The organism is Phyllobacterium sp. CCNWLW109 (assembly GCF_037203905.1).
In the GTDB taxonomy this organism is placed as follows: domain Bacteria; phylum Pseudomonadota; class Alphaproteobacteria; order Rhizobiales; family Rhizobiaceae; genus Phyllobacterium; species Phyllobacterium ifriqiyense.
Window position 1 is genome coordinate 340,974 of record NZ_JBBCBK010000002.1, and the last position, 230,686, is coordinate 571,659.

General features: G+C 53.7%; 205 protein-coding genes, 2 tRNA genes, 2 pseudogenes and 2 riboswitches (1 of these 211 running past the window's edge). Of the genes and pseudogenes, 146 read left to right on the top strand and 63 right to left on the bottom strand.

Going from position 1 to position 230,686, the window contains the following annotated elements; all coding sequences use genetic code 11:
* Positions 1 to 89 precede the first annotated feature (89 nt).
* Positions 90 to 1,073 carry an Lnb N-terminal periplasmic domain-containing protein gene (locus V9K92_RS06955; protein WP_337353643.1) on the top strand — a complete coding sequence of 328 codons (984 nt, stop codon included), beginning with the start codon at positions 90 to 92 and terminating at the stop codon, positions 1,071 to 1,073.
* 5 nt (positions 1,074 to 1,078) lie between these two features.
* Here V9K92_RS06955 and V9K92_RS06960 read toward each other — a convergent pair whose 3' ends face one another.
* Positions 1,079 to 1,510: a nucleoside deaminase gene (locus V9K92_RS06960; protein ID WP_337353936.1), complete on the bottom strand. Its 432-nt coding sequence runs from the start codon at positions 1,508 to 1,510 to the stop codon at positions 1,079 to 1,081.
* 99 nt (positions 1,511 to 1,609) lie between these two features.
* Here V9K92_RS06960 and V9K92_RS06965 point away from each other — a divergent pair, with 99 nt between their 5' ends.
* The 4 genes from V9K92_RS06965 to V9K92_RS06980 are packed head-to-tail and all read left to right on the top strand — an operon-like array spanning position 1,610 to position 6,879.
* On the top strand, positions 1,610 to 3,481 hold the full coding sequence (locus V9K92_RS06965) for a pseudouridine synthase (RefSeq protein ID WP_337353644.1): 1,872 nt from the start codon (positions 1,610 to 1,612) through the stop codon (positions 3,479 to 3,481).
* 8 nt (positions 3,482 to 3,489) lie between these two features.
* On the top strand, positions 3,490 to 4,047 hold the full coding sequence (rsmD, locus tag V9K92_RS06970) for a 16S rRNA (guanine(966)-N(2))-methyltransferase RsmD (RefSeq protein ID WP_115055205.1): 558 nt from the start codon (positions 3,490 to 3,492) through the stop codon (positions 4,045 to 4,047).
* A 55-nt stretch (positions 4,048 to 4,102) separates the two neighbouring features.
* Positions 4,103 to 5,572: a M16 family metallopeptidase gene (locus tag V9K92_RS06975; protein ID WP_115055204.1), complete on the top strand. Its 1,470-nt coding sequence runs from the start codon at positions 4,103 to 4,105 to the stop codon at positions 5,570 to 5,572.
* Positions 5,569 to 6,879 carry a M16 family metallopeptidase gene (locus V9K92_RS06980; protein ID WP_435530069.1) on the top strand — a complete coding sequence of 437 codons (1,311 nt, stop codon included), beginning with the start codon at positions 5,569 to 5,571 and terminating at the stop codon, positions 6,877 to 6,879. Before V9K92_RS06975 ends, V9K92_RS06980 begins: the two co-directional genes overlap by 4 nt.
* Before the next feature lie 2 nt (positions 6,880 to 6,881).
* On the opposite strand, the gene V9K92_RS06985 is transcribed toward V9K92_RS06980, so the two are convergent.
* A complete protein-coding gene (locus tag V9K92_RS06985; RefSeq protein WP_115055202.1) occupies positions 6,882 to 8,714 on the bottom strand; it encodes a monovalent cation:proton antiporter-2 (CPA2) family protein in 1,833 nt (610 codons plus the stop codon).
* Between the two features lie 143 nt (positions 8,715 to 8,857).
* On the opposite strand from V9K92_RS06985, the gene V9K92_RS06990 reads away from it, so the two are divergent.
* The 6 genes from V9K92_RS06990 to lpxK are packed head-to-tail and all read left to right on the top strand — an operon-like array spanning position 8,858 to position 14,443.
* Positions 8,858 to 10,201 carry a TldD/PmbA family protein gene (locus tag V9K92_RS06990; protein WP_337353645.1) on the top strand — a complete coding sequence of 448 codons (1,344 nt, stop codon included), beginning with the start codon at positions 8,858 to 8,860 and terminating at the stop codon, positions 10,199 to 10,201.
* Positions 10,188 to 10,997 carry a 3'(2'),5'-bisphosphate nucleotidase CysQ gene (locus V9K92_RS06995; RefSeq protein WP_337353646.1) on the top strand — a complete coding sequence of 270 codons (810 nt, stop codon included), beginning with the start codon at positions 10,188 to 10,190 and terminating at the stop codon, positions 10,995 to 10,997. Before V9K92_RS06990 ends, V9K92_RS06995 begins: the two co-directional genes overlap by 14 nt.
* A 45-nt stretch (positions 10,998 to 11,042) precedes the next feature.
* Positions 11,043 to 11,291 (top strand): DUF4170 domain-containing protein, encoded by a 249-nt coding sequence (locus tag V9K92_RS07000; RefSeq protein ID WP_115055200.1) that lies wholly within the window; start codon positions 11,043 to 11,045, stop codon positions 11,289 to 11,291.
* 43 nt (positions 11,292 to 11,334) lie between these two features.
* Positions 11,335 to 12,096 carry a DUF374 domain-containing protein gene (locus V9K92_RS07005; RefSeq protein ID WP_115055271.1) on the top strand — a complete coding sequence of 254 codons (762 nt, stop codon included), beginning with the start codon at positions 11,335 to 11,337 and terminating at the stop codon, positions 12,094 to 12,096.
* Positions 12,093 to 13,415 (top strand): lipid IV(A) 3-deoxy-D-manno-octulosonic acid transferase, encoded by a 1,323-nt coding sequence (gene waaA / locus V9K92_RS07010; RefSeq protein WP_336440545.1) that lies wholly within the window; start codon positions 12,093 to 12,095, stop codon positions 13,413 to 13,415. Before V9K92_RS07005 ends, waaA begins: the two co-directional genes overlap by 4 nt.
* Positions 13,412 to 14,443 (top strand): tetraacyldisaccharide 4'-kinase, encoded by a 1,032-nt coding sequence (lpxK, locus tag V9K92_RS07015; RefSeq protein WP_337353647.1) that lies wholly within the window; start codon positions 13,412 to 13,414, stop codon positions 14,441 to 14,443. The genes waaA and lpxK overlap by 4 nt, the downstream gene beginning before the upstream one ends.
* On the opposite strand, the gene V9K92_RS07020 is transcribed toward lpxK, so the two are convergent.
* From V9K92_RS07020 to mutL, 3 genes are all read right to left on the bottom strand, one after another.
* Complete coding sequence (locus V9K92_RS07020; RefSeq protein ID WP_307283024.1) at positions 14,438 to 14,890, bottom strand: hypothetical protein; 453 nt, start codon at positions 14,888 to 14,890, stop codon at positions 14,438 to 14,440. The genes lpxK and V9K92_RS07020 overlap by 6 nt on opposite strands.
* The gene (locus V9K92_RS07025; protein ID WP_307283027.1) at positions 14,887 to 15,123 is read right to left on the bottom strand and encodes a DUF2093 domain-containing protein; all 237 of its coding nucleotides are present in this window, start codon (positions 15,121 to 15,123) and stop codon (positions 14,887 to 14,889) included. The genes V9K92_RS07020 and V9K92_RS07025 overlap by 4 nt, the downstream gene beginning before the upstream one ends.
* 96 nt (positions 15,124 to 15,219) lie before the next feature.
* Positions 15,220 to 17,145, bottom strand: a complete 1,926-nt coding sequence (gene mutL / locus V9K92_RS07030) for a DNA mismatch repair endonuclease MutL (RefSeq protein WP_443094453.1) — start codon at positions 17,143 to 17,145, stop codon at positions 15,220 to 15,222.
* Between the two features lie 84 nt (positions 17,146 to 17,229).
* Between mutL and V9K92_RS07035 the strand changes: the two genes are divergently transcribed.
* Positions 17,230 to 18,420 (top strand): acyl-CoA dehydrogenase, encoded by a 1,191-nt coding sequence (locus V9K92_RS07035; RefSeq protein WP_337353648.1) that lies wholly within the window; start codon positions 17,230 to 17,232, stop codon positions 18,418 to 18,420.
* A gap of 11 nt (positions 18,421 to 18,431) precedes the next feature.
* Here the strand turns inward: V9K92_RS07035 and V9K92_RS07040 are convergent, their stop codons facing one another.
* Both V9K92_RS07040 and V9K92_RS07045 read right to left on the bottom strand, forming a co-directional pair.
* Positions 18,432 to 18,869, bottom strand: a complete 438-nt coding sequence (locus tag V9K92_RS07040) for a cell envelope integrity protein TolA (RefSeq protein WP_337353649.1) — start codon at positions 18,867 to 18,869, stop codon at positions 18,432 to 18,434.
* Between the two features lie 2 nt (positions 18,870 to 18,871).
* The gene (locus V9K92_RS07045) at positions 18,872 to 19,210 is read right to left on the bottom strand and encodes a TIGR01244 family sulfur transferase (RefSeq protein ID WP_336440539.1); all 339 of its coding nucleotides are present in this window, start codon (positions 19,208 to 19,210) and stop codon (positions 18,872 to 18,874) included.
* A gap of 129 nt (positions 19,211 to 19,339) precedes the next feature.
* Here V9K92_RS07045 and V9K92_RS07050 point away from each other — a divergent pair, with 129 nt between their 5' ends.
* The 9 genes from V9K92_RS07050 to pbpC all read left to right on the top strand — a co-directional run bounded on the left by V9K92_RS07050 (position 19,340) and on the right by pbpC (position 35,815).
* The gene (locus tag V9K92_RS07050) at positions 19,340 to 20,236 is read left to right on the top strand and encodes a LysR family transcriptional regulator (RefSeq protein ID WP_337353650.1); all 897 of its coding nucleotides are present in this window, start codon (positions 19,340 to 19,342) and stop codon (positions 20,234 to 20,236) included.
* Positions 20,237 to 20,338: 102 nt separating this feature from the next.
* Positions 20,339 to 20,812: a formate dehydrogenase subunit gamma gene (locus V9K92_RS07055; RefSeq protein ID WP_115055192.1), complete on the top strand. Its 474-nt coding sequence runs from the start codon at positions 20,339 to 20,341 to the stop codon at positions 20,810 to 20,812.
* Positions 20,809 to 22,365 (top strand): formate dehydrogenase beta subunit, encoded by a 1,557-nt coding sequence (locus tag V9K92_RS07060; RefSeq protein ID WP_337353651.1) that lies wholly within the window; start codon positions 20,809 to 20,811, stop codon positions 22,363 to 22,365. Before V9K92_RS07055 ends, V9K92_RS07060 begins: the two co-directional genes overlap by 4 nt.
* A 9-nt stretch (positions 22,366 to 22,374) precedes the next feature.
* Positions 22,375 to 25,251 (top strand): formate dehydrogenase subunit alpha, encoded by a 2,877-nt coding sequence (gene fdhF, locus V9K92_RS07065; protein ID WP_337353652.1) that lies wholly within the window; start codon positions 22,375 to 22,377, stop codon positions 25,249 to 25,251.
* 2 nt (positions 25,252 to 25,253) lie between these two features.
* A complete protein-coding gene (fdhD, locus tag V9K92_RS07070; protein ID WP_370878805.1) occupies positions 25,254 to 26,189 on the top strand; it encodes a formate dehydrogenase accessory sulfurtransferase FdhD in 936 nt (311 codons plus the stop codon).
* Entirely contained in the window at positions 26,182 to 26,430 is a 249-nt protein-coding gene (locus V9K92_RS07075; protein WP_115055188.1) for a formate dehydrogenase subunit delta, read from the top strand. The genes fdhD and V9K92_RS07075 overlap by 8 nt, the downstream gene beginning before the upstream one ends.
* 49 nt (positions 26,431 to 26,479) lie before the next feature.
* Positions 26,480 to 28,135 (top strand): OFA family MFS transporter, encoded by a 1,656-nt coding sequence (locus V9K92_RS07080; RefSeq protein ID WP_337353653.1) that lies wholly within the window; start codon positions 26,480 to 26,482, stop codon positions 28,133 to 28,135.
* Between the two features lie 157 nt (positions 28,136 to 28,292).
* Complete coding sequence (locus V9K92_RS07085) at positions 28,293 to 33,731, top strand: alpha-2-macroglobulin family protein (RefSeq protein ID WP_337353654.1); 5,439 nt, start codon at positions 28,293 to 28,295, stop codon at positions 33,729 to 33,731.
* Complete coding sequence (gene pbpC, locus V9K92_RS07090) at positions 33,731 to 35,815, top strand: penicillin-binding protein 1C (RefSeq protein WP_337353655.1); 2,085 nt, start codon at positions 33,731 to 33,733, stop codon at positions 35,813 to 35,815. Before V9K92_RS07085 ends, pbpC begins: the two co-directional genes overlap by 1 nt.
* A 39-nt stretch (positions 35,816 to 35,854) precedes the next feature.
* On the opposite strand, the gene V9K92_RS07095 is transcribed toward pbpC, so the two are convergent.
* The 6 genes from V9K92_RS07095 to V9K92_RS07120 all read right to left on the bottom strand — a co-directional run bounded on the left by V9K92_RS07095 (position 35,855) and on the right by V9K92_RS07120 (position 39,343).
* Positions 35,855 to 36,190 (bottom strand): RcnB family protein, encoded by a 336-nt coding sequence (locus V9K92_RS07095; protein WP_115055184.1) that lies wholly within the window; start codon positions 36,188 to 36,190, stop codon positions 35,855 to 35,857.
* Between the two features lie 156 nt (positions 36,191 to 36,346).
* Positions 36,347 to 37,603 (bottom strand): D-amino acid dehydrogenase, encoded by a 1,257-nt coding sequence (locus V9K92_RS07100; protein WP_336440531.1) that lies wholly within the window; start codon positions 37,601 to 37,603, stop codon positions 36,347 to 36,349.
* A gap of 416 nt (positions 37,604 to 38,019) precedes the next feature.
* Entirely contained in the window at positions 38,020 to 38,229 is a 210-nt protein-coding gene (locus V9K92_RS07105) for a cold-shock protein (RefSeq protein ID WP_091881096.1), read from the bottom strand.
* A 326-nt stretch (positions 38,230 to 38,555) separates the two neighbouring features.
* The gene (locus tag V9K92_RS07110) at positions 38,556 to 38,828 is read right to left on the bottom strand and encodes a hypothetical protein (RefSeq protein ID WP_115055182.1); all 273 of its coding nucleotides are present in this window, start codon (positions 38,826 to 38,828) and stop codon (positions 38,556 to 38,558) included.
* Between the two features lie 50 nt (positions 38,829 to 38,878).
* Positions 38,879 to 39,076: a hypothetical protein gene (locus tag V9K92_RS07115; protein ID WP_115055266.1), complete on the bottom strand. Its 198-nt coding sequence runs from the start codon at positions 39,074 to 39,076 to the stop codon at positions 38,879 to 38,881.
* 126 nt (positions 39,077 to 39,202) lie between these two features.
* Entirely contained in the window at positions 39,203 to 39,343 is a 141-nt protein-coding gene (locus tag V9K92_RS07120) for a hypothetical protein (RefSeq protein WP_307283087.1), read from the bottom strand.
* Positions 39,344 to 40,112: 769 nt separating this feature from the next.
* Here V9K92_RS07120 and V9K92_RS07125 point away from each other — a divergent pair.
* The 3 genes from V9K92_RS07125 (at position 40,113) to V9K92_RS07135 (ending at position 43,422) form a co-directional block, all read left to right on the top strand.
* On the top strand, positions 40,113 to 41,039 hold the full coding sequence (locus V9K92_RS07125) for an NAD-dependent epimerase/dehydratase family protein (protein ID WP_337353656.1): 927 nt from the start codon (positions 40,113 to 40,115) through the stop codon (positions 41,037 to 41,039).
* Positions 41,040 to 41,196: 157 nt separating this feature from the next.
* Complete coding sequence (locus V9K92_RS07130; protein WP_337353657.1) at positions 41,197 to 42,666, top strand: Ppx/GppA phosphatase family protein; 1,470 nt, start codon at positions 41,197 to 41,199, stop codon at positions 42,664 to 42,666.
* Between the two features lie 45 nt (positions 42,667 to 42,711).
* Positions 42,712 to 43,422: an RlmE family RNA methyltransferase gene (locus V9K92_RS07135; protein ID WP_115055179.1), complete on the top strand. Its 711-nt coding sequence runs from the start codon at positions 42,712 to 42,714 to the stop codon at positions 43,420 to 43,422.
* A 3-nt stretch (positions 43,423 to 43,425) separates the two neighbouring features.
* On the opposite strand, the gene V9K92_RS07140 is transcribed toward V9K92_RS07135, so the two are convergent.
* The gene (locus V9K92_RS07140; RefSeq protein WP_115055178.1) at positions 43,426 to 44,829 is read right to left on the bottom strand and encodes a DHA2 family efflux MFS transporter permease subunit; all 1,404 of its coding nucleotides are present in this window, start codon (positions 44,827 to 44,829) and stop codon (positions 43,426 to 43,428) included.
* A 190-nt stretch (positions 44,830 to 45,019) separates the two neighbouring features.
* Here V9K92_RS07140 and V9K92_RS07145 point away from each other — a divergent pair, with 190 nt between their 5' ends.
* The 4 genes from V9K92_RS07145 to V9K92_RS07160 all read left to right on the top strand — a co-directional run bounded on the left by V9K92_RS07145 (position 45,020) and on the right by V9K92_RS07160 (position 50,575).
* Positions 45,020 to 46,003 carry an MBL fold metallo-hydrolase gene (locus tag V9K92_RS07145; RefSeq protein ID WP_115055177.1) on the top strand — a complete coding sequence of 328 codons (984 nt, stop codon included), beginning with the start codon at positions 45,020 to 45,022 and terminating at the stop codon, positions 46,001 to 46,003.
* A 197-nt stretch (positions 46,004 to 46,200) separates the two neighbouring features.
* A complete protein-coding gene (guaB, locus tag V9K92_RS07150) occupies positions 46,201 to 47,706 on the top strand; it encodes an IMP dehydrogenase (protein ID WP_115055176.1) in 1,506 nt (501 codons plus the stop codon).
* Positions 47,707 to 47,726: 20 nt separating this feature from the next.
* Positions 47,727 to 48,263, top strand: a complete 537-nt coding sequence (locus tag V9K92_RS07155) for a DinB family protein (protein WP_337353658.1) — start codon at positions 47,727 to 47,729, stop codon at positions 48,261 to 48,263.
* Between the two features lie 125 nt (positions 48,264 to 48,388).
* Positions 48,389 to 50,575 carry a mechanosensitive ion channel family protein gene (locus V9K92_RS07160; protein ID WP_337353659.1) on the top strand — a complete coding sequence of 729 codons (2,187 nt, stop codon included), beginning with the start codon at positions 48,389 to 48,391 and terminating at the stop codon, positions 50,573 to 50,575.
* 2 nt (positions 50,576 to 50,577) lie between these two features.
* Here V9K92_RS07160 and V9K92_RS07165 read toward each other — a convergent pair whose 3' ends face one another.
* Complete coding sequence (locus V9K92_RS07165; RefSeq protein WP_337353660.1) at positions 50,578 to 51,636, bottom strand: SDR family oxidoreductase; 1,059 nt, start codon at positions 51,634 to 51,636, stop codon at positions 50,578 to 50,580.
* A gap of 102 nt (positions 51,637 to 51,738) precedes the next feature.
* On the opposite strand from V9K92_RS07165, the gene V9K92_RS07170 reads away from it, so the two are divergent.
* Together V9K92_RS07170 and V9K92_RS07175 are read left to right on the top strand one after the other, a co-directional pair.
* A complete protein-coding gene (locus V9K92_RS07170; RefSeq protein ID WP_115055172.1) occupies positions 51,739 to 52,656 on the top strand; it encodes a LysR substrate-binding domain-containing protein in 918 nt (305 codons plus the stop codon).
* Positions 52,657 to 52,742: 86 nt separating this feature from the next.
* The gene (locus V9K92_RS07175) at positions 52,743 to 53,168 is read left to right on the top strand and encodes an MAPEG family protein (RefSeq protein ID WP_115055171.1); all 426 of its coding nucleotides are present in this window, start codon (positions 52,743 to 52,745) and stop codon (positions 53,166 to 53,168) included.
* 2 nt (positions 53,169 to 53,170) lie between these two features.
* On the opposite strand, the gene V9K92_RS07180 is transcribed toward V9K92_RS07175, so the two are convergent.
* Positions 53,171 to 54,100, bottom strand: a complete 930-nt coding sequence (locus V9K92_RS07180; RefSeq protein ID WP_115055170.1) for a hydrogen peroxide-inducible genes activator — start codon at positions 54,098 to 54,100, stop codon at positions 53,171 to 53,173.
* 135 nt (positions 54,101 to 54,235) lie between these two features.
* Here V9K92_RS07180 and katA point away from each other — a divergent pair, with 135 nt between their 5' ends.
* From katA to guaA, 5 genes are all read left to right on the top strand, one after another.
* Positions 54,236 to 55,732, top strand: coding sequence for a catalase KatA (gene katA / locus V9K92_RS07185; RefSeq protein WP_307283118.1), 1,497 nt, complete (start codon positions 54,236 to 54,238; stop codon positions 55,730 to 55,732).
* Between the two features lie 121 nt (positions 55,733 to 55,853).
* Positions 55,854 to 57,143: an RsmB/NOP family class I SAM-dependent RNA methyltransferase gene (locus tag V9K92_RS07190; protein ID WP_337353661.1), complete on the top strand. Its 1,290-nt coding sequence runs from the start codon at positions 55,854 to 55,856 to the stop codon at positions 57,141 to 57,143.
* 38 nt (positions 57,144 to 57,181) lie between these two features.
* Complete coding sequence (locus V9K92_RS07195) at positions 57,182 to 57,640, top strand: TspO/MBR family protein (RefSeq protein WP_336440521.1); 459 nt, start codon at positions 57,182 to 57,184, stop codon at positions 57,638 to 57,640.
* A gap of 1 nt (position 57,641) precedes the next feature.
* Entirely contained in the window at positions 57,642 to 58,280 is a 639-nt protein-coding gene (locus V9K92_RS07200; RefSeq protein WP_115055166.1) for a 5'-methylthioadenosine/S-adenosylhomocysteine nucleosidase, read from the top strand.
* A 232-nt stretch (positions 58,281 to 58,512) separates the two neighbouring features.
* A complete protein-coding gene (gene guaA, locus V9K92_RS07205; RefSeq protein WP_115055165.1) occupies positions 58,513 to 60,075 on the top strand; it encodes a glutamine-hydrolyzing GMP synthase in 1,563 nt (520 codons plus the stop codon).
* On the opposite strand, the gene V9K92_RS07210 is transcribed toward guaA, so the two are convergent.
* The 3 genes from V9K92_RS07210 to V9K92_RS07220 all read right to left on the bottom strand — a co-directional run bounded on the left by V9K92_RS07210 (position 60,017) and on the right by V9K92_RS07220 (position 62,241).
* Complete coding sequence (locus tag V9K92_RS07210; protein ID WP_336440519.1) at positions 60,017 to 60,259, bottom strand: ester cyclase; 243 nt, start codon at positions 60,257 to 60,259, stop codon at positions 60,017 to 60,019. The two genes, guaA and V9K92_RS07210, sit on opposite strands and share 59 nt — an antisense overlap.
* 105 nt (positions 60,260 to 60,364) lie before the next feature.
* A complete protein-coding gene (locus V9K92_RS07215; protein ID WP_115055150.1) occupies positions 60,365 to 61,138 on the bottom strand; it encodes a LytR/AlgR family response regulator transcription factor in 774 nt (257 codons plus the stop codon).
* The gene (locus tag V9K92_RS07220; RefSeq protein WP_337353662.1) at positions 61,135 to 62,241 is read right to left on the bottom strand and encodes a sensor histidine kinase; all 1,107 of its coding nucleotides are present in this window, start codon (positions 62,239 to 62,241) and stop codon (positions 61,135 to 61,137) included. Before V9K92_RS07220 ends, V9K92_RS07215 begins: the two co-directional genes overlap by 4 nt.
* Positions 62,242 to 62,452: 211 nt before the next feature.
* Here V9K92_RS07220 and V9K92_RS07225 point away from each other — a divergent pair, with 211 nt between their 5' ends.
* Positions 62,453 to 63,100 carry a response regulator transcription factor gene (locus V9K92_RS07225; RefSeq protein WP_307283136.1) on the top strand — a complete coding sequence of 216 codons (648 nt, stop codon included), beginning with the start codon at positions 62,453 to 62,455 and terminating at the stop codon, positions 63,098 to 63,100.
* A 32-nt stretch (positions 63,101 to 63,132) separates the two neighbouring features.
* On the opposite strand, the gene V9K92_RS22840 is transcribed toward V9K92_RS07225, so the two are convergent.
* Entirely contained in the window at positions 63,133 to 63,315 is a 183-nt protein-coding gene (locus tag V9K92_RS22840) for an invasion associated locus B family protein (protein WP_443094449.1), read from the bottom strand.
* Between the two features lie 554 nt (positions 63,316 to 63,869).
* On the opposite strand from V9K92_RS22840, the gene V9K92_RS07235 reads away from it, so the two are divergent.
* The 16 genes from V9K92_RS07235 (at position 63,870) to derI (ending at position 80,675) form a co-directional block, all read left to right on the top strand.
* Entirely contained in the window at positions 63,870 to 64,832 is a 963-nt protein-coding gene (locus tag V9K92_RS07235) for a sugar-binding transcriptional regulator (RefSeq protein ID WP_370878857.1), read from the top strand.
* A gap of 94 nt (positions 64,833 to 64,926) precedes the next feature.
* The gene (locus V9K92_RS07240) at positions 64,927 to 66,369 is read left to right on the top strand and encodes an extracellular solute-binding protein (protein ID WP_115055144.1); all 1,443 of its coding nucleotides are present in this window, start codon (positions 64,927 to 64,929) and stop codon (positions 66,367 to 66,369) included.
* Between the two features lie 146 nt (positions 66,370 to 66,515).
* Positions 66,516 to 67,385, top strand: a complete 870-nt coding sequence (locus V9K92_RS07245) for a carbohydrate ABC transporter permease (protein ID WP_115055143.1) — start codon at positions 66,516 to 66,518, stop codon at positions 67,383 to 67,385.
* Positions 67,386 to 67,395: 10 nt separating this feature from the next.
* Positions 67,396 to 68,253, top strand: a complete 858-nt coding sequence (locus V9K92_RS07250; RefSeq protein WP_307283147.1) for a carbohydrate ABC transporter permease — start codon at positions 67,396 to 67,398, stop codon at positions 68,251 to 68,253.
* Positions 68,254 to 68,257: 4 nt separating this feature from the next.
* Positions 68,258 to 69,370, top strand: a complete 1,113-nt coding sequence (locus V9K92_RS07255; RefSeq protein ID WP_115055141.1) for an ABC transporter ATP-binding protein — start codon at positions 68,258 to 68,260, stop codon at positions 69,368 to 69,370.
* Positions 69,367 to 70,491: an ATP-binding cassette domain-containing protein gene (locus V9K92_RS07260; protein ID WP_115055140.1), complete on the top strand. Its 1,125-nt coding sequence runs from the start codon at positions 69,367 to 69,369 to the stop codon at positions 70,489 to 70,491. Before V9K92_RS07255 ends, V9K92_RS07260 begins: the two co-directional genes overlap by 4 nt.
* The gene (locus V9K92_RS07265; protein WP_337353664.1) at positions 70,491 to 72,041 is read left to right on the top strand and encodes an FGGY-family carbohydrate kinase; all 1,551 of its coding nucleotides are present in this window, start codon (positions 70,491 to 70,493) and stop codon (positions 72,039 to 72,041) included. Before V9K92_RS07260 ends, V9K92_RS07265 begins: the two co-directional genes overlap by 1 nt.
* Before the next feature lie 17 nt (positions 72,042 to 72,058).
* The gene (locus V9K92_RS07270; protein WP_336440513.1) at positions 72,059 to 73,099 is read left to right on the top strand and encodes a 2-hydroxyacid dehydrogenase; all 1,041 of its coding nucleotides are present in this window, start codon (positions 72,059 to 72,061) and stop codon (positions 73,097 to 73,099) included.
* A 10-nt stretch (positions 73,100 to 73,109) separates the two neighbouring features.
* The gene (locus tag V9K92_RS07275; protein WP_337353665.1) at positions 73,110 to 73,784 is read left to right on the top strand and encodes a class II aldolase/adducin family protein; all 675 of its coding nucleotides are present in this window, start codon (positions 73,110 to 73,112) and stop codon (positions 73,782 to 73,784) included.
* A complete protein-coding gene (locus V9K92_RS07280) occupies positions 73,781 to 75,295 on the top strand; it encodes a glycerol-3-phosphate dehydrogenase (protein WP_337353666.1) in 1,515 nt (504 codons plus the stop codon). Before V9K92_RS07275 ends, V9K92_RS07280 begins: the two co-directional genes overlap by 4 nt.
* Complete coding sequence (locus V9K92_RS07285; RefSeq protein WP_337353667.1) at positions 75,292 to 76,341, top strand: class II aldolase/adducin family protein; 1,050 nt, start codon at positions 75,292 to 75,294, stop codon at positions 76,339 to 76,341. The genes V9K92_RS07280 and V9K92_RS07285 overlap by 4 nt, the downstream gene beginning before the upstream one ends.
* A complete protein-coding gene (locus V9K92_RS07290; RefSeq protein ID WP_337353668.1) occupies positions 76,338 to 77,618 on the top strand; it encodes an FGGY-family carbohydrate kinase in 1,281 nt (426 codons plus the stop codon). Before V9K92_RS07285 ends, V9K92_RS07290 begins: the two co-directional genes overlap by 4 nt.
* Complete coding sequence (locus tag V9K92_RS07295) at positions 77,615 to 78,463, top strand: TIGR01459 family HAD-type hydrolase (RefSeq protein ID WP_337353669.1); 849 nt, start codon at positions 77,615 to 77,617, stop codon at positions 78,461 to 78,463. The genes V9K92_RS07290 and V9K92_RS07295 overlap by 4 nt, the downstream gene beginning before the upstream one ends.
* A 7-nt stretch (positions 78,464 to 78,470) precedes the next feature.
* Positions 78,471 to 79,415, top strand: coding sequence for a sugar phosphate isomerase/epimerase family protein (locus tag V9K92_RS07300; protein ID WP_337353670.1), 945 nt, complete (start codon positions 78,471 to 78,473; stop codon positions 79,413 to 79,415).
* Positions 79,412 to 80,212 carry a triose-phosphate isomerase gene (locus V9K92_RS07305; RefSeq protein ID WP_337353671.1) on the top strand — a complete coding sequence of 267 codons (801 nt, stop codon included), beginning with the start codon at positions 79,412 to 79,414 and terminating at the stop codon, positions 80,210 to 80,212. The genes V9K92_RS07300 and V9K92_RS07305 overlap by 4 nt, the downstream gene beginning before the upstream one ends.
* A gap of 25 nt (positions 80,213 to 80,237) precedes the next feature.
* Positions 80,238 to 80,675 (top strand): D-erythrulose-4-phosphate isomerase, encoded by a 438-nt coding sequence (derI, locus tag V9K92_RS07310; protein WP_337353672.1) that lies wholly within the window; start codon positions 80,238 to 80,240, stop codon positions 80,673 to 80,675.
* A gap of 191 nt (positions 80,676 to 80,866) precedes the next feature.
* On the opposite strand, the gene dhaL is transcribed toward derI, so the two are convergent.
* The 5 genes from dhaL to V9K92_RS07335 all read right to left on the bottom strand — a co-directional run bounded on the left by dhaL (position 80,867) and on the right by V9K92_RS07335 (position 84,194).
* Positions 80,867 to 81,505, bottom strand: coding sequence for a dihydroxyacetone kinase subunit DhaL (dhaL, locus tag V9K92_RS07315; protein WP_337353673.1), 639 nt, complete (start codon positions 81,503 to 81,505; stop codon positions 80,867 to 80,869).
* A 3-nt stretch (positions 81,506 to 81,508) separates the two neighbouring features.
* Complete coding sequence (locus V9K92_RS07320; RefSeq protein WP_307283185.1) at positions 81,509 to 82,516, bottom strand: dihydroxyacetone kinase subunit DhaK; 1,008 nt, start codon at positions 82,514 to 82,516, stop codon at positions 81,509 to 81,511.
* A gap of 31 nt (positions 82,517 to 82,547) precedes the next feature.
* The gene (locus V9K92_RS07325; protein WP_115052168.1) at positions 82,548 to 83,021 is read right to left on the bottom strand and encodes a 6,7-dimethyl-8-ribityllumazine synthase; all 474 of its coding nucleotides are present in this window, start codon (positions 83,019 to 83,021) and stop codon (positions 82,548 to 82,550) included.
* A 93-nt stretch (positions 83,022 to 83,114) separates the two neighbouring features.
* Positions 83,115 to 83,264: riboswitch (FMN riboswitch) on the bottom strand.
* Positions 83,265 to 83,364: 100 nt separating this feature from the next.
* The gene (locus tag V9K92_RS07330; protein ID WP_307283190.1) at positions 83,365 to 83,841 is read right to left on the bottom strand and encodes an SRPBCC family protein; all 477 of its coding nucleotides are present in this window, start codon (positions 83,839 to 83,841) and stop codon (positions 83,365 to 83,367) included.
* The gene (locus V9K92_RS07335) at positions 83,838 to 84,194 is read right to left on the bottom strand and encodes an ArsR/SmtB family transcription factor (protein ID WP_115052166.1); all 357 of its coding nucleotides are present in this window, start codon (positions 84,192 to 84,194) and stop codon (positions 83,838 to 83,840) included. The genes V9K92_RS07330 and V9K92_RS07335 overlap by 4 nt, the downstream gene beginning before the upstream one ends.
* Positions 84,195 to 84,376: 182 nt before the next feature.
* Here V9K92_RS07335 and V9K92_RS07340 point away from each other — a divergent pair, with 182 nt between their 5' ends.
* Entirely contained in the window at positions 84,377 to 85,540 is a 1,164-nt protein-coding gene (locus V9K92_RS07340; RefSeq protein ID WP_307283195.1) for a YbfB/YjiJ family MFS transporter, read from the top strand.
* A gap of 341 nt (positions 85,541 to 85,881) precedes the next feature.
* The gene (gene sbmA, locus V9K92_RS07345) at positions 85,882 to 87,156 is read left to right on the top strand and encodes a peptide antibiotic transporter SbmA (protein WP_337353674.1); all 1,275 of its coding nucleotides are present in this window, start codon (positions 85,882 to 85,884) and stop codon (positions 87,154 to 87,156) included.
* On the opposite strand, the gene V9K92_RS07350 is transcribed toward sbmA, so the two are convergent.
* Positions 87,153 to 88,190: a polysaccharide deacetylase family protein gene (locus V9K92_RS07350; RefSeq protein ID WP_337353675.1), complete on the bottom strand. Its 1,038-nt coding sequence runs from the start codon at positions 88,188 to 88,190 to the stop codon at positions 87,153 to 87,155. The genes sbmA and V9K92_RS07350 overlap by 4 nt on opposite strands.
* Before the next feature lie 140 nt (positions 88,191 to 88,330).
* On the opposite strand from V9K92_RS07350, the gene V9K92_RS07355 reads away from it, so the two are divergent.
* The 10 genes from V9K92_RS07355 (at position 88,331) to V9K92_RS07400 (ending at position 97,098) form a co-directional block, all read left to right on the top strand.
* Complete coding sequence (locus tag V9K92_RS07355) at positions 88,331 to 88,912, top strand: NnrU family protein (RefSeq protein ID WP_115052162.1); 582 nt, start codon at positions 88,331 to 88,333, stop codon at positions 88,910 to 88,912.
* Between the two features lie 111 nt (positions 88,913 to 89,023).
* On the top strand, positions 89,024 to 89,704 hold the full coding sequence (locus V9K92_RS07360; protein ID WP_307283208.1) for a tetratricopeptide repeat protein: 681 nt from the start codon (positions 89,024 to 89,026) through the stop codon (positions 89,702 to 89,704).
* 24 nt (positions 89,705 to 89,728) lie between these two features.
* Complete coding sequence (gene der, locus V9K92_RS07365) at positions 89,729 to 91,204, top strand: ribosome biogenesis GTPase Der (RefSeq protein WP_115052160.1); 1,476 nt, start codon at positions 89,729 to 89,731, stop codon at positions 91,202 to 91,204.
* A 148-nt stretch (positions 91,205 to 91,352) separates the two neighbouring features.
* Positions 91,353 to 92,552, top strand: a complete 1,200-nt coding sequence (locus tag V9K92_RS07370) for a cell wall hydrolase (protein WP_370878808.1) — start codon at positions 91,353 to 91,355, stop codon at positions 92,550 to 92,552.
* Positions 92,553 to 93,066: 514 nt separating this feature from the next.
* Positions 93,067 to 93,951: a bifunctional helix-turn-helix transcriptional regulator/GNAT family N-acetyltransferase gene (locus V9K92_RS07375; RefSeq protein ID WP_370878809.1), complete on the top strand. Its 885-nt coding sequence runs from the start codon at positions 93,067 to 93,069 to the stop codon at positions 93,949 to 93,951.
* Positions 93,952 to 94,357: 406 nt separating this feature from the next.
* Positions 94,358 to 94,768 carry an AtpZ/AtpI family protein gene (locus tag V9K92_RS07380; RefSeq protein WP_307283218.1) on the top strand — a complete coding sequence of 137 codons (411 nt, stop codon included), beginning with the start codon at positions 94,358 to 94,360 and terminating at the stop codon, positions 94,766 to 94,768.
* Positions 94,769 to 94,816: 48 nt separating this feature from the next.
* Positions 94,817 to 95,569, top strand: coding sequence for a F0F1 ATP synthase subunit A (locus tag V9K92_RS07385; protein WP_115052157.1), 753 nt, complete (start codon positions 94,817 to 94,819; stop codon positions 95,567 to 95,569).
* 67 nt (positions 95,570 to 95,636) lie between these two features.
* On the top strand, positions 95,637 to 95,864 hold the full coding sequence (locus tag V9K92_RS07390; RefSeq protein WP_008125314.1) for a F0F1 ATP synthase subunit C: 228 nt from the start codon (positions 95,637 to 95,639) through the stop codon (positions 95,862 to 95,864).
* 86 nt (positions 95,865 to 95,950) lie between these two features.
* On the top strand, positions 95,951 to 96,601 hold the full coding sequence (locus V9K92_RS07395; RefSeq protein WP_337353677.1) for a F0F1 ATP synthase subunit B: 651 nt from the start codon (positions 95,951 to 95,953) through the stop codon (positions 96,599 to 96,601).
* 11 nt (positions 96,602 to 96,612) lie between these two features.
* Complete coding sequence (locus tag V9K92_RS07400) at positions 96,613 to 97,098, top strand: F0F1 ATP synthase subunit B (protein ID WP_115052155.1); 486 nt, start codon at positions 96,613 to 96,615, stop codon at positions 97,096 to 97,098.
* A 399-nt stretch (positions 97,099 to 97,497) separates the two neighbouring features.
* Here V9K92_RS07400 and V9K92_RS07405 read toward each other — a convergent pair whose 3' ends face one another.
* Both V9K92_RS07405 and V9K92_RS07410 read right to left on the bottom strand, forming a co-directional pair.
* A complete protein-coding gene (locus V9K92_RS07405; protein ID WP_115052154.1) occupies positions 97,498 to 98,157 on the bottom strand; it encodes a ribonuclease HII in 660 nt (219 codons plus the stop codon).
* A gap of 120 nt (positions 98,158 to 98,277) precedes the next feature.
* Positions 98,278 to 99,429, bottom strand: coding sequence for a PA0069 family radical SAM protein (locus V9K92_RS07410; protein WP_336440752.1), 1,152 nt, complete (start codon positions 99,427 to 99,429; stop codon positions 98,278 to 98,280).
* 108 nt (positions 99,430 to 99,537) lie between these two features.
* Between V9K92_RS07410 and V9K92_RS07415 the strand changes: the two genes are divergently transcribed.
* Positions 99,538 to 100,074 (top strand): glycosyltransferase family 2 protein, encoded by a 537-nt coding sequence (locus V9K92_RS07415; protein WP_115052152.1) that lies wholly within the window; start codon positions 99,538 to 99,540, stop codon positions 100,072 to 100,074.
* On the opposite strand, the gene moaB is transcribed toward V9K92_RS07415, so the two are convergent.
* The 6 genes from moaB to V9K92_RS07445 all read right to left on the bottom strand — a co-directional run bounded on the left by moaB (position 100,071) and on the right by V9K92_RS07445 (position 103,708).
* Positions 100,071 to 100,619 (bottom strand): molybdenum cofactor biosynthesis protein B, encoded by a 549-nt coding sequence (moaB, locus tag V9K92_RS07420; RefSeq protein ID WP_337353678.1) that lies wholly within the window; start codon positions 100,617 to 100,619, stop codon positions 100,071 to 100,073. The two genes, V9K92_RS07415 and moaB, sit on opposite strands and share 4 nt — an antisense overlap.
* A 2-nt stretch (positions 100,620 to 100,621) precedes the next feature.
* Positions 100,622 to 101,506 (bottom strand): 4-(cytidine 5'-diphospho)-2-C-methyl-D-erythritol kinase, encoded by an 885-nt coding sequence (locus tag V9K92_RS07425; RefSeq protein ID WP_337353679.1) that lies wholly within the window; start codon positions 101,504 to 101,506, stop codon positions 100,622 to 100,624.
* Positions 101,507 to 101,511: 5 nt separating this feature from the next.
* Positions 101,512 to 101,697 carry a hypothetical protein gene (locus V9K92_RS07430; RefSeq protein ID WP_115052149.1) on the bottom strand — a complete coding sequence of 62 codons (186 nt, stop codon included), beginning with the start codon at positions 101,695 to 101,697 and terminating at the stop codon, positions 101,512 to 101,514.
* 83 nt (positions 101,698 to 101,780) lie between these two features.
* On the bottom strand, positions 101,781 to 102,638 hold the full coding sequence (locus tag V9K92_RS07435; RefSeq protein ID WP_337353680.1) for a S49 family peptidase: 858 nt from the start codon (positions 102,636 to 102,638) through the stop codon (positions 101,781 to 101,783).
* A gap of 71 nt (positions 102,639 to 102,709) precedes the next feature.
* Positions 102,710 to 103,483, bottom strand: coding sequence for a methyltransferase (locus tag V9K92_RS07440; RefSeq protein WP_115052147.1), 774 nt, complete (start codon positions 103,481 to 103,483; stop codon positions 102,710 to 102,712).
* A 3-nt stretch (positions 103,484 to 103,486) separates the two neighbouring features.
* A complete protein-coding gene (locus V9K92_RS07445) occupies positions 103,487 to 103,708 on the bottom strand; it encodes a putative signal transducing protein (protein WP_115052215.1) in 222 nt (73 codons plus the stop codon).
* 259 nt (positions 103,709 to 103,967) lie between these two features.
* Between V9K92_RS07445 and V9K92_RS07450 the strand changes: the two genes are divergently transcribed.
* The 4 genes from V9K92_RS07450 to glyS all read left to right on the top strand — a co-directional run bounded on the left by V9K92_RS07450 (position 103,968) and on the right by glyS (position 110,313).
* The gene (locus V9K92_RS07450) at positions 103,968 to 104,984 is read left to right on the top strand and encodes a polyprenyl synthetase family protein (RefSeq protein WP_307283260.1); all 1,017 of its coding nucleotides are present in this window, start codon (positions 103,968 to 103,970) and stop codon (positions 104,982 to 104,984) included.
* 135 nt (positions 104,985 to 105,119) lie between these two features.
* Positions 105,120 to 106,922 carry a tetratricopeptide repeat protein gene (locus V9K92_RS07455; RefSeq protein ID WP_443094450.1) on the top strand — a complete coding sequence of 601 codons (1,803 nt, stop codon included), beginning with the start codon at positions 105,120 to 105,122 and terminating at the stop codon, positions 106,920 to 106,922.
* A gap of 161 nt (positions 106,923 to 107,083) precedes the next feature.
* Positions 107,084 to 108,019, top strand: coding sequence for a glycine--tRNA ligase subunit alpha (locus V9K92_RS07460; RefSeq protein ID WP_442958559.1), 936 nt, complete (start codon positions 107,084 to 107,086; stop codon positions 108,017 to 108,019).
* Positions 108,019 to 110,313 carry a glycine--tRNA ligase subunit beta gene (glyS, locus tag V9K92_RS07465; protein WP_337353681.1) on the top strand — a complete coding sequence of 765 codons (2,295 nt, stop codon included), beginning with the start codon at positions 108,019 to 108,021 and terminating at the stop codon, positions 110,311 to 110,313. Before V9K92_RS07460 ends, glyS begins: the two co-directional genes overlap by 1 nt.
* Before the next feature lie 41 nt (positions 110,314 to 110,354).
* Here glyS and V9K92_RS07470 read toward each other — a convergent pair whose 3' ends face one another.
* Positions 110,355 to 110,726 (bottom strand): hypothetical protein, encoded by a 372-nt coding sequence (locus V9K92_RS07470; protein ID WP_115052142.1) that lies wholly within the window; start codon positions 110,724 to 110,726, stop codon positions 110,355 to 110,357.
* Between the two features lie 183 nt (positions 110,727 to 110,909).
* Between V9K92_RS07470 and V9K92_RS07475 the strand changes: the two genes are divergently transcribed.
* The 3 genes from V9K92_RS07475 (at position 110,910) to V9K92_RS07485 (ending at position 114,111) form a co-directional block, all read left to right on the top strand.
* Positions 110,910 to 111,902 (top strand): L-threonylcarbamoyladenylate synthase, encoded by a 993-nt coding sequence (locus tag V9K92_RS07475; protein WP_440806864.1) that lies wholly within the window; start codon positions 110,910 to 110,912, stop codon positions 111,900 to 111,902.
* Positions 111,899 to 113,314 (top strand): FAD-binding oxidoreductase, encoded by a 1,416-nt coding sequence (locus V9K92_RS07480; RefSeq protein ID WP_307283268.1) that lies wholly within the window; start codon positions 111,899 to 111,901, stop codon positions 113,312 to 113,314. The genes V9K92_RS07475 and V9K92_RS07480 overlap by 4 nt, the downstream gene beginning before the upstream one ends.
* Positions 113,315 to 113,538: 224 nt before the next feature.
* Positions 113,539 to 114,111 (top strand): DUF6101 family protein, encoded by a 573-nt coding sequence (locus tag V9K92_RS07485; RefSeq protein WP_115052139.1) that lies wholly within the window; start codon positions 113,539 to 113,541, stop codon positions 114,109 to 114,111.
* Between the two features lie 11 nt (positions 114,112 to 114,122).
* Here V9K92_RS07485 and ubiA read toward each other — a convergent pair whose 3' ends face one another.
* A complete protein-coding gene (gene ubiA, locus V9K92_RS07490) occupies positions 114,123 to 115,118 on the bottom strand; it encodes a 4-hydroxybenzoate octaprenyltransferase (RefSeq protein WP_337353682.1) in 996 nt (331 codons plus the stop codon).
* 138 nt (positions 115,119 to 115,256) lie between these two features.
* Here ubiA and purD point away from each other — a divergent pair, with 138 nt between their 5' ends.
* Positions 115,257 to 116,534 carry a phosphoribosylamine--glycine ligase gene (purD, locus tag V9K92_RS07495; protein ID WP_337353683.1) on the top strand — a complete coding sequence of 426 codons (1,278 nt, stop codon included), beginning with the start codon at positions 115,257 to 115,259 and terminating at the stop codon, positions 116,532 to 116,534.
* A 5-nt stretch (positions 116,535 to 116,539) separates the two neighbouring features.
* Here purD and V9K92_RS07500 read toward each other — a convergent pair whose 3' ends face one another.
* Positions 116,540 to 117,730, bottom strand: coding sequence for a glycoside hydrolase family 25 protein (locus tag V9K92_RS07500; RefSeq protein WP_337353684.1), 1,191 nt, complete (start codon positions 117,728 to 117,730; stop codon positions 116,540 to 116,542).
* 186 nt (positions 117,731 to 117,916) lie between these two features.
* Between V9K92_RS07500 and V9K92_RS07505 the strand changes: the two genes are divergently transcribed.
* Both V9K92_RS07505 and V9K92_RS07510 read left to right on the top strand, forming a co-directional pair.
* A complete protein-coding gene (locus V9K92_RS07505) occupies positions 117,917 to 119,692 on the top strand; it encodes an acyl-CoA dehydrogenase family protein (RefSeq protein ID WP_337353685.1) in 1,776 nt (591 codons plus the stop codon).
* A 10-nt stretch (positions 119,693 to 119,702) separates the two neighbouring features.
* Positions 119,703 to 120,455: a crotonase/enoyl-CoA hydratase family protein gene (locus V9K92_RS07510; RefSeq protein ID WP_337353686.1), complete on the top strand. Its 753-nt coding sequence runs from the start codon at positions 119,703 to 119,705 to the stop codon at positions 120,453 to 120,455.
* A gap of 5 nt (positions 120,456 to 120,460) precedes the next feature.
* On the opposite strand, the gene pdxH is transcribed toward V9K92_RS07510, so the two are convergent.
* Positions 120,461 to 121,072 (bottom strand): pyridoxamine 5'-phosphate oxidase, encoded by a 612-nt coding sequence (gene pdxH / locus V9K92_RS07515; RefSeq protein ID WP_337353687.1) that lies wholly within the window; start codon positions 121,070 to 121,072, stop codon positions 120,461 to 120,463.
* 50 nt (positions 121,073 to 121,122) lie between these two features.
* On the opposite strand from pdxH, the gene V9K92_RS07520 reads away from it, so the two are divergent.
* The 4 genes from V9K92_RS07520 (at position 121,123) to V9K92_RS07535 (ending at position 124,141) form a co-directional block, all read left to right on the top strand.
* Positions 121,123 to 121,593 (top strand): RT0821/Lpp0805 family surface protein, encoded by a 471-nt coding sequence (locus V9K92_RS07520; RefSeq protein ID WP_307283289.1) that lies wholly within the window; start codon positions 121,123 to 121,125, stop codon positions 121,591 to 121,593.
* Positions 121,594 to 121,719: 126 nt separating this feature from the next.
* A complete protein-coding gene (locus V9K92_RS07525; protein WP_307283291.1) occupies positions 121,720 to 122,628 on the top strand; it encodes a J domain-containing protein in 909 nt (302 codons plus the stop codon).
* A gap of 90 nt (positions 122,629 to 122,718) precedes the next feature.
* Positions 122,719 to 123,537 (top strand): enoyl-ACP reductase FabI, encoded by an 819-nt coding sequence (gene fabI / locus V9K92_RS07530; RefSeq protein WP_008125268.1) that lies wholly within the window; start codon positions 122,719 to 122,721, stop codon positions 123,535 to 123,537.
* A gap of 13 nt (positions 123,538 to 123,550) precedes the next feature.
* Positions 123,551 to 124,141, top strand: a complete 591-nt coding sequence (locus V9K92_RS07535; protein ID WP_307286424.1) for a histidine phosphatase family protein — start codon at positions 123,551 to 123,553, stop codon at positions 124,139 to 124,141.
* A gap of 11 nt (positions 124,142 to 124,152) precedes the next feature.
* Here V9K92_RS07535 and V9K92_RS07540 read toward each other — a convergent pair whose 3' ends face one another.
* Positions 124,153 to 124,407, bottom strand: a complete 255-nt coding sequence (locus tag V9K92_RS07540) for a DUF1344 domain-containing protein (protein WP_115052131.1) — start codon at positions 124,405 to 124,407, stop codon at positions 124,153 to 124,155.
* A gap of 168 nt (positions 124,408 to 124,575) precedes the next feature.
* Between V9K92_RS07540 and aroC the strand changes: the two genes are divergently transcribed.
* From aroC to V9K92_RS07585, 9 genes are all read left to right on the top strand, one after another.
* Positions 124,576 to 125,670: a chorismate synthase gene (gene aroC / locus V9K92_RS07545; RefSeq protein ID WP_115052130.1), complete on the top strand. Its 1,095-nt coding sequence runs from the start codon at positions 124,576 to 124,578 to the stop codon at positions 125,668 to 125,670.
* A 15-nt stretch (positions 125,671 to 125,685) separates the two neighbouring features.
* Positions 125,686 to 126,789, top strand: a complete 1,104-nt coding sequence (ribB, locus tag V9K92_RS07550) for a 3,4-dihydroxy-2-butanone-4-phosphate synthase (protein WP_115052128.1) — start codon at positions 125,686 to 125,688, stop codon at positions 126,787 to 126,789.
* Positions 126,790 to 126,892: 103 nt separating this feature from the next.
* Positions 126,893 to 128,176 (top strand): cystathionine gamma-synthase family protein, encoded by a 1,284-nt coding sequence (locus V9K92_RS07555; protein ID WP_115052126.1) that lies wholly within the window; start codon positions 126,893 to 126,895, stop codon positions 128,174 to 128,176.
* An 84-nt stretch (positions 128,177 to 128,260) separates the two neighbouring features.
* The gene (locus V9K92_RS07560; RefSeq protein ID WP_337353688.1) at positions 128,261 to 129,187 is read left to right on the top strand and encodes a histone deacetylase family protein; all 927 of its coding nucleotides are present in this window, start codon (positions 128,261 to 128,263) and stop codon (positions 129,185 to 129,187) included.
* 3 nt (positions 129,188 to 129,190) lie between these two features.
* Positions 129,191 to 129,445, top strand: coding sequence for an exodeoxyribonuclease VII small subunit (locus V9K92_RS07565; RefSeq protein WP_337353689.1), 255 nt, complete (start codon positions 129,191 to 129,193; stop codon positions 129,443 to 129,445).
* Positions 129,446 to 129,517: 72 nt separating this feature from the next.
* Positions 129,518 to 130,441 carry a pirin family protein gene (locus V9K92_RS07570; protein WP_115052123.1) on the top strand — a complete coding sequence of 308 codons (924 nt, stop codon included), beginning with the start codon at positions 129,518 to 129,520 and terminating at the stop codon, positions 130,439 to 130,441.
* 104 nt (positions 130,442 to 130,545) lie between these two features.
* Positions 130,546 to 132,465, top strand: coding sequence for a 1-deoxy-D-xylulose-5-phosphate synthase (gene dxs / locus V9K92_RS07575; RefSeq protein WP_337353690.1), 1,920 nt, complete (start codon positions 130,546 to 130,548; stop codon positions 132,463 to 132,465).
* 9 nt (positions 132,466 to 132,474) lie between these two features.
* Positions 132,475 to 133,209: a TlyA family RNA methyltransferase gene (locus V9K92_RS07580; protein WP_337353691.1), complete on the top strand. Its 735-nt coding sequence runs from the start codon at positions 132,475 to 132,477 to the stop codon at positions 133,207 to 133,209.
* 13 nt (positions 133,210 to 133,222) lie between these two features.
* The gene (locus V9K92_RS07585) at positions 133,223 to 134,452 is read left to right on the top strand and encodes a class I SAM-dependent RNA methyltransferase (RefSeq protein ID WP_336440766.1); all 1,230 of its coding nucleotides are present in this window, start codon (positions 133,223 to 133,225) and stop codon (positions 134,450 to 134,452) included.
* A 724-nt stretch (positions 134,453 to 135,176) separates the two neighbouring features.
* On the opposite strand, the gene tldD is transcribed toward V9K92_RS07585, so the two are convergent.
* Both tldD and V9K92_RS07595 read right to left on the bottom strand, forming a co-directional pair.
* A complete protein-coding gene (tldD, locus tag V9K92_RS07590) occupies positions 135,177 to 136,589 on the bottom strand; it encodes a metalloprotease TldD (protein ID WP_337353692.1) in 1,413 nt (470 codons plus the stop codon).
* 80 nt (positions 136,590 to 136,669) lie between these two features.
* Positions 136,670 to 137,188, bottom strand: a complete 519-nt coding sequence (locus V9K92_RS07595) for an invasion associated locus B family protein (RefSeq protein ID WP_115052212.1) — start codon at positions 137,186 to 137,188, stop codon at positions 136,670 to 136,672.
* Positions 137,189 to 137,541: 353 nt separating this feature from the next.
* Between V9K92_RS07595 and coxB the strand changes: the two genes are divergently transcribed.
* From coxB to rnhA, 12 genes are all read left to right on the top strand, one after another.
* Positions 137,542 to 138,411 (top strand): cytochrome c oxidase subunit II, encoded by an 870-nt coding sequence (coxB, locus tag V9K92_RS07600; protein WP_115052114.1) that lies wholly within the window; start codon positions 137,542 to 137,544, stop codon positions 138,409 to 138,411.
* Positions 138,412 to 138,450: 39 nt separating this feature from the next.
* Entirely contained in the window at positions 138,451 to 140,112 is a 1,662-nt protein-coding gene (gene ctaD, locus V9K92_RS07605; protein ID WP_115052112.1) for a cytochrome c oxidase subunit I, read from the top strand.
* Positions 140,113 to 140,189: 77 nt separating this feature from the next.
* A complete protein-coding gene (locus V9K92_RS07610) occupies positions 140,190 to 141,134 on the top strand; it encodes a heme o synthase (protein ID WP_307283335.1) in 945 nt (314 codons plus the stop codon).
* The gene (locus V9K92_RS07615; protein WP_307283337.1) at positions 141,135 to 141,290 is read left to right on the top strand and encodes a hypothetical protein; all 156 of its coding nucleotides are present in this window, start codon (positions 141,135 to 141,137) and stop codon (positions 141,288 to 141,290) included.
* A gap of 5 nt (positions 141,291 to 141,295) precedes the next feature.
* Positions 141,296 to 141,916 carry a cytochrome c oxidase assembly protein gene (locus V9K92_RS07620; protein WP_370878859.1) on the top strand — a complete coding sequence of 207 codons (621 nt, stop codon included), beginning with the start codon at positions 141,296 to 141,298 and terminating at the stop codon, positions 141,914 to 141,916.
* 47 nt (positions 141,917 to 141,963) lie between these two features.
* On the top strand, positions 141,964 to 142,845 hold the full coding sequence (locus tag V9K92_RS07625; protein ID WP_337353693.1) for a cytochrome c oxidase subunit 3: 882 nt from the start codon (positions 141,964 to 141,966) through the stop codon (positions 142,843 to 142,845).
* 87 nt (positions 142,846 to 142,932) lie between these two features.
* Positions 142,933 to 143,436, top strand: coding sequence for a L,D-transpeptidase family protein (locus tag V9K92_RS07630; RefSeq protein ID WP_337353694.1), 504 nt, complete (start codon positions 142,933 to 142,935; stop codon positions 143,434 to 143,436).
* Between the two features lie 10 nt (positions 143,437 to 143,446).
* A complete protein-coding gene (locus V9K92_RS07635) occupies positions 143,447 to 143,845 on the top strand; it encodes a DUF983 domain-containing protein (RefSeq protein WP_115052104.1) in 399 nt (132 codons plus the stop codon).
* Positions 143,835 to 144,620, top strand: coding sequence for an SURF1 family protein (locus V9K92_RS07640; RefSeq protein ID WP_337353695.1), 786 nt, complete (start codon positions 143,835 to 143,837; stop codon positions 144,618 to 144,620). The genes V9K92_RS07635 and V9K92_RS07640 overlap by 11 nt, the downstream gene beginning before the upstream one ends.
* Before the next feature lie 42 nt (positions 144,621 to 144,662).
* Positions 144,663 to 145,667: a 4-hydroxy-3-methylbut-2-enyl diphosphate reductase gene (gene ispH / locus V9K92_RS07645; protein ID WP_337353940.1), complete on the top strand. Its 1,005-nt coding sequence runs from the start codon at positions 144,663 to 144,665 to the stop codon at positions 145,665 to 145,667.
* A gap of 2 nt (positions 145,668 to 145,669) precedes the next feature.
* On the top strand, positions 145,670 to 146,650 hold the full coding sequence (locus V9K92_RS07650) for a homoserine kinase (RefSeq protein ID WP_337353696.1): 981 nt from the start codon (positions 145,670 to 145,672) through the stop codon (positions 146,648 to 146,650).
* Positions 146,647 to 147,087 (top strand): ribonuclease HI, encoded by a 441-nt coding sequence (rnhA, locus tag V9K92_RS07655; protein WP_115052096.1) that lies wholly within the window; start codon positions 146,647 to 146,649, stop codon positions 147,085 to 147,087. Before V9K92_RS07650 ends, rnhA begins: the two co-directional genes overlap by 4 nt.
* A 43-nt stretch (positions 147,088 to 147,130) precedes the next feature.
* Here the strand turns inward: rnhA and V9K92_RS07660 are convergent, their stop codons facing one another.
* Positions 147,131 to 147,616, bottom strand: coding sequence for a peroxiredoxin (locus V9K92_RS07660; protein WP_337353697.1), 486 nt, complete (start codon positions 147,614 to 147,616; stop codon positions 147,131 to 147,133).
* A 68-nt stretch (positions 147,617 to 147,684) separates the two neighbouring features.
* On the bottom strand, positions 147,685 to 148,374 hold the full coding sequence (locus V9K92_RS07665; protein ID WP_337353698.1) for a protein-disulfide reductase DsbD domain-containing protein: 690 nt from the start codon (positions 148,372 to 148,374) through the stop codon (positions 147,685 to 147,687).
* 264 nt (positions 148,375 to 148,638) lie between these two features.
* Here V9K92_RS07665 and V9K92_RS07670 point away from each other — a divergent pair, with 264 nt between their 5' ends.
* Positions 148,639 to 149,241 carry a YqgE/AlgH family protein gene (locus tag V9K92_RS07670; protein ID WP_115052210.1) on the top strand — a complete coding sequence of 201 codons (603 nt, stop codon included), beginning with the start codon at positions 148,639 to 148,641 and terminating at the stop codon, positions 149,239 to 149,241.
* 12 nt (positions 149,242 to 149,253) lie between these two features.
* Here V9K92_RS07670 and V9K92_RS07675 read toward each other — a convergent pair whose 3' ends face one another.
* The 4 genes from V9K92_RS07675 to thrC all read right to left on the bottom strand — a co-directional run bounded on the left by V9K92_RS07675 (position 149,254) and on the right by thrC (position 155,564).
* Positions 149,254 to 152,112, bottom strand: a complete 2,859-nt coding sequence (locus V9K92_RS07675) for a putative bifunctional diguanylate cyclase/phosphodiesterase (protein WP_307286432.1) — start codon at positions 152,110 to 152,112, stop codon at positions 149,254 to 149,256.
* 61 nt (positions 152,113 to 152,173) lie between these two features.
* Complete coding sequence (locus V9K92_RS07680; protein ID WP_115052090.1) at positions 152,174 to 152,755, bottom strand: GNAT family N-acetyltransferase; 582 nt, start codon at positions 152,753 to 152,755, stop codon at positions 152,174 to 152,176.
* A 6-nt stretch (positions 152,756 to 152,761) separates the two neighbouring features.
* Positions 152,762 to 154,057, bottom strand: a complete 1,296-nt coding sequence (locus tag V9K92_RS07685) for a M16 family metallopeptidase (protein WP_115052088.1) — start codon at positions 154,055 to 154,057, stop codon at positions 152,762 to 152,764.
* A gap of 100 nt (positions 154,058 to 154,157) precedes the next feature.
* Positions 154,158 to 155,564, bottom strand: a complete 1,407-nt coding sequence (thrC, locus tag V9K92_RS07690) for a threonine synthase (RefSeq protein WP_337353699.1) — start codon at positions 155,562 to 155,564, stop codon at positions 154,158 to 154,160.
* 141 nt (positions 155,565 to 155,705) lie between these two features.
* Between thrC and V9K92_RS07695 the strand changes: the two genes are divergently transcribed.
* Positions 155,706 to 156,311: a hypothetical protein gene (locus V9K92_RS07695; protein ID WP_115052085.1), complete on the top strand. Its 606-nt coding sequence runs from the start codon at positions 155,706 to 155,708 to the stop codon at positions 156,309 to 156,311.
* Between the two features lie 33 nt (positions 156,312 to 156,344).
* On the opposite strand, the gene V9K92_RS07700 is transcribed toward V9K92_RS07695, so the two are convergent.
* A complete protein-coding gene (locus V9K92_RS07700; protein ID WP_115052083.1) occupies positions 156,345 to 157,031 on the bottom strand; it encodes an HAD family hydrolase in 687 nt (228 codons plus the stop codon).
* Between the two features lie 208 nt (positions 157,032 to 157,239).
* On the opposite strand from V9K92_RS07700, the gene V9K92_RS07705 reads away from it, so the two are divergent.
* Positions 157,240 to 158,373, top strand: a complete 1,134-nt coding sequence (locus V9K92_RS07705) for a site-specific DNA-methyltransferase (RefSeq protein ID WP_115052081.1) — start codon at positions 157,240 to 157,242, stop codon at positions 158,371 to 158,373.
* A gap of 96 nt (positions 158,374 to 158,469) precedes the next feature.
* Here V9K92_RS07705 and V9K92_RS07710 read toward each other — a convergent pair whose 3' ends face one another.
* Entirely contained in the window at positions 158,470 to 159,081 is a 612-nt protein-coding gene (locus V9K92_RS07710; RefSeq protein WP_115052079.1) for an HAD family hydrolase, read from the bottom strand.
* Positions 159,078 to 160,157 (bottom strand): A/G-specific adenine glycosylase, encoded by a 1,080-nt coding sequence (gene mutY, locus V9K92_RS07715; RefSeq protein ID WP_337353700.1) that lies wholly within the window; start codon positions 160,155 to 160,157, stop codon positions 159,078 to 159,080. Before mutY ends, V9K92_RS07710 begins: the two co-directional genes overlap by 4 nt.
* An 84-nt stretch (positions 160,158 to 160,241) precedes the next feature.
* Between mutY and V9K92_RS07720 the strand changes: the two genes are divergently transcribed.
* From V9K92_RS07720 to V9K92_RS07755, 8 genes are all read left to right on the top strand, one after another.
* Entirely contained in the window at positions 160,242 to 161,561 is a 1,320-nt protein-coding gene (locus V9K92_RS07720; RefSeq protein WP_115052076.1) for an O-antigen ligase family protein, read from the top strand.
* 17 nt (positions 161,562 to 161,578) lie between these two features.
* Positions 161,579 to 162,553 (top strand): NAD-dependent epimerase/dehydratase family protein, encoded by a 975-nt coding sequence (locus tag V9K92_RS07725; protein WP_337353701.1) that lies wholly within the window; start codon positions 161,579 to 161,581, stop codon positions 162,551 to 162,553.
* A 24-nt stretch (positions 162,554 to 162,577) separates the two neighbouring features.
* Positions 162,578 to 163,078: a DUF721 domain-containing protein gene (locus tag V9K92_RS07730; RefSeq protein WP_337353702.1), complete on the top strand. Its 501-nt coding sequence runs from the start codon at positions 162,578 to 162,580 to the stop codon at positions 163,076 to 163,078.
* Positions 163,079 to 163,208: 130 nt separating this feature from the next.
* The gene (locus V9K92_RS07735) at positions 163,209 to 163,895 is read left to right on the top strand and encodes a DsbA family protein (RefSeq protein ID WP_115052070.1); all 687 of its coding nucleotides are present in this window, start codon (positions 163,209 to 163,211) and stop codon (positions 163,893 to 163,895) included.
* 81 nt (positions 163,896 to 163,976) lie between these two features.
* Positions 163,977 to 167,435 carry a chromosome segregation protein SMC gene (smc, locus tag V9K92_RS07740; RefSeq protein ID WP_337353703.1) on the top strand — a complete coding sequence of 1,153 codons (3,459 nt, stop codon included), beginning with the start codon at positions 163,977 to 163,979 and terminating at the stop codon, positions 167,433 to 167,435.
* A gap of 146 nt (positions 167,436 to 167,581) precedes the next feature.
* A complete protein-coding gene (gene ppdK / locus V9K92_RS07745) occupies positions 167,582 to 170,251 on the top strand; it encodes a pyruvate, phosphate dikinase (protein WP_307283387.1) in 2,670 nt (889 codons plus the stop codon).
* A 74-nt stretch (positions 170,252 to 170,325) separates the two neighbouring features.
* Positions 170,326 to 171,075: a polysaccharide deacetylase family protein gene (locus V9K92_RS07750; protein ID WP_337353704.1), complete on the top strand. Its 750-nt coding sequence runs from the start codon at positions 170,326 to 170,328 to the stop codon at positions 171,073 to 171,075.
* A 279-nt stretch (positions 171,076 to 171,354) separates the two neighbouring features.
* Entirely contained in the window at positions 171,355 to 172,713 is a 1,359-nt protein-coding gene (locus V9K92_RS07755) for an esterase-like activity of phytase family protein (RefSeq protein ID WP_337353705.1), read from the top strand.
* Positions 172,714 to 172,784: 71 nt separating this feature from the next.
* On the opposite strand, the gene V9K92_RS07760 is transcribed toward V9K92_RS07755, so the two are convergent.
* The 3 genes from V9K92_RS07760 to V9K92_RS07770 all read right to left on the bottom strand — a co-directional run bounded on the left by V9K92_RS07760 (position 172,785) and on the right by V9K92_RS07770 (position 175,754).
* Positions 172,785 to 173,675, bottom strand: coding sequence for an NAD-dependent epimerase/dehydratase family protein (locus V9K92_RS07760; RefSeq protein ID WP_337353706.1), 891 nt, complete (start codon positions 173,673 to 173,675; stop codon positions 172,785 to 172,787).
* Between the two features lie 278 nt (positions 173,676 to 173,953).
* Positions 173,954 to 175,348, bottom strand: a complete 1,395-nt coding sequence (locus tag V9K92_RS07765; protein WP_115052058.1) for an aminotransferase — start codon at positions 175,346 to 175,348, stop codon at positions 173,954 to 173,956.
* 94 nt (positions 175,349 to 175,442) lie between these two features.
* Positions 175,443 to 175,754: a hypothetical protein gene (locus tag V9K92_RS07770; RefSeq protein ID WP_162802433.1), complete on the bottom strand. Its 312-nt coding sequence runs from the start codon at positions 175,752 to 175,754 to the stop codon at positions 175,443 to 175,445.
* Between the two features lie 247 nt (positions 175,755 to 176,001).
* On the opposite strand from V9K92_RS07770, the gene V9K92_RS07775 reads away from it, so the two are divergent.
* The 3 genes from V9K92_RS07775 to V9K92_RS07785 all read left to right on the top strand — a co-directional run bounded on the left by V9K92_RS07775 (position 176,002) and on the right by V9K92_RS07785 (position 180,222).
* Positions 176,002 to 176,925 (top strand): hypothetical protein, encoded by a 924-nt coding sequence (locus tag V9K92_RS07775; protein WP_337353707.1) that lies wholly within the window; start codon positions 176,002 to 176,004, stop codon positions 176,923 to 176,925.
* Positions 176,926 to 177,003: 78 nt separating this feature from the next.
* On the top strand, positions 177,004 to 179,283 hold the full coding sequence (locus V9K92_RS07780; RefSeq protein WP_337353708.1) for a phosphocholine-specific phospholipase C: 2,280 nt from the start codon (positions 177,004 to 177,006) through the stop codon (positions 179,281 to 179,283).
* Positions 179,284 to 179,355: 72 nt separating this feature from the next.
* Positions 179,356 to 180,222, top strand: coding sequence for a DUF1499 domain-containing protein (locus V9K92_RS07785; RefSeq protein ID WP_307283412.1), 867 nt, complete (start codon positions 179,356 to 179,358; stop codon positions 180,220 to 180,222).
* Between the two features lie 98 nt (positions 180,223 to 180,320).
* Here the strand turns inward: V9K92_RS07785 and V9K92_RS07790 are convergent, their stop codons facing one another.
* Positions 180,321 to 181,223, bottom strand: a complete 903-nt coding sequence (locus V9K92_RS07790) for an MBL fold metallo-hydrolase (RefSeq protein ID WP_115052050.1) — start codon at positions 181,221 to 181,223, stop codon at positions 180,321 to 180,323.
* Positions 181,224 to 181,318: 95 nt separating this feature from the next.
* On the opposite strand from V9K92_RS07790, the gene V9K92_RS07795 reads away from it, so the two are divergent.
* From V9K92_RS07795 to uraH, 7 genes and pseudogenes are all read left to right on the top strand, one after another.
* Positions 181,319 to 181,906 (top strand): biotin transporter BioY, encoded by a 588-nt coding sequence (locus V9K92_RS07795; RefSeq protein WP_337353709.1) that lies wholly within the window; start codon positions 181,319 to 181,321, stop codon positions 181,904 to 181,906.
* A 6-nt stretch (positions 181,907 to 181,912) separates the two neighbouring features.
* Positions 181,913 to 182,815: pseudogene (puuE, locus tag V9K92_RS07800) on the top strand (allantoinase PuuE); the annotation flags it as partial.
* Complete coding sequence (locus tag V9K92_RS07805; protein WP_115052045.1) at positions 182,799 to 183,299, top strand: ureidoglycolate lyase; 501 nt, start codon at positions 182,799 to 182,801, stop codon at positions 183,297 to 183,299. The pseudogene puuE and the gene V9K92_RS07805, both read left to right, overlap by 17 nt.
* A 289-nt stretch (positions 183,300 to 183,588) precedes the next feature.
* Positions 183,589 to 185,004: a xanthine dehydrogenase small subunit gene (gene xdhA / locus V9K92_RS07810; protein ID WP_337353710.1), complete on the top strand. Its 1,416-nt coding sequence runs from the start codon at positions 183,589 to 183,591 to the stop codon at positions 185,002 to 185,004.
* Entirely contained in the window at positions 185,001 to 187,319 is a 2,319-nt protein-coding gene (gene xdhB, locus V9K92_RS07815; protein ID WP_337353711.1) for a xanthine dehydrogenase molybdopterin binding subunit, read from the top strand. The genes xdhA and xdhB overlap by 4 nt, the downstream gene beginning before the upstream one ends.
* Before the next feature lie 161 nt (positions 187,320 to 187,480).
* Positions 187,481 to 187,999 carry a 2-oxo-4-hydroxy-4-carboxy-5-ureidoimidazoline decarboxylase gene (gene uraD, locus V9K92_RS07820; RefSeq protein WP_337353712.1) on the top strand — a complete coding sequence of 173 codons (519 nt, stop codon included), beginning with the start codon at positions 187,481 to 187,483 and terminating at the stop codon, positions 187,997 to 187,999.
* Between the two features lie 13 nt (positions 188,000 to 188,012).
* Positions 188,013 to 188,369 (top strand): hydroxyisourate hydrolase, encoded by a 357-nt coding sequence (uraH, locus tag V9K92_RS07825; RefSeq protein ID WP_307283436.1) that lies wholly within the window; start codon positions 188,013 to 188,015, stop codon positions 188,367 to 188,369.
* Between the two features lie 167 nt (positions 188,370 to 188,536).
* Here uraH and V9K92_RS07830 read toward each other — a convergent pair whose 3' ends face one another.
* Entirely contained in the window at positions 188,537 to 189,721 is a 1,185-nt protein-coding gene (locus V9K92_RS07830; protein ID WP_337353713.1) for a DUF2793 domain-containing protein, read from the bottom strand.
* A gap of 175 nt (positions 189,722 to 189,896) precedes the next feature.
* Here V9K92_RS07830 and V9K92_RS07835 point away from each other — a divergent pair, with 175 nt between their 5' ends.
* Positions 189,897 to 191,732, top strand: coding sequence for a polysaccharide biosynthesis protein (locus V9K92_RS07835; RefSeq protein WP_337353941.1), 1,836 nt, complete (start codon positions 189,897 to 189,899; stop codon positions 191,730 to 191,732).
* 12 nt (positions 191,733 to 191,744) lie between these two features.
* Here the strand turns inward: V9K92_RS07835 and V9K92_RS07840 are convergent, their stop codons facing one another.
* Complete coding sequence (locus V9K92_RS07840) at positions 191,745 to 192,740, bottom strand: glycoside hydrolase (RefSeq protein ID WP_337353714.1); 996 nt, start codon at positions 192,738 to 192,740, stop codon at positions 191,745 to 191,747.
* A gap of 166 nt (positions 192,741 to 192,906) precedes the next feature.
* Between V9K92_RS07840 and V9K92_RS07845 the strand changes: the two genes are divergently transcribed.
* Positions 192,907 to 192,981 (top strand) — tRNA-Gln (locus V9K92_RS07845).
* A gap of 91 nt (positions 192,982 to 193,072) precedes the next feature.
* Positions 193,073 to 193,198, top strand: a pseudogene (locus V9K92_RS07850) (helix-turn-helix domain-containing protein); the annotation flags it as partial.
* 37 nt (positions 193,199 to 193,235) lie between these two features.
* Here V9K92_RS07850 and V9K92_RS07855 read toward each other — a convergent pair.
* Positions 193,236 to 194,033, bottom strand: coding sequence for a hypothetical protein (locus tag V9K92_RS07855; protein WP_336440796.1), 798 nt, complete (start codon positions 194,031 to 194,033; stop codon positions 193,236 to 193,238).
* Between the two features lie 348 nt (positions 194,034 to 194,381).
* Between V9K92_RS07855 and cysD the strand changes: the two genes are divergently transcribed.
* The 3 genes from cysD to cysQ are packed head-to-tail and all read left to right on the top strand — an operon-like array spanning position 194,382 to position 198,067.
* Positions 194,382 to 195,287, top strand: coding sequence for a sulfate adenylyltransferase subunit CysD (gene cysD, locus V9K92_RS07860; protein ID WP_115052206.1), 906 nt, complete (start codon positions 194,382 to 194,384; stop codon positions 195,285 to 195,287).
* A complete protein-coding gene (cysN, locus tag V9K92_RS07865) occupies positions 195,287 to 197,236 on the top strand; it encodes a sulfate adenylyltransferase subunit CysN (protein ID WP_337353715.1) in 1,950 nt (649 codons plus the stop codon). The genes cysD and cysN overlap by 1 nt, the downstream gene beginning before the upstream one ends.
* 12 nt (positions 197,237 to 197,248) lie before the next feature.
* Positions 197,249 to 198,067 carry a 3'(2'),5'-bisphosphate nucleotidase CysQ gene (cysQ, locus tag V9K92_RS07870; RefSeq protein ID WP_115052028.1) on the top strand — a complete coding sequence of 273 codons (819 nt, stop codon included), beginning with the start codon at positions 197,249 to 197,251 and terminating at the stop codon, positions 198,065 to 198,067.
* Between the two features lie 131 nt (positions 198,068 to 198,198).
* Here cysQ and V9K92_RS07875 read toward each other — a convergent pair whose 3' ends face one another.
* From V9K92_RS07875 to V9K92_RS07885, 3 genes are read right to left on the bottom strand one after another with little or no spacing between them, the layout of a single operon-like run.
* The gene (locus V9K92_RS07875; protein WP_307283457.1) at positions 198,199 to 199,212 is read right to left on the bottom strand and encodes a FecCD family ABC transporter permease; all 1,014 of its coding nucleotides are present in this window, start codon (positions 199,210 to 199,212) and stop codon (positions 198,199 to 198,201) included.
* Positions 199,213 to 200,160, bottom strand: coding sequence for an ABC transporter substrate-binding protein (locus tag V9K92_RS07880; protein WP_307283463.1), 948 nt, complete (start codon positions 200,158 to 200,160; stop codon positions 199,213 to 199,215).
* Complete coding sequence (locus V9K92_RS07885; protein ID WP_337353716.1) at positions 200,160 to 200,966, bottom strand: ABC transporter ATP-binding protein; 807 nt, start codon at positions 200,964 to 200,966, stop codon at positions 200,160 to 200,162. The genes V9K92_RS07880 and V9K92_RS07885 overlap by 1 nt, the downstream gene beginning before the upstream one ends.
* 270 nt (positions 200,967 to 201,236) lie before the next feature.
* A riboswitch (cobalamin riboswitch) is annotated at positions 201,237 to 201,450 on the bottom strand.
* Positions 201,451 to 201,993: 543 nt separating this feature from the next.
* Between V9K92_RS07885 and V9K92_RS07890 the strand changes: the two genes are divergently transcribed.
* The 9 genes from V9K92_RS07890 (at position 201,994) to V9K92_RS07930 (ending at position 215,247) form a co-directional block, all read left to right on the top strand.
* Positions 201,994 to 205,329 carry a transglutaminase family protein gene (locus V9K92_RS07890; protein WP_337353717.1) on the top strand — a complete coding sequence of 1,112 codons (3,336 nt, stop codon included), beginning with the start codon at positions 201,994 to 201,996 and terminating at the stop codon, positions 205,327 to 205,329.
* 166 nt (positions 205,330 to 205,495) lie between these two features.
* On the top strand, positions 205,496 to 207,910 hold the full coding sequence (locus V9K92_RS07895) for a circularly permuted type 2 ATP-grasp protein (RefSeq protein ID WP_115052205.1): 2,415 nt from the start codon (positions 205,496 to 205,498) through the stop codon (positions 207,908 to 207,910).
* Between the two features lie 15 nt (positions 207,911 to 207,925).
* Positions 207,926 to 208,804 (top strand): transglutaminase family protein, encoded by an 879-nt coding sequence (locus tag V9K92_RS07900; protein ID WP_337353718.1) that lies wholly within the window; start codon positions 207,926 to 207,928, stop codon positions 208,802 to 208,804.
* A 168-nt stretch (positions 208,805 to 208,972) separates the two neighbouring features.
* Entirely contained in the window at positions 208,973 to 210,091 is a 1,119-nt protein-coding gene (gene ppaT, locus V9K92_RS07905) for a pyridoxamine--pyruvate transaminase (RefSeq protein ID WP_337353719.1), read from the top strand.
* Between the two features lie 12 nt (positions 210,092 to 210,103).
* Complete coding sequence (locus tag V9K92_RS07910; RefSeq protein ID WP_337353720.1) at positions 210,104 to 211,717, top strand: ABC transporter substrate-binding protein; 1,614 nt, start codon at positions 210,104 to 210,106, stop codon at positions 211,715 to 211,717.
* A 191-nt stretch (positions 211,718 to 211,908) separates the two neighbouring features.
* Positions 211,909 to 212,889 carry an ABC transporter permease gene (locus V9K92_RS07915; protein WP_337353721.1) on the top strand — a complete coding sequence of 327 codons (981 nt, stop codon included), beginning with the start codon at positions 211,909 to 211,911 and terminating at the stop codon, positions 212,887 to 212,889.
* Complete coding sequence (locus V9K92_RS07920) at positions 212,886 to 213,680, top strand: ABC transporter permease (protein ID WP_337353722.1); 795 nt, start codon at positions 212,886 to 212,888, stop codon at positions 213,678 to 213,680. Before V9K92_RS07915 ends, V9K92_RS07920 begins: the two co-directional genes overlap by 4 nt.
* Positions 213,677 to 214,471 carry an ATP-binding cassette domain-containing protein gene (locus tag V9K92_RS07925; RefSeq protein ID WP_115052011.1) on the top strand — a complete coding sequence of 265 codons (795 nt, stop codon included), beginning with the start codon at positions 213,677 to 213,679 and terminating at the stop codon, positions 214,469 to 214,471. Before V9K92_RS07920 ends, V9K92_RS07925 begins: the two co-directional genes overlap by 4 nt.
* Complete coding sequence (locus tag V9K92_RS07930; RefSeq protein WP_337353723.1) at positions 214,468 to 215,247, top strand: ABC transporter ATP-binding protein; 780 nt, start codon at positions 214,468 to 214,470, stop codon at positions 215,245 to 215,247. Before V9K92_RS07925 ends, V9K92_RS07930 begins: the two co-directional genes overlap by 4 nt.
* Before the next feature lie 6 nt (positions 215,248 to 215,253).
* Here the strand turns inward: V9K92_RS07930 and V9K92_RS07935 are convergent, their stop codons facing one another.
* Positions 215,254 to 215,616 (bottom strand): DUF427 domain-containing protein, encoded by a 363-nt coding sequence (locus V9K92_RS07935; RefSeq protein ID WP_337353724.1) that lies wholly within the window; start codon positions 215,614 to 215,616, stop codon positions 215,254 to 215,256.
* Positions 215,617 to 215,695: 79 nt separating this feature from the next.
* Entirely contained in the window at positions 215,696 to 216,889 is a 1,194-nt protein-coding gene (locus tag V9K92_RS07940; protein WP_337353725.1) for an ROK family protein, read from the bottom strand.
* Between the two features lie 116 nt (positions 216,890 to 217,005).
* Between V9K92_RS07940 and V9K92_RS07945 the strand changes: the two genes are divergently transcribed.
* The 9 genes from V9K92_RS07945 (at position 217,006) to V9K92_RS07980 (ending at position 228,197) form a co-directional block, all read left to right on the top strand.
* Entirely contained in the window at positions 217,006 to 217,743 is a 738-nt protein-coding gene (locus V9K92_RS07945) for a glucosamine-6-phosphate deaminase (protein WP_336440812.1), read from the top strand.
* Positions 217,740 to 218,756, top strand: a complete 1,017-nt coding sequence (locus V9K92_RS07950; RefSeq protein ID WP_337353726.1) for an N-acetylglucosamine-6-phosphate deacetylase — start codon at positions 217,740 to 217,742, stop codon at positions 218,754 to 218,756. Before V9K92_RS07945 ends, V9K92_RS07950 begins: the two co-directional genes overlap by 4 nt.
* 31 nt (positions 218,757 to 218,787) lie before the next feature.
* Complete coding sequence (locus V9K92_RS07955) at positions 218,788 to 219,984, top strand: extracellular solute-binding protein (protein ID WP_443094451.1); 1,197 nt, start codon at positions 218,788 to 218,790, stop codon at positions 219,982 to 219,984.
* A 217-nt stretch (positions 219,985 to 220,201) separates the two neighbouring features.
* Positions 220,202 to 220,288 carry a potassium-transporting ATPase subunit F gene (locus V9K92_RS22845; protein ID WP_115052002.1) on the top strand — a complete coding sequence of 29 codons (87 nt, stop codon included), beginning with the start codon at positions 220,202 to 220,204 and terminating at the stop codon, positions 220,286 to 220,288.
* Positions 220,289 to 220,459: 171 nt separating this feature from the next.
* Positions 220,460 to 222,169: a potassium-transporting ATPase subunit KdpA gene (gene kdpA / locus V9K92_RS07960; RefSeq protein ID WP_337353727.1), complete on the top strand. Its 1,710-nt coding sequence runs from the start codon at positions 220,460 to 220,462 to the stop codon at positions 222,167 to 222,169.
* A gap of 11 nt (positions 222,170 to 222,180) precedes the next feature.
* Entirely contained in the window at positions 222,181 to 224,229 is a 2,049-nt protein-coding gene (gene kdpB / locus V9K92_RS07965; RefSeq protein ID WP_336440815.1) for a potassium-transporting ATPase subunit KdpB, read from the top strand.
* 11 nt (positions 224,230 to 224,240) lie between these two features.
* Positions 224,241 to 224,810, top strand: a complete 570-nt coding sequence (gene kdpC / locus V9K92_RS07970; RefSeq protein WP_336440816.1) for a potassium-transporting ATPase subunit KdpC — start codon at positions 224,241 to 224,243, stop codon at positions 224,808 to 224,810.
* A 13-nt stretch (positions 224,811 to 224,823) separates the two neighbouring features.
* Complete coding sequence (locus V9K92_RS07975; RefSeq protein ID WP_336440817.1) at positions 224,824 to 227,514, top strand: sensor histidine kinase KdpD; 2,691 nt, start codon at positions 224,824 to 224,826, stop codon at positions 227,512 to 227,514.
* Positions 227,511 to 228,197: a response regulator gene (locus V9K92_RS07980; RefSeq protein ID WP_115051992.1), complete on the top strand. Its 687-nt coding sequence runs from the start codon at positions 227,511 to 227,513 to the stop codon at positions 228,195 to 228,197. The genes V9K92_RS07975 and V9K92_RS07980 overlap by 4 nt, the downstream gene beginning before the upstream one ends.
* A 298-nt stretch (positions 228,198 to 228,495) precedes the next feature.
* On the opposite strand, the gene V9K92_RS07985 is transcribed toward V9K92_RS07980, so the two are convergent.
* Positions 228,496 to 228,572, bottom strand: a tRNA-Pro gene (locus tag V9K92_RS07985).
* Between the two features lie 188 nt (positions 228,573 to 228,760).
* Here V9K92_RS07985 and V9K92_RS07990 point away from each other — a divergent pair.
* Positions 228,761 to 230,686: the 5' portion of an AGE family epimerase/isomerase gene (locus V9K92_RS07990; protein WP_337353728.1), read on the top strand. Its footprint extends 321 nt past the window's final position; only the first 1,926 of its 2,247 coding nucleotides appear in the window; its start codon is at positions 228,761 to 228,763; its stop codon lies beyond the right edge, outside the window.

Genomic DNA, 230,686 nt, shown 5'->3' on the forward strand with positions numbered 1-230,686 from the left:
GCGTGTTTCCGCAATCTGTTCCGAAAGTTTGGGAACAGATATGCTTGCGTTTCGTTAAGTTAACCTACGCCAGTCGAGGATTCTCCCAATTGTTCATTTTAAGATTGATCGGACGGATTATCCTCGTCCCTGTTTCGGTTCTGGTTTTTATATGGGGCGTATTTGCCCTTTGGTATCAGCTTCCCTTTGGCGTTTTCGGCGCCATCGGCTGTCTTATAGTCTGGATAGCGATTGCCTTTTCCGTGCTTTGGCTGGAAATAAAGGGCCGGTCATTTAGGGCATTGATCGTTCTTGTGCCAATATTGCTTGGACTGCTCTATTGGTGGAGCACGATTACACCATCGCTCACGCGCATCTGGGCTGACGATGTTGCACAGACGGTCACCGGAACTTTGTCAGGCAATCAGGTCACCTTGTCCAATGTGCGCAACTTCGAATGGAGAACACGCGAGGATTTCACGCCGCGCTGGGAAGTGCGCACGTATAATATGGAAGATCTGGCATCGGTCGATGTATTCCTTTCCTATTGGTCCAATCCCGCCATCGCGCATACGCTTGTCAGTTTTGGCTTTAAGAATGGCGAGCATGTTGTCTTTTCTGCTGAAATCCGGAAGGAGCGGCACGAAGCGTTTTCTGAGATCGGCGGTTTTTTCAAAGAATTTGAACTGGCAATGATCGCAGCCGACGAACGCGATATCGTTCGGTTGCGCACCAATATACGCAAGGAAGATGTGTATCGTTATCGTATCAATATGAAGCCGGAGATGCGCCAGGCATTGTTCCTGTCCTATGTCGACAATGCCAATCGCCTGGCGGAAAAAGCCAGCTTCTACAATACTGTCACCGCGAATTGCACGACGGTTATTTTTGATATGATACGAGCCATCACGCCGGATATTCCCATTGATTATCGGGTCATTTTCTCCGGTTATCTGCCAAGCTATCTTTATGATCTTGGCGCGATAGATAATCAGAAGCCTTTAAGTGAGGTGGAAAAGTCTGCCTTGATCAATCAGCGCGCGATAAATGCAGACACGTCACCTGATTTTTCGGCAAGAATACGCAGCGATTAACGGCACTAGAGCCGCTTTGCCTTGAAAAACTCTTTTAGCAGAGCTTCTGACTCGGCTTCGCCAAAACCAGAATAGACTTCCGGGGCGTGATGGCAGGTTGGTTGCGTGAAGAAGCGAGCCCCGTTTTCGACGCCGCCCCCTTTTATATCCTGTGCGCCATAATAAAGTCGGCGAATTCGAGCAAAGGAAATTGCGGCAGCGCACATGGTGCAAGGCTCAAGGGTAACGAAGAGATCGCATCCGGTCAGGCGCTCATCTGCAAGGATCTGGCAAGCTTCCCGGATGGCCAGAACTTCGGCATGTGCAGTCGGGTCATTAAGTTCTCGGGTCCGGTTGCCAGCTGCCGAAATAACAGCCCCGTCTTTGACCAAGACGGCTCCAATTGGTACCTCTCCTCGGGCCGCAGCCGCGTGTGCTTGTGCCAAAGCCAGGCTCATAGGATCAGTTTTTTGGTTCACGGGCGGCTCATCATCCAGAATTTACTCGCAAGCACACTCCATAGCTGGTAGTGAGCCCTGCTGAAAGGCAAACATTCCATGACAAGCTCAAATGATGACGGCAAGGGCGGCAAACGCCCCTTTGAAAAGCGCAGTTTCGACAAGCGCGGTAATGATGGTCCCAAAGGACCCCGCAAGTTCGACAATGCTGCTCCGGCAAAGCGCGGTTTTGAACCGCGTAAAGAAGAAGCGCTGCCCGAAGAGGGCGAGCGCATAGCCAAGCGTTTGGCACGTGCGGGAATAGCATCCCGCCGCGAAGCCGAAACGATGATTGCGGCGGGCCGTGTTTCCGTCAATGGCAAGCGACTTTCCAGTCCCGCTATCAACGTCATGCGCAGTGATCGCATCGAGGTTGATGGAAAACCATTGCCTGAAAAAGAGCGGACGCGCTTGTGGCTTTACCACAAGCCAGCTGGTCTTGTGACGACCAATCGCGATCCCGAAGGCCGACAGACCGTTTTCGAATCCTTGCCGAAAGATATGCCGCGCGTTTTGTCCGTTGGCCGTCTCGACATCAACACCGAAGGGCTGCTTTTGCTCACGAATGACGGTGGCTTGTCGCGTGCTTTGGAATTGCCTTCTACGGGTTGGCTTCGCCGTTACCGCGTTCGGGCTCATGGCAGTGTCACCCAAGAAAAGCTTGATACATTGAAGGATGGCATTGCCGTTGACGGCGTCTTTTATGGTGCAATTGAGGCCCATCTGGAACGTGAGCAGGGCTCTAACGTCTGGATCATGATGGGGCTTCGTGAGGGTAAGAACCGCGAAGTCAAGAACGTCCTGGGTGCGTTGGGTCTGTCTGTTAATCGGCTCATTCGTATTTCCTATGGTCCATTCCAGTTGAGCGATTTGCCGGAAGGTTCTGTTCGCGAAATGAATGGCCGCACGCTTCGCGACCAGCTTGGTGAACGCCTGATCGAAGAATCCGGCGCTGATTTTGATGCGCCGATCATCAATGTATTCTCGAATGATGCCGTGAAAGGCGAAGCTGTTCAGCAGCCCGCCGAACGTCCGGCTCCGGCACGCCGCTCGGAGTGGATTTCCAGCGCACCGGTAGAAAAACGACGCGCGCCTCGTAAATCCAAGGATGAACAGCGCGAAGAAAACCTTTCCCGCTGGTCGACAGATCGTACTGACCGCCCAGCCACACCGCGAACCGGTCGTGACGAACGGCCTGCACGTGGACCACGCGAAGAGCGCCCAACTCGCGCGGCTCGTGACAACGATCAGAAGCCGCGCGGCATTAGCTCGAAAGCGGATCGGGAGCGCAAGGAAGACGAGGCTATGGCACCGCGCAGTTCGCGTTCCGCGAATGTGTGGATGGCTCCGGGTGCCCGTCCCATGGGCAGTGCGAGGGCAAAGGCGGTAGAATCGCGTGAAGCAAGAAATCGCGCGGAAAGCGCAAGGTCGGAAAGACCGGCGCGTGCTGGCGAAGGCGCGAGCCGGCCAGCTCGGGGCTCTGATCGTCCGGCCTCGGATCGTCCTCGGGAAGACCGTGAAAGGCCAGGTGCTCGCGCGCCGGGGGGGTATTCCGGCGACAAGCCGCGCAGCTATTCTCCGCGCCCACCGCGTGAAGGCGGCGATAATGCGGAGCGTCCGAAGCGTTCATTCGGCTCAGACCGTCCAGAAGGTTCCCGCAATGCACCGCGTCCCCCACGGGTTGGCAAGCGCGAGCGTGCGGAACTCAAGGAACGTGAAGCACGCGGCGACGCGCCGGCACAAGGTGACCGTCCAAACCGCTCGGAACGCCCCTATGGTGCAAGCGGCAAGCCAACGCGCGCGCCCGGCAGGCAGGATGGCCGCAGCGGCGACCGCCCCTATGGTGGACCGAAAGCCGCACCCAGGGGTGCACCGCGTAGCGGCCCTGGTGGCGGAAGCAGGCCACCACGCGGCGGCAAGCCTAAAAGCTAAGGCCTCACATGCGGATTGTTGGCGGAAAATTTCGCGGACGCAGCTTGGCGACCCCAGAAACAAACGCGATCCGGCCGACAACGGACCGGACGCGTGAAAGCCTTTTCAATGTACTGGCGCATAACTACCCGGAAAAGTTCGAGTCCACGCGTGTGCTCGACCTATTTGCCGGCACAGGCGCTTTGGGACTGGAGGCTATGTCTCGCGGCGCACGCTATGGAATCTTCATTGAAGAATCTGCGCAAGGGCGTGGTTTGATTCGCACGAATATTGAGGCGTTTGGACTCAACGGAAACACCAAAGTGTTCAGCCGTGATGCAACCAAGCTTGGCGATGCAGGCAATGTCGAGCCCTTTGACCTGGTCTTTGCTGATCCGCCCTATGGCAAAGGTTTGGGCGAGCGTGCATTCAAGGCCGCTCTTGATGGCGGGTGGTTAAAGCCGGACGCATTGCTGATCCTCGAAGAAGAAGCTGAAGCTGTCATTGCTTTTGACGCCCGCTTTGAAATCATCGAAGAGCGTTCTTACGGCGGAACAATCATAAGGCTTGTCACATTGAAGTCGTAATAGCTTGGGAAGTCCATCATTGCAGTGTCTGCAAAACAGAATTGGATTGATCTGAATGCTTCTTGCTCAAGGCCGCCTTGTTGCGGCATTTGTCTTGTCGGGCGTCGTTTTCGCCTCGTTTTCAACCCTTCCAGTGCGAGCGGAAACAAAGACTGCAACATTGGTTGCAGCTAACGCCTCGATCAAGAATGATGTCAGCTCGTTCCATCTCGAAAATGGGCTGGAAGTTGTTGTTATTCCCGACCACCGTGCCCCCGTTGTCACGCACATGCTGTGGTATCATGTCGGATCTGCCGACGAGGAGCCCGGAAAATCTGGTATTGCCCACTTCTTCGAGCATTTGATGTTCAAGGCGACCAAGACCTATCCGGCCGGTGAGTTCTCGCGCAAGGTTGCCGAGATTGGCGGACAGGAAAACGCGTTCACATCCTACGATTATACGGCCTTCTACCAGCAGCTCGCTCCACAGGCGCTGGAAATGGCTATGACCTATGAAGCTGACCGGATGGAAAATCTCATCCTGAACGATGAAGTGGTCAAGACGGAACGGGATGTCGTTCTGGAAGAGCGCCGATCGCGCGTTGACAGCAATCCGTCTTCATTGCTCTCGGAAGAAGTGAATGCCACGCTTTATCAGAACCATCCATATCGGATGCCGGTAATCGGCTGGCTGCATGAGATGGAGAAGCTCAATCTGACAGATGCTCTGGCCTTCTATCAAAAATATTACACACCCAATAATGCGACGCTTGTTGTATCTGGTGACGTAGACAGCGCTACCGTTAAGGCACTTGCGGAAAAGACCTATGGCAAGGTTCCCCGGCGGGCAGAGCCCGGCAAGCGCGAGCGTCCGCAGGAACCTGAACAGAATACCAAACGTACGGTTTCGCTGGCCGACCCGCGTGTTTCTCAACCCAGCTTCCAGAAGATGTGGCTTGCCCCGTCCTATACCAATGCAAAGCCCGGCGAAGCAGAGGCTCTTGATTTGCTCAGCGAAATTCTTGGTGGCTCTGCGCGCAGCCGTATCTACCAGACACTGGTAGTCAAGGATGGCTCAGCGGCGAGCGCTGGCGCATATTATCAGGGCTCTTCGCTCGATGATGGCAGTTTTGGCGTTTATGGATCGCCCCGTGGCGATGCCACACTAAAAGATGTCGAAAATGGCATCGATGCGCAGGTTGCCCGGATTATCAAGGATGGCGTTACTGAAGACGAACTGGAAAAAGCCAGAAACCGCTTTTTGAAAAGCGTTATTTTCGCGCGAGACAGTCAAACCGGTATGGCTCGCATTTACGGCTCGACACTATCTACGGGCCAAACCATCAAAGATATCGAAGAGTGGCCGGATCGCATAAAGGCGGTGAAAGTTCAGGATATCCAGGACGTGGCCAAGCGATATCTCGTCGATAGCCGTTCAGTCACGAGCTATCTGATGCCGGAAGCGGGCACGCCCGATAAAAAAACTGAAAACCAGACGCAGAATGCAGGCGAGGGTGAAGCACCAGCGCAGGGAGTTGTCCAATGAGTGCATCCATCATGAAGCGATTTGCCGCTGCGTTTGTGCTCGCCGCCATTACCATCGCGCCTGCCTATGCCGTCGAAATCAAGGAAGTAGTATCGCCCAAAGGCATTCGGGCATGGCTGGTGCAGGACGATTTCGTCCCGCTCATCTCGATGCGTTTTTCGTTCAAAGGCGGTTCTGCGCAAGACCCATCAGGTAAGGATGGGATAGCCAATCTGATGACCGGCCTTTTTGACGAAGGCGCGGGCGATCTGGATTCCGAAAAATTTCAGCAGCAGCTCGATGATGTCGGTGCTGAAATGAGTTTCAGCGCCGATGATGATGCGATCTCCGGCACAGTACGTATGCTTTCGGACAGACGTGATGCTGCTGTCGACTTGCTTGCTCTCGCTGTCAATAAGCCACGCTTCGATCAAGCTCCTATTGACCGTATCCGCCAGCAGGTTGTGGCTGGAATAAAGGCGTCCGAGCGCGATCCCAACACTATAGCAGGGCGCAAATTTGCTGAAGCCCTCTATGGTTCGCATCCCTATGGCCGTCAGTCGGAAGGTAAAGTGGAGACGCTGGGTACTATCACGCATGATGATCTTGCCACGTTCCACAAACGTAATTTTGCCCGCGATAATCTGATTGTTGCAGCGGTCGGCTCCATCAGCCCTGAGGATTTCGCTGCTTTGCTGGACAAGGTATTTGGCGATCTTCCTGAGAAGGCACAGCTTGAACCCGTCAGCGACGCAAAGCTGGGCTTGGATCGAACCACGCGGGTGGATTATGTCTTGCCCCAGACGTCAATCTCAATGGTTTATCCGGGCGTCCGCCGTCAGGATCCGGACTTTTTTCCGGTTTTCATCATGAACCACATTCTGGGTGGCGGCACATTCTCTTCACGTATCTACAATGAAGTTCGTGAAAAGCGCGGCCTTGCCTACTCCGCGGGTTCGACCCTTGCGACCAAGGACCATATGTCCGCGCTGATAATCTCGACCGCGACACGTGCTGATCGGTCTAATGAGACTTTGCAAATTCTGAAAGATGAAGTTGCGCGCATGGCCAAGGATGGGCCGACAGAAGAAGAACTGGTTGAGGCGAAGAAGTATCTGGTTGGCTCTTATGCCGTAAACAATCTGGATTCATCGTCAGCGGTGGCCAGCACTCTTGTCGGTTTGCAGGATCAAAAGCTTGGTCGTGATTATATCGACAGACGCGCTGATCTTATCAACTCGGTAACGCTTGAGCAGGTCAAGGCTGCGGCACAAAAACTGCTTTTGACGAGCCCTGCCGTGTTGATCGTCGGGCCGCCGCAATCCTGAGTTTATTCAGCCGGCGTTGGCACAGGTTTGGCGTCGATCTCCTCGTCCGGAACTGTGTCTATACGTTGAGCCTCACGTGTTGGCTTGACCAAAGGCTCGGGTGTTACCGGTCGCGTAAGAAGAAGATCATTACCGGCAGACAGGCCTTCTGCCGCCTGCAGGTGTAGCCTGTCCTCATCGCGTTGGCGAATGTCCTGCACTATTTCGTAGGCGAGATCTTCGCTAACGCCGAGTTCCTCGAGCGCTCGCCGCCCGAACACCAGGCCGGATTCAAAGGTTTCACGCAGCTCATAGTGGACGCCGCGAGCGCGTAGCTTCAGCGTATGTACGCGATCGTAAGATCGTACAAAAAGCTTTATATCCGGATACTCGGCCTGAATCATTTCAACAATCTGGTTTGTCGTTTCTTTCTTATGCGTGGTGACTGCCACAATCTTGGCCCGTCTTATACCGGCAGCTTCCAGCACTTCCTTTCGGGTTCCATCGCCGAAATAGATGCGGAATCCGAATTTGCTCGCCGCGCGTATACGGTCGGCTGAGGCATCGATAACAGTAACGTCGCTGCCGCCCGCCAGAAGAATCTGCGCTGCGATCTGCCCATAGCGCGAGAAGCCGATCATCATGACGTCGGCACCAGCCCCGTCAAAGTCCTCGTCAATCTCATCCTTCTTGTTGTGATCGACCAGAAAACGATTCCCAAGGGCAACCGATAAAGGCATTGCCGCCATGGAAAGCGTTGTTACCGCAACGAGTTCTGAGGCAGCCGAACCGGTCATAAGGCCTGCGGCAGCTGCTGCCGAAAACAAGACGAAACCAAACTCACCGCCTTGTGGCAGGAAAAACGCGACACGGATCGCATCATTGTGATTGTTGCGGAATATCCGGGCGAGCAGGTAAACTACCAAAGCTTTGATTGCCATGAAAACCGGTACAGCCAAAAGAATTGCCTGCCAATTTTGCAAAATGACATCAAGGTCGAGAGACAGGCCGACAGCCATGAAGAAAAGGCCGAGGAACACGCCGCGAAAGGGTTCGATATCGGCTTCAAGCTCATGGCGATAGGAAGATTCAGCCAAGAGTACACCGGCAATGAATGCACCCATAGCCATTGATAGACCGGCAAATTGCATCAGCGTCGCCGCCCCCAGAACCACGAACAAGGCTGCTGCGATCATGACTTCGCGTGCGCCGGTATTGGCAATAAACCGGAAAAGTGGATTAAGCAGATAGCGACCAACGGCAATGATCGCTCCAACGCAGATAACGGCGATGAGAAATTTGCCCAGCGGATCTGCCTCATGCGTTGCTGAGCCCGGTGCAAGGACAGGCACCATGGCCAAAAGCGGGACGATTGCCAGGTCCTGAAACAGCAAAATTGCAAAAGATGTCTGTCCGTGAGGCATGGTCGTTTCGCCGCGCTCTTCCAGAATCTGCATGGCAAAGGCTGTCGATGAGAGGGCAAGGCCAAATCCCGTGATCAAGGCGGCCTGCCAATTCATAAGGGCAAGCGCAACGATCAAGCCGGTCAAAAGAGCGCCGGTAACGATTACCTGCGCTGCGCCGAGACCAAAAATTGCATGTCGCAATGTCCAAAGACGAGATGGCTTGAGTTCAAGGCCGATGACGAAAAGCAGGAAAACCACGCCGAGTTCCGAAAAGTGAAGGACCTGTTCGCCATCCGTGATCAGATTGGCAAGGGGGCCTATCAGCAGCCCGGCGGCAAGGTAGCCAAGCACGGTCCCCAGACCGAGACGCTTGAAAAGCGGGGCCGCAATAATCGCCCCTGCAAGAAGTGCAAGTGCCTGATAGTAGAGGTTGCCGCTCTGTGAAAGCATGTGCTCGTGATCCGGACCTTAAAAAATGTTGCGCGCGTTTGCCTTGATAGACCCTGATTTGCACCATATAGGGTGGAGTACATCGTCTGGCTTTGTCAGATAAGTCCTCGCATCCTCTCATGCAATCAACCTTAGAGATGAATATGGTCGAGCCGGTAAATTCCCGCGAATTTGTAGACAGTGCCACAGCGTTGGTAGAGGCCGCAAGGCGTGCTGGTGCTGATGCGGCAGATGCCGTTGTGGTGCGCTCCCGCTCGACTGGCGTTAACGTGCGGTTGGGCAAAGTGGAGTCGACCGAATCTTCGGAAAGTGACGAATTTTCGTTGCGGGTCTTTGTCGGCCGCAAGATCGCGAGCATTTCCGCAAATACGGGCTCTGATCCCAAGATTCTGGCTGAACGAGCTGTCGCAATGGCCAAGGTTTCGCCGGATGATGCCTACGAAGGATTAGCGGCAACAGAACAGCTCGTGCGCAATATTCGTGATCTTGAGCTCTACGATCCAACCAATGTCGATGCCGCACAATTGACTGAAGCTGCGCTTGCCGCAGAGGAAGCAGCGCTCAGCGTCGAAGGCGTTACCAATTCTGGCGGTGGCGCGGCATCTGCCGGCATGGGCGGGTTGGTTCTGGTCACTTCGGGAGGGTTTGCCGGGTATTATAATGGCTCACGTTTTTCACGTTCGGTGAGTGCTATCGCAGGCACTGGAACCGCGATGGAACGCGACTATGATTTCTCGTCGCGTATTTATTATGGTGAGCTGGAAGATGCTGCCGCTATCGGACGTTCCGCTGGCGCGCGCGCTGTCAAGCGGCTGAATGCACGTCAGGCGCAGACGGGGCGGGTCAATGTCGTCTACGATCCGCGCGTGGCGCGTGGCATTGCCTCGCATTTGGCGAGCGCCATCAACGGAGCATCGGTTGCCCGCAAAACCAGCTTTCTAAAAGATCGCATGGGAGAGAAAATTCTCAGCGACGCTATTTATGTCTCTGATGATCCATTGCGGGTGCGGGGCTCTGGATCTCGCCCTTTCGACGGCGAAGGCCTTGAGGGCGTTCCATTGAACATGGTTGAAAATGGGGTGCTGAAGCACTGGTTGCTCTCCACGTCTACAGCCAAGGAATTGGGTTTGACCACGAACGGGCGCGGCACACGCTCGGGCTCGACTGTCGTGCCGTCATCTACCAATTTTGCTATCGAGCCTGGCGAAAAAACGCCGGACGAATTATTCCGCGCCGTTGGCACAGGGTTTTATGTCACGGAACTGTTTGGGCAGGGTGTTGACATGATAACTGGCCAATATAGCCGTGGCGCTAGCGGATACTGGATTGAAAACGGTGAGCTGTCTTACCCGGTAAGCGAGGTAACACTGGCATCGAATTTGAAAGAAATGTTCCTTAATTTAACGGTAGCCAATGATATTGATCGCAATTTCAGTGTTGCCAGCCCAACGCTCCTTATAGAAGGCATGACTCTTGCCGGAAAATGACCAAAACAGAGCAGATCTTGACCTGATTCGAGAGGCAGCAATAGGCGCTGGCCGCGTAGCCCTGTCCTTTTATGGGCAATCGCCCCAGATATGGCTCAAGACCGGTAATTCCCCTGTTACCGAAGCGGATCTTGCCGCGGATAAATATCTCAAGGATGTGCTGCTGACCGCACGGCCTGATTATGGCTGGATATCTGAAGAGACGCTTGATGAGCGTATAGATTCACCCAGGCAACGCATTTTCGTTGTCGATCCAATAGATGGAACCCGTGCTTTCATCGAAGGTGTTGATGTTTGGTGCGTCAGTGTCGCCGTCATTGAGAATGGTCGTCCGGTGGCGGGCGTTCTTGAGTGTCCGGCTCGTCATGAGACGATAAGTGCCTTGCCGGGTGAGGGCGCTGATCAGAACGGCAGTCCCATCCATGCCCAGGCGGAAAGCCGGCCATTCAAAGTTGCTGCGCCGGGAGGATTTCTCAATAAGCTGCCGGAATCATTTCTTGGCTCTATTGAACGCGCCCCTCATATAGCGTCGCTTGCCTATAGGCTGGCGATGGTAGCGCGGGGCGACCTTGCTGGGACCTTCGTAAGACCGAACTCCCATGATTGGGATCTGGCGGCTGCCGATCTCATTTTGTCTGAAGCGGGCGGCAATGTCTTGACAGCAAAAGGCAAAGCACTCACCTACGGTCTGCGCAATACTCAAAGAGGCGATTATCGGCACGGCGCTTTGGTTGCGGCAAGTGGTCTACTAATGGATAACATGCTGAACATTGTAGCGGACACTGCCTTCGGTTAAACAGACTGACATCTTCCAATCTGGCAAATCATCTGGATAATAATTATGAGCGAAGAAACCTCGGATACAAAACAACTGCTGCATCTGGTTTTCGGCGGGGAGCTTAAGAAGTTAGGCGGCGTCGAGTTCCGCGATCTCGACAATCTCGATATTGTCGGAATTTATCCGAACTTCGAAACCGCACAGCGCGCCTGGAAATCCAAGGCACAGCAAACAGTCGATAATGCGCATATGCGTTATTTCATCGTCCATATGCACAAGCTGCTTGATCCGGTAACGGGCAAATCAGGTTGATCGTGTGACACGACAAAACGATGAAATGCCGACCAGCGAAATTATGTTAGCTTCCAAATCTTCGCCTAAGAAGAAAAACGGGTTGCTGAAGCGGTTCTGGCGTTCTGTCCGTGGTCCTTTGGCAAATTCGCCGGTTGTGCGGACGATGATAGTTTGGCTTATTACCCAGTTTTTCCGGCTGGTGAATGCTACAAATCCTCGGCTCGCCGGTTCGTCTGATGTCGAAGATATGAAGCGTGGCGGCGAACCTTTTATTGCGGTTGCATGGCACGGCCAGCATTTGATGGCGCCGTTTCTCATGCCCCGCAATGTCCGGTTTGTTGCAATGTTTTCGCGCAGCAAGGATGCCGAATTGAACGCGCGCGTCGCTGAAAGTTTCGGTGTTGAGATCATTCGCGGTTCAGGCGGTAGGGACCGCGCAAAGGGGGCTGAAAAAGGCGGTGCACGTGCATTGCTTGCCCTAAAAAAGGCATTGAAGGATGGCAAGACTGCTGCAATGATTGCTGATATCCCCCATGGTACGCCTCGCCAATCAGGCATAGGCGTTATTCTGCTTGCAAAATTATCGGGCCGTCCAATTCTCCCAATTTGCTACCTGACCTCGCGACGGAAAGTTCTTGAAAAGAGTTGGGATAAGACAACTGTTCCATTGCCTTTCGGTAAGTCAGGACTGATTGTCGGAGATCCGATTTTCGTTCCCCAGGATGCTGATGATGCCATGCTTGAAGCTAAGCGCGTTGAACTGACGGACAGCCTGAATGCGAATACGCTTCGTGTTCATACACTGGTGGATGGCGCGATATGAGTGAGAAGTGGGCCAGATTGGCACTCAGCACCTACCGGTGGGCGGGTGCTATAATTTTCCCCGTAGTGGGAGCCTATGTTGCTTTCCGTGCGAGCAAGGGCAAGGAAGAGCGCGGTCGTCAAGGCGAGCGCTATGGTGTTGCCAGCGTGGCTCGACCCTCTGGACCATTGGTCTGGGTTCATGCCGCCAGCGTTGGCGAAACATCGGCTGTCACGCCATTGGTCGAAGCAATCGTCGAAATGGGCATCCATGTCGTCTTGACCACCGGCACGGTGACTTCGGCGAAAATGGTTCAGGATCGTCTTGGGGATCGTGTCATTCACCAGTATGTGCCACTTGATCTCAAGCCTGCGGTTGATCGTTTCCTGACCCACTGGCAGCCTGATCTTGCGGTAATATGCGAGTCTGAAATATGGCCGATGACGATCCTCGAGCTTGGAACAAGGCGTGTGCCGCAGGTTCTCGTTAACGGACGCCTGTCGGACCGTTCCTTCGCGGCGTGGAACAAGCGTGCATCGATCGCAGAGGCGCTGTTTGAAAATCTCGCTCACGTTGTCGCGCAGTCAGATGTTGATGGTGAGCGGTTCCGTACGCTTGGCGCACGGCCGGTGACAGTATCAGGCAATTTGAAGGTTGATACGGCCGTTCCGCCGGTGGACAATTCGCAATTGGCCGCACTTCAAAAGATGATCGGCCCGCGCAAGACATGGGCTGCCATCTCTACGCATCAGGGCGAAGAGGAAATCGTCGCTCAGGTGCATCAGATGCTCAAGGCCCGGCATCGCGACTTACTGACGATCCTGGTGCCCCGGCATCCGGATCGCGCTGCTGAGGTAGCAGCTCTGATAGAAACGATGGGAATGAAGGTTGCATTGCGCAGCCGCAATGATCCGATCGATGCGGACACCGATATATTCATAGGCGATACAATCGGCGATATGGGTCTTTATCTGCGGATGGCAGAGATTGCCTTCGTTGGCCGCTCTCTGACTGCGCAAGGTGGCCAAAATCCTCTTGAACCGGCTATGCTGAAATCGGCCATTCTCTCGGGTCGCAATGTGCAGAATTTCCGTGACTCCTATCAACGCTTGATCAAAAATGGCGCTGCCAAACTTGTACGCGACAAGGATATGCTGGCAGGGGCGGTAAACTACCTGTTCAACAATCCGGCAGAACGGCAGATTATGATTGATGCGGGGCTGAAGACAGTCGAGGACATGCGCGGATCACTGTCGCGAACCATGACAGCCCTTGAGCCCTATTTGCAGCCTTTGGTGCTGCAGGCTCGACTCTCCAATCGCGAAAGCGCTTGGAAATGACGTCAGAAGCGCCTCCATTCTGGTGGGAAAAGCCGGATTGGCGTGCGCGAGCCTTGAGTCCTCTTGCCAACATATACGGCGCAGTTGCTGGTCGCCGTCTTCGGCGCGCCAAGCCGCCATCCGTCTCTGTTCCGGTGCTATGCGTCGGTAATTTTACTGTTGGCGGTGCGGGCAAGACACCAACATCGATTGCTCTGGCCAAAGTAGCGACCTCAATGGGCCTGAAGCCAGGAATTGTATCGCGTGGCTATGGCGGTGCATTTTCCGGCTTGCACAAAGTCGACCCGGATAAAGACAGCGCGCGCCATGTTGGCGATGAGCCGATTCTGCTGGCGCGTCATGCACCCGTTGTCGTGTGCGCCGACCGCGTGGCTGGCGCGAAAGCGCTTATCGCGTCGGGTTGTGATTTCATCATCATGGATGATGGTTTTCAGAGTGCCCGCCTGCATTTTGACTATGCGCTTATGGTGGTCGATGCGGGCCGGGGAATTGGCAACGGGAAAGTCCTGCCTGCCGGGCCGCTACGAGCACCGCTCACGGACCAATTGGTCCGAACAGATGCCTTGCTCAGAATAGGCACTGCCAGCGGTGCGGACCAGCTTGTTCGCAGCGCTGCGAGGGCGGCAAAACCGATTTATGAGTCTGTGCTTCAACCACAAAACATTGCGCAGATAAAGCAGGGGCGCTTATTGGCTTTTGCTGGCATCGGCGATCCGTCCAAGTTTTTCAGGACCTTGCACGAAGCCGGACTAAATGTGGCACAGACCAAATCCTTTCCAGATCACCATCCCTATACGGATGAGGACGCTGCTGATTTGATGAAGGACGCAGCCAAAGAGCAACTTACCTTGATCACGACCGCAAAGGATCATGTCAGATTGTTTGACGGAAGTGCTGTGACCAAGGAATTGGCGACGCAAACGCTCGTTCTGGATGTGGAACTTGTTTTCAGCCATCTGCAAACCGCGCATAATATTATTCGCGATACAAGGGAAGGCGCCAAGGCGCGCATCCTTAAAACTCTATAGATAGTTGCGCGTTCTGACCCTTGGCGGTGCTTCTCTTACGGGTATGTCGAGATTACGTCCGGTCGTTTGACTATATTGTCGATCATTGGTGAACGTTACCCTGCCATATTGGCGCATTTCAACGGCAAGCGATACGCGGGGAGCGGCATGACTCGCGGGAATCTCGATCTCATAAGCAATCGGGAAATAGCCATTGCGATTCAGGGTAAAGCTTGTCGCACCGATCTTTGGCATAGACCCTGTTACGCCACCTGTCGCATCATAAGCCGTTATGAAAACAACGGTGCTTGCACCAAGCCGGGCATAAGGCGGTCCCTGCAAATAACCGCGAATAGTCTTGGTTGGTCCGCTATAGGTCGGCGGCTCCTTGCTGGTGGCGCAACCGCTAATGGCAAGGCCAATGCCGATGAGCGAAAGCAGGAGGGTTCGACGATTATACACGTTCAAGCCTTGTTCCGTTGACGCAGGTCAGGATTTTCCTGCAACTCCCGATTGAAAGAAGTATGTGCGTCCACATAGGGCTCCTGCCGCGCGACGCTCCAGTACCTCAATTCATCAATAGCAATCTTTTCCCCAGTGACGGCGCACAAGACATAGGCCCCCGGAGACAGGACTTGAAAGTCACCGTCTAGATAGCGAATTTTGGCTTCGCGAGAGCCGGGGCCTTCAAATCGGTTCATTGCATTTGTTCCAGTTCGTTCATTTACCGCTATTTACGGCTTTGCGACTTTCGCGGTCAAGGTCTGCCTGAATGGTTCCATAGAATGGAAAACGCTTTAGCGCCGGCCAAACAGCCGTTCAATATCCGTCAGCTTCAGTTCAATATAGGTCGGGCGTCCGTGGTTGCACGTACCTGAACCCGGCGTTGCCTCCATTTGACGAAGTAACGCATTCATCTCGTCGGGCTTAAGCCGCCGTCCAGCCCTGACTGAACCGTGACACGCCATGGTAGCAGCCACGTGGTCGAGTATGGCTTTCAAGCCATCCGACGTGTCGTGTTCTGCAATCTCATCTGCAAGGTCTCGCACCAGCTTTTGCGTATCGATCTCGCCCAGCATGGAGGGGGTTTCGCGAACGGCGACAGCACCTGGGCCGAAAGCTTCCAGACCAAGCCCGAAGCGTTGCAGCGTTTCAGCATGGGCAACAAGCCGCCCCACATCTTCCTCGGGAAGATCGACAATCTCCGGGATAAGCAGCATCTGCGCCGTCAAAGGACGTGAGTGCAGAGCGCTTTTTAAAGCCTCATAGACAAGACGTTCATGCGCTGCATGCTGGTCAACAATAACGAGGCTGTCGTCAGTTTGTGAGACGATATAATTTGCGTGAACCTGTGCCCGGGCAGCGCCGAGCGGCATGGCAAGCAATTCTGGCGGAGCACTGATCGTGCTGGCGCGGGCATCAGCGCTTAGAGCGGCAGCGCCATCATAGAGGAATTCCTGCACGGTTTCAGCAAACCGGTTGCCGTGACTCGAGGCGCTGGCGACACTCTCAAAAGGACGGAACGGCGATTGCTGCACCGAATAGTTCAGATTACCGGGAGAGACAGTTTCCTTGCCCCATATTGGCGCTGTTGAGCGAGGTTCGAATCCGCCGCCAGGTCGAAAAGAGTGCAGCATGGCTTCAGCACCCGTGGTCGCCGCCCGAATACCGGATTGCCCGAGCGCTTCCCGTATTGCTCCAACTATCAAGCCGCGAACAAGACCAGGATCGCGAAATCGCACATCGGCTTTTGCTGGGTGGACATTCACATCGACGAGTTCCGGATCGAGATTGAGGAAAAGAACGACAACGGGGTGACGGTCGCGCGACATTACATCTGCATAAGCTCCGCGAATTGCGCCCCATATCTGCTTGTCGCGAACCGGGCGACCATTCACATAGGCGAATTGATGAAGGCTATTTGCACGATTAAAAGCAGGAATACCGGCAAAACCGCTTAGCCGAACGCCATCGCGCATTGCATCAATGCCTATGGCATTTTCTGGAAACTCTTTGCCCAACACTTGCGAGATTCGCTCCAGCATCCCCTCTGAGCCAACCCCCGTTGCGGCCATTTCAAATGGTGTCCGGTCGCTCCCGGTCATGGAAAAGCGAATATGCGGAAAGGCGATGGCAACACGTTTGACCACATCGCTGATCGCAGAGGCTTCAGCGCGGTCCGTTTTCATGAATTTGAGGCGTGCGGGTGTGGAAAAGAAAAGATCCCGCACCTCCGCGATTGTTCCGCCATTCATGCCCGTCGGGCGCGGGCCGTCCATGCGCCCGCCATTAACGGAGATCTCAAATCCAGAATCGGCATCGGCCACACGCGACTTTAGTGACAATCGCGAAATTGAACCAATGGAAGGAAGTGCTTCGCCGCGAAAACCAAGCGCTCTGATATCGTGCACATTATCGGTCAGTTTCGACGTGCAATGGCGGGAAACCGCCAATGAAAGTTCATCGGCGGGAATGCCAGAACCATTGTCAATTATGCGGATAAGGTTCTTTCCACCGCCCGCAGTGACAATATCAATGCGTGTTGCGCCGGCATCGATTGCATTCTCAACGAGTTCTTTCACCACGCTGGCTGGCCGCTCGATAACTTCGCCCGCCGCGATCTGATTGATGATTGTTTCGGTGAGATGTTTAATGGCCATCACACAGATATAGTGGATTCGGCTGCGTATCGAAATGCGCAAATCATGCGCGTCGCTCATCATCCAAGCAAATTTTAGCAATGCCGCGATCTGGCCACCGGTGCGGATTTGATGCTAGGTCTTGTCGCCTATTTGAGGAGAATACCTATGGCAAACTCCAAGCCATCCTTTGTCTGGACGGATCCTTTTTTGTTGGAAGACCAACTGACAGAAGACGAAAGGATGATTCGCGACAGCGCGCGTAGCTTTGCCCAAAGCGAACTTCAGCCGCGAATCGAGGAAGCCTATATCCAGGAAAAGACTGATCCTGAATTATTCCGCCTTATGGGACAATCAGGATTGCTCGGGGTCACTTTGCCGGAGGAATATGGCACGGCAGGTGCGTCATATGTTGCCTACGGACTTGTTGCCCGCGAGGTGGAGCGTGTGGACAGTGGTTATCGTTCGATGATGAGCGTGCAGTCCTCCTTGGTCATGTATCCTATTTATGCCTATGGTTCGGAAGAACAGCGCAAGAAATATCTGCCGAGATTGGCGTCCGGTGAATGGATTGGTTGCTTTGGATTGACAGAGCCGGATGCAGGCTCCGACCCGGCGGGTATGAAGACCCGTGCGACCAAAGTTGCGGATGGCTATAGTATTTCCGGCTCGAAGATGTGGATTTCAAATTCCCCTATTGCCGACGTTTTTGTAGTTTGGGCCAAGTCCGACGCGCATGACGGCCAGATCAAGGGATTCGTGCTGGAGAAAGGCATGAAGGGGCTTTCCGCACCAAAGATTGACGGCAAGCTTTCCCTTCGCGCTTCGATCACCGGCGAGATTGTCATGGATGGCGTTATTGTTGGAGAAGAACAGTTGCTGCCGAATGTGGCTGGTCTGAAAGGTCCATTCGGATGCCTTAATCGCGCACGCTATGGTATTTCCTGGGGTGTCATGGGCGCCGCTGAAGATTGTTGGCAGCGCACGGTACAATATGGCCTCGACCGCAAGCAGTTCGGTCGTCCACTGGCTGCAACACAGCTTTTCCAGAAGAAGTTTGCCGATATGCAAACCGAAATTGCGCTTGGTTTGCAGGCTTCATTGCGCGTTGGCCGTCTCATGGACGAGGACCGCATGGCGCCGGAAATGATCAGCCTGGTTAAACGCAATAATTGCGGCAAGGCTTTGGACATCGCGCGCATGGCTCGCGATATGCATGGCGGCAATGGAATCCAGATCGGCTATCATGTCATGCGGCACTCGCAAAATCTCGAAACGGTGAATACCTATGAAGGTACGCACGATGTGCATGCTCTCATTCTGGGTCGTGCACAGACTGGCATTCAGGCGTTTTTCTAGTCAGTGAGCAATTACAGCGAAGACGGCTGAAAGTTGAGTATAATTGTTCGAAGGTTTTCATAAGAACCGGGATTATCTTTTACCGTTTTGAAGGGTGCGCAGCGCTTGATGGCACGCACGGCGCTTAAAGCAAGCTGTTTGCCCATGGTGCCCTTTCCGGTCTTCAAAACTTTGGGGTCTTTGAGTAGCGTCCCGTCTTTCCCGACGCTCACAGCTACCTTTATTTCTGGCAGAGTATCGCCCCGCTTGAAGATGGGCTGAACCCAGCACGCCTGAATCTCTTGCTTCAACCGATCTTCGACAGTGCCGCTCGCCAGCGGCATTGGAGCGCTGTTTTCCAGCATATTATCTATATCGTCGGCAGAAAATGGTTTCTCCTGTGCGCTGCCAGCAACAACGGGCAGCGTCATAAAGAAGACCATAGTCAGCGTGCCGAACAGGCGCACCAACTCTAACCCTTCTGCTGTTGCACAATCCCGTAAATGTTGGTTGAGCGGGCGCCTGAGCGACAATAGGCGAGAACCGGGCCTTCAGCTTGTTCAAGCGCGGAAGCCATGGCATCGACATCATCTTGCGTTAGCTGTCCGGCTATAATCGGCACGTAATAAACGGGAATACCGGCCTTTTCTGCGACTTTGGCGATCTCTGCAAAATCTGGCTGGTCTGGTGACTCGCCATCCGGCCGATTGCAGATGAGCGCGCCGTAGCCAGCGGCAACGATATCGCGAACGTCGTCTGGTGAAATCTGACCCGTCACGGCGTAGCGATCGTCAATCTGACGAATATCCATTTTCATGTCCTTGGAAATCGTGGATGTTGAGCGCAACATACATCAAACAAAACTCTTTGCCAGACCAAAGCGGCCCAGCATTAGAAGGCTTGCTCATTTGCTCTAGAGTCTTTGTGGAGGAGAGTCTGGATGATCGACAAGTTGGAATTTTTTATCGCATTGGCTCGCCATAAGCATTTTGGCCGCGCTGCGGAAGAATGCGGTGTGACACAGCCGACGCTTTCAGCAGCAATTCGTCAGCTTGAAAATACGCTGGGCGCTGTTCTTGTTCAGCGCGGCTCGCGGTTCAATGGTTTGACATCCGAGGGTCAGCGCGTGCTCGAATGGGCGCGGCGAATTGTTGGCGACACGAAAACAATGCGTGAAGAAATCCGCGCAGCGCATTTTGGACTGGCCGGACACCTGAAGATTGCCGCCATTCCAACCGCATTGGCCATGGTGTCCAAGCTCACCACGCCCTTCAGAGAGAAGCACCCCGATGTCACCTTTTCCATTACGTCGCGAACATCATTGGAAGTCTTGACGCTGCTCAGTAATTTCGAGATCGATGCCGGTATTAGTTATCTTGATAATGAACCTCTTGGGCGTGTGACCTCGGTCCCGCTTTATTCCGAGCGCTATCAATTGATTACTGCAGCGGGCAATACCTATTCGGACAGGACGTCCGTCACATGGGCCGAGGTGGGTCAACTGCCGCTATGTTTGCTTACGAAAGATATGCAGAACCGCCGGCTTATCAACAAGCACTTGCAGGATGCTGGCGTGGAGGTTCACCCGACACTCGAATCCAATTCGATGATTGTTCTTTTCTCCCATATCCGCACCGGAAAATGGGTAAGCATCATGCCGCTTAACCTCTCTGAGACCTTGGGTTTTGCCGAGCCAATCCGGTCCATTCCGATTATTGAGCCTGATGCGCGTCATTTGGTGGGGTTGGTCACGGCAGATCGGGAGCCTCACACGCCGCTTGTATCAGCCCTCCTTCATGAGGCACGCGCTTTGGCACTCACAATGGAAGTTTTTTGATAGAAATATTCTATCGTTCAACGAGACAATGATATTGATTATATATCAGTTTTTTGATCTGTTCTAAGTCACGAGGAGAAATTAGGGAGGGCGCTGCACAAAATGCAGAGCGCAAGTACCGATATCGCAGCTAGAGCGATAGGCATTATCGATCAATTCAAGGGCAAAGAAGGGCCGCTATTGCCCATCTTGCACGAGTTGCAGGGTGAGTTTGGTTATGTGCCACAGGAAACGCTTCCTTTGATCGCACATGCCCTCAATATTTCCCGTGCCGAAGTTCACGGCGTATTTTCATTTTATCATGATTATCGCGATCATCCAGCTGGCCGACATGTCCTGAAGCTTTGCCGGGCTGAAGCCTGTCAATCAATGGGCAGCGATGCATTGGCGGATCGCGCGCGCCAATTGCTTGGCATTGACTGGCATGGCACCACGACAGATGGCGCGGTAACGCTCGAACCGGTTTACTGCCTTGGCCTGTGCGCCTGTGCGCCTGCCGCGATGCTGGATGGCGAAGTTATTGGTCGCCTGGACGCTGAGCGCCTCGATGAAATTGCTGCGGAGGTGCGACTATGAGCATCACCTTCTATGTCCCGCGTGATTCCGGTGCCTTGGCACTCGGCGCTGAAAAAGTCGCAAAGACGCTCGAAAACGAAATCACCGCACGCAAGCTGGATGCAAAAATCATACGCAATGGATCGCGTGGCATGTACTGGCTTGAGCCGATGGTCGAGGTCGAAACGCCCGGCGGCCGTGTAGCCTATGGGCCGGTCAAGGCCTCTGACGTTGCAGCCTTGCTCGATGGCGGGTTGGCCGAGGGCAGGGTGCATCCGCTTTGGCTTGGTCTTACAGAGCATCTCCCGTTCTTGTCCAAACAGACACGCCTGACATTTGCGCGTTGTGGCATCACTGATCCAGTCTCGCTTGATGATTATCGCGCCCATGATGGCTTGAAGGGGCTGCAGAACACTCTGACCTTGTCGCGGGCCGAGATCGTGGCTCAGGTAACCGAATCCGGATTGCGGGGACGCGGAGGTGCTGGCTTTCCGACCGGCATCAAATGGAAAACGGTGCTCGATACTTTGGCACCGCAAAAATATATTGTCTGCAATGCGGATGAGGGCGATAGCGGCACTTTTGCTGATCGTATGATCATGGAAGGCGATCCCTTTGTTCTCATCGAGGGCATGGCGATTGCCGGCATCGCTGTTGAGGCGACCAAGGGCTACATCTACATTCGTTCTGAGTATCCGCATGCCATTGCAGTAATGAATGAAGCCATCGAAGTTGCGCGGAAGGCTGGAGTACTGGGAGCCTCTGTGCTCGGTTCGTCATATGTTTTCGATATCGAGGTTCGCGTCGGCGCCGGGGCCTATGTCTGCGGCGAAGAAACGGCTTTGCTTGAAAGTCTTGAAGGGCGTCGCGGTATCGTACGCGCCAAGCCACCGCTTCCCGCGCATAAGGGCCTGTTTGGCAAACCTACCGTCATCAATAATGTGATTTCCTTGGCCTCGGTGCCTGTCATCATGGACAGGGGGGCGGCGTTCTACAAAGATTTCGGCATGGGCCGCTCACGTGGCACCATTCCGCTGCAAATAGCTGGCAACGTCAAATATGCCGGGCTGTTTGAGGCTGCCTTTGGTCTTACTCTTGGTGAGATCGTGGATGATATTGGCGGCGGCACTGCCACGGGCCGTCCGGTAAAAGCGGTGCAGGTCGGCGGTCCACTGGGTGCTTATTTCCCACGTTCGCTTTTCGACACGCCGTTTGACTACGAAGCCTTTGCAGCCAAGGACGGTCTTATCGGTCACGCCGGATTGGTCGTCTTTGACGACAGTGTCGATATGCTGAAACAGGCACGCTTTGCCATGGAATTCTGCGCTGTGGAATCCTGCGGCAAGTGTACGCCATGCCGTATCGGTTCTACCCGCGGCGTTGAGGTTGTGGATCGCCTTTCAGCCAATATCGAGCCGGAAAAGCAAATCGCGGTTCTCACTGATCTTTGCAATACGATGAAATTCGGATCGCTCTGTGCCTTGGGCGGTTTCACGCCTTATCCCGTTATGAGCGCTCTTAATCATTTTCCTGAAGATTTTCGCCCGGCACCAATTGCCGTTGCGGCGGAATAGGAGTTCACCATGTCACTGGTTCACGAGATCGACTACGGCACGCCAGCTTCCCTTTCGGAGAAGATGGTCACGCTCACCATCGACGGCAATGAGGTGACGGTTCCCGAAGGAACTTCCCTGATGCGTGCCGCGATGGAAGCAGGCATTCAGGTGCCGAAACTCTGCGCCACCGATATGGTTGATGCATTTGGTTCCTGTCGTCTTTGCCTTATTGAAATCGAAGGCCGCAACGGTACTCCGGCTTCCTGCACCACGCCTGCAATGGAAGGTCTGGTGGTCCATACGCAGACCAAGCGCCTGAAGGATATCCGCAAAGGCGTGATGGAGCTTTATATCTCCGATCATCCGCTCGATTGCCTGACTTGCGCTGCCAATGGCGATTGTGAGTTGCAAGATATGGCAGGTGCGGTGGGCTTGCGCGATGTTCGCTATGGTTACGAAGGCGACAACCATGTTTTCACCAAGGCAGAGGGCGTCGCCAATGATCGCTGGATGCCTAAGGATGAAAGCAACCCTTATTTCACCTATGATCCGGCGAAATGCATCGTTTGTTCGCGCTGTGTCCGTGCCTGTGAAGAAGTGCAGGGCACATTTGCACTGACGATTGAGGGCCGTGGTTTTTCCAGTCGCGTTTCTCCGGGCATGCACGAAAACTTTCTGGATAGTGAATGTGTTTCCTGCGGTGCCTGCGTGCAGGCATGCCCTACCGCGACACTGACGGAAAAATCGGTCATCCAGATAGGACAACCCGAGCACTCCAAAGTCACGACCTGCGCCTATTGTGGCGTTGGCTGCTCGTTCAAGGCAGAAATGCGTGGTGAGGAACTTGTTCGCATGGTTCCCTACAAGGATGGCAAAGCCAATCGTGGTCACTCCTGCGTCAAAGGCCGCTTTGCCTATGGTTATTCCACACACAAGGATCGCATTCTCAACCCAATGATCCGCGAGAAAATTACAGATCCTTGGCGCGAAGTGAGCTGGGACGAGGCATATAAGTACGTCGCTAATGAATTCCGCCGTCTGCAATATCAATATGGGCGCAATTCCGTTGGCGGCATCACTTCGTCCCGCTGCACCAATGAAGAAACATACCTCGTACAAAAGTTGGTCCGCGCCGGTTTCGGCAACAATAATGTCGATACCTGCGCCCGTGTCTGCCATTCGCCAACCGGCTATGGTCTCAAGACAACCTTCGGTACATCTGCCGGTACGCAGGATTTCGACAGCGTTGAGCATACGGATGTCGTTATGGTCATTGGTGCAAATCCGACCGATGGTCATCCTGTCTTCGCCTCGCGTCTGAAGAAGCGTTTGCGCAAGGGCGCAAAACTCATCGTCGTCGATCCACGCCGGATTGATCTGGTGCGCTCTCCCCACGTCTCTGCAGCCCAACATCTGCAACTGCGCCCGGGCACGAATGTCGCTGTGGTCACATCGCTGGCTCATGTGGTTGTTACAGAGGGTCTTTTCGACGAAAAGTTCATTCGCGAGCGTTGCGATTGGGAAGAGTTCCAGGATTGGGCCGCTTTCGTCTCTAGCCCGGAACATAGCCCGGAAGCCATTGAAGAACTGACAGGTGTGAACCCGCAAACCCTGCGCGAAGCAGCACGCCTGTTCGCCACTGGTGGCAATGGAGCCATCTATTACGGCCTTGGCGTAACAGAACATAGCCAAGGTTCTACTACGGTCATGGCCATCGCCAATCTGGCAATGGCAACCGGTAATATCGGCCGCAAGGGCGTCGGTGTTAATCCTCTGCGCGGCCAGAATAATGTGCAGGGTTCCTGCGATATGGGTTCGTTCCCGCATGAACTTCCCGGCTATCGCCATGTTTCCGATGAATCGACACGAGATATTTTTGACAAGCTGTGGGGCGTCAAAATTCAGGACGAGCCGGGCTTGCGCATTCCAAACATGCTGGATGCCGCCGTCGACGGCACGTTCAAGGGCATTTACATTCAGGGTGAAGACATCCTGCAGTCAGATCCCGATACGAAACATGTTGCTGCCGGTCTGGAAGCAATGGAATGTGTAGTCGTCCATGACCTGTTTTTGAACGAAACCGCAAACTACGCCCATGTGTTTCTGCCGGGTTCTACATTCCTCGAAAAGGACGGCACTTTTACCAATGCCGAGCGCCGGATTAACCGGGTGCGTAAAGTGATGAGCCCGCTCAATGGCTATGCGGATTGGGAAGTTACACAAAATCTTGCCAAAGCGATGGGCCTCAATTGGAACTATACCCATCCGTCACAGGTCATGGATGAAATTGCCATGACCACACCCAGTTTTGCTGGTGTCAGTTATGAGCTGCTTGAAAAAGAAGGTTCGGTTCAGTGGCCGTGCAATGAAAAGGCCCCTCTTGGTACGCCAATCATGCACATTGATGGTTTTGCGCGCGGAAAGGGCAAGTTCATTCGTACCGAATATGTTGCCACTGATGAGCGGACGGGACCGCGTTTCCCGCTTTTGCTCACAACAGGCCGCATTCTGTCGCAATACAATGTCGGCGCACAAACACGCCGTACAGACAATGTCATGTGGCATGAACAGGACCGTTTGGAAATTCATGCGCATGATGCGGAAAATCGCGGCATCCGTGATGGCGATTGGGTGAAGATCAGCAGCCGGTCCGGCGAAACTACCTTGCGCGCGCTTATTACGGATCGTGTCTCGCCCGGCGTGGTCTACACGACCTTCCACCATCCCACGACGCAGGCAAATGTGATCACGACCGACTTCTCCGACTGGGCAACAAACTGTCCGGAGTATAAGGTTACTGCGGTTCAGGTCGGTGCGTCCAACGGACCAAGCGATTGGCAGGTTCAATATGATGAACAGGCCCGCCAAAGTCGCCGGATCAAAATACTCAACGCGGCAGAATAAACGTGGAACAGCGCCCCGCACGCCAACTCGTACCGCGGATCACTCGCCGCTTGAATGGCGCAGTCGCCAGCTATGCCACCGGCGACCGTGCCGTGCCGGAAGAAACACCTGTCGCCTTCAGCTATAATGGCACGACCCATGCGGTCATGATGGCAACCCCTTCTGACATGGAAGATTTTGCCGTTGGTTTCAGTCTTTCCGAAGGCATTATCTCGCGGCTTGAACAGATCGATGAAATCAACATTGAAGACCATGCTGAAGGCATTGATATCCAGATCAGGCTTGCAGGCGAGGCAGGGCAGGATTTGAGTGATCGCCGCCGCCGCATGGCGGGGCCCGTTGGTTGCGGTCTTTGCGGAATTGAATCAATCGAGCAGGCATTGAAACCGGTCTCCTCCGTCGACAAGGTGAAATTGGAACTGGCACCAGATGACATTGCGCAAGCAGTAAGACTGCTTTCAGAAATACAGCCTCTTCACAAGGAAACGGGAGCTGTTCATGCCGCTGGTTTCTATCAACCGGGAAAAGGCATTGTAGCGGCGCGTGAAGATGTCGGAAGACACAATGCGCTCGACAAATTGGCTGGCAATCTGTGCCGCTCGCGCATTGAAGGCAGCAGCGGTGCTATTGTGATAACCAGCCGGGTTTCCATTGAAATGGTCCAGAAGGCAGCGATCATTGGTGCTTCAGTATTGATTGCGGTTTCTGCCCCGACAGCGCTTGCTATTCGCACGGCCCATGCCGCCGGACTAACGCTCGTTGCCTTGGTTCGCGGCGATGAATTTGATGTGTTTACGCGCCCGGAACGTATCCCGGTCGCCGCAGCGCAAATCGGCTCCGACACAGATGAAAAGCCGCAGCGGCCGCATCTCAATCCCGATCCTGCTGCCTCGACCCTTATACAAAGTCCAACTGTTAGATTGGTGCAATATGGATAGTGAAAGCCATAAAACCACGGCGGAAAAACTGGTCTATATGGCCAATCAGATTGCAACCTTCTTTCACTCTCAACCGATGGATGAGGCAGCGGCGGGTGTTGCCGAGCATATCAACCACTTCTGGGAACCGCGCATGCGCCAGCAGCTTTTCGACATACTGGAACAGCCGGACAACGGTCTGGATCCCTTGGTCCTTGAAGCTGCAAAGCAGATACGCAAGCCGGGCACCGTTTCGGCCTGATCCAACTTAATCGCTTGTTTTCTAATGCAAACCTTGGGAGGGGCATTGTATGTCGGCAATTGACCAAACAGCAGAAGGTTCGGTAGGAACCGCTGGAATTCTCGACCGCGAGCGCATTGTCGCCAAGGCGGGTTTCAATCGATGGCTCGTCCCGCCAGCCGCTTTGGCAATTCATTTATGTATCGGCATGGCCTATGGATTCAGTGTTTTCTGGCTGCCATTGTCCCGCTCGATCGGGATTGAACAATCCGTCGCCTGTGCTGATCTCAACCTTGTAACGGCTCTCTTTACGACCAGTTGTGACTGGCGTGTCAGCGATCTCGGCTGGATATACACGCTGTTCTTTGTGCTCCTAGGCTGTTCCGCAGCAATTTGGGGCGGTTGGCTGGAGCGCGCAGGCCCTCGCAAGGCGGGTCTTGTTTCAGCCCTCTGCTGGTGCGGCGGCATGGTCATAGCAGCCATCGGCATCATGACACATCAATTGTGGCTGATGTGGCTTGGCGCAGGCGTTATCGGCGGTATCGGCCTTGGGCTTGGCTATATTTCTCCGGTGTCGACCTTGATCAAATGGTTTCCGGATCGACGCGGCATGGCAACAGGCATGGCGATCATGGGCTTTGGTGGCGGTGCGATGATCGGAGCGCCACTGGCCAATCTTCTGATGAATTACTTCAAGACACCGGAATCTGTTGGCGTTTGGCAGACTTTGCTTGTCATGGCCGCCGGTTATTTTGTTTTCATGATGTGCGGCGCATTTGGCTATCGTATTCCTCCTGCAAATTGGCGTCCGGAGGGCTGGACCCCGCCCGTTAACGGCAAGGCCATGATTACCACGCGTCACGTCCATTTGCGGGATGCGCACAAAACCAAGCAATTCTGGCTCATTTGGGCCGTACTATGCCTCAACGTATCGGCTGGCATCGGCGTGATCGGCATGGCTTCGCCAATGCTTCAGGAGATATTTGCAGGCAAGCTGATTGGCTTCCCCGATGTCAGTTTTACGCAACTGGACGCATCGCAAAAAACTGCGGTCGCAGCTATTGCGGCTGGTTTTACCGGTTTGCTTTCACTGTTCAACATTGGGGGGCGCTTCTTCTGGGCGTCACTTTCCGACCGTCTCGGCCGTAAGGCAACCTACTACACCTTCTTTGCGCTGGGCATAGCGCTGTATGCCTTGGCACCGACCGCAGCACATATGGGAAGCCAGGCGCTGTTTGTTGCTATTTTCTGCGTGATCTTGTCGATGTATGGCGGTGGCTTTGCTACTATACCGGCCTATCTCGCCGATATATTTGGAACGCAGTTTGTTGGAGCTATTCATGGCCGCTTGCTGACCGCTTGGGCGACTGCCGGTATCGTGGGACCCGTCGTGGTCAATTACATCCGTGAATTCCAGATCAGTGCGGGTGTCCCGCGTGATCAGGTCTATGATCGAACAATGTATATCCTGGCTGGCATGTTGGCGCTCGGCTTGGTAGCCAATCTGTTCGTGCGGCCATTGGCAGACAAATGGTTCATGTCGGATGCGGAAGTTGCTGCGCTACAGGCCAAGACAAAGGTCGTGGAAGCGGGCACAAGCGGATCGTTCGGCATAGGTCATGGCGGTCTCGACGCAAAGGCGGCAATTGCCTGGGCAGCTGTTGGGATCCCGATCCTGTGGGGTGTTTGGGTTACCATCAAACAGGCCATCATTCTCTTCCAGTGAGCAATTGCTCCAGCTCGAAGTAAAAAGGCCCTTCGGGGCCTTTTTACTGTAACAATGTCATAGATTTCAGCCGTAAGTTGCATGGTCTGTTGACAAGTCACGACGAAGTTTAAAGAGTGCCCAACATCAGGATCAGTAGTGGCGTTGGGAGGACGATATGTCTGTGCGCGCAAGGTTTGGGCTTCTTGCTCTTCTCCTCACATTTTTTACCTCCATCTTACCGGCGGGGGCCGCGGAAATTAACCGCGATATCGTCACTACGAAGGATAGCGATTATTTCGGGTTTGATCTGCGCACAGAGGAAGATGTTACGCTGGATCAATGCGAAACCGTCTGTCTTGCAGATCAGGCGTGTAAAGCCTTCACCTACAACCCCAAGGTAAAGTGGTGCTTCCTGAAATCAGACTTCAAGGAGCTCAAGAGCTTCCCGGGTGTCTTTGCCGGAAAGGTCGTGGAGACCTCAGTCGAACCGGATATTGGCGCCGCTCCTAAAGTGCAGTTTGTTTCGGAGCAGTTCATCACCGATGCACGTGAGATCAAAGCCAATCTGTCGGCAACCGATGCTCAAAAAGCGATGGGTTTTGACAAGCTTATCGAGCTTGCAAGAAACAGCGCAGTTCCTACCTCCCTCGAGAATTATATGGCTGCCTTGTCGCTCGCACCCGGCAATGAAGACATATGGCTGGAGCTTGCAAAAGCTGGAAATGTTGGAGGCGATCGCTACAGGGGTGGTCAGTCTGCGTTAGCTGCTTTTAATGCCTATCAATTGTCACGCACCACACAAAGCCGCGCAGAAGACCTTTCCGTCTTGGGAACGTCCCTGGAGATTGCGCAAAATTACCGGGCGGCAATCAATGCCTATAAGGCAAGCTTGGAACTGGTTGAAGCAAAGACAGTTCGGGCAGCACTCAATGATCTGCAGGCGCGTCAGGGCTTCCGCGTGGTCAATCACACAATTGATGCTGACAGTGCGACAGCACGTGCCTGCGTTCAGTTCTCAGAACCATTGGTAAAAATGGGGACGGATTACACGCCCTTCGTCACACTGAACGGCGTGCCGGCGAAAAGCGTTGAAGCCAAGGGTAGTGAGATCTGCGCCGAAGGTCTGACACATGGTGAACGCTACAAGCTCGCGCTGCGTGCCGGTCTTCCTTCATCGGTGGGTGAATCTTTGGAGCGGCAAGTCGACCTTGATATTTACGTCAAGGACCGCACAGCCATGGTTCGGTTTACGGGTGACAGTTTCGTTTTGCCCAGCACGGCCCGTCGCGGCATTCCTATTGTGTCTGTCAATACCAGCAGCGCCAAGCTGAAACTCTACCGCATCGGCGATCGCGGTATTGCGCCTTTGCTGACGAGTTCGCAATTCCTTACGCAATTGGAAGGTTACAGCGCTCAAAGACTGCAGGACGAGGCGGGTGAAGCCATTTGGGAAGGCACGATTGATATTCAGACCGATTTGAACAAGGACGTTGTCACCAGCTTCCCTGTCGATGAGGCCTTGCCGCAGCGCAAGCCCGGCGTTTATGTGCTAACTGCCGTATCACCTGAAGCAAAGCAGGATGACTGGGCAGCGCTGGCAACCCAATGGTTCGTCGTTTCAGATATTGGTTTGTCGACATATACAGGTACTGATGGTCTGAACGTATTTGTGCGCTCGCTTGCCAGTGCCCAGCCGCTTATCGGCGTTGAATTGCAACTGCTCGCCAAGAACAACGAAATCCTTGGTACAGCGACAACCGATACGGATGGTCGTGCAACGTTCAGTGCGGGGCTAATGCGCGGCACTGCAGCCATGGTTCCCGCCGTGATCACCGCCCGCAACGGTGATGCCGATTATGTCTTTCTGGACATGACCCGAGCCGGTTTCGACCTTTCGGATCGCGGTGTTACGGGCCGCGCGGCTCCTGGCGCTATCGATATTCTGGCTTGGACCGAGCGTGGCATCTACAGGGCAGGTGAAACGGTCCACGTTTCGGCTCTCGCGCGTGACAACGCTGCAAATGCTATCGAGAAACTGCCACTCACTTTCGTATTCAAGCGTCCAGATGGCGTAGAAGACCGCCGAATGGTTAGTGATGGAGAGAATTTGGGCGGCCACACGTTGGATCTGGCTTTGCAGGCCAATGCCATGCGCGGCACGTGGACGATGCAGATATTCACCGACCCAAAGGGGTCTTCAATTGCGGAAAAGCAATTCATGGTCGAGGATTTCGTGCCCGACCGTATCGAGTTCGATCTGACAAGCGACGCCAAATCATTGGAGATCGGCCAGCCCGCATCTGTCACTATTGACGGGCGCTATCTATACGGCGCTCCTGCTGCGGGTTTGTTTGCGGAAGGCGAGGTCATTCTCAAGCCCACGCGCGAAAGAGAGGATTTCAAAGGGTACTTCTTCGGGTTGGCCGACGAACAGGCAAGTGAACCAGTATCCGTGCCGATCGAAGCTGCCGAAGCATTGGACGAAAACGGCAAGGCGACGTTTGACGTGACCATTGCCGATGCTCCTTCGACAACACAATTATTGAATGCAAATGTGGTTGTACGATTGAAGGAAGCAGGCGGACGCGCTGTTGAGCGTTCATTGACGCTGCCAGTCAAATCCGAAAGCTCGATGATTGGGATCAAGCCGGAGTTTTCCGGCGATCTCAGCGAGAATTCCGTTGGCAAGTTTAACGTTATAGCGCTTGATGCAAATGGGCAGAAGCAGGCCATGCAAGGTCTGTCATGGAAGCTGCTGAGCGTCGAGCGGAACTATCAGTGGTATCGCGACGGCAGCTCGTGGAAGTACGAGCCTATTTTGTCGACCAAGCAGGTTGCCAATGGCACAGTTGATGTCACCACGGATGGCGGGGCGATTTCAGTTCCCGTGACATGGGGACGTTTCCGGTTGGAAGTGGAAACAGCCGCTGCGGATGGTCCCACATCAAGCGTCGAATTCGACGCTGGTTACTATGTTGAAGCCGCATCGACGGAAACACCTGACGGCCTCGAAATTGCGCTGGACAAGGAGCAATATGCGCCTGGTGATACCGCTAAGCTGAAAGTTTCCTCGCGTTTCGCTGGCGAATTGCTGGTGACAGTCGGCGCTGAAAGCCTGCTGGCAACGACCAGAGCCAGTATTGGTGCTGAAGGCGGCGAAGTTGATATTCCTGTCACCGCCGATTGGGGTGCAGGAGCCTATGTCACGGCCACGTTGTTCCGTCCGGGCGATGCACAGGAAACGCATATGCCCATGCGAGCCATCGGTATTAAATGGCTGAATGTGAATCCCGGCGATCGCAAGCTGGCAGTCAAGCTTGAAGCTCCGGAAAAGACCGAGCCACGCCAACCACTCAACATCGCATTGCAGGTTGCAGGCGCTGGCGCAAATGAGAACGCATTTGTTTCCGTGGCTGCAGTGGATGTCGGAATTCTTAATCTAACTCGTTACGAGGCTCCTGATCCTGATAACTGGTATTTTGGCCAGCGTCAGCTTGGGCTCGAAATCCGCGATCTCTATGGGCGTCTGATTGATAGTTCGCAGGGCGCAACAGGGAAACTGCGTACCGGCGGCGACGGCGCTCAAATGCCGATGCAGGGTAATCCTCCAACTGAAAAGCTCGTCGCATTCTTCTCCGGGCCCGTAAAGCTTGATGCGGAAGGTAAGGCGAACGTCACTTTTGATATCCCGCAGTTCAATGGCACGGCGCGGGTCATGGCTGTCGCCTGGTCCAAATCCGGCGTTGGGCATGCCACCTCTGACGTGATTATCCGTGACCCGGTGGTAGTGACAGCAAGCCTGCCAAAATTCCTGACGCCTGGCGACAAAGCATCCTTGCGGCTTGATATAGCCAATACCGACGCGCCTGCTGGTGAATATCAGGTGCAGGTCACCGGCAATCCTGCCGTCGAGGTAGAGCAGCCCGGCGCATCGCAGGCGATCAACCTGACCGCTGGCGGCAAATTCGACCTTACCTTGCCGCTTGTTGGCGTTCATCCCGGCGATGGCGTTGTCTCGGTGAAACTGTCGAATACCTCCGGCATGACGCTTGAACAAACGCTCAATCTTCCGGTTCGTCCAGCAACATTGCCGATGACTGTGCGCAAGCCAATCAAGCTTGCACCCAATGCCAGTGTCAAAGTGGACAGTGAATTGCTTGCCGGGAGTATCCTGCAGGGCGCTTCGGTTAGCCTCAACGTTACACGATCAACGGCGTTCGACATTCCTGCTCTGCTGATGACGCTTGATCGCTACCCTTATGGCTGCGCCGAACAGACCACCAGCCGCGCCTTGCCTTTGCTATATATGAGCGAACTGGCAAAGAAATCGGGTATAGCTGATGATGGCGATGTTCAAAAACGCGTTCAGGAAGCCATATACCGCGTGCTTGCCTATCAGTCTTCGTCCGGCAGTTTCGGCCTGTGGAGCCCAGGTTCGGGCGATCTTTGGCTCGATGCCTATGTCACGGATTTCCTGACACGAGCACGCGAACAGAAATATGACGTGCCGGAACAGGCGTTGGTTCAGGCGCTGGATAATCTCCAGAATTCGTTGAGCTATGACGTGAATGTCAAGGATCAAGGAAATGAAATAGCCTATGCGCTCTACGTATTGGCCCGCAATCGCAAGGCCGCAATCAGCGATCTTCGCTACTATGCCGATACGATGCTTTCGGAGTTTCCGACGCCCCTTGCAAAAGCACACATAGCTGCTGCGCTTTCGCTTTATGGCGATGGTCAGCGCTCGCAAAGCATTTTCACCGATATTGTCGGTAAGACATCGTTGTTGAGCAATGTCAGCCTGGTGCGCTCCGATTATGGTTCATCCTTGCGTGATGGCGCTGCCGTTCTTGCTCTGGCAGCCGAGAGCCGCCCGGTTCCGGCTATCATTCCGCAACTGTCAAAAATCGTTGCTGAACAATGGGAAAGCGCTCGGTACACCAGCACCCAGGAACAGACATGGATGCTCCTTGCTGCGCGTGCAATTCAAGACGGAGACAGCGATCTGAAGCTCGATATTAACGGTGTAGCCCATACAGGTAGTTATGCGTCGCAGCTTACAGGCGAAGAACTGATTGCGTCGCCCGTGACAGTTACGAACACCAGCTCCGCTCCGCTTTCCGCAGTTGTCACTACGGTTGCTGCACCGTCGCAGCCCCTGCCGGCGGGCGGTGATGGGTTTAATATTGAACGCACCTATTACACGCTTGATGGTAGCGAGGCCAACGTCACAGAGGCCAAGCAGAATGAGCGCTATGTCGTTGTCTTGAAGATCACAGAGAACAATAGATGGCCCTCGCGTGTTCTGGTTACGGATCTGTTGCCCGCTGGTTTTGAGATCGACAATCCCGGCTTGGTCAATAGTGCCAGCTTGACCAATTTTGACTGGATAGGTGAGGTCGAGGCGGCTCACACGGAGTTCCGTAGTGATCGTTTCGTTGCTGCGTTTGATAGGGTCGCCAGCGATAATAGCGAAATTACGCTTGCTTACGTTGTTCGCGCCGTCACACCGGGCAATTACAGCCATCCTGCCGCTAGCGTCGAGGACATGTATCGCCCGCAATTTTCTGCCCGCACTGCCTCTGGCCGCATGGAGGTCGTCGAAGCACAATAATGCTTACGTGGCGGACATTCTGCATCGGCGTTTCTGCCAATCTTGTGTTGGCGACCCTGTTGGCCTTTGGACTCGACGCGGCGGATCGTGCGTTCCCGCCGCCTCTTGAAAAAGCGCGCGAGGTCTCAACTGAAGTGGTTGACGCGGATGGCCAGTTGTTGCGTGCCTTTGCAACTACTGAAGGCCGGTGGCGACTGGGTACAAAGACCAAGGATGTTGACCCGCAATTTGTGCGTATGCTGATCGCCTATGAGGATCAGCGCTTCATGAACCATCGGGGTGTTGATCCTCTGGCCTTGGGCCGGGCTGCATTCCAGCTGGTCACTCATGGGCGCATCGTCTCTGGTGCGTCTACCTTGTCAATGCAGGTTGCCCGGCTTATCGAGCCCCGTGAAGGCCGGTCGCTCACGGCAAAATTCCAGCAGGTCGTGCGGGCGTTGCAGATCGAGCGCCGCTTAAACAAATCGGAGATTCTCGATCTCTATCTGACGCGCGCTCCTTATGGAGGTAATCTTGAAGGCGTTCGCGCGGCAAGCTTGAGCTATTTCGGCAAGGAACCACGTCGCTTGAGCGTTTCGGAAGCAGCATTGCTGGTTGCTCTGCCGCAATTACCGGAAAAGCGAAGGCCAGACCGTAATGCTGGTGCGGCGACAAATGCGAGAGAACGCGTTCTCAAACGCATGGCGGTGGAAAAAATTGTCGGGGAGGGCGAGGCTGAACGCGCAGGCTTGATCCCCGTCTCCTCCCGCCGTCTGCAACTCCCCGCCCTTGCAGCTCACCTTGCCGAAGCTGCCGCAAAAAAAGAACCGCAAGTCAAACGTCATCAGACCACCCTGCGCCGTAAGGTTCAGGAGGGACTGGAAACTGTTGCGCGTGATGCAGCTGTGAAGCTCGGTCCGAAACTGTCTGTCGCCATGGTGATGGCTGATGCCCGCACTGGCGAAATCGTTGGAGAAGTTGGTTCCGCCGATTATTTTAATGCCAGCCGTTCGGGCTGGATAGATATGACGCGCATCAATCGTTCGCCGGGATCGACGCTGAAGCCCTTCATTTATGGGCTTGCCTTTGAAGATGGTCTGGTCAGCCAGGAAACGATGATTGAAGATCGTCCCACAGACTTTTTCGGCTATCGGCCGCGCAATTTCGATATGAGCTATCAGGGTGATGTCAGCGTCAGGCAGGCATTGCAATTGTCGCTGAATGTGCCAGCGGTGCGTCTGCTCGATGTGGTTGGGCCAACGCGTTTGATGGTTCGTTTCCGCCGCGCTGACGTGCGTCCGGTTCTGCCGGCCAATGAGGCCCCCGGATTAGCAATTGGACTTGGGGGTGTCGGTACGACGTTGAAAGATCTTGTCCAGCTCTATGCTGCGCTGGCCAATCAGGGCAGGCCAGTACAGTTAGGGGACGGTATCCGGGAAAAGCCCGCGGTCATTGAGGGTGAGCCTTTGCTTGAACCTGTCGCTGCCTGGCATATTGCCGATATCCTGTCCGGCGTCATGCCGCCTTTGGGCGCGGGCCAGCGTGGCATCGCGTACAAGACTGGTACAAGCTATGGTTATCGTGACGCTTGGTCAGTGGGCTTTGATGGGGCTTATGTACTTGGTGTTTGGGTAGGGCGGCCGGATAATGGGGCTGTGCCGGGTATAACAGGGTTCGCCTCCGCGGCGCCTATCCTGTTTGAGGGTTTTGCCAAATCCGGCATTGCAATAACGCCTTTGGCCCGTGCACCGGCCGGAGCAGCGCGAATTGCACAGGCGGAATTGCCCATAAGTCAACGCCGGTTTTCCATGACGCCAAGCGGGCTTCTCGCCTCATCAACACGGGAACCCGCGCCGCAGATAATTTATCCACCGGAAGGTGCGCGAGTCGATCTTGGTGCCAAGCAAGGAGGCCAGATAAACCCGCTCATATTGAAGCTGCAAGGCGGCAGAGCGCCGTTCCGTTGGCTGGCCAATGGCAAGCCTTTGCCGGATATGTCGCGCAGACGGGTCAATCAATGGACGCCGGATGGTGGAGGATATTCGACTTTGACGGTTGTCGATTCGATGGGGCGGGCGGCTACTGTTCGCGTTTTCATAGACTGAAAAAGCGGCGCTGGAGGTCGCCGCTTTTCAGTCTTCTGTTTATCGGGCTTGAACCAGCGCCGAAATGATGCCGGATGTGATGCCGATCAGCACGTAATTATCGTCAGCTCTTACCCAGTGATAACCACGTGGCGGGGTCCGCAGGTGATAGCGATGATAGTCGCGCACCACGTTGCGACGATAGCTTGACGGTAATGCATGACCGCGCGACCAGCGTGTTTTCTTCACAACGACCTTCTTGGTAACGATGCGCTTTTTGACGACATGTTCGCGTTGCTGGTCGTAATGGCGACCTTGGTCGTGTCGCTGCTGGGCGAAAGCTGCGGGCGTGGCTAGAAGTGATATGGCAATTGCGGCCAGAGCGATTTTTTTCATTTTCGTTTCCTCGTGAGCTGCATGGTTTGGGAAAGACCATGATTATTCAGACACGCAATGGTTGTATCTCTGGCGAGATGAACGAAAACTGAATGTGAACCTAAACAATTTGTAATGTTTTAAAGCACTTAGTGCGGATTGAACGTGGTCTTAACATCAGCCGTAGCGGCTGATGTTAAGTGGCGATGGGTCGACATCCGGGGATTTGCCAGATACCAGATCGGCGAGAACGCGGCCCGACCCGCATGCCATGGTCCATCCTAGCGTCCCATGGCCGGTATTGAGATAAAGATTGGAATATTTTGTCCCGCCGCCGATGATTGGCGGGCCATCGGGCGTCATTGGGCGCAGGCCCGTCCAGAAACTTGCTTTTGAAATATCGCCGCCCTTGGGGAACAGATCGCCGACCGAATGAGCCAATGTTCCCCGGCGTGCTTCGCGCAATGTCAGGTCATAGCCGGAAATCTCAGCGGTGCCGCCGACGCGAATACGATCACCAAGGCGAGTGATTGCAACCTTGTAGCTTTCATCCATGACGGTCGAAACCGGCGCGCCAGCAGGATCGGTGATCGGAACGGTAATGGAATAGCCTTTCACCGGATAGACGGGAATATGCACCCCGATGCGACGTAGCAGGAAGGGAGAGTAGCTGCCAAACGCGATCACATAGGCATCAGCGGTCAGTTCTTCTGTTTCCGTCGAAACACTGGCGATCTTGTTCGTGCTCGTATTAATGGACGTGATCGTCGTGTTGAACCGGAAGGTCACACCCGCTTCGGCACAACGCGCCGCCAGCTTTTCGGTAAACATCTGGCAATCACCCGTTTCGTCGCCAGGCAATTGCAAGCCGCCGACAAACTTTCCGCGCACATTGGCCAATGCGGGCTCGGCTGCAATGCAGCCTTCTGGGTCAAGCAGATTATAAGGCACGCCAAACTGCTTCAGAACATCAATATCACCGCCGGTGCCATCATATTGGCTCTGGGTGCGGAAAAGCTGCAGCGTCCCTTGCGTGCGCTCATCATAAGTGATGCCGGTTTCTTCGCGAAGCGCCTTGAGACTATCGCGGCTATATTCTGCAACAGGCACCATCCGAGCCTTATTGCGCGCATAGCGTGCAGATGTGCAGTTGCGCAGCATTTTTGCCAGCCATAACGCCATATAGGGATCGAATTTCGGCCGCACGACAAGCGGGCCAAAATGCATCAGCATCCATTTGATGGCTTTTACCGGGACACCGGGACCTGCCCAAGGTGATGAGTATCCCGGTGAAATTTCTCCGGCATTGGCAAAGCTGGTTTCCTGTGCGGGTCCCGCTTGGCGATCCACCACCACAACTTCATGTCCTGCCTGCGCAAGATACCAGGCCGACGTGACACCGACGACGCCACTGCCAAGGACGAGAACTTTCATGAATGGGAACTCCTTCGAACCACACATCAGCCGCGAAAAGCAGGCTGTCAAACCGAATCGTACCTTGTGGGTTAGAACGCAGTCTTTCCAGTGTTTTCTTGGTGCTTGCGCTGAAATGTCATGGAGAATGCCGCCTTTTCCCAGGATGCCCAGAGTTTGCGGCGTCAAGCGCGTTGAAGTGGGGCAACACGGTGCAAAGCTGGCGAGACGCTTGGGTTCATAAACCTGTCCATCGCGGATGTGACCGCAAATTCTGCGTGAGGCAATGACGGTTGAACAAAGTCTGCCGACCGTGGCTATAAGCCCGCCAGAAATCCAGGCAAAATAAAAGGCCGGGAAAACCCGACCTTCTCAAATTCATCTTTGCTATCAGTGCCAGTACATCCGTGGTCAAAGACCGCGAAGACGAATTATAATCAACCAGCCTGAAGCTGATCAGCAGTCATCTTGCCGGACTTGTTGTCACGGACCAATTCGAAGCTGATCTTCTGACCGTCATTGAGGCTGCGCATACCAGCGCGCTCAACTGCGGAGATGTGAACGAACACGTCTGCCGAACCGTCATCAGGTTGAATGAAGCCGAAGCCCTTTGTGGAATTGAACCACTTTACTGTTCCAGTGCTCATGATGAACCCTTTCAATGGAAATATCTTAATACAGGGCACGACGCGCCATGCAGTTTTTAGCTCGATTTTTGAAGAAGGATCTTTCAGAGCGCCTGAGACGCAATAAAACTGTTAACTAACTACCAAATACCGATATCACACATATAAGGCGAAGCACCTGTTTCGTCAATGCGGACCGCCAGAAATAAATATAAAGACTTTGCCAAGCCTAATATATCAATTAGCACATAAGAATTTTAACTGAAAACTATTTCTCGATTTCTGCGTGCAGAAAATCACAAATAGCTCCTTCAGTCTCGGCCTTGAGGTGCTCTGGCAGGCAGTAACTACTTGGCTTTTGTCGCCCGGGAGACTTTCGCCTTGGCTTTGGATTTAGGCGCTGCTTTTGGCGGTTGCGCCGCAAGTTCGGCTTCGTCGGCAGCTTCTTTCGCAAGACGAAGCGCTTTTAGCCGGGCTGTCTTGCTCTCCCACTTATTGGTCTCATCATTGATGATGGCGGAGGCGGCAGCTGTGGTAGCCAGACTTTTCTGCTCTGAGGGGCTGAGCACCCGCTTCGGGCGCACACCGACTTCGGGCAATTGTTTTGGACTATGTTTCATCGTGTCTCACATTGTTAGCTTACAATAATGACACGCGACGGCTGCCAAGTCTATCTTACAATCTTTTGACCGGACGGCCGCCATCCCCTGGCGAAACCATATGACATTGCCAAAGCTGCATATTCGATTTCGCGCAAAAGAAAGTCGCGCTCAGCTAAAAGAGCAGCCACGGTCGCCCTTGCATCACCCTGATGATAAGCGAGAGCTTCATCAATTTCATCCTCTGGTTGTCTCAAGATGGCGTTCATAGGAATCTCCTTTTCAAAAATACTGCCACAACCGAACATATTTGAAAAGGATTTTGTTCTCTTTTTGTTCCACAAAATGAGAACGTGCCGGAACATGGTTTGCCATGTTGGCCGGCACATATTGATTCAAGCTTTCGGCTTGCCCTTAGGCGTGGTTGCCTCTGCCTTTTTCATCATCGAGCTAAAAGGAACTTCTGCTTTCGCTGCGACCTTTTCCTTTTTTGGCTTGCGCGTTTCTTTGTTGCTGCGTTGCTGACCCTTGGCCATGGTGCCTCCTACCGGTTATACCAGGATACTTCACGGAATCAGTCGTTTGGAATGAATTGGCGGCCGAAACCTCTGACGCCGCGAAAAGCCAAGCCTGGCCAAAAGACGATTTTACAATACAGAAGCTTAGAGGTTTAATTCGGGCGTGTCACGGGCTCAGTTTTTGATTGCGGCAGCCCTGCCGCTCTTATTTGCTCAATTTTGGAATATTCTTACGGATTGAGCATAAGCAGCAGTGCAATAAACACAGTAAATATTGCAAAATTGAACCAAAAATTGGCTGTTCGTGAGTACATTTTCGATCTCCTGCCTAGCCGCGCCGGGAGCATTAACGAAGCGCTTAACCCGATGCGGAGCGTTCAGCCTATGATAACGCCCACTACGCCAGACTTGTTCCAGCTTTGCGGAGCCGGCGGGGTTTCAGGCCGAACAAAAGTCGAACCAATTAGCCATACAATGATTAAAAATATCACAGCGATTGCAGCCAAGAACAATAATCCAGTTAATTGTACTGGCTGCTGGTCATTATCGAGCATGGGATTCGTCTCAAAATTGTGACAATGGTCTAATACAACTTATGCGCGAATTATCAATCAGAACATCTGTCAATCTTCAGGATCAAAAGCACTGCCTTTTGATATTTGGCCTCGTACAACGTGATTGAAAATCATTTGTTCCGATGAGGTATTGGAACATGAGTTAAAATTACTGACTTCTATTGCTCGTTCTATTTTGCTCTTAATAGGAGTTCTTGAAAGGGATGAATCACATGGCTTCGGCTACTGTTCTTGTTACCGGGGCCACGGGCTTTGTCGGAACTGAGCTTGTTCCGCTTTTGCTGGCATCGGGATATCGGGTGGTTGCCGCTGTGAGAGACGGAGCAACGGGTGTCGTTGCCGGAGTAAAAACTGTTCGTTTGCCAGTTCATGATGAGCCCGACGCTGCTTTCGAGACTATTCTGGATGGCGTCGATCATGTGGTTCATCTGGCAGCCATTGCGCATACAAGGCTGGAAAATGGCGCTGAAATATACAATGCAGTAAACCATGTTCTTCCAGCCAGACTGGCGAAGGCCGCGGATAAAGCCATTACAGGCAAGTTCATTTTCATGTCATCAATAAGGGCGCAATGCGCTAATATTGCTCAGGGTGTCGTGCTTGAATCAGATGATCCACAGCCCACTGACGATTACGGGCGGGCGAAACGACACGCAGAAATCGACATAGCCAAATTCATGCCCCGCCGAAACTATACGATATTGCGGCCAGTCCTGGTTTACGGTGCCGGTGTAAAGGGCAATCTGGCGGCTTTGATAAAACTAGCGGCATTGCCGATCCCGCTTCCATTCAAATCCCTCGCCGGCAAAAGGTCTCTTGTTCATCGTTCGTCACTTTGTGACGCTGTAATTCATTGCCTCAATCAGCCAAAAACCGATGGCGGAACCTTCATCGTCGCCGATAGTAGCCCGGTCACAGTTGCGCAGATACTTGCCGCCCTGCGTCGGGGTGTCAAAAGAAACCCGTCATTGTTCACATGTCCTGTCTGGATCATGGATATCGCGGCACGTATCACGGGGCAGCGCGATCGTTGGACCACGTTGAACGGCGACCTTGTTGCCAGTTCAATGCTGTTGCAATCCACGGGGTGGAAGGCAGTAGAAAATACCGAGGGCGAGATTGAAAAACTGGCTGGCTGAACGAGCCAAAAGGTGCGATGCGAGCCTTCTCGACAGTTAGGCGGTAAAACGTCTCTTGGATATTCGCCAATCCGTGTTACATTATCTCCAACATTAATTGAAAAGCGCCTTGCTTTGCGTCCTTCGATGGTTCGCGCGGTGCTCAAAGGATAAAAGAGTGAAAGACCCCGAACTGGGTGCCTCATTGGCGCCGCATGGGGCGTCTGGTGGAATCAATGTGCCAAATGGTGCAAGTGATTCTGCCAAGAACGGGTCCGGACAACATGGTAATCCCGTGCAAGAGGTACAGGGTAGCCTTTCCGGTTCCGAAGAACGGCGCTTCGACCCGAACCCCAAGAAACGTGCGCGCCGCAGACGGCGTGGCAAGTCAAAGCAGGCTCCTGTTTTGGCGGAGAATGCCGTATCGACGGCTGCATCTGCGCCCGCCGCTGTCAGTCCAGCGGTCGCAGCCGCCAAACCAGCTAAAAAGCGACGGCCAAATCGCTTTCGCCGTCGTGGGCGCGCAGGCAATAAAGGCCCTGTGCAGAGCGCTGAAGCCAGCGTGGTCACCTTGCAAGTTCAGCCATCGGCAGCGGCACAGCCTGTAATTCAAGATGCGGTCCGTAAAGACAACCGGCACTCAGGAGCTGCGCTCTATGCCGCGCTGGATCTGGGTACGAATAATTGCCGGTTGCTCGTTGCTTCTCCCACGCGCCCCGGCCAGTTTCGGGTCGTGGATGCGTTTTCCCGCATCGTTCGTCTGGGCGAAGGGCTTGGCGCCACAGGCCGGCTGAACGAGAACGCAATGAATCGTGCCATTGAGGCATTGAAAGTTTGCCGGGACAAGCTTGATAGCCATGATGTGCGGCGTGCGCGCCTGATTGCAACCGAAGCCTGCCGACAAGCTTCAAATGGTGAAGAGTTCTTGGCGCGGGTAAAGGATGAAACGGGACTCGATCTCGAAATCATCAATCGCCAGACTGAAGCCCGGCTCGCTGTTTCCGGTTGCGGCACATTGGTCGAGCGGGAGACTGACGCGGTGGTCCTGTTCGACATTGGTGGCGGATCTTCCGAAATCGCATTGATTGACGTTTCCGAGCGTCGCTCACCCCGGTTGGCGGAGCACATCATAGCCTGGACCTCGCTGCCGGTTGGCGTGGTAACACTGGCGGAGCGCTTTGGCGGCCGCGACGTGACGACGGATAATTTCGCGGTCATGGTCGATCACGTTGCTGAACTCATCAATGAATTTACAGAGCGTCACAAGCTTGGCGATCTGGTAAAAAGCCAGAATTTCCATTTGCTTGGAACGTCCGGCACCGTAACGACGCTGGCCGGTATTCATCTCGGACTGGAGCGCTATGATCGCCGCCGTATTGATGGCATCTGGATGCAAAATGACGATGTGACTGAAATGACGAGCAGACTATTGTCGTGGAGTTTTGACGAGCGTGTCGCAAATCCTTGCATTGGTGCTGATCGTGCTGATCTTGTACTTGCCGGTTGCGCAATTCTGGATGCCATCCGCAATGTGTGGCCCAGCCAGAAATTACGCGTTGCGGATCGTGGCCTTCGCGAAGGTATTTTAACCGAACTCATGTCGCGCGATGGCGCGTGGCGCAATCGCTGGCTTCGTCCCAGCGCATAAGCAAGATTAGGCGCGATTGATATAGCGCGGAAAACAGGGGCCCAGATGGCTAAGACGACAACAGGCGGACGCGGCGGCACAGGCACGCGCGGGCTGCACACCAAGATCAAGAAGAAGGCCGGGACGATCAAGGAATCCTCGCGCCGTTGGCTTGAGCGCCACATTAATGATCCCTACGTCCAGCGATCAAAGGCGGATGGCTATCGGTCGCGCGCCGCGTATAAACTCATCGAAATCAATGATCGTTACAAGATCTTGAAAAAGGGTCAGCGCATTATCGATCTCGGCGCTGCTCCGGGCGGATGGAGCCAGATAGCTGCTTCCATCGTGGAATCGCCCGCACATCAGCCGACAGTCGTTGGCATTGACTATCTGCATATTGATCCGCTGCCAGGTGTTACCTTGCTTGAGATGGATTTTCTCGACGACGCTGCACCGGAAAAACTGATTGAAGCTTTGGGTGGGGAGCCTGATATCGTGATGTCTGATATGGCAGCTCCAACAACGGGCCATCGCCGTACCGATCATATCCGTACAACGCACCTATGCGAAGTTGCCGCCGATTTTGCGGTGTCTGTTCTGCGCCCGGGTGGCCACTTCCTGACCAAGACCTTTCAGGGCGGCACGGAAAATGAGGTACTGACACTTCTCAAGAAGCACTTCAAATCCGTGCATCATGTCAAGCCGCCAGCTTCCCGTGCAGAGTCGGTCGAACTTTATCTTTTGGCCCGAGACTTCAAGGGCAGAGACGTCTGATTGCTATTCGGCAGGCGAAACAACCTTGATTCGTGGCCGATGGCCGGAAACCTCCGCCCCGGCGTCCGCTTTCAAGCCGCGAAATGACAGGCAAGCAAGTCCGGAAACCGCGGCAACGATAAAGAATGCCGTATGAAAGTCTGATAGTTGCAGCGGCCCTCCATGCAACTTTGTAGACACTTCAAGAATGCCGCCAGCGACAGCAACACCCAGGGCTATCGAAATTTGCTGTGCGACAGAACTGATTGGAGTGGCCTGACTGGTCTGTTCATTGGGAATATCCGCATAGGCCAGCGCATTTGTTCCGGTGAAAAACAGCGAACGGAAAAAACCGCCGGCGAGCAATAGTAGGATCATCAGCCAATAGGGCGTTGCCGGCGTGAAAAGCCCGTTGACCGCGATAAAGACCGCCGCGACGACGGAGCCATACATGAGCGAGTTGCGAAAACCGGTCTTGGCGTAGAACCATTTTGTCACAAGCTTCATGCTCATCGCTCCCAAAGCTGACACGAATGTAATCATGCCTGACTGGAAGGGCGTCATGCCGAAGCCGATCTGAAACATGAGCGGCAGCAGGAAAGGGACAGCGCCGACGCCAATACGAAACAGGCTGCCACCAACGATGGATGCCCGGAACACCTGGTTTTTGAAAAGATCGAGCGCCAGCAAAGGCTCTGGCTTGTTGCGCGCGTGAAAAAGATAAAGAACGGTAGATACAAGTCCAACGGCAAGTGTTGTCAGCCCTACCCATGAGGGCAGCGCAGGCAGGCTGACAACCGACAACCCAAATACGACACCGGAAGCGGCGATTCCGCTCAAAAAGAAACCGATAACATCAAGCGGCCGCCGTACCAGTGTTTCCACGGAAGGCAGGTAGCGTGTGGCAAACCAGATCCCGATTATTCCAATCGGCACGTTGATCAGGAAGATCCAGTGCCAGCTGAAATAGGTCGTGAGAAAACCTCCGACGGGCGGGCCCAATAGCGGTCCGATCAGCGCAGGCATGGTCAGCCACGCCATTGCCCCCACAAGCTCATTGCGCGGCGTTGATCGCACAAGAACGAGACGCCCCACCGGTGTCATCATTGCGCCGCCGACGCCTTGAAGAAAACGCGATACGACAAAGGCCAGCAGCGAATTTGATACCGCGCAGGCGATGGAACCGAGAACAAACACCACGATCGCGGCACGAAACACGTTTTTTGCACCGAACCTGTCTGCCATCCACCCGCTTACGGGGATGAAAACCGCAAGCGAGACGAGATAGGCGGTCAATGCCAGCTTCAGTGCAATGGGGCTCGTCCCAATGTCCGCCGCGATGGCTGGCAGGGATGTCGAAATAACAGTCGAGTCCATCTGCTCCATGAAGAGGGCGACGGCGAGGACGAGTGGAATGACACGGTTCAAAATCTAATCCAGTTCTCAAAGCATTGAGAAAGCGGGTCCGGCGCCGGACAACAGCTCATGAGCGATGCGATAGCACCGGCATTGCTGGTGCTCAAGCCGCGATCAAACAGAAGTGATCTACGCATGTCTTTGTTTTTGGTCTTTCCGCGCTACAACCTGAAAAGCATTCGCACCTCAAGGAGATTGATCCATGTCAACATTTGAGATTTCGCGCCGCGATCTGTTTCTGGCTTCCACTGCGATGGCTGGAGGACTGGCATCAGCCAGTATTATGGGCACCGCTGAAGCTGCCGTGCCGCATTCGGATATACAATCCCCCGGCTTCAAGCGTTTCAAACTTGGTGACTTTGAAATAACCACCTTGCTTGACGGTTTGCGCCCGGGAGACGGGCCTCATCCGACTTTCGGAGCCAATCAAACCCAGGAAACAGTTGCAGAGCTTATGCGCAATAATTTTCTGCCGGAGACCAAGTTCGTCAATGGCTTCACCCCTGTCTTGATCAATACCGGTTCTGACGTCGTGTTGGTTGATACCGGTTTTGGCGTTGGCGGGCGTGAAAATGGTCTGGGCCAGTTGGAAAACAACATGAAAGCAGCCGGATATACGCCGGATGCGGTCACCGTCGTTCTCATCACCCATATGCACGGAGATCATATTGGTGGGCTGATGAATGGCGATAAACCGGCTTTTGCCAATGCGCGTTATGTAGGCGGCCAGATCGAATATGATTTCTGGACAGATGCCGCACGCACAGGAACGCCCGCTGAAAATAACGCGAAAGCGGTCAATGCCAAGGTCAAGCCGCTTGCCGACAAATTTACCTTTATCAAGGCTGGCGATGAGGTTGTGCCGGGTATTACCAGTGAAGCAGCCTATGGCCACACGCCGGGTCACATGATTTTTCATGTAGAGTCGGCAGGCAAGCGCCTGGTTTTGACAGCCGATACCGCCAATCACTATGTGGCGTCGCTGCAACGTCCTGAATGGGAAGTGAGCTTTGACGGCGACAAGGCAATGGCCGCAGAGACCCGTAAGAAGGTTTTCGATAAGATTGCCGCTGATAAAGTACCCTTCATCGGCTACCACATGCCTTTCCCGAGTGTTGGTTATGCGGAAAAGCTGGAAACAGGCTATCGCTTCGTACCTGCGACCTATCAGTTCGACGTCGGGTGACGGGCATTTCTATTTTGGCAATTGCAATATTATGTGTCTGAACAGGGCGTAAAGGGCCAGCAGTTGCGTTTACGGCTTTTCAAACTGACATAAGCATGTTACCAGCCCGTGCCAATTCACTTGAATAGACCTTGATCGACGCTCCACCTCACGTGGCGCGTCCTTTAGTCGTATTAGCCGTATGTTAGGAATTGGTAATGGCAAAAATCGTTGAATCCGCAACAGGCGCACTGGCACTGACATTTGATGATGTCCTGCTGCAACCCGGTCATTCCGAAGTTATGCCTGGCCAGACGGATATCCGCACCCGTATCGCAGCTGATATTGAGCTGAACCTGCCTCTCTTGTCTGCCGCCATGGATACTGTCACCGAGTCGCGCCTTGCAATCGCTATGGCGCAGGCTGGGGGCATGGGTGTCATCCATCGCAATCTGACACCGGAATTGCAGGCTGAAGAAGTCCGGCAGGTCAAGAAGTTCGAATCCGGTATGGTCGTAAATCCGGTCACCATCGGCCCGGATGCAACGCTCGCCGATGCGCAGGCGTTGATGCGTGCCCATGGCATTTCCGGCATTCCGGTTGTCGAGAATGCGGGTGAGGGTAGCCGCAAGCCTGGCCGCCTCGTCGGTATCCTGACTAATCGCGATGTGCGTTTCGCATCGGATCCGGCGCAGAAAATCTATGAGCTTATGACGCGCGAGAACCTGATTACTGTTCGCGAGAACAATGTTCAGCACGAAGAAGCCAAGCGATTGCTTCATCAACACCGCATTGAGAAGCTGCTGGTCGTAGACAATAAAGGCCACTGTGTCGGCCTGATTACCGTCAAGGATATGGAAAAGTCGCAGCTTAACCCGAATGCAGCAAAGGATGCGCAGGGCCGTTTGCGCGTTGCCGCTGCTTCCAGTGTTGGCGAAGATGGTTTTGAACGCGCCGAACGCCTCATCGCCGCAGGTGTCGATATTCTTGTCATCGACACAGCGCACGGTCATTCCCAGCGTGTGCTTGATGCGGTTACCCGCGCCAAGAAAATGTCAAATGCCGTGCGGATCATTGCCGGTAACGTCGCCACCGCTGCCGGAACACAGGCTCTGATCGATGCGGGCGCCGATGCGGTCAAGGTTGGAATTGGACCCGGCTCAATCTGCACCACGCGTATCGTCGCCGGTGTTGGTGTGCCGCAGCTTTCCGCCATCATGTCGGCGGTGGAGGCTGCACAGAAAGCCGATATTCCAGTTATTGCCGATGGCGGTATCAAGTATTCGGGCGATTTTGCCAAGGCGCTGGCTGCCGGCGCATCTGCTGCCATGGCCGGCTCTGCGCTTGCCGGCACCGAAGAAAGCCCCGGTGAAGTCTATTTGTATCAGGGCCGTTCATTCAAAGCCTATCGCGGCATGGGCTCCGTCGGCGCAATGGCACGCGGCTCGGCAGATCGCTATTTCCAGGCGGAAGTGCGCGATGAGCTAAAGCTTGTTCCAGAAGGCATTGAGGGTCAGGTCGCCTATAAGGGCCCGGTTTCTGGCGTTCTGCATCAGCTTGCTGGCGGCCTGCGCGCTTCCATGGGTTATGTGGGTGCAAAAAATCTGGAAGAATTCCGCGAAAAGGCTACATTCGTCCGTATTACCAATGCTGGTCTGCGCGAGAGCCACACCCATGATGTCACCATCACCCGTGAAAGCCCGAACTATCCTGGCGGCAACTGATCATCTGAAAGGTGAGGGCGATGTCTGACATCTCCCTCCAAGCCCATTTTTCGGCCATGGCGCGCAACAGCGCCTGGTCAAATCATCGATTGCTGACTGCCTGTGAGCAGTTATCACCTGCCGAATTTGCTCAAGAGCGCACCAGTTTCTTTCCCTCGATACAGCTGACCCTTAATCATAACCTGATCGTCGATCACATATATATGGCTGATATGATCGGCGTTGGTCGGGCGAATATTGGTTTGGAAGGCGACGTACCATTTCCTGCTGCCAGCGACTTGAAGAAGGCACAGGAGGAATTTGATAAGTCGCTTATCGATTTTTGTGACGGGTTGAGCGCTGCTGACCTTGCCCGGGTTATTTCCATCACATGGAGAACCGGAGACACATCTCGCGAACCGATTTCTCTCGTCCTGTCGCATCTGTTCGTGCACCAGATTCACCACCGCGGGCAGGCCCATGCCATGCTGGCTGGGACAAACGTTCCGCCGCCACAGCTTGATGAATTCTTTCTCAATTACGACAAGCCGCGAAGAACAGGCGAGCCCTATACTTGAAATGCCGCAACCTTCTTTGTTGACAGACAAGACCTGCCGGATTGTGTTAGATAATTCATAATACTGCTGGGGTTGGCCATAACCAATCCATGCAGGCGTGTCACTCTTTGCGTTGATGGCAGCCCATGACCGTTTTACCTTCTTCATTGCTGAAAGTACTGATCAGTGTTTTTGCGGTGCTGTTCCTATTGACGTCACCAGTTTTTGCTCAGAGTGCACCAGCTGCCGAGCCGATCACACCGACGAAAGTTGACCAGTTTATCCAGCTGCTGTCCGACCCCGAAGTGAAGACATGGCTGGAAAAGGAGCTGGCAAAACCGGCACCTCCTGTGGCTACCGGTACAGTGACACCAGAATCCGCGACCATGACAAAATCCATGGTCTCGTCTTCTCTCGACACGGTGAAACAGCATATTGAACGCACCGCCAGAACAATCCCGGACCTGCCGAGACAGTTCATGCAGGCGCGTTCCACAATTATGTCCGAGCTGAGCGACCGCGGTCTCTTGGGTGTATTCCTGCTGGTGGGTATTTTTATTGCTGCCGGTATCGCATTGCAGAGACTGGTTTACCGCCTGACAGTGCGATATCGTCGATGGCTCATCAGCTTATCGAAGGATACGCCGCAGGGCAGGGCAAAGAAAATCAGCGCCCGTTTTCTATACTCTGGCCTCATGATCCTCGCCTTCAGCGTCGGCAGCACAGGCGCTTTCATGATTTTCGAGTGGCCGCCATTATTGCGTGAGATCGTGCTTGCTTACTTGACCGCTGCAACCGGCACCTGGGCTGTCAATGTGTTCTGCAAGGCAGGATTGATCACATCCAGCATGCAGGTCGCGCATTCGGAGGAAGTGCGGGCATTGCCAATATCAGACGAAACCGCCGATCACTGGAGCCATTGGCTTGTCATCATTGCCGGCTGGTTCCTGTTTGTGGATGCAACCTTCTCGCTGCTGCCGCTTTTGGGTCTGACCTCAGACGGGATTGTCGCACTGGCCATACCGGCAAGTTTTGTCCTGTTGTGTCTTGGGCTGGTTGCTATATGGCGCCGTCCGCGGGCTTCGGTTGCGGAGGGCAAAAAGCAGTTGGTCAGTCATGTTGCCGCGACATGGCTGATGACGGTCTATTTTATCGGACTTTGGTTGCTCCAGCTGACGGGAGCCTGGGTGCTTTTCTCGGTTGTCGCGCTTGCATTCGTGATCCCGCTGCTCGTCATCATAGCGCACAAGGCGGTCCATTTCATATTGCGGCCCGCAACAGCCGAAGCAGGGGGCGCAACTGTTCCCGCCGTTACGCTTGCGGTCGTTGATCGCGGCATTCGCGTCGCGTTGATCTTGCTTGCCATATTCATTACGGCCCGCATGTGGGGCGTCGGCATGTCCAGCATGCAGAACCTCCAAAACCCGACAACGACGCTGATTGTTCGCGGTATTGTCAATACGCTGGTCATCGCTCTTGCTGCAGACTTCGGCTGGAGCATCATAAAGGCATTGATCGAGCGCAAGCTTGGTGTCCATCATCACGCACAGGAAGAACATGCCGAGATCGATCCGCAGCAGGCACGGTTGCGTACTCTGTTGCCGATCATTTCCAATATTCTGTTCGCTTCTCTTCTGATCATGGCAATCCTGATGATCCTCTCTTCGATTGGTATTCAGATCGGGCCGTTGATTGCGGGCGCGGGCGTCGTCGGCGTCGCCATTGGCTTTGGTGCGCAAACCGTGGTGAAGGATGTTATTTCCGGCGTGTTCTACCTGCTCGACGATGCGTTCCGTATTGGCGAGTATATTAGCAGCGGGAAATATATGGGCACGGTTGAAAGTTTCAGCCTCCGCTCGATCAAGCTTCGCCACCATCGCGGTCCGGTTTTCACCATACCCTTCGGGGAGTTGGGAGCAGTGCAGAACCAGAGCCGCGATTGGACGATGGACAAGTTCAATATCACCGTAGGCTTTGACACAGATATTGAAGCTGCGCGAAAGTTGATCAAACGTGTGGGAGCTGAGCTTGCAACTGATCCAGAATTTGCCCCTTGGGTCATTGAACCAATTAAAATGCAGGGTATTCAGGAATTTGGCGAGTACGGCATAGTGCTGCGTATGAAGATGACGACAAAACCTGGCGGAGCCTTCGCAATGAAGCGCAAATTCTTTATCGCCGTGCGCAAGGCTTTCAAGGAAAACAACATTGAACTGCCTGTCCCAACTGTCCACGTGCAGAAAGGCGAAGAAACCGCACCGGTTGTGGCACAGAACCATACTGCGCGCCGCAAGCGCGCAGCCGTATTAAAGGCAGCTGAAGACGCCGCCTGATCTTATGGGATAATTTTGCGTGTCTTCAGATCATCGAAGACACGCAGAAACATTTCCTCCGTATTGATATACTCATGAAAGCCGGCGCGCCGCAGTTTTGTCCCGTCGGCAAAGAAATCATAATCCCAGCCGAAAACGAAATCGCCAAAGCCCCACGCGGAGACGTCGGAATAGGGCGTTGGCGCAAGACCGTGCTTTTCCACCATCTGCTCCCACAGTTTCGCTTTGTCAGCCATGATGACATTAAGTGACATGGGCAAAGGTGGGGCAACATCCAAGCCGAAATATTGCGCAATTCTGGGCCATAACTCGCTCCAACGGAATAAATCGCCATTATTGATGTTGAAGGCCTGATTGCCGCATTGCGGATTAGTCGCAATGAATACAGTCGCGCGTGCCAATAGACCGGCATCCGTCATTTCCAGGAGGCTGTGATATGCGCCGGGCTTTCCTGGAAAGCGCAATGGAATACCAAGCTCCTTCGACATTGACGCATAGACAGCAATGACCGAGGCCAGATTCATGGGATTACCCAGAGCAAAGCCGATAACCACAGAAGGGCGCAATGCCGACCAGTTCCAGCTTTTGCCCTTTTGCAAGGCTTCAAGGAAATCCTGCTGGTCGATGTTGAATTCCGGCGGCATGTGATTGGCGTCGGTTTCGCGTGCCGGCGTTTTGAACGGGCCCAGATGTGCACCATAGACCTTATAGCCTTGCATGAGACTGATATGTTCAAGGCTAGGCGCAATCGGCTCGATTGCATTCACCACATTGACCAGCATTGCCAGATTGGGCGCGACCAGCTCGGCCCAGCTTGGACGATCCTGGTAGGCCGCATAAAATATGTGAGTGATATTGGTCAGATGGGAAAGCTTGGCTTTTGCCTCTGCCGCATTAAGAAGATCGACGGCGATATGACTGACTTTCCCTACCGTCTCACCTCCTCGCCGTGACAGACCAACAATATCCCAATCGCCAAGCTCGACCAGATGCGCAATAAGATTGCTACCGATAATGCCATTGGCACCGACAACAACTGCCTGCTTCGTTTTTTCCGTCATTTGAACCGCTCCATTTTGCTGGAGGGAATATCATCCATGCAGAATTGTTTGTGTAGGGCGTCAATAATGATATGATTCATAAGAGAAACTTTGAGGTTAGTGATGGATCGGTTATCGGCGATGAAAACTTTCGTGCGCGTCGCAGAGCTTGGAACTCTGTCCGCGGCTGCACGTGAGCTTGGCCTGACACAGCCCGCCGTCAGCCAGCAGATCGCTGCTCTTGAACGTCATCTGGGTATCAGCCTTTTTCATCGTTCGACGCGTCAGCTTGTCGTGACTGAGGGAGGCGAAACCTACTATCGGCGCGCCCTTGAAATATTGCATGCGGTGGATGAAGCGGAAGAGGGCGCCACCGCCTATTCCACTGCGTTACGAGGTAGTTTGCGCATCCACGCGCCCGTCGGCTTTGGCCAAATGTACCTCGCTCGCTTTGTAATCAATTTCCAGCAGCAGCATCCGGATTTGCGGTCTGAACTGGTCCTCGACGACCGCATTGCCGATCTGATCACCGATAATGTCGACGTGGCTATCCGGTTCGGCGCAATGAAATCATCTGACTTGATTGCACGTAAACTCGGCTCATTTGACAGGGTTCTGGTCGCCTCTCCAGACTACATCACCACACATGGCAGCCCGGTCACGCCGGATGATCTCGTCAAGCACGGGTTTGTCCGTTTCATTTGGTCCCCGCCGGGAGAAATGGTGCCTTTGATAGGGCCAGATGGTTCGGTCGATGCGGCAATCAGGTCTGTTTTCCTCGCCAATAACGCATTTGTGCTCAATGACGCTCTCTGCGCAGGCCTTGGTATTGGTGCCGCACAGCTGCCGCTTGTTCAACCCTTGATCAATGGTGGAAAGTTGGTTCGCATATTGCCGGATTATGGATATGCGCCGATGGACATCCATGCCGTATATGCCAGCGGGCGTTTCCTGCCACGCAAGATCAAGCTGTTCGTCGAATATCTTTTGGCGGAAATGAGATCGATACCGGGCTTGCATATGGTCAATTCCCGCACATAAGCACCGTCAGTAAATTATGCATAGGGACGATGGAGAATTTCCGCAGTCTCCTTTATTGGGAACATTCCGGACAGCAGGAGAACGCCATGTCACAGACACAAATTTTCTGGCCCATGATCACTTTGACCTTTCTGATCTATTGCGTTTATTTACTGCTTTTTCTTCGGCGCCGGCGGGCGGTCATGAGCGGTCAGGCAAAGATTCAAGAGTTCATCATTCCAACGAGCGAGCCGGAAATCAGCGCAACGACGATCCGCAACCTGGGCAATCTCTACGAAGTGCCACTGTTGTTCTATGTCGTTTGCCTGTCACTCTATGTGGTTAACGGCGTATCATATCTCGCTGTGGTCATCGCCTGGCTCTTTGTCGGCGCGCGGCTGGCTCATACGTTTATTCACGTCACGACGAACCGGCTTCGTTATCGGCAGCCGATTTTCGTATTGGGCTTTATTCTCAATGGCGTTCTTTGGATCATGCTGGCAATGCACCTTCTGCTGCCACCAGTGGTTTAAGTTTAAGCCACCAAATCAGCCAATTCTTTTTCTGAAACGGTCAATTTGCGGCCGCAATCCATGATGACAGCCGCAAGCGCCTCAAAATCTTCGCGTCGTTTGCTCTGCTTTCGCCAGATCAACCCTATTTCACGGGCGGGTTCAGGAGCGGCAAAAGATGAAATCCTTACATTATTGCGGCCAGCCTCGGTCCGAACGGCTATTTCCGGAATCAATGTGAGACCCATGCCGTGGCTGACCATCTGCAATAATGTCGCCAGACTGGTCGCGCCATAATTGACGAGTTGTCTTTGCTTGACGCTGGTACATACAGCCAAGGCCTGATCGCGCAGGCAGTGGCCTTCTTCCAGCAGCAGCAGGCGCTCAACAGCAACATTCTCCTGCGTCATGGGCGATGAAAGAATATCCGTGTCGTTGCTCGATGTGGCGATCAGAAAACGATCACGGAAAAGCGGCATCGAGACTGTGCCCTCGCCATCGATAGGCAGCGCGGCGATCAGGACATCGAGATCACCAAGCCGCAAATCCTCCACCAGCTTCGAGGTTAAAGCTTCGCGCAGTTCAATGGAAAGATCCGGATAGTTGTCGTGCAGGTGCGGGATGAGTATCGGCAGCAGATAGGGCGCTATGGTTGGAATGATTCCGAGACGCAGGCGACCCAGCAAAGTGCCGCGCTTTTCCAATGCCAGATCTTCCAATGAGCGGATTTCATCAAGAATGCTCTGGATTTTAGGCAGCAATTTGCGACCCATATCTGTCAAAACAACCGAGCGACGGGTCCGCTCAAACAATGTCGTACCAAGTCGCGTCTCCATTTCCGCTATTTGGGCTGAGAGAGCAGGCTGCGATATACGCGCCGCCTCTGCTGCCTTGCGAAAGTGCAGCGTGGTGGCGAGGATATCAAAATAGCGCATTTGCCGTACAGAAAACATGATAGGTAAATCCTATCAATAATAATTCTAAATACAATTGGAAACTATGATTGGAATAGTTCTATTCTGGAATCAGAGGTCAGCTGAAGCTGCGCCGATCATTTCAAAGCTCGAGACAATCAAGGGAGAAGCCCCATGGCTGACCGTCCAACATTGACGACAACCGCCGGTGCACCGGTATCGGACAATCAGAATTCCAGAACTGCAGGTGAGCGTGGTCCGGTACTGCTTGATGATTATCAGCTGCTTGAAAAGCTCGCGCATCAGAATCGCGAGCGCATTCCTGAGCGCGTGGTTCATGCCAAAGGTTGGGGCGCATTTGGTACATTGAAGATCACCGGCGATATTTCGCGTTACACCAAAGCCAAGGCTCTGCAGCCCGGTGCAGAAACTCCATTGCTTCTGCGTTTCTCGACTGTTGCCGGTGAGCTTGGCGCTGCCGATGCTGAGCGTGATGTGCGCGGTTTTGCGTTGAAGTTCTATACAAGCGAAGGCAATTGGGATCTCGTCGGCAATAATACGCCGGTATTCTTCGTTCGCGATCCACTGAAGTTCCCGGATTTCATTCACACGCAGAAGCGTCATCCACGCACCAACCTGCGTTCTGCCACTGCCATGTGGGACTTCTGGTCGCTTTCACCCGAAAGTCTGCATCAGGTAACAATTCTCATGTCGGATCGCGGCCTGCCAGTCGCGCCGATGTATATGAATGGCTACGGCTCCCATACCTATTCTTTCTGGAACGATGCCGGTGAACGTTTCTGGGTCAAGTTCCACTTCAAGACGCAGCAGGGTCACAAGTTCTACACAAACGCGGAAGCCGAAACCCTTATCGGCAAATCTCGTGAAACCTATCAGGAAGAACTCTTCGGCGGCATCGAGCGCGGTGAATTCCCGAAATGGACTGTTCAGGTTCAGGTCATGACCGAAGCTGAAGCCGAACGTACGAGCTATAATCCATTTGATCTAACCAAGGTCTGGCCGCATGGTGAATTCCCGCCGATTGAAATTGGTGTGATGGAACTCAACCGCAATGCGGACAATTATTTCGCCGAAATCGAACAGGCTGCTTTCTCGCCATCAAACGTTGTTCCGGGCATCGGCCACTCACCTGACAAGATGTTGCAGGCACGTGTTTTCTCCTATGCTGACGCCCATCGCTATCGTCTTGGCACGCATTATGAGGCGCTTCCGGTTAACCAGCCGAAATGCCCTGTTCATCACTATCACAAGGATGGCCAGATGAATTTCTTCGGCCAGAAAACCGGCAATGTGGATGCTTATTATGAGCCCAACAGCTTTTCCGGCGCAGTAGAACAGCCTTCGGCCAAAGAGCCGCCGCTCAAGCTTTCGGGCGATGCGGACCGCTTCAACCACCGCATCGGCAATGATGATTACGGTCAGGTAACCGCATTGTTCAACCTCTTCGATGCTGGTCAGCGCTCGCGACTCTTCTCTAACATTGCTGCGGCAATGGGCGGCGTTCCAAGCGAGATCATCGAGCGCCAGTTGGTGCATTTCGCCCGTGTTCACCCGGATTATGAAGCCGGTGTGCGTGCCGCTTTGAAAGAGGCACATGGCTATGAGGCCAATGCTATCTCCAACGAGGAAAAAGACGTCGCTGCCGAATAGGCCGACGCGAACAACGAACAATAGAAAGCCGGGGCGCAAGCCCCGGCTTTCTTTTATTGTCGCAGCCATGTATGCGACAGTGAAAGAGTTGGAAAAGCTCTAAGGCTAACAAGGAATTCATATGCGACTTGGCGGACGCCTGCAGGCGGCAATCGAAGTTCTCGAAGATATTGAAAATCGCAAGCGTCCCGCCTCGGATGCTTTGAAGGATTGGGGGTTGTCGCATCGTTTCGCCGGAGCTGGTGACCGTGCTGTCATTGGTAATATTGTCTATGATGCGCTGCGCCGGAAATTGTCGCTCGGTTGGCGCATGGATAGCGATGCGGCACGCCATATCGCTTTTGGTGTTCTGCTGTCCGATGCCGAACTGAATATTGAAGATATCAATGCCGCGCTTGAAGGCGACAAGTTTGCTCCAGAACCTCTCGATGCAGATCGTTTGGCTATTTGGGAATCGCGTGATTTGGTGTCTGCCCCCGATCATATTCGTGCCGATGTGTCGGAATGGTGCGTGCCACATTTCCAGGCGATCTTCGGCGATAAATGGGTGGAAGAAGCGGCAGCATTGAGCGACCGGCCTCCTGTTGATCTTCGCGTCAATACGTTGAAGGCTGACCGCGAAAAGGTGCTGAAAGAACTGGCACGCGCTGGAGCTAATCCCGCGCCGCTGCTGGAAACGGCTATTCGTGTGCCGCCTTTACGCGCCATGGGTCGTCATCCAAACGTACAGGCTGAGCCAGCCTTCCAGCGCGGATTGTTCGAGGTGCAGGACTTGGGCTCGCAGATTGCAGCCAAGCTCAGCAATGCTAAGCCGGGCGAACAGGTGCTGGACTACTGCGCCGGTGCAGGCGGCAAGACGCTTGCCCTGGCTGCCGAGATGAATAATAAGGGACAGATCCACGCCTATGATGCGGAACGCGCGCGTTTGGCACCTATATTTGACCGCCTCAAGCGGGCAGGGGTACGCAACGCACAGGCCCATGCCAATATAAGCGATCTCGTTCCGCTGGAAGGCCAGATGGATCTGGTTCTTGTTGACGCGCCATGCACCGGTTCAGGAACATGGCGGCGCAGGCCGGATGCAAAATGGCGATTGAGCGAGCAACAGCTGGAGCGGCGCGAAGTTGAGCAGCGCCAGGTGTTGGATGCCGCCAAGGCTTATGTGAAGCCGGGTGGACGCTTGGTCTACATTACCTGTTCGCTTTTCGCTCCCGAAAACGGCAATCAGGTTTCGGCATTTCTAGCGGCAAACCCCGAATACGGCGTCATCGACAGCCAGCCGATCTGGAGCCAGGCTGTGTCTGAAGACAAGGACCTCAGACCATTGTTTAAAGATGGAACCACGATCCTCTCTCCGTTTTCAACATCAACCGATGGCTTCTTCATTTCGGTTCTCAGGCGGGAAAAATAAGGCTACAACCGGCGCAAGTCATTCACAGGAATATTCCTATGTCTCGTTCCATGGTGCTTTTGCTGTTTTTGGTTTTAGTCGTTGGTGGTGGGCTTGCAATTGGTTACATAACCCTTCCGGGTGAATGGTATGCCAGTCTGGTCAAGCCATCATTCAATCCGCCGAACTGGCTTTTTGCTCCCGTCTGGACAGTTCTTTACGTCATTATCGCTCTTGCTGGCTGGCGCGTATGGGATCGTGGTCTGGCATCCCCCCAGCAATTCTGGTGGGCACAACTTCTATTCAATTTTCTTTGGTCGCCGAGTTTTTTCGGGCTCCAGCAAATGGGTCTTGCACTGGTCGTCATCGTGCTTCTGCTGATTTCGATTATAGGCTTCATCAAAGTGAGCTGGAGCACAGAGCGCACATCGGCAATTTTGTTTCTCCCTTATCTGGCATGGGTGGCCTTCGCGACCCTGCTTAACGCTTCCCTTTATTGGTTGAACCCGGCAGGCTGAAATGTTTGATTATGTGACACCGATTGCTGGCAAACGCGTTCTGTTTGCCATGGCCGCAACTGCCGAATATGGCCATCACTTGCAAAAACTTTTTACGCCGCTGATCACTGGCGTCGGCCCCGTGGAATCGGCCGTCAGCGTTTCGTCCGTTCTCGCACATTTGGGGGCCACATCGTCCTTGCCGGATTTGGTCGTATCGTTGGGTTCTGCCGGATCCCGCATTCTTGAACAGACCGAAATCTATCAGGCGACCAGTGTGTCCTATCGGGACATGGATGCCTCGCCGCTAGGGTTTATCAAGGGTGCCACGCCATTTCTTGACCTGCCGGTGAAGCTCCCACTCGATTATCGCATTCCGGGTATAAAGGAAGCGACACTATCCAGTGGTGCCAACATCGTCTCGGGCAAAGCCTATGATCTAGTTGACGCGGATATGGTGGAAATGGAGACGTTCTCCATCCTTCGTGCCTGCCATCGCTTCAATCTCCCTTTGATCGGTCTGCGTGGAATTTCCGATGGCGCAGAGGAGCTTCAGCATCTCGGGGATTGGACTGAATATCTCCATGTGATCGATGAGAAACTCGCCGTCGCTGTTGAAACCATGGCTGATGCAATCGAAGATGGAACAATCAATTTATAATGCAACATTTAAACAGGCTTCCCTTAACCCATTGCTTCATTGCATTGAGAAGTTCTTTGGTTGGGAAATCTAAAATATCTTCGTCGGAGAAACTGGCTTCCAGTTGCCTCTCGTAATGGATGCAAAAGAAACACCAGTGCTATTAATCCACCCTGTTAACAATCGGAATCAGTTTGTCAGTAAGCTTTGACAACCCATTGCGCCTAACCGACATTTGCTTTAAAGGCCCGCCATGAACACTCCCACTCATCCCGATACAGTCCTCATCGTCGATTTCGGCAGCCAGGTAACTCAGCTGATTGCGCGTCGCGTTCGCGAAGCCGGTGTCTATTCCGAGATCGTTCCCTTCCAATCAGCTCAGGAAGCGTTCCACCGCATCAAGCCTAAAGCAGTCATTCTTTCCGGCAGCCCACATTCAACTGTCGATATTGGCAGCCCGCGCGCGCCGCAGGATGTATTCGATTCCAATGTCCCGGTTCTTGGCATCTGCTACGGTGAACAGACCATGTGCGCACAGCTTGGCGGCAAGGTTGAAAGTGGGCATCACCGCGAATTCGGACGCGCTTTTCTTGATATCCAAGAAGAATGCGCGCTATTCGACGGTATATGGGCCAAGGGCACGCGTCATCAGGTTTGGATGAGCCATGGCGATCGTGTCGTCTCGATTCCTGAAGGCTTCAAGGTTGTCGGCACCTCGACTGGCGCGCCTTTCGCCGCCATCGCAGACGAAGCCAGAAAATATTACGCCGTGCAGTTTCATCCTGAAGTCGTGCATACGCCTGATGGCGCAAAGCTCCTCCAGAACTTTGTCCATCGTATTGCAGGAATTGAGGGTGATTGGTCCATGTCGGCCTACCGCGAAAAGGCGGTCGATCTCATTCGCAAACAGGTTGGTGACAAGAAAGTCATCTGCGCCCTATCAGGCGGGGTTGATTCGTCCGTAGCGGCTTTGCTCATCCACGAAGCGGTTGGCGATCAGCTTACATGCATCCTTGTTGACCATGGTCTGATGCGTAAGGGCGAGGCGGCAGATGTGGTCAGCATGTTCCGCGAGCACTATAATCTGCCACTTATTCTTGTGAATGCACAGGATCGTTTCATTGACGCGCTCGAGGGCGAAAGTGATCCGGAAAAGAAACGCAAGACGATCGGCCGGCTCTTCATTGAAGTCTTCGAGGAAGAAGCCAAGAAACTTGGCGGCGCGGATTTCCTTGCTCAAGGCACGCTCTATCCAGATGTGATTGAAAGCGTTTCCTTCACCGGCGGTCCTTCGGTGACGATCAAGTCGCATCACAATGTTGGCGGCTTGCCTGAACGCATGAATATGAAGCTCGTCGAGCCTCTGCGCGAACTTTTCAAGGATGAAGTGCGTGTGCTCGGTAAGGAGCTTGGCCTGCCGGATCATTTCATTGGCCGTCATCCTTTCCCGGGTCCAGGTCTGGCAATCCGTTGCCCGGGCGGCATTACCCGCGAGAAGCTTGAAATCCTGCGTGAAGCAGATGCCGTCTATCTCGACGAAATCCGCAAGGCCGGACTCTATGATGTGATCTGGCAGGCTTTCGCTGTTCTCTTGCCCGTGCAGACTGTTGGTGTCATGGGTGATGGACGCACCTACGAATTTGTCTGCGCCCTGCGCGCGGTGACATCGGTCGATGGCATGACGGCGGATTTCTATCACTACGATATGAACTTCCTCGGCCAGGCGGCGACTCGGATTATCAATGAGGTTAAAGGCATTAACCGCGTCGTTTATGACGTGACATCGAAGCCCCCAGGCACAATCGAATGGGAGTGAAGGCGCGTACTGAAGAGTAGAGCGGGATCGAGCAGCGTGTTAACAGCGATGTTGTCCCAGCATAGGTGAAGCGAGCCGCAACATTGTCGCCTTCGGCGATCGTTTCCTCTAGAGTCCACTGGATGTCAGGAAAGCCGACGCGCATCATTTCGATGATCTCGAGATATCCGGTGGGTCCGACCACTGGCTCGGGACGTGTTAAACAATTGAGCGGCCTTTGTCTTGCCGATCTTTACAAGTTCGACCGGAGGATTAGACCTTCTCGGCATCCTATTAGGCAAGTCTCGTCTCAAGTGCCTGCGAACATGCGGACGGTTCTTGAGTATGTCCGACCGACCCGAATTTCGCTACCGTCGACCAAAACCGCAATCAATGCCGAGAAGGGCGCTTGCTTCAGTTTGGCAATGCAGTTCCGACGCACGATTGCGCCGCGATGAATGCGCATGAACTCGGAAGCGTCAAGCCGCCGTTCCATTGATGCAAGGCTTTCATGGTGTAGAAAATATCGATCCGTGGTGTGTATCCGTACATAGTCCCGGTCGGCTTCGATCCAATTTATCTTTTCCAGCGGCAGCCGAATGGCATCGCCTTGATGCTTGAGCCAAAGATCGGTCTGCCGCGCCTCGTCTTTGCGCAAGGCCAGGCGCAGGGCAAGAATTGTTTCCTGAAGTTCTTCGACACGTTCGACACTATTGCGTGCCTCGACGGCAAGGCGAGCGCGAACCATGGCAGAATGCAACCGGGATGGTTCTATGGGCTTGGTCACATAGTCGACCGCGCTTGCGTCGAAAGCGCGAAGAGCGTGATGATCAAATGCCGTCACGAAGATAATGACGGGCACATCTGTTCCCAGTTGTTCAAGCACATCGAACCCGCTGCCACCCGGCATCTGAATATCGAGTAGCATGATGTCGGGCATTAACTCACGGGCATGGTCATAGGCCTGACGGACGTCGCCTGCTTCTCCTATTGTCCGAAATCCCGGCAGGGCATCGAGCATGCGAACCAACCTCCGGCGCGCCAATGGTTCGTCGTCAACGATGAGTACCGAAAGGTCCTTCATGCGAGCCTCAAAGGCATGGTCAGGGAGGCCTTGAAGCGGCTCGGGGTGATATATCCCGCCACACACGAGCCTGCACCCGGAAAGCGGGTTTCCATGCGATGGGCAACGTTTTTCAACCCTATTCCCATGCCGTGTGTACGGCGCGGGTTTGGTGCATCAGAAACATCATTCTCGACGGAAAGGTTTAGAACCTCGCCAACGCGACCGGCGCTGATCAAAATCTCGACCATTCCGGGCTTGTCGCTGACGCCATGCTTGACGGCATTTTCGATGAGCGGTTGCAGGATGAGGCTCGGGACGAGCGCATTCTCCAATTCCCGTGCCACATCGACACGCACCTTCATGCGATCCGAAAAGCGCTCCCCTTCAATATTTAAATAGCCGGTTTGCAATGTCAGCTCGTCCGCCAGTCTTACATCGTTGAGGGGATCAAGCTCCAGGGTGGTGCGCAAGAACGATGAGAGGGATAAAACCATGCGGCCTGCTCCCACCGTATTTCCTTCTTCAACCAGACCCGCAATCGAATTGAGCGTGTTGAAAAGGAAATGCGGGTTTACCTGGTATCGCAAGGCCCGCATCTGAGCTGACAGGGCTTCCTCACGCGATGCAGCCAGACGCCGCTCGTTTTCCCTTATCTCGAAGCTGTAGAGCAAGGCGACGAAGAGGCAGGACCAGCCCAGGAAAACAGACATGCCATAAACCAGGGTGTAACCGAAATTCGTCCAGTTGAATGTAACCGTTTGAGGCAACATGTAGACATAATATATCGCAAAATCGATGTAGGCGTTGATCACGGCGGCAAGGAGGGACAACGTGAAACAGGTCATGATTTTGACCGCCAGATGCACATTGTGCAGCCGGTAAATGATGAAGGAAATCGCGAATGTCATTGCGATGCTGAACAGCATCAAAATGAGTTTTCCTATAGCAGATTCGAGGGGGTCGACGCCGAGAATTCCCCACAATATGCTGCTGATGATAAACTCGGTTGACCAGTAAAAAATGCCGAGCCAAACCGTGGCACTGCGCACCTTGGCACCATAGAACCCACCATCCGCCAATTTTGCTTCGCTCACTTGCCCCATATGCTCTTTATCTTCCAATGCGTCCCTCGTGTCGAGAACCGCTCGTCGATCAAAAGCAGCCGTTCATAGAAAAGCCAAGCGCTTCGTCCGATAGCGACGTCGTTGGTAGAAAGGCGATTCTTCCCCGTTGGGTTTTGCGGTAGCCGTTTGTGTATGGTGCTTCCCCGCGCCGTTATTATCGGGGGCATTTCAATTCTTGATCGAAGCCCATAACGCCTGTGGAATAAATGTGACGGAACGACCAGAAAAAAGTCGAACGATTATAGCGGATGATCATCCACTGTTTCGCGAAGGGTTGCGCCGCATTGTCCAACGCCTTTATCCATTTGCTGAAGTGCAGGAAGCGGGCAGCCTGGGTGAAATGTTGGCCTTGGCCCGCACCGGACCAGCGCCAAGCACATTTATTCTTGAGTGGGTTTTTCCTGGTCTCGATCCTGCCAGATCAATCGCGGATTTACGGCAGGAATTCAGGGATTCTTCCATAATCCTTCTGTCAATGCTGGATGATGCAGCAATAATCGACCGAATTGCCGACATGGGCGCGAATGGCTTTATCAGCAAAGCCGTGATGCCTGACGAAGTAAGCGCCGCGATACGCAGCATCGAAGACGGAGAGTTTGTTATCAAACGATCATCGTCGGTAACATCATCTCCCAGCAGCCATCGATCTGACTTTTCTTTTCTCACAGCACGGCAACGCGAAGTCTTGCGGTTGATTGCAGAGGGAAAAACCAACAAAGAAATTGGCCGGAAACTGGACATTTCTCCCTACACCGTAAGCATTCATGTATCGGCGCTTTTGCGGGTTTTGAATGTAAGCTCGAGATCGGCAGCAGCCGCCAAGGCGGTCATTGGAGGTTTCGACAGTCGAGCATAGCCGCAAGTCCGGATAAACCTTGGACAAACCTGCTATTGCCGCTGAAGCTCGACTGTCCGTTTGAGGGCGGTTTCGAAGCCTTTGAGCGATACCGCGAAGGTGAGATCCTTTTCTGTATCGCTGGCAAAAACGCCGAGGTTCAAAACCTTTCCTTTACGCAACACATTGGCGGTGGTGCCGGTGAATGTCAGCGGGACAATGCAGCCTCCCGGCATACAGGTGCGGAACCGCGATGGCTTTCCCGCTGGGCTATCATCAATACGGAACGAGACACCTAAGTTCCCCCAATAGCGATGTATAAATAATACTTTTAACTCACTAGTTTATGGGGCAACTCAGGGTCAACGAAGTTCGTATAGTGAAGATTTGCTATTGATTTACTTGAAAATATTCTTGTCGAATAAATGATATTTAAGTTTAAGCATTTAAGATCAATAAAGAGGCTATGCTTTTGGAGAGTGGTGATTTGTAAAGGTCATCGCATCAATATGCCAGGCTGTTTTCCGCGCCACCGCGCATCCACCAACGCTCTTTCCAAAAATTTATGTTCCGGGTGAAAGGCGCCCCGATTGTTGCGTGCATTGCGGGAAGCCCCTGAAACGCTTCGCTATTCCTTTCTCAAACGACCTTGCATGAAGGTTGCCCAGTCCGATCCCGGCTATCGGAAGGTCCAAACTCAATTTCTCTCGCTTGACAAATTTTGCAGCAAGTGAAATTATTTTCACTAAGAGATAAAAATATCAAAATTGCTCAGGGTGGAGACATGGCAATGGTGAGTGGCAGTTCTCTTCGCGAAGAAGAGTCCAGCATGGCAGCGCGCGCTGCCTGGCTCCATTACGCCGGTGGTTTGACCCAGTCCGAGGTTGCAAAGCGTCTCGGCCTAACATCGCTCAAAGCCCATCGTCTGATCATGAAGGCCAATCAGGAAGGGCTGGTAAAAGTCTATATTGATGGCGAAGTTTCAGAATGCGTCGAGCTGGAGCAAAAGCTGTCCACCCGTTACGGGCTCGATTACTGCGAAGTCGTTCCAGATTTTGATCCTGAGGAACTGCCGCTAAAGGCTCTTGGCATTGCCGGAGCTCAATTTCTTAAGCGTGAAATCGAACGTGATGGCGAACTGCTTATTGGCATGGGGCATGGGCGGACGCTTGCGGCCTGCGTTGATTATCTGCCGCGCATAGCCAGCAACAATGTGCGTTTCGTCTCGCTGCTTGGCGGCTTGACCCGAAAGTTTTCCGCCAATCCGCACGATGTTATCCATAGGCTGGCAGAGCGTATTGGTGCAGAGGCCTATGTCATGCCTGTTCCGTTCTTTGCCAATACGGTCGAAGACATGGATGTCTTGTTCAGTCAGCGCGGCGTGCGCGAAATATTCGACATGGCAAAAAGCGCCAATCTCTCAATGGTCGGTATCGGCACTGCTGAGCGCGAAGCCTCGCTGGTTTCAACGGGCATGATCGAGAAAAGCGAGATTGAGGACATTAAGAATGCGGGAGGAGCGGGAGAGCTTCTCGGCCATTTCTTCGATGATGCCGGTCAGGCGATACAGACAACCTTGTCTGATCGCACATTCACATTGAGCCGGGAGGACCTGAAAAAGCAGCGATTGATTGCCGTTGCAGGTGGCAGGATGAAGGTGCGGGCCATTCGGGCAGTGCTCGAAAGCCGGTGCCTTAACGGACTGATAACAGACGAGAAAACGGCACAACAGCTTGTCGCCAACGTTATCTGACGCATGTCGGAAAAGGTGCGGGAAATCGCATCCAGGAGGAAATACCGGTGGGGTATCCGGTCCATAATACCCGATAAAAAGGAGGAGAAGACCAATGCATGACAAGGAAAAAGACCTTATCAGCGCTTTCCTGCGCGGATCGGTTGACCGTCGCGGCCTGTTAAAGGGGCTGGGCACAATGGGCATTACTGCGGCCAGCGCCGGCACATTGATGAATATGATGTCGACCAATGCGCAGGCAGCCGATTTTGATTGGAAGAAACATTCCGGCAAATCCCTGAAGCTGCTTTTGAATAAGCATCCCTATGCGGATGCGATGATCGCAAATCTTCAGAATTTCAAGGATCTGACGGGCATCGACGTCAAATATGATGTATTTCCGGAAGACGTCTATTTCGACAAGGTAACGGCAGCTCTGTCATCGGGTTCGACCGAATATGATGCGTTCATGACCGGTGCCTATATGACGTGGACCTATGGTCCTGCGGGCTGGATCACCGATCTGAAGGAATGGATCAATGATCCGGAGAAAACCAATCCGAACTATGCATGGAACGACTTCCTGCCCGGCGTGAAAAACTCCTGCGCATGGAACGGGATTCCAGGTGGCGCACTTGGTTCGGAAGACGCCAAACAATGGTGTATTCCATGGGCGTTCGAACAGAACAACATCACCTATAACCGCGATATGTTTAAGAAAGCCGGAGTCGAGGTTCCGGGCAATATTGATGAGATGATTGCAACTTCTGCCAAGCTTCAAAAGGATATTGGCGGCATTTACGGCATTGGTGTGCGCGGTTCACGCTCATGGGCAACGATTCATCCGGGCTTCCTGTCCGGCTATGCCAACTTCAACCAGAAGGACCTGAACGTTTCTGCTGATGGCAAGCTTTCAGCAGCCATGAACACGGCCGAGTCAAAAGCGTACCACACCAAGTGGGTGCAGATGATTCAGGAAAGCGGTCCGAAGGATTGGTCCACCTATACCTGGTATCAGGTAGGTACGGATCTTGGCGCCGGTGCTTCTGCCATGATTTTCGATGCTGATTGCCTCGGATACTTCATGAATGGCGGCGACAACAAGATGGCAGGGAAGCTTTCTTATGCGGCGTTCACAGCCAATCCGGAAGCCAAGGCATCGACACCGAATATCTGGATCTGGTCGCTGGCCATGTCCAATTTCTCCAAGGACAAGGACGCAACCTGGTACTTCCTGCAATGGGCTTCCGGTCCAGAGCATGCATTGTTCGGCGCAACCAAGATGGACTTTGTTGATCCGGTTCGCCAATCGATCTGGAAGGATGAAATGTTCCGCGAGAAGCTGAACAGCAAATATCCGGGCTATGTCGAAATGTTCGACGCATCGGCCGCTGGCGCAAGCATCAAGTTCACGCCGCAACCGCTCTTCTTCGACGTTACCACCGAATGGGCCTCGACGCTCCAGAAGATGGTCGCCAAGGAAGTGCCGATTGATGAGGGTCTAGACCAGCTTGCTCAGAGCATTGATCGTCAGCTCAAGGAAGCAGGCCTCGGCTGATCTTCATCCCGCCAATACCCGGCACCCAAAGTGCCGGGTATTCCGGTGCGCGACAAGCGTAATTGCCCTAAATAATAAGGAGCTTTAAATTGGCTTCACCATCCATTCCCAGAAAGCCGGCTTCAAGGTTCAGAATCAGCAGGAAGATGCTTCCCTATGTGCTGAGTCTGCCAGCATTGCTTGTCTGCATCGGTATTCTGATTCCGTTCGTCACCGCCGTCATTTATTCATTTCAGCGCTACCGGTTGAGCCAGCCATGGAGCCGCCAGTTCAACTGGGGCGAGAACTATTATAACTTTCTGTTCAATGATCCGGGCTTCTGGAACACGCTGAAAATATCGCTGCTCTATGCCGGTATCACTGTAACGTTGGAGCTTTTGCTCGGACTTGGCATTGCCTTGCTTTTGCAAAAGCGCTCCCGCGTCAATAATTTCATTTCGATCATGCTTCTCCTGCCACTGATGATTGCGCCAGCGCTCGCGGCGCTGATGTGGAAGCTGATGACCAATCCGGGTTTCGGCATTCTCAGCTATCTGGCAAGTTGGGTCGGGCTGCATAATTTCCGTTGGGCCTCATCGCCCGATACGGCGCTCCTGACGGTCGTGCTGGTCGATATCTGGGTCTATACGCCCTTTATCATGATCCTGCTTTTGGCCGGTCTGCGCTCGCTGCCGACCCAACCCTTCGAAGCTGCCGCGCTTGATGGTGTGCCGCGCACCTTCGTGTTCTTCCGCATTACCTTGCCGATGCTGACGCCCTATATTTTGACCGCGACGCTGTTCCGCCTGCTCGACTCCATTCAGCAGTTCGACATCATCTATGCCATGACGCAGGGCGGCCCCGGCAACGCGCTGACGGTGTTTCAGGTCGAAGCTTACCTGAACTTCTTCCAGTCGACGAATGTTGGACGGTCAGCGGCTCTGATGGTCATCCTTTGGGCGATCACCTACCTGCTCTCCAATATCTTCATCAAGAACTGGCTGCGGCTGCGCGAACGCGCTCGCGGCGAGGCGTGAGGAGTACATTATGGAAACCACATCCACACTCGAAAAATCCCTGCGCTTCCTTGCGCTGTCGCTGGTCGTTATCTTCTTCATGTTCCCGATCCTCTGGATATTCCTTATGTCGTTCCAGACGAACGAGACCATTTTGCAGATACCGCCATCCATTGTGTTCACGCCAACACTGTCCAATTATGCAGCGCTCATTACAGGCAAGCTGACGACCTCCGCTGGTACACTTGATATTGCCTTCATGCGCAATCTCGGCAATTCGGTCTTTCTCTCGGTCACCTCGGTTGCACTGTCTCTGGTGCTTGGCGTCCCTGCGGCCTATGCCTTTGCCCGCCACAAGTTCCGTGGCTCGGAAGATATTGCTTTCACGCTGCTGTCTTTCCGCTTCGCGCCGCCGCTTCTGGTATTGCTGCCGCTAACGCAGTATTTCCAATGGCTTGGTCTGTCGGATACTTATTTCGGTCTCATCTGGGTTTATCAGTTGATCTGTCTGCCATTGATCCTGTGGATTGTGCGCGGTTATTTCGAAGATATCTCGGCTGATGTTGAATATGCCTATCGCATAGCGGGCCACTCGTGGTTTGCCACATTCCGCAAGATCGCCTTGCCTCTGGCTGGTCCCGGCATTGCGGCAGCAGGCCTGCTCGCCTTTATTTTCGCCTGGAATAATTTTGTCTTCGCGCTGGTCCTGGCATCTGCCGATAAACAGCCGGTCACAGTTGGCGCTCTCGCCTTTGTTACCTCATCCGGGATCCAGTACGGCCAGATCGCCGCGGCCATTGTGCTTTCCGTCACTCCGACGCTCGCGCTCGCTCTTTATGCACAGCGCTATCTCGTTGAAGGGCTTTCGCTTGGCGCGGTGAAGGGATAATCCTATGACCACTTTACAACTCAAGAATATCGTCAAGCGCTACAAGACCAATACGGTTCTCGATGACCTGTCGCTTGACGTAGCAGATGGCGAGACGTTGGTCCTGTTCGGCCCGTCCGGGGCCGGAAAGACCGTCCTCCTGCGTCTCGTCGCCGGTGTGATCGATCCAGATGAGGGAAAAATCCTGATTGGCGGCGAAGACATGACCGATGTCGATGCGGAGCATCGCGGCATTGGCATGGCGTTTCAAAATTTCGCGCTATTCCCGCATATGAGCGCTCACGACAATATCGCCAGTCCTCTGACGGCAACCCGCTCTTCCGCCGAAGCGATCAAGGCGGGTGTGGGCAAAGTGGCGAAACTACTCAAGATCGACCATGTGCTGTCGCATCATCCCAAGGCGCTTTCCAACGGGCAGAAGCAACGCACTGCACTGGCCCGTGCCTTAGCTGGTTCACCGCCGCTGCTTTTGCTGGATGATCCCTTGCGCAATGTCGATGCGAAGCTGCGCTTTGAGATGCGGCTAGAGCTTCCTCGGCTTCTCGCTTCGCAAGGCGCGACAGTTGTCTATGTGACGCAGGACTATAAAGAAGCCATGGCACTTGGTGACCGCATTGCAGTCATGGCCAATGGCAAAATTCGCCAGATCGGAACGCCGGAGGAGATCTATAATGCGCCTGCCGATATCGGGATTGCCAGCCTGTTCGGCGACCCGACGATCAACCTCCTTGATGTCGTGCCGCAAAAGGATGCTGGTGGCATTTATGTTGAGATTTCCAAGGTGCGCGTCCCTCTGCCGGGTATGCCGGATAATGTTGTGGGACAAGCTTGCGTCATTGGCATCCGGCCAGAATCAATCACCTTTGCCAAGGACACGGTGAAGGGTGCCGTTCCCATTGAGGTCGAGGCTGAAACCCCGCTGAATGAAAAGACTGTCACGCTGGTCGTAACAGTGGGCAAGCGCGAGCTTTTGGTTTCCCGTCCGGCGGGAACACCAGGCCCCGTATCAGGGCCCGCTTTTATCCTCATCGACGGCAAAACCACATTTCTTTTCGACAAGGCCAGCGGCGCATTGATCCGCAAGGCAGGCACGACAGAGCAGGGAGTGGCAGCATGAGTGATACTGCTCTGTTGATCAAAAACGTCGACAAATTCTATGGCCCCATTGACCACGGTGTTCATGCGGTCCGCAACATCAGCATGGATGTGAAAAAGGGTGAGATTATCGCTCTCCTTGGCTCATCCGGTTGCGGCAAGACATCGACATTGCGCATGGTTGCCGGTTTTGAAGCTGTATCGCGCGGTACCATTTCGCTGAAAGGCCGCGAGGTTCAAACCTTCGCCCCGGTCCGGCGCAATGTTGCCATGGCCTTTGAAGGCTATTCGCTCTATCCGCCTTTGACAGTGAAGGAAAATATCGCCTTCGCGTTGAAGTCTTCCAAGCTCTCGCAGTCTGTTGTCGAAGAGAAGGTCGCCTATATCGCCAAGCTTCTGGAGATCGAGGATATTCTTGGGCGTTATCCAAGTTCAATCTCCGGTGGTCAGCAGCAGCGCGCCTCCCTTGGTCGTGCCTTGATCCGTGATGCCGATCTGCATTTGCTTGATGAACCAATGGGACAGCTGGAGCCGCAATTGCGGGCGGTGCTGCGTGGCCGCATCAAGCACTATATCAAGGAGCGCGGACTAACCGCTATCCTCGTGACCCACGACCAGACCGAAGCCAATGCGCTTGCAGATCGTATTGCCGTCATGGAAGGCGGTGAGTTGCAGCAATTCGATACGCCGCAAATGATCAAGGAGCGACCGGCCAATCTGTTCACCGGCACCTTTGTCGGTGAGCCGCCCATGAATGTCTTCGAGGCAACGGTCTCGAACAGTGACACCAGGATTACTTTCGGTCTTAATCAAGGTGTGAAGCTGGAATATGCCGCTTCTGACTTTTCGCCAGCCGTGCGCGAAGAGTTGAAAAAACACCAAAAAGTCGTTGTTGGCATTCGGCCCTATGCGGTTCGCCGTAGCGAAGGCGGCGTTCATGCGCGCGTTTCGGTCAATCAATGGCTCGGCGACCAGACCCATATTGCGGCAGACTTTGCCGGTGGATCGCTGGTACTGGTCGAGCATGATCGGACGGATGTGGCAATCGGCGATACGATTGCGGTTCGTCTCGATCCGGCCAGCCTGCATGTATTCAACGGCGAAACCGGCGTCGCTATTAGTCACGGTCAGGAGCTTGCGTGATGACACGCGATATCCTCATAGGGATTGATGCGGGAACCTCCGTCATCAAATCCGTGGCCTTCGATCTTGCCGGTCGTCAGATCGCATTTGCCTCTACCCCCAATAGCTATGAGACTATCGGCAGGGCAGGGGTTGTGCAGGATCTGGCACGCACTTGGGCCGATGCAGCCAAGACGCTGCTTGAACTTGCTGGGAAGGTTGAAAATCTGGCCAGTCGCACTGTGGCTGTCTCGGTAACGGGACAGGGCGATGGGACATGGATGATCGACAAGAATGGCGAGGCTGTTGGCAAGGGCTGGTTGTGGCTTGATGCGCGTGCCGGTAATGTAGTTGACAATCTGCGCAAGGAACGCGGCGATCTTGGCCGCTTCACCCATACTGGCAGCGGGCTTGCCGCCTGCCAGCAGGGTTCGCAATTGCGCTGGATGATGAATGAGGCTCCGGAGCTTTATGCCGGTGCGACGACGGCGTTCCATTGCAAGGACTGGCTCTATTTCAAATTAACCGGCAAGCGCGCCACCGATCCGTCGGAGGCCGTGTTCACCTTTGGCGATTTTCGCACGCGCGCCTATTCAGACAGCGTGATTGACTTTCTTGGGCTGGAGAAACTCAAATATCTTCTGCCGGAAATCGTCGATGGCGCTACAACCCATCACGAGCTTGAGGGCGAGGCTGCACGAAGCACGGGCTTGCTGGAAGGCACGCCTGTCGTTCTGGGTTATGTGGACGTGGCCTGCACCGCGCTTGGTGCCGGGCTTTATGAACCGGGAACAGATACGGGATGCTCGATCATCGGGTCGACCGGCATGCATATGCGCCTTGCGACCAGCCCCGACGATGTGCAGCTGAACCGCGATCTGACGGGGTATACAATGTGTATGCCGATCCCTGGAATATATGCGCAGATGCAGTCCAATATGGCGGCAACCCTCAATATTGATTGGGTATTGTCTGTCGCCGGCGACCTTTTCAAAAGTGTCGGGATTGAGAAGTCGAAAACGGAATTGCTCGCTTATGTAGAGACCTGGCTCGCCGATGCGAAAGCCGCTTCGGTCATTTATCACCCCTATATTTCCGATGCGGGTGAGCGGGGTCCCTTTGTTGACGCGACAGCCCGTGCTTCCTTCATAGGTTTTTCTTCGAGCCATAGGTTCGGCGATCTTGTGCGCTCTGTGTTTGATGGTTTGGCGCTGGCTGCCCGCGATTGCTACTCGGCGATGGGACCTTTGCCAAAGCGGGTTCGAATAACGGGCGGCGCGGCGCGCAGTGCTTCGCTGCGCAAAATTTTGGGCGGGGCTCTCGGTGCCTCGGTACAGACCAGCGAGCGTGAGGAGGCAGGAGCCGCAGGTGCGGCCATGATCGCAGCCGTATCACTTGGTATTTATGGCTCAATGGCAGATTGCGTCAAAGATTGGGTAACGCCTTTCCAGCGCCAGCCGGAAGCTGCCGACGAAGAACTGTCCCTGATTTATGAAAAGGCTTTCCCGGCCTATCGCCAGTCAAGGCTGGCGCTGCAACCGACATGGCACATGCTAGCCAGCAGCAATTGACGAATAGGAAGACCGCAATGACCAAGAAAATAGCCATTATCGGCGACAGGTTCATGCTCCCGGAAGTGTTCCGGGAAAAGATCGTGGAGCTATGTGGTGACGAGCACGATATTCGCACGCTGCAACAGCCCTGGCCGGATGTTCCAATGGAACATGGCTACGCGGTCAAGGGCATGGACGGGCTGAAGGAATATCTGGGTGATCCTGATGAGGTTGTCGAGTTCATCGGCGATGCCGAGCTTTTCATCACCCAGCTCGCTCCAATGTCTGCGGGTATGCTGGAGCGTCTTCCGGATTTGAAGTTTGTCGCGGTTTCCCGCGGTGGTCCGGTTAATATCGATATGAAGGCGGCCCGCGATGCGGGTGTCCTTGTCGTCAATACGCCAGGTCGCAATGCCAGCGCCGTTGCCGAATTTACTCTTGGCGCAATATTAGCCGAAACACGGCTTATCCGCAGCGGCCATGAATCCCTGCGCAAGGGTGAGTGGCGCGGCGAGTTGTACCGCGCTGACAAGACTGGTCGTGAGCTTTCCGAAATGACTGTCGGCGTTATCGGTTATGGCAATATAGGCACAAAGGTCGTTCGCCTGTTGCGGGCTTTCGGCACGAAAGTTCTGGTGCACGATCCCTATGTCCAGCTATCGGCTGATGACCGCAATGCGGGCGTTGAGCATGTAGCACTGGATGATCTGCTCTCCCATTCTGATGTTGTAACCCTCCACCCGCGTGTGACGGAAGAAACCAAAGGCATCATGAATGCCGAGGCCTTTGCCAAGATGAAGCAGGGGGCGATTTTTGTGAATACTGCGCGCGGCCCGCTGGTTGATTATGATGCGCTGTATGAAGCGCTCACCAGTGGCCATCTTGGCAGTGCAATGCTCGAAACATTTGCCGTGGAGCCCGTTCCTGCCGATTGGCCACTGCTGCAACTTCCCAATGTAACGCTCACGCCGCATATTGCAGGCGCCTCCGTGCGCACGGTCACCTATGCGGCTGAAATGGCCGCAGAGGAGGTACGGCGCTATATAGCTGGCCTGCCGCCGGTCAATCCCTGCTGAGGCTATCATCATGCAAGAACAAAAGCTCAGACAATCGATCATCGACCATTGCCGCCAGATGAATGCAGCCGGCATAAATCAAGGCACGTCCGGCAATATCAGTGTGCGCTTTGAAAATCGCATGCTCATTACGCCATCTGCCGTTCCTTATGACGAGATGACGCCGGACATGATCGCCTCCATGCCGCTTGATGGCGAGTATGGCTCTTGGAAAGGCCCAAAGAAACCTTCCACCGAATGGCGCTTTCACCTTGATATTTTGCGCACACGGCCTGAAATCAACGCGGTCGTTCATACCCACGCGACGTTTTCGACGATCCTTGCCATCGCCCATAAATCAATTCCGGCATGCCACTATATGGTTGCGGCATTTGGCGGCGACGATATCAGGCTGTGTGACTATGCCCGCTATGGCACAAAAGAGCTGTCCGATAATGTGTTGAAGGCATTGAAAGAGCGCACTGCCTGCCTGATGGCCAATCACGGTATGATTGCAACGGGTAGCAGCCTTGAAAAGGCTATGTGGGCGGCTGTCGAGCTGGAAACAATCGCCAAGCAATATTACCACGCGCTGCTTTTGGGCGGAGCCGTCATTCTGCCTCCAGAAGAGATCGAAGGTGTCCGTCGCGGCTTTGCGAGCTATGGACTTCAGGACAAGCCTTCACCGCAGGGGGCAGAACATTGAACAAAGGCACGGATATCTACGACCTGTTCATTATCGGCGGCGGTGTCAACGGTGCGGGCATTGCGCGCGACGCAGCAGGCCGTGGCCTGTCAGTCATCCTTTGTGAAAAAGATGATCTCGCCCAGGGCACGAGTTCGCGCTCCGGCAAGCTTGTCCATGGTGGGCTGCGTTACCTCGAATATTACGAATTCCGGCTGGTGCGCGAGGCGCTGATCGAGCGCGAGGTCCTGCTCGAATGCGCTCCGCATATTATCTGGCCAATGCGCTTTGTCTTGCCACATAATCCGGCGGATCGTCCGGCCTGGCTCGTGCGTCTCGGCCTGTTCCTTTACGATCATCTTGGCGGGCGCAAACGCTTGCCGGGAACGCGCACGCTTAATTTGAAGACTGCCCCGGAAGGTGCGCCGTTGAAAGACGAGTATGGCAAGGCATTCGAATATTCCGATTGCTGGGTAGATGATGCGCGGCTGGTGCTTTTGAATGCGCTCGATGCCGCTGGCCGCGGCGCTGAAATCCATACGCGAACCGCATGCAGCTCGATCCGCCGCGAAGAGGGTATCTGGATCGTTGAAATGACCGACACGGCTTCGGGCACCAAAAGAACCGTGAAGGCGCGCTGCGTGGTGAATACCGCCGGTCCATGGGTCAATGACATTATCCGGCGCGTGGCAGGCTTGAACTCCAGCCGCAGTGTCCGGCTGGTCAAGGGCAGCCACATTATTGTACCGAAATTCTGGGAAGGACGGCAGGCCTATCTGGTCCAGAACCCGGACAAACGGGTTATCTTCATCAATCCCTATGAAAATGATCTGGCGTTGATCGGCACCACCGATATTCCTTATGAAGGGCATCCGGAAGATGTGGCGGCCGACAGCACTGAAATCGACTATCTGCTGAAATCCGTAAACCGCTATTTCAAGCAGCAATTGGTGCCAGCCGACATTGTGCATAGCTTTTCCGGTGTGCGTCCGCTCTATGATGACAGTGCGGAAAACCCCAGCGCCGTTACCCGAGACTATATTTTTGAAGTCGATGCAGACAACAACAAGGCACCGCTACTTTCGGTGTTCGGCGGCAAGATCACAACATTCCGCAAGCTTTCCGAACATGCGCTTGACCGCCTGAAGCCATTTTTCCCCAATATGCGCCCGGGGTGGACTGCCAAGGCGCAGCTTCCGGGAGGCGACATAGCGAATGCGGATTTCGAACAGTTTCTGGGTGATATGCGGGCCAAATATCCCTGGCTGCCCTTTGATCTTGCCAAGCACTACGCCCGGCTTTACGGCACGCGCATGCATGACCTGCTTGGCTCGGCGCGATCTGTTTCAGATCTGGGCACACGGTTCAGCAAGCTTTTGTATGAGCGGGAAGCGCAGTTCTTGCGCACAACGGAATGGGCGCTTTGGCCAGAGGATGTTCTGGAGCGGCGCACCAAACACGGCTTGCACATGACTGAGGAAGAGCGCGTGGTTTTCACGAATTGGTGGACAAGCCAGCAGGTGGCGGCATGAGAAGCGCGGAGTTTGAAGCCCTGCTCGACCTATCGGCCCGTATTGGTGCCGATCCGGCGCTGGTACAAGCGGCAGGCGGCAACACATCCATCAAAGAAGGTGGCACGCTCTGGATCAAGGCGTCCGGCCTCTGGCTGATGAATGCGCGAAATACCGATATTATGGTGCCTGTCGCGCTGGACCCTTTGCTGGATGCGCTGGGCCGCTATGATCCTTCTGCCGAGAAAGCGCAGGATTATGTGATTGCCGAACGCAATCCCTCCGGCCTGCGCCCATCGATTGAAACCACCGTCCATGCGCTTATGCCGCAAAAGGTGGTGGTGCATGTTCATTGCGTCGAGACTATTGCCTTGGCTGTTCAGGCCGATGGCCCTGCCTTGGTTGTATCGCGTCTGGGCGATATTCCTTATGCATTCGTGCCCTATGCCCGCCCGGGATTGCCGCTGGCCCGAGCCATAGCCGAACGTCTGGAAGAAGACACATGTGTTCTCATTTTGGGCAATCATGGTCTCGCGGTTGCGGCCGAAACAGTCGATGAAGCGGAGGTCCTGCTTCATCGGGTCTCCCGCCTTTTGTCTGTCACGCCGCGTCAGGCACCGGACGCGGATATTGCCGCACTGCAACGCCTTGCAGTCAATAGTCAGTACAGGCTTCCCGAGGATGCATCGATTCACCGCGTGGCTACTGATCTGACCAGCTGCCTTATTGCGGCCGGTGGCAGTCTCTATCCGGACCATGTCATCTTTTTGGGGAAAGGTTCGGTGATCGCCTCGCCAACGGATACCGCTTTGACCATCGAAGAGAAACTGCAAGAGGGCATGGCGCTGCCGCCCGCGATCCTGTTCCCCGGCAGGGGCGTTCTGGTGTTGAAAGAAGCAACATCAGGGGCTCTTGCCATGGCGCGCTGCCTTGCGGACGTTACCTCCCGGATTCCGCAAGGCGCGCGTCTGAATTACCTGACAGATGAGGAAAATGCCGAGCTCCTTGGCTGGGATGCGGAGAAATACCGGCAAACACTCAATCGTGCAGGTCAGGCATTGCAATGACAGGTGAAGCACTGTTCATCGGCATTGATATAGGCACGTCCGGCGCGCGCGCTGTGGTGATGACTGCCTCGTTTGACGTTGTTGCCAGCGCTTCAGCCCGTCTGGACGCCTTCTCGCCAAATCACCGCGATCCTGCGGCTTGGTGGTCTGCTGTCCAATCGGCGCTGTCACAGGTGCTCGTGTCGGTTGAACGCAAACAGATCCGCGCGATTAGTATAGACGGTACTTCCGGCACAGTATTGCCGGTCGATGCCAGCGGCGCGCCTCTGGCTGAGCCATTAATGTATAATGATCCGGTGTCAGACCGAGCTATTCTCGACGCGATTGCTGCCAATGCGCCTGAATCCAGCGCAGCGCATGGAGCCACTTCCGGCCTTGCCAAGCTTATGCATTTTCAAACCATCCGCAGTGTTTCGCATATTATCCATCAGGCTGACTGGCTTTCAGGGCATTTCACCGGCCTTTACAATGTCTCCGACGAAAACAACGCGTTGAAAACGGGCTATGATCCTATCGAACGGCGGTGGCCGCTCTGGATAGGTAGTACCCGTACCCATATGGAAATGCTGCCGCATGTTCTGCCGGCGGGTTTGCCGATTTCGACCATCTCTGCGCAAGCTGCTGCCGCATTTGACTTGCCTCCCTCGGTGATCATCGTTGCGGGAACGACGGATGGTTGTGCGTCCTTTCTGGCGACAGGAGCCAATCAGCCGGGCGATGGCGTTACCGCGCTTGGCACAACATTGACGGTCAAGGTGCTCTCGGATCGTCCTCTGTTTGCGCCCGAGTTCGGGCTCTATAGCCACCGCATTGGCGATATGTGGCTGGCTGGCGGCGCGTCCAATACGGGCGGCAATGTGCTGGCGCATTATTTCGATAATGCGCAGATAGAAAGGCTCTCCGCCAGCATCGACCCGGCAACGGACGCTGGCCTTGATTATTATCCGCTGCTGCGTGATGGCGAGCGTTTCCCCATCAATGATCCTGCGATGAAACCGCGTATGGAACCGCGTCCTGACAGTGATGCGCAGTTCCTTAAAGCAATCTTTGAAGGCATCGCAAATATTGAGCACATGGCTTATGGACGTCTGGCGGGACTTGGCGCACCCGAGCTTCGCTCGGTTCGTAGTGTCGGTGGTGGTGCGAAGAATGTTGTCTGGTCCGCCATTCGCGCCCGCAAGCTTGGCGTTCCCATGCCGCCCGTCCTGTCGGAAGAAGCGGCAGCGGGTGCGGCACGGCTTGCGATTCAGGGCGCAAAATCGGCGGGTGTTCTATGACACAGCCAACACAATTATCTGGTCTACGTGATCTGCAAGGGCGTTTTGACGCTTTCCTCATCGACCAGTTTGGTGTGCTTCGCGATGGCCGCGGACCCTATCCCAATGCGGATTCAACGCTTGCCGCCCTGAAGCAGACCGGCGTTCGGATCATCATCCTATCCAATTCGGGAAAGCGCTCCGCTGAAAATGACCGGCGTCTGGCAAAAATAGGCTTTGACCCTGCAAGTTGGGACTGGTTCCTCACATCTGGTGAGGTGGCGTGGCAGATGCTGGCCGCTGAAGCAACAAAAGCAAAGGGTGGGCCCACTCGCCGCTGCCTGCTTATCAGCCGTGATGGCGATACGTCGCCGCTGGGAGGCCTTGATCTGGAACGCACGGCAACTGGCGAGAACGCGGATATTGTTCTGATCGCTGCCAGTGAAGGGGATATCCATGATCTGGATTATTACCGGAACTTGCTGGAACCGGCAGCAAGACGTGGCGTTTCATGTCTCTGCACCAACCCGGATAAGATCATGCTGACAGCTGAAGGCACTGCCTTTGGCGCTGGCCGCATTGCGGAGCTTTATCAGGAACTGGGTGGCACAGTGCGCTGGATAGGCAAACCTTTCGCCGATATTTATGCCGCTGCCATAGACTTTCTCGGTCATCCGAACCCGGAGCGGGTCTGTTGCATCGGTGACAGTATAGAGCATGACGTTGCCGGGGCCGCCGGGGCTGGACTGAAATCCGTGCTGGTCAAGACCGGCATATTGGCTGGTTCAAACACGCAACAGCTGCAGAGCCTTTTTGCTGAACATGGCGCATCGCCTGATTACACGATTGACCGCTTTATCTGGTAGGAGACTAATGGCTTTCACCCTCTCGCTCAACACCAATCCTTTGGTGAACCGCTTCGCTGAAGCCGATGATCTGATTGATACAATCGCAGAAAAAATTCGCATCGGTTATGTGCAGCTGACGCACGAATTCATCAATCCATCGTGGCCGCAACCGACAATCTCCAAACATGTAAAGCAGTTCCAGAAAGCGCTCTCGCGCACGGGTGTGAATGTCACGTCGGGTATGACAGGGCCATATGGGCGTCTCAATCATTTTGGTCATCCAGATGCGGATGTCCGGCAATATTATGTCGACTGGTTCAAGACATTTGCGAATATCTCTGCTGATCTTGGCGCGGCGTCGCTCGGCACGCAGTTCGCGATCTTTACCCATAAGGATTATGACGACCCGGTACGCCGCGAAGAATTGATGAAAATCGCCATTGATTGCTGGCGGGATGTGGCAGCGCATGCAAAGGCTGCCGGCCTTACCTATCTCTTTTGGGAGCCCATGTCGGTCGGGCGCGAATTTGGCCACACGATCGCGGCTTGCCGTGAGCTTCATGATCGCTTGCAAGCATCAGACTTGCCAATTCCCCTTCTGATGATGGTTGATATCGATCATGGCGATGTCACATCGAGCAATCCTGCCGATATTGATCCCTATGCCTGGGCGGAAGCTTTCCCCAAGGAATCTCCGATCATCCACATCAAACAATCGTCGATGAACAAGGGTGGTCATTGGCCGTTTATCGCAGCGCATAACAAGGATGGCCGGATCACACCGGAGAAGTTTCTGGAGACAGTTCGACGCGGTGGTGGAAAGGACAATGAAATCTGCCTTGAACTATCGTTTCGCGAGCGCGAACCAACCGACCATATGGTGGTGGATATGATCCGCGAGTCCGTGGAGTTCTGGGAGCCCTATATTGACACGGGGTTCAATGGAGCAAACTCGGGAAAAGTGAAATGAGCGATTTCTGGATTGGCACGAGTTTCAAGATGAACAAGACGCTGGCGGAGGCTTTGGCCTTTGCCGAAGCTCTTGCTGCTGCTGATGAAACCCGCGATCAGCGGTTTCAGCGCTTTGTCATTCCGCCGTTCACAGCGGTGCGTGAAGTCAAAGCCGCGTTGAAAGACACAAGCGTCAAGGTCGGTGCGCAGAACATGCATTGGGATGACGCAGGTGCATGGACCGGTGAAATATCGCCGCTGATGCTGAAGGACTGCAATCTCGATCTGGTCGAGCTTGGACATTCCGAGCGCCGCGAGTTTTTTGGTGAAACCGACAGAACGGTTGGCCTCAAGGTTGCGGCAGCCGTGCGTCACGGATTGACCCCGTTGATCTGCATTGGCGAAAGTCTGGCACAACGCGAGGCCGGAGAGGCCGACGCCGTGCTTGCTGCGCAAGTACAAGCTGCCCTCGCTTTGCTTGAAGGTGAGGCAAGAAAGCAGCCGGTCCTTCTCGCCTATGAACCCATATGGGCAATCGGCGTCAATGGCATTCCGGCCACATCCGAATATGCCGATGAGCGCCATGGGAAAATTGCAGCTGTGGCCAGGGCGGTGCTCGGCACTGCTGTACCTGTCCTTTATGGCGGCAGCGTCAATCCTGAAAACTGCGCCGAACTGATTGCCTGCCCGAATATTGATGGCCTTTTCATTGGTCGCTCTGCTTGGGCAGCAGAAGGCTATCTTGATATTTTACAGCGGGTCGCAAAAGCAATTCCAGGAAAAGTGGGAACCGGTTTTCCGTCCGGAATTGCATAAAGACAGATCTAGAAAGGAAAAACTCATGAAAATAGCAATTGGAGCCGATAGTGCGGGTAAGCCTTTGCTCGATATCATTGCTGCGCATCTTGCGACAAAGCCGGAACATGTCGTTGCAGATCTGAGCCAGTCCGGCTTTTATGCCGATCTTTCGCAAAAATTGGCGCAGACAATTGTCGATGGAACCAATGAGCGCGGCATTCTTATTTGCGGCACAGGCATTGGCGTCAGCATTTCCGCAAACAAGGTGCCGGGCATTCGCGCCGCGCTGACCCATGATACCTATTCCGCCGAGCGCGCTGCCAAATCCAACAATGCGCAGATCATCACCATGGGCGCGAGGGTTATCGGCCCGGAACTTGCCAAGGCTATCGTGGATAAATGGCTGGAATCCGAGTTCGATCCACAAGGCGCTTCAGCAGGTAATGTCGAAGCAATCGATAGGTTGGATGCGGGGAAGTAAATAGCGAGCAGCCTTAGCTTTACCTTTGTGCGTGGTTCGCCCTTCGACAAGCTCAGGATGGCTCACCATGAGGGAAGTTGTTGGTTGCAATAACCTCGCAAAACTTGCTCTCTGCAATCAGCATTCTTCCTCATGGTGAGCCATCCTGAGCTTGTCGAAGGGCGAACCACGCACTCTACTAATGCAATTTGCTAACCCAATCCCTTGCCCATGGCTCTGATGAGTATGGCTGCTGAAGCGGCGCCCGGATCAATATGGCCAATGGCGCGCTCGCCAAGACGGGCGGAGCGCCCCTTTGAAGCGATCATCGCCTTGGTTGCTTCTGCTCCGGCCTCGGCGGCTTTACCCGCTTTGTCCAATATTTCCGCCAATGAAGCCCCTTGTGTCTTTGCGCTCTCCACTGCCTCGGCAGCGGGCACCCATGCGTCGATCATCGTCTTGTCGCCAATTTCCGCCTTGCCGCGATCCTGAATGCCCTTCGCCATGGCAATGAAGGCATCGGCAAAGTCCGATGCAGTCAGTACGGTTTTGCCCTTAACACTTGCTCCAGCGCGCATGAATGCGGTCGCATAAAGCGGGCCGGAGGAAGCGCCGACAGCGTTGAGAAACGACTTGGCCGCTGTGTTGAATACGGTTGTGGGATCGGCTGCAGTAATATCCGGCGCCGCGAGATTGGTTGCAACTGTCGAAAAGCCCAGATCCATGGCTATGCCGTGATCGGCATCGCCAATAACGCCATCCAGCTCGCACAAATGTGCCTTGGATTCAGCCATGGCCTTGGCGATTTCCGCAAACATGGAAATCAGATTTGCAGCGGTAATTTCGCTCATTGATCAGCCCGCCCGAAACATGGCGCAATCGCACGGATGATCGATCATCTCCTGCAATTCCGCGTCCAGATGCATGACGGTAATCGAAGCGCCGGCCATCTCCAACGAGGTGCAATAATTGCCGACAAGGCTCAAGTGCAGCGCAAGCCCGGCCTGATCCAGCCGTTTTTTCACCTGCCGCATCATGATATAAAGCTCCATGAGAGGCGTTGAACCCAGCGAATTGACAATCACAGCCACGCGGTCCCCTTTCGGTGCGGCCATTTCATCCAATATCTTGTCCATCAATTCATCGGTGATGGCATCAGCCGGTTTCAGCTTTTCTTTGGAGATGCCAGGCTCGCCATGGATTCCCATGCCGACTTCCATTTCATCTTCACCAAGCGTGAAATTCGGTTTGAGTGTCTGGGGGAGTGAACAGGGCGAAAGCGCCACGCCAAAGGTGAAAGTGCGGTCATTGGCCTTGCGGGCAATCCGCTCGCATTCATCAATCGGCAGCATCTTGTCGCAAGCGGCTCCGGCAGCCTTGAACACGAAGACGTTGCCGGCAACACCGCGTCGCTTGTCCCGCTGATCGGCAGGGGCTGAAGCGACATCATCGGTCGTCAGCACGGTACGAACTTCAATATCCTCCATGGCGACCATTTCTGCCGCCATGTCGAAATTCATCACGTCGCCAGCATAATTGCCATACATGTAAAGCACCCCGGCGCCATTATTGACTGCCTTGGTGCATTCGATGATCGGGTCAGGCGGCGGCGAGGCAAAGACATTGCCGATAGCGGCGGCATCAGCAAGACCCTTGCCGACAAATCCGAGAAATGATGGCTCGTGTCCCGAGCCGCCGCCGATCACCATGCCGACCTTGCCGGGGCGGGGGCCGTCCCGGGCAATAATTGAGCGGGGGGAATGATCGAGCGCAAAGACCTTTGCGGAGTGGGCGGCAAGCACCCCTTCCAGCATTTCGTCGACAGCATTGGCGCCGTCATTGATAATCTTCTTGGTCTTCACGTCGATCCTCCCAGATGCATATTCTGCCTTGTCAGGCGTCAATCATCGCAAGCTTAGCGCGGGCCTGCAATATCTGCGAGCATGCATTGGCAGCTTCCACACCCTTGATGACAAAATGATCCTTGAAGAAGGCGATATGGGCTGCCGACTCCTGGAAATTATGGGGAGTGAGAACTGCGGATAGTACGGGAATGCCGCTGTCGAGTTGAACGCGCATCATTGCATCCAGCACGGTTCCGGCAACGAAATCATGGCGATAAATACCGCCATCAACCACGAAAGCCGTGCCGAGAACGGCCGAGAATTTGCCGGTTGAGATCAATGTCTGTGCATGGAGCGGTATTTCGAGCGCGCCCGGAACGTCGAAGATTTCGACATCGGAGCGATCACCGCCAAGTGCCGCCCATTGCTCAACGAATGAGTTGACGCACTGGTCGACAATATCCGCATGCCAGCGTGCGCGGATGATGGCGATTTTAGTAGAAGGATGGGAAACAATAGTCATTTATCAGGCCTTTCAGGGTTTTGCCATTTTTCAATGATCCCTTTGGGCGAACACGCACAGATCAGACCCCACCTGTGGCGGGATCTTGCCAATGCTTGCTCTCTTTCATCCGGACTATACCGTCGGCTCCGGAATTGGACCGGATCTGCTGACCTTCCAGCGGGTGCTGGAAGCGCTCGCGGGCTTCAGGCATTTCTGCCTGCTACCGCCGGTGGGGAATTACACCCCGCCCTGAGAACGTGCAGGTTGAATATAGGCTCGCCGTGGCGAAGGTCAATCCGTCCAGCGACAAGACTGACGCTAAAGGCGACGATCCGTTGAATCACCCCTTGGCATTTCTAAATCAGAGGGTCTTCGAATATTCGATCATCTGGTCCAGCACCGTGCCCCAGCCGTCATAAAAGCCCATTTCCTCGTGCCGGTCGCGCGTGGTTTGATCGCGGTGAATCGCCACGGCAGTATAGCGCGTGCCGCTTCCTTCGTCCTTGAGCAGAAGAACGGCGGTCAGGAATGGATTTTCGGCAGGGCGGTATCCAGGCAACAGGGCGTCGGTCCAGATCAAACGTTCATTTGGCACTATATCCAGATAGCAACCATAATTGATCGACTGTTCTCCATCGGGACCATTCATTACCGTGCGGAAAATCCCGCCCGGACGCAGATCAATCTCACAATCGGAAATGGTCCAGGGTTTCGGCGTAAACCACTTGCTGACATGTTCCGGCATCGTCCAGCACTTCCATACGAGCGCGCGCGGTACATCGATAGTCCGCTCCAGAACGAGATCGAGCTTTGGATCAACTTTCAGATCATAAGTCACGTGTTTTCCTCCTTGAGTGTAAGCATGTAATCGTCAAGTTGATCGAGACGGCGTTCCCACAGGGTCCGTTGCTTGGACAGCCAATTCTCGGCAAGTTTCATTGGTTCGGTTTGAATGCGATAGGTTCGAACGCGTCCCTTTTTTTGCGAGTTGACCAAACCACTGCTTTCAAGCACCCGCAAATGCTCGACAAAGGACGGCAACGCCATGTTGAAAGGTTCGGCGAGTTCGCTGACCGAAGCCGGGCTGTTGACAAGCCGTTCAAGCACTTGCCGCCGCGTCGGGTCTGCCAGCGCGCGAAAAACGGCATCAACGGGAACGGGTGGAGCAGCCAGTGCGGTAGCGGTGGGCATGGATCTGCGAGTCCTCATATGTCGATTGAGCAATACTTAGGTAAAATCCTAAGTATTGCAAGCGAAAAATATCGAAGCGCTGGTGCTGGAAACTCGTTGCTATCAGCAACCATCAATCGGGGTCGATGCAGCTATCAAATTAATTGTCTTGTCTCTGCGGCAAGCAGGGATAATGTCCGCGCATGAATTCAGGCACCGCATCTCCACTTCGCTTCGCCCTCGGCGGGCTGGTTGCTATGGCTATTGGCATGGGTATCGGTCGTTTTGTCTATACGCCTATTCTACCCGGCATGATGAGCGATCTTGGTCTTTCCGCCGGTGATGCAGGCATCATCGCCTCGGCGAATTTCCTTGGCTATCTCGTTGGTGCGATTGTTGCCGGTTACGCGTGGGCGGCAGGCATTGAGCGCAAAGTCATGCTTGGCTCGCTTGCCGCAAGCGCCGCCTTGTGCCTGGCAATGAGCCTTACGGAAAATGTGCTGCTGTTTTCTGTCATCCGCTTTCTTGCAGGCATGGCCAGCGCTTTCATGCTGGTTTTCGCCGCGACGATTGTATTCAGTCACCTCGGCGCTGCAGGCAGGTTGGATCTGCAAGCTCTGCATTTTGGCGGTGTCGGTACCGGTATCGCCTTGTCAGCTATGCTGGTGGCGCTGGTCGCATTCACCGGCTATGGCTGGCGTGCCGATTGGGTAGGCGCGGCAGTCCTTTCCACGCTTGGCTTGATCGCAGTTGCCTTGTTAATCCGCGAAGGACCGCTGCGCACCGGCGCGGACATCAAGGAACCGGCCATCGCCTGGACGGCAGAATTCATCAAGCTCAATATAGCCTATGCGCTGTTCGGCATTGGCTATGTCATCACCGCAACCTTCATCATGGCCATTGTCCGGGCCAATGAGGGCAGCGCCTCGACAGAAGCTTTCGTATGGCTTTGTACCGGCTTTGCGGGCATATTCTCAGTCTGGATCTGGAACCCCGTGCTGCGCCGCGTTGGCCCCTTTACATCCCTTGCCTTCAGCCTGCTCGCGCTGGCCGGTGGTGTTGCAGGCAGCGTCATCCTGCCATCTCCCATTGGCCCACTTATCGGGGGCTTGCTGTTAGGCCTCACAATCATGGTCATTACCGCCTTCGTGTTTCAGGCAGGGCGTCAGCTCGTACCGCAATCCCCACGCCGGATGATGGCGATCACAACGGCGGCCTTTGGTATCGGACAGATCGTTGGACCTTTGATTGCCGGTTATCTTGCCGATATCAGCGGTAATTTCACCTCATCCACGCTGCTAGCAGCAGCGGGGCTGGTGATTGGCTCATTCTTTGCATTTTCTGCGGGTCGGAAAGTGGCGGGCTGATCCAAACTGCATTTCTATATTGCGTGGTTCGACAAGCTCACCATGAGGAGGGCAGGTGATTGCAGGGAGGTCGCATTTGCGATGTAGCTGAAACATTGATGATAAGCTTGCAACCCACCCACTTTCCTCATGGTGAGCTTGTCGAACCACGCATAACGCGAATGCCGCTGGACAGCTTTTCCGCAATTCGAAGCGTACTTTCAAACACGCAATAGCTGTCAAGAACACCCATCATTACAGTAATTTAATTACGCCAACTCACGGTTTGCCCTATTCGTGCTGAAAAACTTGTGCAACTCGTACACACGACGATTTGCATAGTTTTCATGAGGGTCACGACCGTGTTCGTTTCATTTTTCCCAAAGCCCAAGCTGTTTTTTACATTGGCCATACTGTGGGCGCTTGCGGCCATATTTTTCTGGTATTTTGGTGGAGAGCAGCTTGGCGCTTATTTCGGCCTGCCGCCAGCTGCACCTGACGCGCCGCCTATCGTGGGTATAGGTCTATTTGTGTCCCCACCGTTCCTATGGTTTTACATCTATTATACGGTATTCACATTAGTATTTTATGCTTTCTGGGCGGCCTACAGCCCCCATCCATGGCAAAACTGGTCTATTTTGGGATCAGCTCTAATCATATTCGCTACTTATTTCTCTGTTCAGGTAAGTGTCGCGTTCAATGTTTGGTATGGGCCATATTATGATTTGATACAGGCAGCCCTCGCCAAGACCAGACCAGTAACCGCACAAGAGCTTTACATGGGACTGGTCGATATATCCGGCATCGCATTCGTGGCCGTTACTATTGGCGCTATAAACGGATTTTTCATCAGCCATTATATCTTTCGCTGGCGAACGGCTATGAACCGCTTCTACATGGAGCATTGGGACAAGCTCCGGCATATTGAAGGGGCATCACAACGCGTTCAGGACGATACAATGCGTTTCTCGACGACAGTGGAGAGTCTCGGAGTCAGTCTGGTCCGGTCATTCATGACTCTAATTGCCTTTTTGCCCATACTTTTTGTTCTCTCGAAAGAGGTAACGAAATTGCCGGTCTTTGGTGAAGTGCCCTACGCACTCGTCGTGGCAGCCGTCGGATGGGCCGTGTTCGGTACAGTCTTTTTGGCGATTGCGGGCTATAAACTACCGGGGCTTGAATTCAAAAACCAACGTGTCGAAGCTGCCTATCGTAAAGAGTTGGTCTATGGTGAGGATCATGCAGACAGGGCGCAGCCGCCTACGGTTGCGCAACTCTTTGCGAATGTGAGAAAAAACTACTTCACACTTTATTTTCATACCCTTTATTTCAATGTGGCTCGTATCTTCTACCTTCAGGCCGATAACATCGTTTCGACCCTAATTCTTATTCCATCTATCGCCGCAGGTAAGCTTAGTTTGGGGCTGATGACACAAATTCAGAATGTGTTCGGACAAGTGAGTACTTCTTTCCAGTATCTCGTAAATTCCTGGACAGTCATTGTGGAGCTGATTTCGATTTACAAACGACTTCGGGCATTTGAAGCAGTCATTTATAATGAACCGTTACCGGCTATAGATGAGCATTATTTGCAGACGCAAACAGAGGTACAAGTCCATTTAAAGGGCGGTGGCTAAGTTCCGCCGCCCTTTTGCGGCTGTGCCAGATCCGGTGCCGAAGCTGCCTCCACACTGCCGGTTTCTTTCAGATAATCGCTATAGGTCGTGCAGCGTACGTCGGCTTTCGTACACACCTCGGCAGTAAAGCGCTCCAGCGCGCGCCAATAGGCATCGCCATTCATCAATGTGAAATGTAGTCCGATCTGGAAAGGAATGCGTTTGCCCTGATATTGCCGCTCAAACGCGCCTTTAAATGCCTCATAGGCCCGATTCTCAAACTCGCCCATGTGGTCTGTACGCTCGAAGCCGCCGGAGTGACGTACGAACATATTATAATCCATGGCAATGACGGGCCGGTTCTGAGGTCCTTCGGCGATTGTCGGTAGGCCAAACTGGTAAAGTCCACCCGCATACAGCGGCAAAGCGGGACCTTTGGAAACGCCGCTGCCATCAAAGGTGAAGCCCTGATCTTTCAAAGCAGCAATCAGGGCCGGGCTTTCTGAAAGATAGGGAGCGCGAAAGCCGCGTATTTCCTTAGCGACAAAATCTTTCCAGCCGTCCGGTTCGGGAGAGTTGCCATATTTAGCCCAGGCATCGCTCAACACCTGTCGATAGGTGACAAGCTCACTTTTCCATTCGGCCTTGGTCCAGTTCTTGCCATCGAAATGGCCGCAGGCATGGCTGCCAATCTCATGGCCTTCATTGCGCGCCCGCCAGATATTATCGAGACGCTTTGCAATATCTTCTTTTGAAGAGGCAAAGCCAATATTGGAACGGCCAGAAGCTTTGCCCGGCGCTTGATAGCTCTTGCGGTCGGAATGATCGATCAGAAAGACGCAGGAGAGAAAATAGGTAAATTTGGCGTTGGAACGCTGCGCAAGATTAAATGCACGGTCCCAAAGTGCATTGCTACCGGCATTGTCAAATGAGATCAGCACATATTGTGGTTTTACACCAATAGAGCCGCGCAGTCCGGTCGCACCATCAGCATAGGCAGGCGAAGCCATTGCAAAAGCTGCCGATGCGGCAACGATCCGGGTAAAAATTTGCATGATGTCAGGTCAGCTCCACAGGGAGCACTGTCGCTACAGGTCAATTGTGGCGATGATCGGACGCGGCGATCCACCGCAATGCTTTACGTTGGAACCATTCTAATCACCCTGTAGAGTGCCGTTACAAAAGGGGACAAGCCATGCTGGTCATGATTATCGGAATCATCATTTTTCTGGGAATACATTCAGTGCGCATTGTCGCGCCGCGCTGGCGGCTTGCCAAGATGGAGCAGTGGGGAGAAGGCAAATGGAAAGGCCTTTATTCTCTGGTGTCTGTCGTCGGCCTTGCCCTGTTGGTCTGGGGCTTTGGCATGGCCCGGCTGGAGGCACCGATACTCTACGAACCTCCGGTCTGGATGAAACATATCACCTTGCTGCTGATGCTGTTTGCCTTCGTCTTTCTTGGCGTTTTCATTGCAAAGCCCGGCCGTATCAAGCCCGCGCTGAAGCACCCCATGTTGATATCCATCAAGACCTGGGCGCTCGCGCATCTTCTGGCCAATGGCGATCTTGCTTCGCTTATCCTGTTTTTGTCCTTTCTTGCCTGGGCGGTGTTTGATCGTATCGCGCTCAAGCGTCAGGCGCGCGCTGGGCTTGCCCCTGCAGTCATTACGCCCGGACCCGTGACCAATGATGTCATCGCCATTGTCATTGGCCTTGTGCTTTACGTCCTGTTTATCTGGAAATTGCACGTTCTTTTGATCGGTGTTTCACCAATGTGACGGCTAATTTAAGCAAGCCCCTTACATCGCGCGCAGTTTCCGACTAAAAGCCCCCTGAACTCCTTGCGTGACTGCCCATGGCCGTCGCGCGATAACTATTCATGAGGCACCATGACTGACGACGGCTTTTTCCGTGAAGTAAATGAGGAACTGCGCTCCGATAAGATGCGGGCGTTCTGGGCGCGCTATAGCACTTTGCTAATAGGCGGCGTTGTCGCGATCGTCATCGGTACCGCTGGTTTTGCCTTTTACGAATACTGGACTGAAAGAGAAGCTTCAAAGTCCGGCGATCAATTCCTGGCAGCGCTTAACCTTGTCCGTGATGGCAAGAATGACGAAGCCCTGAAGACCCTCGATCAGCTTGAAAAAGATGGTTATGGCGCTTATCCGGTGTTGGCTCGCATGCGCGCCGCCGGTGTGATTGCGCAGAAGGGTGATCTTGCCGGTGCAGTTGCTGCCTTCGACAAGGTTTCTGCTGACACATCCGTGCCGCAGGCCATTCGTGATCTGGCAAAGCTGCGTGCCGCCCTCATTCTGGTGGATACGGGTTCTTATGATGACGTGGCAAGCCGTGTTGAAGCGCTGTCGTCGGATAGCAACCCGATGCGCCACTCCGCGCGCGAAGCCCTTGGTCTTGCTGCCTGGAAAGCCGGTCGCGGTGCTGATGCAACCAAACTCTTCAAGCAGATTTCCGATGATCAGGCGGCTCCCGCCAATATACGTCAGTTTGCTGATACAATGCTGGACATGCTTAAAAGCACTGGCGCCACGCCCGCTGCGGCCGCTGGCTAATTAAGAATTAGGAATATTAAGCCGATGAGCTTTACCCTTGCAATTATCGGCCGTCCGAATGTCGGAAAGTCCACTCTGTTCAACCGTCTGGTCGGCAGGAAAATCGCGCTCGTCGACGATCTCCCCGGTGTTACCCGTGATCGCCGCGTCAATGCGGCCAAGCTCTACGATCTGAGATTCGATGTCATCGATACGGCGGGTCTTGAAGAGGTCGCATCCGATTCGCTCGAAGGCCGCATGCGCGCCCAGACGGAGCTTGCCATTGGTGAAGCCGATCTCATTCTTTTCCTTGTCGATGCCAAAGCGGGTGTGACGCCAACAGACGTTACCTTTGCCGATCTTGTCCGCCGTTCAGGCAAGCCGGTTATTCTCGTTGCCAACAAAGCCGAAGCACGCGGCGCCGAATCCGGCATGTATGACAGTTATCAGCTCGGACTTGGCGAACCATGCCCGATTTCTGCCGAGCATGGTCAGGGCTTTCCGGATCTGCGCGACGCCATTGTCGAGACCATGGGTGAAGAACGGGTCTTCCCGGACGAGTATCTGCCTGTCGATGCCAATGCAGATGATTCCGTCGCTGTAACCATCCCGGCTACGCCGCGCGGTATGGATGATCTGATCGGCGATGATATTGACGATCCGGACGCCGAAGACATTCCGAGCTATGATTCGTCAAAGCCGCTGCGCATCGCCATTGTCGGGCGTCCAAATGCCGGCAAGTCGACGCTGGTCAATACGATGCTTGGCGAGGACCGTCTGCTGACAGGTCCGGAAGCTGGCATTACGCGCGATTCCATCTCGGTCGATTGGGAGTGGAATGGCCGCAAGATCAAGCTTTTTGACACGGCAGGTCTGCGCCGCAAGTCGCGCGTTCAGGGCAAGCTGGAAAAGCTTTCCGTGGGCGATGCGCTGCGCGCCATTCGCTTCGCCGAGGTCGTCATTATCGTCCTCGACGCGACAATTCCTTTTGAAAAGCAGGATTTGCAGATTGCCGATCTGATCATTCGTGAGGGCCGCGCGCCGATCATCGCTTTCAACAAGTGGGATCTCGTCGAAAATCGCCAGATGGTTCTGGCCGATCTGCGTGAGAAGACCGAACGACTTTTGCCGCAGGTTCGCGGTATTCGCGCCGTGCCGATCTCGGGTGAGCGCAATCAGGGTATCGACAAGCTCATGGCCGCTGTAGCCTCGACTGACGAAATCTGGAATCGCCGTATTTCCACCGGTCGCCTCAATCGCTGGCTGGAAGGGGTACTTGCCCATCATCCGCCTCCCGCCGTGGCGGGTCGCCGCCTGAAGATCAAATATATAACGCAGGTCAAGACACGCCCGCCGGGTTTTGTCATTTCATGCTCGCGTCCCGACGCGTTCCCCACCTCCTATGTCCGCTACCTTGCCAATGGCATCCGTGAAACCTTTGATATTCATGGCGTGCCTATCCGGCTTGTATTGCGCACATCGGACAATCCCTTTGCGGGCCGGGCGAAGAAAAAGCGCTAAGGCTGGTAGTTTTCCGTGGCACGAGGAGTTGCTCAAGCCACGGAAACTTTAACAACACATCGTTTCAGCGGCCTTCGTTAACTCTCCATCAAGGTTAATGCTTCATTTTTATGACCATAGTGTTCGGTCGTGAGTGTGGGGTATCGGCGTGCGTTTCTATAAGGTTTTGCGGGATTCCAGTGCCCGCCGCAAAGGCCAGCCATTTTCAAAACAGGCAAATCGCAAATATCTAGGTCCAGTCCTTATTGGTGCAGCGATATATTTGTTGTCTCCGACAGTGGTTGCCTATCAGGATATGGCAAGCCTGCTTTCCGGGTCCGAATCAGGGCAGGGGCGCTGGTCGTCTTACTTGGAAAAATCTCCGGCAGGCTCCGTACAAAAGGCAAATATGTCCTTTGTGGACAGGATAGCCACCGGATCAATTCCCGCCAGCGGCGCCAATGCACCGGGAATAGGCTCAGTGGCCATCAATGGCTCGAGCAAGGCATTGGGCGCTACTCCTGACGAGGCACGTATCAACCGGGCGGAAAAGCAGGGGCGTATTGTTTCGATCAGCAAGAAAGCGCCACCAAAAGCTTTCAGCGCCGGATCGATATTGCAACGTCAAAGCATGATCATCCGACCGACGCATGGCATTGAAGTCGATATGGCTTTTGCCAAGCCAAAAATCGCGGGCAAGGAAATCGAGATCGCTCTTGCGTTTCACAATCGCTCGCCTGAGAAAATCGAGCCGGACGCTCCGATGCTGGCAAGCCTGATCAATAATGACAAGCCCGATGTGCTGGCCCTTGGTTATGCTCCGGCTGCTCCCGATTATTCGAAAACATCACCGTTTGATTCCATTCTTGCCGAACCAAAGCAGGCAGGCCGCTTCATTCCGCAACTTGGAAAAGGCGATCATGATTGGCTGGCTACTCCCTTGCCTCCGATTGTCTTCACTGCTGCGGAGCAAAAATGCCTGGCAACGGGCATTTATTTTGAGGCAAGAAGCGAGAGTGTAAAAGGCCAGGCTGCGGTGGCGCAGGTTATTCTCAACCGCGTGCGAAATCCTGCCTATCCGAAAACAATCTGTAACGTCGTTTATCAGAATGATGACTGGATCAATCGCTGCCAGTTCTCGTTTGCCTGTGAAGGCCGCAAGCTGCATGTAACTGAACCCAAGCAGTGGAAAGTCGCGCAGGAAATCGCCATGGCTGTTACTTCGGGCCGTATATTCCTACCCGAAATTGGTTCGGCCACGCATTATCATGCGACCTACGTGCGGGCAAATTGGGCCCATACAATGAAGCGCATCGATAAAATCGGGCAGCATATTTTCTACCGCACTTATGGCGGCGGCTGGATTTAGACCGCTTGGAAATCGCCAAAACAATGATATAAATGTTTCTGGAGTGGAGAATGAGCTTTCGCTCATCCTCCGTTTCTCATTTATGAAAATGAACCCGGAACGTTAGCGTCCAGCCTGTCCGGGTTCTTTTCATGATGAGCGTGAAGCTAAATGGCCTGGACCACATAGATTCACCTCCAGTTTTGAGAGCAAGGCCCTTGCCAAGGTCGGAGAGGCCAATCTTCTCCGATGCACCGGCTGGTTCGGTGCTTCTGCTTCTGCTCCCAAATTCCCGTGTTTGACCCGTCTCGATCTATTCTTTGAAATTGTGCAACCCGCAAGAAATGCAGGGTTGAAACTGCGTGGATCAATATCCCCGTGCCGCATTTTGCACTTTCAATATCATTTACAAACTCGCAGGTTAGGCATATAGTTGTACGATGCAACTATATTTACGAGCCACACAATGAGTATCCTCCTGGACACTGCTCAAATACGTAATTCTTCAAGGCGCATTGTTCGAGAGTTAGGTTTTATGCGCCCGACCCTTGCGGGAACGAATCTCGCTCCATCCTCCGTTCATGCACTCATCGAGATTGGCAGAAATGATACGCTGACCGCTGCCGAATTATGCGCTGTACTCGACCTTGAAAAATCCAGTGTTAGCCGAATGGTGCGCAAGCTTGTTTTGTCGGGCGAACTGATTGAACAGCCTAATGGGCAGGACGCCAGGTCCAAGGTGCTTTCCTTGACCAGCAAGGGGCATAATACGCTCGCCGCGATCAATGCCTTTGCCGATGATGTGGTGTCCTCTGCGCTGGGTAGTCACTCCGCTGCTGTGCAGGAAAAGGTGCGGGATGGACTTGCAGCCTATGCTGATGCGCTGGAACAGCGGCGCGCAGGCAAGGTGCCGCAATCGTCGCCGGCAATCTCCATCCAAAGTGGATATCAGCCGGGTATTATTGGACGGTGTGCCGAGATGCATGGCTGCTACTATGCTCGAACAAATAGTTTCGGTCATTTTTTCGAAGGCAAGGTTGCCACTGGCATCGCAGAATTTTCCGGGCGATTGGAGCGGCCTGTCAATCAGATTTGGGCGGCGGTAGATGTGGAAAAAATCGTCGGTACGGTGGCGATTGACGGCGAAGATCTCGGAAATAATGTGGCTCATCTGCGCTGGTTCATTATGGAGGATGGTTATCGCGGCGCCGGCATTGGCAGGCAATTGCTGAATAAAGCGATCTCGTTTTGCATCGAGCAACGGTTTTCCGAAATACAGCTTTGGACGTTCAAGGGATTGGATGCCGCACGGCGCCTATACGAGGCGCACGGTTTTGTTCTTGTAGAAGAGGAGCCCGGTGGGCAGTGGGGTAAAGAAGTGCTCGAGCAGCGGTTTGTACGCAAAATCGTAGGGGCGTAGGCAATTGGCGGCCCCGAACCATTGGAGCAGCGATAGTTTGCACCGATGGGCCCGAAGGCGACGCGCAAAACTGGTCAGGTATTTGATACGACGCTTCTGGTTCCGGTTAATGGGGAGTTCCCCCTGTTATTGCCTTCGAAGCCCTTCAAAAACTATAACCATGGAACCTCCTAACTAGCTGAATTGCGCAATCTGTATCCACAGCCAAACGCCAGATTCGCATGCAAAATTGTCACTCAGTGATGAGCAGGAAAGTCATATTTACCTAAGGCATTGAATTCTAGTAAAAAAATTACCTTGGAGAGTCGTGACTCTTCGCCTTGACTAGCGAGGATCAGGACAATATGTTGCGCGCGACTTCGAAGCGGGGATGAAGCCTCGCATTCAGTGTGTAAAGGACATGCCATTGGCAACGGGTAACGATCCCGATAAGTCAGGTTCTGTCGGTGACACGCCGGGTGCTGGCGGGGGACTAACTTCGGAAGAGCTGGAGCTTCGGCGCCGCAATCTGGAAGCAAAACTTGTTTCCAAGGGTGCAGCCCGTAAAGCCGGTTCGCAAGACAAGGGGACGGAAACCGCCTCCGGTGTCGCGCAGGCCATGAAATTGTCGAGCGAATTTATCGCCGGCGTTCTGGTTGGTGCGGGGTTGGGCTGGTTAGCTGACCGATTTTTGGGTACATCGCCATGGGGGCTCATCATACTGCTCCTGCTGGGCTTTTGTGCTGGAACGCTGAATATCCTGCGCTCTGCAGGACGTGTGGCGGAAAACAGTGGGCTGGATTTCACCAAGAAATCCGACCATGAAAAACCGGAATAGGGCTCATCGAGCACCGTTCGTGAGAACAGAATTAGAGACGAGGTAATAGTGTCCAACGATCCGATTCATCAATTCCACATTTCGCAATGGGTTCCCTTGCATGTGGGCGGCGTTGATCTGTCCTTCACCAATTCCTCTGCCTTTATGGTTGCCACAGTTGGCGTTGCCTCGGCATTTCTTTACCTTACATCGTCAAACCGTGGCCTTATCCCGACCCGTCTTCAGTCGGTTTCAGAGATGGCCTATGAATTCGTCGCATCAACATTGCGAGAATCTGCAGGCAGCGCGGGAATGAAGTTCTTTCCCTTCGTGTTCTCGCTCTTCATGTTCGTGCTCGTTGCAAATATGCTTGGCATGTTCCCATACTTCTTCACCATCACCAGCCAGATCATCGTGACCTTTGCGCTTGCGGTTCTGGTCATCGGAACAGTGCTTGTTTATGGCTTTGCCAAACACGGTTTCAAGTTCCTCGGGGTCTTTGTGCCCTCGGGTGTGCCCGGGCCGCTCTTGCTGCTCGTTGTTCCAATCGAAATTATCTCTTTCCTTTCCCGTCCGATCAGCCTTTCGGTTCGTTTGTTCGCCAACATGCTTGCTGGCCACATCACGCTGAAGGTGTTTGCCGGCTTCGTGGCTTCGCTCAGCGCATTCGGCGCAGTGGGAATTGGCGGCGCAATTCTGCCGCTGGCCATGACTGTGGCATTGACGGGTCTGGAATTCCTGGTGGCTTTCCTTCAGGCCTACGTCTTCACCGTGCTTACCTGCATGTATTTGAACGACGCAGTTCATCCCGGCGGTCACTAAAAAGTTCACCGGCGGATGTCCGCCTAACGCAAATCTATTCTAACGATCTACCCTCAAGGAGTTTAATATGGATCCCGTAGCAGCAAAGTACATCGGTGCAGGTCTGGCTTGTTTTGGTATGGCCGGTACGGCTCTTGGCCTTGGCAACATTTTCGGCAGCTATCTTTCCGGTGCATTGCGCAACCCATCAGCAGCTGATGGCCAGTTCGGCCGTCTGGTATTCGGCTTCGCCGTTACTGAAGCTCTGGGCATCTTCTCGTTGCTCATCGCTCTTCTGCTTCTCTTCGCTGTATAATAACGGCTTACGATATTGGCTGCGTCCGGTCGCTATTCGGACCAACGCAGCCAGTATGATTTGAAGTTCAATCAAGGGGACAACGCATGTTCGTGTCTTCGGCTAATGCCGCATCCACAACAGATACAATAGTCGCTCAGAGCGAAGCACCGGCCCATACCGAAACGGTTGCGCCCGGAACAACGCCTGATGCACATGCTCCGGCAGATCCGACAGCGGGAACGCATTCGGAAACCGGTCATGCCAAAGCCGTGTTCCCTCCCTTTGATTCCAACCATTTCGCTTCACAGCTTCTTTGGTTGGCAATCACATTTGCAATTTTCTATGTTTTCCTGTCCCGCGTGGTTCTCCCGCGTATCGGTGGTATCATCGAAACGAGGCGTGACCGTATCGCTACTGATCTAGATCAGGCGGCACGGATGAAACAGGAGTCTGATGAGGCTCTGGCTGCCTATACCCAGGAACTCGCCGACGCAAAGAACAAAGCCGGAGCAATTGCGCAGGAAGCCCGTGATCAGGCAAAGGCGAAAGCCGACGCCGAACAGGCCGAAATTTCCGCAGCTCTCGAAAAGAAGCTGAGTGACGCTGAAGCCAGCATTGCCACGATCAAGAACAAGGCTATGCAGGAAGTCGGCTCCATCGCTGAAGATACAGCCGCTGAAATCGTCAAGAAGCTGTTTGGCGGTGCCGTCGACAAGCCCGCAATCTCCGCTGCTGTCAAAGCAGTGCGAGGCTAAGGAGAAACGTCATGGAATTGGATGCTACCTTTTATGCCCTCGTTGGCCTTATCATCTTCCTGGCGCTTATCGTCTACTTGAAGGTTCCAGGTGTCGTTGGTAAATCCCTTGACGCCCGTGCAGACAAGATTCGCGACGAGCTTGAAGAAGCCCGCCGCCTGCGCGAAGAAGCGCAATCTCTGCTGGCTGAGTATCAGCGCAAGCGTAAGGAAGCCGAAAAGGAAGCTGGTGAGATCGTTGCCATAGCGCAGCGTGAAGCACATGGTCTCCTTGAGGAAGCCAAGAAGAAAACTGAGGATTATGTTGCCCGTCGCAACAAGCTTGCCGAGCAGAAAATCGCTCAGGCAGAGGTTGAGGCTGTCAACGAGGTTCGCGCTTCGGCTGTAGATATCGCAATTGCTGCTGCCAGCAAGATTTTGTCGGAAAAGGTGGATGCCAAAACATCTGCCGATCTCTTCAAAACATCGCTTTCGGAAGTCAAATCCCGGTTGAACTAAAAAGCAGATTATACAAACGAATTTTAGTAAAGCCGCCTTTGAGCGGCTTTTTTTGTGCGAAGCATAATGCTCGATATGCAAACCAAATTTCGTTACGATGAGCGAAATATCGAGAAAAAATCAGAATAATTCCCAAAAAACACGGATTTTTGCCGAAAAATTGCAAGTACAAATTGCAGTTTAGTTGCATGCGGTTGAACTAAGCGATCCCCGGCATGTAAAAACCCGATCTATATCGGGAATTGTGAGGGGATGGAGTTAGAGCATTTCTGCGGCTCTGGTGTGAGCGAAACGTGCTTTATCCATCGGGCTTCACCCTCGTCCTATGGATAAACATCGGCCTTGCTGAACCCCTCGACCTTGTCCGCGAATCCCTCCGGCAGGGAAACAGAGCTTGCTCTAGGCTTGCCGTTCTTTCAAAGGCGAGAAACTGAAGCGGTGCAAGCCGACGACAGGACCGTGTGCCTCCATCGCGTTGCGATGGATTTCAGTTCCGTAACCCGCATGGGATTCCAGTCCATAGAGAGGATAATATTTGCCAGTCTGGCTCATCATTCTGTCTCGCGTTACCTTGGCAAGTATGGATGCCGCGGCAATGGAAACGGAGCGTTGATCTCCTTTGATCATCGCCGTTGCAGGGCAGGGCAGCCCGGGAGCGACGTCCCGGCCATCAATCAGCGCATGGTGAGGAATAATCGCAAGACCGCGTGTCGCACGGCGCATGGCTTCAAGCGAAGCCTTCAGGATATTAGTCGCATCAATTGCTGGCGCCGAAATGCTGGAAATAGAGCAGGCTAAGGCGGTTTTGGTAATGATATCAAACAGTTCTTCACGGCGTTTTGCCGTCAGACGCTTTGAATCATCAAGACCATCAGGAATTTTCTTTGGATCAAGAATGACCGCAGCCGCAACGACTGGCCCTGCCAGAGGCCCTCTGCCTGCCTCGTCAATACCGGCCACAAACTGGACACCGGAGCGCATGAGCTTCTTTTCACTGGCAAAGTCGGGCTTGTCAGCGGGCAAGGAAAGCAGCAGAGAATCAGAACGTAATCGAGACATCTTGCGGCGACTCTCGCATCCGTCCTGATTCTCTGCAAGTCCCCGGGTAGCAGATGGGGCAAAGCTACCCAGGGTAACCATCAGGCGGGGATGGGGATCGCACCTGATGGAAGAGCGTGTCTAAAACAAGGATAACTGCTCGTTTCCGGGCGTTGGCTCGAACAGGTCGGTGCGCAGGCGTCTCTTGTTAATGTTGATTCCGAGCCGCTTTGCAGCAATTTCAAAACGCCGCCCGATCTGCCAGGCATAGGGGCCATCACCCCGCATGCGCTTGCCCCATTCGGCATCATAATCCTTGCCATCGCGCATGGAACGAACAAGCGAAAGCACGTGCCGGTAGCGATCGGGATAATTTCGAAGCAGCCACTCCTTGAAAAGCGGGCTGACCTCAAGCGGCAAACGAAGCAGAACATATCCAGCTTCCAGCGCACCCATGGCACGGGCACTATCGAGAATCCGTTCGATCTCATGATCGTTCAACCCGGGAATGACGGGAGCCACCATGACACCAACAGGCACGCCTGCATCGGAAAGACTGCGCAGGGCTTGCAGTCTGCGCGTAGGCGTTGAAGCCCGGGGCTCCATCGTGCGCGCCAGCTTTCCATCAAGGGTCGTCACTGAAAGACAAACCTTGGCGAGGCCCTTCTCAGCCATGCGCGCCAGAATGTCCTGATCCCGCATAACCAACGCGGATTTTGTAACGATTCCAACGGGATGTTGATGAGCCTCCAGAACCTGAAGAATATCGCGCATAATGCGCCATTTCTTCTCGATGGGCTGATAGGGATCGGTATTTGTGCCGATGGCGATTGTCTTTGCAGTATAACCTGGCTTGGACAATTCCCTGTCCAGCATCTTTGCTGCATCAGGCTTGGCAAAGAGTTTTGATTCAAAATCAAGTCCGGCGGACAATCCCATATAGCTATGTGTCGGGCGGGCAAAGCAATAGATGCAACCATGTTCGCAACCGCGATAAGGGTTGATTGACCTGTCGAAACTTATATCAGGCGAGTCATTGCGTGTGATGATTGTCCGGGGCTTTTCGAGTTGTACCTCAGTCTTGAATGGTGGTAGATCTTCAATTGTTTCCCAACCATCATCATAGACATGGCGGCTTTCCGCCTCGAAACGGCCAGTGGGATTCATACCCGCGCCCCGGCCGCGTCTGCGTTCGCTGTCTATGCGCAAACCAGCATCTTCAATCAATGCGTTGGCATGTTGTGCTCGGCCGCTTCCGAAAGCAACCTTATCCGCCTGCACTACAATGTTCATCTGCGTTCTCCCTGCCAGGGTGGTACCGATTCGGTGGCACCTTCGAGCGTGAATCTATTCCTATCAAATAATGAGAACAAATCAAGAACAATTTAGGTAAAAGGATGGATGGAAATTCTAGTCACATTGATATATTGGCTAGGTATGATTTCCGTCCTGATTGAAACCCATAATTCAGACGAATTGTTAGCCAGAACCCTTGCCGGGCTGGTCGGTGGAGCCGTCGAAGGGCTTCTCAGCGACGTGATTATTGTCGATTACGGATCGTCGGATCAGACCCACCGCGTGGCTGATGCCGCTGGCTGTATCTTTCTGCAGGACCAGACATTGATTGATGGGTTCCGGCGGGCACGCAGTGAATGGTTTTTGCTGGTGGAACCCGGAGCAAGATTGCTCGATGGATGGATTGAGCCGGTCGCTGTTCACGTCGAGCGCTCACAAGGCCCGGCCTGCTTCTCATGCTCCCATGTTCACCGTAAGCCGCTGTTTAACAGGCTATTTTCAAAACGCAGCCCCATTGCCGATGGCCTGTTGATCTCCAAGCGGCAGGCAATGGCCTTATTGAAGCCGGAAAAGAAGGCGGCTGATCTGGCCCGTGGTTTGGCGATGAAACGTTTACGCGCGGAAATCATTCCAGCAGCTTAGCTCTTACCACCGCGTTTCAAATGTTCATCGAGCCGAGGCATGATCTCGACAAAATTACAGGGCATGTGACGATAATCGAGCTGGTATTGCAGAATATTATCCCAGGCATCCTTGCATGCGCCGGGAGATCCCGGCAGCACAAAGACGAAAGTGGCGTTTAACACTCCACCCGTTGCTCGTGACTGAATCGTGGACGTGCCGATTTTGTCATAGGAAACCTTATGAAAAATGGTAGAAAATCCGTCCATCCGCTTTTCGAATATGGGCTCGAGTGCTTCCGGTGTCACGTCGCGGCCAGTGAAACCCGTGCCTCCTGTGGTGATGATGACATCGATCTGCTCATCCTTTGACCAGGAAAGCACACGCTCCCGAATCTTCTCCACATCGTCAGTAACAATATCCCTGTCCGCCAATATATGGCCTGCCGCCACGATGCGTTCAACAAGCGTTTTGCCCGATTTATCATCATCAAGCGAGCGTGTGTCTGACACCGTAAGGACAGCGATTTTGACTGGAACGAAAGCGCGTGATGAATTGTCGGCCAAGGTCAGTTTTCTCCTTCGCCGCTATCTGTCTTGACCACAAACCACAATGGATAGGCATTGCTTATCAGAGATGCGGCAGCAGATGCGGCCTCATCGGTGTCATAAATCGCAAAGCAGGTAGCGCCCGAACCTGACATCCGGGCCAGACGCGGCGATGTAGAATATAGCGCGTCCATGGTGTCGCCAATAATGGGGAGCAGTTCGACCGTGGCAGCATACAAATGATTGTCCGTCTGTTCAAGATAGGCGCAGACATCGTTCACGCTGCCGAACCTTGGCAAGTTGGGCAATCCCGGATTGTTTCGCTTTTTCAAGGCGCCAAAGACCTGTGGCGTCGACACGGCGGCGCCATTGTTGACCAAAACCATTGGCAGGCGCGGGATAGCTGTGACCGCCTCCAGTTCTTCGCCGATACCGCGGGCAATCAAGGGCCTTCCATGCAGGCACATGGGCAGGTCCGCGCCCATTGCCAACCCAATATTATTGAGATCGACAGGATCAATATTGATGTTCCAGAGCGAGACCAGCGCTTTCAAGGTTGAAGCAGCATCGCTTGAGCCACCGCCAACACCAGAGGCGATGGGCAAGTGTTTTTCCAGTTCGATTGAAACAGGAAAAGCCTGGTCCGGAAATTCTGCACGCAGCCTGTCCCGGGCTTTTAAAACAAGATTGGAAGCGTCGGCAGGTAAGGAATGTCCATAAGGTCCTGTTATGCGAAATGAATCCGCGCTGCTGCGTGCGATGCTTATCCGGTCACCATAACCTGCAAAAACCACCAATGTATCCAGGAGATGATATCCATCGTTCCGTTGGCCGGTAATATGCAGTGCCAGATTGATCTTGGCAGGCGCAATCATGCTGATCGCTTGATCAAGACTGTCGAGCATCTCGGTCAGTCTTTACGCAAGCGGTATTCACCAGTTTCCGGATCCTGGACCAAAGTGCCTTGAGAGCGGTTCTGGACTTCTTTTTCCGCTTCGCGAACACGCTTTGATACACGCTGGGCTTCGCGTTTGAACGAACGATAGCCGTAATAGGCGGCAATACCGATAAGCAGAAAAAAGATGAGTTGTGGCATCGTCCTAGACCCCGAAAATGACAGGCACCGATATTTTCGTAATCATAACACGGTGCGTCGCTCTTGCCAAAATACACATAAGGTTAAAGGCCAAAACGTGACCAAAGCGCCCGTTCTTCTGCAGTATTGACAATGCCTTCGGCAAAACCCGCCCCTATTCCACCAAATCCGATTTCAGCAGAAGGGAGTTTGCGACCAAACAATCCCCGTGGCGGGGCTATAAGTTTGAGTTTGGTCTTAGGGCCATATTGAGATTGCAAATGTGATCGCATATCGCCCAACCCGTCAATCAGGCCAAGTTCCAATCCGCGTATCCCTGTCCAGAACAGCCCTGTAAACAGATCTGGATTGTCACTGAGCTTTTCACCGCGCCGTTCCTTTACCAGATTGATAAAGGTCTCGTGAATCTCCAATTGCAGCGCTTTGAGATGCTCAATATCCTGCTTGTTTTCCGGCTTGAACGGGTCAAGGGTTGACTTGTTCGAACCGGCGGTATGAACACGCCGCTCGACGCCAATTTTCTTGATCAATTCGGTAAAGCCAAAACTTGCCGAAACAACGCCGATCGAGCCGACGATGGATGAGGGGTCGGCGATGATCTCGTCGCCCGCAACTGCAATCATGTAACCGCCGGAGGCTGCGACATCCTCAACGAAAACATGAACCTTCTTGTTCTTTTCCGCCGCCAGGTCACGGATGCGCCGATAAATCAGTCGCGACTGAACAGGCGAGCCGCCGGGAGAATTGATCGAAATCGCAACGGCTGGAGCATCTTTATCGCTAAAGGCTTCTTCAAGCATGCCGGCTGTAGAACTGAGCGACAGGTCATTACGAAAGCGGCTGCTTCCCGCCATGATCGCACCATGCAAGCGTACCACTGGGATTTCGATATGGTCTGGGCGCCAACGGCGGGGCAATAACTTCCGGATAAATCGAGCCAAGCGGGTCTCCTTTACGTGCTCATCTCAAGACCATGTAAGCGGTGCAGAGAAAATCACAATGGTCCCAAAGTCTAAAACAGCGAAGCGACTCCGTTATTGATCGCTATTGCGCGCTCGGTGAAATCATTGCCGGTTTCATGGTGCATCACCAAGGGAGGATGAAAGGTAAGCCCCGCGCGGCTGCCCTTTACACCTTTAATGATGATCCTGATCGCCGCCTCTTGAGGTCTGGGCTGGACAGGAACGATAATGAGCCCGCCAAAGCGCCTTTGCAAAGCTGTCAGCAGGTCAAGCATAGACGCTGGCCGCGCGATAATGGCGATTGATCCGCCGGGTTTGACGATGGAAGCGGCAGTTTTAATCCATTTTTCCAACATACCATCGGTCATGACATGAGCTTCCGCTTTCAAAGCATCCGGCGTTGCGCGGTCCTTTGCCTCGTTGAAAGGCGGATTCATGATGGCAAAATCGAAAAAGTTGTCATGGATTCCGGCAGCCATGCGCGTTTTGCCCATAGCTGTTACATCAGCCTGAACAATATCGCACCGGCCTGAGAACAGGTGGTTCTCTGGTAAAGCCAGAGACAAGCGGGCACACTGCGCCATGAGTTCGGATCGCTCGATAAGAGTTGCACTGGCTTTGCCGCAGCGGGAAAGAACCGCAAGACCAGCAGCCCCGGCCCCCGCACCCAGATCTGCGATACGACCGCTGAATTCATTGGGCACTACGCTCGCCAACACCATGGCATCTACGCCGGAGCGATGACCTTTGGCAGAGGGTTGAATGAGGCGGAAACGACCGCGATGGAAAGCGTCGATCGTATGAGGAATATCCAGAACAGACATGAACTAGCCGCGAAGCTCCTGCTCGATTCCCGCGTCTGTCAGCAACTGGCGCGCCTCTTTTTCAAATTCTGAATCGACCATCACGCGCCGGGCGAGAACACCAAGCGACCCTTCAAGTACGCTCATATTGGCATCAGCGATAAAATATTTGATCTGTGCATCTTTCAATAATGATTCGACGAATGAAATCAGAACAGGGTCGTTGAGGCGCATTATTTCGATCATCTGAACTACCGTTTCGAAAGGGATGGGGAGAAGGGCCACTGGCTTTATCACGAATTTGTGGCCTGTACCAATTCTGCGCGCCAATTCGCCGCTTGCGGGTTATAGGCAGTCAAAATAAGGTGTCGCCGCATTGCAGCGCCGCGCATCTTGCAAGATTTTACCGGGCGTAGTGATATTTTGATTTGGCTCGCAATCCTTTCTGAAGATCAAATCTGGTCCTCGGAATCAGGCGCAAGGCCAAGACAGTAGGAGTTTCATTTTGGGCGTTGTTGTCAGTCTTGAAGAGAAGAAAAGCAGTTCTGGGTCGGTTCAGCCCCTGGTCGATTTGACCAAGGCGGATATGGGGCGGGTCAATGAACTGATTTTGTCTAAAGCAGGATCTGATGTTGAAATGATCCCCGAAGTTGCCAATCACCTCATTTCCTCAGGTGGCAAGCGTTTGCGCCCAATGATCACACTGGCTGCCGCACGTATGTTCGGCTATGAGGGCGATGGCCATGTGAAGCTGGCGACCAGCGTTGAATTCATGCATACCGCTACGCTGCTTCACGACGACGTGGTGGATGAGAGCGATCTGCGCCGTGGAAAAAGTACTGCGCGAATGATCTGGGGCAATCAGGCAAGCGTTCTCGTTGGCGACTTCCTGCTTGGTCAAGCCTTTAAAATGATGGTGGAAGTTGGTTCGCTGGAAGCATTGGATGTGCTCGCTACCTCTGCATCGGTCATTGCTGAAGGCGAAGTGATGCAGCTTTCGGCGGCAAAAAACCTTGAAACGACTGAAGATGAGTATCTTGCCGTCATCAAAGCGAAAACTGCGGCGCTCTTCTCTGCTGCTGCGGAAGTGGGGCCGATAATTGCCGCTGCGTCGAAGACCGATCGGCAGGCGCTACGTTCATATGGCCTCAATCTCGGACTTGCCTTTCAGCTTGTCGACGACGCGTTGGATTATGGTGGCAATGCCAAAGATCTAGGCAAGAATACCGGCGATGATTTCCGTGAGGGCAAGATCACGCTTCCAGTCGTCCTTACCTATCGTCGGGGTAGCTCGGAAGAGCGGCAATTCTGGAAGGAAGCGCTTGAAAACGGCGTTAATGACGATAAGGGCTTGGAAAAAGCAAAGGGCTTGATGACCCGCTATGGTGCATTGAGCGACACGATCCAGCGAGCAAGGCACTTTGGCGGAATAGCACGTGACGCGTTGGCTCCGCTGGACCACTCGCCGCAGAAGGATGCCTTGCTGGAGGTAATCGATTTCTGCATCAGCCGGGTAAATTGAAGCCCGTCAGATGAGGGGTGCAAGCTAACCCCGTGCTAGTCTTTAGGAAAACTTGAGCGAAAACCGTAAAAAGGCCATGGTTCCCTTGAGGATTCGCAGTATCGTTTCAAATTAGGCAGTAAAGAGGGATTTGTCATGCAGCGCAGTAAAATGCTCGGCTCGATTGTAGGAGCTACACTGGCTGCCATGATAGGCGGTGCGATCCCGGCGGCAGCGACCACGACACAGACGCCAGTGATAAATACCGGAAACTTGTCGGGCGCTTTTCTTTCAGCTCGGACTGCAGAGCGCGACAATGATTTTGATAGCGCCATAGCGTTTTATCGGCAGGCACTGACCTATGATCCCAAAAATACGGAGCTGCGTCAAAGCCTCCTGCTTGTTCTTTTGACGAACGGCCAGTTCAAGGAAGCATTGCCGCTGGCTGCCGAGTTGAAGGCTGTGCCTGAAATAGAGCGTTTCTCGCGTCTGGCGCTTGGAATTGATGCTCTCAACAAGAAACAATACCGCCAGGTCGAAACATTGATGATGCTGTCGCTCCAGTCTGATCTGGATCGTATGGTGACTGGACTGATTGCAGCTTTTGCCAAAGCCGGTGCCGGCAAGCCCAACGAGGCTTTGGCAATGATTGACAAGTTGAAGGGGCCGGAAGGCTTCACGCTTTTCAAGGCCTATAGTTCGGCGCTGATTGCGGACATGGCGGGTCAGAAGAAAAAGGCGGCAGAGTTTTATCAAAGCGCCCTGGACAACAAGGCCAATATAGCTGCTGCTCCTGACACGTATGAGCGCTTGGTCGAGGCATATGCTTCGTTCAAAATTCGCAATGGTGACAAGGCAGGCGCTGAAGCACTGGTCAAGGAAGCAATTGATGTTCTGTCGGGACGCAGGGTTCTTGTCGAATTTGCCAAGCAGATAGCGAGCGCAAAAACGATCAAACCTCTGATTGAGACCCCGCAACAGGGAGCATCCGAGGTATTATATGTCGTTGCGACAGCAATTGATAATGGTGGGGCGGAAGCCTTCTCGAAATTATATCTGCAAATGTCCCTGCCACTTCGCCCGGACCATGATGCTACCCTTTATCAATTGGGTGATCTGAGTGCGAAGCTTGAACAGCCGGAGAAAGCAATCGAGTATTTTGGCAAAATTGCCAAGGATTCCGCCTATAGGCGCGATGCCGAAATGCAGCTTGCGATTAATCTCGCCGTTCTGAAACGAAATGACGAAGCTATCAAGCATCTTGGTGTTTTGCTTGAAAGCAATCCGGAAGACATGCGTACATATCTGGCTATTGGCAGCATTTATGCCCAGGATAAAAATTTCAAGCAGGCAGCTGAAACCTACGACAAGGCCGTTGCCGTTTTAAAGCAGCCTACCCGAAATGACTGGACGATCTTCTATCAGCGTGGAATTTCCTATGAGCGCCTGAAGGAATGGGACAAGGCGGAGCCGAATTTCCTGAAAGCGCTGGAACTCTACCCCGATCAGCCACAGGTCCTGAACTATCTTGGATATTCGTGGATTGATATGAATATCAAGCTCGAACAGGGGCTGGATTTGATCAAGAAAGCCGTAGCAGCAAGGCCACAGGACGGCTATATCGTCGATTCATTGGGTTGGGCCTATTATCGTTTGGGCCGTTACGATGAAGCCGTCACTCAGCTTGAGCAGGCAGTAAAACTGCGCGCCGAAGATGCTACAATCAATGATCACCTTGGTGATGCTTACTGGCGTGCGGGCCGCAAGCTTGAGGCGACTTTCCAATGGGCGCATGCGCGCGATTCCAAGCCTGAGCCTGAAGATCTGGTCAAGATCGAGGAAAAGCTGAAAAACGGACTTCCAGAAGAAAAGAATCCCGGTGTGGCAAAGAACGGCGTTCAGGTACCTGAGCCACCAACGCCGCCAGCTCCGGCTCCAGCACCCGACAAGAAGGGCTGATTTCTTCGTTCCACTTGACCGGTCTGTATGCACGTCTTAGAGCATGATCCCGAAAAGTTGCATGACTTTACGGACAAGATCATGCTCCAAACGAAACACGCATTCTCTGTTATTTCCAGTAATGAAAAGGCCGCACGGTGACTTCTCCCTTGCCAGATCATATGCACCCGACCCGCTCGTTTCAGGGGCTTATCCTGACGCTCCACAATTATTGGGCGCAGCATGGCTGTGTAATCCTGCAGCCCTATGACATGGAAGTTGGTGCTGGCACATTCCACCCCGCAACGACCTTGCGTTCGCTTGGACCAAAGCCGTGGAAGGCTGCCTATGTGCAGCCGTCACGCCGCCCGAAAGATGGTCGTTACGGCGAAAATCCAAACCGGTTGCAGCATTATTATCAGTATCAGGTGATCATGAAGCCATCGCCGCCCAATCTGCAGGAGCTTTATCTCGGCTCGCTGCGGGCTATCGGCCTTGATCCTTTGATGCACGATATCCGTTTCGTCGAGGATGACTGGGAAAGTCCGACATTGGGTGCCTGGGGGCTCGGTTGGGAGTGCTGGTGTGACGGCATGGAAGTGTCGCAATTTACCTATTTTCAGCAGGTTTGCGGCATTGAATGCTCACCGGTGTCGGGTGAATTGACCTATGGTCTGGAACGTCTTGCCATGTATGTGCAGGGCGTGGACAATGTTTACGACCTCAATTTCAACGGTCTTGAGGGTGACGAGAAAGTCACCTATGGCGACGTATTCCTACAGGCCGAACAGGAATATTCACGGCATAATTTTGAACATGCAAATACAAGCACCTTGCTCCGTCATTTCGAAGATGCGGAAGCGGAATGTGAAGCGCTATTGCGCGCTGGCGCTCCAAAAAGCGGCGATAATAGCCCTCAGCATAAAATGGTCCTGCCTGCCTATGATCAGTGCATCAAGGCATCCCACGCATTCAATCTTCTTGATGCGCGTGGCGTGATTTCGGTAACGGAACGTCAGAGCTATATATTGCGGGTACGCAATCTTGCCCGGCAATGCGGCGAGGCCTTCCTTCTCACGGAAGCAGGTGGCGTGAATTTCAAGAGTGAGTCCGTATAATGCCTGATCTTTTGCTCGAACTCCGCTCGGAAGAAATTCCGGCACGTATGCAGCGCAAGGCTGCTGGCGATTTGAAGAAGCTGGTTACCGACGCTTTGGTCGAAGCCGGGCTGACCTATGAGGCAGCGGGAGACTATTGGACGCCGCGCCGTCTTACGCTCGATATACGTGGCCTTACAGCACGTTCCAAGGATGTGCACGAAGACCGCAAAGGCCCAAGTGTCAATGCGCCTGAGCAGGCTATTGCAGGCTTTCTGCGTTCAGCAGGCTTGAATGATATTTCTGAAGCGCATGTCCACACCGACCCTAAGAAGGGTGATTTTTATGTCGCCCATCTGACGAAACCCGGGCGCGGCGCTGAAGAGATCATTGCGGAGCTGATGCCAAAGATTATCCGCGAATTCCCATGGCCAAAATCCATGCGATGGGGCGCGGCGTCTTCCAAATCCGGAAGCTTGCGCTGGGTTCGTCCGCTACAGTCTATTGTTTGCACGTTCGGACCTGAAACCGAGGAGCCGGTTGTCGTCGATTTTGAGATCGATGGTCTGAAAGCTGGCAATGTAACCTATGGTCATCGCTTCCTGAGCGATGGCAAGCCGATCACCGTCCGCCGCTTTGACGACTATGTTGCCAAGCTTGAAAAGGCGAAGGTCGTGCTCGATGCGGATCGCCGTAAGGAAATTATCCTCTCCGACGCCCAGAACATCGCTTTTGCATCGGGACTTGAGCTTGTTGAAGATGAGGCGCTTCTTGAAGAAGTGTCTGGCCTCGTCGAATGGCCGGTGGTGTTGATGGGCGAATTTGAGGAGGAGTTTCTTGCAATTCCGCCTGAGGTTATCCGCCTTACCATCAAGACCAATCAGAAATGCTTTGTTACACGTAAACAGGGCGAAGCGGACAAGCTTTCCAATAAGTTCATCCTCGTTTCCAATATCGAAGCGACTGATGGCGGTCGCGAGATTGCCCATGGCAATGGCAAGGTCGTGCGGGCACGCCTCTCGGATGCGCTATACTTCTGGAATACCGACCAGCATGATTTGCCAGATATGCACACGCTGGCGCCAGCTGCCATCAAGTTTGACCTTGATCTGAGCAAGCCATTGGACCAACGCATGGCACGTTTGGATGCGCTGAATGTTACTTTCCACGCAAAGCTTGGTACACAAGGCGAGCGCGTCACGCGGATTAAAAATCTTGCACGCGCACTTGCGATTCGGATAGGCGCCGATCCAGTTTTGGCAAGCCGCGCATCGGTTTTGGCTAAAGCCGATCTTACAACCGAAATCGTTGGCGAGTTTCCTGAGTTGCAAGGTGGCATGGGCCGGAAATATGCACTCCTGCAGAATGAGCACCCATCAGTGGCTGCCGCCATTGAGGAGCATTACAAACCGCAAGGACCATCCGATTTTGTACCAAGCGATCTGGTTTCGGTTGCTGTTGCACTGGCGGACAAATTGGATACGCTGGTCGGCTTCTGGGCTATTGATGAAAAGCCAACCGGTTCGAAAGATCCGTTCGCATTGCGGCGCGCGGCGCTCGGCGTGATCAGGCTTCTGCTTTCAAGCGATTGGAAGATTGAACTTTTGCCCATTTTCCAAGACGCCTTCATTCAATTGCGCGAAGAGAAAATCGAACAGCGGATCGAGCATTTCGAGGAAGCGCAGGCAGCCCAGAATTCGGGTGATGTGGATGGTGAGGAAGATGTCACCAACGCGATATCCGGTTTTGAAAAGCGGATACGCGGCCAGCTTTCGGAGCGGTCACAACCCATCCTTCTTGATCTCTTGGCGTTCTTTCACGACCGCCTCAAGGTACATCTGCGCGACCTCGGTGCGCGCCATGATCTGATTGATTCTGTGCTTAAACCAGACGCGGATAATCTCTTGCTGATCGCACGGCGTGTCGAGGCGCTAGTTGTTTTCCTCAACACGGAAGACGGTAAAAATCTTGTTGCCGGAACCAAGCGTGCCGCCAATATTTTGAGCGCCGAGGAGAAGAAGGGGACAGCCATTTCAGACGTGGTAAACCCCGATCTTTTCAATGATGATGCGGAAAAGAACTTATACGTCGCGGTGAATCAAGCTGAGAGCCAAGCGGCGCAAGCGATTCAAAAGGAAGACTTTTCCGGCGCGATGATCGCACTTAGTGCTTTGCGTGAACCAGTTGATTCATTCTTTGAAAAAGTGCTGGTTAATGACGACAATGCCGATATTCGCGCAAATCGTCTGGCATTGCTTTCGCGTATCCGCGCGGCGACGGATGCCGTCGCTGATTTCTCGAAAATTGTTGGATGACAGGAAGATAGGTAGCAGTTCTCAACTGTCTTAGGCGTTTCCTAATTCACGCCTGCGCGCATCGGTGCTTCTGCTAAGTCGGGGGCAGGCATTGATTTGCCAGCGGCTATAGGTTCCGATGCCTGCGCGGCAAGCAAGGGATTTGCCGGCGCCGCATTGCCTTGCATGCGCGCCATATACTCTCGGGAACGAGCACGTCTTTCCGCATAAGCTTTCAAGCGTGCTGCTTCCTCCGCAGTCTGTTCAAGGCATGATGTGCAGACTGGATTGCCGTTGGCATCGAAGCTGTCATAACCGATATAGGATACCGAATTCGGCTTGGCCGTTTCTCCGCTGACAATAATTGAATCTGCTAAAGCGGAGGCGCTTATCAGGGCGATGGCTGACGCTGCAATGAACTGGCGTAGAAGCATGGCTGATCAATCCTGGATTCTCTATATAAACAAACGCTCCAGCCTTCTCTATTTGGGATTCATTGCCAAAGCTTTCTCATGATGGATTCAATTTTAGGCATGACATCATTCGAGCTGTTCATCAGCCAATACTTGCAGCGCGCCACCTCATTCGTGTAGGCAGGGCGACCACTGGAGGCTATCTTGGCTACAATCTTGGGTATGGACGAACAGGCGATCCTCGCTGCAGCCGATACGTTGGCTCAGGGGAAGCTTGTGGCTATCCCAACGGAGACCGTATACGGCCTTGCAGCCGATGCGACGAACGGAAGCGCAGTTGCCGGTATCTTTGAGGCCAAAGGCCGCCCGCACTTCAATCCGCTGATCTGCCATGTCTCGGATGTTGCCATGGCCGAACGTTATGCAGAGATCGATCCGGTTTCCCGTCAATTGATCAATGCTTTCTGGCCGGGGCCACTTACCCTCGTCCTTCCATTGAAACCGGACTGCGGAATCCATCCCCTGGTAGCGGCCGGACTCGACACTATTGCTCTGCGTATGCCCCGTGGCGTGGCAGGAAAAATCATCGCGGCATTGGATCGACCGCTTGCAGCACCGAGCGCCAATACTTCCGGAAAGATAAGCGGCACCAATGCTTTGTCTGTAGAAGGCGATTTGGGGTCAAAGATTGCGATGATCCTTGATGCAGGCCCGTCAGAAGTCGGACTCGAGTCGACGATTGTCAAAGTTGATGGTGATACAATCCTGATGCTACGCCCGGGCGGCCTCCCGGCTGAAGAGATTGAGGCTGTGATTGGCCGGAAGCTTGGCCGCATAGATCAGCGCGCAGCAATTCAGGCACCGGGGATGATGGCTTCCCATTATGCTCCCTCTGCCGCAATGAGGTTGAACGTCCATGACGTAATGGCAGGCGAGGCTTTGCTTGCTTTTGGACCGCACCGTGCAAATGGATACTCAAAAGCCGCTGCCATTCTCAATCTCAGCAAAACGGGCAGCCTGCACGAGGCTGCAACCAACCTTTTCGACTTCATGAAGCGCCTCGACGCGGTTGATTGCACAATGATTGCCGTCGAACCCATACCTTTCAACGGCCTCGGTGAGGCTATCAATGACCGCCTTGTTCGCGCCGCAGCGCCCCGCTCGTTGTCGGTAGCCGAAATGGAACAGATAAAATGACGCTGACGCAGAATTTGATTGAACGTTTTGTAGCAATAGTAGGTGAAGCTTATGCTTTACGCAGTGCCAATGACATTGAGCCGTACCTTATCGAGCCGCGCGATAAATTTGGCGGCAAGACCTCGCTGGTATTGCGCCCCTCAAATGTCGATGAAGTTTCGGCCATTCTCAAATTGGCGACCGAAACGGAAACCGCCATCGTCCCACAAGGCGGGAATACTGGCCTTGTGGGGGGGCAAATACCAGATGGTAGTGGAACTCAAATTGTCCTGTCGCTTTCGCGGTTGAACAAAATCCGCAGCATTGATCCTGCTGGAAATCTGGCCATTGTGGAAGCCGGGGTTGTATTGCAGAAACTTCAGGAGGCCGCTGCCCAGGCGGGCAAGCTGTTTCCGCTATCCCTCGGGTCTGAAGGCTCTTGTCAGGTTGGAGGAAATCTTTCTTCCAATGCTGGTGGTACTGCAGTTCTGGCCTATGGCAACACGCGGGAACTCTGCCTCGGTGTTGAAGTTGTTTTGCCTACCGGCGAAATTCTGAATGATTTGCGTACCGTCAAGAAGGACAATACCGGCTACGATCTGAAAGACCTCTTCATAGGGGCTGAAGGAACGCTTGGCGTTATCACTGCTGCGGTCATGAAACTGTTTCCGTTGCCGAAAGGCAAAGGCGTTGCCTATGTTGGGCTATCCAGTCCCGATAATGCTCTGCAATTGTTGAACATGGCCCAGAGCCACGCAGGCGCATCCTTGACGGGCTTTGAGTTGATGCCGCGGATAGGTGTGGAGTTCTCGGTTGCCCACACGGAAGGTGTACGTGATCCGCTGCAGGAGCCGCATAACTGGTACGTTCTGCTTGATATTTCTTCATCGCGTTCCGCCGAAGACGCGCGGGAAACCATTGAAGCAATCCTGACCGAAGCATTCGAGGCCGGTCTGGTGGATGATGCAACCATCGCCGAGAGTACTGCGCAGGAAAAATCGTTCTGGCATATGCGCGAGGCCATGTCTCATGCGCAGAAACCCGAAGGCGGTTCGATCAAACATGATATTTCCGTACCCGTCGCCAGAATTCCGGACTTCATCAAAGAAGCTGATCAGGCGGTTCTCGATCTCATTCCTGGCGCCCGTATTGTTTCATTCGGCCATATGGGCGATGGCAATCTGCACTATAATATTTCGCAGCCTGTCGGCGCCGATAAACAAGCCTTTCTTGATCGCTGGGCTGAGGTAACGAAGCGCGTTCACGATATCGTCCGCGCCTATAACGGGTCGATCTCGGCGGAACATGGCATCGGCCAGTTAAAGCGACAGGAATTGTCTGAAACCAAGTCACCCATTGCGCTCGATCTCATGCGCCGCATCAAGAAATCGTTTGACCCTGCAGGCGTTATGAATCCCGGCAAGGTCATCTGAAATCGCAACCCTTTATTCACGCTCCTTACCAAAGTCTTGGGGCAGGTCGGGTTTCGATAACCATTCCATCTAATCAGAAAGAGTTAACCCAGTTCGTTAAGCGGTATTGGGAAAGTTGACGCTACTGTGTCCCTAACGAGACCAGAAAATGGTCCGTCCTTACAGGGAAATAAACATCAGAGAAGACCGGAAAACCGGCTCTCAGGATCGACAGAAGGCGTCAAATGAACAAAGCCGGAGCAAAGCCGGTTTGGGCAGGTCGGGAATTCCGGCTTGACCCATTCCACCTGCCACAGACAGTAACTTATGCGACACGCGATGATCGCGGCGACATCACCTTCACACTGCATGAACGGGGCGCTGTGGTGAAACGGATTCTTCCAGCCAGCAATCTACCCGTTTCGCTTGCTCTTCCACCATGTGCCTTCCGCGGCGTTACGGCCCGCGCAACGGAAGATGAGCTTGGCGATATCACTGTCACGCTTGAACTCATGCATACGGACCCGCATCTTTCAGTTCCATTGCTTGTCGCCCATGACCTCAACGATGTTGCTGCCGATTGGCGCGCATGGTCGTCAATGTTCAAGCTGCCGATGATGATGGTGGAAGAAGATGGAGTTGCTCGCCAGCTCGACCACAATATTGGCCCCGTCGCTGTTTCTGCTCCGACACCCCGTCGGCAGGGCCGTGAGCCGCGCCGCCGCCGTCCGCGCTTTCTTGCCCGCCGCAAAATGGGCGATCTTGGCCTGCGTCTGGTTATAAGCGGCGAAGAGATTATTGCGCAGGGTTCAAAATAACCCTGCAGCTCTTAAAACATGGGTTTGACCACGGTCCACAGCCCACCGGCGACAAGACCAAGAAAAATCACCCAGCCGACAATAGTGTTGGATTTGAACAGCCGCAGGCATTCATCTGGATTGTCAATGTCGAGTGTCATGATCTGGCGGTACATATGCGCACCTGCCGCCAGGAGACCGGCGACGGCGGGCATAGGAACTTCAGCCACTGCAAAAGCGCCGAGAAAAAGCGCTAGCGCCCCGCCATAAAGAACCATGAGGGCTTCCCGCGTGCGGCTGCCAAACAGCCGCGCAGTAGAGCGCACGCCAACTAGAGCATCATCTTCCTTGTCCTGGTGGGCGTAGATCGTATCATAGCCGATGACCCAAAGGATCGATCCGGCATAAAGCAGGATTGCCGGCCAATCCAATGAGCCGAAATGTGCTGACCAACCGACCAGCGCGCCCCATGAAAACGCCAATCCAAGCACAAATTGCGGCCAGTTGGTTATGCGTTTCATAAATGGATAGATGGCGACAATCGCCAATGATCCGATTGCAAGAATGATGGTAAAAAAGTTTAGCTGAACCACCACCGCAAAACCAACCAGTGCCTGTAGCACCAGAAATATTTTGGCTTGTTTTCTGGTTACCTGATCGGAAGGCAGCGGACGCGAACGTGTCCGCGCCACCTTGTTGTCGATATCCTCATCGGCAAGATCATTATAGGTGCAGCCAGCCCCGCGCATGGCAATTGCCCCGATGAGAAAAAGTATAAGGTGGTAGGGCGAGGGGAGAACGGACCATAATGGCTCGCCGACCTTGGCGCCAGCTGTTGCGGCAAGTGCGGTTGCCCACCAGCACGGCCACAGGAGAAGCCACCATCCGATTGGTCGGTCCCAGCGCGCAAGTTGTGCATAAGGCCAAAGCCAGTTTGGTAAAATGCGATAGACCCAATGACCCGATGGCGCATCGAACACGCGACCACGGCTGTGCCGGGATTGAATATTATCTTTTTCTGTAATCATGATTTGACCTTGCAGCGGTTAACCGCACAGTCAAGCACCCTATGTGCATTTTCAGGGCAAATTCTTATTGCGTGCTTGACCCATGCGCGTCTAAGCCATACCGACACCGCAATAATTCTTTATAGGAGCGGAATTTCGATGAACGTCTTGCTGATAGGTTCCGGCGGTCGCGAGCATGCGCTGGCATGGAAAATGGCCGCTTCTCCCGTCCTGACAAAGCTCTATTGCGCTCCAGGCAATCCCGGCATTGCGAATGTTGCAACATGTGTGGAGCTTGATCCCTCGGATCACGCGCAGATCATTGCCTTTTGCAAAGACAAATCAATCGATTTCGTGGTTGTCGGCCCGGAAGCACCTTTGGTAGCGGGTATTGCAGACGATTTGCGCGCTGAAGGATTTTCCGTGTTCGGACCGTCGAAAGCTGCGGCACGGCTTGAGGGATCGAAGGGATTTACCAAGGATCTCTGTGCGCGTTTCAATATTCCAACAGGTGCCTATCAGCGATTTTCTGAAGCCGATGCCGCAAAAGCATATGTCAGACAGCAGGGCGCTCCCATCGTCGTCAAGGCGGATGGGCTCGCAGCGGGCAAGGGCGTCGTCGTAGCCTTCGAGATTCAGGAGGCGTTGGATGCAGTGGACGCGTGTTTTGAGGGAGCCTTTGGTGGTGCCGGTGCGGAGGTCGTCGTCGAAGAATATCTCGATGGAGAAGAAGCCAGCTTCTTTTGCCTGTGCGACGGAAAAGTCGCGCTGCCATTTGGGACAGCACAGGATCACAAACGTGTTGGTGATGGTGATACGGGGGTCAATACCGGTGGCATGGGAGCCTATTCGCCTGCACCTGTTATGAGCCAGGAAATCATTGACCGCACCATGCGCGAACTAATCGAGCCGACCATGCGCGGCATGGCTGAAATTGGCGCGCCGTTCAGCGGCGTTCTCTTTGCCGGGCTTATGATCACCAAGGATGGTCCGAAGCTGATTGAATATAATACGCGTTTCGGCGATCCGGAAACGCAGGTTCTGATGCTGCGCTTGAAAGATGATCTTCTGTTGCTGCTTAAAGCGGCGGCCGATGGTGCTCTGGACCAGATGTCCGTACGCTGGAGCGATGACGCTGCGTTGACGGTCGTTATGGCAGCAAAGGGCTACCCGACCTCCCCGGAGAAGGGCAGCATCATCAAAGGTGTGGAGGCAGCGGCTGAGGCTGATGCGGTTGAGGTTTTCCACGCAGGCACCACTTTGAAAGATGGTGATCTGGTAGCTAATGGCGGGCGCGTCTTGAATGTGACGGCAAGCGGTAAAACTGTGCAACTCGCCCAAGAAGCAGCTTACAAAGCCATTTCAAAGATCGATTGGCCTGAAGGTTTTTATCGTCGCGATATTGGATGGCGGGCAATTGAACGGGAACGTAGCTAGTCTTCCTATCGTGCAGCGATACAATGTCTGCCGGGTGCTGTCAGAGGCGTCCAGTTCGCGCTGTGGGTTGGCTGTTTCAATCCACGAGCGATAGCTGCAAGGTTTATCGCCTCATTGATATTCATGCTTTTCTGCGGCTTGGTAACAGAAGCAGTCAAGGTTTCATCAATTCCCGTATCCGGTGCAGGGGCGAGCAATTGATGAACACCGGCAATGAGTCCTTCTGTCGTAATAGCGGATTGCGCCAATTCCCATAAAGCCCGGTAGTCAACCAGCGGGACTTCTGCCGCTGCCATAAGAATGTCGTCCTCAGGGTAGGGGCGATTCCCCGGTGTCGGCAGATTGTCCGGCGGAAGAGCACGAACCAACTCGCCCAAAGGCCAGGCGTTTTTTAGCTGGGCAACAGTCATGTCAGCTACGTTTACATCAATGTCGCGATTGGTTCCGGTTGGCCTATAGGGGCAACGCTGCTCGGTGCAATTACTCTGGGATGTAAATTGCCAAAGAGCGTAATCTTGCCAGTTTCCTTTCGGAAAATGCGGAGCGATGTTAGATTCATATCGCGCATACCATAGCTGCAGGCGCGACAAGATCGGAAATTCCAGTCGCCGGTCTGCAATATATTTTGCCGTTGTACCATTGGTATAAAGCACTGGATAGCGACCAGTCCGCAGCTTGATCTGCTCGGCGAAAATCTGCGCGTCTCGTAAGGACATGAAGCGTTCGGGATCATTGTCCTCAATGTCGATTGCGATCAACTCGTCATCGCTTGGTTCGGCATAATCAATAAAATGATTGGCTTGTTCGATCGGATTGCCCGGACGGCCAAGGTGATATGCTCCCCATTTCAGCCCAAGAGTTTTGGCGAGCATGCGACGTGTCTGATAAAGTTCGCGCGAAACCGCATAGTTGCGCCATATGCGCCTGCATAGCTCCTGTTGCATCTCATCGTCGATTCGTTTGCAATGGTAGTTTGCAGGCAGGCCATCGGAACCTTTATGGATGAAGGCTGCTATACGTGGGTCTTTGACGATTTCTGCAAGATTAAATGAATTTTGCTCGTAACCATCAAGTACGATTGCACGCGCTTTATTTGACCAAGGTGTCGTGAACTCGGAAGTAGCCCTCGCACTGCCGTTGAAACACATTCCCAGAAGGGCAGCCGCAAGAGCAGATATGGATCGCCGGGTCGCCAATATATTGCCTCGTAACGGAGTTTCCCAAGATACCAGACGGATGGTGGCCGTAATGGGTTAACATGGTGTTAACCATAGGAGAGCGGCCCATCAGAGATAAATACTTACGTTTACGTAAAAATCCTCTTGCCTTTCGGTACCTGGGAGTTGCAATGTCATCCCGCATCACGATGAGGAGACTGTGATATGTACCGCGCGCCTGTCGAGGATATCGCTCACACTTTAAAAGACATCGCTGGCTTGGCCGCGGCAATGGAGCAGGGCCGTTTCGGCGATCTCTCCGGTGATCTGGTGGATGCTATTCTTGAAGAGGCAGGAAAATTTGCAAGCACACGCGTTGCACCTTTGCTTCAGGTCGGCGACAAGCACGGTACCCCGCTCAAAGATGCTGAAATCAGCATGCCACCCGGTTGGAAGGACGTTTATCAGGAATGGGTTTCCGGCGGATGGAACGCCCTGACCGGCAAGGAAGAGTTCGGCGGCCAAGCCTTGCCGATGATGCTGGCTATTGCGACATTTGAAATGTGGAATTCGGGGTCGATGGCGTTTGGCATCGGGCCGACGCTGACCCTGGGGGCGATCGAGGCGCTGGAAGCGCACGCCACCGAAGAATTGCAGCAGACCTATCTTCCCAAGCTTGTTTCTGGCGAATGGATGGGCACGATGAATTTGACCGAGCCACAGGCGGGCTCCGATGTGGGTGCATTGCGCACGCGTGCTGAACGCGCCGATGACGGCACCTATAGGATCTTTGGCAGCAAGATTTTCATCACCTATGGCGAGCATGATCTTACCGACAATATTATCCATCTGGTCTTGGCGCGTCTGCCTGATGCTCCCGCCGGAACCAAAGGCATTTCGCTGTTTCTGGTGCCCAAATATCTTGTCAACGAGGATGGCTCGCTTGGGGCGCGCAATGATGTGTTCTGCAGCAACATTGAGCATAAGATGGGCATCCATGGCTCGCCCACTTGCACGATGATTTATGGCGATGGCTTTGTGAAAGATCGCGAGGCCGGCGCCATTGGCTGGCTCATCGGCGAGGAAAATCGTGGCCTTGCCTGTATGTTCACGATGATGAACAATGCCCGCCTTGCGGTGGGAATTCAGGGCGTTGCCGTTGCCGAAGCTGCCTATCAGAAAGCGCTGACCTATGCTGAGGATCGCCGCCAGATGCGCGCGCCCGGCTGGAGCGGTGAAGGCATGAGCCCGATCATCGAGCATCCGGACGTGCAGCGCAATCTGCTGACAATGAAGGCTCTCACAGGCGCCGCCCGCTCTATCTCCTACGCCTGCGCTTTTGCCTTGGACATGGCAAAAACGGGCACCATTGAGGAAGCCCGCTATTGGTCTGACCGAGCAAATTTGCTCACGCCAGTAGCCAAGGCCTTCTCAACTGATATCGGAGTCGATGTCGCGTCGATCGGCATTCAGATTCATGGCGGTATGGGCTTTATCGAAGAAACTGGCGCGGCCCAGTTTTTGCGTGATGCGCGGATTGCGCCGATCTATGAAGGCACAAACGGAATTCAAGCCATTGATCTTGTGCAGCGAAAGCTCGCGCTTGGCGGTGGCCAACATATCAAGGGCTATATAGACGAGCTTCGCACCATTGCGGATGCAGTTGCGGCTTCAAACAATCCCATTTTGGGAGAAACGGCAGACCGGTTGCGGGCCGCATTGAACGATTTGGAAGCTACAAGCATATGGTTGCAGGAGACATTGGCAAATAAGCAGATCAGCGAGGCACTTGCCGGTGCAACGCCCTATTTGCGCCTGTTCGGTTTGGCCGCAGGAGCGACCTATCTGGCGAAAGGTGCGCTGGCAGGTGGCGATGATCGTCACAAGGTACTGGCTCGATTTTTTGCGGAAAACCTTCTCAATGAAACCGTCGCTTTGAAAGACCGTGTCCTCAATGGCGCAGCCAGTATGCTCGGCGCGCGCTCCGCTCTCAGCCTTTAAGGAAAGCCTCATGTCAGAACATATTCAGGTCGAACGGCAAGGTGCTGTCCAGATCATCCGGTTCAACCGGCCGGAAAAGAAAAACGCGCTCACCCGCGCCATGTACGCTGCCATGACAAAAGCCTTGGTAGAAGGTGATGGCGATGCAGATATTCGGGCAAATGTGTTTCTTGGTACGCCCGGTGCATTTTCTGCGGGTAATGACTTGCAGGATTTTATGGCTTTTGCCATGTCGGGGCAGATGGGCACTGAGGTGTTTGATTTTCTCATTGCCTTGGCCAATGCAACAAAGCCGCTGTTGGCGGGTGTCGATGGACTGGCGATAGGCATAGGATCAACGATCCATTTCCATTGTGATTTGACGTTTGCGACGCCGCAATCTTTGTTCAAGACGCCATTCGTTGATCTGGGTCTTGTTCCCGAGGCAGCATCAAGCCTTCTTGGTCCGGCACTAATGGGGTCTCAGCGGGCATTTGCTTTTCTTGCCAATGGTGATGGATGGAGTGCGGCTGAAGCAAAGGATGCCGGACTGATCTACAAGGTCGTTGAGGCTGCCGATCTGGAAGCGACTGTTTTGCAAGCCGCAACCGATATCGCTGCCAAGCCACCGGAAGCAATGCGAATAACCCGCGATCTTCTGCGCATGCCCAGGGAATCGGTAGTGGAACGCATGCAGCTTGAAGCAAAGCACTTCAGCGAGCGATTGCAGGCCGACGAGGCCCGCAATGCGATGGTCAATTTCTTCTCGCGCAAGAAGCCTTGAGAAACTTAGGGATAAAGCCTCTCTTTACCCCAATCATCTTTCGGCGTTACACGGCTGAACACCACGCGGTCGTGCAACCGGAAGGGCCTGTCGTGCCAGAACTCAATTGAAGTTGGACGAATACGAAAGCCTGACCAGTATTTTGGACGGGGAATTTCGCCAATCGCATGGCGAGCCGTATATTCGGCGACAGCTTTTTCCAAAGCAAACCGGCTTTCAAGCGGGCGGGACTGTTTTGAAGCCCATGCACCGATGCGGCTGCCGCGTGGGCGTGTTGCATAATATGCGTCGGCTTCTTCGTCGTTCACGATCTCAACCGGTCCCCGAATGCGAACCTGCCGCCGCAAGGTTTTCCAATGAAAACACATGGCTGCCTTCATGGAACCAAGGATTTCAACGCCTTTCTGGCTTTCGAAATTGGTATAAAAAACAAAGCCTTGGGTGTCGAAGTCCTTGAGAAGAACCATGCGGACATTAGGCAACCCATCCTTATCGACTGTTGCAAGCGCCACGGCATTGGGATCGTTTGGCTCGGTTTTTACCGCATCCCCAAGCCATTCATTGAAGAGTGCGAATGGTTCGGATTTTTCGGTGAAGTCATCGGTTGTTAACTTCATTTAATCCATAGTCCCATAGTCATTTCGGATTGACCTTGTTAAAGAGAGGTATGTGTTTGGCGTTTCTATCATCTGATAGCAAGAAGTTGGTTGCAAAAAAACAGCAAGGTTTCGGTGCCCTGAGTGGGTTCGCTGCCGGTGTTTTTGTTTGCATGCTCTCCGGTTGCGCCATGAAGGATTTCAGTATCGAGAAAGCTGTTCCCGACAAGGCGACCATAACCGGTTCTGTCGCCTCTGCACAGCAGGTGGACCCGAAGAGCTCTTCCGATCAGACGACGATACGCAATATTGTTTCGGCGCTCAATTTTACCCAATGGGGCAGCAAACCCTTGCCATGGTCTAACCCGGAAACGGGTAGCCAAGGCACCATTACGGCAATTGCCGAGAAAAAGGATGATACCGGCCTTTGCCGTGAATTCCAGACATCGCGCGAATCATTTGATGGTGTAATGCTCTACAAGGGTGAGACCTGCATGCAAAATGGCGGCCAGTGGGCGTTGAAGTCCTTTGCCCCTATGTAATGCGGGCAATTTGAACTTTGATGTTCTTTTTTGAGTTTAAAAATCTGGAATTTCTTCCTATTTAAGCCCATATAGGCAAAAAGCAATCTGACAACCTGTTCGCATGTCGCGAGGAAGGGCACTCACATGCGCGATCCATATACCGTGCTGGGCGTCGCCAAAACGGCAAAACCAGACGAAATAAAATCGGCGTTCCGCAAGCTCGCCAAGAAATACCATCCTGACCAAAATCAGGATGATCCCAAAGCGCAAGCAAAATTTTCGGAGATCAATCAGGCTTATGAAATTGTCGGCGACAAGGAGCGCCGCGGCCAGTTTGATCGGGGTGAAATTGATAGCGAAGGCAAACAACGTGCTCCGCAAGGCTTCGAGGGCTTTTCAAGCGGTGGCGGAGATCCGTTTGCAGGCTTTGGTGGCAGGCAACGCCCCGGCAATTTCGAGTTTCGCAGTGGAACATCCGGCTTCGGAGCCGAGGATATTTTAAGTAGCCTGTTCGGCGAGACAGCTGGCATGGGCGGCCCACGCCGTGCCGGTCCCCGTAAAGGGGCTGATTTGCAGGCGACAATCGACATTACTTTGGAGCAGGCTGCCGGTGCTGAGAAAGTCGAGGCTGTGTTTCCGAATGGTAAGCGACTGGCGATCAAACTGCCTGCACAGGTGGAAAACGGACAAACGATTCGTCTCAAAGGGCAGGGCGAAGCCGTTCCGGGTGGTACATCTGGTGACGCTTTGGTCACAGTCCGCTTTAAACCGCACGCAAAATTTCGAGTTGAGGGTCGCGACTTGCATGTGGAATTACCTGTAAGCTTGCGCGATGCTGCCCTTGGGTCGCGTCAGGAAGTTGAGACTTTAAGTGGCCGTGTAGCAATGAAAATCGCTCCCTGGACCAGTTCTGACCGTGTTTTAAGGCTGAAAGGCAAGGGGTTGCCTAAAAAACCTGACGGTCATGGCGATCTTTTCGCGCATGTTCGGATCATGCTCCCCGAGGGTGGAGATCCGGCGTTAGAGGCATTTTTACGTCAATCGGAGGTTTGAAAAACCAAATCCACGGTGACAGTGTGCTTGAAGCCCGGCGCGGGCTGTGCGATACCGCACACAATCATAAGTCTCATGAAGGGTTGGTATATGACCGCCAAAACTGGTTTGATGCAGGGTAAACGCGGCCTGATAATGGGTGTCGCCAATAATCGGTCGATCGCCTGGGGCATCGCCAAGGCAGCGCATGATGCCGGCGCCGAACTTGCGTTCACCTATCAGGGCGATGCGCTGAAAAAGCGTGTTGAGCCGCTCGCACAGGAGCTGGATGCTTTTTTGTGCGGCCATTGCGATGTCTCGGATGCTTCAACAATTGACGCATGTTTCGAAGCTCTCGAAAAGCACTGGGGCAAGATAGATTTTCTTGTTCACGCAATTGGTTTTTCTGACAAGGACGAGTTGACCGGCCGTTACGTTGACACGTCTGAAGCAAACTTCACCAAGACCATGCTGATCTCTGTCTATTCGCTGACAGCAGTCGCCAAGCGGGCAGAAAAGCTGATGACGGATGGCGGTTCCATTCTCACGCTGACCTATTACGGCGCTGAAAAAGTTATGCCGAATTACAACGTCATGGGCGTTGCGAAAGCTGCTCTTGAGGCAAGCGTAAAATATCTGGCTGTTGATCTTGGCCCGGATAATATTCGCGTTAATGCGATTTCTGCAGGCCCGATCAAGACGCTTGCCGCTTCCGGTATCGGCGACTTCCGCTACATTCTCAAATGGAACGAGTATAATGCGCCATTGCGCCGTACCGTTACGATTGAGGAAGTCGGTGACGCTGGACTTTACTTCCTTTCGGATTTGTCACGCTCTGTCACAGGCGAGATACATCATGCTGATAGCGGATATCATGTCGTAGGCATGAAGGCCGTCGATGCCCCGGACATATCAGTCGTCAAGGATTAATCTCAAAGTGAACTTGCCTGACACGATTATCTATTTCTCGCGTCACGGCGAGACGGACTGGAATGTGTCTGAACGCATTCAGGGACAGGAAAACATCGATATCAATGCGCGCGGCCGGGCTCAGGCAGACCGCAATGGTGATTTGATGAAGTCCCTCATCGGCGATGGTGAGGGATTTGATTTTGTTGCCAGCCCATTGCGGCGCACGCGCGAGACGATGGAGCGGATACGAACGCGGATGGGCATTGATCCGCATGATTACCGCACTGATCCACGGCTTATGGAAGTGAGTTTCGGCGATTGGCAAGGCTTTATGATCGAAGACATTGCTGCCAAGACGCCGGAACTCGTAACGGCAAGGGCCCGCGACAAATGGAACTTCGTTCCACCTGGAAAAACCGCGGAAAGTTATGCGATTCTTGGCAAGCGTGTTGCCAGCTGGCTATCTGAAGTAAAGGGACCGACGGTATGCGTCACCCATGGCGGCTGCCTGCGCACGATATTTCAGATGATCGAAGGGCTTGACGGCCATGACGCTGCAAATCTTGCCATCACGCAAGATCACATTCTCCGGCTCGAAAACGGCAAGCTTACCTGGATGTAGAACTGCCGTCCTTATTCGGTGGTTTCTTCGATATCGGTGATGAAACGTTCCTTGTTAACAACGTCGAACATCACAGTCACCTTCATGCCTTGTTCAATGACGCTCAGATCGAATTCACCAGGCAGTTTGTAAACCTTGCCATCATCAAGCGTTATCGTGGAATTGTCCTCGTCGATTTTTGTTATTGTGCCTTGCGCATCATCAGCCAATGCACCAACGGGAAAGAGGGACGCGACAAACATAAATGCTGCAACGAAGAACCGCATCTGAGATTTCCTTTATAAACAATATCGACCGAGTAATCAGTCAAGTTAGAACGTCCATTTGTGGCAAAACAATTGCTTTTTTCGTGATGAATGAAGGAATTTGAGGGACGGGTTTGACCACAGGTGTAAACGTCCATAAAACCCCCTGATAAAATGACGGGTAGGCTCATGTCGCATAATACGTTTGGTCATCTTTTCCGTGTTACCACCTGGGGCGAAAGCCATGGCATTGCGCTTGGTTGCGTTGTGGATGGATGCCCTCCCGGCATCTCTTTTACCGAAGCCGAGATCCAGTCCTATCTGGATAAACGCAAGCCTGGGCAATCAAAATACACTACGCAGCGCCGAGAGCCCGATCAAGTGCGCGTGCTTTCCGGTGTTATGCTGCAAGAGGACGGCGTGACTCTGGTTTCGACCGGAACCCCGATCTCGATGATGATCGAAAATACCGATCAGCGTTCGAAGGATTATGGCGATATCGCCCGCCAATACCGCCCCGGCCATGCCGATTATACATATGACGTGAAATATGGCATCCGCGATTATCGCGGTGGCGGGCGCTCATCTGCGCGCGAAACGGCTGCTCGTGTTGCTGCCGGCGCAATTGCCCGCAAGGTTGTGCCCGGACTTGTCGTTCGCGGTGCCTTGGTCAAAATGGGTGTGCATTCGATAGATCACAGCCGCTGGGATTGGGCGGAAATCGACAACAATCCGTTTTTCACACCCGATGCGGGATCTGTGGATACATTCGCCAATTATCTCGACGGCATTCGCAAAGCTGGATCATCGATCGGGGCTGTTATCGAAGTGATTGCCGAGAATGTACCGGCAGGGCTTGGCGCTCCGATCTATGCCAAGCTGGATCAGGACATTGCCAGCTATCTCATGTCCATCAATGCGGTTAAGGGCGTTGAAATTGGCGACGGCTTTCACGCGGCGACACTGACCGGCGAAGAAAATGCCGATGAAATGCGCATGGGCAATGATGGGAACCCGATTTTTCTGTCAAATCATGCGGGCGGCATTCTAGGCGGAATTTCCAGTGGTGCGCCCATTGTGGCGCGTTTTGCGGTCAAACCCACTTCATCGATTTTGACACCTCGTCAAAGCATTGATGCTGATGGAAAACAGGTGGATATCATGACCAAGGGCAGACATGATCCTTGTGTTGGCATCCGGGCAGTTCCCATTGGCGAGGCAATGGTTGCCTGTGCTATCGCTGATCACTATCTCAGACATCGCGGCCAGACCGGACGCATCTAATCAAAGGACTACTCCATGGCCTATAATCAGAAACGGGTCGTCGATGCACTTCGTGCCTTCGAACGTGGCGAAATCGTTGTCGTCATGGATGATGATGGGCGTGAAAACGAAGGCGATCTGATCGTAGCGGCGGTACACTGCACGCCAGAGAAAATGGCGTTCATCGTGCGCCATACATCAGGCATCGTATGCACGCCCATGACACGCGAGCATGCAAAACGCTTGAATCTCGCCCCAATGGTTGCAGACAACGATGCACCCCATTCAACTGCGTTTACAGTTACGGTTGACTATAAGCACGGTACGACCACCGGTATTTCCGCTGAAGACCGCACCCTTACAGCGCGCAACCTGGCAAACCCCAATGCCGGAGCAGTGGATTTTGTGCGCCCCGGACATATCTTCCCGCTGGTTGCGCGTGAAGGTGGTGTTCTTATGCGGTCCGGTCATACGGAAGCAGCAGTGGATTTGTGTAAGCTGGCGGGCTTGCCGCCTGTTGGAGTCATTTGCGAACTGGTGAATGATGATGGAACGGTCATGCGCGGCCCGCAGGTTTCAGGTTTTGCCGAAGCGCATAATCTGCAGCAGGTAACCGTGGCGGATCTCATTGCATACCGCCAGCGCAAGGAAACGCTGATCGAGCGTATCGGCGAATATGAGATCGATACCTGCGCGGGAACCGCAAAAGCTATTACTTATGCGTTGCCGTGGGAGCCGATGCACCACGCTGCTATTGTTTATGGCGACATTCGTGACGGCGAAGATGTTCCAGTGCGCCTGCAGCGTGAAGATGTGCTGAGTGACGTTTTCGGCGCCCGCAACACACTTGATAGCATTATGAATCGTATCGCCGAAGAAAAGCGTGGCGTCATCGTTTATCTGCGCGAGGGCTCTGTGGGTGTCGGCCGAGATGATGACCGCAACCGTGCTTTGCTACAAGAACGTGAAGCGCATGCCGAAGCCCGTGTGCGCGACGAAGAGTGGCGGCAAATCGGACTTGGTGCGCAGATATTGAAAGATCTGGGCATTACATCGATTCGGCTTTTGGCGTCACGTGAGCGTCATTACGTGGGTCTTGAGGGTTTTGGCATCCAGATTACCAAAACCGATATTATTTGATTGCTTTTCTACAATTGCGAAGCCGGCGGCATATTTGCAAGGAATAGTCGCCGGCTTTGCTGTAACCTCGCTGCGAAACGCCACGCTTAGCGAGGAAAGCATTATGACTGCACCCCATCCTTCAAAGACGCATATTGGTAACCACGAACTGCATCCGGAAACCTTGATGCTGAATTACGGTTACGATCCCGAACTGTCGGAAGGGGCGGTTAAGCCGCCCGTATTTCTCACCTCCACATTTGTCTTTAAATCGGCAGAAGAGGGACGCGATTTTTTCGATTTCGTCTCCGGTCGCCGCGAGCCGCCAGCGGGCACCGGCGCTGGTTTGGTCTATTCCCGCTTCAATCACCCAAACAGCGAAATCGTCGAGGATCGGCTTGCCGTCTATGAGCGGACCGAAAGCTGCGCCTTGTTTTCGTCGGGCATGTCAGCAATTGCCACGACATTGCTTGCTTTCGTTCGACCGGGCGATGCAATCTTGCATTCGCAGCCACTCTATGGCGGAACCGAAACGCTGCTGGCCAAGACATTTCTCAATATGGGCGTCGCTGCCATAGGGTTCGCCGATGGTGTTAATGAGGCATCTGTTCAAAGTGCCGCCGATGAGGCTATGAAAAAGGGCCGCGTTTCGGTCATTCTTATTGAGACGCCTGCAAATCCAACCAACAGCCTGGTTGATGTCGCGATGATCCGCCGTATTGCGGAAGCGATCGGCGAAAAGCAGGGCCACCGTCCTGTCATCGCCTGTGACAACACTTTGCTTGGTCCCGTATTTCAACGGCCAATCGAACACGGAGCAGACATCTCGCTCTACTCTTTGACCAAATATGTCGGCGGTCACTCCGATCTCATTGCGGGCGCTGCCCTCGGCTCCAAAGCGGTGATGAAGCAGGTAAAGGCGCTGCGTGGCGCCATTGGAACGCAACTTGATCCCCATTCCTGCTGGATGCTGGGTCGTTCGCTCGAAACTCTCAGCATCCGCATGGAAAAGGCGAACACCAACGCGTTGGCGATAGCTGACTTTTTGCGCGACCACCCAAAGGTCGAGAAGATCCACTATTTGCCTTATCATGCTCCGTCATCGCCGCTGGGCAAAACATTCGCCGCGCAATGTACAGGTGCAGGCTCGACTTTCTCGTTTGATATTCTTGGCGGGCAACCTGCAGCCTTCAAATTCCTCAATGCATTGCAGATATTGAAGCTTGCCGTCAGCCTTGGCGGTACGGAATCGCTCGCCAGTCACCCTGCGACGATGACCCATTCCGGCGTGCCAATTGATGTGCGCCAGCGCATCGGTGTTCTGGATTCGACGATCCGATTGTCCATAGGTATCGAACATCCTGATGATTTGATTGCCGATCTGGCTCATGCCTTGAGTGAGGCATAAAACATAAACTCCCAGGTAGGGCTTGTGTAACTGCAAGGGGCTGTGCAGATTTGCATGGCCCCCTTTTCTTTACCCGGAAGCCCTATGGTCACACGTCTCTATACCCATCCGATTTACCTTGAACATCTGACACCGGCAGGTCATCCGGAACGGCCGGATCGTTTGCGCGCGCTTGGCAAAGTATTGGACGATCATGCATTTGATGGGTTGGACCGCGTTCAGGCGCCCATGGGCGACGAAGCGACCATTCTTTATGCCCATCCAGAAACTTATCTGGAACGCGTTCGCATGACGATACCGCAAGAGGGGCTCACTCGTGTCGATTCTGATACGACTGTTAGTCCAAAGAGCTGGGAAGCAGCGCTGACAGCGATTGGTGCGGCCAATGCTGCGGTTGATGATGTGTTTTCCGGCAAGGCGGATAATGTATTCGTGGCGTCACGGCCCCCGGGCCATCATGCCGAACGTGACAGGGCGATGGGGTTCTGCCTCTTCAACAATGCCGCTATCGCTGCCCGGCATGCGCAAAAGGCCCATGGTATTGCGCGCGTTGCGATCGTTGACTGGGACGTGCATCATGGCAATGGTACACAGGATATATTCTGGGAAGACTCATCCGTGCTTTATTGCTCAACGCATCAGATGCCGCTTTATCCGGGCTCCGGAGCCAAAAGCGAAACAGGCGTCGGCAATATTGTCAATGCGCCGCTTGATCCGGACACTGGCAGCGAACATTTCCGCGAGGCGTTCAACACACGTATTTTGCCGTCGCTCGACGCATTCCAGCCGGAGCTGATTATTGTCTCCGCCGGGTTTGATGCGCATCATCGCGATCCTCTTGCGGAAATAAACCTGAATGAGGATGATTTTGACTGGGCAACCGGCAAGCTTATGGAAAGAGCTGGGAGCTACGCATCAAACCGTCTTGTCAGTCTTCTGGAAGGCGGGTACGACCTCAAGGGTATGTCGCTCTCCGCAGGCGCACATATCAAACGCTTGATGGAAGGATGATAAATGGCCGATACACCGAACAACTCCGATATCGCTGCCATGAGTTTCGAGCAGGCGCTCGATCAGCTGGAAAAGATTGTTGATGATCTGGAACGCGGCGATGTGCCGTTGGAACAGTCAATTCGAATCTACGAACGCGGTGAAGCGCTCAAGAAGCATTGCGACGTCCTGTTGAAATCCGCTGAAGACAAGGTGGACAAGATCAAGCTTGGCCGTGACGGTCAGCCGGTGGGTACAGAGCCGCTCGATCCGGAGTGACACCAGCGCAGGCTGTTCACCTTGTAAATGAGCAGCTATGATTAGGACTGTAACAGTCTGGAGCTGCCTCCCATGAGCTTTTTCCCCGGTAACGATCCTGAACCTGGTGATGCCATCGCCGTGGATTCAATCGAAACCTTGATCATACCCCGCACAAGCGACATTGGCGGCCTGGAAGTTCGGCGTGCATTGCCGACGGCAAAACGGCGGCTGGTTGGCCCATTCATCTTCTTTGATCGTATGGGCCCAGCAATCCTTCGTCCGACGGATCCGCTGGATGTGCGCCCGCATCCCCATATTGGTCTTTCAACAGTTACCTATCTTTTCGATGGCAATATTCGCCACCGCGATAGTCTTGGCACGGAAATGGTCATCAAGCCCGGTGACGTCAATTTGATGACCGCGGGCCGGGGCATTGTCCATTCCGAGCGGTCCCCTGAAGAGTTACGTACGCAGCCGCTGCCTATATCGGGTTTGCAGACATGGCTCGCCCTCCCGGATCATCTGGAAGAAATTGACCCCACCTTTGCCAATACCGAGGCGAGCCGACTACCCGTGCTTCAAGAATCGGGGCTCGACGCACGCGTCGTCATGGGCCAGTTTCATGGCGCAAGTTCCGGCGTTAAGCAGCATGCCGAAACGCTTTATGTCGATATTCGCCTAGAGCCGGGCGCGCATATCCAGATTCCCGCCAATGCGGCCGAGGAGCGTGCCATATACACGCTGGATGGACCCGTCGAAATTGCGGGGCAAATCTTTCCGGCAGACCGGCTTTTGGCTTTCCGTCCGGGCGACGAGATTATCATTTCTGCTCCGCAAGGCGCACATTTCATGCTGTTTGGCGGCGCTACCCTATCGTCCAAGCGCTATATCTGGTGGAATTTCGTCTCTTCGTCGAAGGAGCGTATTGAGCAGGCGAAAGAGGAATGGCGCACTGGCCGCTTCGATATCGTGCCGGGCGACGAAGAAGAGTTCATTCCTTTGCCTGAAAATTGACGTGAGCCTTCGTTAAATCCGGCTGCTTGCCGGTTCTGGGGATTTGCTCTAGGACAACAGCTCGCATCCGGTCGATTTCTGACGCTAAAACTGGAATTTATAGAGTGAACAACAAGCCTGAAACGCCATTATTGGATCGCGTGACCATTCCTTCACAGCTGCGTGCTTTGCCGGAATCCGACCTTCCGCAATTGGCACAGGAGCTTCGCACAGAACTGATCGACGCTGTGTCGACGACAGGCGGGCATCTTGGTGCAGGTCTTGGCGTTGTTGAACTGACTGTCGCCTTGCATCATGTTTTCGATACCCCGCATGACCGCATCATCTGGGATGTCGGTCATCAGGCCTATCCGCACAAGATTTTGACCGGGCGGCGCGATCGCATCCGCACGCTGCGGCAGGAGGGCGGGCTTTCCGGCTTCACCAAGCGCAGTGAAAGCGAATACGACCCGTTTGGCGCGGCACATTCCTCGACTTCGATCTCAGCGGGCCTGGGCATGGCTGTGGCCAGTGACCTTGCGGGCATAAAGCGCAATGTTATTTCTGTCATTGGTGATGGCGCCATGTCCGCCGGGATGGCTTATGAAGCGATGAACAATGCCGGTGCGCTGGATGCACGGCTTATCGTTATCCTTAATGATAATGATATGTCGATTGCTCCGCCAACCGGTGCGATGAGTGCCTATCTTGCCCGTCTTGTTTCGGGCCGCGCCTATCGTTCTTTCCGCGAAACGGCCAAGCAGCTTGCAAAGAAACTGCCAAAATTCTTGCAGGAGAAAGCCCGGCGCTCGGAAGAATATGCCCGTGCCTTCTGGACGGGCGGAACAATGTTTGAAGAGCTGGGCTTTTATTATATCGGCCCCATTGATGGTCACAATCTGGATCATCTGCTGCCGGTACTGAAAAATGTGCGCGACACGATGGACGGACCTGTCCTTATTCACGTGGTGACGCAGAAGGGTAAGGGCTATGCCCCGGCGGAAGCTTCTGCTGACAAATATCACGGCGTGAACAAGTTCGACGTTATTACTGGCGCACAGGCAAAGCCCCCGGCAAATGCGCCAAGCTACACCAAGATTTTTGCCACCAGCCTGATCGAGGAAGCCCGCCACGATGACAGGATCGTCGCTGTCACGGCAGCCATGCCCGGTGGGACAGGTCTTGATCTGTTTGGCGAAGTGTTTCCCGACCGTACATTTGATGTGGGCATTGCCGAACAGCATGCGGTTACTTTTGCGGCAGGTTTGGCGAGTGAGGGTTTGAAGCCTTTCGCGGCGATTTACTCAACCTTCCTGCAGCGCGGCTATGATCAGGTTGTGCATGATGTGTCATTGCAAAATCTGCCGGTACGCTTTCCCATTGATCGCGCCGGTCTTGTAGGAGCCGACGGAGCCACTCATGCCGGTTCGTTCGATACTGGCTTTCTCGCTGCGCTTCCCGGCTTTGTCGTTATGGCCGCCTCGGATGAGGCGGAACTGCGTCATATGGTGCGTACCGCTGCTAAGTATAATGAAGGCCCGATTTCGTTCCGCTATCCACGCGGCGATGGTATCGGTATCGACCTGCCAGAGCGAGGGAGCATTCTCGAGATCGGCAAGGGACGCATTGTCCGTGAAGGAAGCAAAATTGCGCTTCTATCCTTTGGGACACGGCTGGCCGAGTGCCTGATGGCTGCTGATGAACTCAATGCGGCAGGACTTTCAACGACTGTCGCCGATGCACGATTTGCCAAGCCGCTGGATGAGGATATGATCCGCCGTCTTGCCCGCGAGCATGAAGTGCTTGTGACTGTGGAGGAGGGCGCAATCGGTGGCTTTGCCTCGCATGTCCTCCACTTCCTCAGTCGTGATGGTCTTCTTGATCAGGGATTGCGCGTTCGCACATTGACGCTTCCGGATATTTACCTCGATCATGCCAAGCCCGAAGTGCTTTATGCCCGTGCCGGTCTTGATAGTGCTGGAATTGTGGAAGCGGTGTTTGGTGCACTTGGACGTAACCATATGGTTGCGCCTGCCCGTGCCTGAATTCAATTGATGCGCCTCGATCAACTTCTGGTGGAGCGCGGGCTCTTTACCACGCGGTCGCGGGCACGAGACGCTATTATGCGCGGTACTGTCACGGTTGATGGCTCTGTCGTTTCCAAACCGGGCACTGCGGTGGCTGAAACCGTAGTGATTGCAGTCGATGATCCCGCAAGTGCTTATGTTTCCCGTGCAGCATTGAAACTTATTGCAGCACTGGATCATTTCGCCATTGCTGTAACAGGAACTGCTCTGGATATAGGTGCCTCAACCGGTGGTTTCACACAGGTCCTGTTGGAGCGCGGCGCGCAGCATGTGATTGCGGTTGATGTTGGAACAGCCCAGCTTCATCCTCGCATCGCCTCTGATCCGCGTGTTACAAACCTTGAAAATCTCAATGCGCGTGCTCTTGCGCGTGACCATCTTGAGGGCCGGAATATTGATCTGGTTGTCTCGGATGTAAGCTTTATTTCCCTAAAGCTGGCTTTGCCCCCTGCGCTCGATCTGGCCGAAAATGGCGCTCATTGTGTGCTGCTGGTGAAGCCGCAATTTGAGGCTGGCCGCGATGCAATTGGCAAGGGCGGCATTTTGCGCAATCCAGAGGATGGGATTCGCGTCGCAAATGATCTAAGAGACTGGTTGGATCAATTGCCGGGCTGGAAAGCATTGGGGCTTTGCCCTTCACCCATAGAGGGTGGCGATGGCAACCGCGAATTTCTTCTGGCCGGTATTAAAAGCAAAAACTGAAAAGACAACATCAATGAGCACGCGCGTAACAATCGAACGGATGGGCGCCGGGGGCGACGGCATTGCTGCCACGGCCGCTGGCAGCGCCTATGTGCCATTTTCCCTGCCGGGAGAGGTTGCCAACGTAGCCTTGGAAAACGGTCGCGCCACGATGATGGCCCTGATCGAACCATCACCGGAGCGGGTTGCACCCGCATGCCGGCATTTTGAAGAGTGCGGTGGCTGCACATTGCAGCACTGGCAGGATAGCGCTTACCAGGAATGGAAAAGATCGCTGGTCCAAGATGCACTTGGCGGCAGGGGACTGCTGTTCAAACTTGAACCGCTTGTCACTTGCGCACCACAGACGCGCCGCAGAACGGTATTTGCCGTGCGTACCAGTGAGCGGGGAGCCGTGCTGGGCTTCAATAAACATCAAAGCCACGAATTGATCGACATTGCTGAATGCCCGATCACGGTGCCAGAGATTGTATCCCGCCTTGATGATCTGCGCGATCTCGTTGCGGTTTTGGGCGGGGGCATGAAGCCGTTCAAGCTCACTGTGACGTCAACAGCATCCGGCCTTGATATCACCGCTTCCGGATGCGGCGCGCCCGATGCTGCAAAGCGGCAGGCACTAACGGCACTGGTCATCAAAAAGGATTTTGCGCGCCTCTCTTTTGAAGGTGAGATCATTGTCGAGCCGCGAAAGCCGCTTGTCCATTTTGGTAAAGTGCCAGTGTTCTTGCCGCCGGGCGGGTTTTTGCAAGCTACCGCTGAGGCAGAAGAAGCCATGTGCAATCTGGTAGCCGGGCATCTTGCCAAGTCGAAAAAGACATTGGATCTATTTTGTGGTTCCGGCACTTTCGCTTTTAGAATGGCGGAAAAATCTTCCGTCCATGCGGTAGAGAGCGATCAGGGCGCTGTTGCAGCAATTGATCGCAGTGTCCGTTTCGTACAGGGATTGAAGCCGGTTAGTGTCGAGCGACGTGATTTGTTCCGTCGCCCGTTTCTGGCGCGAGAACTTGCACCATTTAATGGTCTCGTTTTTGATCCGCCCCGCGCCGGTGCCGAAGCACAGGCAATCGAAATCGCCAAATCATCGGTTTCAAAGGTGGCTGCGGTTTCCTGTAACCCGGTTACTTTGGCACGGGATCTGAGCATTCTCGTCAAGGGGGGATATAAGATTGATCGCGTTGTGCCGGTTGATCAATTCCTCTGGTCGTCACATGTGGAAGCCGTGGCTTTGCTTAGCAAGAAATAGGTTGCGAGTTACTCGCTCTAACCTCGATTACGGCCCGACCATAAGAGTGTTTGTTGACTGCACTTGAGTTGATTGTGGTTCGCCCCTCAGGCAAGCTCAAGAGCGCGCAAGGGGCATTGATGTAATGCGTGGTTCGACAAGCTCACCATGAAGGAAGTTTTGTGGGTCGCAGCGACAACTTGCTAGCCTTGCAAGAGTTGGCGCCCTGCAATCAACCCACCTTCCTCATCCTGAGCTTGTCGAAGGGCGCATTTGGTTTGTGCAAATCAGGCTTTCCTAAAATAATCTCGACAAACTTATCCAACAGTTCCCGCTCTGAATTATTCTGCTCCTGTCCTTCCCGCGGGGAACAGCTTCCGGAGCCGTTCGAAGTTTGGGGAAGGATGGGCGCCTCCGATGGCGGGTTACGGACCCGCTATCCGGGGACGTTCTGTCCAAGGGTTCCCCTGCCGTTACTAGGAACGGCGCGTGCTGGACGAGCACTTTAAGGGGCGAGTAGGTGACGCATGGCGCGCCGCAAATGGCGCTCCTTGGGTAGCCGAGGCCTCCCAAGCGGAACGGACAGAATGCAAAATCGCCGGACGGGCGGTCTTCGGATCGCTTACCTACTACAAAGACGCGCTTCGATGACCGCCCGTCTTTCCTACCATCTCAATAGCCAGACGCAAAGCGGGCGTGGCAAGGGATCGCCACACCCGCGTTCTTTGAAAATCGATTGGGAAGATTAAACCGAGGTTCCGCCTACGGTCATCTGGTCCATGCGCAAATGGGGCTGGCCTACGCCAACAGGCACCCATTGACCGCCTTTGCCACAATTGCCGATACCGGTATCGAGTTGCAAATCATTGCCGACCATCGATATTCTCTGCATCGCGTCAGGGCCATTACCGATAAGCATTGCACCTTTGACAGGCGCGCCGATTTTTCCGTTTTCGATCATATAGGCTTCGGTACAGCCGAAAACGAACTTGCCTGAGGTAATATCCACCTGGCCACCGCCAAATGACACGGCGTAGATGCCCTTTTTCACGGATGCGATAATTTCGTCCGGGGTCTTATCCCCGCCAAGCATATAAGTATTGGTCATGCGGGGCATTGGCGCATGGGCATATGATTCGCGCCGTCCATTGCCGGTGGGTTGCATGCCCATCAGCCGCGCATTCTGGCGATCCTGCATATAGCCGACAAGAATACCGTCATCGATCAGCACGGTCTTGTTTGTCGGCATTCCTTCATCGTCAACGGTAAGCGAGCCGCGGCGTTCCGAAATCGTACCGTCATCGACCACTGTTACGCCTTTGGAAGCCACTTGCTGGCCAAGCAGACCGGCAAACGCAGATGTCTTTTTTCGGTTGAAATCACCTTCGAGGCCGTGACCCACGGCCTCGTGCAGCATGACGCCAGGCCATCCGCTTGAAAGAACGATATCGAACGTACCGGCTGGAGCTGGAATGGCTTCAAGGTTGACCAGCGCCTGACGCAGTGCTTCATCTGCAGCATATTGCCATTTATCGGTGGCAATGAATTCGCCAAACCCCTTGCGTCCGCCAGCGCCATAAGTGCCGCTTTCCTGCCGGTCACCACTTCCCACGACAACCGAAACATTCAGGCGCACCATCGGGCGAACATCGCGAACGAAATGGCCATCGGCCCGCAAAATCTCGACTTGCTGCCATGAACCGGCCAGCGACACGGAGACCTGTCGAACTTTGGGGTCTTTGGCACGCAGATAGGCGTCGATTTCCTGCAGCAATTTCACCTTGGCTTCAAAGCCGGGTGACCCAAGCGGGTTTTCGTCGCTGTACAGGCTGCTATTGGTTCCGGGGGGCGCGGCCGTATATGCGCCGGCATAGCCGGTCGTGACCGCAGAGGCAGCATCGGCAGCGCGTTTTAACGCGCCCAGCGACAGTTCGCCAGCATGAGCATAACCCACCGCGTCACCAGCCACAGCGCGAAGTCCAAAACCTTGATCCTGATTGAAAGAGCCGTTCTTCAGCCGGCCATTGTCGAAGACGAGACCTTCCGATTCGCGATACTCGATGAACAATTCGCCATCATCAGCGCCGTTCAGCGACTGCTTGACAGTATCCAGAATTTTTTCGCGAGGTGCATCGAAACTATCGATCAGGCTTTTCATTATATCCGGTCCGGTTTCATTTGGGTGTACCGGATGTAAGCCTTCGGGCTGCGCGCGACAACCGCTATCTTAAGGAAAGATCAGGGGAGGGCGTCGAAGCCTTCGCCGAAACCGTTGAGCTCCACCGGAATGCCGATACCCTCTTCAGGCGTCTGGAACACGATGAAGGTTGCAGCCTTGCCGGTTTTGAGGGTCTGAACCAGCTGTTCTTCCAAAATGACTTCCGCGTAACAGCCATCTTCAAAGCAGCGCACGAAATAAGCGCGGCCAATATCCTTGCCGTCAACATTAAGACCAAGACCATTCGGAAGGAGAACGCCCAGCGGAGCAAGGACGCGCAATATCTTTGCTTTGTTGTCGGCGGTTTTCAGCACCACCACGGAAAGACCCATTTCGGGACGATCTGCAGCGACAACGTTCTGGATGAGCGCGCATTGTTCTGATTTTGCGCCTGCCGGCGTATCGCAAAGAATAGACCAGGCACCGTGGGTTGATTTGACAGTCCCGCTTTGCGGCGCTGCCAGTGCGCTGCCGGAAAGGGCAGTCAGGGACAGGGCAAAAATACCAGCAGCTATATTGCGAAGGGCTAAAATGGACATGGTGGCTCCAAAACGAATCATCCAGACGTTAGACCGCCGGGAACCGGATGAAAAGAATGCTGCACGAACACTCCCCAAGGTATGACAGCCAATCTTGTGTTGTAATGCAAAAATGGCTGCATTGTGGGCCTCCTTCATACTTATCCCGGAAAATGGTGAGCTAGCGTTAAAAAATCGCAACTTTCATAGGTTGGCGCATTTCGATGACAAGCTGCGCGCAAAAATGCCGCATGAGATCACGTTCGCCTTCCTTGCGATGTAGGCTAATGTGTGGTTTGAACGCGACATGCGACCGGGCCTCGAACGTCCGGCATTAACGTATGGAACTGATGCTTCATTCGGGAGATCTCTAGGTGAAGAAGAATATTGTCAAGCTGGCCGGTGTCCTGGGTAGCTTCCTGAGTGCCGGTACGGCCATCGCGGCGCAACCAGAGCCATGGCAAATGACATTCCAGCCAGCTGCATCCGGTATTATGGAGCAGATCGTCTGGTTTGAGCACTATACGCTGTGGTTTATCATTCCAATCACGATTTTTGTGATGATATTGCTGGCCTGGGTGATGTTCCGCTATCGCGCCAGTGCCAATCCCGTTCCGTCAAAGACGAGCCACAATACTGCTGTTGAGATCGTCTGGACTGTCGGTCCTGTCGTTATTCTTCTTTTCCTTGCCATTCCATCATTCCAGTTGCTGACGGCGCAATATTCGCCTGAAGATCCCAAGCTGACGATCAAGGCAACGGGATACCAGTGGTACTGGGGCTACGAATACCAAGCCAATGAAGCGCCGCTTTCATTTGATTCGCTGATTCTCAAGGATGCCGACCGCGCAACTGCAGGTAAGGCAGACATCAAGGCCTATCCGCGGCTCTTGGCTGTGGATAATGAAATGGTCGTTCCGGTGAATACGACTGTTCGCATCCTCGCGACCGGCGCTGACGTCATTCATGCTTTCGCAATGCCTGCATTCGGCGTCAAGATTGACGCTGTGCCGGGTCGTATGAATGAGACATGGTTCAAGGCTGACAAAGAAGGCCTCTATTACGGCCAGTGCTCGGAAATCTGCGGCAAGGATCATGCTTTCATGCCTATCGCGATCCGTGTCGTATCGGAGCAGCAGTACAACGCATGGTACGCGGCCGCTGGCAGTGATTTGCCGGGAGCCTATAAGACACTCGCTGCATCAATCGATGATGGCAAGAATATCAATGTGGCTGGCAACTAAGTCAGCTGCGCTTTGCATTTGAGGAACGGGAGCTATCTCATGGCAGGTTCAGCTGCTCACGAAGCCCACGACGATCATCACGACCACAAACCCAGTGGTTGGACTCGTTGGGTCAATTCGACCAACCATAAGGATATCGGAACGCTTTATCTGATTTTCGCGATCATCGCGGGTATAATCGGTGGCGCGCTTTCGATTGCCATGCGTGCCGAGCTCCAGGAGCCCGGTATTCAGATTTTCCATGGTCTTGCTGCCATGGTCTATGGCTACGAGGGTGATGCGGCAATCGATGCCGGTAAGCACATGTACCTTGTGTTCACCACAGCTCACGGCCTTATCATGATTTTCTTCATGGTTATGCCCGCCTTGATCGGTGGTTTTGCCAACTGGATGGTGCCGATCATGATCGGTGCGCCAGACATGGCATTTCCACGTATGAACAACATTTCGTTCTGGCTGCTCCCGCCAGCTCTGATTCTTCTGCTTCTGTCATTGTTCGTTCCCGGTCCAGCCGGTGGTTACGGTACAGGCGGTGGCTGGACGATCTATCCGCCGCTTTCGACAACGGGTCAGCCCGGTCCGGCGATGGATTTGGCAATCCTGTCACTCCACATTGCTGGAGCCTCGTCCATTCTCGGTGCGATCAACTTTATCACCACGATCTTCAATATGCGCGCTCCGGGCATGACCCTGCACAAGATGCCGCTGTTCGCATGGTCGGTGTTGATTACTGCCTTCCTGCTGCTGCTCGCTTTGCCGGTTCTTGCTGGTGGTATCACCATGCTGCTGACGGACCGCAATTTTGGCACGACATTCTTCGCGCCTGAAGGCGGCGGTGACCCGATCCTGTTCCAGCATCTTTTCTGGTTCTTCGGTCATCCGGAAGTGTACATCATGATTTTGCCAGCCTTCGGCATCGTCAGCCACATCATATCGACCTTCTCGAGAAAGCCTATTTTTGGCTATCTCGGCATGGCCTATGCCATGGTCGCCATCGGCGTCGTCGGATTTATCGTATGGGCGCACCATATGTATACGGTCGGTCTTTCGCTCGACACGCAGCGCTATTTCGTTTTCGCAACGATGGTTATCGCTGTTCCAACTGGCGTTAAGATTTTCTCATGGATTGCGACCATGTGGGGCGGCTCAATCGAGTTCAAGCCACCAATGGTTTGGGCAATCGGCTTTATCTTCCTGTTCACCGTCGGCGGTGTGACAGGCGTGCAGCTGGCCAATGCGGGCTTGGACCGTGCGATGCACGACACATACTACGTTGTTGCCCACTTCCATTATGTTCTGTCACTGGGTGCTGTGTTTGGTATCTTCGCTGGCTGGTACTACTGGTTCCCGAAGATGACGGGCTACATGTATAACCACACGATTGCCCACACGCATTTCTGGGTCACCTTCATTGGTGTGAATCTGGTGTTCTTCCCGCAGCATTTCCTTGGGCTTGCCGGTATGCCACGTCGCTATATCGACTATCCAGATGCTTTCCAGGGTTGGAATGAAGTATCGTCCATCGGCTCATACATTTCCGGTGTCGCCGTTCTCATCTTCCTCTTTGGCGTGTTTGAAGCATTTGCCAAGAAGCGCGAAGCCGGTGCGAACCCATGGGGCGTAGGTGCAACCACTCTGGAATGGCAGCTTTCATCGCCTCCGCCTTTCCATCAGTGGGAACAGCTTCCACGTATTAAGTAAATGATCATGATAACCGGGCTGATTCATACAGTCCGGTTATCTCCTGAACGAAACTGAACTTTTGTAAGATCGAGCGCATGTCATTGATTGAGAAACACGCAACACTGGATGCAAACATTGGCCTCTCTGAAGCCAGTGCATCAGACTATATTGCGCTTCTCAAACCACGCGTCATGTCGCTGGTCGTGTTTACGGGTTTTGTTGGTTTGATGGCAGCGCCGGGCCACATTAATCCGGTAATTGCCGCCATTGCGATCCTTTGCATCGCTGTTGGCGCTGGCGCCTCCGGCGCTCTCAATATGTGGTATGATGCCGATATTGACGCGGTGATGAAGCGCACAGCCAAACGTCCAATACCAGCTGGCCGGCTCTCCCGCGATGAAGCGCTGACTTTTGGCCTGCTGCTTTCAATTTTCTCCGTTTTGACTCTCGGTCTGTTTGTCAATTTGCTGTCGGCGTTCTTGCTGGCCTTCACGATCTTCTTTTACGCCGTCGTTTATACGATGTGGCTGAAGCGCTCTACACCGCAGAACATCGTTATTGGTGGCGCGGCAGGGGCTTTCCCGCCAATGATTGGCTGGGCTGCTGTGACTGGTTCGGTCAGCATGGAAAGCATTGTTCTTTTTCTGATTATCTTTCTATGGACGCCACCCCATTTCTGGGCGCTGTCGCTGTTCATGTCCGATGATTACGAGAAGGCTAAAATCCCGATGATGCCCAATGTCATGGGCGAAGCTTCAACGAAGTTTCAGATCTGGCTATATACAATTCTGGTTGCGCCGGTGGCGGTTCTGCCTTGGATTATGGGTTTCGCTGGACCCGTTTATGGCGTGTTTTCGATTGCGATGGGCTTTGCGTTTTTGTTTTACGCATGGACCGTGTGGCGCGCGGAAATCGGCGAGCCAATGATCAAGCCTGCAAAGAAAATGTTCGCATTTTCCATCTTCTATCTCTTCAGTCTCTACGCCGTCCTGCTCGGCGAGATACTTGTGCGTAAAGCACTTCTGGTTCTGGGTGTTTAAATGAGTGATGACCGCATAACATTAAGCGACAAGCAGAAGCGCGCTCGACGCAGCCGCTCGCTCGCACTTGCGCTTGCGCTCGCAGCTTTCGTCCTTATCGTTTATGTTGGTACGTGGGCCAAGCTTGGTGCCAATATCCTGAACAGGCCTATGTGATGAGCATGGAAACGGGCTCTGATAAAGAAGTTCTAGTGGCAAAACGTAAGGTTTCAGACCGGACGATCGCGATTTCTTGTCTGGCGTTTTTCTTCGGGATGGTCGGCATGGCTTTTGCTGCCGTGCCATTATATGCAATGTTCTGCCAGGTTACTGGTTATGGCGGTACGACACAACGTGTTGAGCAAATGTCGGACACCATCCTCGACAAGACAATCACGGTGCGTTTCGATGCCAATACATCAGGCGGGTTGCCATGGGATTTCAAGCCTATGCAGCGGGACGTGTCGCTGAAAATCGGTGAAACCAAGCTGATTAAATATGAAGCCAGGAATGTCGCATCGCAGCCGACCTCGGGACGTGCACTGTTCAATGTGACGCCCATGGCTGCCGGCGCATATTTCAACAAGGTTGAATGTTTCTGCTTTACGGACACCGTCTTGAAGCAGGGCGAAGATCTTGAAATGCCGGTCGTATTTTTTATCGATCCTGAAATTGTAAATGCGCCGGAGCTCAAAGGCGTCAACACAATTACGCTATCCTACACTTTCTTTCCGATACCAATGCCTGCGCCCGTTGCGGCCAGTGCAGAGGTGAACAAGACAACGACATCGGGACAGCTCTGAGGAGATGTTGATGTCTAGTGCAATAAACAGACCTTGCGGGGGTTAACATGGCCGAAGCGCACCAAAAGAACCACGATTATCATATTATCGATCCAAGTCCTTGGCCGTTCCTTGCCTCGGTAGGCGCATTCATCCTTGCCCTCGGCGGTATTGGTTTCATGCAATACAATAAGGGCGGCGAATTTGTCCTGTTCAAAGCCAATCTGACCACACCTTGGCTTTTCGCCATTGGCTTGGTCATTGTGCTCTACACAATGTATGGCTGGTGGTCGGATACGATCAAGGAAGGCAAACAGGGACACCATACCCGCGTTGTGTCGTTGCATTTGCGCTATGGCATGATCATGTTCATCGCTTCAGAAGTGATGTTTTTTGCCGCTTGGTTCTGGGCATTTTTTGATGTCAGCCTTTATCCGGGTGAAGTTGAGCAGGTGGCTCGTACGACATTTACGGGCGGCGTGTGGCCGCCAAAGGGACTTGAAGTTCTCGATCCACTGCATCTGCCACTTTACAACACGGTTATTCTGTTGCTGTCCGGCACGACTGTAACCTGGGCACACCATGCTTTGATCCACAATGATCGCAAGGGTCTTATAACGGGTCTCGCTCTTACCGTTATCCTTGGCGTTCTGTTCTCGTTTGTTCAGGCATATGAATACATTCATGCGCCATTTGCATTCAAAGATTCGATCTATGGTGCCACCTTCTTCATGGCGACTGGTTTCCATGGTTTCCACGTCATCATCGGAACGATTTTCCTGGCGATCTGTCTACTTCGGTCTATCCGAGGCGATTTCACGCCTGACAAGCATTTCGGCTTTGAAGCTGCTGCTTGGTACTGGCATTTCGTTGACGTGGTTTGGTTGTTCCTGTTTTTCACGATCTATGTCTGGGCATCGTGGGGTGCGCCGATCGCTGCTGGACATTAAAAACTGGCAGTATTGATGCTAAAAGAGCGGTCGCAGAAATGCGGCCGCTCTCATTATTTGAGCACATTGCTGCGGCATGGATTTTCGATGATCGCTAAACACGTGTTGCTGCTGATTGTGCTTGTGGGCCTCATTTTGGTGAGCGGAACATTGGCCGATGCGGCTGAGAAAGTTGATCTCGTGCGGGTCGAAAAATCCCAGCGAAAGATGCAACTCTTGTCAGGAAGCTCGGTCATTAAAGAGTACAAGATTGCACTTGGCGCTCGGCCGGTCGGCCATAAGCAATGGGAGGGCGATGAACGTACGCCTGAAGGCCGATACGTTCTCGATTGGCGAAATCCGAAAAGTATGGCGCACAAGTCAATCCATATTTCTTACCCGAATGCGCGAGATAAAGCGGCAGCCAAGTTGATGGGAGTGTTGCCGGGTGGTGCGATCATGATCCACGGTGCAGTCAATGGTTATGGATGGTGGGGATGGGTGCTTCAACTTATCGACTGGACAGACGGGTGCATAGCCGTCACTAATCCGGAGATGGATGAAATCTGGGCACTTGTCCAAGATGGAACGCCAATCGAAATTTACCCTTGAGTGATACTTGATGAATGAAGATTCTGCGCTTTATCCGCCTGTCGACCCATTCGCCGCAGGAGTGAAGGCTAAATGCCCTCGTTGCGGGCAGGGGAAGCTATTCGACGGCTTCATTACTCCAGCCAAGCGCTGCACAAGTTGCGGCTTGGATTACTCGTTTATTGATTCCGGAGACGGTCCTGCAGTTCTTGTTATGCTGATCATCGGCTTTATCGTTGTCGGGCTGGCGCTGTGGATGGAAGTCAATGTCGATCCGCCGCTATGGGTACACTTTCTGCTGTGGATACCGCTGGCACTTTTATTGTGCTTGACGGCGCTCCGCTGGATGAAGGGTGTATTGATCGCCCTTCAGTACAAGCACAAGGCTGCAGAAGGCCAGCTAGATATTCCATCGTCAAATGAACACTAGTCCAAATATTATGGAGCAGCGGCGCTTTCCCTGGGTCATGCTGATTCTCGGTTCCATTGTTTTTTTCATTCTCATTGCGCTGGGGACATGGCAGGTTGAGCGTCTGCAGTGGAAAGAAAATCTACTGGCGGAAATAGAACAGCGTACCCATACACCGCCGGCTTCGCTCACTGAGATTGAAAGCTTGTGGGCGGAAAAACACGATATTGACTATCGACCGGTGACTGTGACCGGTCAATTTTTGCATGGGCAAGAACGGCATTATTTCGCAACATTTGCAGGAATGTCAGGCTTTTATGTTTATGCACCGCTTCAGATGATCGACGGCAGAATTATTTTCGTCAATCGCGGGTTTGTTCCCTATGACAAAAAAGAACCCAGCAGTCGTGGCTCAAGCATTGAAGGACCGGTTTCGGTTAGAGGTCTGGCGCGCAATCCGCTTGACGCCAAACCTTCGTCAATTGTGCCTGATAATGATTTGAAGGCCAATATTTACTACTGGAAAGATTTGCCGGTAATGGCGGCTCAGTCTGGAGTGCCGACGGACAAGCTAGTTCCGTTCTTCATTGACGCAGATAAAACGCCCAATCCGGGCGGTCTGCCGATCGGTGGCGTAACGATTATCGATTTGCCGAACAGTCATTTGCAATATGCAGTTACCTGGTATGGACTTGCCGCAACTCTGCTCGCTATCGCAGGCATATCGGTCTGGCGGCGCACTCATCCAAAAGAGGAACCGGTTCAATCCAATAGTTCGGGGTTGACTTCGCGTTGAATGCCGCCCAATTCCAAGAAGTACAAATTTGGCTGAGATATGATGATGACTGAGAAAGCTCCACTTACAATCCGTCTTTGCGGACCGCGCGGATTTTGCGCCGGAGTGGATCGGGCTATTCAGATCGTTATTCTGGCGCTGAAGAAGTATGGTGCGCCAGTTTATGTCCGTCATGAAATCGTTCACAACCGTTATGTTGTCGAAGGATTGCAGGCGCGAGGCGCAGTTTTTGTCGAAGAACTGGATGAGATTCCTGCCGAGCATCGCGGTCAGCCAGTCGTATTTTCAGCCCATGGAGTGCCGAAATCGGTGCCGGCGGACGCTGAAAACAAGAACCTGTTTTATCTTGACGCCACATGTCCCCTCGTTTCCAAAGTACATAAACAGGCGATGCGCCATCAGCGTCTTGGGCGTCATGTGGTCCTCGTGGGCCACTCCGGTCATCCAGAGGTGATCGGCACCATGGGACAGCTACCGGACGGAGCTGTAACACTTATCGAAACTATTGAAGATGCGGCAAACTATATGCCCGCGGACCCAGAAAATCTTGGTTTCGTCACGCAGACCACCTTATCGGTGGATGACACAGCCGGGATAATTGCGACTTTGCAGGAACGTTTTCCGGCACTCACCGCACCGGCGGCCGAGTCCATTTGTTATGCCACCACCAATCGTCAGGATGCGGTAAAAGCTGCCGCCCCAGGCTGTGACTTGTTCCTGATCGTCGGGGCGCCGAATTCTTCCAACTCCAAGCGGTTGGTCGAGGTGGCTGAGCGCTCCGGTGCCAAACAGTCGCTTCTGGTTCAGCGGGCAGCCGATATTGACTGGAACAGCGTGGGCAAAATTGCCACCGTCGGGCTTTCTGCTGGCGCATCAGCGCCCGAGATCATCGTCGACGAAATTATCCAGTCATTTTCAGAACGGTATTCGGTGTCGATTGAACTGGCGGAAACCACAGTTGAAACAGAGAATTTCCACGTTATGCGCGATCTGCGGGATGTAGAATTAACAAGTCACGACATGGCTTTTGTCAATGGGACCCACTGACTATGGCCGTCTATACCGATATTAACGAAATCGAACTCGCACAATTTTTAAAGAACTACGATATCGGGGAGCTGCTCTCCTACAAAGGTATTGCGGAAGGCGTGGAAAACTCAAACTATCTTTTACACACGAGCAAGGCTGCGTTCATTCTGACCCTATACGAAAAACGCGTCGACAGTAGTGATCTGCCTTTTTTTCTGGGCCTCATGGAGCATCTTGCCGGTAAAGGTATCAGCTGTCCCTTGCCTGTGGTTCAGAAGTCAGGCTCAAACATCGGCGAACTTGCAGGTCGTCCGGCCGCTATCGTAACTTTTCTGGAAGGCATGTGGATGCGCAGGCCAACAGTGCAGCATTGTGCGGCACTTGGAGAGGCACTGGCGCGAATGCATCTTGCTGGTGAAGATTTCCCCATGCGCCGCAAGAATGCGCTCTCGGTGGAGAGCTGGCGCCCGTTATGGAATAATTCCAGAACCGATGCAGACCAAGTCGAGGCAGGTCTCGCGAAGGAAGCCGAAGAAGATTTGTTGTTTCTGGAAGAAAATTGGCCCTCCCATCTTCCTTCTGGTGTCATTCACGCAGACTTGTTTCCCGATAACGTCTTTTTTCTCGGTAGCAAGTTATCGGGAATTATCGACTTTTATTTCGCCTGCACAGACCTTCTCGCCTACGACGTTGCTGTTTGTCTGAATGCCTGGTGTTTCGAAAAAGACAATTCATTCAACTTGACAAAGGGCACGGCATTGCTGCGCGGCTACAACGCTGTCCGTCCCTTGTCGAAAGAAGAGGCGGCAAGTCTGCCGGTTTTGGCCCGGGGTTCCGCACTGCGTTTTATGCTCACAAGGCTCTATGATTGGCTGAATACCCCTGAGGGAAGCTTCGTAGTCAAAAAAGACCCGCGGGAATATCTGCGTCGCATGCGCTTTCATCGCCAGATAAGCTCCCCTGAAGAATACGGATTGGCCTTTGAGGGGCAAAAAGCGTGAAGGAGATACAAGCTTTCACTGATGGCGCTTGTTCAGGCAATCCCGGTCCCGGGGGCTGGGGCGCTGTACTGCGCTGGAACGGCAATGAAAAAGAACTTTCTGGCGGTGAGGCGGATACCACCAATAATCGCATGGAGTTGATGGCCGCAATTTCGGCTCTTAATGCACTGAAAGAACCGTGCCAAGTCGATGTCTATACGGACTCAGTCTATGTGCGCGATGGTATTTCCGGATGGATCGAGGGCTGGAAACGGAATGGCTGGAAAACGGCTGCGAAAAAACCGGTGAAGAACGCCGAACTTTGGCAAGCCCTTGATGAAGCGCGCAAGCGCCATAAAGTTGTCTGGCATTGGGTAAAAGGCCATGCGGGGCATCCGGAAAACGAACGGGCCGACGAATTGGCCCGCGCCGGCATGGCGCCTTACAAACGGAAGTAAATGGCAAGGATCGGATAACCGATCCTTGCGATTCTGAACTTTATCAGAGCTGTTCGAGAATTGTAGCGGCGCTCGAAGTGACCGCCTGACCGGGCGATTCCTCAATATTGAGTTGTTTCACAACGCCATCTTCGATCAGCATGGAATAACGTTTCGATCGCACGCCCATATTGCCCGCGCCGAGGTCTATTTCCAGTCCAACGTCCTTGGTGAAGGTTGCGTTTCCGTCAGAAAGATACTGAATTTTGCCTTCACCATTGGTGGCTTTTGCCCAAGCGCCCATGACGTGAGGATCATTGACTGCGACGACCACGATTGAGTCCACGCCTTTTGCCAAAATGGCGTCGCGGTTCTCAAGATAGCCCGGCAAATGATTCATGCTGCAGGTCGGAGTGAATGCGCCGGGTACGGCAAAAAGCACCACTTTTTTACCTTTGAACAGCACGTCGGAGCTGATTTCGCTTACACCTTCGTCAGATTTTGTTTTGAACTTTGCATCGGGTAAACGTTCGCCCACCTTGATCGTCATGAACTGGCTCCTTGGATAAATAGTATGACGTAACTGACATAGTGCTGCCGACATGTTTTTACGAGTTATTATTGAACGTCAATCGTTCCAGCTGCGGCCTGCTTTCCTTGGACCAATGTATAGTTCAGGATTATCGATTTCTCTTGCTTGCCGGAGGTGAGTGGCACGGAAAATACGGCGCGATTTCCGTCACGTTTTTCAAGCTTGGCCATGCCAAAGGCTACCGATCCGTTTCCCGCAGCAAAAATGTCGATATCCGGGTCATCGGCAGGTAAGTTGACGACGAGTTCAATAGCATCACCCTTCCTGGATGCGGAGGTCGCTCCGAAGTTGGTTGTGGCTTTGGCGGGTAATTGTTCAAAAGCCGTGCTTATCAACGTCCTCGAAAGAGCGTCAGATGGCGAATTGTCGATGTCTATATCGAATTCTGCCATAACGGGGATGCAGATTGTCTCACAAATACCAAGGAACGCATGGCCTTTCAGTTGTGCAGGCTGGTTGGGTTCCGTCAAAGTCAGTGTGACGGGAAGCGAGACCGGCTGTTTATAACCCGCCCAATGCGTGCCTCCATCGTCAAAGCGGTGTGGCGCTGGGAAGGCAAGCGTAGCACTTTTAACATTTGTGCTACCAGTGATACTTAGCTCTGGTGGCACGCCCGCATCGCCCGGTTCACGCCAATAGGTTTTCCAGCCTTGATCAAGGTCGATTTGGACGATGCCTCGTACCTCATTTGCATTGGGCGGAGGGTTGTCTATCACCAGGCGGACGCTACCTCCGGGTGTTTTTGTCCATTCCGAACTTCCAGCATGAGCTTGAAAAGCAGTGGCTAACGCCGCTAGAAAAATAAATATTCTGATCTTCATGCCTAACCATTACAGGCCTTTGGGACGCGAGCAAGAAGGGTCTGAGCTTCAATTCATCATTTCTGCGTGAGCTTTCCGTTAGCCAGGAATTATGCCTATGGTTACGATTCGTTATCCATGCCCGTTGTCATTTGCAAATTCCTTGATACCTTTACTGCTATGGAGATTTTCAGAGACGCCAGTAAAAATACAGGATTTCTGAATGGGCAGTTCCTTCTCGCAATGCCGGGGATGGATGACAGCCGCTTTGCACGGTCGGTGATTTATGTCTGTGCGCACTCCGAAAAGGGTGCGATGGGCCTGATTATCAACCGCGCCCAGGAAATGGAGTTTGCAGATATTCTGGTTCAACTGGGTGTGCTTGATGAAGAGCAGGCTATTGTTATGCCAGAAAGAACACGTGATTTCCTGGTCCGCAGCGGTGGTCCTGTTGAGATGAGGCGTGGGTTTGTCCTGCATTCAGATGACTATCTTACAGATTCAACAATGCCGGTTGCCGAAGAGATTTGCCTGACAGGGACAATCGATATTCTGCGCGCTATTTCCGGGGGCCGTGGTCCCCGCAAAGCCCTGATGACACTCGGATATTCTGGCTGGGCATCCGGACAGCTGGAAACAGAGATAGCAAATAATGGCTGGCTAACGTGCCAAGCGCCACAGGAATTGCTGTTCGATACCGATATGGACCGCAAGTACGATCGTATTCTCAGTCATATGGGTGTTGATCCATCCAGGCTGGCAACTGTTGCGGGCCACGCATAGTTGCCTTGGAAACTAGGATGCTTTGGATTGCTGGAACTGATCGCGTAGCAGTTTAGTTGCTACATCCAAAGTCAGCGGAGGGCTGAACATGAAACTCTGGGCAAACTCACATCCCATTTGACGCAGTTGCAGCGCATCGCTTTCGTTCTCGATTCCCTCCGTGACCACCGATAATCCCAAATCATGCGCCATGCTGATCATCGATCGCAACAGCGTAACCTTTTGCGGTTGTTCCGCTTTCAGGAAAGACCGGTCAATCTTGATCATGTCGAACGGGAAAGATGTCAGATAGGACAGGGAGGAGTATCCCGTACCGAAATCATCGAGCGAAACGCCGACACCCATCGCTTTGATGCTCGAAAGCACATAAGCGGACCGCTCCGGGTTCTCCATCATAAGAGACTCGGTCAATTCCAGCTTGAGGCTGGCTGGACTGATCTGTGTTTGCAGCAATACGGATCGCACATCATCAATCAAATCCTGGCGGATCAGTTGGCTGCTGGATATATTCACCGATACGAATAACGGGTTAGCACCAAGATTGCGTTGCCAGTTCACCAGATCTTCAGCAGCGCGGTGCATTGCAAACAGGCCAAGCTGGACAATCAGGCCGGAACTCTCGGCAATAGGTATGAACTCCGATGGCGGTATAGAGCCGCGGCGGGGATGATCCCAGCGCATAAGGGCTTCAAAACCGGCAATGCTATTGTCTTCCAGGCGTATGATCGGCTGATAAGCCATATGAATTTCGCGGCGCTCAAGCGCGCGGCGCAAATCAGATTCAAGTTGAAGACGGTCACTTCCGACTGCACGGAAAGCAGGGCGGAATGGCTCGATGCGGTCCCCTCCAAACCTTTTCGCCTGATACATGGCAAGCTCGGCGTCTTTGACCAGGTCTTCTGGCGAAGCCGACGTGCCGCTAGTCCATGTGATCAACCCAAGCGATGCGGTGAGTACGATTTCGCGTTTCGAGAAGGCGATGGGCGCACGAATTGCCTGTTTGATAGCTTCAGCAAAGGCGGCGATTTTCGCAGGCTCGCTTTCCGATACCAGAATAAGGCCGAACTGATCTGCCGACAGGCGGCTCAGCGTATCCTGCGGCCGCAACAGCCGGTGCAGACGACGCGATATTGTGAGCAGGAAAGTATCACCTGCGGACATGCCAAGGCCGTCATTGACCTGCTTGAAACGATCAATGTCGATGATAAAAATCGTTGGACGCAGTTTGCTTTCTGTCTGCGCCATGGTGATAACTGAACCCAGGCGATCAAGAAACAGTTCGCGATTGGGCAGTCCCGTCAGATTATCGTGAACAGCATCATGAAGCAGGCGTTCTTCCGCCTTCTTCTGCTCAGTCACATCAATTAGCGTACCGACACAACGCACAATCTCTCCGTCAGAGCCAATCACGGGCCGTGCTTTCAATGAATACCAATAATAATGGCCATCATTGGCGCGCAGGCGGAAGGTCTGCGATATCCGGCCCCGCCGGTTTTCAAGAATGACATCAAGCGTAGTGCGAAAACGATCGCGGTCATCCGCATGCAAAGTTGGTAGCCAGTTGCGGACGGCACCGTGAAGTGAACTGGCCGACGCCCCAAGAAAGTTTGTAAGGTCAGGGGTGGTCACTACGCGGTCACGCGGCACATCCCAATCCCAGACGATATCGCCAGAGCCGATAATGGCCAAGGCCTGCCGCTCTACGTCCGAGAAGAGGCCTTGCTGCAATGCACCCCCAGAAAATGCGTGCTGCATGACGGTAAAACCGATCAACAGGACGATAAGCACCAATCCTCCAGCCAAGGCCGGCTGGATGATGTCATTGGACAGAATGCCGGATACGGTCAGCCAGCTTCCAAGCAACCAGACCAATAACAGCATCCATGTCGGTATCAGCATGATCGCCCGATCATAGCTCCTGAACGAGAAAAACCCGATCAACAAGGTGCCCGACAGAATCGTTAATGCGAACGAGAAGCGGGCGATGCCAGCAGCAATCGGAGGATCGAAGATGGCAACACCGGAGACAATGCCCAACCCCAGAATCCACGTTAGCGCGCCATAGCTGAAATTGTCGTGCCACCGATTGAGATTCAGGTAGGTGAATAGAAAAATCACCAATGTTGCAGCAAGCGCAACTTCCGTTCCAGCTCGCCAGACTTGTTCGTTGCCAGGAGTTATCTCGATCAGCTTGTTCCAGAAACCAAAATCGACGCAGATATAGGCCAGCACGGCCCATGCCAAAGCAGCCGTTGCAGGAAAAAGAGAAGTTCCCTTCACCACAAACAGAATGGTGAGAAACAGGGCAAGTAGCCCAGCAATACCCAACAGGATCCCGCGATACAACGTATAAGAATTGACCGTATCCTTGTAAGCGTTGGGCTCCCACACATAAACCTGCGGCAGATTGGGAGACGCCAATTCGGCAACCAAGGTGATGACAGAGCCCGGGTTAAGCGTAATCAGAAAGATATCGGCGTCTTCACTTGCCTGCCGGTCGAGCGCAAAACCTTCGCTGGGCGTGATGGAAGTAATGCGGGTGGAGCCTAAATCTGGCCAGATAAAACCAGAGCCGACAAGCCGGAAATGCGGTACAACGATCAGGCGATCGATCTGTTCGTCGGTCGGATTTGCCAGGGCGAATGCAGCCCAGTCACCGGTCGCTCTTTTGTCATTTGCAGGCACTTCGATGCGGCGAACAATACCATCGGTGCCGGGCGCGGTGGAAACCTGAAACGTCTCGCCCTGATTTCTGTAAACTTCAACCGCCTTTGACAGGTCAAGCGCAGTGCTTTCCTTGGTGATCTTGATGGTTTCAAATGCTTGAGCGGTCGCATGAAGAGCCAACAACGAAACGATAAGGACACACATGCGCAACAAGCTTCTCAGCATATGTCCAGTCAATAAAGCCACCGATAATACCTTTGCTTGGTTACCGCCACCGATCGTCTTCAATAAGCGAGAAGAGCAGGTGGTTTTGCCACATACCATTGATTTTGAGGTAGGAGCGTAACAGTCCTTCCTTCTGAAATCCGGCTTTTTCGAGAAGCCGGATAGATCTTTCATTGCTTGGAATACAGGCCGCTTCCAGCCGGTGCAACCTTAGCTTGGTAAAAGCATAGGGTATAATTAGCCGAAGAGCTTCATACATATAGCCTTGACCGGCAAACGGCTCGCCAACCCAATAGCCAATCATGCCATTCTGCCCGACACCGCGGCGAATATTGCCAAGGGTAATGCCACCAATAAGGCGCGAGTCGGTGTTGCGAAACAGGAAAAAGGGATAGGCCGTTCCGGCAGCCGCTTCCTCGTCATAATGCCTGATCCTGTGGCGAAATGCATTTCGCTCCAAATCGTCTACAGCCCAGAGCGGCTCCCAAGGCACCAGAAAATCACGGCTTTGCGCGCGGAGCGTTGCCCAGGCCTTATAGTCCGAAAGTTGAGGTGGACGTAAATACAGCCGCTCGCCCTGAAGGGGCGGGGGTGCACTTTTCAGGAACGGCAGCGCGATCATCGCACTTTAGACAGCGATTTTTCGCGGGCTTGCCGATATTGACGTCAAACCGTTGCGAACGTCATCAAATTTCATTAATGAACCAATTGGACCAACAGCGGCAATCGTTGGTGTCGTATCCAGAAACAATCGGCCTGCAAGATCTGTCAGCCGCTCGACCGTAATCTTGGACAGCCGGTCGACCAGCGCTTCCGTTGATACAGGTTCGCCGTAAAGCATGATCTGCCTTGCGATTTGTCCTGCCCTGCTGGCAGCACTTTCATGCGACATCAGCAGGCTCGCACGATACTGTGCGCGGGCGCGATTCAATTCCTCCTGGGAGATATTGCGTGCAGCTTCGTGTAGCTCGTTGATAATGACGGGAACAAGCTTTTTAAGATTGCTTCGGCCAGTTGCGGCATGAATGCCAAAAATGCCGGTATCGGAAAAGCCCCAGTGAAAAGCATAAACGGAATAACATAATCCGCGTTTTTCCCGCACCTCCTGGAAAAGCCGCGAAGACATTCCCCCGCCAAGCACCATGGAGAGCAATTGCGAAGCGTAGAAGTCACGCACGTGATAAGCGCGACCTTCAAAGCCAATGACCAATTGAGCATCCATTAATTCCCGCTCTTCTCGGAAATCACCGCCGACATAATGTGCTGGATCAGCCTCAGGCGCAGTGGATTTTGCCCGGAATGAGCCGAGACGTTTTTCAACTTCGCGCACAAATTCGTCGTGCTTTACGCCGCCTGCGGCAACGACGACCATGCGTTCGGCGCTGTATTGCTCATCCATATACTGGCGCAGATCGGCTGAGGAAAAAGATTGAACGGTCTCAGGTGTCCCGAGGATGGTCCTGCCTATAGTCTGATTTTTGAAGGATGCCTCGGTAAAACGGTCAAAAACAACGTCATCGGGCGTGTCATGTGCAGCGCCGATTTCCTGCATAATGACGTTCTTTTCACGTTCAAGTTCGTCTGCATCAAACTTGGAACTTGTCATGATGTCGGTGAGGATATCGATAGCCAGCGGCATGTCATCGCGCAGAACGCGAGCATAATATGATGTCGTCTCGACACTGGTTGCTGCGTTGATCTCGCCGCCAACATCTTCAATATCGGCCGCAATTTTCCACGCGGAGCGATTTTCGGTCCCTTTAAATGCCATGTGTTCGAGGAGGTGAGCCATGCCATGCTGGTTCTTCGCCTCACTTCTCGACCCTGCTTTTACCCAGATGCCAAGTGCTACACTCTCCACATGCGGCATTGTCTCTGTCGCAATCGTCAAACCGTTGGAGAGGCGACTGATTTCAACGCCCATGCAATGCTCCTCACTTGCCGCCCTGCTGCGCCGTACATCCGGACTGGAAGCACACTATACGCAGCAGCACCTTGTATTTGTTCATCACCGCTCAATCCGTTTAAAGCTTATGAGGTGACGCACGCGAATGTTGGCTAATATACTCTTTCACATTTTTCAGGTCGTTGGGAAGTACCGTATATTGTTCTTTTCGTTCCATCAGATCGCCGAGCCACGCCGGAAGATCGGCATTTACTCCGCTGGCATCTTTTACAGCATCTGGAAATTTTGCGGGATGGGCTGTCGCAAGAACGACGCTCTGCTGATCTGCTGGAATTTTCTCACGGGAAACCTTCAGTCCGATGGCAGAATGCGGATCCATGAGATAACCGGTGGACCTTAGCATTTGACCGATTGTTTCGGCTGTTTCTGCTGCCGTTGACCGGCCAGCGCCAAATTCTTCGCGTATCTTGCTCAGCGCGGGCTCCCCAATCACGAAGCTGCCGGATTGTTTCAGATTATTCATCAGGCGCAGGACAGCCTCGGCATCCCGACCGTGTGCTTCGAATAGCAGCCGTTCGAAATTCGATGACACTTGAATGTCCATGGACGGCGATGTCGTATGAAGAACGCTGCGCGTTTCATAATTCCCCGTTTCGATCGTGCGGGTCAGAATGTCATTGTCATTCGTTGCGATGACCAGCTGATCGATTGGCAGGCCCATGCGTTTTGCCACATAACCAGCGAAAATATCACCAAAATTCCCGGTGGGGACAGTAAAGGATATTTTGCGATCAGGACTGCCGAGGGAAAGTGCCGAGGTAAAATAATAGACGATCTGGGGCATAATACGTGCCCAGTTGATCGAATTGACCCCTGATAATGACAGGGTGTCGCGAAAGTTCAAATCATTGAACATGCCTTTGACGAGCGACTGACAATCATCGAAATTTCCTTCGATTGCCAATGCATGCACGTTGGGGGCGCCGGATGTCGTCATCTGTCGCTGCTGCACCTGGGAAACCCGGTTGTGCGGAAACATGATGAAAATATCTGTCCTGTCGCGATTGGCAAAAGCCTCAATGGCTGCGCCGCCTGTATCTCCGGACGTTGCTCCTACTATGGTGGCCCGCTCATTGCGCTGTGTCAGTATGTAATCCATCAGACGGGCCAGCAACTGCATCGCCACGTCTTTGAAGGCGAGGGTGGGCCCGTGAAAGAGCTCTAGAACAAATTCATTATGCGCGGTTTGAACGATGGGACAAACCGCATCATGACGAAATGTTTCATAGGCTTCGTGTACCATACGCTCGAAATCAGACTGATCAATATCGCCGTCGATAAAGGGCGTCAGGACATGAATCGCGATCTCAGCATAGGTTTTCCCACGAAGCGAACGAAGCTCTGCAGCGGAAAACTGTGGAAAATGCTCCGGAAGATAGAGACCGCCATCGCGTGCCAGACCCGCCAGAAGCGCGTCGGAAAAGGCAAGTTTAGGGGCTTCGCCGCGGGTACTGATGTATTTCATATTTTTGCCTTGTGTACCTTGTCTAAGAGTGCCGATATCGTGCTGGTAAAAAAGCTGATGAAGCCCGTCGCATTATTTGCTTACCGTTGGTATAGAACATGTCGGTTCGTCAAGCTTCGTTCTTTGGGGAAAGTTCTGTTCATGAAGTCAAAAACACATAATTCCAAGCCTTTCTATCAACTTTACGCCCCAGTTTGTGCTTTGGTCTTTGCTGTGGGACTGAGCGCCTGTTCTACGAGTGGCTCAAAAACGGAAGATCCCAATAGTCCGAAAGCCCAGGCATTGGGCCAGGCCCAGGAGCGTATCAAAGCTTCAGAACTATTGGCTTTCTGCCCGCAAGTTACTATTCGTGAGGGCACATCCGTTTTGACGAACTACGGAAAAGCCGAAAAAACTCCAGATAATCTGATTTACCAAGCTTCAATCTCCAATGAGACACGATCCTGCAGCACGGTTGACGGCAATATGACGATGAATGTTGCCATTGCTGGTAAAATCGTGCCCGGGCCGAAATTTTCGCCCAGTACTGTGAACGTGCCGATCCGTGTCGCCGTCGTGCAGGGTACTGAAGTTCTCTATTCGAAACTGCACCATCAGGCAGTTCCAGCGAATGACGGTAGTGCCGCAACACAATTTGTTTTCAACGATGCGAACGTTTCTTTCCCAAAACCTTCGGCTCAAAATATTCAAGTCTTTATCGGTTTTGATGAATCAGGCGATGCGCCCAAAAAATCGAGAAAAAAGTAAGAAAAAGCCGGCAGTAGCCGGCTTTTTCTTCATTTAAACAGTTTCTGACCAGATTGACATGGCCTCGATGGTGGCCGGCAAATCCCTGTGACGGCTGATAACCGTTTCGGCACCGGCGTCAGTAAGCTTGTCGGCGTGGCCGGGATAGGTGTGCGAGCCACCGGTAAAGCCGATAACGCGCATGCCAGCCGTATGTGCAGCGTGCACGCCATGCGTGGAATCTTCTATCACGATGGCATTTGCCGGATTCACATTGAATTGCTTGGCGGCAAACAGATAGACATCCGGCGCTGGCTTTGGCTTTTGTGTCCCCACTTCGCGTGCGGAAAAAATGTGAGGGGAAAACAACTCGTAAAGCGTACTTTGCTCAAGCATCATTTTCAGTGAAGAACTGATCGAGTTGGAAGCAATGCACTTTGGGTATTTCAGCGAGGCTATAATCTGTTCTGCGCCCTCAATGACGTTCAACTCATTGCGCAATTTATGGTCCATCTGGCGGGCCGATTCTTCGATCAGTGATGCTGAAATCGGAATGCCGGATTCTTTCTCGACCTGTAGCAGTATATCGGTCCATGTCAGACCCGCAAAACGTTCAGCGATTGTCTCTGGGTCAATCGGATAACCCGATTGCGTCAGTAATTGAGATTCAACTTCGGCAGCGAGGAATTCTGAATCAACGAGCACGCCATCGCAGTCGAAGATTATGAGTTGGGGTTCCATTGAATAATACCTGTCCGGAATAGTGTGCGGCAAATAATGCACGCCTCGGGTCAATTGGGGGGATTACGGGCATCGACTACACCCTTATCGGCCATGCGTCAAAGAAAAGCTCTTCGGTCAACTCATGATCTACCTGCTCTTAACGCGATATTTACCCTACGCGGTAACCATAAGGATCAGTAAAGCGTCTCCAGTAATCGAGTATCCCATGTCTGTTGTCCGTCGCGTGAATGAACTTCCCCAGTCCGCACCGCAAGCGTCCTGGCTTGATACGATTCTCAAGGGGGATTGCGTTGCAGCCCTCAACCGGTTGCCCGATCATTCGATTGATGTGATCTTCGCCGATCCGCCTTACAATCTGCAGCTTGAAGGTGATCTCCATCGACCGGATCAATCCAAAGTGGATGCTGTCAACGATCATTGGGATCAATTTGAGAGTTTTCAGGCCTATGATGCGTTCACCAGAGCCTGGTTACTGGCCTGCCGCCGCGTCTTGAAGCCTAATGGCACGATTTGGGTGATCGGCTCTTACCACAATATTTTCCGCGTTGGCGCAAGCATGCAGGATCTCGGATTCTGGATGCTCAACGATATAGTCTGGCGCAAGAACAACCCGATGCCCAATTTTCGTGGACGCCGATTCCAGAACGCCCATGAAACCATGATTTGGGCATCGCGTGATCAGAAGGCGAAAGGCTACACATTCAATTATGAGGCCATGAAGGCAGCCAATGACGATCTGCAAATGCGATCGGACTGGCTTTTCCCGATTTGCACAGGGGGAGAGCGTCTTAAAGATGAGAATGGCGACAAAATTCACCCGACGCAGAAACCTGAAGCCCTCCTTGCCAGGATACTTATGGCGTCATCGAAGCCCGGTGATATCATTCTCGATCCGTTCTTCGGTTCTGGAACAACCGGCGCGGTTGCAAAACGTCTCGGACGGCACTTCGTCGGGATCGAGCGTGAGCAAAAGTATATCGATGCTGCGACAGCTCGGATCGATTCTGTGGAGCCGCTGGCAGGCGCCGAGCTGACAGTGATGACAAGCAAGCGTGCCGAGCCCCGGGTCGCGTTCGGGAGCATTGTCGAGTCCGGCATGTTAAGGCCTGGCGCGATCTTGAGCGATGCACGCGGACGTCATGCTGCCATTGTTCGGGCTGATGGCACTATCACAACAGGCGGCGATGCAGGGTCTATCCACCGCATGGGTGCGAAAGTGCAGGGATTCGACGCCTGCAATGGTTGGACTTTCTGGCACTACGAGGACGAAGGCTCGCTGAAGCCTATCGATGAACTGCGCAAGCAGGTTCGTAGCGGGATGCTTTCCGCCGGAGCTTGAGGAATCTGATCGGCGGTGATCTCCAGCGCCGTTCCGATACACCAACGCCCGAGGCTTGGCCTCGGGCGTTTTGTTTTGTTCCAAGGTGAGATAAAATCAGACCTGAATGCCGAGTTTGTTAAGATCAGTTCTCAACGTATCAGGGTCGATAAACTGTATCGACTGCCAGCCCGCCGCTTGCGCGCCAACAACGTTCTTCGGGCTGTCGTCAATGAATAATGTTGCAGCTGGATCGACACCAAATGTTTTGACGTGGTGATCGTAAATGGCCCTATCAGGCTTGATGAGGCCAATATCACCTGAAATCGTAACGCCGCGGCTTTCGGTGAGAAACGGAAAGCGTTCCCACGCCTCACGCAATGTGTCCGAAGCAAAATTCGTAAGCATTGTAACGTCATGGCCATCGGCAATAAGTTTGCGCATTATTTCAACGCTGCCATCAATGGAATGAGTGATCATCATGTGCCAGTTTTGCCTGAACGCTCGAATATTATGTTCATGGTCAGGATATTCTGCGATCAACAGGGCCTCGGCTTCGGGCCATTTTCTGCCGCGGTCTTGTTCAATATTCCACGCACTTGTACAGACGTTTTCGAGAAACCATTTTCGCTCAGCTGCATCCGGAATTAGCTCGCGAAATGCGACATCCGGCTCGTAGCCGATGAGAACCATACCAATGTCGAATACGATATGCTTGACGGGCGTCATTCCGGTTTCCTTCTTTTCGTAAAAGCGTCTGGGATGGCAGCAGCAATGGCCTTTTTCATGACCGTCGGCAACGCCTCTTGATGAAGATTTTCGACTTTCACCCACCAGCCGCCAACACCTGGACGGGCCGCGATACCATCAGCCTTGTAGATGCTTAAACGCAGTTCGAAATGCGTGAAAACATGCGTAATTTTACCTGTTGGTGTCCAGTCCGCGGGAAAAGGCGCTGCGTCGATTCGGGTATCTCCATCAATCCGTGCCGTCCACGCCGTTGTTGGCACTTGGGCCATGCCACCCAGCAGTCCTGTTTCCGCTCGGCTTTGAAGATAGACTTCATTGTCGGAAGAAATGGCGACGAACGCGGCTCCAAGGCGAACAGGCTTATCCTTCTTAGGAGCTTTCACCGGAAAGAGCTCAGGCTCTCCTGTTTTCAGTGCCTGGCAATTATCATTGACAGGACAAATAATGCATGCCGGTCGTTTTGGGGTGCATATGCCTGCTCCGAGATCCATCATGGCCTGCGCAAAATCGCCCGGTCGTTCGCTCGGGGTAAGCGCCTGCATCTTTGCTCGTATTGCTGGTTTGGCCGAAGGGAGAGGGGTGGTTATGGCGTAAAGCCGTGTGATGACACGTTCCACGTTTCCGTCGACAACGGCCACAGGCCTATCGAATGCAATGGATGCGATAGCCGCAGCAGTATAATCACCTATTCCCGGCAGAGCTTTCAGATCGGGAGTTTCACTTGGAAATCGGCCATCATAAAGATTGGAAACGATGTCGGCACATTTTTTCAGATTGCGTGCTCTGGAATAATAGCCGAGGCCAGCCCAGGCCCTTAGCACATCGTCCTGACTGGCGGCGGCGAGACGGGCAACCGTCGGCCATTTTTTTGTAAAGGCGTTGAAATATGGCTTTACCGCTTCAACAGTTGTCTGTTGCAGCATGATTTCTGACAGCCAGATGCGATAAGGATCTGCTATTTTCCCTTGTGATCGTTCACTTGGGGAAATCCGCCACGGCAAAATCCTGTGGTGGGCATCATACCATTTTACCAGTTTTGTCGTTATGGGTTGCATCAATCACAAACTGCGTTACAGGGTAGAAATACGTTATTCATAAATTGGCTGATTGTGCCAGTTTCAGTCATATTCGGAACCGTCATGTTTCCAGAGCAGTTGACCAAGGCGCTACTGATCCCTTCAAAGGGGCATTATGTGGGGATTGATCGCAATAATCGTATTTTCACTTTTATTTTTGCGCTTTTTCCAGGACTGCTCGCAAGTGGAACTTCAGTAATATTGGTTTGCGCGTTCGCTTGGGCATTAATCTCACTTGCCGTGAAGCGCTTTCCATTTGAACTCACACGCACCGACAAAATAGTCGCGTCATGCGTGACATTGTTTGTTTTGACGACCGTATTGTCAGTCGTCATGCACCCCAATGCATCAGATGACAAGACGTTCCTGTTGAAGATGATACCTTTCCTGGCAATCTGGTTCGTCATTCCGAGGCTTCGCGTTAGCATCTCGGGGCGCTTGATCCCGTTTTTGATCACCGGTGCCGGGCTCGGAATGATCGGGTCTTTGGTTTTCAGCATCATACAGGCCGTTTTTCTCGACATTCGAGCGGAAGGTGGTGCAGGTAATGCCGCTGTCTTCGGACTGTTTACCGTATTGTTTGGCAGTATTTCGCTTTTAAACGCGCATTCAGAGAGCAAAACGGAGCGTATAATAGCGGTTGCGGGGTTTGCATGTGGACTTCTGTGCGCATTCCTTTCGGGTACCCGATCCGCGTGGCTCGTCATGCCGTTCAATTTTGTGATCCTGTTCTGGTATTTGCGTGGTCAGGAACTCCCAGTAGTCAGTAGATCGATCAAGGTGGTCTTGGCCATTCTTATTGTCGCTGTGCTTGCCATTGCCGGACTGAAGGTAAAAGAGCGTTATCACGCGCTGGAATCGGATATTTCCTTGCTCGATGAAAAGCCAAACGAGATAAGCTCTTTAAAGGCCCGTATGCTTTTATGGGAAGGGGGAATGAAAGCCTTTCTCCAAGCGCCCTTGATGGGTTATGGCCCCCAAAATCGCATGGAGAAGGTGAATAGCGCTCTGGATGTGCCCGGAGGGAAAAAACTGTTGTTTACGCATGTTCACAATGGCTTTTTAAACGCTGCTGTCGATGGAGGAATTGTAGGCCTGTTAGGGGTATTGGCGCTGTTAGCTGCGCCACTTATCGCCGCTTTTCGAAAAAAACGTGGACCTGGTCGTGATATTGCAATTGCCATTTCACTTCTGCTTGTAACCAGTTATGTGGTTACCGGTACATTCGGGATCATGTTTGGTCATGATGCAACTGATGCGGTGTTCGTTTATCTCACGATAGTGCTTTGCTGGATCGCGGGAGAAGCGGTCTATCTCTCGGTTTCGCAAACAGCTGAACTGGCGGAAACCGATAAAATTGCTCTGGGCGAACGAACAAGTTGAGTGAGAAAATCTATTAAATGAAGGCAATTGTAACGGGTGCGGCGGGGTTTATCGGATTTCACGTGGCGAGCCGTCTCGTAAGTGAGGGATTTGACGTTCTCGCGATCGACAATCTCAATGATTATTACCCTGTTGCGCTCAAAGAGACCCGTCTTTCTGTTCTACAGGGCAAGCGGAGTAATCGGTTTGTACAGGCTAATATTGCCAACCCGCAAGAGCTGGCTTCAGCGATAGCCGATGATCTTGACGCGGATATCATAGTACATCTGGCTGCGCAGGCCGGGGTGCGCTATTCGGTTGAAAATCCGGCAGTTTACGTCGATGCGAATGTTCAGGGCCAGGTGACTATCTTTGAACAAGCCCGCAAAATGACCAAATGCCCCCCCGTTGTCTATGCCAGTTCGTCGTCGGTGTACGGCGCGAACAAAAAGGTACCGTTTGCTGAAAATGATCCCGTTGACCAACCGGTTTCGGTCTACGCGGCCACCAAGCGCTCGGCGGAACTACTCGCTCACTCCTACAAACGTGTCCACAATGTAAATTCGACCGGACTGCGCTTCTTTACGGTCTATGGGCCCTATGGCCGGCCTGACATGGCTCCATGGCTCTTTACCGACGCAATTTTGCGGGGAGAGCCGATCAAAGTTTATAATCACGGCAATATGGAGCGCGACTTCACGTTCATTGATGATATCGTCAATGGTGTATATGGCGCTGTCCGCCGGATATTATCTCACCCGAATGAAACCGCGCCCATCTATAATTTGGGTAATAACAAGCCTGTTGCGCTTATGCGCTTCATAGAAATCATCGAGCAGGCTTGTGGCCGGGAAGCTATCAAGAAATTCGAATCGATGCCCGCTGCCGACGTGGTCCGCACCTATGCCGACATTGAATTGGCCTCGCGTGATCTTGGATTTGCGCCCACCATGGCGCTTGAGGATGGCCTTCCATTGTTCGTTGAGTGGTTTCGCGGCTATAATGGTCGATGAATTATTCGTATATGACTTGTTTTCATGACTAATGATCGCAGCAAAAAGGGTTTTCGGCCCCTTGCCGATCCTGCAGCGGGCATTCTTGATCCTGTCCTTCGCAAGCGCGCCGGGATCACCATAGAACTCGTGCAGTCATGGGAAGAAGTCGTTGGACCAGATCTCGGCCAGCAATCACGCCCGCTAAAGCTGCTCTGGCCCCGTAGGGCGCATGAGGATGATCCGTTCCAGCCTGCAACGTTGATTATTGCTTGCCAGGGTTTTACGGCGATGCGGATGAGCCATGAAACCGGTGAGATTATCAGCCGCGTCAACGCCTTTCTAGGCTTTGCAGCAGTCGGACGTATCAAAATTGAGCAAAAGCCTGTGGCACTGCCTGTTGTAAAGCGCCGTGAGCTTCCTCCTGTTGATGCTACTACGCGCGCCAAGATCAGTCATTCGGTGGAGAATATTGAGGATGAAAATCTCCGCGAAGCGCTGCAAAAACTCGGTCAAAGCATTCATGCTGAAAAGAGCAGACGTTGAGACGGGATTGCATTCTCATCACGAAAAATTCAAAGACAGAATGGTAAAGCTGCCTTAAAGAGACTGCCATCGAGCTTTAACGCTGCAATACTTTGTAATGCATGATCAACGCCGGAGACTGGTGACCCTGATGACTGAATTGTTGAATCGCAGAAAAATCCTGGGCCTTGCGGCTATTTCTACAGCAGCCATTGCTTTAACGGCGGGTACGGGCGCATGGGCGCAGGAAGCTGCGGCACCCAAGGACGTAAAAGTACCAGCCTCGACGGGTAAGGTAGACGAGGCCAAGCTTGTTGCAGCAAGCGGTTTGAAGGACATGGTTCTCGGCAAGGCCGATGCGCCCGTAACAATCATCGAATATGCTTCGATGACTTGTCCACATTGCGCGCATTTCTCCACCACCACTCTGCCGACTATCAAGGAAAAGTACATTGATACCGGCAAGGCCAAGTTGATTCTGCGCGAATTTCCGTTTGATCCGCGCGCTGCTGCAGCCTTTATGCTGGCACGTTGCGCACCGGAAGATCGCTACTATCCAATGGTAGAAGTGTTGTTCAAACAGCAGGAACAGTGGGCTGCGGCAGCAAATGCCGAGGAACCACTGCTTCAAATCTCCAAATTGGCCGGTTTTACACAGGAGTCATTCAAAGCTTGCTTGACGAACCAAAAGCTTCTGGATGATGTGAATGCTGTGCGTGAGCGCGGTGCCAAAGAATTCGGTGTGGATTCAACTCCAACCTTTTTTATCAATGGTGCCAAGTATTCGGGAGCCCTATCGGTTGACGAAATGTCAGCGATCATTGACGGCCTGCTCTAATACCCGCGATCAAATTTCCGGCGGGCGCGAAATTGCGTCCGCCGTTTCGATTCTGGGCATCGTTTTTGGAAAGGGCCTCTGATGCGCTTTACCAAACTCCGCCTCCTGGGTTTCAAGTCTTTCGTTGAGCCTGCCGAATTCGTCATTGAAAGCGGGCTAACCGGTGTTGTCGGCCCCAATGGCTGCGGCAAATCCAATCTCGTCGAGGCGCTGCGCTGGGTTATGGGCGAAAGCTCATATAAGAATATGCGCGCCTCCGGCATGGATGATGTTATTTTTTCGGGATCGGGGACGAGGCCTTCGCGCAATACAGCTGAAGTAACGCTTTTCCTCGATAATCAAGACCGTACTGCACCCTCGGCTTTCAATAATGCAGATGAACTACAGGTTTCACGCCGTATCGAGCGCGAGGCCGGATCTGTCTATCGCATTAACGGCAAGGATGCCCGTGCCAAGGATGTGCAACTGCTCTTCGCAGATCAGTCGACCGGTGCGCGTTCGCCCTCCATGGTGGGGCAGGGTCGTATTGGTGAACTGATCCAAGCCAAGCCTCAGGCGCGGCGCGCGCTATTGGAAGAAGCCGCAGGCATTTCCGGCTTGCATACGCGTCGTCACGAAGCAGAATTGCGCTTGCGGGCTGCGGAGCAGAACCTTGAGCGTCTGGAAGATGTCGTTGGCGAGCTTGAGACGCAGATTGAAAGCTTGAGGCGGCAATCGCGCCAAGCAAACCGCTTCAAGAGCCTTTCAGCCGATATAAGACGTTCTGAAGCAATTTTGCTGCACCTGAAATGGTCTGTCGCTAAAACTCAGGAAGGCGAAGCGCAATCAGCTTTGGCTGTCGCAACATCCGGCGTTGGTGAACAGGCGCAGCGCCAGATGAATGCTGCCAAAGAGCAGGCTATCGGCGCTCATCATCTACCTGATCTGCGTGAGGCAGAGGCAAAGGCGGCCGCTATACTGCAGCGCCTGACAATCGCCAGATCACAATTGCAAGAGGAAGGTGAGCGCATTCGTGCCCGCCAGACAGAAATTGAGAAGCGACTACAGCAATTCACTGCTGACATTGCTCGTGAAGAGCAGATGATAAGCGACAATGATGACGTGCTGGAGCGCCTCATCACGGAAGAGCAGTCGCTCACAGACGAAAATGCCAATGCTGGAACGCGTGAACTGCAAACGCGGGCCAATTTTGAACGTGCTGAAGCAAAGCTTAAGGAAAGTGAAGCAGCGCTCGCAAAAATTACTGCCGAGCGCGCTGAGGCTGCAGCGGAGAGGGCGCAGATTGAACGCAACCTGCGCGAAATAACCGAGCGCCGTGACCGTCTTTTGCGGCAAATAGGTGATGTCGAGCAGGAGCTAAATTCTGTTGCGACGCAAATTTCAACCTTGGCTGACCCGGTTGAAAAGCAAAGACTTGTCCAAGAAGCGGAAGCGATTTTTGCTCAGGCTGAGGAGGCGACATTTGCTTCAGAAGCAGCGGTAGAGACAGCGCGCCAAAAGGAAGCGACGTTGCGGCAACCTTTGCAAGAAGCACGCAGCAATCTAGGACGCGCCGAAACTGAAGCCAATACTTTGGCCAAGATGATCAATGCAGCGGCTTCCGACCTGTTTCCAGCGATCGTGGAGGCCATCAAAGTCGAAAAGGGCTACGAAACAGCACTTGGGGCAGCGCTTGGTGAAGATCTAGACGCCCCGATTGATATTTCCGCACCTGTTTTCTGGGGCGAAATTGCAACAACAATAGACGATCCAGCGCTACCGGCAGGGGTCAGGTCGTTGGCTGAAGTTGTTCGTGCACCAAGGCAATTGGCCCGTAGACTTGCCCAGATCGGGCTTGTCGATGAAACAGGCGGGGGGCGGCTGCAGGCGCAATTAAAACCGGGACAGCGGCTTGTCAGCCCTTCCGGCGATCTATGGCGCTGGGACGGATATACGGCAAGCGCCGACGCTCCTACACCGGCAGCTCAACGACTGGCGCAGAAAAATCGGCTGGCAGAGCTTGATCTTGAGGTTGTTGAAGCGACAAAGCAGTTGCGCGTTGCTGAATCGGCTATCGCCGAAGCAGAAAAAGCTGTCCGTGATGCCGTTGAGAATGAACGCACTACCCGCGACCACTGGCGTTCCACGCAACGGTCTTTGAATGATGCGCGTGAGGCCTTGGCGGCGGCAGAGCGAGCTTCGGGCCAGCTGTTCAGCCGGCGTGCCGCACTTGATGAAGGGAAGTCCCGCCTGAGCGAAACGCTTGAAGAGACACAGGAACAGTTGGTCGAAACGCAGATGCGTCTTGAGAATGCCGCTGATGTCGAAGAGTTGAATCGCCGTCTTGCTGCGTTAACCGCCGAGGTTACGCTGGACCGTGCAACTCTTGCGGAAACCCGCGCCATTTATGATGGGCTAAGACGTGAAGCGGAAGCCCGGATACGCCGCCTCGAGTCGATCGGGCTTGAGCGTAAAAGCTGGATTACCCGCGCGGAGAATGCAGATCGTCAGATAAAGTCGCTTGGGGAGCGGCGTCTGGAAGCGGAGAGGGAAGCCGCCAATCTCGCCGATGCACCCGAAGAAATCGCCGAGCGTAACCGCGCTCTGCTTTCGCAACTCTCCGAAGCCGAAGAGCTGCGTAAAAGCGCGGGCGATAAACTGGCTGTAGCGGAGGCCAGACAGCAGGAACTTGACCGGGCCGCAACAGAAGCCATCCAGTCGCTGGCCACTGCTCGGGAAGGCAGGGCGCGGGCTGAAGAACGTCTGTCAGCGGCACAGGAGCGCCGTAAGGACACGGAAGCGCGCATTTTCGAAGCGCTCAATTGCGCACCGCACGAGGCGATGAAATTGACTGGGCTTGGTCCAGACGACCCGCTGCCCGACGTCGACGTGACCGAACGCAATCTTGAGCGGTTGAAAATCGAACGCGAACGATTGGGCGCCGTGAACTTGCGAGCCGAAGAAGAACAGGAAGAACTGTCTGTTCGGCTTGAAGCAATCATCAATGAGCGCGAAGATATTATCGAGGCCGTAAAGAAGCTGCGCCAGGCCATCCAGAGCCTAAATCGCGAAGGACGGGAGCGTCTTTTGGCAGCATTTGAAGTGGTCAATGTGCAGTTCAAGCGGCTTTTCACCCATCTTTTCGGTGGTGGAACAGCGGAATTGCAACTCATCGAGTCTGATGATCCGCTGGAAGCTGGGCTCGAAATTCTTGCTCGGCCCCCAGGAAAGAAGCCGCAAACGATGACGCTTCTATCTGGTGGCGAACAGGCGCTGACAGCCATGGCTTTGATCTTCGCGGTATTTTTGACGAACCCAGCTCCAATCTGTGTGCTGGATGAGGTTGATGCACCGCTCGACGACCATAATGTCGAGCGTTTCTGTAATCTGATGGATGAAATGGCGGCGTCGACCGATACTCGTTTTGTGGTCATCACCCACAATCCGATCACCATGGCCCGCATGAACCGGCTCTTCGGGGTAACGATGGCAGAGCAAGGCGTTAGCCAACTGGTTTCAGTCGATCTTCAGACTGCAGAGCAGTTGCGGGAAGCAAGCTAAGCTGTCTAAATGACCAAACATTTCAAGACTTAACGCGGATTTACCCTGCTAATCGATTTGAATGCTGCATTGCAGCATTTGGCGCTGGCGATTTCCGCATTCATCGCGTAGACCTCAATGAAGCGTTAGCGGCATGGGAGGCTGCAATGGTAAAATGGGTTTATACTTTTGGGGATGGCAAGGCAGAAGGTTCGGCGGGAGATCGCAATCTTCTCGGAGGAAAAGGCGCAAATCTTGCCGAAATGTGTTCGCTAGGCTTGCCGGTTCCCCCCGGATTTACAATCACTTCGGAAGTTTGCAGCTGGTTCTATGAGCATGAGCGCAGCTATCCGGACACGCTTGCCAAGGAAGTCGGACAGGCGCTGGAGCATATTGCCAGTGTAACCGGTCGTACCATTGGGGACAGCAAGAAGCCGCTTCTGGTTTCAGTGCGTTCCGGCTCACGCGCCTCCATGCCTGGAATGATGGATACGGTCCTTAATCTCGGGCTCAATGACGAAACCGTGGAAGCAATTGCCCAGGAAACAGGCGACCCAAGGTTTGCCTATGACAGCTATCGCCGCTTTATTCAGATGTATTCTGATGTTGTCATGGGGCTGGATCATTCAGTTTTTGAAGAGATACTCGAGGATGCCAAGGCCAATTTAGGCCACGATGTCGACACTGCGCTGACTGCCGACGATTGGAAAAATGTCGTTGCGCAGTACAAGGCCAAGATCGAGGAAGAACTGGAAGAGCCTTTTCCTCAAGACCCTGAACAGCAGCTTTGGGGCGCTATTGGCGCGGTTTTTTCAAGCTGGATGAATGCGCGGGCCGTCACCTACCGGCGTTTGCATAACATACCTGAAAGCTGGGGTACGGCTGTCAGCGTCCAAGCCATGGTATTTGGCAATATGGGCGATAAATCCGCTACTGGCGTAGCCTTCACGCGCAATCCGTCTACGGGCGAAAAGAAGCTCTACGGCGAATTCCTGGTTAATGCACAGGGCGAAGATGTCGTGGCAGGTATCCGCACCCCGCAAAATATTACCGAGGAAGCACGCATCGCTGCGGGTTCTGACAAACCTTCTCTGGAAAAGATCATGCCGGCAGCATTTGCCGAATTCTGCGCTGTTTCGGACAAGCTTGAGAAACACTACACCGACATGCAAGACCTTGAATTTACTATTGAAAATGGTAAATTGTGGATGTTGCAGACCCGATCCGGCAAGCGCACCGCCAAGGCTGCGCTGAAGATTGCAGTTGAGATGGCGGATGAGGGTTTGATATCCCGCGACGAGGCTGTGTTGCGCATTGAGCCTGCATCTCTTGATCAATTGCTGCACCCGACAATCGACCCGAAGGCTAAGCGCGAAGTTATCGGGACTGGCCTGCCGGCATCGCCTGGCGCGGCTACTGGTGAGATTGTCTTCTCGTCGGAAGATGCGGAACAATTGAAGTCAGAGGGCCGCAAGGCCATTCTGGTCCGTATTGAAACCAGCCCTGAAGACATTCACGGCATGCATGCTGCAGAAGCAATTCTGACCACACGCGGCGGCATGACAAGTCATGCTGCCGTGGTGGCGCGCGGCATGGGGAAACCCTGCGTTTCAGGCGCTGGGGCGCTTCGTGTTGACTATCGAAACGAGACACTGCTCGCTATGGGCGTTACCCTCAAAAAGGGCGATATCATTACGATTGACGGGGGAATCGGTCAGGTTTTGAAGGGCGCTGTGCCAATGCTTCAACCTGAATTGTCGGGCGATTTTGGCAAGATCATGGAATGGGCAGATGGTGCTCGCCGCATGAAAGTGCGCGCCAATGCCGAAACTCCCAATGATGCCCGTACGGCGCGTTCCTTTGGCGCCGAGGGGATCGGCCTATGCCGAACGGAGCATATGTTCTTTGAAGGCGAGCGCATTATTGCCATGCGCGAAATGATTTTGGCAGAAAGCGAGAAGGGCCGACGCGCTGCTCTGGATAAGCTGCTGCCAATGCAACGCGCTGACTTCATTGAGTTATTTGAAATTATGCACGGCCTGCCCGTAACGATTCGCCTGCTTGATCCACCACTTCACGAGTTCCTGCCGAAGACAGACGAGGAAATCGCCGAAGTCGCGGCAGCGATGAAGATCAGCTCCGACAAATTACGGGAGCGAACAGAATCCTTACATGAATTCAATCCCATGCTGGGACATCGCGGTTGCCGTTTGGCAATTTCCTATCCAGAGATTGCCGAAATGCAGTCGCGCGCCATATTCGAAGCGGCGGTGGAAGCTGCGAAATTGACTGGCGCACCGGTCGAGCTGGAAATCATGGTGCCGCTCGTCGGTCTTCGAGCTGAATTGGATTTTGTGAAAGCGCGGATTGATGCGGTTGCGGCGGATGTGATGAAGGAGACTGAAATCAAGATCAGTTACCTTGTGGGCACGATGATCGAACTGCCACGAGCCGCGATCCGTGCCAATTCAATTGCGGAGGCTGCCGAGTTTTTCTCGTTTGGAACCAATGACTTGACCCAGACGACGTTCGGAATATCCCGCGATGATGCATCTTCGTTCCTGATGACCTACCAGCTCAAGGGTATCATTGAGCAGGACCCATTTGTGTCGATTGACGTGGATGGCGTAGGCGAACTGGTGAAGCTGGCCGCGGAAAAAGGCAGGGCAACCCGGCCAAACATAAAACTTGGAATTTGCGGGGAGCACGGCGGCGATCCGGCATCGATCCATTTTTGCGATCAGGTAGGACTGGACTATGTTTCCTGTTCACCGTTCCGGGTGCCGATTGCCCGGCTTGCCGCGGCGCAGGCATCAGCAAAAACCAAAGGAAAATAAAGGCTTATTGCCATAATTCCGCTTAGTTCCAAGTGCTGTTCGCCGCAGGTTCTCTCGTCTTGCGGCAATATATAATGCGTTTCACCACTACAGTTCTAGTCACATGTTCCATCGCGCTCGCAGTAACTGCTGCCAATGCGGGGAACCATCCGCATTTTGTCGAGCCACAACTTTACATTGCAAAGGGCGGAGCTGCGGCGCCGCAGGTCGCGCTCACTCTTGACGCCTGTTCAGGCCAGACTGATCAGAGAATTCTCAGCTTTTTGGTGGAGAACAAGATCGCTGCAACGATTTTCGTTACTGGCCGATGGTTGAAGCGCAATGCTGCTTCGGTGGCAATCATGAAGGCGCATCCAGAACTTTTTGAATTGGAAAATCATGGGCTTAACCATGTTCCGGCCATCGATAACCAGCCTTTGATGTTTGGATTGAAGACCGCCGGATCATTGCCCGCGATACGATCTGAGATTGAAGGTGGTGTAAATGCGATGCAGATCGCCACCGCCGGAAAGCCTGTCTGGTACCGCGACGCGACTGCTCGCTATAGCGACGATGCAGTGAAACTCATTCATGAAATGGGGTACCGGGTTGCAGGATATTCGCTCAATGCCGACATGGGGGCATCCTTGCTTGCGGGCCAAGTGGAGCAGCGGATTTCCGCCGCAAAAGACGGCGATGTCATCATCGCCCATATCAATCAGCCGAGTCGGGCGGCAGGGGCCGGGGTGGTAAAAGGCATATTGGCACTGAAGCAAAAAGGCTTCCGTTTCGTTCGGCTGAACGATGTGATTGAAAGTGAGAAGCCAGGCACTCCAAATGCTTGATTGCAACTTAACGCAATCAAATTGCAATTCGAAGTAGAGAATTTTGGGGAAGAATCGGCGATTCTTCGGCAAGTTTCATCAATTTTGCGGTGATCCGGTTCCTGAATCCGTTCTCCATCAGAATTTTTGCCCGTTTCATCACAATATCGGAGTTACTCCTCCAAACTTCACGATGCGTGCTCTCCTTCATCAGGATGTCATGAAACCATAAAATCACGGACACAAAGAGCACCTAAGCGTTGCTGGACACTTTTACTTCAAACTTGATGGTGATGCTCCATGCGCTCAATTTCCGCTGCTCTGTTTCTTACCACCGCCATGATGGCATTGCCGGCCTTGGCGGCTGAACAGGAGTTTCCCGCCAAACTCGTTTCCCATGCGATCCTTCCTGCCAACACAATGGTGAAGGCACCGGAAAACGCGCTGGAACATCTGACTCATGCAGGCAAGTTTACAACCGCTGATCGCAAGCGCGCTGTGGAACTCGGAACAGTGCCGGGCAAGGATGGGGTAAGGCTGACCGGCTTGTCATTACCCTTTGATGGACAACCTTTGCAGGGCTTCTCCGGCATCAAGGCGATTGGCGATGGAACATATTGGTCATTGTCGGATAATGGCTTTGGAACGAAGCTGAATTCGGTCGATGCAATGTTGATGCTGCACCATCTGGCGTTTGATTGGGACAAGGGAACAGTCGAGCGCAAGCAGACGATTTTCCTGACTGACCCAGACAAGAAAGTGCCTTTCCCCATTGTCATGGAGGCCAGCGACACACGCTACCTGACGGGCAGCGATCTCGATATTGAATCCATCCAGCCGGTTGCCGATGGTTTCTGGCTGGGCGAAGAGTTCGGCCCATATTTGATCAAGGTAACAATGGATGGCAAGGTTACGGATGTCGTCGCGACCAAGGTTGGCGACAAGGATGTTCGCTCGCCGGATAATCCTGCAATCACGTTACCAGCCAATCCGACGCTCAAAAATCCGGCCTTTAATCTGAAACGTTCCGGCGGTTATGAAGGCTTGGCGCAATCAAAAGACGGCACCAAATTATATGCACTGCTTGAAGGTCCGCTTTTCGGGGACGACGGCGCTGTTGAGAAGGTTGATGACCAGCCCGCATTACGGGTAATTGAATTCGATATTGCGTCCAAAAACTGGACGGGTCGCAGCTGGCTTTATCCCCTTTCCGCAGGTGGCGAGGCCATTGGCGATTTCAACATGATCGATGCGACAACGGCGCTGGTAATCGAGCGTGACAATGGCGCGGGAACTGCCGCGAAGGCTTGCGCTGACCCCAAGGCGCCAACGCCCGATTGCTTTGACAAACCATCCAAGCACAAGCGCATCTACAAGATCGAAATGACTGACGCGAATGTGGATAAGGCGGTGCGCAAGATCGGATATATCGATTTGCTAAAAATCGCTGATCCCGACAACAAGAAACGTCAAGGCGGCGGCGAAGGCTTCTACGATATGCCTTTTGTCACCATTGAAAATGTCGATATTGTAGACGATAGCCACATCATCGTCGGCAATGACAATAATCTCCCATTCTCCGCAGGCCGCGCGGTCGACAAGGCGGATGACAATGAATTCGTCATTCTGGAAGTCGGCGACCTGCTGAAAGCGAAGTAATAGATATTGCTGCTGGGGGATTGGTCGCGAGATTTAAGCGATCAATCCTCCGGCGCAACGCTTTGCAAAGTCTACTCCGCTTTTTTGCTGATCAAAGCGCCCGCAGGCAAGATTTCCAGACTGCGCCGGTCCATTTGTGCCAGCACTTCGCCAAAACCAAAGCGGGCCTTCCATGCAAGAGCGCGTTCAGCCTGGCTGGAATCATATATGCGATCAATGGAGTTCGGAAGGCTCCAACCTCGCTGCTCGAATGCGTCGGCAAGATCTGGCGCGTGCAATCTGATCTGGGAAGCTGCGTCAATCGCCAATGCTTGACAGTCCTGCTTTGTAAAAGACGTTGCCGCCGAGATAATGTAGCGTTGAAAATTTGCTCCGCCATTTGTCAGCGCGGCCAAATGGGCATCAGCCACGTCGCGAATATCAATGCCGCGATGCAGCCTGTATGTAGCCATTACATCGCCCGGTTCCGGAAAGGAGCGGGACATGCGCAGAACCCTCACGGCCAACTCGCTAGAAGCCATGTCTTCCAGAAGGCACTCGGCCTCAAGTTTTGTCCGGTGATAAATGCTTTTTGGCACTGGCGGCGTAGTTTCGTCGATCCATGTGCAGGAACCGGGAAAAACGGCATATCCGTACAGGGCTGTTGTGCTGGTGAAGACCAGGCGTTTGACATCAGCTGCAATCGCCGCCTTCGCGACAAGACGGGTTCCCTCAACATTGATACGCTGAAATTCCTCGTCCGGTACCGTGCCGACATGGGGCGCATGCAAAGCTGCGGTATGAATAACGGCATCAGCGCCTTTGAAGGCTGAGCGAAGCAGCACTTCATTGGCGAAATCACCGACAACATGCGTCGTGGAAAAGGCCGATCGATCTATTCCAACGACCTCATGTTTTTCAGACAAGGCGCCAAAAACAGCGCGGCCTACACGCCCGGAACTCCCTGTAAGCACTATGCGCATGCACAACCTTTGACAAAGCCTGTTATAGCCTATTGAATTGCAGACTTTTACGCCGTTTGAAAGCCACGAATTTAGGTTGGTTCGTTCTGCTCTCACATGGGCAAAGCGGTGGTGCGTGGTTCGCCCTTCGGCAAGCTCAAGATAGCTCACCATGAGGAATGGAGTTAATTGCAGGGAGCGCGAAGTCTGCGAAGGCAAACCATCATGCAGCCTACCATTCTTCCTCATGGTGAGCTTGTCGAACCACGCATTAAAAACCGCTGAAAACCGCTATCACATCAAGCGGCGCGCAAACCGCCCGTTGAAACATAGGCTTCCGTGTCTGCCAAGGCGAGTTCGAAGCGGTTGAACAGCTCGTTCAGCTCGTCCTCCGTGATGATCATTGGCGGGCAGAATGCGATACTGTCGCCGACGGCGCGAAGCACTGCACCATGACCTTCCAGGAAGCGCGCCAGAGCGGGGCCGACCGCATGGGCGGGATTGAACGGGCGCTTTGTTGCTTTATCGGCCACAAGTTCTACCGCGCCCATCAGACCGCAATTACGCACTTCCCCAACCAAGGGGTGATCTTTCACCTTGGCAAGGCGTGCTTCAAAAAGCGGGGTGAGGCCGCGCACATAATCCACAATATTGCGGCGCTGATAAATCTCGATTGCCTTGACGCCAAGGGCGCAGCCAACCGGATGCCCGCCATAGGTGAAGCCATGGCCAAATGTACCGATTTGAGCGCTATGATCCACATAGGCCTGATAGATGTCTTCGGGCACCAGCACTGCACCAAGCGGTGAATAGGCAGCGGTCAACTGCTTGGCTGCTGAAATGGTTGTCGGCGTCATGCCAACGCTCTGGCTGCCCCACCAGTTTCCGGTGCGGCCGAAGCCGTTTATAACCTCATCTGCGATGATCATGATATCGTGTTCGCGCAGAATCGGCTCAATGGCGCTGAAATAGCTGGCAGGCGGCACGAGCACCCCGCCAGCGCCCATGACAGGCTCGGCGATGAAAGCAGCGATGGTTTCCGGACCTTCACGCTCGATCATATCGCGCAGCGATGTGGCCAGACGCGCAACGAACTCCGCCTCGCTTTCGCCTTCCTGGCCAAAGCGATAATAATGCGGGCAATCCGTATGCAAAATGCCTTCGACCGGCAAATCCCAACCCATGTGATTATAAGGCAGGCCGGTCAGCGATGCAGCCATGATGGTCACGCCATGATAGGCTTTGACGCGGGAAATGATTTTCTTCTTTTTCGGGCGGCCAAGGGCATTGTTGTAATACCAGGCAAGCTTGACCTGCGTGTCATTCGCTTCTGAACCCGACGAGGTATAAAAAACCTTTGAAATCGGTACAGGCGCTATTTCCTTGAGCTTTTCAGCAAGCTCGATCGCCGGTTCCATACCCTTGCCGCCAAAGAGGTGGTAATAGGGCAGGGTGCGCATCTGTTCCGTCGCAGCCTCGATCATCTCTTCGTCGCCAAAGCCAAGACCCGCGCACCACAGGCCGGACATGCCCTCAATATATTCCTTGCCTTGCGTGTCGTAGAGATAAACGCCCTTGCCATGCCCCATCACCAAGGGGCCGTTTTCCTGTAATTTGTGCAAGGGGGTATAGGGATGGAGGATCGCATTGACATCGCGCTGCTGAACATTGGTAAGGGGGCGGCTGTTCGCCATTTTGTTACTCCGGTTATTGCAAGTTTTTCCCAACACTAACCAGACTGGCTGGAAAGGCAAAGGGTCGCTCCGGAAGATTCAGAAATGAAAGAGATTATAACAGCGGCAAATCACCACCGACATTTATATCGGATTTGTCCGCTGTAACGGCGAAAGTGGTGCCATCATTGCCAAGCGTGACAAAGACAGTCTGCTCAGCTGATCCATCTGAAACGGAGATTGCCGCCACGCGCTGATAATCGCTGTTTTCGGGCGCCCTGATATTGAAGATCAGCTTTCCATCAACCAAATCCACGGCCTTTTGTAATGCGCCTTCAAAACCATCGGCAACGATATCCTGCGCGCCAAGCGCCAATTCAACTTCTACAACTTCAAGCGAAACCGCTTTGCCAGCTTCAGGCATCATGTCCGGCCTCGTCATGTTATCTTCTGTCAGCGGTGTGTCTCCGCGCTCTGTTTCTGCCAAATCACTTGATTCGATGATGGCAGGAGTGTGCCATCTGATACACTCATAAAATGTAAACGGCTTAAATCAGTCGAGTTTCTTGCCCGTAAATCTGTAGCGGAACTGTCATCAGAATTTTATACAGGCCGTTTAGACGACGATTCATATTACAACGCATAATTTGATTTATTTGTTTCAGGAGTGAGCTTTGAAATATCGTTTTTGTCTATTATTGCTTCTCGTGCTGGTTGCTGCGTGCAACGACTCCGGGTCAAAGTCCGACACATCGGCATCAACTTTCAGTAGAGAAATCAATGAGCTGAAAGCAAAGAACGAAAATCTCGAGAATGATAAAGCTGTATTGGCAAAGCAAGCTGACGACCTTGAACAAGCGCGTGCGAGCACCGCAGTCGAGATAAATGCGCTCAAGAGCAAGCTGAAAAAGCTGACAGATGAGTTGGCGAACTATGGAAATCTTGAGAGTGACAAGGCTGCCTTGGCCAAGCAAGTCAGCGATCTTGAAAAAACGCGTGCTGATCTTGAAAAGGCGCGTGACGGCAATGCCAGCGACATGAAGACTCTCAAGAGCAAGCTGAAAGAGCTGTCGGACGAGCTGGTGAAGCCGGGTGAAGACAGCCCGGACCTTCTAAAGCAAGTGAAAGAGGTCAAAGCATCGCTGGTCAGTCTGGAAAGCAAGAAAACAGAACTTGATGGCTTGTTGGGTGAGGTAGCGTTGGAGCTTGCAAAGGTCAAGGACACGGCTGAAGCGGATAAGGCTGCCTTGGCGAAACAAGTCAGCGATCTTGAAAAAGCGCGTGCTGATCTTGAAAAGGCGCATGACGGCAATGTTACCGAGATGAAGGCTCACAAGAGCAAGCTGAAAGAGCTGTCGGACGAGCTGGCGAAGCCCGGTGAAGACAGTCCGGACCTTCTAAAGCAGGTGAAAGAGATCAAAGCATCGCTGGTTAGTCTGGAAAGCAAAAGAGCAGAACTTGATGGTTTATTGGGTGAAACAGCATTGGAGCTTGCAAAGGTCAAGGACAAGGCTGCTGCAGACAAAGCTTCGCTTTTAACAGCAGTGTCAGTGCTTAAACTTGAAAACGACTACATGAGAGAAGACCTTTGCGAATAATCCACGAGGTGGGACTGCTTGCGCGATGATTTGAAGGCGCAACGGTTAGAATTTTATTTTTGATTTCAGGATAGAATAATGGATAGACGCGATTTTATTAAAATGCTTGGTTTGGCTGGTTCAAGTGCAGCAGCCTATTCGGCATGCTCGGCCTATATGAGCGAGGCCTTGGCCGGTTCGACCGTGGTCGCAGATTTGCTTAATGCAGTTCCGGACTGTGCAAAGGGCTCGCTGGCCGATATTGAGCATGTGGTTATCCTGATGCAGGAAAACCGCTCTTTTGATCATTATTTTGGGACATTGCGCGGAGTTCGCGGGTTTGGCGATCCGCGGCCAATGAAACAAAAAAATGGTGAGCCAATCTGGCATCAATCTCAAAAAACCGAGTCTGCGCCCAAGGTGAAGCCCTATCGCTTGCCACAAGGCACAAGTGCTGACACAGACGCGGGAGACGTTTTCTTGCAGGATCCACCGCATGGTTTCAATGATGGTATTGCTGCCTGGAACTTTGGCCTTAGCGATAAATGGATTCCCAATAAAAGAATCGTCAGCATGGCGCATTATGTCGAGCCGGATATTCCACTTTATTTCCGGCTCGCAAAAGCATTCACAGTTTGCGATGCCTATTTTTGCTCCGTTAACAGCTCAACGGATCCCAACCGCTCATATTTCTGGACAGGAACAAGTCATAGCAAAGCCACTAATAGTTCTTTCAGCGGGCTTAGAGTTTCCGATGATTCTCCCCTGCGACCAAGTTGGAAAACCTATCCCGAGCGGCTTGAAGAGCTTCAGGTAGATTGGAAATTCTATCAGGACGGGCTGACCTGGACCCGTGATCCGTTTGCAGGCAATTATGGTGACAACACGCTTGAGTACTTCAGGCAGTACCGGGGCACAAACAAGTCGTTGGAAGAGCGGTCTGTCATCAACATCAAGAGTCAAACAGTCAATTCAGTGCTGCGGAGCGAGGCGGATAAGCCATCCCGTTTCGAGCAGGACGTCATCGATGACAAGCTGCCTGCAATTTCGTGGATCGTGCCGCCGGAAGCCTTCAGTGAACATCCAAAATACCCCCCGCACTTTGGTGAATACTATTTGAGTGAAGTTTTGCGCGCGCTGCTGGCGAATAAGGCAGTCTGGCACAAGACAGCGCTGATTATAAATTACGATGAAAATGGCGGGTTTTTCGACCATGTACTGCCTCCAGCGCCACCGATGAATAGTAGTGCCGGTGTGGTTTCTCCCGGTATAAAATTAACCACTACCGGCGAGCAGGGCGATCTGAATTCGGAAGGCTCCAATGGCAAGCCTATGGGCCTGGGACCACGCGTTCCAATGATTATCGTATCGCCATGGACTTCGGGTGGCCGCGTCTGTTCCGAGACGTTTGATCACACATCGGTCCTTCAGTTTTTGGAAGCATGGCTTAAGGCGAAAGGTGTCCAGGCTCCGACAGACTTCGACATGATCTCTTCGTGGCGAAAGGCCATTACCGGTGATCTGACCAGCGTGTTTGATTTTGATCGCACCAAAGTCAAGCCCATGGAAAAACTGATAAATGCGATTCAGCCGACCAAAATCTATACGAAAGAGGAACGAGAAATCGCACAAGGCACAAGTGCATACATACCGTCGATAAAGGACGTGCTGGCTGATCCCGATGCAACCAGACCCGTTTCGGTAAAGCAGGATAAGACACAATGTGATCTCTTGCCTGTCGGCTACGATTTTCAGACTTTATGCAGCTTTACCAACAACTCGCCGCCGAAACTGAAAATCACATTCAGGAACCGTGGCCGGCTGGGCGCATCATTCACCATTCTTTCCTATGACCGGAGTGATGGCGGCTGGTTTGACACTGTCGAAGGAATCAAACTAGGCGATGCACCGATCGATATTTCCGACGTCTGGAATATGAATATTAGTAAAGAAAGTGGGTGGTCGAACAACCAGTATTCCTATGCAGTCCATGGTCCTAACGGCTATCTGGCCGAGTTCCGTGGTGAATTGGGCAGTGTCAGCGACAATCAGATTGCTCACCTTGTCGATGTCAAAACTTCTTTGGACGGCCGGACAATCGAGTTTATTTTCGGTGAATGGCCAACGGCAAGCGGAAAGCTGAAAGTGGTCAACGCCTATACCGGCGAAGAAAAAACAGTCGAAACTGGTACGAAAACTGTTTCATTCTCCACCAAGGATGGTTGGTATGACATATCCTTTGTCGATGCCTTGAGTTCCTCAATCTATCTGCGGCGCTATGCGGGTCATGCTGAGAACGGCAAGATCAGCAAGACCGATCCCGCAATCGGCTTAGCATATGATGAGACGAAGCGAATTTATGTTCCCGTAATCGCTTGATTTGATTATGGTCGGACTTTCACCACCAAAGGAGGTGGAAGTCCGGCTTCATATGCTTGTGTCCATACACAAATGCGATTAGCTGTTTTCCTGTCATTGATGGAATTTCAGGGAATCATGCGACCGCAACACTCAAGCCAATGGCGTCGCCGCCATTCGATTTCAGCAAAATGGTCCGTTCGCATTGCGTTTTTGAGCCTCATACTTTTTGTCGTTTCGGGCCTCGGCCACCGCTTTGAGCAAATCGAGACACCCGAATTTCTCTGGCTTCTAGCTATTGTAGCAGGGCTGGCATGCCTGGCATTGCTGCTGGCACTCAAGGGTTTCACCAGCCTGTGGCGGCGCGGCGATATTGGCTTCACCCGGTCATTCTGGGGCACATTGATCGCGCTGCTGGTGCTGATACCCTTCATGACAACGATTTATCAAGTCATGGTTCTACCGGCAATTTATGATGTTTCGACCGATTTAACCGATCCACCCGCTTTGTTGGAAACGGGCCGCCGTTCAGTCAATATGAATCCCGTCATCAATGATCCGGATAGTCGCGGGCTGCAGGCGAAGGCCTATCCTGAAGTCACGGGACGCCGCTATGAGGGTTCGCCCGACAGGATTCTCACGGCGGTCAAAACGGTTATCGCCAACAATGGCTGGGTAATTATCAGCCAAAAAGGCGAGCCCGGTGAGACTGAGGAGATTCTGGTTGATGTCGTGGCAAGGACCTGGCTTTTGGGCTTTACCAGCGATGTAGTGATCCGCCTTAGCGATGAAGGTGAAACGACCTATGTCGATATGCGCTCCGTTTCGCGTTATGGAACCCATGATCTTGGTGAAAATGCTGACCGGATTGCGGCTTTCATGACGGCTCTCGATATGGAAGTGCAGGGTGTGCAGCCCGAGGAAGAAACGACAGAAGTCCCGCCCGCCGACGCTTCCTAAAAGTAATTCCAGCAAAAGTGTGCAGCGGTTTTGCGTCCGGAATTGCGTAAAGGCAAAGGCTTGGTGCGCCGTTTTGATTCGACCAAAACGCAAAGGCTCTAGGCCCAGTAAACACCGTCGATCGCGGGATTGCCTTCGGTTTGCACAAGACCACGCGTAACCATGTCTTCCAGATGGGCCAGTACCGATAGGGCTGCAGCGCCATGCAGGCGCGGATCCGTGTCGCGGTAGATTGCCTTTACCATGGCGGCAATCGTACGGTCTCCGGCGCGAACCCTTTCCAGAATGGCACGTTCCCGCATTTTACGATGGCCGCGCAGACCACGCACGAAAGCCTTAGGTTTTGTGACCGCCCCACCATGGCCGGGCAGATAGACACGCGAATCCAGTTCCAGCATCACATCAAGCGACGCCATATAATCGGACATGGAACCGTCCGGCGGTGCGACAATGGAGGTGGACCACGCCATGATGTGGTCGGCCGAGAACAGTATTCCGGTGTCTTCCAGTGCGAAAACCGCGTGATTGGCCGTATGGCCCGGCGTATGGATTGTGCGCAAAGCCCAGCCGTCGCCATTGATGACCGTATCATTTGCCGCAATAATATCCGGGACGAATTCCGTATCCGCGCTGGCATCGAGCAGATTGACTTCACCAATATGCAGTGGGCGGGCTGCACGATGCGGACCTTCCGCCACAAGCACAGCGCCAAGCTCGTCTTTCAGAACCGAGGCGAGCGGGGAATGATCGCGGTGCGTATGGCTGACAAAAATGTGGCTGACAGGGCGGCCGGCAATAGCACGCAGCAAAGTTGCCTTGTGGGCATCATCAAGCGGACCTGGGTCAATCAGCGCCAGCGTATCCTTGCCGATCAGATAGGAATTGGTGCCGTAAAAGGTGAAGGGGCTCGGATTGTTCACCGTGATTCGCTGAATCTGCGGGGCAACATCCACGGCCTCGCCATAATGCGGCGCGAATTTAATATCGAAACTCAGGGACATTGATGTGGGCTGACCTTTATGCGCCTATTGCAGTGCGGGATGAAGCTTAATATACCTCTTCAAGAAGTGGCGAAAGCCAATATGGAGGATAGACCATGATCACTGCAAAAACCCGCTCTCTCGCCGAAACGTTCCAGCCGGAAGGCCAATTGGCCAAAGCCGTGTGGTTTGTCACGCTTGCTCTCGTTGGCTCGGCCCTGATGGCGCTTTCAGCCAAGACGAAAGTGGACATGGTCTTCGTCAACGTGACGATGCAGACATTTGCCGTGTTTGCGATCTCCGCCGCCTATGGCTCGCGTCTCGCCGTGGCAACCATGGCGCTTTATTTGCTTGAAGGCGCTCTCGGCATGCCCGTATTCACCGGAACACCGGAAAAGGGCATTGGTCTTGCCTATATGGTTGGACCGACAGGCGGTTATCTCTTGTCTTACCTCGCAGCTGCATGGATTGTCGGACGCGCAGCCGATAAGGGCTTTGCCCGCAACGCGATTTCCATCGGCCTGTCGATGCTCGTTGCCGAAGTCATTATTCTCACCATGGGCTTCCTATGGATGGCATATTTGTTCGGTTTCGAGAAGGCTTTCGCTTATGGCGTTGGCGTATTCATCATCGGCGATGTTCTGAAGCTGGCGCTGGCAGCATTCGGAGTTCCTGCCCTCGGATCATTGCTCAAGCGTCGTTGATCTCACTTGGTTGATTATCCGCGCAATCTGATCGGCTATGGCCGTAACACGCCCGACCCGAAATGGCCGGGCGGGGCCAAGCTGGCCGTGCAATTTGTGGTGAATTACGAGGAGGGCGGCGAAAGCTGCATCCTCGATCAGGACCCCGCATCCGAAAACCTTCTGTCTGAGATCGTTGGCGCGCAATCATGGCCGGGCCAGCGCAATCTCAATATGGAATCCATCTACGAATATGGATCGCGCGCTGGTTTCTGGCGGCTATGGCGATTGTTCACGCGCCGCAACATGCCAGTCACGGTCTATGGCGTGACGCTCGCCATGGCGCGCAATCCAGACGCCGTTGCCGCAATGAAAGAGGCTGACTGGGAAATAGCCAGCCACGGCCTGCGCTGGCTGGAATACAAGGATTTTCCGGAGGAACGCGAGCGCGAGCACATTTTGGAAGCTGTGCGCCTGCATACCGAAATTACGGGCTCGCGGCCGCTGGGGATTTATCAAGGCAAGCCGTCGGACAATACGCTGAAGATCGTTATGGAAGAGGGCGGCTTTGTCTATTCCGCCGATAGCTATGCGGACGAGCTGCCCTATTGGGTGGAAGGTCCGAAAGGCCCCCATCTCATTGTTCCCTATACGCTTGACGCCAATGATATGCGTTTTGCCACGCCGCAAGGTTTCAACTCCGGTGACCAGTTCTATTCTTATCTGAAGGACACGTTTGATGTTCTTTATAAAGAGGGACAGGAAGGAGCGGCCAAGATGATGTCCGTCGGCCTGCATTGCCGTCTGGTTGGACGTCCGGGACGCGCTGCCGCATTGGAGCGCTTTCTCGATTATGTTCAGCAACACAGCGATGTCTGGGTGGCGCGCCGCATCGATATTGCAAGGCACTGGCATGAACATCATCACCCTTGATGTTCAGCCGCTGACCAAGGCAGCATTTGGGCCATTCGGCGATGTGATTGAAGTGGCGGGCGCGGAGCTGCGCCTGATCAATGGTGGTACGACTGAACGTTATCATGACCTTGCCAAGGTTGACGTGGCCGGTGATCAGCCGCGCGTCCTGATCAATATTTTTCGCGGACAGGCTTTTACCCCTCCCATCGATATCCATATGCTGGAGCGGCATCCACTCGGCAGCCAGGCATTCTATCCATTGCAGAACAGGCCGTTTTTAGTCGTCGTGGGCGAAGATGCGGGCGGCAAACCCGCAAATCCGGTAGCATTTTTGGTGCAGGGCAACCAGGGCGTGAACTACCACCGCAATGTCTGGCACCATCCGCTGATATCGCTGGAGCAGAGCTCGGATTTCATGGTGGTGGATCGCGGCGGCCAAGGCGATAATCTCGAAGAATATTTTTGGCCGGATCGTATTTTTCGGATTGAAGCGGTTTAGCACCTGCGCACCTCATAATGCGTGGCTCGTTCTTCGAAAGGCTCAGCATAGCTCACCATGAGCGAGGTGACTGATTGCTCCTGCGCTGTGCGTGGTTCGACAAGCTCACCATGAGGGAGGTGGTTGATTGCAAGGAGCTAAATCCTGCCGCTCCGAGTTTATCTCGCAGCCCCAACCTTCCTCATGGTGAGCTTGTCGAACCACGCACTCTGTTATTGCAGCTAAATCATCCACCCGGTTCTGCTCACGCCCTCTTGACGCGATCACATTGGCGGATGAAGCTGATATCATGTCAAATTCCGTTCGTTTTTTTCTAAATGGTCAAATTCGTGAAGCCAATGTGCGGCCCGATACTACGGTGCTGGATTGGCTGCGCAATGAGCCGCGGCTGACCGGCACAAAGGAAGGCTGTGCAGAGGGTGATTGCGGTGCCTGTTCGGTGCTGATCGGTCATGTTGACGGCGATCAGGTGAAATATCACGCGGCCAATAGCTGCATCCTTGCCATGGGCCAGATCGATGGGCGCGCGCTGGTTACGGTGGAAGGGCTGAAAACCGGCGAGCTACACCCGATACAGGCGGCAATGGCGGAAAACGGTTCGTCGCAATGCGGTTTTTGTACTCCCGGAATTGTCATGTCCTTAGCCGGGCTTGCGGCGTCTAATCCGCAGGCCGACGACGAGGCCATTCATGATGCGCTGGCAGGCAATCTTTGCCGGTGTACCGGCTATCGGCCAATTGTCGAGGCGGCGCGCAAGGTGGTTGCTGCCGGAGGAGCGGCGATTGCCGGGCCGCATGTGGCTGCCTTTGCCGAGATCGAACCGCAATCAATGCTATCGGATGGCGGGGCGGTTTTTCATCAACCGGCATCCCTGAACGAACTTTTGGCACTGCGAAGCGAGAAGCCCGAAGCAATTCTGCTTGGGGGCGGCACTGATCTTGGTGTTGCGCTAGCGGATTATCATACGGACTGGAATGAGGTGATAGCGCTCGCATCGGTGCGCGAACTTCGCCAGATTCGCGAGACGGACAATCATTTGAGCTTTGGCGCGGCGGTAACCTGGGAAGAGGTACTGGCGCGGGTAAGCGCGCATTACCCCTCATTAGCCACGCTTATTCGCCGGTTCGGGTCAACGCAAATAAGGTCCATGGGTACCATTGGCGGCAATATTGGCACGGCCAGCCCCATTGGCGATGGACCTCCGGCCTTGATTGCGCTTGGGGCAGAGATTGAACTGGCATCGCTGAGCGGACATAGATTCCTTTCGCTTGAGGATTTCTTTCTCGATTACCGCAAAACAGAATTGCGACCCAATGAGGTAATTGCTTCGATCTCCATACCCAAGCCTAAAGAGGGCCAAGCATTTCGAGTCTACAAAATATCCAAACGCTACGATCAGGATATTTCGACAGTCTGCGGAGCTTTTTCAGTTTTCCGAGAAGAGGGGCAGGTCCGCAGCGCCCGTATCGCCTTTGGTGGCATGGCGGCAACACCCGTGCGGGCAATAGAGGCAGAGCGAGCGCTGGTCGGAACCGCGCTTGACAGGCGCGCGGCAGAGAGCTGCGCTGCTGCCATTACGGCGCTGTTCAAGCCATTGAGCGACTGGCGCGGCAGCTCGGAATATCGATTGCAGGTGGCAGCAAATCTTGTAGAGCGCTTCCGGCGCGATGTGGCAGGTGAAACAGTTGAGGTCATGGCGCTATGAACATTGACCCTAAAATTGTCCAACGCAGCATTGTCGGCAAGGGTATCGCCCATGACAGCGCGGCGCGCCATGTGGCAGGTGAGGCCAATTACATTGACGATATGCCCGAACTGCCGGGAACGCTGCATGCAGCCTTTGTCTTGTCTCCAGTGGCGCATGGCAAGCTTAATGGTTTTGACGCAAGCGAAGCGCTGGCAATGCCCGGTGTTGCGGGTGTCTGGTCGGCGAAAGATGTGCCGGGCCATAATGAGGTCGGGCCGATCCATACCGGCGAGACATTGTTTGCCGAAGATATTGTCGACCATGAAGGCCGCGTGATCGCTGTTGTAGCGGCAAGCGATTTTGAAACCGCTTATCGTGCTGCCAAAAAGGTCAAGCTGGATATTGAGCCTTTGGAAGCCGTGCTTGATATTGAGGAAGCACATCGCCGCAAGAACTATGTGGTGCCGGTGCAGGAGGTCATTGACGGCGATGTCGATGCGGCGCTGGCAAGTGCGCCGCATGTCTTTTCCGGCAAACTTAAAATGGGCGGTCAGGATCATTTCTATCTGGAAACCCATATCGCCTATGCCATTCCGGGTGAAAACGGCGAAATGCTGGTGCATTCCTCGACACAGCATCCGACCGAAGTGCAACATCATGTGGCTGGTATCCTTGGTATTCACGCTAATGCCGTGGAATGCCAGGTGCGACGTATGGGGGGCGGCTTTGGCGGCAAGGAAAGCCAGCCGACAATTATCGCTGGCGCTGCGGCGCTGATCTCTGCCAAGACCGGCAAGCCATGCAAGATGCGGCTCAAACGCCGTGACGATATGGCCGGAACCGGCAAGCGCCATGATTTCGTTGTCAACTGGAAGGTGGGCGTGGATGGGCGCGGGCGCATCCTTGGACTTGATGCGGAATATCTTGCGCGGGCGGGCAATCTGCCGGACCTGACGGGGCCGGTCATTACGCGGGCGCTGACCCATACGGACAATTCCTACCACATTCCCAATGCGCGCTTTGCGGGACATGCCTGCAAAACCAATACGGTTTCCAATACAGCGTTTCGTGGTTTTGGCGGACCGCAAGGGATCATCACCATTGAGGCGGTGATCGACACGATTGCGCGCGAATTAAAGCTTGATCCGAATGCTGTGCGGGCGATCAATTATTATGGTGATGGGACAGGCGATACCACGCCTTACGGCCAGAAGGTTGAGGATAATCGGCTTGTCGAGGTGACAGAGGCAGTGCTTGCCTCGGCGGACTGGCAGCAGCGACGGGCCGAAATCGATGCGCATAATGCCGCCAATCCAATTATCCGGCGCGGGCTGGCAATGATGCCAGTCAAGTTCGGTATTTCATTCAATTTGACCTCGCTCAATCAGGCGGGCGCGCTGGTGCATGTTTATCTGGATGGTTCGATTTTCCTGAACCATGGTGGCACGGAAATGGGGCAGGGCCTGTTCGTCAAAGTGGCGCAAGTCGTGGCGGAAGTGTTTCAGGTTGATCTCGACATGGTGCGAATTTCCTCCACTGCGACGGGCAAGGTGCCAAACACCAGTGCAACCGCCGCGTCTACCGGTTCTGATCTCAATGGCATGGCAGCCTTCAAGGCGGCGACCGCGATCAAGGCCCGTCTGACCACTGTTGCTGCCGAACATTTCGACGTTGAGGAAGAGGTGATCATCTACCGCGAGGGCCGGGTTCACGCGGATAATAGATCCGTTTCCTTCGGCGAGTTGGCAAAAATGGCCTGGGCGAAACGGGTGCAGCTTTCGGAGGCGGGGCACTATGCGACGCCTAAAATCCACTGGGATGGCAAGACCATGAAGGGCAGGCCATTCTTTTATTTTAGCTATGGCGCGGCGGTGGCGGAGGTGGCGATTGACACGCTGACCGGCGAGACACGCTGCCTGCGCGCCGATATTTTGCAGGATGTGGGTTCGCCGCTCAATCCGGCAATTGATCTTGGCCAGATCGAAGGCGCCTTCGTGCAGGGCATGGGCTGGGTAACTTGCGAGGAGCTTTGGTGGGACAAGACGGGGCGATTGAGGACTGTTGGCCCATCAACCTACAAAATACCCGGCTCACGCGATGTGCCGCCCATTTTCAATGTCCGCATTCTTGATAATATGCCCAACCGCGAGGAAACAGTGTTCCGCTCAAAAGCCATTGGCGAGCCGCCTTTGATGCTTGGAATTTCCATCTGGCTGGCAATCCGCGATGCCATCGCTTCCATAGCCGGATCAGTGCCGCAACTGGATAGTCCCGCAACACCCGAAGCCGTATTGCGGGCGGTGAAACAAAGCTCCCCCTCCGGCTCTCGATAAGCAAAACCCGGCTTGATAGGCGTTTCCTATAACGACTTTATATCTGAACGAGGTGTGGACAATTCAGTCAAGGCAGATTTGAGCATTCGTTTTTAACCTTGATCGCAATAGCATCATGCCTCAGCTTGTTGAACCATGCCTGGTTGGATCGGCAACAGCAGATGAATTGGATCACAATGACGCTTGATGAACTGAACGAAGCAAGCACTCAGAAATTCATTGAGGCGCTGGGCAGCATCTTCGAACATTCGCCCTGGGTGCCGGAAGGGGTCGCAGATATGCGCCCCTTTGCAAATGTCGACCAATTGCATGGCGCCATGCTGGCTGTTGTCGCGAAGGCAGGACAAATGGCGCAGCTCGGATTGATCCGCGCTCATCCGGACCTTGCCGGAAAAGCCGCGCGCCAGGGCAGGCTAACGACAAGTTCAACATCCGAACAAAAGGGTGCAGGTCTTGACCGGTTGACCGATGGAGAATTCGATGAGTTTCACGCCCTGAACAATGCCTATCAGAGCAGATTCGGGTTTCCCTTCATTCTTGCAGTGCGCGGCCACGACAAGCATTCCATCATGGCAGCCTTCCGCCAGCGGCTTGAGAACAATTCGGGCGAGGAGGTTCTGGAAGCGTTGCGGCAGATCGGGCAGATCGCGCGTTTTCGTCTTGATGATCTGATTTCATGAGAAGGGGCTCTTGATGGGCAAGCTATCGACACATGTTCTGAACACGGCTGACGGACGACCCGCTGAGGGCGTGCGCCTGACGCTGCATCGTATAAACGCTGCCGGCGGGCGACACCTGCTTGCCACCGCAATGACCAATGCCGATGGCAGGACTGACGCGCCTTTACTATCAACGGCGGATATGGTGGCCGGGCAGTATGAGCTGACATTTCATGTGGGCGACTATTTCAAGGGAAAAGACGTAGCTTTGCCCGAACCTGCATTTCTTGACGACATTCCAATACGTTTCGCAATTTCCGATGTGCAGGGCAATTATCATGTGCCGCTGCTGGTGACGCCGTGGTCATATTCGACTTATCGGGGGAGTTAGGGGTTGAAAGCTATGGTGCCGTGGTTGGACAAGCTCACCATGAGGAATGTGGGTGAGCTGCAGGGTGTCTGTTCTGAGATGTTTTAGGCGTTGTGCGTGGTTCGTCCTCCTGAGCTCGTCGAAGGGCGCGAACCACGCACAGCGCTGTTGCTGCTCACCACCAGTGCCTATCCATAAATCCCGGTCACGGTGAAACTGCGTTTCTCGTCTCCTTTGAAATAAACCAGATTGCTTGATGAAACGGGGGAGGACTCATTGCAGGCGATGGTGATATCCCCCGTCGAACCTGCATTGAGCAGGACGCCATCCTGCGGGAATACTGCGCTCAATGCCTTCTGCATGAGCGGAGAGATATCAATGGCAATATTGTTCCGGAGCGGATCGGTAATCTGAATCACGTCATTCTTGAGCCATTGCTTGATGTGTTCCGGATTGGAAACCTGCAGCTGATCGGCGGTCGTATCCCATTTCACCCAAGCTGATTGCGCGGGGGAGCGGGTGATATTCCAGACGCGAATCATGGATATACCGCGCATACTTGTTGCAAAAATCGCCGCTGCGCCACCTTTGTTCAGGTTTAAAAGATTGGCTGACACCGAAGCGATTGTTGCGCTGGACGGGACCATGGGCGCTTCAAAAATGGTGGGCGTACCAGCCCAGGCGGGAACAAGCGTCATTCCGGACTGCTTTTTGCCGGTTGTTGCATGGGCAATGCCCGCAGGAAAACAGGCAAGACCCGTGGTGCTATCGGCCACCATCACATCGAACCATTTGGAGCCGTCGGCGCTGGCCTTGATGCGGAAGTCACGGCCCCACATGGTTCCCATTTCAGCACGGCCCTGATAGTTCGACTGGAACAGCAGAGAGGCTGTCTGATTGTCACCAGCCTTGTTGATCTTCAATTGATGTCCGGCGCCGGCATGATCGAACAGCACGGCAGGGCTTTTAACTGATAGCCTGTTTGTATCATCCGCCGTCGCCTCAATCCCGAGACGGGATACCGGGTTGGTGCTGATTTCGTTCTTGATCCATTTTTTCTGGTGAAAAACGACGAAGCTTTTCTCGTTTTCAATCCAGACATTCCAACCTTCCAAGGCGGAGAAAAAAGCCCAGGCGCCATCCTGCCAAGCTGCAATTTGTCCCTCGCGGCCTTTCCAGAGGCCTTTTGCAGGCGTGTTGATAATGTAACGGTCGCCCTCCTGGTTCTCCTCGGGCGGTAAAGAGGTGCTCCTGTTGATCGCCGATAGCTGTACGAGCGCGTCGAGTGCTCTTATTGCTTCATTATGAGTCACATGCTTCTGCGCTTGCGAGGGAGCGATATAAGGAAGCTTGAGGTTGGTCGTCTGTTCCATTCGGTAATCCTTTTTCCATGCACCAAAATGCAGGACTCTAAAGCCGAATGAGAGCTGTTGGATAAGTTGCAGGCACTTAACACAAAGATTGCAATTATAATGACCTATGCTACTGCTCTGGCAATTGCGAATACCGAGGAATAAAGATTTGGAAACATTCCGGCAAAGCATCTCCATGATGCCGCGTCGTTACAAGCAGTCCCTGCTTGTCATTTTCGACATGGTTGCACTGACATTTGCGGTTTGGCTTAGCTATTTGCTGAGGTTCAGTGTAGTTTTTATGCCAAACGGCGAACAGATCATGCTCATGATCTCTGCTCCTCTCATCGCATTGCCCATATTCATCCGCTTCGGCCTGTACCGCGCTGTCATCCGCTATCTGCCTGACAAGGCGATCTGGACGATGATTCAAGCGGTGACCATCTCGGTCATTATCTGGGTCTGTCTGGCATTCCTCACGCAGATGACGGGTGCCGCAGGTGTCCCGCGTGCCATACCCTTCCTTTATTGGGTTCTGGGTGTTGCAATCATTTGTGGCAGCCGTTTTGCCGCCAAATGGCTTCTATGGAGCCCCTTAGGCGAAAAATTTCTGGAACGCCAATGCGTTATCTTTGGTGCTGGTGATGCAGGGCGGCAATTGGCCAATGCCTTGCGCTCGCAAAAGGACGTATTTGTCGCCGGTTTCATCGACGATGATAAAAGCTTGCAGGGCATGGATATCCTCGGAATACGTGTTTATCCACCGGCGAAAATTGAATATCTCGTTGAGAATTTCGGCATCAAGGAGATGATCGTCACGACCTCCGCGCTTACCGGAATCGAGCGGCGCAGACTTGTCGGCCGTCTCAAGGCGCTCGATGTGAAAGTGCGCATTCTTCCGGCAATTTCCGATCTTACCGCCGGAAAATATATTGTCAGCAATCTGCGCGATATTGATATTGACGATCTGCTTGGCCGCTCGCCGGTTCCCGCTGATCCTGAACTGCTCGACAAGACCGTGGAAGGCCGTGTCGTGCTTGTCACGGGTGCCGGCGGTTCCATCGGTTCTGAGCTTTGCCGCACGATTGTGAAGCTTGCACCCGCGAAACTTGTCATATTCGATGTCAATGAACACAGTATCTACCAATTGCAGCGCGAGCTGAATGCAATCAGCGATTGCGTCGTCATACCGGTGCTCGGATCAATCAGCGATGCGATCCTAATCCGCAGGGTTCTGGCTGAGCATAGGGTAGAAAATGTATATCACTGCGCTGCCTACAAGCATGTGCCGCTTGTAGAAGAAAACACTGTCGAAGGTGCACGCAACAACGTCATCGGCACGGAGGTTCTGGCCAGAAATTCGTGCGAAGCAGGTGTTCGTAACTTCGTGCTTATTTCTTCTGACAAAGCGGTGCGGCCCTCCAACGTGATGGGAGCCACAAAGCGCTGGGCGGAATTGATTGTTCGCTATTACGGTAATCAGGCGCAGGCGAAAAATACCGGCCAGGTGTTCGCATCCGTCCGATTTGGCAATGTCATCGGATCGAGCGGATCGGTTGTACCATTGTTTCGCGAGCAGATTTCAGGCGGCGGGCCTATCACGCTGACTCATGATGATATGACCCGTTATTTCATGTCGGTGCGCGAAGCTGCGGAACTCATCATCCAGGCCGGTGCTCTCTCGAGCGGCGGCGATATCTTGATGCTTGAAATGGGCGAAGCCGTACGCATCCGCGATCTGGCCGAAAACATGGTTCTTCTTGCAGGCTTGTCCGTCAAAGACGCTAATAATCCAGATGGGGATATCGAGATTGTCACCGTCGGTATTCGCGATGGCGAGAAGCTGCACGAGGAACTGTTCTACGATCCGCAAGGTGTTTCGGCGACGCGTCACCCGAAAATTTTGCGGGCACAGCGCCGCGTTAACGGGCTGGATCATCTGCCCGGCTCAATTGATGAGTTGCGCAGCCTGATAGAAAAGCAAGATGCGGAGGGCACCAGGAAGTTGCTGTATACGATCGCAGCTTCCTGAAGATCGCCTCGATTACGGTTTGCTTGACCTTAGCCGTCTGAGCAGCAGGGTCACGGCAGCAAGCGCTATGATGATGGCAAGCACTTGGCGCCAGCCTGACTGCATGGTGAATAGTGCACAGGCTGCCAAGATGAAGTTGAGCGCCACCACGCTCAAAATGATCAGCCAGACAGACCACCCCGAACGTTTGGCAATTTGATAGGCGTGCTTTGAGTGGGCATTGAGAATATTTTCGCCCGCGGCCAATCGCATAAACAGGGTTGATGTTGCATCGGCGATGAAGAAAAGCGGCAATATCAGCCCGGCCAAAATCGTCATTTCGCGAGCGACCATGAAGAAAGTGATGCCGCAGAGCAGGCCGATTGGAAGACTGCCCGAATCGCCCAGAAATATCGTTGCTTTCGGGCGATTGAAAAAGAAAAATCCGGCCAATCCACCCGCAATGGACATGGCGAGACTGCCAGTTCCGAAGTTCACCAGACCAAATAAAGAGAAACCGGCAATCAGGGCTAGCGGGACGCCGAGTCCTGCAACAACCATCAGGTCTATGCCATCCATAAAATTGGTAATGTTGATGAAATAGACCAGAGCCGCGACCAGCAAGGCCCGCTCCACCAGAAACGGCAATAAATCCGGCAGCAGGCGGAAATTATCGCCCAATCCATAAACAGCAACCACGGACGCAATCAATTGTGCCGCCAGACGTATGGATTCAGGCAGATGATGACGGTCGTCCAGGAAGCCGACGATCCATAAAACCGTGGCTCCAAGGCTGGCCGATATAAGGAAATGCAACGGAAGGCCTGCCTCAGCCCCAAAAACCCAAAGCGAAACCAGTATGGCAGGAACAAGGGCAAGACCGCCGAGCTGGCGCGCCGGTTGGGTGTGATTCGATCGATCAGTAATTGTTGCGCCCAGAAAATTTGACGGCAGCATCCGCATGGTAGCCCAGAGCAGAATTGCGCTCGCTATGGCGACGGATAAAAATGGAATTATGATAATGGTCAATGCTGATCCCCGGTCATATGTGCAATACAGCACCCTTGTCATGAAAATAATGCCGAAACAATTGTGGGATGAGACAAACTGGCCGATCATTCACGTTGCACAAGCTGAAACCAACGGTTATAAGCCGCGCTGTCGCATGAGGATTTCGCATCCGATGCAGACATGTTGGGGCGTCGCCAAGTGGTAAGGCAACGGTTTTTGATACCGTCATTCGGAGGTTCGAACCCTCCCGCCCCAGCCAAACCATAATTGTGAATTTCAGCAGCGCCTTTTAATTGATCTCCAGTTCGAGATCAGATTTTATCGCACGCATATTTTATGTATTTGAGGTCGCCAGCTATCTGAATACCAGCGAATCGACCATCCAAAAGTGGGAAAGCGGTGCGAAGCGGCCCAGCGGCATGGCCCTGAAACTGCTGGCGGTGGTGCAAAAGCATGGCCTGCAAGTTTTAAGCTGAGGGGAAGCAAATTGGCTCGTGAACTCCAGAACCATGCTTATAGAAGGTGCTGCACGCGCTCAACCGCCCAATGATAGAAACTGCCTTCGAGCGGTGGTTCGTTTGATGGGCCCTTCTTGTGGATATGGAAGCCAATGAAATCAGGATGCTTCAACGGTTCCAGGCCAAAGGCCGGATCGTAAATGCGTAGCGCATCCCGTCCCGTCCAATAATAGAAGTTTTCTTTTGGGGCGCCATCTTTGAAAAACCCATAGCGCTTAGCCAGCCGGGAAATGCCGTCATTGGCGAAAACAGTAATGCCCACCATTGCTGGCGAAACCTTTTGGCCGGTTAGCCGAAACCATGCCGGGCGCAGGACACGGCGGCGAAAACCCAGCCAAGGCGGCACGATCCGCGTGCTTTCCAGATAGGCGTCGAATTCCCTGATAACCGGATTGTCCGGCGGCAGATACATGGCCGAAACACCAAGGCGGGTGAAGTTTTCGCGGGCCAGATAAGGACGATCGGGCGAGGGGTGGAATTGTTTGGTCAGATAGATATCGGTGTCGAGCCACAGGCCTTGCTGTTTTTTCATCAAGGTGACGCGAAACAGATCGCTGAACTGGCCTATGACACGCGTATATTTGGGGATATCGGGAAAGTCGGGATCAAGCCGGAAAAAATAGTCCTTGCTCAATATCTCGGAAGCATCGTGCAACTCGATGGATTTTGGCAGGTTCTCGATCTCTTCGAAAGCATAGAGTTTGACCCGTTGACCGGTCATGGCCATCGAAGCGAGGCAGACACGATCGACTTCGCGCAATCGCGGCCCATACCAGAATGTGCAAATATCCATGCGAATGGCCCCTTTATCATCTGCTCATCTAGGGCGGGGCGCTTCATTCGTCAATTACGCGCTCTGCAATTGTGGATCGATTCCCAAAGGATTTATTTTCTAGGGATGGGTTGTTTTAAAACATGCTGACGGCGCGCAATTGGAAGAGTGGAAATATGTTCTGATAATCAACGGATCGAGGCAACAAATTGGCGCGGATTTGGGTTGGCCTGAGAAACTATCCTTTCCCTAAGGCAGGGCGCTACACTATGTTTGCGGTCGCTGACCAAACGTGTTGAACTGCGTTTGGGATCAGGCGATATTTGTTACAGGTATGATGCCTGGCGACATGAGTGGGTAATGACTTTCATGACCAAGAATTTGACGCATTTGCAGCGTCTTGAAGCCGAAGCGATCCATATTTTTCGTGAGGTTGCCGCTACATTTGCCAATCCGGTGATGATGTACTCCATCGGCAAAGATTCATCCGTTATGCTGCATCTGGCGATGAAGGCCTTTTATCCCGCCAAGCCGCCCTTTCCGTTTCTCCATGTGGATAGTACGTGGAAATTCAAGGAGATGATCGCGTTTCGTGATTCAGAGGCTGATCGTCTCGGATTTGATCTGCGCGTTCACAGCAATCAGGAAGGCATTGAGCAGGGCATCAGTCCTTTCGTGCATGGATCAAACACGCATACCCATATCATGAAGACCGTCGCCCTGCGTCAGGCTCTCGATAAATACGGATTTGACGCAGCCTTTGGCGGTGCACGGCGCGACGAGGAAAAGGCCCGCGCCAAGGAACGCATTTTCTCATTTCGCAATGCACAGCACTCCTGGGACCCGAAAAACCAGCGTCCTGAAATGTGGAAAATTTACAATACGCGCGTTGCCAAAGGCGAGTCGATCCGTGTGTTTCCTATCTCCAACTGGACCGAACTGGATGTCTGGCAATATATCATGCAGGAGAATATCCCGATTGTTCCGCTGTATTTTGCCGCCAAGCGCCCCGTTGTCGAGCGTGACGGAATGCTGATCATGCGCGATGATGAGCGCATGCAGCTCTTGCCGGGCGAGGTATTGCAGGAGAAAATGGTGCGCTTTCGTACGCTTGGCTGTTACCCGCTGACGGGCGCAGTTGAATCCGAAGCGGCAACGCTTCCCGAAATTGTCAGCGAAATGCTGATCTCGCGGACGTCAGAGCGCCAAGGGCGCATGATTGACCGGGACGAGGCCGGTTCGATGGAAAAGAAAAAGCGTGAGGGCTATTTCTGATGAGTAAGCTGGCCCATATCGAAACTTCGGTTGCACAATCCGCAGCTGAGGAAATCAGCGCTTACATGGCAGAGCAGGAAAAGAAGTCGCTGTTGCGGTTCCTGACCTGTGGCTCTGTCGATGACGGCAAGTCAACGCTCATCGGCCGGCTTTTATACGACACCAAGCTGATCTTCGAGGACCAGCTTGCAGCGCTGCAAAATGACAGCCGCAAACATGGCACCAATGGCGAAGATATCGACTTTGCTCTCCTTGTCGATGGGCTTGAGGCCGAGCGCGAGCAGGGCATCACAATCGACGTTGCCTATCGCTTCTTCTCGACGCCAAAGCGTAAGTTCATCGTTGCAGATACGCCCGGCCATGAACAATATACGCGCAATATGGCAACAGGCGCCTCCACGGCAGACCTGGCTATTGTGCTTGTCGATGCGCGGCAAGGGATTTTGCGTCAAACAAGGCGGCATAGTTTCATCGCGTCCCTGCTTGGTATCCGCAACATCGTGCTTGCGGTCAACAAGATCGATCTCGTTGATTATTCGCAGGACGTATTCGAGACGATTGTCAAACAATATCAGGAGTTTGCAAGCGAACTCGGATTCAAAACCATACAGGCAATTCCGCTATCCGCTCGCTTTGGCGATAATGTAATCGGCCCATCGGAAAATTTGGGCTGGTATGAAGGCCCGTCGCTTCTGCAACATCTGGAAAATGTGGCTCTGGATGATGCCGATGCAACGCGTCCGTTCCGTTTTCCTGTTCAGTTCGTCAACCGCCCCAACCTCGATTTTCGCGGATTTTCAGGCACCATAGCTTCCGGCACAGTCTCGCCGGGTGATGAGATTGTGGTGGCCAAATCCGGCAAAGTTTCGCGCGTCAAACGAATTGCGACGTGGGACGGCGACCTTGACCAAGCGGGAGAAGGGCAGGCCGTCACCATTGTGCTGGAGGACGAGGTCGAGGTTTCCCGTGGCAATATGCTGGTCTCGCCGGATAATCGCCCCGAAGTGGCCGATCAGTTTGCCGCGCATCTCGTCTGGTTTTCCGAAGCGCCATTGATCCCCGGACGCTCTTACATTTTGCGTACCGAGACCGATCAGGTAACGGCAACCATCACTGATCTGAAATATCGAGTCGATATCAATAGTTTCGCGCAGGAAGCGGCCAAATCGCTTGATCTGAACGAGGTTGGTGTCGTCAATATTTCGACGCAGGAGGCGATTGCTTTCGATGGATATAAATCCAACCGCTCGACCGGTTCCTTTATTCTGATAGACCGGCTGACCAATGCGACGGTCGGTGCGGGTATGATCGATTTTGCCCTGCGCCGCGCCTCCAATGTCCATTGGCAGGCACTTGATGTCGACAAGGCATCGCGCGCAAACCAGAAGGATCAAAAACCTGCGGTCGTCTGGTTTACCGGCCTGTCGGGCTCTGGAAAATCGACAGTCGCCAACCTTGTCGAAAAGCGTCTGGCTGCACTTGGCAAGCACACCTATATTCTTGACGGTGACAATGTCCGCCACGGTCTTAACCGTGACCTCGGATTTACCGAAGAAGATCGCGTGGAGAATATCCGCCGCGTTGGTGAAGTTGCCAAGCTGATGGTTGATGCGGGTTTGATCGTGCTGGTCTCGTTCATCTCGCCATTCGTCGCCGAGCGGCGCATGGTCCGCGAATTGCTTGGCGATGGCGAGTTCATGGAAGTTTACGTTGATACGCCGTTTGAGGAATGCGCGCGGCGAGATCCAAAGGGTCTTTATGCGAAGGCCCTGCGCGGTGAAATCAAGAATTTCACCGGTGTGGATTCGCCGTATGAAGTGCCGGAGAATCCGGAGCTTCATCTGAAAACCGTGGGACGGACAACCGAAGAGCTTGCCTCGGAAGTGGAAAAGCTGCTCACTGATCGCGGAATCATCTTCAATTTCGATCATAGTTCGTGGTCGATCTAGGCAGGGCTGAACGTGACAGTAAATCCAGTACCTACAACGATCGACTACGCATCGTTGCTATCCATATTCGAGAAAACCGCGATTGCAGCCGGCCTCGAAATCCTGCGCATCTACGAAGAAGGTTGCGACGTCGCGCTTAAGGACGATAAGTCGCCAGTCACTGCTGCGGATCATGCGGCTGAAGCAATTATCCTGGAAGCATTGCGCCGGGCAACGCCGCATATACCCATTGTTGCGGAAGAGGAAATTTCCGGCGGACATGTGCCGGGGGATCTCGGCGACCGGTTTTATCTCGTCGATCCGCTGGACGGAACGCGCGAGTTTGTTAATCGCAATGGCGACTTCACAGTCAATATTGCTCTTATCGAATATGGTATTCCGGTCTTGGGCGTTGTCTATGCTCCGGTTCGTGGCTGGCTGTTTACAGGTGGCCCGGATGGCGCGAGGGAAATAACGCTGGATCATGAGGGCAGCATTGTTTCGGCACGGCAAATTTCCTGCCGCAAGGCACCGCAGCAGATGATCGCCGTCGCCAGCCGCTCTCATCGTACGCCGGAAACCGATGCGCATCTGGAAGATTTTGATATTGAAGAATGTGTTTCTGTTGGATCGTCGATCAAATTCGGCCTGTTGGCACGGGGCGAGGCGGATATTTATCCACGCCTGAGCCGGACGATGGAATGGGATACGGCTGCCGGGGATGCAGTGCTTCGCGCCGCTGGTGGAACGACGCTCACGCTGGATGGCAAGTTGCTGAGCTATGGTCGCCGCAATCAGGCGGATGATGCTGATTTTGCCAATCCCGGATTCGTCGCTCGGGGCAGACTATAGCCAGTTTTCAGCTTTAAGACCTGGAACTCGGCTGAAATCCTTTAGATTGTTTGTCACGAGAATAGTGCCTCTCGCACAGGCATATGCTTTAACAAATGCCATTTGGCTTTGGTCTGCAGTAAATTATCATCTCATCCTTTGCGCAGCAGCAAGGTGACGACGAAGAACGCACCGATGGAGCTGGTGACGACGCCAATCGGCAATTCCTGCGGCGCGAGCAGCAGTCTTGCGACGAGGTCGCTTGAAAGGAGCAGTATGCTTCCGAAAAGCGCGCAAGTTACAATCAGTCCGGCATGGAGCTGGCCGGAAAAGCGCCGCGCAATATGGGGAATCATCAACCCGACAAAGCCGATAACGCCCGATACTGAAACAAAGATCGCGGTTGAAAAGGCACAAACAATAAACACGATATTCCGGGTTCGATTGACCCTGACGCCGAGGCTTTCCGCGGTGTTTTCGCCCGCCAAAAACGCATCAAGATTGCGGTGGTTATAAAGCGCGAAGACGAGGATCGAGGCGAGGCCAATCAATGCCAGCGGCAGATTATCCCAACGCGCAATTCCCAGTCCTCCAAGCGTCCAGAATAATACCGAATGGGCGGCGCGTTGATCGCCGGAAAACACCATATAATTGGCAAGCGCCGTGAAGATGAAGGATACGGCAAGGCCAGCAAGGATCATGCGCTCGGGACCTTGACCTTGTACGCGGCGCACCAGCAGCAGAACGATAATAGCTGCGAGCATGCCACCGCTGAACGCAGCAATGGGCAGCGTCCATACGCCGAAGCGATCGCCGAAAAGACTTATAACCGATACCGCGCCAGCAGCAGCCCCCGAGGAAAGACCAAACAGGAAGGGGTCGGCGAGATCGTTGCGGGTAACGGTCTGCAACATTGCGCCAATGATGCCAAGGCCAGCACCGACGCATAGGCCGAGGATAGCGCGGGGCAAACGCAGGTCGACAATAATTCTTTCTATGGGCACAGTCGTGGCCAGATCGCTGAGCCCTGCAAAATGCGCCAAGGCATTCAACACGTCGCCAAGCGCGATAAATGTTGAGCCATAGGCAATGGAAAGGAGCCCAAGCACGATGACCAACACCGTGCTTACCGCTAAAGTCAGTTTTGTTCCCGCCGGAAAATGCACTCAGAATGCTTCCGGATGCATTGCCTTGGCAATCTTTTCGATGGCTTCGATATTCGCAGGACCCGGCGTAAGTTCCGCATAACGAAGGGCGACAAAGCGCTCATTCTTTACTGCATCGGTTTCCTTCATGGCCGGATGGCTCTTCAGGAAATCGAGAAGCTTCTTATATCCAACATCATCCTGATAATCGAGGAGTACGAGAAACTGCGGATTGCGCGATGCAACAGTTTCCCAAGAGGTGGTGGCCCAGCTGGATTCCAGGTCATCCATGATGTTGACGCCGCCAGCTTCGCTGATCATCGCTGAAGGGATGGCGAACTTTCCAGCGGTGAATGGTTTGTCTTCCCCGGAATCATAAAGGAACACGCGGGTACCGCTGTTGGTGCCGACCTTCTTTTTGATCTGTGCCAATTGGGTCTTCCAGCCGGAAATCAGTTTTTCAGCTTCTGCTTCCTTGCCGAAAATTTTGCCCAGCTTTTCGATGTCGCCATAGAGAAGTTCCATGGAAGCGGCAGGGCGGTTTTTATCGAGATGGACGCAGCTCTCGGTCAGTTCGAGGGTTTTGATTCCATAGGGCGCAAGTGTATCGGGGGTAACTTCGCCGCCGATGCGCATGCCGTAATTCCATCCGGCAAAGAAGAAATCAGGCTGCACGGCGATAATATTCTCGAGTGTCGGATTTTTTGGTGCAAGTTCCGGAATGGAACCCTGCTGCTTGATGAAGGCATCATCGAGCTTGTACCAGCCGGTGATTCCGGTCACGCCAACCATTGAAGATTGCAGGCCAAGCGCGAAAGCCATTTCGCTCATGTTGATATCGTTGACGACGACACGTTTGGGAGCGGCGTCGAAGGTCAAAGGTTTGCCGCAACTATCGACGGTTACAGGGAAAGCAAAGGCAGGCGCAGACAGAAGAGTAAATGCGAGGGCAAAAAGGGATTTTTTCATCAAATGCTCCGTGAATGAGAATGGGCGTCATGGATCGGTTCGGGTGCTTCAAACACCATAAGGTCGCGCTGGCGGGATGGGTGCCTGAGGCGCAGCACATCAAGGTCAAATACATCGCTGACAATGCGCGGGGTCAGCGTTTCGTCGGGCGTGCCTGACGCTACAAGCTGAGCGCTGTGCATGACTGCTACATGGGTTGCAAAGGGCGCAACAAGCGGCAAATCATGCAGAACGGCAATGGTCGTGACACTAAGTCCGGCAACGAGCAGGAGCAGTTCGCTGCGCGCCTTTGGATCGAGGTGATTGGTCGGTTCATCAAGAAACAGGATGGCCGGTTGCTGGGCGAGGGCGCGCGCCAATTGCATGCGCTGCCGTTCGCCGCCTGACAATGAACCCAATGCACGACGGCGGAAATGGCTGATCCGCGCGCGCTCCATGGAATCTTCGACGATTTCCCGGTCGACCGTGCGTGTGAAGACGCCCAGATGGGGAATGCGGCCAAGAGATACATAATCCTCGACAAGAAGCTGTTGATCGGGGGTATCGGCCTGACCGACAAAGGCAAATTGCCGGGCCCGCTCAAGCGGCGACATTGTACCGATAATTTTGCCGTTGAAGCTTATTCCGCCGGACGTCGGTGGCAGCAGCCCGGCCAGCATGCGCAGCAAGGTGGATTTTCCAGCGCCATTCGGCCCGATAATAGCGAGCCTTGCGCCACATCTTATGCCGACCGACGCAGCATCAACCAAAGTATGGGTTCCGGTTTTATAGCTCACGGCTGTTGCATCAAGCTGTATATGGCTCACGGGCGCGCTCCCATGCCGTGGAAATATTCTGAGGACTTCGACATGGGTAGGAGATAGCGTAATGTTATAACAATCGTCAATGCCGATTGTTTGAGAGGGTAGATAATATGATGCTGGGTCGAAGTGACGATGCGCGAAACGTTCATACCTGCCAACTTTCAAGGGGAGGACAGAGAACGCAGACGATGAACCGGAAGCTATTCAAAGCATTCGGGTGCCGCTAATGCGGACAGAGGTCATCGCATCGCTCCCGGCACACCCCGTCCGGTTCGAATTTCAATTATGATGGCAGGTCTCCTGGCTCACGGGTCTTGGCAAAGCCTTACCTTCCCGATCTTGCGATCAGTGGCATCATCAGGCGTCGCTCACCGCTTACAGTTGCGGGGGCAGCCACGGTTTCGGTCCCTTTTGGGTACGCCTCACCGTGTTCCCTTTTCATCTCCAGCATTGTCTAGCCGGAGAAACCATCACGATGATTAGTAGTTGAACCGAAGTGAAAATGAAATGGGGTAAAAGAGATAGCACTTGGAAAAAATAGAAGAATGCCATGTTTCCCTCAGGAGTGAGAGGGAGGCTTTCGCCCACCTCCCGTTTTCTGGTTTAATGAATGGACATCCGGATAGTGAGTGTCCAGCTCGTCCGGGTCTTTTTCAATTCCAGGGTGATAATCAGCAGCCACCCTTTGTTGGCATTGAGTTTCTGCGTGGTTCGACGGGGCTCACCATGAGGAATGTGGTTTGATTGCACATTGGTCGATAACCTTGCAGGAAGTGACTTCCTGCAAATAATAACCTCCCTCATGGTGAGCCCCGTCGAACCACGCAGCAAGCCTAATGCAAATTATATTACCCCCTCTCTTGGATTTGGTTGTGTCGTCCATTTTGCCAGCCCGTTTAAGGTGCAGATTCAGTACGTGCTAAAATAAATGGCAGAATAAGTTTTTTAAGCGTGAACAAGCCGATGGAGTAGGCTAGGCTTCGCATGTAGCCTTTGGCGACATCGATGTTTTATTGAATTTTGGGGCGACATGGCAATTCACGCAGCAGTCTATCACCTGACTCACTATAAATATGATCGCCCCATCATGCTCGGGCCGCAGATCATCCGCCTTCAACCAGCTCCGCACTCGAGAACCAAAGTGCTGAGTCACTCGTTGAAGGTCAGTCCGTCCAACCATTTCGTCAATTTGCAGCAGGACCCTTACGGTAATTTTCTGGCCCGTTTTGTCTTTCCTGAGCCCGTCACGGAGCTCAAGATCGAAGTCGATCTCATTGCCGATATGACCGTCTATAATCCGTTTGATTTCTTCGTCGAACCTGCCGGAGAAATCTGGCCCTTCGCTTACCCTGAAGATATACGCGACGATCTTTCCATATATATGAAGCCGGAGCCGATTGGGCCGCTTCTGTCGGATTTTCTGGCAACGATTGATCGCTCAAGCACCAATACAGTCAATTTCGTCGTGGACCTTAATGCACGCATCCAGCGCGAGATTGGTTATGTTATCCGCATGGAAACCGGTGTCCAAGAGCCGGAAACCACGTTGAATGTCCGTACAGGTTCGTGCCGTGATACCAGCTGGCTTCTCGTGCAGACCTTGCGTCATCTCGGCCTGGCGGCGCGTTTTGTTTCCGGCTACCTTATCCAGTTAAAGCCCGATCTGGTGGCGCTGGATGGTCCTGCCGGGACAACGACGGATTTTACTGATCTACATGCCTGGTGCGAGGTCTACTTGCCGGGTGCCGGTTGGATTGGCCTTGATCCGACATCGGGGTTGCTGACTGGCGAAAGTCATGTCCCGCTGGCCGCAACACCTCATTATCGCAATGCTGCACCGATTTCAGGCATGGCTGAACCGGCCAATGTCGAATTCGGTTTTGACATGCGGGTAACGCGCGTCTCGGAACATCCACGCATTACCAAGCCATTTTCCGATGAATCGTGGGACGCGCTCGATGCGCTTGGCAACAAAGTCGATGCGCTGCTCAAGGAACGGGATGTTCGCCTGACCATGGGCGGCGAGCCGACATTCGTTTCAATTGACGATTTCGAATCCGGCGAATGGAACACCGATGCCGTTGGCCCAACCAAGAGGGAAAAAGCTGACAAGCTGATACGGCGCTTGCGTGATCGTTTCGCGCCGGGCGGATTTCTGCATTACGGGCAGGGAAAATGGTATCCGGGGGAGAGCCTGCCGCGCTGGACGTTCTCACTCTATTGGCGAAAAGACGGCCAGCCCATCTGGGTCAATCCTGATCTTATCGCCGCGGAAAACAGCAAGGCGGATGTCAAACCGGAAGATGCGGGCAAACTGCTGGTGGAGATGGCTGGCGAATTGGGCGTTGAAGACGATATGGTTGCCGCCGCCTATGAGGACCCCGCAGAATGGATCGTCAAAGAAGGCAATTTGCCGGAGAATGTTGATCCTTCAAACTCCATGCTGAAAGACCCGGAAGAGCGCAGCCGCATGGCGCGTGTTTTCGAACGGGGACTGACAGAGCCAACAGGATTTGTATTGCCGGTACAGCGCTGGAACAGCCAGGCTGCGCAAGGTCCGCGCTGGCGCAGTGAAAAATGGACTACGCGGCGCGGCAAGCTCTTTCTGGTTCCGGGCGACTCTCCTGTCGGTTACCGCCTGCCGCTGGGCGCTCTGCCACATGTGCCGCCTTCCGAGTTTCCCTTCATCGTGCCGGTTGACCCTTCCGTAGAGCGGGGTCCTTTGCCGGATTCGCCGGCATTAACCGGCATTGATGTGAGAGACGAGCCGCAAGCGGTTGCTTCGTTCACCGCCGCCGAAGGTAATGCCCAAGAGCGTGTGGAGCAGGAACTGGGAGAGATTGGCGGCGCGGTGCGTACAGCCATTTCGGTTGAACCGCGCGATGGCCGGTTGAGCGTGTTCATGCCGCCGGTTGAGGCGCTTGAGGACTATCTTGAACTTGTCGGGGCGGCGGAAGCTGCTGCCGCCAAACTCGGCTTGCCGGTTCATATCGAAGGTTACGGACCACCGCAGGACCCGCGCATCAGCGTGATACGCGTTGCTCCCGACCCTGGCGTGATTGAAGTAAATATCCATCCGGCTTCGAACTGGCGCGAATGCGTGGCAACAACCGAGACGATTTATGAGGAAGCCCGCCAGACAAGGCTCGGCGCTGATAAATTCATGATTGACGGGCGGCATACGGGCACTGGCGGCGGCAATCATGTGGTGGTTGGCGGCGAAACACCCAATGACAGCCCGTTTTTGCGCCGTCCGGACCTTCTGAAAAGTCTGGTTTTGCATTGGCAGAGACATCCATCCTTGTCCTATCTGTTTTCAGGCATGTTCGTTGGCCCGACCAGTCAGGCGCCGCGTTTCGATGAGGCGCGGCACGACAGTCTTTACGAACTGGAAATCGCCATGGCGCAGGTGCCTCTGCCAGGTCGTGGTACGCCGCCTCTGCCTTGGCTGGTGGACCGGCTGTTCCGCAATCTCCTGGTGGACGTTACCGGCAATACGCATCGTTCGGAAATTTGCATCGACAAGCTTTTCTCGCCAGATGGTCCAACCGGACGGCTTGGCCTCGTCGAATTTCGCGGTTTCGAAATGCCGCCCAATGCCCGCATGAGTCTCGCACAACAATTGCTGGTTCGGGCATTGATTGCCCGCTTCTGGAACAACCCGATCGAAGGCAGCTTCGTGCGTTGGGGTACGACATTGCATGACCGCTTCATGCTGCCGGCTTTCGTCTGGGCGGACTTTCTCGATGTGCTGGCCGACCTGCGTCAGAACGGATTTGATTTCCGGCCGGAATGGTTTGAGGCGCAGTTGGAGTTCCGCTTTCCCTTCTGCGGTGAAATCGTCAATGAAGGCGTCAGACTGGAATTGCGGCAAGCGCTTGAGCCTTGGCATGTGATGGGCGAACAGGGCGCTATTGGTGGCACGGTGCGTTTTGTTGACAGCTCTGTCGAGCGTTTGCAGGTGAGGGTCGAAGGCTATAATGCCGCGCGTTACAGCGTTGCCTGCAATGGCCGCGAAGTGCCGCTGAAAATGACTGAGACCAATGGTGTTGCTGTTGCAGGGGTTCGCTACAAAGCCTGGCAGCCGCGCTCCGGCCTGCATCCGATGATCCCGGTCAATGCGCCGCTGGTGTTTGATATTTACGATCAATGGTCGGGACGGGCTATTGCAGGCTGCACCTATCATGTCGCCCATCCGGGCGGACGCAGCTACGACACATTCCCGGTTAACTCCAATGAAGCGGAGGCGCGCAGGCTCGCGCGGTTCGAGCCCCGCGGCCACACGGCTGGAGCCTATGAGCTGCGAAAAGAACAGGCATCGCCGGAATTCCCGATGACGCTGGATTTAAGAAGGCCGCGTGGTTGAGTTGTGCGTGGTTCGACAAGCTCACCATGAGTAAGGTGGTTTGGCTTCATAGGTAGCTGTGAGATCGTAGAACTACTCAATGCAATCCTCAACCTTCCTCATGGTGAGCTTGTCGAACCACGCACAATAAGTATGCAGCGGATATGAAACACCCTATAGATTGATGATGTCGCAAGTGAATAAAACCAAGGCACCCGTAATTCCCAGCCTGCTGGCGGGCTACAAGCCCTTGCCGGGAATTGCCGACGAAATGATTGATCCTGCGGGTGCCGTTCGGCCCGGCTGGGAAACGCTGCTGCATGCGCTGGATGAAATCGGCCCGGAAAAATTGGCGACACGTTTTGCGCGCGCCAATCAATATCTGCTGGATGCTGGCGTATTCTACCGCATCTATGACGAGACGGGCACGCAGGAGCGCCAATGGCCGCTTGCCCATATTCCCCTGCTTATCAATCAGGAAGATTGGGATACGATTACCGCTGGTTTGACCCAGCGCGCCGATCTGCTTGAAGATATCGTTTCCGATATTTATGGCGAAGGAAAGCTTGTACGCGATGGCGTGCTGCCGCCTGACCTGATTGCATCGAACCCGGAATTTCTGCACCCGGTGGCCGGTATAAAACCGGCAAGCGGACGCTTCCTGCATTTTTGTGCTTTTGAATTGGGTCGCGCTCCAAATGGCCAATGGTGGGTGCTGGGCGACCGGACACAGGCACCGTCGGGCGCAGGATTTGCGCTGGAAAATCGTGTGGCAACCACCCGCGCTCTGTCCGATATTTCCGCCTCAATGAATGTGCATCGGCTGGCGGGCTTCTTCAAGGATTTCCGTGACTCGATGCAGTCGCTGGTCACCGATCCGCAGGCCCGTGCTGCGATCCTGACGCCCGGTCCCAACAATGAAACATATTTCGAGCACGCCTATATCGCCCGCTATCTTGGCTTCATGCTGCTTGAAGGCGACGACCTGACGGTTGCCAAGGGCAGGGTGATGGTGCGTACCGTTTCAGGACTGAAGCCGGTTGATGTGCTTTGGCGCCGAATGGATGGTGCCTATATGGACCCGCTCGAGCTTAAATCAGATTCGTGGATCGGTACGCCGGGCATGGTGGGTGCCTTGCGCAGACGCTCTGTCTCGCTGGTCAATGCGATTGGTTCGGGCATTCTTGAAACCCGCGCCTTGCTGGCTTTCCTACCAGCCATTTCAAAAGCCCTGCATGAGCGGGATCTGGCGCTGCCAAGCATAGCGACGTGGTGGTGCGGGCAGGAAAAAGAGCGCAAGCATGTCATGGACCGGTTTGACCAGATGATGGTGGGACCGGCTCTTTCAACACGTTTGCCATTTGAGGACGAGCAGGCAACTGTGCTGGGATCAAATCTTGATCCTGAAGCACGCAGCGAACTGCTTGCCCGATTGCAGAATGACGGGCGCGGGCTGGTCGGTCAGGAAGCTGTCAAGCTTTCGACAACCCCCGTCTATGTCGATGGCAAGCTGGAACCCAGACCCTTTGTGCTGCGTGTCTTTGCGGCGCGTCACAAAGATGGCTGGAGCTTTATGCCGGGTGGTTTTGCGCGCGTCGGCTTTACGCTCGACACGGCGGCAATTGCCATGCAGCGTGGCGGGCAGGCGGCGGATGTCTGGATCACCAGCAAGGGACCGGTTGCAAAGGACACGCTGCTTCCCCGCGAAGATGATGTTTTCCAGCGCAATGTGCCGGGAACCCTTCCTGCGCGTGCTGCTGAAAACCTGCTATGGATGGGCCGTTATATTGAGCGCGCCGAAGGAACCGCACGCATACTGCGCGCCTGTCATGCGCGCTTTGCCGAGGCACCCAATCAGGAATTGCCGCTTCTGACCGAAATGCGCGCCTATCTCAAACCACTTGGCGTTGATTTGGATCAGGCGGTTCCCAAGGGCTTGCAACGATCAATCGACGGCGCGATGCTTTCGGCTGGACGCATTCGCGACCGGTTTTCGCCCGATGGCTGGCTGGCACTGCACGATCTGTCAAAGACCGTGCACCGCTTTTCCGATGTGGTGTCACCGGGCGATGACACCACCCGCGCCATGACGATTATCCTGCGCAAGCTTGCCGGATTTTCCGGTCTCGTACACGAAAACATGTACCGGTTTACCGGCTGGCGCTTTCTCGAAATAGGCCGCAGGATTGAGCGCGGCATCCAGATGGCAAGCATGCTTGCCCGCCTTGCCCGGCATGATGCCGCGGAAGGCTCGCTGGAAATGCTGTTGGAGATCGGCGATAGCGTGATGACGCATCGCCGGCAGTATAGTGTTTATTCCGGGCGGATCAGCATTCTGGATCTTCTGGCGCTGGACCCGCTCAATCCGCGTTCGATCATCTTTCAGCTTGACGCGCTGAAAACGGAATTCAGCTTGCTGCCAACGCGTGAGATGGGCCGGAATAAACCGGCGGGCATGCAAATGTTCTCCAAGGATGTGTTGCGATTGCACACGCAACTGGCCATTTCAGAACCGCATGAATTGACGCCGGAAACACTTCACAAGGTCGCCTATGATATTGGTGCTTTGGCCGATGCAATTTCCGAGACATATTTTGCGTGAGCGAGTCCAGAACTGATGCTGTATAATATCCGCCTTCATCTCCATTATGATTATGCGCGGTCAGCGGCTGCCGGGCGGCATCATGTGCGGGTCATGCCGCAGACATTGCCGGGTGTTCAGCGTGTTATTGCATCCAGTCTGTCATTCGATCCCGTATCGGCAGAGCGCTCGGAGTTCATCGATTTCTTCTCCAATTCGGTTACGTCCATCGTTTATCGCAATCCGCACGAGACGCTTGACGTAAACATGACCGCGCGCGTCAATGTCATGCGCCCTCCGGTCATGCTTGATGTTTCACCCGATATTGCAGGGCTGAGGAAAGAAGTTCGCAGTGTGTGGTCGATAGCGGCTGACGCGCCGCATCATTTTCTCGCTTCAAGCAAATATGCGGCCATTGATCCGGATATTACTGCCTATGCTGCGTTGAGCCTCACCAGTACCCGAACCGTTACGGAAGCGGTGAGCGATTTGAACCGCCGAATCCACGCGGATTTCAAATATGATGGCGCAGCCACGGATGTGCGCACGAATGCTCGTCAGGCCTTCGATCTCAAGGCTGGTGTATGCCAGGATTTCAGCCATGTGATGATCGCGGGCTTGCGAGGGTTGGGCATTCCGGCTGGCTATGTCAGCGGCTTCCTGCGAACCATACCGGCGCCGGGCAAGGAACGGCTTGAAGGCGCTGACGCCATGCATGCATGGGTACGTGCCTGGTGTGGACGGGAAGCGGGCTGGCTGGAATTTGATCCGACCAACAATATGGCTGCCAGCAATGATCATATTACGATCGGCTGCGGCCGTGACTATGCCGATGTTTCGCCCATTGTCGGTGTTTTGAAGACAAGCGGCTCACAAGAGGGCAAACAATCGGTGGATGTCATCCCGCTGGAATAAGCGCACGAGTTATAATGTTTTTGCGAAAACATTATAACTCTGGTTTTCACAACAGATTTGCATCCGTGACAAGATTATTGGAATGGTTTTTCTTGGGTTTCGGTAGGCTGCGGAATATGGTTCATGTTCTGAGCCGTCAGCGTTCAAAATGCGGGATGAAATTCCAAAGTGCTATTGCCTCTTTCTGTTCCACCATTGATGCTGACAACGGGACCTGTGCCGGTTTACCCGGAAGTGCTCAAGGCGCTGGGTGCGCCCGTTCTTTATGATTACCATCCAACCTTTCAAGAGTTCTATGCGGCTGTTGTCGAGAAGCTGCGGCTTGCGTTTCGAACCGATATAGCGCCGGTAATCATGCAAGGAGAAGCAATCCTTGGCATTGAGGCCGGCGCTGCTGCTCTGATTGCCAAGGATGACGTGGTTCTTAATCTTGTATCCGGCGTTTATGGCAAGGGATTTGAAGGTTGGGTGGCAAGATATGGCAAGGAAGTGATTGAACTGGCGGTTCCCTTCGATGAGGTTATCGACCCGCAAGCCGTGAGGGATGCGTTTCGCCAAAGGCCCGATATTTCCGTGGTTTCACTGTGCCATCACGATACGCCATCCGGCACGCTCAATCCGCTTTATGAAATCGGCGCGATAGCTGCCGAGCATGGCGCTTATCTTATTGTGGATGCGGTATCGTCCTTTGGCGGCATGGACGCGCACCCGCAGAGTGCTCATGCAGATATTTTCATCACTTCACCATCCAAATGTCTGGGTAGTACGCCCGGTCTTAGCTTGATCAGTGTGAGCAAGCGGGGGTGGGAAAAAATTGAGCGCAATAGCGATGCTCCGCGTGGATCATTTCTCAGTCTTGCCGCGTGGAAAGATGCTTCAATACCCGGCAGGACTTTCCCCGTGACGCCGTCAATTGCCGAAATTTATGCATTGGATGCCGCGCTCGACCGATATGCCAAAGAGGGGCCGGAAAACGTCTGGGCGCGTCACGCCGAAACGGCTGCCATCGCCCGCAAGCGGTTGCTTGAACTGGGCATTGCGCTATGGCCGAAACGAGAGGCATGGTGCGCGCCCACGGCGACGGCTTTCAGGCTGCCGGACGGCTTTACCGATGTGGAACTGCGCGACCGGCTTTTGAATGAGTACGGCATATTGCTCTCGCTCGGGCGCGGCGACACATCAGGAAAAGTTTTGCGCATTGCACATATGGGTGCATCTGCGCAACCCGACTTTGCTCGCAAGACAATCGAAGCATTAAGCTCCATTCTGTCCCAATCCATTGATTGAAGGATTCCAACAATGTCCCGCATCCTGTTGAATCGTCGTAACTTTCTCCAGATAAGCGCCAGCGCTGGCGCTCTAATGCTGACGCCGCAACTGGCCTTCGCGCAGGATGCGCCTGTCAAGGGTGGACGGCTTGTGGTTGCAGGCGATAGCGAGCCTGCCAATCTTAATCCGGCCATCGTCGCATCAAATGGTGTTTTCTTCGTCGCCAGCAAGGTAATCGAACCTTTGGCTGAACAATCCTACGAGGGAAAGGACGGGCTTGATCCGCGGCTCGCTACGTCCTGGGAAGGATCTGCAGATGGGCTGTCGGTGACGTTCAAATTGCGGGAAGGGGTGACCTGGCATGATGGCAAGCCTTTCACCTCGGCGGACGTTGCTTTTTCTGCCCTGGAGGTCTGGAAGAAACTGCAAAATCTCGGGCGCGTCGTGTTCAAGAATTTGGCGGCCGTTGATACGCCGGACGAACATACTGCGATCTTCAGGTTCTCGGAGCCCACGCCTTTCCAGCTTATCCGCAACGCGCTACCCGTCGTAACGTCAGTTATACCGAAGCATGTTTATGAAGGCACGGATATTGCCAAGAACCCGGCCAATCAGAAGCTGGTCGGAACCGGCCCGTTCAAGTTTGGCGAATACAAGCCGGGTGAGTATTTCCTGCTGAAGCGCAATGACGCCTATTGGGAAAAGAATGAGCCGCTGCTTGATGAGATCGTCTATCAGTTTCTTCCTGACAGGGCGGCAGCCGGAAATGCGCTGGAGGCAGAGGAAATTCAACTGGCGGCATTTTCGGCAGTTCCCCTTGCTGATCTTGGCCGTATCTCAAAATCTTCAGGCCTGAAGGTCTATGCGAACGGCTATGAGGGCCTGACTTATCAGTTGATTGTCGAGATCAATCATCGGCGCAAGGAATTGGCGGATGTGAAAGTGCGCCAAGCCATTGCGCATGCCATTGATCACGATTTTGTCGTAAAAACCATTTTCCTCGGGTTTGCCAAATCATCGACAGGACCCGTTCCTGCCTATGACCAGACCTTTTACGAGCCGGGAACGGCGACCTATGCTTTTGATCCGGCTAAGGCTGAAGCTTTGCTGGACGAGGCTGGCTATAAGCGCGGCAGCGATGGCAACCGCTTTAAATTGAAACTGCTTCCAGCGCCATTCTTCAACGAAACCAAGCAGTTCGGCGATTACCTTCGTCAGGCTCTGGGTAAGATCGGCATTGATGCGGTGGTTGTCAGCAATGATACGCCTGCGCACCTGAAGGCGGTCTATACTGATCATGATTTCGATATCACGGTCGCAACGCCGGTCTATCGTTCTGATCCGGCAATTTCAACGACGATCCTTTTTGAAAGCGGTTTGCCTTCCGGCGTGCCTTTCTCCAATCAGTATGGCTATGCCAATGCGGAAATCGACAAGCTTATCAAAAGCGCGGCTTCCGAGCTTGATGGCGCGAAGCGAGCCGACCTGTACAAAGAACTTCAAAAGAAAGTGGCGGACGACCTGCCGCTGATCAATGTGGCGGAGTTTTCATTCATTACAGTGGCGAGGGACACGGTGCGGAATGTATCGGATAATCCGCGCTGGGCGGTATCGAACTGGTCGAATGTCTGGTTGGCAAAATAACTTCGAGTTTTGATTATATAGTTGCATTACTGTTATGCGTGGTTCGACAAGTTCACCATGAGGAAAGTGGTTTGGCTGCATCATCGCAGTCGGAGTGCGCTCCGATTTGCAATGCTACCACTTCCCTCATGGTGAGCTTGTCGAACCACGCATAAGTTTGGAGCAACCAGATAATTCTTGAAGGATACCCTTTGCCGCCTCTTGCCGCATTTTTCCTGAAACGCCTGCTCACTGCGCTGCCGGTTTTGTTCATCGTGCTGGTGGGCAGTTTTCTGCTGCTTGAGGCAGCTTCAGGCGATGCGGTGGATGCCTATATAGCGCGTTCCGGCGCCATGGATGCCGAGCAAATAACGCAGCTACGCACGGAGTGGGGCCTGGATAAAGGGCCGCTCTATCGTTTTGGGGCCTATATATCAACGCTCGCCCATGGGGACCTTGGCTGGTCAACAGCATTTGAGCGCCCGGTAACATCAGTCATTGCGGAAAGGCTGCCCGTCACATTGCTCTTGATGAGCATCGCGACAGGCCTGGCATTTTTCTTAGGGTCATTGCTGGGGGTGGTGGCGGGTGCCCGGCCTGGATCGTTGCGCGACAGGATATTGTCGACGGGTTCCCTGGCACTTTATGCCGTACCGGGATTCTGGCTGGGGCTGGTTTTGATCGTGGTCTTTGCGGTTGATCTGCGCTGGCTGCCAATTGGCGGAATTGAGAGCATTGCTTCCGACAAAACCGGCCTTGCACGACTAGGCGACATTGCGGTGCATCTCATTTTGCCCGTTTGCGCGCTGGCGATGGTCTATCTCGCGCTTTACCTCCGCTTGATGCGCGATCGCATGGCGGAGATCTGGCGCGATCCCTTTGTGAAAGGCCTTGCGGCGAGGGGGTTGAGCCGCCGCCGTATCGTCTGGCGTCACGTTGCCCGCAATGCGGTCTTGCCGGCGATAACGATGCTTGGTTGGCAATCGGCTGCGATGCTCGGTGGCAGCGTCGTGGTTGAAAGCGTTTTCAACATTCCCGGTTTTGGCCGGTTGGCAGCGGAAGCTGTGGCGCGCCGCGATACGCCTTTATTGCTCGGAGTCCTGCTGTGTAGCGCCATTACCGTGATTATCGCCAATCTACTCGTTGATCTGGCCTATGGCAAACTTGATCCGCGCGTGAGGATCGGGCGATGAGTTCGTTCCGGATCGGCGCTGCCCTGCTTTTGCTACTCGTGCTGATGGCATTGTTCGCGCCGGTGATTGCGCCGGGTGACCCGCTGGCAATCAGCGGGCAGGCTATGCTGCGTCCTTTTGAATCGGAGGCGCATGTGCTTGGCACCGACAGGCTTGGACGGGATGTCTTTGCAGGGCTGGTGCATGGAACGCGCACGACGTTGCTTGTGGCATTCTTTTCGGCCGCAGCCGCCCTCATCATTGGCAGCATTGTTGGAACCGTTTCCGGTTTTCTCGGCGGAATTACCGATATTGTGCTGATGCGGATCACCGAAGCGTTTCAAACCGTGCCGGGATTTCTATTGGCGCTTGCCACGATCAGCGTTACCGGGCCAAGTGTGCCCACCCTTGTTCTGGCCATCAGCCTTGGCAACTGGACGCAAGCCGCCCGGGTCACGCGCGCCGAAGTCCTATCATTGCGTGAACGCGATTTCGTAGCGGCTGCACGGACACTCGGCATGCGCCCGTTCGAGATTGCCTTCAGGGAAATACTCCCCAATGCATTCGGGCCGACAGCATCGCTAGCAGCTATTTCCGTTGCTACTGCGATCCTCATTGAAGCAGCCTTGTCGTTTCTCGGATTCGGCGATCCGAACCGGGTGACCTGGGGCAGCATGATTGCAGAAGGCCGCACGGTTTTACGGGCGGCTCCCTACCTCTCAATCGTGCCCGGTATCGCGCTGGTTGTCACTGTTCTGGGTGTTCATCTGATCGGGCGCGGGCTTTCTCGCACGGAAAGGTTGCAGCCATGACAGATAGTTACCTGAATGTGCGGAATCTGAATGTGAGCTATGGCAGCACAACAGCGCTCAAAGATGTCTCGCTGCAATTGGAAAAGGGTGGGAGGCTGGCATTGATCGGCATGAGCGGGTCGGGCAAGTCGACTTTGGCCATGGCTGTCGCTGGTCTTTTGCCAAAACAGGCACGTATCGATGGTACAATTGACTTTGCCGGTCACCGCCCGAAACTTGGCAGTGAAATTGGTGTCTTGTTTCAGGATGCCAGCGGCAGCCTCGATCCGGTTATGAAGGTTGGAGATCAGATCGCTGAAGTTGTGGCGACGCATCTTGGCATGAGCTGGATAGCCGCGCGGGTGCGTGCCGCCGAATTGCTGGACCGGGTAAAAATTCCAAAGGCATTATCGCGTCTCAACAGCTATCCGCATGAATTCTCGGGCGGTCAGAAACAACGTATCGCTTTGGCAGCGGCGCTTGCCGGAAATCCTTCAATTTTGATCGCGGATGAGCCGACCAGCGCATTGGACACGGTTATCCAGCGGCACATTGTCGATCTGCTGGATGAGTTGGTCAAAGATGGCGGTTTGACGCTATTGTTCGTGACCCATGACATTGCCCTTGCGTCGGAGCAGGCTGACGAAATTGCTGTGCTCTATCAGGGAGAACTAGTGGAGACTGGGGCGGCGAGCCAATTGCTGAGGGAGCCGAAGCACCCCTATACCAAGGCATTGATTGACACCTATATTTCGCTGGACAGGCCACGCAGCACCCGCCTTCCGGAATTGAACATGGCGGATTTGCCATGATGGATGGCTCATCATCTCCCCTTATGGAGCTAAGGAATGTCGCCAAGCGTTTTGGCGACCGCAGCCATGACGGATTGAAGAATATCAATATCTCGCTCATGCACGGCGAAACCTTGGCTATTGCTGGCAGCTCGGGTTCGGGTAAAACGACATTAGCCCGGCTGGTGATGCGGTTAACGCGGCCTGACGAGGGAAGCATTCACCTCTTGGGGCAGGATATAACGCATATGGGCGGCGGCGCCTTGCGCCGCATGAGGCCACGATTCCAGATGGTGTTTCAGGATCCTTTGGCGGCATTCAATCCGCGAGCAAATGTGAAGCGCATTTTGGAAGACCCACTGCGCATTCATGGCTTTGCGAGCAAGAGTGAATATGGCGATATTCTCGCCCAGACGCTGGAAAGAGTTGGGCTCGGCACGCAATATCTGCAACGTCTGCCCTTGGAACTTTCCGGCGGCCAGCGCCAACGGGTTGCCATTGCGCGCGCAATCCTCACCAAGCCTCAACTGATCGTGCTGGATGAGCCGGTATCAGCGCTTGATGTGTCGGTGCGTGCTCAAATCCTCAATCTATTATTGGACCTTCAAGCGAAAACCCGCGTTTCTTACCTGTTTATTTCCCATGATCTGGCTGTGGTCCGCGCTTTCGCGAACCGCATGATTGTCATGGAAGAGGGCCGTATTGCCGAAGAGGGCTATACGGAAGAGGTGCTGGCAAATCCACAAGCCAATGCGACACAAGTATTGATACATGCAGTGCCGCGCTTGGTGATTTAACCCTGATCAGGACAGAACCTGCCGGGCCTTCACGCCTTCAAATGTTACCTTGCGGGGGTCGAATGCGCCGTGTCCTGCAATCTGAGCCACCTCGGTCTTGGGTTCTTCATAAGCCCACATAGCATCATTGGCAGCTTCACCCTGACCGGTTATCCGCCAATAGGAGGCGTCCCCCTTAAAAGGGCAGTGCGTTCGCGTCTGCGTTTTTTCGAGATGGACGAAGTAGATGTCGTCGAAGGGGATATAGAGCACCGGTTCATGCCCGGCTTCACGCAGCTCCAGAGCCCTGTCTGTGGATGCTATAACGACATCAAGAAATCGCACTGTCACTGGGTCGGGAAACGCATGTATGGTGATGGGCAGGCCCATTGGGAAACTCCTTTGCAGAGGATTTCAAAGAACAATAGCTGGTAAGAGATTTTGTTCCGCACCCGGCTATGAACATGCCTTATGCGGCGCGCTTGTTTTGCCTGATGAATGTTTCCAGTCCTGCATTCAACAGCGGCAGACACGCACCATGAATAACATAGTCTTGACTGAACTTGTCGGCGATCAAGGTTGGCAATTCCAGCGAACCGATAAGCCCCTCCGTCTTGAATGCGCTTGTGAATGCCTGCCACACATCCTCATTGGCTACAAACGGGCCCGTTACGATAACACGTGAGGGAAACAGGAGGCGGCATACATTTGTCAGCGAGCGTGCCATGAGTTTTATGGCTTCCGTCACTTCAGGAACATCGACCAGGGGCAGGCCTGCCAATTGCCCGGCCAACAACTCCTCTTCGTCCGAAAGGTCAGGCCATAATTCCCGCAGACGCGGTAGAAGAGCCCATAAAGCGGCCCCCGTTTCCAGGCATCCATGATTACCGCAATCGCATTCGCGCTCGCTCAAGGCGTTAAAACGCCAATGGCCAATCTCTCCGAATGGACCGCCATTTTGCAGGAATGGCTGACCAGCGATACTGCAGGAAAGACCAATGCCCCATCCCCAGTGCATCAGCAGCGTATTGCCGCTACGATAGGCCGATTCCTGCGTCGTTCGTGCATCAAGTTCTGCATCAAGGTGTCTGCAAACAGTTGCAACAGGTGTCGCCGAAGCAAGCGCGCTGCCAATGTCGAGATTGCGCACTTTTGGCCAGCGGGAGGTTATGAGCCATGTTCGGGCTTTGACATCGACAACGCCGGGCACGGCAACGGAAGTGCCCATATGAATCATCCCAGCCGGACATTGTGCAATCAGCCACTTGACCAGCTGGCGCATTGCATCAGCCATGACGGCATTGTCCGCATCGGCGGGGATTTCCACGGCCCTATGTTCAAGGGTGGTGCCGCCGAGATCCAGAAGAAAGCCGAGCAAAGTGCGGCTGGAAATGTGGATGACAGAGGCACCCAGACGCTGAAAATTCAGCCCTATTTCTACTGGTGGACGACCCCGGCCCATCTTCGTTCCCGGCCGCTCTTTAACCAGGCCGCGCTCCGTCAGATCGCTCACCACATGAGAGGTGGCTGTCGATGTCATTTTCAACTGGTCGGCGACGCTGGCTCGCGAATGTGGGCCCGGGCCGGAAAGCAGGGCCGAGACGCGCGCGCAATCGCGTTGGTGCGCGTCGTCATATGCGGTTTCGTCAATCGTCAAAAACATGGAGTTTCTGCCCGTTTCTATTTTTGAACTTCAATATTCGAAAATACCTTGCTGTGTCATATAAAGCTGTGCTTACTATGAGAGCAAGCCGATGACACGTCCACAAGGGATAAAATATGATCGATATAAGACAATTAGCCGACAAGGCTGTTTTGGGTGAAGCGGCGGCCAAACTGGGTGCAGAAGCAATCCGCGCAGCAATTGCAGCCAAAGGCAAAGCGTCCATTATCGTGGCCACAGGAGCCAGCCAGTTCGAGGTCTTGCAGAATCTGGTGGCTGCTGAAGGTATCGATTGGTCCAAGGTGACGGCATTTCATCTCGATGAATATGTTGGAATGGACATTGCCCACCCGGCAAGTTTCCGAAAGTTTCTGCAGGAGCGATTCGTCGATCCTCTGGGCGGTGTCGTTGCATTTCATCCAATTAATGCCGAGGTCGATGCACCAGCAGAAGCCGAGCGCATGAGCGCCTTGATTGCCGACCATGACATTGATGTTTGCTTTGCTGGAATCGGCGAGAATTGCCATCTTGCCTTCAATGATCCGCCTGCCGATTTTGAGACGGACAAGCCCTATATTGTTGTGACGCTTGATGAAGCCTGCCGCAAACAGCAAATGGGGGAGGGGTGGTTTCCGACCCTTGAGGCCGTGCCTGAAAAAGCCATTTCCATGAGCATCAAACAGATTTTGAAGAGCAAACTCATCATCCTGTCCGTGCCGGACGAACGTAAGGCGCAGGCGGTGAAGGATGCAGTGGAAGGCAAGATTGATCCGGTGCACCCGGCGTCCATTGTGCAGAAGCACCCTCATACCGTGCTCTTCCTTGATCCCGCATCAGCATCGAAACTTTCATGATTACAAAGGGCCTTGTCGATATTCAGGTAAATGGCTTTGCCGGGGTTGATTTCAACGATCCCGGCATTACGCCTGAGACATTGGACTTTGCTCTTGAAGCCATGTTGGCTTCGGGAGTTGCGACCTGCCTGCCTACGATAATCACTGCACACCGTGATGAACTTGAAGTCCGTTTCATGGCATTGGACAGGGCTGTGCGCGAAAGCCGCCTTGGACCGCTCATGTGTCCCGGCTATCATCTTGAAGGTCCATTTCTCAATCCTGCCGATGGTTTTTCCGGATGTCATCCAGCCAATGCCATGACGGCAGCCGATCCTGCGCTTGTCACTGCATTGCAGGAAATAATCGAGCGGCCAATTCTGCTGGTGACGGTCGCGCCTGAAATTCATGGCGGGCTCGAGTTTATAAAAGCGATGCGTGCCAGCAACAGGCTCGTTTCCATTGGTCATTCGTCAGCCGACAATCATATTATCGCGGCGGCGGCAGATGCAGGTGCGGGGCTTTCCACCCATCTTGGCAATGGCTTGCCGCAAATATTGCCCAAGCTCGACAATCCGCTATTCGCACAGCTGGCAGAGGACCGTTTGCTCGCAACCTTCATTGCCGACGGCATTCATATGCCGCCTTATGTGTTGAAAAGCCTGATCCGAGCCAAAGGATTTGAGCGCTCGGCGTTGGTTACTGACGCCGTTGCCGCCGCTGCTGCCCCTGCTGGAACCTATCCATTTGCCGGTATGCAGGTTGATCGGTCGGAAGACGGCGTGGTCAGCCAGAGCGATTCTTCGGGCTTGGCCGGGTCTTCGCTTTGCCTGGACGATGCGGTGCGCAATCTTGTGCGCTGGAACATCGCCACCTTTGAGCAGGCTGTGGAAATGGCTTCGACTAGGCTGCTGCAAGCGCTTGCTCCGGTATTGGAGGCGCATGGGGTGAGCTTGGCGTTAAGCGAACTTGAATGGTCTCAATCCATGAATGTGACGCGGGTTCGTATCGGCAACGAAGAACGGTTTTTCTGATAATCGATCCAAAAACAAAAAGGGGAATGGAATGACACACGACTTCTTTCGATTGAATCGCCGCACAGTGCTGGGTGGCATGGCGGCCACTGTTGTCACAGGCATTACCGGAGCACGGGCGGCCGCACCAGCGCTGCCTGCATCGCCGGTTGTCATCACCGTTATGGATGTTGGCGGTGCGCTGGCTTTGAGTCAGCCGGCTTTTGAGGAATATGCAAAGACTTATCCTGAGCGCGCATCGCGGATCATTTTCGCCAAAGCCCCAGTCACTGAACTTGCCGGAAAACTAAAGGCACAACAAAGCGCCAATCGCGTTGATATTGACCTTGTGTTGACCGGAAGTGACGGGCTTGCCGCGGGTCTCGTCAATCAAACCTGGATGAAAATTCTACCCGATTTCTCTTCGACATTTCCAAACCTTGAAGAGAATTACGAACCTGCTGCATTGAATCTTTTGAAGGCGCAGGGCGATGGCTATGGTGTTGTCATCAATTATTACCCGTCCGGACCTTTGCTCGAATATGATCCGGAGCGCGTGAAGAAAGTTCCCACGACCGCCGAGGAACTCCTTGCCTATGCCAAGGAAAATCCAGGCCGCTTCATGTATGCCCGTCCGACAAATTCAGGCCCGGGCCGCACATTCATGATGGGATTGCCCTATCTCCTTGGCGATAAGGATCCTTCCGATCCGGTGGATGGCTGGGACAAAACCTGGGCTTATCTGGCTGAGATCGGTCAATATATCGATTATTATCCGGCAGGAACCGGCGTGACGATGAAGGAATTCGGCGAGGGTTCGCGCGATATCATCATCAGCACAACCGGCTGGGACATAAATCCGCGTGCTCTTGGCATTGTCCCGGAAACAGCAAAGATCGGCACACTCAAGGGCTTCCATTGGGTTTCTGATGCTTTCTTCATGTGTGTTCCCAAGGGAATAGCTGAGGATAAGGTTGCAGTCGTGCTCGACCTGATGGCGTTTCTGCTAACGCCAAAAGCACAGGCTTATTCCTATGATGAGGGATATCTCTATCCCGGACCTGCGGTGAAAAACGTGCCTTTATCCATGGCGCCGCAACGCAGCCAGGATGTTATCAAGGAATTCGGGCGGCCGGAATATGCTGACCTTATTGCCAATAATCCAATCGAACTGCCCTTGAAGCCTGACAAGATGGTCATTGCATTCAGGAAGTGGGATGAACTTGTGGGCGCGAAAAAGTCCAAGTAACGTTGAGGACAACGGGAATGTAATCGCATTCCCGTTGTCATTTTCCTTATGTTTTCCTTATGTGCAGCATCTCTATTCACAATCGATAACTGACGCCGATAAGCGCATGTTGGGTCCAGCTAAACCAAATGGATAACTGACATGCTGGACTTTATCTTCGTTGCGCTCGGTTGCGGTATCTTGCTGCTTCTGGGCCTCTACGCACAGGCATTAAGCCGTGTTTGAGCTTATTCTCGGCCTTGGCGTTGCTGCCGGCCTTTGCGCTTATTTGGTCGTGACCCTTGTTGCGCCCGAGCGCTTCTAGCGGCTTGAAAATCGTTCAGGGTGGCCTGCAAATGGCAGGGATCTGCGATCCGGTGCTCACCTACAAAGAAGTACGCTCCGCTCCGGTTCTCAAACCCTACCATTTTCGGCTCACCCTGAACGATTGTCAGGCTTTCGCTGAATTCCCCATTTTCCATTTCGGAGACTACCAATGACACTTGTCGGATGGCTGCAAATCAGCCTGACGCTGCTCGCCGTTCTTTTGGCGATCAAGCCGCTTGGTCTTTATATGAGCCATGTTTTTGCCGGGGAAAGAACGCTTCTTTCGCCGGTGCTCAATCCTGTTGAACGGGCATTTTATGCTGTTGCCGGAATAGACAAAACTCGCGAGCAGAACTGGATTTCCTATGCATTCGGTGTTCTGCTTTTCAGCACTGCGGGCTTTCTGGTTCTCTATGGCATATTGAGACTACAGAACATCTTGCCGCTCAATCCGCAGGGATTTGCTGGCGTTGCACCTGACCTCGCCTTCAACACGGCGGTCAGCTTCATCACCAACACCAACTGGCAGTCCTATGGCGGTGAAACCACGATGAGTCATTTTAGCCAGATGGCAGGACTCACCGTGCAGAACTTCCTTTCTACTGCAACTGGGATGGCGATCGCTGTTGCCTTGTCTCGGGCATTCGTGCGTTCAAACATGACCACGCTTGGCAATTTCTGGGTCGATATGACCAGAGCGACGCTTTATGTGCTGCTGCCACTGGCCGTCATTGTTGCACTGCTCTTTATCGCGCTCGGCATGCCCCAAACGCTTGATGGTTCATTTACAGCCACAACGCTGGAAGGCGCAAAGCAGATCATTTCAACAGGGCCGGTCGCCAGCCAGGAAGCTATCAAACAGCTTGGCACCAATGGCGGTGGTTTCTTCAACGTCAATGCCGCACATCCGTTTGAAAACCCGAACGCCTTTTCGAACTATCTCGGCGTGTTCTCGATGCTCGTCGTGTCATCGGCAATGGTCTACGCATTCGGGCAGATTGCCGGCCATCGCCGCCAAGCCTGGGCGCTGCTGTCAGCAATGGCGATCCTGCTCATCATCGGCATTGGTGCGGTCTACTGGGCGGAAACAAGCGGCAATCCTATCCTGACCCAACTGGGAGTGGACTCCTTGCAAGGGAACATGGAAGGCAAGGAAATTCGCTTTGGTCAGGCAGGCACCGCCCTTTACGCCGCCGTGACAACCGGCCTTTCCAATGGCGGCGTGAACGCGATGCACGCATCGCTGACGCCGCTTGGCGGTCTTATTCCGATGTTCCTTATCCAGCTTGGCGAAGTATTGCCGGGCGGTGTCGGTTCCGGGCTTTACGGCATGGTGATCTTTGCAATTCTCACAGTGTTCGTTGCAGGGCTGATGGTTGGCCGCACCCCCGAATTTCTCGGCAAGAAGATTGAGTCGAGAGAGATGAAATTTGCGATGCTGGCCGTTCTTGTACTGCCGCTGGCAATCCTCGGCTTTACTGCAATCTCTGCAATATTGCCCGTAGGTCTTGCCGGACTGCTTAATAAGGGTCCGCACGGTCTGTCGGAAATCCTTTATGCTTACTCTTCCGCTGCGGGCAATAACGGCTCTGCCTTCGCCGGGCTCACGGCTAACTCGATCTGGTACAATACGACACTTGGCATTGCCATGCTGCTAGGCCGCTTTGCCTATATCGTGCCGGTTCTTGCAATTGCGGGATCACTTGTCGGCAAGCAGAAGGTTCCAGCTTCCGCAGGAACATTCCCAACCGATGGCCCGCTCTTCGTTGGTCTGCTCATCGGTATCATCATCATTCTCGGCGGCTTGCAGTATTTTCCTGCTCTCGCCCTTGGTCCCATCGTCGAGCATTTCCTGATGCTCTCCGGTCAGACGTTCTAAGGATCAGCAAAATGTCTTCAAAGGCAAAATCAATATCCATGTTCGACAGTGCCATTCTGGTTCAGGCACTGAAAGGATCATTCATCAAGCTCAATCCGATGAAGCTGGTGCATAATCCGGTCATCTTCACCACCGAAGTCGTCGCGGCTATGGTGACGCTTCTCTGGTTGCGCGACATGATAAGCGGAAGCGGAACACCATTATTTTCCGGGCAGATTGCCGCCTGGCTTTGGTTCACCGTTATTTTCGCGACCTTCTCGGAAGCGATCGCCGAAGGACGCGGCAAGGCGCAGGCGGACAGTTTGAAGCGCACGAAATCGGACCTTGTGGCCAAACGGCTGAAGTCTGCCAATGGCAAGGACTATGATGTCGTGCCCGCCACAAGCCTTAAAGTCGGCGACCTTGTCTATATCGAGGTCAATGATCTTGTGCCCGGCGATGGTGAAATCATTGAAGGTGTGGCTTCGGTGAACGAAAGTGCCATCACTGGCGAGTCGGCACCTGTTATCCGCGAGTCCGGCGGTGACCGATCAGCGGTAACAGGCGGCACGCAGGTTTTATCCGACTGGCTCATTGTGCGTATTACAACCAAGCCAGGCGAAACCTTCGTTGATCGAATGATCGCACTGATCGAAGGCGCGGAGAGGCAGAAGACACCAAATGAAATAGCCTTGTCGATCCTGCTGTCCGGTCTGACACTTGTGTTTCTTATCGCAGTTGTGACTGTTTCAGGCCTTGCCGCTTATTCCGGCACGATCATGACTGTTACCGTGCTTGCAGCGCTTTTCGTAACGCTCATTCCGACGACAATCGGCGGCCTGCTTTCTGCGATCGGCATTGCCGGCATGGATCGGCTTATCGGCTTCAACGTCATAGCAACATCTGGGCGCGCGGTAGAAGCCGCTGGCGATGTGGACACTCTTTTGCTCGACAAAACCGGCACGATTACCTTCGGCAATCGTATGGCAACCGAGTTCATCCCAGTTGACGGTATTGCGGAAGAAGAGCTTGCAAATGCAGCGCTTCAAGCCTCGCTCTCTGATGAAACAGCAGAGGGCCGCTCCATCGTGGCTTTGGCTCAAGCCGATTACGGGCTCTCCAACACAGTATTGGATGGCAAGCAGGCAACGTTCATACCTTTTGCCGCCCAGACACGTATTTCCGGGGTGGATATTGGCAAGGAGCAAATCCGCAAGGGTGCGATCGATGCAATCTTGAATGTTGCAGGTCTGACAAAAGACACTGCCCCACAAAGTTTCCAGAAGGCGGTCGATTCCATCGCTCGCGTAGGCGGAACACCTCTTGGTGTGACACATAATGGAAAACTGCTTGGCGTGATCCATCTGAAGGATGTGGTCAAGCCGGATATCAAGGAGCGCTTTGCCGCCCTGCGTGCCATGGGCATCAGGACGGTCATGGTCACGGGCGATAATCCTGTCACTGCCGCCGCGATCGCGTCTGAAGCGGGCGTTGACGACTTCATGGCGGAAGCCACCCCTGAACAGAAGCTTGCCTATATCCGCAAGGAACAACAGGGCGGACGGCTTATCGCCATGTGCGGCGACGGCACCAATGATGCGCCTGCACTTGCGCAGGCTGATGTCGGGGTTGCGATGCAGTCTGGTACGCAGGCTGCGCGTGAAGCCGGTAATATGGTCGATCTCGATTCAAGTCCGACCAAGCTGATTGAGATTGTCGAAATCGGCAAGCAGATCCTGATGACGCGGGGTTCGTTGACAACGTTTTCAATTGCCAATGACGTAGCCAAATACTTTGCGATCATTCCGGCGCTGTTCGTTGTAACCTATCCGCAGCTTGGCGCACTCAACATCATGGGGTTGAGCTCGCCGCAATCGGCAATCCTTTCGGCTGTCATCTTCAATGCCTTGATCATTATCGCGCTTATACCGCTGGCTCTGAAAGGTGTCTCATACAAGCCAGTCGGCGCATCTGCTCTCTTGCGGCGTAATCTTCTGGTTTACGGGCTCGGCGGGCTGCTGGTGCCGTTTGTCGGCATCAAGGCGATTGACATGATCGTCGCCGCACTCAACCTCGTTTAAAGGAAATTGCGATGCTAAACCAAATTCGATCAGCAATCGTACTCACGCTCATTTTGACTGTCGTCACGGGATTGCTTTATCCACTTGCCATGACGGGAATCGGCCAGACTCTGTTTGCGGCACAGGCAAATTCAAGCCAGATAAAGCGCGGCGATACTATTGTCGGCTCCAGTCTGATCGGCCAGAATTTTACCAGCGATATCTATTTCTGGCCGCGCCCATCCGCCACCAGCCCCGACCCTTATAATGCTGCTGCCTCAAGCGGTTCAAACCTTGGCCCAACATCGGCAGCACTGGTTGAGCGGGTAAAAACATCGGTCGAATCCTTCAAGTCAGCCGGTGTAACGACGGCCATTCCAGCCGATGCAGTGACCAGTTCCGCATCGGGGATCGATCCGGATATCTCAGTAGACTACGCAATGCTGCAAGTGGCGCGTGTCGCTCAGGCCCGTGGTTTGGACCCGGAAGCAGTTTCTCAACAGGTCAAAGCCAATACGCGGCAAGCTGTGCTTGGTATATTCGGTGAAGTTGGGGTAAACGTTCTGGCGCTGAACCTGGCACTCGATGATCTGAAGAAATAAACCCGAGGCATTTATGGCCGAATATGGTCACCGACCTGATCCTGATAAATTGTTGGAGCTTGCCGCGCGTGAAAAGCGCGGCAAGCTTACTGTATTTCTTGGCGCGGCTCCTGGCGTCGGCAAAACCTATACGATGCTCCAGCGTGCGCGTAGGCTCAAGGAAGATGGCGTCGATATTGTCATCGGCCTTGCCGAGACGCACGGACGGAGCGAAACCGCAGAATTGCTCGAAGGACTTGAAGTTCTTCCGCGCAAACAGATCGACTATCGCGGTCGCCCGCTGGAAGAATTCGATCTGGATGCAGCTCTGGCGCGTAAGCCAACCGTGCTTGTTCTCGACGAGATCGCCCATACAAACGCACCCGGCAGCCGTCATCCGAAACGGCATCAGGATATTGAAGAGCTGATCTGGCATGGCATTGATGTCTGGACGGCGATGAACGTCCAGCATCTGGAAAGCCTGTCTGATCTGGTGACAAATATCACCGGCGTGAAAGTGCGGGAGACCGTGCCCGATATCGTCATCAAGCGGGCAGATGATGTGCTGCTGGTCGATCTTTCACCTATTGAACTCATCGCGCGGTTGAAGGAAGGAAAGATATATCTCCCGGGCAATGCGGAACGTGCTGCCGAAGGATTTTTCAAGCCCGAAAACTTGACTGCGCTGCGCGAATTGGCGCTGCGCCGAACTGCGGATCGCGTTGACGACCAGATGATTGATCTGTTGCGGCAAAATGCGATCGAGGGGCCATGGGCGTCGGGAGAGCGATTGCTGGTCTGTGTCGGGCCTGACAGTCTGTCGGAAAAGGTTGTACGCACGGCGAGCCGTCTTGCTTCAGGTCTCAATGCGCGCTGGCTGGTTGTTTCATTGACCAATGCAAGTACGGCAGGCATGGACGTTGCCGCCAACCAGCGCATCGACAAGATTTTGGATATGGCCGAAAGGCTTGGCGCTGAAACCCGCCGTGTCATCGCCCGGGATTTTGTCGAAGAAATCTATCGATTGTCCCGGCGCGAAAATATCACGCAGGTTGTGCTGGGACGCCCAAGAGGCAAGGCCTTCTCCAATCCCTTCCGGCGCTCCTTGCCCGATGAGGTCATGAAGCGCCTTACCGATGTCGGCGTACACATCGTCACCGGCAGTGAGGAGGATACAGCCTATGTCGCGCCGCCTCCGCAACGACGCTCAAGAATTGAATTGGCAAAATCCATTGCCATTCCGGTTCTGGCCACAGGTGCGACCACTCTGCTCGGACTTGGGGCGAGCAATATTGTCCATCTGCAGAACCTGTCGATGCTTTATCTGGTTGCCGTCATTCTCTCGGCAATGTCGAGCGGACGCTTTGCAGCCATCATTGCGGCTTGCCTGTCTTTCGTCCTGTACAATTATTTCTTCATTGAACCGATCCACAATTTGAGCATTGCCAAGCCGCACCAGCTGTTTTCATTGATCATTTTCCTCGCAGTGGCGCTGATGATAGGCGATCTTGCGGGACGGCTTCGCGATCAGGTCGCCCGTTCGCGCAATCAGGCGAAAAGCACGCAGGCGCTTTACGAGTTCTCGCGGAAACTTTCCGGCACAGCGCGGCTTGACGATGTTCTGGTGGCCGGTGCGACGCATCTTCACGCGACGCTGGAAACCGGCGTGGTGATCCTTTTGCCGGAAGATGATGAACTACTCCTTCAGGCCGCGTGGCCGCCCGATATGGCTCTCGACAGTACGGATATGACAGCCGCACGTTGGGCTTTCGACAAGAATGAGCGTGCCGGCCACGATACGGCAACGCTGCCGCAGATTTCATGGCAATTTCTGCCCATCGTCACGTCACACGGCGTTGCCGGCGTAACCGGCATTTCCATGGCGGATCATTCGGGCTCACTGAGTGAAAACGAAGATCGTAAGCTGATGGCCATTCTGGACCAGACTGCCATCGCTATCGACCGCGCTTTGCTGATGCGCGAAAACGCCAAGACAGCGGCGTTACAGGAAAGTGAAAAGCTCCATACAGCTCTGTTCTCGTCATTGTCACATGATTTGAAAACGCCGCTTGCTTCCATTACCGGCGCAGTGACAACACTGAGGCAACTCGGCGGCAAAATGAAGCAAAGCAGCCGCGATGACCTGTTGCTTTCCATTGAGGAGGAAGCGGGCCGTCTTACCCGGTTTGTGTCCAACCTTTTCGACATGACACGTATTGAAGCTGGAACGCTGAAAGTCAAAAGTAGTCCGGTTGACGCGGCGGACGTCATTGTTTCGGCGATTGAGCGAATGAAACGGCTCAAGCCCGGGATCGCAATCGACACAAGCATTGCTACGGACCTTGCAGTTGTCAGCGGCGATTCCGGATTGCTCGGCCAAGTTCTGTTTAACTTGCTAGACAATGCAGCAAAATATGGCGGGGACAGCCCGATTGCGGTCTATGCCAAGAACGATGCGGGGCGGGTCGTCATCAGTGTGACTGATCAAGGAAAAGGTATTCCTGAAAAAGATCTCGATCGTATTTTCGAAAAGTTCTACCGGCGCGTAAAAAGTGATGGCCGGGCAGCAGGGACGGGGCTTGGACTTTCCATCGCCCGTGGATTTGTCGAGACAATGGGCGGAACAATCAAGGCGGAAAGCCCGGCCATTCGCAAGCGTGGTACGCGGTTTGTCATCAGTCTTCCAACATTTGAAAAAGCGGGAGGCGAGACAGCAAGCCGATGAACGAGAACCGCATTCTGATTGTCGATGACGAGCCGCAAATACAGCGGTTCCTGCATCCAGCGCTGACGGCGTCCGGCTACGATGTCATGACGGCAGCAACGGCGGCTGATGCAGAGCGGATGATCGCGACCAGCGCGCCGGATCTCGTCATTCTGGATCTTGGTCTGCCGGACAAGGACGGCAAGGAAGTCATTCGGACTGTCAGAGCCTTTTCCGAAGTGCCGATTATTGTTTTATCGGCGCGCGATCGGGAGGCGGAAAAAATTGCAGCGCTTGATCTTGGGGCAAATGATTACGTCGAAAAGCCCTTTGGAATTGGCGAACTTTTAGCCCGTGTCCGCACAGCCTTGCGGCAGAAGGCGGCGGGTGCCAGCGTGCCGTCGATATTTGAAAGCAATGGCCTCGTTGTCGATATGGTCAAGCGCGCGGTTACGCTCCATGGGGAAGAGGTTCATCTGACGCGCAAAGAATATCAGTTGCTGGTGCATCTGGTTTTGCACCCGGGTCTGGTTGTTACGCACCGCCAGCTGCTGGCGTCAGTTTGGGGCGCGGCGCATCTTGAGGATTTGCATTATCTGCGCGTGTTCGTAGGGCAATTGCGCGCCAAGATTGAGCAGGATCCCAATCAACCGCATTTCATTCGTACCGAGCCCGGTGTGGGCTACAGGTTCATTGCAAACTGAAGACGCTTATTCCATGCCGCGACAGCGTGTTGCTGCAACTTTCAGCTTAAGGTAATCAGGCAACATGTCGATATCGTATTGGGTAATAGCTGTATTCTACCTTGGACACTTCTGGCCTGTTACTCTGACAGTGATCCTGATTTTTCTGCTTATAGCTAAGTTCGGTACGCGGAACACTGGCTGGCGGGTTTTCTGGAGCGTGTTGGCAATTTCATTGATCGCCCCGCTTTTACTCTGGCTCTACGTCTCGTTCCAAGCGTGATCTGGGCTAAGACGTCAAAGATTTCATTCGATTTTCTGGTCGGAGTGAGAGGATTCGAACCTCCGACCCCGTCGTCCCGAACGACGTGCGCTACCAGGCTGCGCTACACTCCGCGACCAGTAAGGGCGGTATATAACGCCGTCACTAAAGCGCTGCAAGATGGTTCAGAAGCACTTTTTTAATTATAGAAGCGCGAAATTCGTGAGGCGTGATTAGTTAAGACTTTAGTTCTGTGATCATTAGGATAAGTCTTGTATTCGTTGACCAAGAAGTTCTGAAATGCTGAAATAACGGGGCATAAATGACAATCGAAAAAGCAACAATCATCAGCTTTGTTATGAGCGGCGGTGTAGGTTCAAGGCTTTGGCCATTGTCGCGCGAAGATTTTCCCAAGCAGTTTCACAATTTGTCGGGTCAGGGCTCCATGCTGCTGCGCACAATCAAGCGCATGGCGGCACGCAGCGACACGACAGTTCCCGTTTATTTGTTGGCATCGGAGCGTCATTCGGACCGCATTAATCAGGATCTGGCGGGAACGGATCTGGCGGGCGGGCGCCCCATTCTTGAACCAATGGGGCGTAACACAGCCTCCGCAGTGGTGCTGGCGACAGAAATAACCTTGCGCGAACATGGCGATGAGCTTGTGCTTGTGGTGCCGTCCGATCATGAAATAACAACCGATCGCGATTTCTGGAACACTGTTGAAGCCGGTGTCGAGGCGGCCAAGGCGGGACGCATTGTTGTGTTCGGTATCAAGCCGGATCGCCCGGAAACCGGATTCGGTTATATTGAAGTGGCTCCTGAGACAACACAGACACGCGATGTCGTGCGCTTTGTTGAAAAACCGAACGAGGAGACTGCAACGAAATATCTTGCGTCGGGAAACTTCCTTTGGAACGCTGGTATCTTTCTTTTCCGCGCCAGCGTGATGCGCGACGCTTTCCGGCAACATGCAGCGGAGATTTGGGACAAGGCTGTTGCAGCCTTGAATGAGGCGAGCACCAATATATCGGGCACTTATTTGCCGCATGATCTTTATGCCGCCGTACCGTCGATATCCGTCGATTACGCAATCATGGAACACGCGAAAGATATCGCATTGGTACCAGCAAAGTTTCGCTGGAATGATCTTGGTTCCTGGCAATCTTTACTGGAAGTGGGCTCGGTTGACGGCAATGGCAATGTGCTGGTCGGCGATGTCGTGGCCATTGATTGCGAGCACAGCTATTTGCGCAGCGAAGGCCGCTTGCTCTCGGCCGTCGGCTTGCGCGATACGGCTGTCGTAGCAACCGCCGACGCGACCTTCGTCGCTCCGGTCAATGAGAGTCAAAATGTCAGGAAAATCGTCGAACAGCTTGAAAAAACTGGCCGATTGGAAACCAAATTCACGCCTTCACAAGACCGGTTGCCGCAAGTTGGCGCTTATGGAAACCGGGTGAGACATTGGCTTTTTGACGAAACATTGCCGCTTTGGTCAACGGTGGGCGTCGATACGCGCCATGGCGGCTTTCATGAAGCAATGTCGTTTGACGCAATTCCTATCAACAAGACCAAGCGCATGCGGACGATGGCGCGGCAGATATATGCCTTTGCCGTGGCCAAGGAAATGGGCTGGGATGGACCGGCGCATGACCTTATCGAGCACGGGCTGAGTTTCATTACCAAAGGGCGCACGGATCGGGGCGGCTGGGTCAAGACATTCAATCCGGATGGCAGCATTCTTGATGCCTCGGAGGACACTTATGACCAATCCTTCGTTCTCCTGGCGCTGGCCCATGCGCATAAGGCAGGGCATCCGCAAGCATTGAGGCTGGCGACGGAAACCTTCGCGTTCATCGACGAATATCTCGCAGATTCGCGCATGACCGGATTTTTGGAAATGCCTGACGATAAGGGGCTGCGGCGTTCCAACCCGCATATGCACCTGCTTGAAGCTTTCCTTGCCTGGTATAGTGCAACCGGCAATCGCGATTATCTGCAACGGGCCGCGCGTATCGTCGATCTTTTCCGTCATCACATGTTCGATTCGGAAACATGGACGCTTGGCGAGTATTTCAGCAATGACTGGGACCGAGCACCGGGCGAGCAGGGCGAGTGGACCGAGCCGGGCCATCACTTTGAATGGGCACATTTGCTCTCGGCCTTCGCTGCATCTTCGGGCCAAAAGGATGCAATCCGTTATGCCCGCAAGCTCTACGCCTCAGCCATTGCCAATGGCCTGAACCGT

Excerpts from the sequence above, each read along its gene's own strand:
- V9K92_RS06960 (WP_337353936.1), bottom strand. The coding sequence starts at position 1,510 with ATGAGCCTGGCTTTGGCACAAGCACACGCGGCTGCGGCCCGAGGAGAG.
- V9K92_RS06965 (WP_337353644.1), top strand. The coding sequence starts at position 1,610 with ATGACAAGCTCAAATGATGACGGCAAGGGCGGCAAACGCCCCTTTGAA.
- rsmD (WP_115055205.1), top strand. The coding sequence starts at position 3,490 with ATGCGGATTGTTGGCGGAAAATTTCGCGGACGCAGCTTGGCGACCCCA.
- V9K92_RS06975 (WP_115055204.1), top strand. The coding sequence starts at position 4,103 with ATGCTTCTTGCTCAAGGCCGCCTTGTTGCGGCATTTGTCTTGTCGGGC.
- V9K92_RS06980 (WP_435530069.1), top strand. The coding sequence starts at position 5,569 with ATGAGTGCATCCATCATGAAGCGATTTGCCGCTGCGTTTGTGCTCGCC.
- V9K92_RS06985 (WP_115055202.1), bottom strand. The coding sequence starts at position 8,714 with ATGCTTTCACAGAGCGGCAACCTCTACTATCAGGCACTTGCACTTCTT.
- V9K92_RS06990 (WP_337353645.1), top strand. The coding sequence starts at position 8,858 with ATGGTCGAGCCGGTAAATTCCCGCGAATTTGTAGACAGTGCCACAGCG.
- V9K92_RS07000 (WP_115055200.1), top strand. The coding sequence starts at position 11,043 with ATGAGCGAAGAAACCTCGGATACAAAACAACTGCTGCATCTGGTTTTC.
- V9K92_RS07005 (WP_115055271.1), top strand. The coding sequence starts at position 11,335 with ATGTTAGCTTCCAAATCTTCGCCTAAGAAGAAAAACGGGTTGCTGAAG.
- waaA (WP_336440545.1), top strand. The coding sequence starts at position 12,093 with ATGAGTGAGAAGTGGGCCAGATTGGCACTCAGCACCTACCGGTGGGCG.
- lpxK (WP_337353647.1), top strand. The coding sequence starts at position 13,412 with ATGACGTCAGAAGCGCCTCCATTCTGGTGGGAAAAGCCGGATTGGCGT.
- V9K92_RS07025 (WP_307283027.1), bottom strand. The coding sequence starts at position 15,123 with ATGAACCGATTTGAAGGCCCCGGCTCTCGCGAAGCCAAAATTCGCTAT.
- mutL (WP_443094453.1), bottom strand. The coding sequence starts at position 17,145 with ATGATGAGCGACGCGCATGATTTGCGCATTTCGATACGCAGCCGAATC.
- V9K92_RS07035 (WP_337353648.1), top strand. The coding sequence starts at position 17,230 with ATGGCAAACTCCAAGCCATCCTTTGTCTGGACGGATCCTTTTTTGTTG.
- V9K92_RS07045 (WP_336440539.1), bottom strand. The coding sequence starts at position 19,210 with ATGGATATTCGTCAGATTGACGATCGCTACGCCGTGACGGGTCAGATT.
- V9K92_RS07050 (WP_337353650.1), top strand. The coding sequence starts at position 19,340 with ATGATCGACAAGTTGGAATTTTTTATCGCATTGGCTCGCCATAAGCAT.
- V9K92_RS07055 (WP_115055192.1), top strand. The coding sequence starts at position 20,339 with ATGCAGAGCGCAAGTACCGATATCGCAGCTAGAGCGATAGGCATTATC.
- V9K92_RS07060 (WP_337353651.1), top strand. The coding sequence starts at position 20,809 with ATGAGCATCACCTTCTATGTCCCGCGTGATTCCGGTGCCTTGGCACTC.
- fdhF (WP_337353652.1), top strand. The coding sequence starts at position 22,375 with ATGTCACTGGTTCACGAGATCGACTACGGCACGCCAGCTTCCCTTTCG.
- V9K92_RS07075 (WP_115055188.1), top strand. The coding sequence starts at position 26,182 with ATGGATAGTGAAAGCCATAAAACCACGGCGGAAAAACTGGTCTATATG.
- V9K92_RS07080 (WP_337353653.1), top strand. The coding sequence starts at position 26,480 with ATGTCGGCAATTGACCAAACAGCAGAAGGTTCGGTAGGAACCGCTGGA.
- V9K92_RS07085 (WP_337353654.1), top strand. The coding sequence starts at position 28,293 with ATGTCTGTGCGCGCAAGGTTTGGGCTTCTTGCTCTTCTCCTCACATTT.
- pbpC (WP_337353655.1), top strand. The coding sequence starts at position 33,731 with ATGCTTACGTGGCGGACATTCTGCATCGGCGTTTCTGCCAATCTTGTG.
- V9K92_RS07095 (WP_115055184.1), bottom strand. The coding sequence starts at position 36,190 with ATGAAAAAAATCGCTCTGGCCGCAATTGCCATATCACTTCTAGCCACG.
- V9K92_RS07100 (WP_336440531.1), bottom strand. The coding sequence starts at position 37,603 with ATGAAAGTTCTCGTCCTTGGCAGTGGCGTCGTCGGTGTCACGTCGGCC.
- V9K92_RS07105 (WP_091881096.1), bottom strand. The coding sequence starts at position 38,229 with ATGAGCACTGGAACAGTAAAGTGGTTCAATTCCACAAAGGGCTTCGGC.
- V9K92_RS07110 (WP_115055182.1), bottom strand. The coding sequence starts at position 38,828 with ATGAAACATAGTCCAAAACAATTGCCCGAAGTCGGTGTGCGCCCGAAG.
- V9K92_RS07115 (WP_115055266.1), bottom strand. The coding sequence starts at position 39,076 with ATGAACGCCATCTTGAGACAACCAGAGGATGAAATTGATGAAGCTCTC.
- V9K92_RS07120 (WP_307283087.1), bottom strand. The coding sequence starts at position 39,343 with ATGGCCAAGGGTCAGCAACGCAGCAACAAAGAAACGCGCAAGCCAAAA.
- V9K92_RS07125 (WP_337353656.1), top strand. The coding sequence starts at position 40,113 with ATGGCTTCGGCTACTGTTCTTGTTACCGGGGCCACGGGCTTTGTCGGA.
- V9K92_RS07135 (WP_115055179.1), top strand. The coding sequence starts at position 42,712 with ATGGCTAAGACGACAACAGGCGGACGCGGCGGCACAGGCACGCGCGGG.
- V9K92_RS07145 (WP_115055177.1), top strand. The coding sequence starts at position 45,020 with ATGTCAACATTTGAGATTTCGCGCCGCGATCTGTTTCTGGCTTCCACT.
- guaB (WP_115055176.1), top strand. The coding sequence starts at position 46,201 with ATGGCAAAAATCGTTGAATCCGCAACAGGCGCACTGGCACTGACATTT.
- V9K92_RS07155 (WP_337353658.1), top strand. The coding sequence starts at position 47,727 with ATGTCTGACATCTCCCTCCAAGCCCATTTTTCGGCCATGGCGCGCAAC.
- V9K92_RS07160 (WP_337353659.1), top strand. The coding sequence starts at position 48,389 with ATGACCGTTTTACCTTCTTCATTGCTGAAAGTACTGATCAGTGTTTTT.
- V9K92_RS07165 (WP_337353660.1), bottom strand. The coding sequence starts at position 51,636 with ATGACGGAAAAAACGAAGCAGGCAGTTGTTGTCGGTGCCAATGGCATT.
- V9K92_RS07170 (WP_115055172.1), top strand. The coding sequence starts at position 51,739 with ATGGATCGGTTATCGGCGATGAAAACTTTCGTGCGCGTCGCAGAGCTT.
- V9K92_RS07175 (WP_115055171.1), top strand. The coding sequence starts at position 52,743 with ATGTCACAGACACAAATTTTCTGGCCCATGATCACTTTGACCTTTCTG.
- V9K92_RS07180 (WP_115055170.1), bottom strand. The coding sequence starts at position 54,100 with ATGTTTTCTGTACGGCAAATGCGCTATTTTGATATCCTCGCCACCACG.
- katA (WP_307283118.1), top strand. The coding sequence starts at position 54,236 with ATGGCTGACCGTCCAACATTGACGACAACCGCCGGTGCACCGGTATCG.
- V9K92_RS07190 (WP_337353661.1), top strand. The coding sequence starts at position 55,854 with ATGCGACTTGGCGGACGCCTGCAGGCGGCAATCGAAGTTCTCGAAGAT.
- V9K92_RS07195 (WP_336440521.1), top strand. The coding sequence starts at position 57,182 with ATGTCTCGTTCCATGGTGCTTTTGCTGTTTTTGGTTTTAGTCGTTGGT.
- V9K92_RS07200 (WP_115055166.1), top strand. The coding sequence starts at position 57,642 with ATGTTTGATTATGTGACACCGATTGCTGGCAAACGCGTTCTGTTTGCC.
- guaA (WP_115055165.1), top strand. The coding sequence starts at position 58,513 with ATGAACACTCCCACTCATCCCGATACAGTCCTCATCGTCGATTTCGGC.
- V9K92_RS07215 (WP_115055150.1), bottom strand. The coding sequence starts at position 61,138 with ATGAAGGACCTTTCGGTACTCATCGTTGACGACGAACCATTGGCGCGC.
- V9K92_RS22840 (WP_443094449.1), bottom strand. The coding sequence starts at position 63,315 with ATGCCGGGAGGCTGCATTGTCCCGCTGACATTCACCGGCACCACCGCC.
- V9K92_RS07235 (WP_370878857.1), top strand. The coding sequence starts at position 63,870 with ATGGTGAGTGGCAGTTCTCTTCGCGAAGAAGAGTCCAGCATGGCAGCG.
- V9K92_RS07240 (WP_115055144.1), top strand. The coding sequence starts at position 64,927 with ATGCATGACAAGGAAAAAGACCTTATCAGCGCTTTCCTGCGCGGATCG.
- V9K92_RS07245 (WP_115055143.1), top strand. The coding sequence starts at position 66,516 with ATGCTTCCCTATGTGCTGAGTCTGCCAGCATTGCTTGTCTGCATCGGT.
- V9K92_RS07250 (WP_307283147.1), top strand. The coding sequence starts at position 67,396 with ATGGAAACCACATCCACACTCGAAAAATCCCTGCGCTTCCTTGCGCTG.
- V9K92_RS07255 (WP_115055141.1), top strand. The coding sequence starts at position 68,258 with ATGACCACTTTACAACTCAAGAATATCGTCAAGCGCTACAAGACCAAT.
- V9K92_RS07260 (WP_115055140.1), top strand. The coding sequence starts at position 69,367 with ATGAGTGATACTGCTCTGTTGATCAAAAACGTCGACAAATTCTATGGC.
- V9K92_RS07265 (WP_337353664.1), top strand. The coding sequence starts at position 70,491 with ATGACACGCGATATCCTCATAGGGATTGATGCGGGAACCTCCGTCATC.
- V9K92_RS07270 (WP_336440513.1), top strand. The coding sequence starts at position 72,059 with ATGACCAAGAAAATAGCCATTATCGGCGACAGGTTCATGCTCCCGGAA.
- V9K92_RS07275 (WP_337353665.1), top strand. The coding sequence starts at position 73,110 with ATGCAAGAACAAAAGCTCAGACAATCGATCATCGACCATTGCCGCCAG.
- V9K92_RS07285 (WP_337353667.1), top strand. The coding sequence starts at position 75,292 with ATGAGAAGCGCGGAGTTTGAAGCCCTGCTCGACCTATCGGCCCGTATT.
- V9K92_RS07290 (WP_337353668.1), top strand. The coding sequence starts at position 76,338 with ATGACAGGTGAAGCACTGTTCATCGGCATTGATATAGGCACGTCCGGC.
- V9K92_RS07295 (WP_337353669.1), top strand. The coding sequence starts at position 77,615 with ATGACACAGCCAACACAATTATCTGGTCTACGTGATCTGCAAGGGCGT.
- V9K92_RS07300 (WP_337353670.1), top strand. The coding sequence starts at position 78,471 with ATGGCTTTCACCCTCTCGCTCAACACCAATCCTTTGGTGAACCGCTTC.
- V9K92_RS07305 (WP_337353671.1), top strand. The coding sequence starts at position 79,412 with ATGAGCGATTTCTGGATTGGCACGAGTTTCAAGATGAACAAGACGCTG.
- derI (WP_337353672.1), top strand. The coding sequence starts at position 80,238 with ATGAAAATAGCAATTGGAGCCGATAGTGCGGGTAAGCCTTTGCTCGAT.
- dhaL (WP_337353673.1), bottom strand. The coding sequence starts at position 81,505 with ATGAGCGAAATTACCGCTGCAAATCTGATTTCCATGTTTGCGGAAATC.
- V9K92_RS07325 (WP_115052168.1), bottom strand. The coding sequence starts at position 83,021 with ATGACTATTGTTTCCCATCCTTCTACTAAAATCGCCATCATCCGCGCA.
- V9K92_RS07335 (WP_115052166.1), bottom strand. The coding sequence starts at position 84,194 with ATGCCCACCGCTACCGCACTGGCTGCTCCACCCGTTCCCGTTGATGCC.
- V9K92_RS07340 (WP_307283195.1), top strand. The coding sequence starts at position 84,377 with ATGAATTCAGGCACCGCATCTCCACTTCGCTTCGCCCTCGGCGGGCTG.
- V9K92_RS07350 (WP_337353675.1), bottom strand. The coding sequence starts at position 88,190 with ATGCAAATTTTTACCCGGATCGTTGCCGCATCGGCAGCTTTTGCAATG.
- V9K92_RS07355 (WP_115052162.1), top strand. The coding sequence starts at position 88,331 with ATGCTGGTCATGATTATCGGAATCATCATTTTTCTGGGAATACATTCA.
- V9K92_RS07360 (WP_307283208.1), top strand. The coding sequence starts at position 89,024 with ATGACTGACGACGGCTTTTTCCGTGAAGTAAATGAGGAACTGCGCTCC.
- der (WP_115052160.1), top strand. The coding sequence starts at position 89,729 with ATGAGCTTTACCCTTGCAATTATCGGCCGTCCGAATGTCGGAAAGTCC.
- V9K92_RS07375 (WP_370878809.1), top strand. The coding sequence starts at position 93,067 with ATGCGCCCGACCCTTGCGGGAACGAATCTCGCTCCATCCTCCGTTCAT.
- V9K92_RS07390 (WP_008125314.1), top strand. The coding sequence starts at position 95,637 with ATGGATCCCGTAGCAGCAAAGTACATCGGTGCAGGTCTGGCTTGTTTT.
- V9K92_RS07395 (WP_337353677.1), top strand. The coding sequence starts at position 95,951 with ATGTTCGTGTCTTCGGCTAATGCCGCATCCACAACAGATACAATAGTC.
- V9K92_RS07400 (WP_115052155.1), top strand. The coding sequence starts at position 96,613 with ATGGAATTGGATGCTACCTTTTATGCCCTCGTTGGCCTTATCATCTTC.
- V9K92_RS07405 (WP_115052154.1), bottom strand. The coding sequence starts at position 98,157 with ATGTCTCGATTACGTTCTGATTCTCTGCTGCTTTCCTTGCCCGCTGAC.
- V9K92_RS07410 (WP_336440752.1), bottom strand. The coding sequence starts at position 99,429 with ATGAACATTGTAGTGCAGGCGGATAAGGTTGCTTTCGGAAGCGGCCGA.
- V9K92_RS07415 (WP_115052152.1), top strand. The coding sequence starts at position 99,538 with ATGGAAATTCTAGTCACATTGATATATTGGCTAGGTATGATTTCCGTC.
- V9K92_RS07425 (WP_337353679.1), bottom strand. The coding sequence starts at position 101,506 with ATGCTCGACAGTCTTGATCAAGCGATCAGCATGATTGCGCCTGCCAAG.
- V9K92_RS07430 (WP_115052149.1), bottom strand. The coding sequence starts at position 101,697 with ATGCCACAACTCATCTTTTTTCTGCTTATCGGTATTGCCGCCTATTAC.
- V9K92_RS07440 (WP_115052147.1), bottom strand. The coding sequence starts at position 103,483 with ATGTCTGTTCTGGATATTCCTCATACGATCGACGCTTTCCATCGCGGT.
- V9K92_RS07445 (WP_115052215.1), bottom strand. The coding sequence starts at position 103,708 with ATGATCGAAATAATGCGCCTCAACGACCCTGTTCTGATTTCATTCGTC.
- V9K92_RS07455 (WP_443094450.1), top strand. The coding sequence starts at position 105,120 with ATGCAGCGCAGTAAAATGCTCGGCTCGATTGTAGGAGCTACACTGGCT.
- V9K92_RS07460 (WP_442958559.1), top strand. The coding sequence starts at position 107,084 with ATGCACCCGACCCGCTCGTTTCAGGGGCTTATCCTGACGCTCCACAAT.
- glyS (WP_337353681.1), top strand. The coding sequence starts at position 108,019 with ATGCCTGATCTTTTGCTCGAACTCCGCTCGGAAGAAATTCCGGCACGT.
- V9K92_RS07470 (WP_115052142.1), bottom strand. The coding sequence starts at position 110,726 with ATGCTTCTACGCCAGTTCATTGCAGCGTCAGCCATCGCCCTGATAAGC.
- V9K92_RS07480 (WP_307283268.1), top strand. The coding sequence starts at position 111,899 with ATGACGCTGACGCAGAATTTGATTGAACGTTTTGTAGCAATAGTAGGT.
- V9K92_RS07485 (WP_115052139.1), top strand. The coding sequence starts at position 113,539 with ATGAACAAAGCCGGAGCAAAGCCGGTTTGGGCAGGTCGGGAATTCCGG.
- ubiA (WP_337353682.1), bottom strand. The coding sequence starts at position 115,118 with ATGATTACAGAAAAAGATAATATTCAATCCCGGCACAGCCGTGGTCGC.
- purD (WP_337353683.1), top strand. The coding sequence starts at position 115,257 with ATGAACGTCTTGCTGATAGGTTCCGGCGGTCGCGAGCATGCGCTGGCA.
- V9K92_RS07505 (WP_337353685.1), top strand. The coding sequence starts at position 117,917 with ATGTACCGCGCGCCTGTCGAGGATATCGCTCACACTTTAAAAGACATC.
- V9K92_RS07510 (WP_337353686.1), top strand. The coding sequence starts at position 119,703 with ATGTCAGAACATATTCAGGTCGAACGGCAAGGTGCTGTCCAGATCATC.
- pdxH (WP_337353687.1), bottom strand. The coding sequence starts at position 121,072 with ATGAAGTTAACAACCGATGACTTCACCGAAAAATCCGAACCATTCGCA.
- V9K92_RS07520 (WP_307283289.1), top strand. The coding sequence starts at position 121,123 with ATGTGTTTGGCGTTTCTATCATCTGATAGCAAGAAGTTGGTTGCAAAA.
- V9K92_RS07525 (WP_307283291.1), top strand. The coding sequence starts at position 121,720 with ATGCGCGATCCATATACCGTGCTGGGCGTCGCCAAAACGGCAAAACCA.
- fabI (WP_008125268.1), top strand. The coding sequence starts at position 122,719 with ATGACCGCCAAAACTGGTTTGATGCAGGGTAAACGCGGCCTGATAATG.
- V9K92_RS07540 (WP_115052131.1), bottom strand. The coding sequence starts at position 124,407 with ATGCGGTTCTTCGTTGCAGCATTTATGTTTGTCGCGTCCCTCTTTCCC.
- aroC (WP_115052130.1), top strand. The coding sequence starts at position 124,576 with ATGTCGCATAATACGTTTGGTCATCTTTTCCGTGTTACCACCTGGGGC.
- ribB (WP_115052128.1), top strand. The coding sequence starts at position 125,686 with ATGGCCTATAATCAGAAACGGGTCGTCGATGCACTTCGTGCCTTCGAA.
- V9K92_RS07555 (WP_115052126.1), top strand. The coding sequence starts at position 126,893 with ATGACTGCACCCCATCCTTCAAAGACGCATATTGGTAACCACGAACTG.
- V9K92_RS07560 (WP_337353688.1), top strand. The coding sequence starts at position 128,261 with ATGGTCACACGTCTCTATACCCATCCGATTTACCTTGAACATCTGACA.
- V9K92_RS07565 (WP_337353689.1), top strand. The coding sequence starts at position 129,191 with ATGGCCGATACACCGAACAACTCCGATATCGCTGCCATGAGTTTCGAG.
- V9K92_RS07570 (WP_115052123.1), top strand. The coding sequence starts at position 129,518 with ATGAGCTTTTTCCCCGGTAACGATCCTGAACCTGGTGATGCCATCGCC.
- V9K92_RS07580 (WP_337353691.1), top strand. The coding sequence starts at position 132,475 with ATGCGCCTCGATCAACTTCTGGTGGAGCGCGGGCTCTTTACCACGCGG.
- V9K92_RS07585 (WP_336440766.1), top strand. The coding sequence starts at position 133,223 with ATGAGCACGCGCGTAACAATCGAACGGATGGGCGCCGGGGGCGACGGC.
- tldD (WP_337353692.1), bottom strand. The coding sequence starts at position 136,589 with ATGAAAAGCCTGATCGATAGTTTCGATGCACCTCGCGAAAAAATTCTG.
- V9K92_RS07595 (WP_115052212.1), bottom strand. The coding sequence starts at position 137,188 with ATGTCCATTTTAGCCCTTCGCAATATAGCTGCTGGTATTTTTGCCCTG.
- ctaD (WP_115052112.1), top strand. The coding sequence starts at position 138,451 with ATGGCAGGTTCAGCTGCTCACGAAGCCCACGACGATCATCACGACCAC.
- V9K92_RS07610 (WP_307283335.1), top strand. The coding sequence starts at position 140,190 with ATGTCATTGATTGAGAAACACGCAACACTGGATGCAAACATTGGCCTC.
- V9K92_RS07615 (WP_307283337.1), top strand. The coding sequence starts at position 141,135 with ATGAGTGATGACCGCATAACATTAAGCGACAAGCAGAAGCGCGCTCGA.
- V9K92_RS07620 (WP_370878859.1), top strand. The coding sequence starts at position 141,296 with ATGGAAACGGGCTCTGATAAAGAAGTTCTAGTGGCAAAACGTAAGGTT.
- V9K92_RS07625 (WP_337353693.1), top strand. The coding sequence starts at position 141,964 with ATGGCCGAAGCGCACCAAAAGAACCACGATTATCATATTATCGATCCA.
- V9K92_RS07630 (WP_337353694.1), top strand. The coding sequence starts at position 142,933 with ATGATCGCTAAACACGTGTTGCTGCTGATTGTGCTTGTGGGCCTCATT.
- V9K92_RS07635 (WP_115052104.1), top strand. The coding sequence starts at position 143,447 with ATGAATGAAGATTCTGCGCTTTATCCGCCTGTCGACCCATTCGCCGCA.
- V9K92_RS07640 (WP_337353695.1), top strand. The coding sequence starts at position 143,835 with ATGAACACTAGTCCAAATATTATGGAGCAGCGGCGCTTTCCCTGGGTC.
- ispH (WP_337353940.1), top strand. The coding sequence starts at position 144,663 with ATGATGACTGAGAAAGCTCCACTTACAATCCGTCTTTGCGGACCGCGC.
- V9K92_RS07650 (WP_337353696.1), top strand. The coding sequence starts at position 145,670 with ATGGCCGTCTATACCGATATTAACGAAATCGAACTCGCACAATTTTTA.
- V9K92_RS07660 (WP_337353697.1), bottom strand. The coding sequence starts at position 147,616 with ATGACGATCAAGGTGGGCGAACGTTTACCCGATGCAAAGTTCAAAACA.
- V9K92_RS07670 (WP_115052210.1), top strand. The coding sequence starts at position 148,639 with ATGGAGATTTTCAGAGACGCCAGTAAAAATACAGGATTTCTGAATGGG.
- V9K92_RS07675 (WP_307286432.1), bottom strand. The coding sequence starts at position 152,112 with ATGTGTGTCCTTATCGTTTCGTTGTTGGCTCTTCATGCGACCGCTCAA.
- V9K92_RS07680 (WP_115052090.1), bottom strand. The coding sequence starts at position 152,755 with ATGATCGCGCTGCCGTTCCTGAAAAGTGCACCCCCGCCCCTTCAGGGC.
- V9K92_RS07685 (WP_115052088.1), bottom strand. The coding sequence starts at position 154,057 with ATGGGCGTTGAAATCAGTCGCCTCTCCAACGGTTTGACGATTGCGACA.
- thrC (WP_337353699.1), bottom strand. The coding sequence starts at position 155,564 with ATGAAATACATCAGTACCCGCGGCGAAGCCCCTAAACTTGCCTTTTCC.
- V9K92_RS07695 (WP_115052085.1), top strand. The coding sequence starts at position 155,706 with ATGAAGTCAAAAACACATAATTCCAAGCCTTTCTATCAACTTTACGCC.
- V9K92_RS07700 (WP_115052083.1), bottom strand. The coding sequence starts at position 157,031 with ATGGAACCCCAACTCATAATCTTCGACTGCGATGGCGTGCTCGTTGAT.
- V9K92_RS07705 (WP_115052081.1), top strand. The coding sequence starts at position 157,240 with ATGTCTGTTGTCCGTCGCGTGAATGAACTTCCCCAGTCCGCACCGCAA.
- V9K92_RS07710 (WP_115052079.1), bottom strand. The coding sequence starts at position 159,081 with ATGACGCCCGTCAAGCATATCGTATTCGACATTGGTATGGTTCTCATC.
- mutY (WP_337353700.1), bottom strand. The coding sequence starts at position 160,157 with ATGCAACCCATAACGACAAAACTGGTAAAATGGTATGATGCCCACCAC.
- V9K92_RS07720 (WP_115052076.1), top strand. The coding sequence starts at position 160,242 with ATGTTTCCAGAGCAGTTGACCAAGGCGCTACTGATCCCTTCAAAGGGG.
- V9K92_RS07725 (WP_337353701.1), top strand. The coding sequence starts at position 161,579 with ATGAAGGCAATTGTAACGGGTGCGGCGGGGTTTATCGGATTTCACGTG.
- V9K92_RS07730 (WP_337353702.1), top strand. The coding sequence starts at position 162,578 with ATGACTAATGATCGCAGCAAAAAGGGTTTTCGGCCCCTTGCCGATCCT.
- V9K92_RS07735 (WP_115052070.1), top strand. The coding sequence starts at position 163,209 with ATGACTGAATTGTTGAATCGCAGAAAAATCCTGGGCCTTGCGGCTATT.
- smc (WP_337353703.1), top strand. The coding sequence starts at position 163,977 with ATGCGCTTTACCAAACTCCGCCTCCTGGGTTTCAAGTCTTTCGTTGAG.
- ppdK (WP_307283387.1), top strand. The coding sequence starts at position 167,582 with ATGGTAAAATGGGTTTATACTTTTGGGGATGGCAAGGCAGAAGGTTCG.
- V9K92_RS07750 (WP_337353704.1), top strand. The coding sequence starts at position 170,326 with ATGCGTTTCACCACTACAGTTCTAGTCACATGTTCCATCGCGCTCGCA.
- V9K92_RS07755 (WP_337353705.1), top strand. The coding sequence starts at position 171,355 with ATGCGCTCAATTTCCGCTGCTCTGTTTCTTACCACCGCCATGATGGCA.
- V9K92_RS07760 (WP_337353706.1), bottom strand. The coding sequence starts at position 173,675 with ATGCGCATAGTGCTTACAGGGAGTTCCGGGCGTGTAGGCCGCGCTGTT.
- V9K92_RS07765 (WP_115052058.1), bottom strand. The coding sequence starts at position 175,348 with ATGGCGAACAGCCGCCCCCTTACCAATGTTCAGCAGCGCGATGTCAAT.
- V9K92_RS07770 (WP_162802433.1), bottom strand. The coding sequence starts at position 175,754 with ATGATGCCTGAAGCTGGCAAAGCGGTTTCGCTTGAAGTTGTAGAAGTT.
- V9K92_RS07780 (WP_337353708.1), top strand. The coding sequence starts at position 177,004 with ATGGATAGACGCGATTTTATTAAAATGCTTGGTTTGGCTGGTTCAAGT.
- V9K92_RS07785 (WP_307283412.1), top strand. The coding sequence starts at position 179,356 with ATGCGATTAGCTGTTTTCCTGTCATTGATGGAATTTCAGGGAATCATG.
- V9K92_RS07790 (WP_115052050.1), bottom strand. The coding sequence starts at position 181,223 with ATGTCCCTGAGTTTCGATATTAAATTCGCGCCGCATTATGGCGAGGCC.
- V9K92_RS07795 (WP_337353709.1), top strand. The coding sequence starts at position 181,319 with ATGATCACTGCAAAAACCCGCTCTCTCGCCGAAACGTTCCAGCCGGAA.
- V9K92_RS07805 (WP_115052045.1), top strand. The coding sequence starts at position 182,799 with ATGAACATCATCACCCTTGATGTTCAGCCGCTGACCAAGGCAGCATTT.
- xdhA (WP_337353710.1), top strand. The coding sequence starts at position 183,589 with ATGTCAAATTCCGTTCGTTTTTTTCTAAATGGTCAAATTCGTGAAGCC.
- xdhB (WP_337353711.1), top strand. The coding sequence starts at position 185,001 with ATGAACATTGACCCTAAAATTGTCCAACGCAGCATTGTCGGCAAGGGT.
- uraD (WP_337353712.1), top strand. The coding sequence starts at position 187,481 with ATGAATTGGATCACAATGACGCTTGATGAACTGAACGAAGCAAGCACT.
- uraH (WP_307283436.1), top strand. The coding sequence starts at position 188,013 with ATGGGCAAGCTATCGACACATGTTCTGAACACGGCTGACGGACGACCC.
- V9K92_RS07830 (WP_337353713.1), bottom strand. The coding sequence starts at position 189,721 with ATGGAACAGACGACCAACCTCAAGCTTCCTTATATCGCTCCCTCGCAA.
- V9K92_RS07835 (WP_337353941.1), top strand. The coding sequence starts at position 189,897 with ATGATGCCGCGTCGTTACAAGCAGTCCCTGCTTGTCATTTTCGACATG.
- V9K92_RS07855 (WP_336440796.1), bottom strand. The coding sequence starts at position 194,033 with ATGGATATTTGCACATTCTGGTATGGGCCGCGATTGCGCGAAGTCGAT.
- cysD (WP_115052206.1), top strand. The coding sequence starts at position 194,382 with ATGACCAAGAATTTGACGCATTTGCAGCGTCTTGAAGCCGAAGCGATC.
- cysN (WP_337353715.1), top strand. The coding sequence starts at position 195,287 with ATGAGTAAGCTGGCCCATATCGAAACTTCGGTTGCACAATCCGCAGCT.
- V9K92_RS07880 (WP_307283463.1), bottom strand. The coding sequence starts at position 200,160 with ATGAAAAAATCCCTTTTTGCCCTCGCATTTACTCTTCTGTCTGCGCCT.
- V9K92_RS07890 (WP_337353717.1), top strand. The coding sequence starts at position 201,994 with ATGGCAATTCACGCAGCAGTCTATCACCTGACTCACTATAAATATGAT.
- V9K92_RS07895 (WP_115052205.1), top strand. The coding sequence starts at position 205,496 with ATGTCGCAAGTGAATAAAACCAAGGCACCCGTAATTCCCAGCCTGCTG.
- V9K92_RS07900 (WP_337353718.1), top strand. The coding sequence starts at position 207,926 with ATGCTGTATAATATCCGCCTTCATCTCCATTATGATTATGCGCGGTCA.
- V9K92_RS07910 (WP_337353720.1), top strand. The coding sequence starts at position 210,104 with ATGTCCCGCATCCTGTTGAATCGTCGTAACTTTCTCCAGATAAGCGCC.
- V9K92_RS07920 (WP_337353722.1), top strand. The coding sequence starts at position 212,886 with ATGAGTTCGTTCCGGATCGGCGCTGCCCTGCTTTTGCTACTCGTGCTG.
- V9K92_RS07925 (WP_115052011.1), top strand. The coding sequence starts at position 213,677 with ATGACAGATAGTTACCTGAATGTGCGGAATCTGAATGTGAGCTATGGC.
- V9K92_RS07930 (WP_337353723.1), top strand. The coding sequence starts at position 214,468 with ATGATGGATGGCTCATCATCTCCCCTTATGGAGCTAAGGAATGTCGCC.
- V9K92_RS07935 (WP_337353724.1), bottom strand. The coding sequence starts at position 215,616 with ATGGGCCTGCCCATCACCATACATGCGTTTCCCGACCCAGTGACAGTG.
- V9K92_RS07940 (WP_337353725.1), bottom strand. The coding sequence starts at position 216,889 with ATGTTTTTGACGATTGACGAAACCGCATATGACGACGCGCACCAACGC.
- V9K92_RS07945 (WP_336440812.1), top strand. The coding sequence starts at position 217,006 with ATGATCGATATAAGACAATTAGCCGACAAGGCTGTTTTGGGTGAAGCG.
- V9K92_RS07950 (WP_337353726.1), top strand. The coding sequence starts at position 217,740 with ATGATTACAAAGGGCCTTGTCGATATTCAGGTAAATGGCTTTGCCGGG.
- V9K92_RS07955 (WP_443094451.1), top strand. The coding sequence starts at position 218,788 with ATGACACACGACTTCTTTCGATTGAATCGCCGCACAGTGCTGGGTGGC.
- kdpA (WP_337353727.1), top strand. The coding sequence starts at position 220,460 with ATGACACTTGTCGGATGGCTGCAAATCAGCCTGACGCTGCTCGCCGTT.
- kdpB (WP_336440815.1), top strand. The coding sequence starts at position 222,181 with ATGTCTTCAAAGGCAAAATCAATATCCATGTTCGACAGTGCCATTCTG.
- kdpC (WP_336440816.1), top strand. The coding sequence starts at position 224,241 with ATGCTAAACCAAATTCGATCAGCAATCGTACTCACGCTCATTTTGACT.
- V9K92_RS07975 (WP_336440817.1), top strand. The coding sequence starts at position 224,824 with ATGGCCGAATATGGTCACCGACCTGATCCTGATAAATTGTTGGAGCTT.
- V9K92_RS07980 (WP_115051992.1), top strand. The coding sequence starts at position 227,511 with ATGAACGAGAACCGCATTCTGATTGTCGATGACGAGCCGCAAATACAG.